This window comes from Mesonia sp. K4-1 (genome assembly GCF_008017825.1).
Classification (GTDB): Bacteria; Bacteroidota; Bacteroidia; order Flavobacteriales; family Flavobacteriaceae; genus Mesonia.
The window spans coordinates 173,014-403,699 of the sequence record NZ_VRLS01000012.1; the positions used below are offsets into that span (position 1 = coordinate 173,014).

At 33.3% G+C, this 230,686-nt stretch carries 248 protein-coding genes, 3 tRNA genes and 1 pseudogene (2 of these 252 running past the window's edge); 103 read left to right on the forward strand and 149 right to left on the reverse strand.

From position 1 onward, the window contains the following. The 3 genes from FT986_RS01850 to FT986_RS01860 all read right to left on the reverse strand — a co-directional run. Positions 1-1,256: the 5' portion of a M1 family metallopeptidase gene (locus FT986_RS01850; RefSeq protein WP_147863927.1), read on the reverse strand. The gene continues 583 nt to the left of window position 1, outside the view; the window shows 1,256 of its 1,839 coding nt (coding positions 1-1,256); the start codon lies at positions 1,254-1,256; the stop codon falls past the left edge of the window. A 113-nt stretch (positions 1,257-1,369) separates the two neighbouring features. Beyond that, positions 1,370-3,049 carry a S8 family serine peptidase gene (locus FT986_RS01855; RefSeq protein WP_147863563.1) on the reverse strand — a complete coding sequence of 560 codons (1,680 nt, stop codon included), beginning with the start codon at positions 3,047-3,049 and terminating at the stop codon, positions 1,370-1,372. Between the two features lie 8 nt (positions 3,050-3,057). Then, a complete protein-coding gene (locus FT986_RS01860) occupies positions 3,058-3,918 on the reverse strand; it encodes an MBL fold metallo-hydrolase (RefSeq protein ID WP_147863564.1) in 861 nt (286 codons plus the stop codon). A gap of 170 nt (positions 3,919-4,088) precedes the next feature. On the opposite strand from FT986_RS01860, the gene FT986_RS01865 reads away from it, so the two are divergent. The 3 genes from FT986_RS01865 (at position 4,089) to FT986_RS01875 (ending at position 6,769) form a co-directional block, all read left to right on the forward strand. Continuing rightward, positions 4,089-5,957 carry a sodium:proton antiporter gene (locus FT986_RS01865; RefSeq protein WP_147863565.1) on the forward strand — a complete coding sequence of 623 codons (1,869 nt, stop codon included), beginning with the start codon at positions 4,089-4,091 and terminating at the stop codon, positions 5,955-5,957. 124 nt (positions 5,958-6,081) lie between these two features. Next, positions 6,082-6,327, forward strand: coding sequence for a hypothetical protein (locus FT986_RS01870; RefSeq protein WP_147863566.1), 246 nt, complete (start codon positions 6,082-6,084; stop codon positions 6,325-6,327). Between the two features lie 184 nt (positions 6,328-6,511). Next, positions 6,512-6,769 carry a hypothetical protein gene (locus FT986_RS01875; protein ID WP_147863567.1) on the forward strand — a complete coding sequence of 86 codons (258 nt, stop codon included), beginning with the start codon at positions 6,512-6,514 and terminating at the stop codon, positions 6,767-6,769. Positions 6,770-6,827: 58 nt separating this feature from the next. Here FT986_RS01875 and lepA read toward each other — a convergent pair whose 3' ends face one another. Beyond that, positions 6,828-8,624 (reverse strand): translation elongation factor 4, encoded by a 1,797-nt coding sequence (gene lepA, locus FT986_RS01880; protein WP_111539823.1) that lies wholly within the window; start codon positions 8,622-8,624, stop codon positions 6,828-6,830. A 160-nt stretch (positions 8,625-8,784) separates the two neighbouring features. Here lepA and FT986_RS01885 point away from each other — a divergent pair, with 160 nt between their 5' ends. Together FT986_RS01885 and dusB are read left to right on the forward strand one after the other, a co-directional pair. Then, positions 8,785-11,193 carry an outer membrane beta-barrel family protein gene (locus FT986_RS01885; RefSeq protein ID WP_147863568.1) on the forward strand — a complete coding sequence of 803 codons (2,409 nt, stop codon included), beginning with the start codon at positions 8,785-8,787 and terminating at the stop codon, positions 11,191-11,193. A gap of 76 nt (positions 11,194-11,269) precedes the next feature. Continuing rightward, positions 11,270-12,262, forward strand: a complete 993-nt coding sequence (dusB, locus tag FT986_RS01890; RefSeq protein WP_147863569.1) for a tRNA dihydrouridine synthase DusB — start codon at positions 11,270-11,272, stop codon at positions 12,260-12,262. A gap of 2 nt (positions 12,263-12,264) precedes the next feature. Here the strand turns inward: dusB and FT986_RS01895 are convergent, their stop codons facing one another. Both FT986_RS01895 and FT986_RS01900 read right to left on the reverse strand, forming a co-directional pair. Then, the gene (locus FT986_RS01895) at positions 12,265-13,461 is read right to left on the reverse strand and encodes an ABC transporter permease (RefSeq protein ID WP_147863570.1); all 1,197 of its coding nucleotides are present in this window, start codon (positions 13,459-13,461) and stop codon (positions 12,265-12,267) included. A 1-nt stretch (position 13,462) separates the two neighbouring features. Next, complete coding sequence (locus tag FT986_RS01900; protein WP_147863571.1) at positions 13,463-13,858, reverse strand: ribosome-binding factor A; 396 nt, start codon at positions 13,856-13,858, stop codon at positions 13,463-13,465. Between the two features lie 60 nt (positions 13,859-13,918). On the opposite strand from FT986_RS01900, the gene mce reads away from it, so the two are divergent. From mce to FT986_RS01915, 3 genes are all read left to right on the forward strand, one after another. Next, complete coding sequence (mce, locus tag FT986_RS01905) at positions 13,919-14,323, forward strand: methylmalonyl-CoA epimerase (RefSeq protein WP_147863572.1); 405 nt, start codon at positions 13,919-13,921, stop codon at positions 14,321-14,323. Between the two features lie 51 nt (positions 14,324-14,374). After that, positions 14,375-14,448 (forward strand) — tRNA-Ile (locus FT986_RS01910). 125 nt (positions 14,449-14,573) lie between these two features. Next, positions 14,574-14,798, forward strand: coding sequence for a PID-CTERM protein-sorting domain-containing protein (locus tag FT986_RS01915; protein WP_187248551.1), 225 nt, complete (start codon positions 14,574-14,576; stop codon positions 14,796-14,798). On the opposite strand, the gene FT986_RS01920 is transcribed toward FT986_RS01915, so the two are convergent. Continuing rightward, entirely contained in the window at positions 14,795-15,385 is a 591-nt protein-coding gene (locus FT986_RS01920) for a riboflavin synthase (RefSeq protein ID WP_147863574.1), read from the reverse strand. The genes FT986_RS01915 and FT986_RS01920 overlap by 4 nt on opposite strands. 51 nt (positions 15,386-15,436) lie before the next feature. On the opposite strand from FT986_RS01920, the gene pdxA reads away from it, so the two are divergent. The 9 genes from pdxA (at position 15,437) to FT986_RS01965 (ending at position 22,971) form a co-directional block, all read left to right on the forward strand. Next, on the forward strand, positions 15,437-16,486 hold the full coding sequence (gene pdxA / locus FT986_RS01925) for a 4-hydroxythreonine-4-phosphate dehydrogenase PdxA (protein WP_147863575.1): 1,050 nt from the start codon (positions 15,437-15,439) through the stop codon (positions 16,484-16,486). A 72-nt stretch (positions 16,487-16,558) separates the two neighbouring features. Beyond that, positions 16,559-17,104: a DUF177 domain-containing protein gene (locus tag FT986_RS01930; protein WP_147863576.1), complete on the forward strand. Its 546-nt coding sequence runs from the start codon at positions 16,559-16,561 to the stop codon at positions 17,102-17,104. A gap of 9 nt (positions 17,105-17,113) precedes the next feature. Further along, a complete protein-coding gene (gene rpmF, locus FT986_RS01935) occupies positions 17,114-17,311 on the forward strand; it encodes a 50S ribosomal protein L32 (protein WP_111539809.1) in 198 nt (65 codons plus the stop codon). Positions 17,312-17,526: 215 nt separating this feature from the next. Then, positions 17,527-18,522, forward strand: a complete 996-nt coding sequence (locus FT986_RS01940; RefSeq protein WP_147863577.1) for a beta-ketoacyl-ACP synthase III — start codon at positions 17,527-17,529, stop codon at positions 18,520-18,522. Between the two features lie 120 nt (positions 18,523-18,642). Next, entirely contained in the window at positions 18,643-19,143 is a 501-nt protein-coding gene (gene accB / locus FT986_RS01945; protein ID WP_147863578.1) for an acetyl-CoA carboxylase biotin carboxyl carrier protein, read from the forward strand. A gap of 51 nt (positions 19,144-19,194) precedes the next feature. Continuing rightward, positions 19,195-20,550, forward strand: a complete 1,356-nt coding sequence (gene accC / locus FT986_RS01950) for an acetyl-CoA carboxylase biotin carboxylase subunit (protein ID WP_147863579.1) — start codon at positions 19,195-19,197, stop codon at positions 20,548-20,550. Positions 20,551-20,710: 160 nt separating this feature from the next. After that, positions 20,711-21,826: an FAD-binding oxidoreductase gene (locus tag FT986_RS01955; protein ID WP_147863580.1), complete on the forward strand. Its 1,116-nt coding sequence runs from the start codon at positions 20,711-20,713 to the stop codon at positions 21,824-21,826. Positions 21,827-21,829: 3 nt separating this feature from the next. Beyond that, the gene (gene mtgA / locus FT986_RS01960) at positions 21,830-22,525 is read left to right on the forward strand and encodes a monofunctional biosynthetic peptidoglycan transglycosylase (protein WP_147863581.1); all 696 of its coding nucleotides are present in this window, start codon (positions 21,830-21,832) and stop codon (positions 22,523-22,525) included. A 2-nt stretch (positions 22,526-22,527) separates the two neighbouring features. Further along, positions 22,528-22,971, forward strand: a complete 444-nt coding sequence (locus FT986_RS01965) for a transcription elongation factor (RefSeq protein WP_147863582.1) — start codon at positions 22,528-22,530, stop codon at positions 22,969-22,971. On the opposite strand, the gene FT986_RS01970 is transcribed toward FT986_RS01965, so the two are convergent. Next, positions 22,968-23,957, reverse strand: a complete 990-nt coding sequence (locus FT986_RS01970) for an aspartate-semialdehyde dehydrogenase (protein WP_147863583.1) — start codon at positions 23,955-23,957, stop codon at positions 22,968-22,970. The two genes, FT986_RS01965 and FT986_RS01970, sit on opposite strands and share 4 nt — an antisense overlap. Before the next feature lie 159 nt (positions 23,958-24,116). Here FT986_RS01970 and FT986_RS01975 point away from each other — a divergent pair, with 159 nt between their 5' ends. Then, positions 24,117-24,590, forward strand: coding sequence for a hypothetical protein (locus FT986_RS01975; protein ID WP_147863584.1), 474 nt, complete (start codon positions 24,117-24,119; stop codon positions 24,588-24,590). Between the two features lie 88 nt (positions 24,591-24,678). On the opposite strand, the gene mscL is transcribed toward FT986_RS01975, so the two are convergent. The 3 genes from mscL to FT986_RS01990 are packed head-to-tail and all read right to left on the reverse strand — an operon-like array spanning position 24,679 to position 26,905. Continuing rightward, a complete protein-coding gene (gene mscL / locus FT986_RS01980) occupies positions 24,679-25,113 on the reverse strand; it encodes a large conductance mechanosensitive channel protein MscL (protein WP_147863585.1) in 435 nt (144 codons plus the stop codon). 50 nt (positions 25,114-25,163) lie between these two features. Beyond that, positions 25,164-26,267 (reverse strand): alanine racemase, encoded by a 1,104-nt coding sequence (gene alr / locus FT986_RS01985; protein WP_147863586.1) that lies wholly within the window; start codon positions 26,265-26,267, stop codon positions 25,164-25,166. Further along, positions 26,264-26,905, reverse strand: a complete 642-nt coding sequence (locus FT986_RS01990) for a thymidine kinase (protein ID WP_147863587.1) — start codon at positions 26,903-26,905, stop codon at positions 26,264-26,266. The genes alr and FT986_RS01990 overlap by 4 nt, the downstream gene beginning before the upstream one ends. 100 nt (positions 26,906-27,005) lie before the next feature. On the opposite strand from FT986_RS01990, the gene FT986_RS01995 reads away from it, so the two are divergent. Further along, complete coding sequence (locus FT986_RS01995; protein ID WP_147863588.1) at positions 27,006-27,938, forward strand: hypothetical protein; 933 nt, start codon at positions 27,006-27,008, stop codon at positions 27,936-27,938. Continuing rightward, entirely contained in the window at positions 27,938-28,609 is a 672-nt protein-coding gene (gene rsmI, locus FT986_RS02000) for a 16S rRNA (cytidine(1402)-2'-O)-methyltransferase (RefSeq protein ID WP_147863589.1), read from the forward strand. Before FT986_RS01995 ends, rsmI begins: the two co-directional genes overlap by 1 nt. 43 nt (positions 28,610-28,652) lie before the next feature. Here rsmI and FT986_RS02005 read toward each other — a convergent pair whose 3' ends face one another. Together FT986_RS02005 and FT986_RS02010 are read right to left on the reverse strand one after the other, a co-directional pair. Beyond that, positions 28,653-29,054 carry an ankyrin repeat domain-containing protein gene (locus FT986_RS02005; protein ID WP_255505881.1) on the reverse strand — a complete coding sequence of 134 codons (402 nt, stop codon included), beginning with the start codon at positions 29,052-29,054 and terminating at the stop codon, positions 28,653-28,655. A 158-nt stretch (positions 29,055-29,212) separates the two neighbouring features. After that, complete coding sequence (locus FT986_RS02010; RefSeq protein ID WP_147863590.1) at positions 29,213-29,617, reverse strand: hypothetical protein; 405 nt, start codon at positions 29,615-29,617, stop codon at positions 29,213-29,215. 147 nt (positions 29,618-29,764) lie between these two features. Here FT986_RS02010 and recJ point away from each other — a divergent pair, with 147 nt between their 5' ends. From recJ to FT986_RS02025, 4 genes are read left to right on the forward strand one after another with little or no spacing between them, the layout of a single operon-like run. Continuing rightward, complete coding sequence (recJ, locus tag FT986_RS02015; RefSeq protein ID WP_147863591.1) at positions 29,765-31,456, forward strand: single-stranded-DNA-specific exonuclease RecJ; 1,692 nt, start codon at positions 29,765-29,767, stop codon at positions 31,454-31,456. A 4-nt stretch (positions 31,457-31,460) separates the two neighbouring features. Continuing rightward, positions 31,461-32,174, forward strand: coding sequence for a hypothetical protein (locus tag FT986_RS02020; RefSeq protein ID WP_147863592.1), 714 nt, complete (start codon positions 31,461-31,463; stop codon positions 32,172-32,174). A gap of 12 nt (positions 32,175-32,186) precedes the next feature. Next, positions 32,187-32,351, forward strand: a complete 165-nt coding sequence (locus FT986_RS15840) for a hypothetical protein (protein ID WP_187248552.1) — start codon at positions 32,187-32,189, stop codon at positions 32,349-32,351. A 59-nt stretch (positions 32,352-32,410) separates the two neighbouring features. After that, a complete protein-coding gene (locus tag FT986_RS02025) occupies positions 32,411-32,749 on the forward strand; it encodes a hypothetical protein (protein WP_147863593.1) in 339 nt (112 codons plus the stop codon). Here FT986_RS02025 and FT986_RS02030 read toward each other — a convergent pair. Continuing rightward, the gene (locus FT986_RS02030) at positions 32,746-33,498 is read right to left on the reverse strand and encodes a UDP-2,3-diacylglucosamine diphosphatase (RefSeq protein ID WP_147863929.1); all 753 of its coding nucleotides are present in this window, start codon (positions 33,496-33,498) and stop codon (positions 32,746-32,748) included. The two genes, FT986_RS02025 and FT986_RS02030, sit on opposite strands and share 4 nt — an antisense overlap. Before the next feature lie 141 nt (positions 33,499-33,639). Further along, positions 33,640-34,089, reverse strand: a complete 450-nt coding sequence (locus FT986_RS02035; RefSeq protein ID WP_111539791.1) for a 6-carboxytetrahydropterin synthase — start codon at positions 34,087-34,089, stop codon at positions 33,640-33,642. Positions 34,090-34,320: 231 nt separating this feature from the next. Between FT986_RS02035 and FT986_RS02040 the strand changes: the two genes are divergently transcribed. After that, complete coding sequence (locus tag FT986_RS02040; protein ID WP_147863594.1) at positions 34,321-34,962, forward strand: 2OG-Fe(II) oxygenase; 642 nt, start codon at positions 34,321-34,323, stop codon at positions 34,960-34,962. On the opposite strand, the gene FT986_RS02045 is transcribed toward FT986_RS02040, so the two are convergent. The 10 genes from FT986_RS02045 to FT986_RS02090 all read right to left on the reverse strand — a co-directional run bounded on the left by FT986_RS02045 (position 34,937) and on the right by FT986_RS02090 (position 45,884). Further along, entirely contained in the window at positions 34,937-35,161 is a 225-nt protein-coding gene (locus FT986_RS02045; RefSeq protein ID WP_147863595.1) for a hypothetical protein, read from the reverse strand. The two genes, FT986_RS02040 and FT986_RS02045, sit on opposite strands and share 26 nt — an antisense overlap. Before the next feature lie 70 nt (positions 35,162-35,231). Beyond that, on the reverse strand, positions 35,232-36,695 hold the full coding sequence (locus FT986_RS02050; RefSeq protein WP_147863596.1) for a magnesium chelatase: 1,464 nt from the start codon (positions 36,693-36,695) through the stop codon (positions 35,232-35,234). 167 nt (positions 36,696-36,862) lie between these two features. Continuing rightward, positions 36,863-37,984, reverse strand: coding sequence for a VWA domain-containing protein (locus FT986_RS02055; RefSeq protein ID WP_147863597.1), 1,122 nt, complete (start codon positions 37,982-37,984; stop codon positions 36,863-36,865). A 78-nt stretch (positions 37,985-38,062) separates the two neighbouring features. Beyond that, on the reverse strand, positions 38,063-38,983 hold the full coding sequence (locus tag FT986_RS02060; RefSeq protein WP_147863598.1) for a DMT family transporter: 921 nt from the start codon (positions 38,981-38,983) through the stop codon (positions 38,063-38,065). 13 nt (positions 38,984-38,996) lie between these two features. Continuing rightward, positions 38,997-40,322 carry an MATE family efflux transporter gene (locus FT986_RS02065; RefSeq protein WP_147863599.1) on the reverse strand — a complete coding sequence of 442 codons (1,326 nt, stop codon included), beginning with the start codon at positions 40,320-40,322 and terminating at the stop codon, positions 38,997-38,999. Between the two features lie 48 nt (positions 40,323-40,370). Continuing rightward, positions 40,371-41,276, reverse strand: coding sequence for a succinylglutamate desuccinylase/aspartoacylase family protein (locus FT986_RS02070; protein ID WP_147863600.1), 906 nt, complete (start codon positions 41,274-41,276; stop codon positions 40,371-40,373). A gap of 18 nt (positions 41,277-41,294) precedes the next feature. Further along, positions 41,295-42,341 (reverse strand): glutathione synthetase, encoded by a 1,047-nt coding sequence (locus FT986_RS02075; protein ID WP_147863601.1) that lies wholly within the window; start codon positions 42,339-42,341, stop codon positions 41,295-41,297. Then, positions 42,338-44,188 carry a flavohemoglobin expression-modulating QEGLA motif protein gene (locus FT986_RS02080; protein ID WP_147863602.1) on the reverse strand — a complete coding sequence of 617 codons (1,851 nt, stop codon included), beginning with the start codon at positions 44,186-44,188 and terminating at the stop codon, positions 42,338-42,340. Before FT986_RS02080 ends, FT986_RS02075 begins: the two co-directional genes overlap by 4 nt. Positions 44,189-44,375: 187 nt before the next feature. Beyond that, complete coding sequence (locus tag FT986_RS02085; RefSeq protein WP_147863603.1) at positions 44,376-44,888, reverse strand: acyl-CoA thioesterase; 513 nt, start codon at positions 44,886-44,888, stop codon at positions 44,376-44,378. 45 nt (positions 44,889-44,933) lie between these two features. Continuing rightward, complete coding sequence (locus FT986_RS02090) at positions 44,934-45,884, reverse strand: SPOR domain-containing protein (RefSeq protein WP_255505882.1); 951 nt, start codon at positions 45,882-45,884, stop codon at positions 44,934-44,936. Positions 45,885-45,988: 104 nt separating this feature from the next. Between FT986_RS02090 and dprA the strand changes: the two genes are divergently transcribed. The 3 genes from dprA to FT986_RS02105 all read left to right on the forward strand — a co-directional run bounded on the left by dprA (position 45,989) and on the right by FT986_RS02105 (position 48,106). Then, positions 45,989-47,086: a DNA-processing protein DprA gene (gene dprA, locus FT986_RS02095; protein WP_147863605.1), complete on the forward strand. Its 1,098-nt coding sequence runs from the start codon at positions 45,989-45,991 to the stop codon at positions 47,084-47,086. A gap of 75 nt (positions 47,087-47,161) precedes the next feature. After that, positions 47,162-47,557 (forward strand): lipocalin family protein, encoded by a 396-nt coding sequence (locus FT986_RS02100; protein WP_147863606.1) that lies wholly within the window; start codon positions 47,162-47,164, stop codon positions 47,555-47,557. Next, positions 47,558-48,106, forward strand: coding sequence for a hypothetical protein (locus FT986_RS02105; RefSeq protein ID WP_147863607.1), 549 nt, complete (start codon positions 47,558-47,560; stop codon positions 48,104-48,106). It begins immediately after the preceding gene. Between the two features lie 71 nt (positions 48,107-48,177). Here the strand turns inward: FT986_RS02105 and trpS are convergent, their stop codons facing one another. Further along, the gene (trpS, locus tag FT986_RS02110; protein ID WP_147863608.1) at positions 48,178-49,146 is read right to left on the reverse strand and encodes a tryptophan--tRNA ligase; all 969 of its coding nucleotides are present in this window, start codon (positions 49,144-49,146) and stop codon (positions 48,178-48,180) included. Between the two features lie 67 nt (positions 49,147-49,213). Between trpS and FT986_RS02115 the strand changes: the two genes are divergently transcribed. Beyond that, on the forward strand, positions 49,214-49,945 hold the full coding sequence (locus FT986_RS02115) for a 1-acyl-sn-glycerol-3-phosphate acyltransferase (protein WP_147863609.1): 732 nt from the start codon (positions 49,214-49,216) through the stop codon (positions 49,943-49,945). Positions 49,946-50,006: 61 nt separating this feature from the next. Here the strand turns inward: FT986_RS02115 and FT986_RS02120 are convergent, their stop codons facing one another. The 4 genes from FT986_RS02120 to recA all read right to left on the reverse strand — a co-directional run bounded on the left by FT986_RS02120 (position 50,007) and on the right by recA (position 53,597). Beyond that, a complete protein-coding gene (locus FT986_RS02120; protein ID WP_147863610.1) occupies positions 50,007-51,476 on the reverse strand; it encodes an outer membrane beta-barrel protein in 1,470 nt (489 codons plus the stop codon). A 2-nt stretch (positions 51,477-51,478) separates the two neighbouring features. Next, positions 51,479-52,021, reverse strand: coding sequence for an RNA polymerase sigma factor (locus FT986_RS02125; protein WP_147863611.1), 543 nt, complete (start codon positions 52,019-52,021; stop codon positions 51,479-51,481). Positions 52,022-52,027: 6 nt separating this feature from the next. Continuing rightward, positions 52,028-52,444, reverse strand: a complete 417-nt coding sequence (locus tag FT986_RS02130; RefSeq protein ID WP_147863612.1) for a membrane lipoprotein lipid attachment site-containing protein — start codon at positions 52,442-52,444, stop codon at positions 52,028-52,030. A 133-nt stretch (positions 52,445-52,577) separates the two neighbouring features. Further along, entirely contained in the window at positions 52,578-53,597 is a 1,020-nt protein-coding gene (gene recA / locus FT986_RS02135; RefSeq protein ID WP_111539773.1) for a recombinase RecA, read from the reverse strand. Positions 53,598-54,054: 457 nt separating this feature from the next. Here recA and FT986_RS02140 point away from each other — a divergent pair, with 457 nt between their 5' ends. Beyond that, complete coding sequence (locus FT986_RS02140; RefSeq protein ID WP_147863613.1) at positions 54,055-55,086, forward strand: rhodanese-related sulfurtransferase; 1,032 nt, start codon at positions 54,055-54,057, stop codon at positions 55,084-55,086. Positions 55,087-55,125: 39 nt separating this feature from the next. On the opposite strand, the gene FT986_RS02145 is transcribed toward FT986_RS02140, so the two are convergent. Further along, positions 55,126-56,445 carry an MBL fold metallo-hydrolase gene (locus FT986_RS02145; protein ID WP_147863614.1) on the reverse strand — a complete coding sequence of 440 codons (1,320 nt, stop codon included), beginning with the start codon at positions 56,443-56,445 and terminating at the stop codon, positions 55,126-55,128. 117 nt (positions 56,446-56,562) lie between these two features. Between FT986_RS02145 and FT986_RS02150 the strand changes: the two genes are divergently transcribed. The 8 genes from FT986_RS02150 to FT986_RS02185 all read left to right on the forward strand — a co-directional run bounded on the left by FT986_RS02150 (position 56,563) and on the right by FT986_RS02185 (position 63,316). Next, a complete protein-coding gene (locus tag FT986_RS02150; RefSeq protein ID WP_147863615.1) occupies positions 56,563-56,766 on the forward strand; it encodes a hypothetical protein in 204 nt (67 codons plus the stop codon). A 220-nt stretch (positions 56,767-56,986) separates the two neighbouring features. Further along, a complete protein-coding gene (locus FT986_RS02155) occupies positions 56,987-58,237 on the forward strand; it encodes a regulatory iron-sulfur-containing complex subunit RicT (RefSeq protein WP_147863616.1) in 1,251 nt (416 codons plus the stop codon). Beyond that, on the forward strand, positions 58,230-58,721 hold the full coding sequence (locus FT986_RS02160; protein ID WP_147863617.1) for a gliding motility lipoprotein GldH: 492 nt from the start codon (positions 58,230-58,232) through the stop codon (positions 58,719-58,721). The genes FT986_RS02155 and FT986_RS02160 overlap by 8 nt, the downstream gene beginning before the upstream one ends. 11 nt (positions 58,722-58,732) lie before the next feature. Beyond that, the gene (locus tag FT986_RS02165; RefSeq protein WP_147863618.1) at positions 58,733-61,069 is read left to right on the forward strand and encodes a penicillin-binding protein 1A; all 2,337 of its coding nucleotides are present in this window, start codon (positions 58,733-58,735) and stop codon (positions 61,067-61,069) included. 11 nt (positions 61,070-61,080) lie between these two features. Further along, complete coding sequence (locus FT986_RS02170; RefSeq protein ID WP_111539766.1) at positions 61,081-61,782, forward strand: CoA transferase subunit A; 702 nt, start codon at positions 61,081-61,083, stop codon at positions 61,780-61,782. Positions 61,783-61,785: 3 nt separating this feature from the next. Continuing rightward, the gene (locus FT986_RS02175) at positions 61,786-62,442 is read left to right on the forward strand and encodes a CoA transferase subunit B (RefSeq protein ID WP_147863619.1); all 657 of its coding nucleotides are present in this window, start codon (positions 61,786-61,788) and stop codon (positions 62,440-62,442) included. A gap of 2 nt (positions 62,443-62,444) precedes the next feature. Continuing rightward, positions 62,445-62,822, forward strand: coding sequence for a PH domain-containing protein (locus FT986_RS02180; RefSeq protein ID WP_111539764.1), 378 nt, complete (start codon positions 62,445-62,447; stop codon positions 62,820-62,822). Positions 62,823-62,854: 32 nt separating this feature from the next. Continuing rightward, on the forward strand, positions 62,855-63,316 hold the full coding sequence (locus tag FT986_RS02185) for a GNAT family N-acetyltransferase (protein ID WP_147863620.1): 462 nt from the start codon (positions 62,855-62,857) through the stop codon (positions 63,314-63,316). Between the two features lie 3 nt (positions 63,317-63,319). Here the strand turns inward: FT986_RS02185 and FT986_RS02190 are convergent, their stop codons facing one another. Both FT986_RS02190 and FT986_RS02195 read right to left on the reverse strand, forming a co-directional pair. Further along, a complete protein-coding gene (locus tag FT986_RS02190; protein ID WP_222706177.1) occupies positions 63,320-64,045 on the reverse strand; it encodes a sterol desaturase family protein in 726 nt (241 codons plus the stop codon). Positions 64,046-64,178: 133 nt separating this feature from the next. Continuing rightward, positions 64,179-65,867: an ABC transporter ATP-binding protein gene (locus tag FT986_RS02195; RefSeq protein ID WP_147863621.1), complete on the reverse strand. Its 1,689-nt coding sequence runs from the start codon at positions 65,865-65,867 to the stop codon at positions 64,179-64,181. A gap of 151 nt (positions 65,868-66,018) precedes the next feature. Between FT986_RS02195 and FT986_RS02200 the strand changes: the two genes are divergently transcribed. Next, complete coding sequence (locus tag FT986_RS02200) at positions 66,019-66,246, forward strand: hypothetical protein (RefSeq protein WP_147863622.1); 228 nt, start codon at positions 66,019-66,021, stop codon at positions 66,244-66,246. A gap of 94 nt (positions 66,247-66,340) precedes the next feature. Next, on the forward strand, positions 66,341-69,295 hold the full coding sequence (locus FT986_RS02205; RefSeq protein ID WP_147863623.1) for a M4 family metallopeptidase: 2,955 nt from the start codon (positions 66,341-66,343) through the stop codon (positions 69,293-69,295). 52 nt (positions 69,296-69,347) lie between these two features. Here the strand turns inward: FT986_RS02205 and FT986_RS02210 are convergent, their stop codons facing one another. The 5 genes from FT986_RS02210 to FT986_RS02230 all read right to left on the reverse strand — a co-directional run bounded on the left by FT986_RS02210 (position 69,348) and on the right by FT986_RS02230 (position 73,445). Next, entirely contained in the window at positions 69,348-70,061 is a 714-nt protein-coding gene (locus tag FT986_RS02210) for a 3'-5' exonuclease (protein WP_147863624.1), read from the reverse strand. Positions 70,062-70,099: 38 nt separating this feature from the next. After that, positions 70,100-71,242: a serine hydrolase gene (locus FT986_RS02215; protein ID WP_147863625.1), complete on the reverse strand. Its 1,143-nt coding sequence runs from the start codon at positions 71,240-71,242 to the stop codon at positions 70,100-70,102. 83 nt (positions 71,243-71,325) lie between these two features. Beyond that, on the reverse strand, positions 71,326-72,276 hold the full coding sequence (gene rlmF / locus FT986_RS02220; RefSeq protein WP_147863626.1) for a 23S rRNA (adenine(1618)-N(6))-methyltransferase RlmF: 951 nt from the start codon (positions 72,274-72,276) through the stop codon (positions 71,326-71,328). 39 nt (positions 72,277-72,315) lie between these two features. Further along, on the reverse strand, positions 72,316-72,801 hold the full coding sequence (locus tag FT986_RS02225; protein WP_147863627.1) for a hypothetical protein: 486 nt from the start codon (positions 72,799-72,801) through the stop codon (positions 72,316-72,318). A gap of 131 nt (positions 72,802-72,932) precedes the next feature. Further along, the gene (locus FT986_RS02230; protein WP_147863628.1) at positions 72,933-73,445 is read right to left on the reverse strand and encodes a VOC family protein; all 513 of its coding nucleotides are present in this window, start codon (positions 73,443-73,445) and stop codon (positions 72,933-72,935) included. A gap of 134 nt (positions 73,446-73,579) precedes the next feature. Here FT986_RS02230 and FT986_RS02235 point away from each other — a divergent pair, with 134 nt between their 5' ends. Beyond that, the gene (locus FT986_RS02235) at positions 73,580-73,882 is read left to right on the forward strand and encodes a helix-turn-helix domain-containing protein (protein WP_187248553.1); all 303 of its coding nucleotides are present in this window, start codon (positions 73,580-73,582) and stop codon (positions 73,880-73,882) included. Here the strand turns inward: FT986_RS02235 and FT986_RS02240 are convergent. The 14 genes and pseudogenes from FT986_RS02240 to hemA form a co-directional block, all read right to left on the reverse strand. Beyond that, on the reverse strand, positions 73,879-74,352 hold the full coding sequence (locus FT986_RS02240; protein ID WP_147863630.1) for a methylated-DNA--[protein]-cysteine S-methyltransferase: 474 nt from the start codon (positions 74,350-74,352) through the stop codon (positions 73,879-73,881). The genes FT986_RS02235 and FT986_RS02240 overlap by 4 nt on opposite strands. Continuing rightward, positions 74,342-75,442: a CNNM domain-containing protein gene (locus FT986_RS02245; protein WP_147863631.1), complete on the reverse strand. Its 1,101-nt coding sequence runs from the start codon at positions 75,440-75,442 to the stop codon at positions 74,342-74,344. The genes FT986_RS02240 and FT986_RS02245 overlap by 11 nt, the downstream gene beginning before the upstream one ends. 108 nt (positions 75,443-75,550) lie before the next feature. After that, the gene (locus FT986_RS02250; protein WP_111539752.1) at positions 75,551-75,994 is read right to left on the reverse strand and encodes a hypothetical protein; all 444 of its coding nucleotides are present in this window, start codon (positions 75,992-75,994) and stop codon (positions 75,551-75,553) included. A 138-nt stretch (positions 75,995-76,132) separates the two neighbouring features. Then, the gene (locus FT986_RS02255) at positions 76,133-76,483 is read right to left on the reverse strand and encodes a hypothetical protein (RefSeq protein ID WP_111539751.1); all 351 of its coding nucleotides are present in this window, start codon (positions 76,481-76,483) and stop codon (positions 76,133-76,135) included. Positions 76,484-76,517: 34 nt separating this feature from the next. Continuing rightward, positions 76,518-77,507 (reverse strand): porphobilinogen synthase, encoded by a 990-nt coding sequence (gene hemB / locus FT986_RS02260; RefSeq protein ID WP_147863632.1) that lies wholly within the window; start codon positions 77,505-77,507, stop codon positions 76,518-76,520. A gap of 98 nt (positions 77,508-77,605) precedes the next feature. Next, positions 77,606-77,914 (reverse strand): annotated as a pseudogene (locus FT986_RS02265) (four helix bundle protein); the annotation flags it as partial. 88 nt (positions 77,915-78,002) lie between these two features. Continuing rightward, positions 78,003-78,911, reverse strand: a complete 909-nt coding sequence (gene hemF, locus FT986_RS02270; protein WP_147863633.1) for an oxygen-dependent coproporphyrinogen oxidase — start codon at positions 78,909-78,911, stop codon at positions 78,003-78,005. Then, positions 78,901-79,389 carry a hypothetical protein gene (locus FT986_RS02275; RefSeq protein WP_147863634.1) on the reverse strand — a complete coding sequence of 163 codons (489 nt, stop codon included), beginning with the start codon at positions 79,387-79,389 and terminating at the stop codon, positions 78,901-78,903. Before FT986_RS02275 ends, hemF begins: the two co-directional genes overlap by 11 nt. Next, a complete protein-coding gene (gene hemE, locus FT986_RS02280; protein WP_111539746.1) occupies positions 79,389-80,414 on the reverse strand; it encodes a uroporphyrinogen decarboxylase in 1,026 nt (341 codons plus the stop codon). The genes FT986_RS02275 and hemE overlap by 1 nt, the downstream gene beginning before the upstream one ends. After that, positions 80,407-81,057, reverse strand: a complete 651-nt coding sequence (locus FT986_RS02285; RefSeq protein ID WP_147863635.1) for a uroporphyrinogen-III synthase — start codon at positions 81,055-81,057, stop codon at positions 80,407-80,409. The genes hemE and FT986_RS02285 overlap by 8 nt, the downstream gene beginning before the upstream one ends. Then, a complete protein-coding gene (locus FT986_RS02290; protein WP_147863636.1) occupies positions 81,035-81,739 on the reverse strand; it encodes a TrkA family potassium uptake protein in 705 nt (234 codons plus the stop codon). The genes FT986_RS02285 and FT986_RS02290 overlap by 23 nt, the downstream gene beginning before the upstream one ends. A gap of 10 nt (positions 81,740-81,749) precedes the next feature. After that, positions 81,750-83,483: a TrkH family potassium uptake protein gene (locus tag FT986_RS02295; protein ID WP_255505883.1), complete on the reverse strand. Its 1,734-nt coding sequence runs from the start codon at positions 83,481-83,483 to the stop codon at positions 81,750-81,752. 11 nt (positions 83,484-83,494) lie between these two features. Then, positions 83,495-84,415 carry a hydroxymethylbilane synthase gene (gene hemC, locus FT986_RS02300; protein ID WP_147863638.1) on the reverse strand — a complete coding sequence of 307 codons (921 nt, stop codon included), beginning with the start codon at positions 84,413-84,415 and terminating at the stop codon, positions 83,495-83,497. A 6-nt stretch (positions 84,416-84,421) separates the two neighbouring features. Next, positions 84,422-85,678 (reverse strand): glutamyl-tRNA reductase, encoded by a 1,257-nt coding sequence (gene hemA, locus FT986_RS02305; protein ID WP_147863639.1) that lies wholly within the window; start codon positions 85,676-85,678, stop codon positions 84,422-84,424. Between the two features lie 207 nt (positions 85,679-85,885). On the opposite strand from hemA, the gene FT986_RS02310 reads away from it, so the two are divergent. From FT986_RS02310 to FT986_RS02350, 9 genes are all read left to right on the forward strand, one after another. Beyond that, the gene (locus tag FT986_RS02310; RefSeq protein WP_147863640.1) at positions 85,886-86,782 is read left to right on the forward strand and encodes an AraC family transcriptional regulator; all 897 of its coding nucleotides are present in this window, start codon (positions 85,886-85,888) and stop codon (positions 86,780-86,782) included. A gap of 81 nt (positions 86,783-86,863) precedes the next feature. Beyond that, positions 86,864-87,904 (forward strand): ferrochelatase, encoded by a 1,041-nt coding sequence (gene hemH, locus FT986_RS02315; protein WP_147863641.1) that lies wholly within the window; start codon positions 86,864-86,866, stop codon positions 87,902-87,904. Continuing rightward, positions 87,904-89,271, forward strand: coding sequence for an MATE family efflux transporter (locus FT986_RS02320; RefSeq protein ID WP_147863642.1), 1,368 nt, complete (start codon positions 87,904-87,906; stop codon positions 89,269-89,271). The genes hemH and FT986_RS02320 overlap by 1 nt, the downstream gene beginning before the upstream one ends. A gap of 12 nt (positions 89,272-89,283) precedes the next feature. After that, positions 89,284-89,826 carry a CopD family protein gene (locus FT986_RS02325; protein ID WP_147863643.1) on the forward strand — a complete coding sequence of 181 codons (543 nt, stop codon included), beginning with the start codon at positions 89,284-89,286 and terminating at the stop codon, positions 89,824-89,826. A gap of 46 nt (positions 89,827-89,872) precedes the next feature. Beyond that, positions 89,873-91,279: a PAS domain-containing sensor histidine kinase gene (locus FT986_RS02330; RefSeq protein ID WP_370451107.1), complete on the forward strand. Its 1,407-nt coding sequence runs from the start codon at positions 89,873-89,875 to the stop codon at positions 91,277-91,279. 3 nt (positions 91,280-91,282) lie between these two features. Continuing rightward, positions 91,283-92,065, forward strand: coding sequence for an enoyl-CoA hydratase/isomerase family protein (locus FT986_RS02335; protein WP_147863645.1), 783 nt, complete (start codon positions 91,283-91,285; stop codon positions 92,063-92,065). Positions 92,066-92,337: 272 nt separating this feature from the next. Then, positions 92,338-93,915: a hypothetical protein gene (locus tag FT986_RS02340; protein WP_147863646.1), complete on the forward strand. Its 1,578-nt coding sequence runs from the start codon at positions 92,338-92,340 to the stop codon at positions 93,913-93,915. A 169-nt stretch (positions 93,916-94,084) separates the two neighbouring features. Next, positions 94,085-95,050 carry a glycosyl transferase family 90 gene (locus tag FT986_RS02345; protein ID WP_147863647.1) on the forward strand — a complete coding sequence of 322 codons (966 nt, stop codon included), beginning with the start codon at positions 94,085-94,087 and terminating at the stop codon, positions 95,048-95,050. 81 nt (positions 95,051-95,131) lie between these two features. Further along, positions 95,132-96,205: a PA0069 family radical SAM protein gene (locus tag FT986_RS02350; protein ID WP_147863648.1), complete on the forward strand. Its 1,074-nt coding sequence runs from the start codon at positions 95,132-95,134 to the stop codon at positions 96,203-96,205. A 59-nt stretch (positions 96,206-96,264) separates the two neighbouring features. On the opposite strand, the gene FT986_RS02355 is transcribed toward FT986_RS02350, so the two are convergent. From FT986_RS02355 to FT986_RS02380, 6 genes are all read right to left on the reverse strand, one after another. Next, positions 96,265-96,873, reverse strand: a complete 609-nt coding sequence (locus tag FT986_RS02355) for an outer membrane beta-barrel protein (protein WP_147863649.1) — start codon at positions 96,871-96,873, stop codon at positions 96,265-96,267. Positions 96,874-96,882: 9 nt separating this feature from the next. After that, entirely contained in the window at positions 96,883-97,524 is a 642-nt protein-coding gene (locus FT986_RS02360) for a hypothetical protein (protein ID WP_147863650.1), read from the reverse strand. A gap of 92 nt (positions 97,525-97,616) precedes the next feature. Then, positions 97,617-98,273: an HD domain-containing protein gene (locus FT986_RS02365; RefSeq protein ID WP_147863651.1), complete on the reverse strand. Its 657-nt coding sequence runs from the start codon at positions 98,271-98,273 to the stop codon at positions 97,617-97,619. 1 nt (position 98,274) lies between these two features. Then, entirely contained in the window at positions 98,275-99,270 is a 996-nt protein-coding gene (locus FT986_RS02370; RefSeq protein ID WP_147863652.1) for an acyl-ACP desaturase, read from the reverse strand. Positions 99,271-99,283: 13 nt separating this feature from the next. Then, the gene (locus FT986_RS02375; RefSeq protein ID WP_147863653.1) at positions 99,284-100,021 is read right to left on the reverse strand and encodes a 1-acyl-sn-glycerol-3-phosphate acyltransferase; all 738 of its coding nucleotides are present in this window, start codon (positions 100,019-100,021) and stop codon (positions 99,284-99,286) included. A gap of 141 nt (positions 100,022-100,162) precedes the next feature. After that, positions 100,163-100,573 carry a BrxA/BrxB family bacilliredoxin gene (locus FT986_RS02380; RefSeq protein WP_147863654.1) on the reverse strand — a complete coding sequence of 137 codons (411 nt, stop codon included), beginning with the start codon at positions 100,571-100,573 and terminating at the stop codon, positions 100,163-100,165. Between the two features lie 151 nt (positions 100,574-100,724). On the opposite strand from FT986_RS02380, the gene FT986_RS02385 reads away from it, so the two are divergent. Continuing rightward, positions 100,725-101,483: a TerB family tellurite resistance protein gene (locus FT986_RS02385; protein ID WP_147863655.1), complete on the forward strand. Its 759-nt coding sequence runs from the start codon at positions 100,725-100,727 to the stop codon at positions 101,481-101,483. Between the two features lie 111 nt (positions 101,484-101,594). Here the strand turns inward: FT986_RS02385 and FT986_RS02390 are convergent, their stop codons facing one another. Further along, a complete protein-coding gene (locus FT986_RS02390) occupies positions 101,595-102,068 on the reverse strand; it encodes a thioredoxin family protein (RefSeq protein WP_147863656.1) in 474 nt (157 codons plus the stop codon). Between the two features lie 10 nt (positions 102,069-102,078). Continuing rightward, positions 102,079-104,430 carry a TonB-dependent receptor gene (locus FT986_RS02395; protein ID WP_147863657.1) on the reverse strand — a complete coding sequence of 784 codons (2,352 nt, stop codon included), beginning with the start codon at positions 104,428-104,430 and terminating at the stop codon, positions 102,079-102,081. Positions 104,431-104,522: 92 nt separating this feature from the next. Here FT986_RS02395 and FT986_RS02400 point away from each other — a divergent pair, with 92 nt between their 5' ends. From FT986_RS02400 to FT986_RS02410, 3 genes are read left to right on the forward strand one after another with little or no spacing between them, the layout of a single operon-like run. Next, complete coding sequence (locus tag FT986_RS02400; protein ID WP_147863658.1) at positions 104,523-105,176, forward strand: metal-dependent transcriptional regulator; 654 nt, start codon at positions 104,523-104,525, stop codon at positions 105,174-105,176. After that, on the forward strand, positions 105,170-105,994 hold the full coding sequence (locus FT986_RS02405) for a ZIP family metal transporter (protein ID WP_147863659.1): 825 nt from the start codon (positions 105,170-105,172) through the stop codon (positions 105,992-105,994). Before FT986_RS02400 ends, FT986_RS02405 begins: the two co-directional genes overlap by 7 nt. An 18-nt stretch (positions 105,995-106,012) precedes the next feature. Then, positions 106,013-106,423: a hypothetical protein gene (locus FT986_RS02410; protein ID WP_147863660.1), complete on the forward strand. Its 411-nt coding sequence runs from the start codon at positions 106,013-106,015 to the stop codon at positions 106,421-106,423. A gap of 160 nt (positions 106,424-106,583) precedes the next feature. Here the strand turns inward: FT986_RS02410 and feoB are convergent, their stop codons facing one another. From feoB to FT986_RS02425, 3 genes are all read right to left on the reverse strand, one after another. Continuing rightward, on the reverse strand, positions 106,584-108,683 hold the full coding sequence (feoB, locus tag FT986_RS02415; RefSeq protein WP_147863661.1) for a ferrous iron transport protein B: 2,100 nt from the start codon (positions 108,681-108,683) through the stop codon (positions 106,584-106,586). Position 108,684: 1 nt separating this feature from the next. Beyond that, positions 108,685-108,915 (reverse strand): FeoA family protein, encoded by a 231-nt coding sequence (locus FT986_RS02420; RefSeq protein WP_147863662.1) that lies wholly within the window; start codon positions 108,913-108,915, stop codon positions 108,685-108,687. Between the two features lie 77 nt (positions 108,916-108,992). Next, positions 108,993-109,673, reverse strand: a complete 681-nt coding sequence (locus FT986_RS02425; RefSeq protein ID WP_147863663.1) for an SCO family protein — start codon at positions 109,671-109,673, stop codon at positions 108,993-108,995. A gap of 365 nt (positions 109,674-110,038) precedes the next feature. Here FT986_RS02425 and rseP point away from each other — a divergent pair, with 365 nt between their 5' ends. The 3 genes from rseP to FT986_RS02440 all read left to right on the forward strand — a co-directional run bounded on the left by rseP (position 110,039) and on the right by FT986_RS02440 (position 112,818). Then, positions 110,039-111,358, forward strand: a complete 1,320-nt coding sequence (rseP, locus tag FT986_RS02430; protein WP_147863664.1) for an RIP metalloprotease RseP — start codon at positions 110,039-110,041, stop codon at positions 111,356-111,358. An 86-nt stretch (positions 111,359-111,444) separates the two neighbouring features. After that, positions 111,445-111,518, forward strand: a tRNA-Asn gene (locus FT986_RS02435). Between the two features lie 100 nt (positions 111,519-111,618). Continuing rightward, positions 111,619-112,818, forward strand: coding sequence for a site-specific integrase (locus FT986_RS02440; RefSeq protein ID WP_147863665.1), 1,200 nt, complete (start codon positions 111,619-111,621; stop codon positions 112,816-112,818). A gap of 89 nt (positions 112,819-112,907) precedes the next feature. Here FT986_RS02440 and FT986_RS02445 read toward each other — a convergent pair whose 3' ends face one another. Both FT986_RS02445 and FT986_RS02450 read right to left on the reverse strand, forming a co-directional pair. After that, complete coding sequence (locus FT986_RS02445) at positions 112,908-113,318, reverse strand: type II toxin-antitoxin system HicB family antitoxin (RefSeq protein WP_147863666.1); 411 nt, start codon at positions 113,316-113,318, stop codon at positions 112,908-112,910. Between the two features lie 91 nt (positions 113,319-113,409). Continuing rightward, the gene (locus FT986_RS02450; protein WP_147863667.1) at positions 113,410-113,592 is read right to left on the reverse strand and encodes a type II toxin-antitoxin system HicA family toxin; all 183 of its coding nucleotides are present in this window, start codon (positions 113,590-113,592) and stop codon (positions 113,410-113,412) included. A gap of 67 nt (positions 113,593-113,659) precedes the next feature. On the opposite strand from FT986_RS02450, the gene FT986_RS02455 reads away from it, so the two are divergent. After that, positions 113,660-113,935 (forward strand): hypothetical protein, encoded by a 276-nt coding sequence (locus FT986_RS02455; RefSeq protein WP_147863668.1) that lies wholly within the window; start codon positions 113,660-113,662, stop codon positions 113,933-113,935. Positions 113,936-113,937: 2 nt separating this feature from the next. On the opposite strand, the gene FT986_RS02460 is transcribed toward FT986_RS02455, so the two are convergent. The 14 genes from FT986_RS02460 to FT986_RS02525 form a co-directional block, all read right to left on the reverse strand. Continuing rightward, on the reverse strand, positions 113,938-115,041 hold the full coding sequence (locus FT986_RS02460) for a hypothetical protein (protein WP_147863669.1): 1,104 nt from the start codon (positions 115,039-115,041) through the stop codon (positions 113,938-113,940). Beyond that, entirely contained in the window at positions 115,041-115,292 is a 252-nt protein-coding gene (locus tag FT986_RS02465; protein ID WP_147863670.1) for a hypothetical protein, read from the reverse strand. The genes FT986_RS02460 and FT986_RS02465 overlap by 1 nt, the downstream gene beginning before the upstream one ends. A 158-nt stretch (positions 115,293-115,450) precedes the next feature. Next, positions 115,451-115,948, reverse strand: a complete 498-nt coding sequence (locus FT986_RS02470) for a hypothetical protein (RefSeq protein WP_147863671.1) — start codon at positions 115,946-115,948, stop codon at positions 115,451-115,453. After that, positions 115,948-116,475, reverse strand: coding sequence for a lysozyme (locus FT986_RS02475; protein WP_147863672.1), 528 nt, complete (start codon positions 116,473-116,475; stop codon positions 115,948-115,950). Before FT986_RS02475 ends, FT986_RS02470 begins: the two co-directional genes overlap by 1 nt. A 1-nt stretch (position 116,476) precedes the next feature. Then, entirely contained in the window at positions 116,477-116,851 is a 375-nt protein-coding gene (locus tag FT986_RS02480; protein ID WP_147863673.1) for a hypothetical protein, read from the reverse strand. Positions 116,852-116,854: 3 nt separating this feature from the next. Next, positions 116,855-117,340 carry a hypothetical protein gene (locus FT986_RS02485; protein ID WP_147863674.1) on the reverse strand — a complete coding sequence of 162 codons (486 nt, stop codon included), beginning with the start codon at positions 117,338-117,340 and terminating at the stop codon, positions 116,855-116,857. Positions 117,341-117,343: 3 nt separating this feature from the next. Continuing rightward, a complete protein-coding gene (locus FT986_RS02490) occupies positions 117,344-118,249 on the reverse strand; it encodes a hypothetical protein (RefSeq protein ID WP_147863675.1) in 906 nt (301 codons plus the stop codon). Between the two features lie 2 nt (positions 118,250-118,251). Then, positions 118,252-120,039, reverse strand: coding sequence for a hypothetical protein (locus FT986_RS02495; RefSeq protein ID WP_147863676.1), 1,788 nt, complete (start codon positions 120,037-120,039; stop codon positions 118,252-118,254). Continuing rightward, positions 120,033-120,554 carry a hypothetical protein gene (locus FT986_RS02500; protein ID WP_147863677.1) on the reverse strand — a complete coding sequence of 174 codons (522 nt, stop codon included), beginning with the start codon at positions 120,552-120,554 and terminating at the stop codon, positions 120,033-120,035. Before FT986_RS02500 ends, FT986_RS02495 begins: the two co-directional genes overlap by 7 nt. Further along, positions 120,523-121,695, reverse strand: a complete 1,173-nt coding sequence (locus tag FT986_RS02505; protein ID WP_147863678.1) for a hypothetical protein — start codon at positions 121,693-121,695, stop codon at positions 120,523-120,525. Before FT986_RS02505 ends, FT986_RS02500 begins: the two co-directional genes overlap by 32 nt. Before the next feature lie 6 nt (positions 121,696-121,701). Then, positions 121,702-122,367 (reverse strand): hypothetical protein, encoded by a 666-nt coding sequence (locus FT986_RS02510; protein ID WP_187248554.1) that lies wholly within the window; start codon positions 122,365-122,367, stop codon positions 121,702-121,704. A gap of 86 nt (positions 122,368-122,453) precedes the next feature. Next, positions 122,454-123,053 (reverse strand): hypothetical protein, encoded by a 600-nt coding sequence (locus FT986_RS02515; protein ID WP_147863680.1) that lies wholly within the window; start codon positions 123,051-123,053, stop codon positions 122,454-122,456. Between the two features lie 12 nt (positions 123,054-123,065). After that, positions 123,066-124,133, reverse strand: a complete 1,068-nt coding sequence (locus tag FT986_RS02520; protein WP_147863681.1) for a hypothetical protein — start codon at positions 124,131-124,133, stop codon at positions 123,066-123,068. A 35-nt stretch (positions 124,134-124,168) separates the two neighbouring features. After that, positions 124,169-125,263, reverse strand: a complete 1,095-nt coding sequence (locus tag FT986_RS02525) for a head maturation protease, ClpP-related (RefSeq protein WP_147863682.1) — start codon at positions 125,261-125,263, stop codon at positions 124,169-124,171. 91 nt (positions 125,264-125,354) lie between these two features. Between FT986_RS02525 and FT986_RS02530 the strand changes: the two genes are divergently transcribed. From FT986_RS02530 to FT986_RS02545, 4 genes are read left to right on the forward strand one after another with little or no spacing between them, the layout of a single operon-like run. Beyond that, on the forward strand, positions 125,355-125,639 hold the full coding sequence (locus FT986_RS02530) for a hypothetical protein (protein ID WP_147863683.1): 285 nt from the start codon (positions 125,355-125,357) through the stop codon (positions 125,637-125,639). A gap of 18 nt (positions 125,640-125,657) precedes the next feature. Next, on the forward strand, positions 125,658-126,116 hold the full coding sequence (locus tag FT986_RS02535) for a hypothetical protein (protein WP_147863684.1): 459 nt from the start codon (positions 125,658-125,660) through the stop codon (positions 126,114-126,116). Next, the gene (locus FT986_RS02540; protein WP_147863685.1) at positions 126,110-126,601 is read left to right on the forward strand and encodes a hypothetical protein; all 492 of its coding nucleotides are present in this window, start codon (positions 126,110-126,112) and stop codon (positions 126,599-126,601) included. The genes FT986_RS02535 and FT986_RS02540 overlap by 7 nt, the downstream gene beginning before the upstream one ends. Beyond that, the gene (locus tag FT986_RS02545; protein WP_147863686.1) at positions 126,598-127,371 is read left to right on the forward strand and encodes a hypothetical protein; all 774 of its coding nucleotides are present in this window, start codon (positions 126,598-126,600) and stop codon (positions 127,369-127,371) included. Before FT986_RS02540 ends, FT986_RS02545 begins: the two co-directional genes overlap by 4 nt. On the opposite strand, the gene FT986_RS02550 is transcribed toward FT986_RS02545, so the two are convergent. The 31 genes from FT986_RS02550 to FT986_RS02695 all read right to left on the reverse strand — a co-directional run bounded on the left by FT986_RS02550 (position 127,368) and on the right by FT986_RS02695 (position 150,611). Continuing rightward, complete coding sequence (locus FT986_RS02550) at positions 127,368-127,601, reverse strand: hypothetical protein (protein ID WP_147863687.1); 234 nt, start codon at positions 127,599-127,601, stop codon at positions 127,368-127,370. The genes FT986_RS02545 and FT986_RS02550 overlap by 4 nt on opposite strands. Then, positions 127,595-127,840 carry a hypothetical protein gene (locus FT986_RS02555; RefSeq protein WP_147863688.1) on the reverse strand — a complete coding sequence of 82 codons (246 nt, stop codon included), beginning with the start codon at positions 127,838-127,840 and terminating at the stop codon, positions 127,595-127,597. The genes FT986_RS02550 and FT986_RS02555 overlap by 7 nt, the downstream gene beginning before the upstream one ends. Then, entirely contained in the window at positions 127,837-130,716 is a 2,880-nt protein-coding gene (locus tag FT986_RS02560) for a hypothetical protein (protein ID WP_147863689.1), read from the reverse strand. The genes FT986_RS02555 and FT986_RS02560 overlap by 4 nt, the downstream gene beginning before the upstream one ends. Continuing rightward, positions 130,716-132,665 carry a hypothetical protein gene (locus FT986_RS02565; protein WP_147863690.1) on the reverse strand — a complete coding sequence of 650 codons (1,950 nt, stop codon included), beginning with the start codon at positions 132,663-132,665 and terminating at the stop codon, positions 130,716-130,718. The genes FT986_RS02560 and FT986_RS02565 overlap by 1 nt, the downstream gene beginning before the upstream one ends. Further along, positions 132,665-134,167 carry a hypothetical protein gene (locus FT986_RS02570; RefSeq protein ID WP_147863691.1) on the reverse strand — a complete coding sequence of 501 codons (1,503 nt, stop codon included), beginning with the start codon at positions 134,165-134,167 and terminating at the stop codon, positions 132,665-132,667. The genes FT986_RS02565 and FT986_RS02570 overlap by 1 nt, the downstream gene beginning before the upstream one ends. Next, on the reverse strand, positions 134,167-134,643 hold the full coding sequence (locus FT986_RS02575) for a hypothetical protein (protein ID WP_147863692.1): 477 nt from the start codon (positions 134,641-134,643) through the stop codon (positions 134,167-134,169). Before FT986_RS02575 ends, FT986_RS02570 begins: the two co-directional genes overlap by 1 nt. 139 nt (positions 134,644-134,782) lie before the next feature. Further along, entirely contained in the window at positions 134,783-134,956 is a 174-nt protein-coding gene (locus FT986_RS15845; RefSeq protein WP_187248555.1) for a hypothetical protein, read from the reverse strand. Next, on the reverse strand, positions 134,953-135,390 hold the full coding sequence (locus FT986_RS02580) for a hypothetical protein (protein WP_147863693.1): 438 nt from the start codon (positions 135,388-135,390) through the stop codon (positions 134,953-134,955). The genes FT986_RS15845 and FT986_RS02580 overlap by 4 nt, the downstream gene beginning before the upstream one ends. After that, on the reverse strand, positions 135,387-135,629 hold the full coding sequence (locus tag FT986_RS02585; RefSeq protein ID WP_147863694.1) for a hypothetical protein: 243 nt from the start codon (positions 135,627-135,629) through the stop codon (positions 135,387-135,389). The genes FT986_RS02580 and FT986_RS02585 overlap by 4 nt, the downstream gene beginning before the upstream one ends. 91 nt (positions 135,630-135,720) lie before the next feature. After that, entirely contained in the window at positions 135,721-136,308 is a 588-nt protein-coding gene (locus FT986_RS02590) for a hypothetical protein (protein ID WP_187248556.1), read from the reverse strand. Then, positions 136,305-137,792, reverse strand: a complete 1,488-nt coding sequence (terL, locus tag FT986_RS02595; RefSeq protein ID WP_147863696.1) for a phage terminase large subunit — start codon at positions 137,790-137,792, stop codon at positions 136,305-136,307. The genes FT986_RS02590 and terL overlap by 4 nt, the downstream gene beginning before the upstream one ends. Then, entirely contained in the window at positions 137,779-138,225 is a 447-nt protein-coding gene (locus FT986_RS02600) for a hypothetical protein (RefSeq protein WP_147863697.1), read from the reverse strand. The genes terL and FT986_RS02600 overlap by 14 nt, the downstream gene beginning before the upstream one ends. Then, the gene (locus FT986_RS02605) at positions 138,222-138,458 is read right to left on the reverse strand and encodes a hypothetical protein (protein ID WP_147863698.1); all 237 of its coding nucleotides are present in this window, start codon (positions 138,456-138,458) and stop codon (positions 138,222-138,224) included. The genes FT986_RS02600 and FT986_RS02605 overlap by 4 nt, the downstream gene beginning before the upstream one ends. Further along, complete coding sequence (locus tag FT986_RS02610; protein ID WP_147863699.1) at positions 138,427-139,092, reverse strand: protein Mom; 666 nt, start codon at positions 139,090-139,092, stop codon at positions 138,427-138,429. The genes FT986_RS02605 and FT986_RS02610 overlap by 32 nt, the downstream gene beginning before the upstream one ends. Further along, positions 139,089-139,706, reverse strand: a complete 618-nt coding sequence (locus FT986_RS02615; protein WP_147863700.1) for a hypothetical protein — start codon at positions 139,704-139,706, stop codon at positions 139,089-139,091. Before FT986_RS02615 ends, FT986_RS02610 begins: the two co-directional genes overlap by 4 nt. 116 nt (positions 139,707-139,822) lie before the next feature. Further along, positions 139,823-139,892, reverse strand: a tRNA-Met gene (locus FT986_RS02620). Positions 139,893-140,606: 714 nt separating this feature from the next. After that, positions 140,607-140,924: a helix-turn-helix domain-containing protein gene (locus tag FT986_RS02625; protein WP_147863701.1), complete on the reverse strand. Its 318-nt coding sequence runs from the start codon at positions 140,922-140,924 to the stop codon at positions 140,607-140,609. Between the two features lie 2 nt (positions 140,925-140,926). Further along, the gene (locus FT986_RS02630) at positions 140,927-141,142 is read right to left on the reverse strand and encodes a hypothetical protein (protein WP_147863702.1); all 216 of its coding nucleotides are present in this window, start codon (positions 141,140-141,142) and stop codon (positions 140,927-140,929) included. 57 nt (positions 141,143-141,199) lie between these two features. Then, entirely contained in the window at positions 141,200-142,006 is an 807-nt protein-coding gene (locus FT986_RS02635) for a hypothetical protein (RefSeq protein ID WP_147863703.1), read from the reverse strand. 125 nt (positions 142,007-142,131) lie between these two features. Beyond that, positions 142,132-143,577, reverse strand: coding sequence for a replicative DNA helicase (dnaB, locus tag FT986_RS02640; RefSeq protein WP_147863704.1), 1,446 nt, complete (start codon positions 143,575-143,577; stop codon positions 142,132-142,134). Next, a complete protein-coding gene (locus tag FT986_RS02645) occupies positions 143,577-144,356 on the reverse strand; it encodes a DUF4373 domain-containing protein (RefSeq protein WP_147863705.1) in 780 nt (259 codons plus the stop codon). Before FT986_RS02645 ends, dnaB begins: the two co-directional genes overlap by 1 nt. 10 nt (positions 144,357-144,366) lie before the next feature. After that, positions 144,367-144,666 carry an HNH endonuclease gene (locus FT986_RS02650; protein ID WP_147863706.1) on the reverse strand — a complete coding sequence of 100 codons (300 nt, stop codon included), beginning with the start codon at positions 144,664-144,666 and terminating at the stop codon, positions 144,367-144,369. Then, complete coding sequence (locus tag FT986_RS02655) at positions 144,659-145,225, reverse strand: hypothetical protein (RefSeq protein WP_147863707.1); 567 nt, start codon at positions 145,223-145,225, stop codon at positions 144,659-144,661. Before FT986_RS02655 ends, FT986_RS02650 begins: the two co-directional genes overlap by 8 nt. Positions 145,226-145,253: 28 nt before the next feature. Beyond that, positions 145,254-145,484 (reverse strand): hypothetical protein, encoded by a 231-nt coding sequence (locus tag FT986_RS02660; RefSeq protein ID WP_147863708.1) that lies wholly within the window; start codon positions 145,482-145,484, stop codon positions 145,254-145,256. Next, positions 145,484-146,218 (reverse strand): MBL fold metallo-hydrolase, encoded by a 735-nt coding sequence (locus tag FT986_RS02665; RefSeq protein WP_147863709.1) that lies wholly within the window; start codon positions 146,216-146,218, stop codon positions 145,484-145,486. Before FT986_RS02665 ends, FT986_RS02660 begins: the two co-directional genes overlap by 1 nt. 2 nt (positions 146,219-146,220) lie before the next feature. Continuing rightward, positions 146,221-147,078, reverse strand: a complete 858-nt coding sequence (locus tag FT986_RS02670; protein ID WP_147863710.1) for a recombinase RecT — start codon at positions 147,076-147,078, stop codon at positions 146,221-146,223. 188 nt (positions 147,079-147,266) lie between these two features. Continuing rightward, positions 147,267-149,297, reverse strand: a complete 2,031-nt coding sequence (locus tag FT986_RS02675) for an AAA family ATPase (RefSeq protein WP_147863711.1) — start codon at positions 149,295-149,297, stop codon at positions 147,267-147,269. A 231-nt stretch (positions 149,298-149,528) separates the two neighbouring features. Beyond that, positions 149,529-149,768: a hypothetical protein gene (locus FT986_RS02680; protein ID WP_147863712.1), complete on the reverse strand. Its 240-nt coding sequence runs from the start codon at positions 149,766-149,768 to the stop codon at positions 149,529-149,531. Positions 149,769-149,818: 50 nt separating this feature from the next. Next, the gene (locus FT986_RS02685; RefSeq protein WP_147863713.1) at positions 149,819-150,022 is read right to left on the reverse strand and encodes a hypothetical protein; all 204 of its coding nucleotides are present in this window, start codon (positions 150,020-150,022) and stop codon (positions 149,819-149,821) included. Positions 150,023-150,026: 4 nt separating this feature from the next. Beyond that, positions 150,027-150,368: a response regulator transcription factor gene (locus FT986_RS02690; protein ID WP_147863714.1), complete on the reverse strand. Its 342-nt coding sequence runs from the start codon at positions 150,366-150,368 to the stop codon at positions 150,027-150,029. Positions 150,369-150,371: 3 nt separating this feature from the next. Next, positions 150,372-150,611 (reverse strand): hypothetical protein, encoded by a 240-nt coding sequence (locus tag FT986_RS02695; RefSeq protein ID WP_147863715.1) that lies wholly within the window; start codon positions 150,609-150,611, stop codon positions 150,372-150,374. A 180-nt stretch (positions 150,612-150,791) separates the two neighbouring features. Here FT986_RS02695 and FT986_RS02700 point away from each other — a divergent pair, with 180 nt between their 5' ends. The 3 genes from FT986_RS02700 to FT986_RS02710 are packed head-to-tail and all read left to right on the forward strand — an operon-like array spanning position 150,792 to position 152,221. Continuing rightward, positions 150,792-151,496, forward strand: coding sequence for a hypothetical protein (locus FT986_RS02700; RefSeq protein ID WP_147863716.1), 705 nt, complete (start codon positions 150,792-150,794; stop codon positions 151,494-151,496). A gap of 10 nt (positions 151,497-151,506) precedes the next feature. Further along, positions 151,507-151,932 (forward strand): hypothetical protein, encoded by a 426-nt coding sequence (locus tag FT986_RS02705; protein WP_147863717.1) that lies wholly within the window; start codon positions 151,507-151,509, stop codon positions 151,930-151,932. A gap of 1 nt (position 151,933) precedes the next feature. Further along, complete coding sequence (locus FT986_RS02710; RefSeq protein WP_147863718.1) at positions 151,934-152,221, forward strand: hypothetical protein; 288 nt, start codon at positions 151,934-151,936, stop codon at positions 152,219-152,221. A 210-nt stretch (positions 152,222-152,431) separates the two neighbouring features. Here the strand turns inward: FT986_RS02710 and FT986_RS02715 are convergent, their stop codons facing one another. Then, positions 152,432-152,875: a nucleoside deaminase gene (locus FT986_RS02715; RefSeq protein ID WP_147863719.1), complete on the reverse strand. Its 444-nt coding sequence runs from the start codon at positions 152,873-152,875 to the stop codon at positions 152,432-152,434. A gap of 38 nt (positions 152,876-152,913) precedes the next feature. Between FT986_RS02715 and FT986_RS02720 the strand changes: the two genes are divergently transcribed. Next, the gene (locus FT986_RS02720) at positions 152,914-154,689 is read left to right on the forward strand and encodes a 1-deoxy-D-xylulose-5-phosphate synthase (protein ID WP_147863720.1); all 1,776 of its coding nucleotides are present in this window, start codon (positions 152,914-152,916) and stop codon (positions 154,687-154,689) included. A gap of 73 nt (positions 154,690-154,762) precedes the next feature. On the opposite strand, the gene FT986_RS02725 is transcribed toward FT986_RS02720, so the two are convergent. The 3 genes from FT986_RS02725 to FT986_RS02735 form a co-directional block, all read right to left on the reverse strand. Next, a complete protein-coding gene (locus FT986_RS02725; protein WP_147863721.1) occupies positions 154,763-156,145 on the reverse strand; it encodes an OmpA family protein in 1,383 nt (460 codons plus the stop codon). Between the two features lie 117 nt (positions 156,146-156,262). After that, a complete protein-coding gene (kbl, locus tag FT986_RS02730) occupies positions 156,263-157,459 on the reverse strand; it encodes a glycine C-acetyltransferase (RefSeq protein WP_147863722.1) in 1,197 nt (398 codons plus the stop codon). 21 nt (positions 157,460-157,480) lie between these two features. Then, entirely contained in the window at positions 157,481-160,642 is a 3,162-nt protein-coding gene (locus tag FT986_RS02735; protein ID WP_147863723.1) for an exodeoxyribonuclease V subunit beta, read from the reverse strand. 162 nt (positions 160,643-160,804) lie between these two features. Here FT986_RS02735 and FT986_RS02740 point away from each other — a divergent pair, with 162 nt between their 5' ends. Then, entirely contained in the window at positions 160,805-161,413 is a 609-nt protein-coding gene (locus tag FT986_RS02740) for a superoxide dismutase (protein ID WP_147863724.1), read from the forward strand. Between the two features lie 219 nt (positions 161,414-161,632). Here FT986_RS02740 and FT986_RS02745 read toward each other — a convergent pair whose 3' ends face one another. Beyond that, positions 161,633-163,531 carry an amidophosphoribosyltransferase gene (locus FT986_RS02745; RefSeq protein WP_147863725.1) on the reverse strand — a complete coding sequence of 633 codons (1,899 nt, stop codon included), beginning with the start codon at positions 163,529-163,531 and terminating at the stop codon, positions 161,633-161,635. 74 nt (positions 163,532-163,605) lie between these two features. After that, positions 163,606-164,529 carry a PfkB family carbohydrate kinase gene (locus FT986_RS02750; protein WP_147863726.1) on the reverse strand — a complete coding sequence of 308 codons (924 nt, stop codon included), beginning with the start codon at positions 164,527-164,529 and terminating at the stop codon, positions 163,606-163,608. Positions 164,530-164,804: 275 nt separating this feature from the next. On the opposite strand from FT986_RS02750, the gene FT986_RS02755 reads away from it, so the two are divergent. Together FT986_RS02755 and FT986_RS02760 are read left to right on the forward strand one after the other, a co-directional pair. After that, positions 164,805-167,225, forward strand: a complete 2,421-nt coding sequence (locus FT986_RS02755) for a TonB-dependent receptor (RefSeq protein WP_147863727.1) — start codon at positions 164,805-164,807, stop codon at positions 167,223-167,225. A gap of 15 nt (positions 167,226-167,240) precedes the next feature. Continuing rightward, positions 167,241-168,368, forward strand: a complete 1,128-nt coding sequence (locus FT986_RS02760; protein ID WP_147863728.1) for a PepSY domain-containing protein — start codon at positions 167,241-167,243, stop codon at positions 168,366-168,368. Positions 168,369-168,373: 5 nt separating this feature from the next. Here FT986_RS02760 and FT986_RS02765 read toward each other — a convergent pair whose 3' ends face one another. Together FT986_RS02765 and FT986_RS02770 are read right to left on the reverse strand one after the other, a co-directional pair. Further along, positions 168,374-169,012, reverse strand: coding sequence for a viroplasmin family protein (locus tag FT986_RS02765; protein ID WP_147863729.1), 639 nt, complete (start codon positions 169,010-169,012; stop codon positions 168,374-168,376). Continuing rightward, positions 169,005-169,604, reverse strand: a complete 600-nt coding sequence (locus FT986_RS02770; protein ID WP_147863730.1) for a phosphoribosylglycinamide formyltransferase — start codon at positions 169,602-169,604, stop codon at positions 169,005-169,007. Before FT986_RS02770 ends, FT986_RS02765 begins: the two co-directional genes overlap by 8 nt. Before the next feature lie 141 nt (positions 169,605-169,745). Between FT986_RS02770 and FT986_RS02775 the strand changes: the two genes are divergently transcribed. The 5 genes from FT986_RS02775 (at position 169,746) to pyk (ending at position 174,002) form a co-directional block, all read left to right on the forward strand. After that, positions 169,746-169,982 (forward strand): acyl carrier protein, encoded by a 237-nt coding sequence (locus FT986_RS02775; RefSeq protein WP_093141106.1) that lies wholly within the window; start codon positions 169,746-169,748, stop codon positions 169,980-169,982. Positions 169,983-169,994: 12 nt separating this feature from the next. Beyond that, complete coding sequence (fabF, locus tag FT986_RS02780; protein WP_111539709.1) at positions 169,995-171,248, forward strand: beta-ketoacyl-ACP synthase II; 1,254 nt, start codon at positions 169,995-169,997, stop codon at positions 171,246-171,248. A 12-nt stretch (positions 171,249-171,260) separates the two neighbouring features. Beyond that, the gene (rnc, locus tag FT986_RS02785) at positions 171,261-172,001 is read left to right on the forward strand and encodes a ribonuclease III (RefSeq protein ID WP_111539708.1); all 741 of its coding nucleotides are present in this window, start codon (positions 171,261-171,263) and stop codon (positions 171,999-172,001) included. Between the two features lie 91 nt (positions 172,002-172,092). Next, complete coding sequence (locus tag FT986_RS02790) at positions 172,093-172,572, forward strand: IPExxxVDY family protein (protein WP_187248557.1); 480 nt, start codon at positions 172,093-172,095, stop codon at positions 172,570-172,572. Continuing rightward, a complete protein-coding gene (gene pyk / locus FT986_RS02795; RefSeq protein ID WP_147863732.1) occupies positions 172,572-174,002 on the forward strand; it encodes a pyruvate kinase in 1,431 nt (476 codons plus the stop codon). Before FT986_RS02790 ends, pyk begins: the two co-directional genes overlap by 1 nt. Before the next feature lie 104 nt (positions 174,003-174,106). Here pyk and FT986_RS02800 read toward each other — a convergent pair whose 3' ends face one another. Both FT986_RS02800 and dinB read right to left on the reverse strand, forming a co-directional pair. Then, positions 174,107-174,622 carry a GNAT family N-acetyltransferase gene (locus FT986_RS02800; RefSeq protein WP_147863733.1) on the reverse strand — a complete coding sequence of 172 codons (516 nt, stop codon included), beginning with the start codon at positions 174,620-174,622 and terminating at the stop codon, positions 174,107-174,109. 21 nt (positions 174,623-174,643) lie between these two features. Next, entirely contained in the window at positions 174,644-175,735 is a 1,092-nt protein-coding gene (dinB, locus tag FT986_RS02805; RefSeq protein WP_147863734.1) for a DNA polymerase IV, read from the reverse strand. 76 nt (positions 175,736-175,811) lie between these two features. Here dinB and FT986_RS16270 point away from each other — a divergent pair, with 76 nt between their 5' ends. Both FT986_RS16270 and FT986_RS16275 read left to right on the forward strand, forming a co-directional pair. Next, positions 175,812-176,228 (forward strand): NAD(P)H-binding protein, encoded by a 417-nt coding sequence (locus FT986_RS16270; protein WP_370451110.1) that lies wholly within the window; start codon positions 175,812-175,814, stop codon positions 176,226-176,228. Between the two features lie 103 nt (positions 176,229-176,331). Continuing rightward, the gene (locus tag FT986_RS16275; RefSeq protein WP_370451111.1) at positions 176,332-176,481 is read left to right on the forward strand and encodes a hypothetical protein; all 150 of its coding nucleotides are present in this window, start codon (positions 176,332-176,334) and stop codon (positions 176,479-176,481) included. A gap of 3 nt (positions 176,482-176,484) precedes the next feature. Here the strand turns inward: FT986_RS16275 and FT986_RS02815 are convergent, their stop codons facing one another. Next, a complete protein-coding gene (locus FT986_RS02815) occupies positions 176,485-178,161 on the reverse strand; it encodes a mechanosensitive ion channel family protein (RefSeq protein WP_147863735.1) in 1,677 nt (558 codons plus the stop codon). Positions 178,162-178,290: 129 nt separating this feature from the next. On the opposite strand from FT986_RS02815, the gene FT986_RS02820 reads away from it, so the two are divergent. Together FT986_RS02820 and FT986_RS02825 are read left to right on the forward strand one after the other, a co-directional pair. Continuing rightward, positions 178,291-178,758, forward strand: coding sequence for a CYTH domain-containing protein (locus FT986_RS02820; protein ID WP_147863736.1), 468 nt, complete (start codon positions 178,291-178,293; stop codon positions 178,756-178,758). 1 nt (position 178,759) lies between these two features. Continuing rightward, a complete protein-coding gene (locus FT986_RS02825) occupies positions 178,760-179,275 on the forward strand; it encodes a YciI family protein (protein WP_147863737.1) in 516 nt (171 codons plus the stop codon). Positions 179,276-179,335: 60 nt separating this feature from the next. Here FT986_RS02825 and FT986_RS02830 read toward each other — a convergent pair whose 3' ends face one another. The 5 genes from FT986_RS02830 to FT986_RS02850 form a co-directional block, all read right to left on the reverse strand. Beyond that, positions 179,336-180,775: an efflux transporter outer membrane subunit gene (locus FT986_RS02830; protein WP_147863738.1), complete on the reverse strand. Its 1,440-nt coding sequence runs from the start codon at positions 180,773-180,775 to the stop codon at positions 179,336-179,338. A gap of 1 nt (position 180,776) precedes the next feature. Continuing rightward, the gene (locus FT986_RS02835) at positions 180,777-183,926 is read right to left on the reverse strand and encodes an efflux RND transporter permease subunit (RefSeq protein ID WP_147863739.1); all 3,150 of its coding nucleotides are present in this window, start codon (positions 183,924-183,926) and stop codon (positions 180,777-180,779) included. A gap of 22 nt (positions 183,927-183,948) precedes the next feature. Beyond that, positions 183,949-185,085 carry an efflux RND transporter periplasmic adaptor subunit gene (locus FT986_RS02840; protein WP_147863740.1) on the reverse strand — a complete coding sequence of 379 codons (1,137 nt, stop codon included), beginning with the start codon at positions 185,083-185,085 and terminating at the stop codon, positions 183,949-183,951. A gap of 4 nt (positions 185,086-185,089) precedes the next feature. Continuing rightward, positions 185,090-185,593, reverse strand: a complete 504-nt coding sequence (locus tag FT986_RS02845) for a GbsR/MarR family transcriptional regulator (protein WP_147863741.1) — start codon at positions 185,591-185,593, stop codon at positions 185,090-185,092. 123 nt (positions 185,594-185,716) lie between these two features. Continuing rightward, positions 185,717-186,754, reverse strand: a complete 1,038-nt coding sequence (locus FT986_RS02850) for an isoaspartyl peptidase/L-asparaginase family protein (protein ID WP_147863742.1) — start codon at positions 186,752-186,754, stop codon at positions 185,717-185,719. Between the two features lie 70 nt (positions 186,755-186,824). Between FT986_RS02850 and FT986_RS02855 the strand changes: the two genes are divergently transcribed. Next, a complete protein-coding gene (locus tag FT986_RS02855; protein WP_147863743.1) occupies positions 186,825-187,367 on the forward strand; it encodes a 3-hydroxyanthranilate 3,4-dioxygenase in 543 nt (180 codons plus the stop codon). 60 nt (positions 187,368-187,427) lie between these two features. Then, positions 187,428-188,981 (forward strand): aldehyde dehydrogenase family protein, encoded by a 1,554-nt coding sequence (locus FT986_RS02860; protein WP_147863744.1) that lies wholly within the window; start codon positions 187,428-187,430, stop codon positions 188,979-188,981. 76 nt (positions 188,982-189,057) lie between these two features. On the opposite strand, the gene FT986_RS02865 is transcribed toward FT986_RS02860, so the two are convergent. From FT986_RS02865 to FT986_RS02920, 12 genes are all read right to left on the reverse strand, one after another. After that, the gene (locus FT986_RS02865) at positions 189,058-189,444 is read right to left on the reverse strand and encodes a hypothetical protein (RefSeq protein WP_147863745.1); all 387 of its coding nucleotides are present in this window, start codon (positions 189,442-189,444) and stop codon (positions 189,058-189,060) included. Between the two features lie 60 nt (positions 189,445-189,504). Then, entirely contained in the window at positions 189,505-190,068 is a 564-nt protein-coding gene (locus FT986_RS02870) for a DUF6705 family protein (protein ID WP_147863746.1), read from the reverse strand. Positions 190,069-190,136: 68 nt separating this feature from the next. Further along, positions 190,137-190,781 (reverse strand): DUF6705 family protein, encoded by a 645-nt coding sequence (locus FT986_RS02875; RefSeq protein ID WP_147863747.1) that lies wholly within the window; start codon positions 190,779-190,781, stop codon positions 190,137-190,139. 13 nt (positions 190,782-190,794) lie between these two features. Beyond that, the gene (locus FT986_RS02880; RefSeq protein WP_147863748.1) at positions 190,795-192,141 is read right to left on the reverse strand and encodes a hypothetical protein; all 1,347 of its coding nucleotides are present in this window, start codon (positions 192,139-192,141) and stop codon (positions 190,795-190,797) included. A gap of 522 nt (positions 192,142-192,663) precedes the next feature. Next, positions 192,664-193,380, reverse strand: coding sequence for a LytTR family DNA-binding domain-containing protein (locus FT986_RS02885; RefSeq protein WP_147863749.1), 717 nt, complete (start codon positions 193,378-193,380; stop codon positions 192,664-192,666). Between the two features lies 1 nt (position 193,381). After that, positions 193,382-194,410, reverse strand: a complete 1,029-nt coding sequence (locus FT986_RS02890) for a sensor histidine kinase (protein ID WP_147863750.1) — start codon at positions 194,408-194,410, stop codon at positions 193,382-193,384. Then, positions 194,403-195,341, reverse strand: a complete 939-nt coding sequence (locus tag FT986_RS02895; protein WP_147863751.1) for a DUF5694 domain-containing protein — start codon at positions 195,339-195,341, stop codon at positions 194,403-194,405. The genes FT986_RS02890 and FT986_RS02895 overlap by 8 nt, the downstream gene beginning before the upstream one ends. 3 nt (positions 195,342-195,344) lie before the next feature. Further along, a complete protein-coding gene (locus tag FT986_RS02900; RefSeq protein WP_147863752.1) occupies positions 195,345-196,211 on the reverse strand; it encodes a DUF5694 domain-containing protein in 867 nt (288 codons plus the stop codon). Between the two features lie 117 nt (positions 196,212-196,328). Beyond that, positions 196,329-196,868 carry a DUF3575 domain-containing protein gene (locus FT986_RS02905; protein WP_147863753.1) on the reverse strand — a complete coding sequence of 180 codons (540 nt, stop codon included), beginning with the start codon at positions 196,866-196,868 and terminating at the stop codon, positions 196,329-196,331. 27 nt (positions 196,869-196,895) lie between these two features. Then, the gene (locus FT986_RS02910) at positions 196,896-197,624 is read right to left on the reverse strand and encodes a metallophosphoesterase family protein (protein WP_147863754.1); all 729 of its coding nucleotides are present in this window, start codon (positions 197,622-197,624) and stop codon (positions 196,896-196,898) included. After that, positions 197,625-198,761, reverse strand: coding sequence for an ATP-binding protein (locus FT986_RS02915; RefSeq protein ID WP_147863755.1), 1,137 nt, complete (start codon positions 198,759-198,761; stop codon positions 197,625-197,627). 10 nt (positions 198,762-198,771) lie between these two features. Further along, positions 198,772-199,521: an SDR family NAD(P)-dependent oxidoreductase gene (locus FT986_RS02920; RefSeq protein ID WP_147863756.1), complete on the reverse strand. Its 750-nt coding sequence runs from the start codon at positions 199,519-199,521 to the stop codon at positions 198,772-198,774. A gap of 210 nt (positions 199,522-199,731) precedes the next feature. On the opposite strand from FT986_RS02920, the gene FT986_RS02925 reads away from it, so the two are divergent. The 12 genes from FT986_RS02925 (at position 199,732) to FT986_RS02980 (ending at position 212,472) form a co-directional block, all read left to right on the forward strand. After that, positions 199,732-200,538, forward strand: a complete 807-nt coding sequence (locus FT986_RS02925; protein ID WP_255505886.1) for a DUF4382 domain-containing protein — start codon at positions 199,732-199,734, stop codon at positions 200,536-200,538. A 206-nt stretch (positions 200,539-200,744) separates the two neighbouring features. Next, entirely contained in the window at positions 200,745-201,752 is a 1,008-nt protein-coding gene (locus FT986_RS02930) for a MoxR family ATPase (RefSeq protein ID WP_111539682.1), read from the forward strand. Between the two features lie 63 nt (positions 201,753-201,815). After that, positions 201,816-202,682 carry a DUF58 domain-containing protein gene (locus tag FT986_RS02935; protein ID WP_147863757.1) on the forward strand — a complete coding sequence of 289 codons (867 nt, stop codon included), beginning with the start codon at positions 201,816-201,818 and terminating at the stop codon, positions 202,680-202,682. A gap of 10 nt (positions 202,683-202,692) precedes the next feature. After that, positions 202,693-204,333 (forward strand): DUF4381 domain-containing protein, encoded by a 1,641-nt coding sequence (locus FT986_RS02940; RefSeq protein ID WP_147863758.1) that lies wholly within the window; start codon positions 202,693-202,695, stop codon positions 204,331-204,333. Next, entirely contained in the window at positions 204,333-205,343 is a 1,011-nt protein-coding gene (locus FT986_RS02945; protein ID WP_147863759.1) for a VWA domain-containing protein, read from the forward strand. The genes FT986_RS02940 and FT986_RS02945 overlap by 1 nt, the downstream gene beginning before the upstream one ends. Further along, entirely contained in the window at positions 205,344-206,396 is a 1,053-nt protein-coding gene (locus tag FT986_RS02950; RefSeq protein ID WP_147863760.1) for a VWA domain-containing protein, read from the forward strand. After that, a complete protein-coding gene (locus tag FT986_RS02955) occupies positions 206,368-207,276 on the forward strand; it encodes a tetratricopeptide repeat protein (protein WP_255505887.1) in 909 nt (302 codons plus the stop codon). Before FT986_RS02950 ends, FT986_RS02955 begins: the two co-directional genes overlap by 29 nt. Next, complete coding sequence (locus tag FT986_RS02960) at positions 207,276-209,039, forward strand: BatD family protein (RefSeq protein ID WP_147863761.1); 1,764 nt, start codon at positions 207,276-207,278, stop codon at positions 209,037-209,039. The genes FT986_RS02955 and FT986_RS02960 overlap by 1 nt, the downstream gene beginning before the upstream one ends. Positions 209,040-209,042: 3 nt before the next feature. Then, positions 209,043-209,795, forward strand: a complete 753-nt coding sequence (locus FT986_RS02965; RefSeq protein ID WP_147863762.1) for a tetratricopeptide repeat protein — start codon at positions 209,043-209,045, stop codon at positions 209,793-209,795. A 67-nt stretch (positions 209,796-209,862) separates the two neighbouring features. Beyond that, on the forward strand, positions 209,863-210,162 hold the full coding sequence (locus FT986_RS02970) for a hypothetical protein (RefSeq protein ID WP_147863763.1): 300 nt from the start codon (positions 209,863-209,865) through the stop codon (positions 210,160-210,162). A gap of 72 nt (positions 210,163-210,234) precedes the next feature. Next, positions 210,235-211,815, forward strand: a complete 1,581-nt coding sequence (locus tag FT986_RS02975) for a SulP family inorganic anion transporter (protein WP_147863764.1) — start codon at positions 210,235-210,237, stop codon at positions 211,813-211,815. A 30-nt stretch (positions 211,816-211,845) separates the two neighbouring features. Beyond that, positions 211,846-212,472: a carbonic anhydrase family protein gene (locus tag FT986_RS02980; protein WP_147863765.1), complete on the forward strand. Its 627-nt coding sequence runs from the start codon at positions 211,846-211,848 to the stop codon at positions 212,470-212,472. 135 nt (positions 212,473-212,607) lie between these two features. On the opposite strand, the gene FT986_RS02985 is transcribed toward FT986_RS02980, so the two are convergent. Beyond that, a complete protein-coding gene (locus FT986_RS02985) occupies positions 212,608-212,916 on the reverse strand; it encodes a hypothetical protein (RefSeq protein ID WP_147863766.1) in 309 nt (102 codons plus the stop codon). Positions 212,917-213,052: 136 nt separating this feature from the next. Next, complete coding sequence (locus FT986_RS02990; protein WP_147863767.1) at positions 213,053-213,565, reverse strand: CvpA family protein; 513 nt, start codon at positions 213,563-213,565, stop codon at positions 213,053-213,055. 48 nt (positions 213,566-213,613) lie between these two features. Between FT986_RS02990 and FT986_RS02995 the strand changes: the two genes are divergently transcribed. The 4 genes from FT986_RS02995 (at position 213,614) to FT986_RS03005 (ending at position 215,630) form a co-directional block, all read left to right on the forward strand. Continuing rightward, complete coding sequence (locus FT986_RS02995; RefSeq protein WP_147863768.1) at positions 213,614-213,970, forward strand: hypothetical protein; 357 nt, start codon at positions 213,614-213,616, stop codon at positions 213,968-213,970. 68 nt (positions 213,971-214,038) lie between these two features. Next, positions 214,039-215,061, forward strand: coding sequence for a phenylalanine--tRNA ligase subunit alpha (gene pheS / locus FT986_RS03000; protein WP_147863769.1), 1,023 nt, complete (start codon positions 214,039-214,041; stop codon positions 215,059-215,061). Then, positions 215,061-215,231, forward strand: a complete 171-nt coding sequence (locus FT986_RS15850; RefSeq protein WP_187248558.1) for a hypothetical protein — start codon at positions 215,061-215,063, stop codon at positions 215,229-215,231. Before pheS ends, FT986_RS15850 begins: the two co-directional genes overlap by 1 nt. Positions 215,232-215,234: 3 nt before the next feature. After that, positions 215,235-215,630, forward strand: coding sequence for a hypothetical protein (locus FT986_RS03005; RefSeq protein WP_147863770.1), 396 nt, complete (start codon positions 215,235-215,237; stop codon positions 215,628-215,630). Between the two features lie 21 nt (positions 215,631-215,651). On the opposite strand, the gene FT986_RS03010 is transcribed toward FT986_RS03005, so the two are convergent. The 5 genes from FT986_RS03010 to FT986_RS03030 form a co-directional block, all read right to left on the reverse strand. Next, positions 215,652-216,548, reverse strand: coding sequence for a DMT family transporter (locus tag FT986_RS03010; protein ID WP_147863771.1), 897 nt, complete (start codon positions 216,546-216,548; stop codon positions 215,652-215,654). Between the two features lie 26 nt (positions 216,549-216,574). After that, positions 216,575-217,579 (reverse strand): NAD(P)H-dependent glycerol-3-phosphate dehydrogenase, encoded by a 1,005-nt coding sequence (locus FT986_RS03015; RefSeq protein ID WP_147863772.1) that lies wholly within the window; start codon positions 217,577-217,579, stop codon positions 216,575-216,577. Positions 217,580-217,776: 197 nt separating this feature from the next. Beyond that, positions 217,777-218,361: a nicotinate (nicotinamide) nucleotide adenylyltransferase gene (gene nadD, locus FT986_RS03020; protein WP_147863773.1), complete on the reverse strand. Its 585-nt coding sequence runs from the start codon at positions 218,359-218,361 to the stop codon at positions 217,777-217,779. A 12-nt stretch (positions 218,362-218,373) separates the two neighbouring features. After that, on the reverse strand, positions 218,374-218,946 hold the full coding sequence (gene gmk, locus FT986_RS03025; protein WP_111539663.1) for a guanylate kinase: 573 nt from the start codon (positions 218,944-218,946) through the stop codon (positions 218,374-218,376). Continuing rightward, positions 218,946-219,812 (reverse strand): YicC/YloC family endoribonuclease, encoded by an 867-nt coding sequence (locus tag FT986_RS03030; RefSeq protein WP_147863774.1) that lies wholly within the window; start codon positions 219,810-219,812, stop codon positions 218,946-218,948. The genes gmk and FT986_RS03030 overlap by 1 nt, the downstream gene beginning before the upstream one ends. Before the next feature lie 156 nt (positions 219,813-219,968). Here FT986_RS03030 and FT986_RS03035 point away from each other — a divergent pair, with 156 nt between their 5' ends. Further along, on the forward strand, positions 219,969-220,457 hold the full coding sequence (locus FT986_RS03035; RefSeq protein ID WP_111539981.1) for a thioesterase family protein: 489 nt from the start codon (positions 219,969-219,971) through the stop codon (positions 220,455-220,457). On the opposite strand, the gene FT986_RS03040 is transcribed toward FT986_RS03035, so the two are convergent. The 3 genes from FT986_RS03040 to FT986_RS03050 are packed head-to-tail and all read right to left on the reverse strand — an operon-like array spanning position 220,444 to position 222,498. After that, the gene (locus FT986_RS03040; protein WP_147863775.1) at positions 220,444-221,340 is read right to left on the reverse strand and encodes a DMT family transporter; all 897 of its coding nucleotides are present in this window, start codon (positions 221,338-221,340) and stop codon (positions 220,444-220,446) included. The two genes, FT986_RS03035 and FT986_RS03040, sit on opposite strands and share 14 nt — an antisense overlap. Continuing rightward, positions 221,333-221,686 (reverse strand): arsenate reductase family protein, encoded by a 354-nt coding sequence (locus tag FT986_RS03045; protein WP_147863776.1) that lies wholly within the window; start codon positions 221,684-221,686, stop codon positions 221,333-221,335. The genes FT986_RS03040 and FT986_RS03045 overlap by 8 nt, the downstream gene beginning before the upstream one ends. Positions 221,687-221,688: 2 nt before the next feature. After that, the gene (locus FT986_RS03050; RefSeq protein ID WP_187248559.1) at positions 221,689-222,498 is read right to left on the reverse strand and encodes a DUF3298 and DUF4163 domain-containing protein; all 810 of its coding nucleotides are present in this window, start codon (positions 222,496-222,498) and stop codon (positions 221,689-221,691) included. A 99-nt stretch (positions 222,499-222,597) separates the two neighbouring features. Between FT986_RS03050 and FT986_RS03055 the strand changes: the two genes are divergently transcribed. Continuing rightward, a complete protein-coding gene (locus FT986_RS03055) occupies positions 222,598-223,740 on the forward strand; it encodes a cystathionine gamma-synthase (RefSeq protein ID WP_147863778.1) in 1,143 nt (380 codons plus the stop codon). Between the two features lie 79 nt (positions 223,741-223,819). On the opposite strand, the gene FT986_RS03060 is transcribed toward FT986_RS03055, so the two are convergent. Then, complete coding sequence (locus FT986_RS03060) at positions 223,820-224,611, reverse strand: glutamate dehydrogenase (protein WP_147863779.1); 792 nt, start codon at positions 224,609-224,611, stop codon at positions 223,820-223,822. Positions 224,612-224,819: 208 nt separating this feature from the next. Between FT986_RS03060 and gdhA the strand changes: the two genes are divergently transcribed. From gdhA to FT986_RS03085, 5 genes are all read left to right on the forward strand, one after another. Continuing rightward, positions 224,820-226,163: an NADP-specific glutamate dehydrogenase gene (gene gdhA / locus FT986_RS03065; protein ID WP_111539656.1), complete on the forward strand. Its 1,344-nt coding sequence runs from the start codon at positions 224,820-224,822 to the stop codon at positions 226,161-226,163. Positions 226,164-226,296: 133 nt separating this feature from the next. After that, positions 226,297-228,567, forward strand: coding sequence for a two-component regulator propeller domain-containing protein (locus FT986_RS03070; RefSeq protein ID WP_147863780.1), 2,271 nt, complete (start codon positions 226,297-226,299; stop codon positions 228,565-228,567). Continuing rightward, the gene (recO, locus tag FT986_RS03075) at positions 228,567-229,283 is read left to right on the forward strand and encodes a DNA repair protein RecO (RefSeq protein WP_147863781.1); all 717 of its coding nucleotides are present in this window, start codon (positions 228,567-228,569) and stop codon (positions 229,281-229,283) included. The genes FT986_RS03070 and recO overlap by 1 nt, the downstream gene beginning before the upstream one ends. A gap of 171 nt (positions 229,284-229,454) precedes the next feature. After that, complete coding sequence (locus tag FT986_RS03080) at positions 229,455-230,477, forward strand: ligase-associated DNA damage response exonuclease (RefSeq protein ID WP_147863782.1); 1,023 nt, start codon at positions 229,455-229,457, stop codon at positions 230,475-230,477. Continuing rightward, a protein-coding gene (locus FT986_RS03085; protein ID WP_147863783.1) for an ATP-dependent DNA ligase crosses the window boundary here: on the forward strand, positions 230,474-230,686 show its 5' end (the start). The gene runs 1,383 nt beyond the window's last position; the window shows 213 of its 1,596 coding nt (coding positions 1-213); its start codon is at positions 230,474-230,476; its stop codon lies off the right edge, out of view. Before FT986_RS03080 ends, FT986_RS03085 begins: the two co-directional genes overlap by 4 nt.

Genomic DNA, 230,686 nt, shown 5'->3' on the forward strand with positions numbered 1-230,686 from the left:
CCAGAATTTGCCAAGTAAGTGTATCCGCGGTAAGCGCCACTTAACGGATTTTCTTTTCCTTCTGAAAGGACTTCATTTTGAGCTAAAGTAGAAATATAAGTGGTAAAACCTTCATCCATCCACTCGTGTTTAGATTCGTTGGTAGCTAAAATATGCTGAAACCAAGCGTGTGCCATTTCGTGTGCGGTTACACCCACTAGGCTTCCAAAAGAGCGATTACCAGTAATTAAAGTACACATAGCGTACTCCATCCCTCCATCTCCTCCTTGAATAACTGAATATTGATCGTAAGGATATTCTCCTATGTGTTCGTTGAAATACAGCAAAAGATCTTCGGTTTTAGATTGAAGATTTTTCCAGTTTTCAGTAAAATTATTTTCTTTTTCGTAAGCTGGTTTATCTTTATATAAGAAATGTAAAACAGTTCCGTCTTTAGCGACTCTACTATCGTGAACAAATTCAGGATCTGCAGCCCAAGTAAAATCGTGTACTTGAGGCGCGTTAAAATGCCAAGTTAACTTTTTGCCTTTGCGTTTTACTTTGGTTCCTTCTTTTTCATAACCGTAACCAATTTCTTGTGGGTTTTGCAAGTAACCTGTTCCACCAAGGATATAATCTTTATCAATAGTGATTTTTACATCAAAATCTCCCCAAACTCCTTGAAATTCTCTTCCTATATAAGGATCTGCGTGCCAACCTTCAAAATCATATTCGGCTAATTTAGGATACCATTGAGTCATAGATAAAGCCACACCTTCGGCATTATTTCTTCCTGAACGACGTATTTGCACGGGAACTTGACCGTTAAATTTCATATTAAATTTAGTCTTTTCTCCAGGTAAAAGAGGTTGTGCTAAATTTACTTGAAGAACAGTTCCTACAACTTTGTAGTCTAATTCTTTATTATTTTGTTTTAACGTTTCAACTTTTAAAAATCCTATTTCCTTATCGGAAAGTTTACTAATGCGGTCTCCTACTCTACCATCTGGATCTTGAATGGTTCTCGATCTTACATCCATATCACTTCCTGGTTGGAAAGCATTAAAAAAGAGATGGTAAAATACTTGATTAAGTGTATCTGGAGAGTTATTGGTATATTCTAATTCTTGAGTACCCGTGTAGGTGTAATCTTTTACACTTACATCTACTTCCATCTTATAATCGACATGTTGCTGCCAATAAGAAGTACTGTTTTGTGCTAAACTGGTTATAGCTGTACAGATACAAAGTCCAATAAAAAGCCATTGAGATTTCATATTTATCATAAGGTTTTAGGTTTTAAATAAAAAAGGTGTTCTAATTCCGTAAAGTTAACATTAATTGAAAACTTAAAGAATAGAACACCTTTTAAAGTGAATGTTTCTACTTATTATTTAGACATTTTATCTGCTAAAATTAAAGCATTGTAAAGATTAACCATTCTTCCAGAAACTGAAAGTTCGTTAAAAGCTCTTACATCTTTAGCATCACCTCCTACAATAACATCTGAAGAAGAAGCTAAACCACTTTGCATAATCACATTTTTAACTTGTGCAGCTGTAAGTTTAGGATAATAAGATCTTATTAAAGCTGCAACTCCTGCTACTGCTGGAGAAGCCATAGAAGTACCTTGTAAAAATTCGTACTCATTTAATGGAGTTGTAGACCAAATTTTAGTACCAGGAGCAAATACATCTACGTTGGTTTTACCATAATTAGAAAAGTTAGCTACTAATTTAGATCCGTATTCGTAGTTAGATGCACCAACAGTTAAAAAATTATCGGCATATTCTGCTACGTTTTCTGGGTCTTGATCATTAGGAAAGATATTAGTTACATCCATATCTAAAGCATCATTACCTGCTGCATTAACAATTAATACATCATTATCTGCTGCATATTTTATAGCGTCTTTCACCCATTCTGGATTTTGAGAAAAATATTTACCAAAGCTTGTATTTAAAACTTTGGCACCGTTATCTACTGCATAACGAATAGCTAAAGCGATATCTTTATCGTACTCATCACCATCTGGCACAGCTCTAACCGCCATAATTTTTACGTTTTTGGCTACACCGTTAATACCTATTCCATTGTTTCTTTCTGCAGCGATAATTCCTGCTACGTGAGTACCATGTTTAGCATCTTCTTTTTTAGGATCTGGACCATCAACATCTCCATTACCATAATTGGTATCTGTAATATCGTATGGATCATCTCCTACAACATCACGACCATTAAGATCTAAATTGTAATGAGTATCTAAGCCACCAGAAAAATAATCTATCCCTCCTTTTAATTGCTCTTTTGCTTTATCTAAATCTCCAATTTGAGACATGATATTTACTAAAAATCCTTTAGCTTGCTCAAGTTCTGGAGTGTCTGGATTTAATCGAGCTAATTCCTTTTGAGAAAAATCTTCTTTTCCTAATTTATCACTTACCGCTTTCTCTGAATCTTCTAAAGTTTGAAGTAATTGTGTATAGTAATTTTTGTTTTGGCTAGTTTCATTAAATTTCTTTTCAAATTCTTGCTGTGCTTTTTGGTACATATCGTACTCAGCTTTGTTTTCAGCACTAATTTCAGTTGGAGTCTTTCCTTCGTATTTAGGTTGTAATCTTTTTACAATACGTACAAATTCTAAGTTTTCCGCTACAGCATCTCCTAAGAAATTCCACCCGTGAATATCATCTATGTAACCGTTTTTATCATCGTCAATTCCATTTCCTGGAATTTCATCTTCGTTTACCCAAATGATATTTTTTAAATCTTCGTGCTCAATATCTACACCACTGTCAATAACTCCTACGATTACGGTTTTACCTTCATAATCTTTAAGGATTTCATCGTAAGCTTTTTGTACGCTCATTCCAGGAATGGTGTCTGTCACTAAATCAGATCCTCCCCAACCTTTCATTTGGGTATCTGTTAAAGTAACATTTTTAAGCGGTTGTTGGTCTATATTATCTATAGGTGTAGAAGTAATTACTGGACTAGTAGTACCACAACTAGCAGCAATCATAGCTACAGTTGCTGCAGCAAAAGTTGATTTTAAAAATGGTGTTCTCATGAATATAATTATGAATTAAATATTTGATTAAAAGTATAGGATTGATCGAGTCTCACTCCTTTTTCGGTATTTTTAAGTGTAATGATTTCATTGTGGGCATCGTGCTCCAAAAATAGGTAAAATCCTTCTTCGGCAGCTTTTTCTAGGAACCCTTTTTTTTCGGTTAACGTAATTAAAGGTCTGGTGTCATATCCCATTACATAAGGCAAAGGAACGTGGCCAGCTGTTGGAAGTAAATCTGCCATAAAAACTATTGTTTTTCCTTGATACTGTATATGAGGGATCATTTGTTTTTCAGTATGGCCGTCTACAAATAAGGCTCCAAACCCTAAATGCTCATAAAAATGAGATCCTTTTTCGCGATCTAAAAAATGTAATTGACCGCTTTCTTCCATAGGAAGTAAATTTTCTTTTAGAAAAGAGGCCTTTTCTCTGGCGTTAGGTTGAGTAGCCCATTCCCAATGTTCTTTATTGGTCCAAAATTTAGCTCTTTTAAAAGCAGGTTCAAATCCTGTTCGATCTTTATTCCATTGTATACTTCCACCACAGTGATCAAAATGAAGGTGAGTTAAGAAAACATCAGTAATATCATCGCGATGAAATCCTTTTTCTTGTAATGATTTATCTAAAGAATGATTTCCCCAGCGGTGGTAATGCTTAAAGAATTTTTCATCTTGTTTATCCCCAAGACCGTTATCTATAAGTATAAGCTTATCACCGTCTTCAATAAGTAAACATCGAGCAGCAATATCTATCATATTATTAGCGTCTGCAGGATTGGTTCTTGTCCATAAAGTTTTAGGAACAACACCAAACATAGCTCCACCATCTAATTTAAAATTACCAGCTTCAATTGGGTGTAGGGTCATATAAAAAGTTTTGTTTATATTGTATGCGCCGCAAAATAGCAAAAAACAAGGTTTTAAGCTCTATTTTTGCAATGGATTTAACATTCCTTTCACTAGGAAAATAAAACAATAAAAGATAAAAAAACTATTTTCGTTGTTTCAATACGATTACTTTTAACTCATTAACCCTTATGTTAGAACTTGCTGGAATTATTATCTTAGGAATATTAGCTCAATGGAGTGCTTGGAAATTTAAAATTCCGGCTATTTTACCCTTAATTTTAATCGGTTTGGCAGTGGGTCCCATTGCGACACTTTTTACTGCTGATGGAGGTAAACTTATTGAACCTATTTGGAATGGAGAATCGGGACTTTTTCCTGGAGAAAGTTTGTTTTACTTTGTTTCTTTAGCCATTAGTATTATACTTTTTGAGGGAGGACTTACGCTAAGAAAAGGAGAAATACTCAATGTGGGTCCGGTTATTGTAAAATTAATTACCGTTGCTGTAATTGTTACTTTTATAGGTGCAGGAATTGCCGCGCATTTAATTTTTGATTTATCCTGGCAAATTTCATTCTTATTTGCTGCCTTAATAATCGTGACAGGTCCTACCGTAATTACACCTATCTTAAGAAATATTCCGTTAAAGAAAGATGTATCTGCTATCTTAAAATGGGAAGGTATTTTAATAGATCCTATAGGCGCTTTATTTGCGGTATTGGTATTTGAATTTATAAGTGCTGGAGAAGGGAGAGAATTTACCCAAACGGCTTTGATTGAATTTGGAAAAATTGTGCTTTTCGGATTTACTTTCGGATTTACTTTTGCACACGCCTTAGCTTTTTCAATAAAGAAAAACGTAATTCCTCATTACTTATTAAACGTATTCACTTTAGCAACTGTTCTTGGAGTATTTGTACTCTCTGATGCTTTTGCACACGAAAGTGGTTTATTGGCGGTAGTAGTAATGGGAATGGTATTAGGGAACACCAACCTACCCAATATAAAAGAACTACTCTATTTTAAAGAATCATTAAGTGTCCTATTAATTTCTATCTTATTTATTTTATTGGCTGCCAATATTAATATTGATGATCTATTATTAATATATAATTGGAATGCACTTATTCTATTTGCTGTAGTGGTATTTTTAGTTAGGCCTATTGGAGTTTTCTTAAGTAGTATCAATTCTTCATTAAAAGTTAATGAGAAACTATTTATTAGCTGGGTAGGACCACGTGGTATTGTAGCTGCAGGTATTGCTTCTCTTTTCGGATTAAAACTAGCAAGTCAAGGTGTTGAAGGAGCCGAATATATTACTCCGTTGGTATTTATGATTGTATTGGGTACAGTATTGTTAAACGCTACCACAGCACGACTTTTTGCGCAATTGGTAGGAGTTTTTCTAAAGAACTCTGAAGGGATTTTAATTATTGGAGCTTCCTCTATTTCTAGATTAATTGGAGCTTATCTTAAAAAGAATAATCGTCACGTAGTTTTAGTAGATAATAATAGAACTAACATTCAAAAGGCAAAAGATCTAGGAATAGAAGCTATTGAAGGAAGTGTTTTTTCTGATGAGTTAGGAAATAATATAGAACTAAATGATGTAGGGTATTTGATGGCAATGACTGGTAATACCGAAATAAACAAAACTGCCATTAGTAAATTTCAAAAGCATTTTGGAGAGAATGGTTCTTTTAGAGTCGTATCTGCAGATGAAATGAATGATCCAGAAAATAACCCTAACGATGGCTTATTTTCTCATACTGATGATTTTATAAAATTAACTGAAGTCGCTCGAAAATATCCTAAGATTCAAGAAATAAAAATCAACTCTAAAGATCACTACGAAGGACTTATAGAAATTTCTAAGAGTGACAGTGAAATTATACCTCTGTTCGTAAAGAACTTAGAAGGAGACTTAAGTATCTTACCTTCCAATAGTAAAGAAGTTGAAATTGAAGAAGGTTTTCAATTGGTGTATCTAGGTAAAACTTTTGATCCAGAGAATCAAACTCATAAAACTGACTTAGAAGAAACAGTTACTGAAGACTAAAATTAGATTACTATTGTAACATCTCTTTATATATAATTTTTCTTAAATAAAAATCAAAAAAATGCTTTTAAATTAAAGTAATCCTATTATATTGCCTCAAATATTAACAAAAACCTAAAAACTTATGAAAAAAATTATGTTAATGGCTTTTGCCGCTGGTTTATTTGCTTTTACTTCAACTTCTTGTTCTAGTGATGATGATGGGGGAGGAAAAAGCTGTCAAGAATTAGCTCAAGATTATGCTGATGCATTTGAAGCTTATTTTGATGATGAGTCAGAAGAAAATTGTCAAGCTTTAGATGATGCTGCGGATGCGTATGCGAATTCTGATTGTGAAGGAAATGATTCTGTCGTTGGATGTAACGGTTAATATAAATTTTCACATTAAAGAACCCTCTGAAATTTTCAGAGGGTTTTTTTTGTTAACACAAATAAAAGTAGTTGTAATATTTTCTTAAATTAATACGGATTATTATTAAACCTTATTCTTCTTGTTTAAAATCCATTTATATTGCTTTAAAATTAATAAAATTATTATGAAAAAAATTATGTTAATGGCATTTGCCACTGTTTGTTTTGCATTTACTTCATGTTCTAGTGATGATGATGGAAATACTTCTTCCAGCTGTGAAATTTGCACTGTTACCTTTGAGGGGGCTACAAGTACAACAACATATTGTGATAATGAAGACGGGACTTATACAACTACTTTAGAAGATGGAACAGAGACTACACAAGATATACCAGGGGATGTCTCTTTTGATGAATTTATTGCCTCTCAAGAACAATTAGGAGATTGTGAAAAAGCTTAAAGTTAATATAAGTAAAAATAAAAACCCTCTGAAAATTTATTCAGAGGGTTTTCTCTTTTTAATCATTAAGCTTTAATACAGCCATAAACGCTTCTTGCGGGATTTCTACATTACCCACTTGGCGCATACGTTTTTTACCTTTCTTTTGTTTCTCCAAAAGCTTACGTTTACGAGAAATATCACCACCATAACATTTTGCAGTAACATCTTTACGTAAAGCCTTTACGGTTTCTCGAGCTATAATTTTTGCTCCGATTGCCGCTTGTATTGGAATATCAAATTGCTGTCGCGGAATTAACTCTTTTAATTTCTCGCACATTTTCTTACCAATATCATAAGCATTATCAACGTGTAATAAGGCAGATAAAGCATCAACATTACTTGCATTAAGAAGAACATCTACTTTTACCAATTTAGATTGTCTTAAACCAATAGGAGTATAATCAAAAGAGGCATAACCTTTAGAAACAGTTTTTAAACGATCATAGAAATCAAAAACAATCTCAGCTAAAGGCATATCAAAAGAAAGTTCAACTCTCTCTGTAGTTAAGTAAGTTTGAGCGGTAATCTCCCCTCTTTTTTCTATACATAAAGACATTACTGGGCCAACAAAGTCGGCTTTTGTAATAATGGTCGCTTTTATAAAAGGCTCTTCTACTCGATCTAATTTAGAAGGTTCGGGTAAATCTGATGGATTGTTTACTAAAACTATCTCATCTGGATTTTTATTGGTAAAAGCGTGGTAAGATACGTTAGGTACGGTAGTAATTACCGTCATATCAAATTCTCGCTCTAATCTTTCCTGAATAATTTCTAAGTGCAACATTCCTAGGAAACCACATCTAAACCCGAATCCTAATGCCGCCGAACTCTCTGGTGTAAATACTAAAGAAGCGTCGTTTAATTGAAGCTTTTCCATCGAAGAACGCAATTCTTCATAATCTTCTGTATCTACAGGGTAAATCCCTGCAAAAACCATTGGTTTTACATCTTCAAAACCTGCGACTGCTTCGGTAGTTGGGTTTTTAGCATCGGTAATAGTATCTCCTACTTTTACTTCTCTAGCATCTTTAATCCCCGTTATTAAGTAACCTACATCTCCGGTTTTAATTTCTTTTTGAGGAAATTGTTTTAAGCGTAACGTTCCTACTTCATCAGCAAAATAATTTTTATCTGTAGCTACAAACTTTATATTTTGTCCTTTTTTAATACTTCCGTTAATGACTCTAAAGTAGGTTTCTACTCCACGAAAAGGATTGTAAACCGAATCAAAGATTAAGGCTCTTAATGGAGCATCTACTTTTCCTGTAGGTGCTGGAACACGTTCGATAATTGCAGTTAAAATTTCTTCAATTCCTATACCCGTTTTGGCACTTGCTGGAATCACTTCCGAGGCATCGCAACCTAAAAGATCTACGATATCATCGGTTACTTCTTCGGGATTTGCACTAGGTAAATCTACTTTATTAAGAACAGGAATAATTTCTAAATCATTTTCTAAAGCCAAATAAAGGTTAGAAATGGTTTGTGCTTGTATACTTTGTGCGGCATCAACTACCAATAGCGCACCTTCGCAGGCGGCAATAGAACGAGAAACTTCATAAGAGAAATCTACGTGTCCAGGAGTATCAATGAGGTTTAAAACAAATTCTTCTCCATTGTGTTGATAATTCATTTGTATGGCGTGACTTTTAATGGTAATACCACGTTCACGTTCTAAATCCATACTATCTAATAACTGCTCTTGTTTTTCACGGTCGGTTACAGATCCTGTAAAATCTAATAATCTATCGGCTAAGGTACTCTTACCGTGATCAATATGTGCGATTATACAAAAATTCCTTATATGCTTCATAACATCTTCTTAGTTCTTACACGCTCTTTTCAAAATTCCTTGCTTCGATTTGCTGTAAGATATTTTTGCAAATATAGTTTTTTGAAAAACAATACAAGACGCTAAGAATCACTAAGAATATATTATATTGGCATTTTGATAAATAAAAAGGTAATATATTTTGCAATTTTTTTTTAAATATTTATTAATACTCCTAACATTTTCACCTTTCATCACTTTTGCACAATATGAAATTAGTGGAAAAATTGTAGATAATGCTAATAAGCCTATTAGCTACAGCAATATTTCACTACATACCAAGATAGACTCTACTTTTGTAAAAGGAACCATTACGGAAGAAAACGGAAGTTTTTTGATGGAAGAGATTGAGGAAGGGGAATATCATCTAAAGGTGAGTTTTGTAGGTTATCAAACCAAAATTATTCCTGTAAAAGTAGATAACGATAAACAAATTGATACTATTCAATTAAAAGAAGAAACTGCACAACTTAGTGATATAAAAATATATTCAAAAAAACCTAGAATTATAAAAGAGGTAGATCGAATTATTTTTGACGTGGAAAACACAAGTCTTTCTAGCGGAAATAGTTGGGACATCTTAAGCAAAACTCCAGGTGTTATTAATATAAATGGAGATTTGAAAATTAGAAATACTTCGGCCACTGTTTATATAAATGACAAAAAAGTATATTTAACCTCTAGTGAGTTAAAACAATTTTTAGATGGTCTTTCGGCAGAAAATATAAAGCAAATAGAAGTAATAAGAAACCCGCCGGCTAAATACGATGCAGGAAACGGACCTATATTAAATATCGTTACAACAAAAAATCATACTCCAGGTTACAAAGCAAGCCTTAACGGAAATTATACTCAAGCAATCTTTCCTAAATATAACTTGGGAACGAGTCACTTCTATAAAAATGAAAAACTCAATTTGTTTGCTAATTATAACTTTACAAAAGCCAAACATTTTAAAGAAGATGAAAGCTATATCAATTTTTTAAATAATAAAGAAGTATTTCAATATTGGGATACAGATTTTAATAAAACTACACAAGAGCAACAACACAATATTAATCTTGTATTAGATTATCAATTTGATGAGAAAAATAAAATTAGTCTTAACGGAACAAGTTTGTTAACCCCTAAAAAAGATTTGGATAATAATGGAAGAACAAGAATTTTTGACAACAATAGAGTATTAGATTCTAGTTTTACAACCAACAGTCAGTTACAAAATGACCTTTTTAATGCTGCTGTAGACCTCACTTTTTCACATAATTTTGAGAAAGAAAACACCCAATTAAGTTTAAATGCCCATGCTACCTATTTTGAACAAAATAATGATCAGCAACTGCTCACTCAATATTTTAATAACGAAAATTTACTTTTAACGGAAAACAGCTTTTCTTCAGAAGGATACCAAAAAATAAATATCTATGCAGGTCAAGCCGATTTTGAAACAGTCTTTGACACCTATAAGTTTTTAGCAGGAGCAAAATTTGCTTTTATAAACTCTACGAGTAGTTTATTCTTTTATGATGTACGAACCTCCTCAGAAACTTTTCAAGGAAATCATTTAACTGATAAGTTTACTTATAATGAAGCGATAAGCGCTGTTTATACTTCAGTAAGTAAAGATTGGAGTAAATGGAAGGCAAAAGCTGGGTTGCGAGTTGAAAACACTTATAGAGAAGGAAACTCAGTTGCTTTAAACCAAGAAACAAATAGAAATTACACCAATTTTTTTCCCTCTTTATTTATTTCATATCAAGCAGCAGAAAATTATAGTTTTAGTTTTGATTATGGAAGAAAAATAGCTCGTCCTAGTTATACCAGCTTAAACCCTTTTAGATATTATATTAATGAAAATAGCTACCAGGCAGGGAATCCTAATTTAAACGCAGCTTTAAGTAATAGTTTTAATCTTAACTATACTTATAAAGACGCATACTCTTTTGATTTTTATTTCCGTGATAACGGAGAAAATGTCGCCCAATTGGTTTTTCAAAATAATGAAAATCAATTTTTACGAAGTGTCCAAGCCAATATGTTAGAAAGTAAATCTTACGGCATTGATTTTTTACATGGTCGCTCATTAAAAAATTGGTGGTATGCACAAGTTGTTTTTTCAGGTTTTCATGAAGAAGAAACGTTTGTTGCGCTTGAAAGTAATAATGCTGAGGTAACCAATGATATTAATGGTTTTTACCTGTCTTTGTATAACGGACTTACGCTTTCTAAAGATGGAACATTTACAGGAGATGTAACTTTTTTGTACATTTCTTCCCTTTTACAAGGATCATATCAATTAGACGATATGCTTAACCTTTCTTTAGGAGTTCGTAAAACCATTTGGGATAACCGAGCCGAGCTTTCTCTACACCTAGCCGATGCTTTTAACAGTTATGCTACGCAGTTAAATTCTACATATCTTAACCAAGATAACGGTTTTTTTGCCCAACCAGAAAATAGGTATATACGTTTAGGTTTTAAATACTACTTTGGAAATTTTAGACTCAAAGACAATCAACGTACTATTAATAATCAAGAACGAGAGCGTTTGTAAAATAGTTTTAAGAGTTTAAAAATAACAGTTCAATCTTATTTACTAATTTTGCAACCTAAACAAAAAGAATTCGATTTTGGCAAAAATAGGAGATATAGAAGTAGGAGAGTTCCCGTTACTTTTGGCACCTATGGAAGATGTAAGCGATCCTCCATTTAGAGCACTGTGCAAAGAGCAAGGAGCAGATGTAGTATATACAGAATTTATTTCTTCAGAAGGATTAATTCGTGATGCTGCAAAAAGTGTCATGAAACTCGATATTTATGAGAAAGAACGCCCTGTAGGAATTCAAATTTTTGGAGCCAATCTAGAATCGATGTTAGAATCGGTAGAGATTGTAGAAAAATCGGGTCCAGATATTATAGATATCAATTTTGGTTGTCCCGTTAAAAAAGTAGTTTCTAAAGGAGCTGGCGCCGGAATTTTAAAAGATATAGATTTGATGGTTTCCTTAACGGAAGCGATGGTAAAACATACCAACTTACCTATTACTGTAAAAACACGTTTGGGTTGGGATCACGACTCCATAAAAATTATTGAAGTAGCCGAACGTTTACAAGATGTTGGTTGCAAAGCCATTTCTATTCACGGAAGAACACGTGCACAAATGTATAAGGGTGAAGCCGATTGGAAACCTATAGCCGATGTAAAAAATAACCCTCGAATGCACATTCCTGTCTTTGGTAACGGAGATGTAGATACGCCCGAAAAAGCGGTTAAAATGAGAGATGAGTTTGGTTTAGACGGAGCTATGATTGGGCGGGCAAGTATTGGTTACCCTTGGTTTTTTAGAGAAGTAAAACACTTTTTTGAAACGGGAGAACATTTAGATCCTCCAACTATGGCAGAGCGTTTAGAAGCTGCAAGAAGACACCTACAAATGGCCATAGATTGGAAAGGAGATAAATTAGGCGTTTTTGAAACTCGTCGTCACTACACCAATTACTTTAAAGGAATTCCGCATTTTAAAGAACATCGAATGAAGATGGTTACTAGTGATGAGGCCGAAGATGTGTTTAAAGCTTTTGATGAAGCCGAAAAAGAGTTTGGAGATTTCCAATTCACCTAAATCTAAGTCAAAACTTTAGTAATTCTCGTGGTACCAATATAGGTGGCTGTAATTCCTAATACCATAATGGTAGCAAAGACCACTAGAATATTTTCAGCTTTTAGAGCTACAGGATAAGGTAAGGTAGGCGTAATCATAATAAGGTCAAATTGTAATTGTAATAAAATAATAACAATCCCAAGCATCAATCCTAAAGCCCCACCAACAAGGGTTAATAATGTTCCTTGTAACAAAAATATGCGTTTAATTCCTTTGGCAGAAGCACCTAAATGATGAAGCGTTCGTATGTTGTGTTGTTTATCTAAAATGGCCATAACAATGGCTCCACCAACATTAAAAAGGGCTATAATAAGAACTAAAGTAAAAATAAGATATACCGCTAAATTTTCCGTATTCAACATTTTGTATAACTTATCATTTAACTGAATTCTGTTTTTGATGATAACCTTTTTACCAAGAATAGAAACGATTTGTTCTTTAATACCATTTTCATCTGCATCTGGATTTAACTTTATTTCTAAAGCAGAAAATTCATTCTCTTTTAACTGAAGTAATTCTTCCGCAAAGAAAAAAGGAGTAAATACATACTTAGAATTGAGGTCTTCATTAATACTATAAACTCCAGTTACTAAAGCAGACTTGGTTGAAAAAGCATCGCTTATTTGCGAGATTTGTCCTGTTCCTGGTTTAGGGACCATGATTTTTAAAGCATCACCATAACCACCAATACCTAAAGATAATTTTCTTGAAATGGCACTACCAATCACTACTTGATTTTCTTGTGGATGAACCCAAACACCTCCAATCAAAGAACTATCTACAGGGTTTACATTTAGATATTCTTTATCTATAGATTTAATATTCGCAGGGGTATGCTTATTATCAAAACTTAATAAAACCCGTTCTTCAATAATTTTAGAAAATGCTTGAACTCCCTGCAAAGCTTTAATTTGTTCTAATTCTTTTTGACCTACAATAAGTGTTTTTCCGCTTGACGGAAGAACTTTTAAATCGGGATCAAATTCATTAGAAAATGAAACGCTAAACTCTTTTAATCCTGCAAATCCAGAAAGTACAATAAAGAGTGCCAACGCTCCGGCAAATACACCTATTCCCGCAATGATGGTAATAATATTAATAGCACTATTTTTACTTTTAGTGGCTAAGTACCGCTTTGCTATGTAATAGGAGAAATTCAAATTAAGATTTTTTTCTTTTATCTAAAAGATTCGGATTTTCAATAGGGTTTTCTTTACCCTTTACCGCTTCATCAATTTTCTCTATATAGTCTAAAGAATCATCTAGAAATAAGTCCAAATCGGGCATTTTTCTTAATTGATTTTTTGTTTTTAAAGCTACTTGATGTTTTAAAAGATGTCTAATTTCTCTTAATTCTTCTAAAAGGGCTGCCCCTTGAGAACTAGGGAAAATACTTAAGTATGCCTTGGCGATTGATAAATCTGTCGTTACTTTCACTTTCGAAACCGAAATTATAATATTGGTTTTTCCAGCATTTCTAAGTTCTTGCTGTATCACATCGGCTAAATCTTTTTGTAAGACTCCACCTATTTTTTTCTGTCTGTTTGTTTCTTCCATATGGCAAAAATAGCCTTTTTAAAAGTTATAGTATTTTTGTAAAACAAAATTTTAATAAAAATGGATAAAATTGAACATATTGGGATTGCCGTTAATAACATTGAAGAAGCAAATATTACTTACGAGAAGTTATTAGGAGCAGCTCCATACAAACAAGAAGAAGTTGAAAGTGAAGGAGTAAAAACCTCATTCTTTAAAACCGGCGAAAGTAAAATTGAACTTTTAGATGCTACAAACGAAAATAGCCCTATCGCTAAATTCTTAAAGAAAAAGGGCGAAGGTATTCATCACATTGCATTTGCAGTAGAAGATATTAAAAAAAAGATAGAAGAATTGAAAACCGAAGGCTTTGTTGTGCTAAATGAAACTCCTAAACTAGGGGCAGATAACAAGTTAGTAGCTTTTCTCCATCCAAAATCTTCGCACGGAGTTTTGGTTGAATTATGCCAAGAAATAAAAAAGTAAGATTTTTATTGGGAGATATCATAGATATGACTATTTTTGCCTCCTGATTTCGGTCCCATAGCTCAGCTGGTTAGAGCACCTGACTCATAATCAGGGGGTCCATGGTTCGAGCCCATGTGGGACCACAAGCGTAAATATTTAAATATCCCCTTAATGTTTTATAATGTTATAGGGGATTTATATATTTAATGATCATTTAATGTAGGAGATTTCCTTAAGTGTTAAAGATTTTATTATTTTAGCCTTCGTTATGAAGAAGAAGTATTTGAAAATTACAATTTTAACACTTGCAATGATGTGTATATCTTTGCAGTCTTTTTCTTTCCAGACAACAAAAAGTCCTCCTCCTCCTCAAAATACTACTAGAGGTCCAGGAATCCCTCCTCCAGGATTACCTATAGACGGCTTATTAACTTATTTACTTATAGGAGGAAGTGTTTTTGGAATAAGACAACTAAGAAAAAAAGAAGACTAGCTTCTTAAATCTAAAAGTCTTTGCACATATTTTCCAATCACATCAAACTCTAAGTTTACAATTGCTCCTTCTTTAAGACATTTAAATGTAGTATGTTCATATGTATAAGGAATAATAGCTACGCTAAAACTATCTCTTTGACTATTTACTACAGTTAAGCTAACACCATTTACAGTAATAGATCCTTTTTCTATAGTAACATTATTTAAGGTAGAATCGTAGGCAAAAGTGAAAATGTGACTTCCATTTTGCTCTTGTATTTGAGTACAAGTTGCCGTTTGATCGACATGACCTTGGACAATATGTCCGTCTAATCTAGCATTCATCATCATTCCTCTTTCTAAATTTACTATATCTCCAATTTCAAGAGAAGACAAATTAGTTTTATCTAGTGTTTCTTTAATTGCTGTTACCGTATAATTTTTATTCTCTATAGAGGTAACTGTCAAACACACTCCATTATGGGCGACACTTTGGTCAATTTTTAACTCTTCGGTAAAGGAAGACTCAACGGTGAGATGTAAGTTATCATTTTCTTGAGTTAAGTTGATAATTTTCCCAAGTACTTCTACTATTCCTGTAAACATAGTTATTAATAATTAGTTACCTTTGTTTGAGCAAAAATAGATATTATTTTGATGAAAAAAGCACATAAGGTAAGAGTTGGAATAAGTATAGGTGATTTAAACGGAATTGGCAGTGAGGTTATTTTAAAGACTTTCGCCGATCAACGCATGTTAGATTTTTGTACTCCAGTGATTTTTGCAAATAATAAATTGCTTTCTTTTTATAAAAAGCATTTTAAAATGAATATTAATTTTCAAGGAGTAGACGACGCGCAGAAAATTATTGATGGTAAGTTTAATGTGGTCAATATCTGGAAAGATAATTTGAAAATTAATTTCGGAGAAGAAGATAAATTTTTAGGAAAGTTTACACTTCAGTCTTTAGAGGCATCAACGCAAGCTTTAAAAAATGGGGATATTGATACTTTAGTTACTGCTCCTATTAATAAGAATGTAATTCAATCAGATAAATTTAATTTTCCTGGACACACCGATTATTTAGCTAAACATTTAGGGGGAGGAGAAAGTCTAATGTTCATGATTTCTCAAAATTTAAAAGTGGGATTACTTACAGATCATGTGGCTGTAAAAGAAGTTTCAGAAGTCATTACACCTTCTCTCATAGAAAAGAAAGTAAATATGATTTCTAATTCGCTTAAAGCGGATTTTAAAGTAAGAAAACCAAAAATAGCTATCTTAGGGATTAACCCACATAGCGGAGATAATGGAGTGATAGGCAAAGAAGATGAAGAAGTTTTAAAACCTACCATCAAGAAATTACAAGATAAAGGAAACTTAGTATATGGACCTTATGCTGCAGATAGTTTCTTTGGCACAAAAAATTATCAGAACTTTGATGCAGTAGTTGCAGCATATCACGATCAAGGATTAATTCCTTTTAAAACCTTATCTTTTGGCAATGGAGTTAACTTTACTGCAGGATTAGAAAAAGTGAGAACCTCTCCAGATCATGGAACAGCCTACGAAATTGCTGGAAAAGGAGAAGCAGATTATACCTCATTCAAAGAAGCAGTATTTGCTTCAATAGAGATATTTAAGAATCGCAAAGAGTATGAAAAGCTTACCAAAAACCCACTAAAAAAACAGAATAAAAAATTATAAACATTTTTTTGTTAATAAAGATAGTTAATTCATTATATTTTATATATTTGCACGCCTGAAATTGACGATGTGATGAAGAAATTAAAAGAGTTTACCATCCCATTTGTGGGATTAAAGATAGGAAGGCATCATTACGATTATCATATAGATAATACGTTCTTTGAATATTTTGAGTACGAAGATTTTAATGATATCGATGTAAAAGTAGATTTGACTTTTGAGAAAAAGTCAACTATGCTAGAGCTCGATTTTCATGTTCATGGTAACATTAACATTAATTGTGATGTCACCAATGAGCCCTATGATCAACCGGTAGAGAATAACATTTCTTTAGTGGTGAAATTTGGAGAAGAATTTAATGATGAAAATGAAGAGTTGCTTATTTTGCCTCACGGGGAATACGAAATAAAAGTGCAACAATACATCTACGAAGCCATTGTTTTGGGAATTCCTATAAAAAGGATTCACCCAGGTGTAGAAGATGGAACATTAGACTCAGACATACTTGATAAACTAGAAGAATTACAGCCTAAAATTGGGCAAGAAAAAGAAGAAGAAGTAAATGAGGTAGACCCTCGCTGGAATAAATTAAAAAACCTATTAAACGATAAAAATTAATACTTAGCTATGGCACATCCTAAGAGAAAAATATCTAAGACCAGAAGAGATAAAAGAAGAACGCACTATAAGGCGAAAGCACCACAAATAGCTACAGATCCTACTACAGGAGAAGCGCACTTATACCACAGAGCTCACTGGCACGAAGGAAAACTTTATTATAGAGGTCAAATCCTTATTGATAATACTGAAGAAGTTGAAGCTTAGAGATTAAGCTCATAGAAATTATAAAAAACTCTCGCTCAAAAGGCGAGGGTTTTTGTTTTTTTAAGACCTTTTGGCTTATAAAACTACAAATGTTTGAGTTAATAAGTTGAATAAGTGGCAAAAACATATTACTTTGCACCTTAGTTTTAGAATTTAAAAAATTTCTAAAATCATTAATGTAGGGAAACCTACTTTTGTGAAATAAAATCCATTTTATGAACAAAATTAAAGCAGCAATAACAGCTGTAGGATCTTATGTGCCCGATGACATTTTAACTAATAAAATGTTAGAAGAAATGGTAGAAACCAATGATGAATGGATTACTACTAGAACAGGTATAAAAGAAAGAAGAATACTAAAAGATCCTAATAAAGGAACCTCTTATTTAGGTATACAAGCCGCAAAAAACCTTATAGAAAAAAATAATATCGATCCTTTAGAGATCGATTTATTAATTTTTGCAACCACCACCCCAGATCTTCCTGTTGCTTCAACAGGAGCCTATACCGCTTCTCAGTTAGGTGCAACCAACGCTTTTTCATACGATTTACAAGCTGCTTGCTCTAGTTTTCTTTACGGAATGTCTACTGCAGCTAGCTATATAGAATCTGGTAGATATAAAAAAGTTTTAGTTATAGGCGCAGATAAAATGTCTTCTATAATTGATTATACCGATAGAGCTACGTGTATCATTTTTGGTGATGGTGCAGGAGCCGCACTTTTTGAACCTAATGAAGAAGGATTTGGATTACAAGATGAATTTTTAAGAAGTGATGGTATAGGAAGAAATTTTTTAAAAATTGATGCAGGAGGTTCACTCTTACCAGCAAGTCAAGAAACAGTTGTCAATAGACAACATTACGTACAGCAAGATGGTAAAACCGTATTTAAGTATGCAGTTTCCAATATGGCTGGAGTAAGTGAAAAAATAATGAAACGAAACAACTTAAAGGAAGAAGATGTAAATTGGTTGGTAGCACATCAAGCTAACAAACGTATTATAGATGCTACAGCCAAGAGAATGGGATTAAGCGAAGAGAAAGTGCTTATGAATATTCAGCGTTATGGAAATACCACATCAGCAACATTACCTTTATTATTAAGTGATTACGAGAAACAATTTAAAAAAGGAGATAATTTAGTATTTGCTTCCTTTGGAGGCGGATTTACCTGGGGATCCATTTATTTAAAATGGGCGTATAACTCATAAATCAAAAATCTCGGTGTGTGCACTGGGAGATAAATATAAAAACTATTTTAAATTTTCGGGACAAACCTCGAGAGATTAGACCCTTACTGAGGGATTAAAAATGACAAATACCTTATAATTATGGAATTAAAGGAAATTCAAAATTTAATAAAATTTGTAGCTAAATCTGGAGCTAGCGAAGTAAAATTAGAAATGGATGATATCAAAATCACCATTAAAACTAGTTCAGACGAAAAAGAAACAACCATCGTTCAGCAAATCCCAATGGGAGGAATGCAGCCACAAATGCAAGCTCATCAACAAATGCAGCAACCAGCAGCTCCAACTCAAGAAGCTCCTGCTGCGACTCAAGATGCACCAGCTGCCGATGATGATTCTAAGTACATTACAGTAAAATCTCCAATTATCGGAACTTTTTACCGTAAACCATCTCCAGACAAACCTGCATTTATTGAGGTGGGAGATTCAATAAAAGAAGGAGACGTGCTTTGTGTAATTGAAGCAATGAAACTTTTCAACGAGATAGAAAGTGAAGTAAGCGGTAAGATTGTAAAAGTCTTAGTAGATGATTCTTCTCCAGTAGAATTCGATCAACCATTATTTTTGGTAGACCCTTCTTAATTTAACAATTAAGAGTAAAATTTTATTCTTAATAAATTTAAACACAACACCATGTTTAAAAAGATATTAATTGCCAATAGAGGTGAAATTGCACTACGTGTAATTAGAACCTGTAAAGAAATGGGAATCCAAACTGTGGCAGTATACTCAAAAGCAGATGCCGATAGTTTACACGTTCGTTTTGCAGATGAAGCTGTATGTATAGGTCCAGCACCAAGTAGTGATTCTTATTTAAAAATATCAAATATTATCGCTGCCGCGGAAATTACCAATGCAGACGCTATCCACCCAGGTTACGGTTTCTTGGCAGAGAATTCTAAATTCTCTAAAATTTGTCAAGAACACGATATCAAATTTATAGGAGCATCTCCAGAGATGATCGATAGAATGGGAGATAAAGCTTCGGCAAGAGCTACCATGCAATCAGCAGGAGTTCCTTGTATTCCAGGATCAGACGGACTTTTAGATGATTACGCAGACTGTCTTAAAACTGCCAAAAGTATGGGCTTTCCTGTAATGCTTAAAGCCACAGCAGGTGGTGGAGGTAAAGGAATGCGTGCCGTTTGGAAAGAAGAGCAACTTCAAGACGCTTGGGATTCAGCAAGACAAGAATCAAAAGCAGCATTTGGTAATGATGGTATGTATATGGAAAAGCTTATTGAAGAGCCTCGCCATATCGAAATACAAGTAGTAGGAGATAGCAAAGGAAAAGCTTGCCACCTTTCAGAAAGAGATTGCTCGGTACAACGTCGTCACCAAAAACTTACCGAAGAAACTCCATCGCCATTTATGACCGATGAACTTCGTGAGAAAATGGGTGAAGCTGCTGTAAAAGCTGCTGAATATATCAAATACGAAGGAGCAGGTACCGTAGAATTTTTGGTAGACAAGCACCGCAATTTCTACTTTATGGAAATGAATACTCGTATCCAAGTAGAGCATCCTATTACAGAGCAAGTAATCGATTACGATCTTATTAGAGAACAAATCTTAGTTGCGGCAGGAGTGCCAATTTCAGGAAAGAACTACTTCCCAAAATTACACTCTGTAGAATGTCGAATTAATGCCGAAGATCCATATAATGGGTTTAGACCTTCTCCAGGTAAAATTACTAATTTACACGCGCCAGGAGGTCACGGAGTAAGAATTGACACCCACGTATATAGTGGTTATTCAATTCCTCCTAACTACGATTCTATGATCGCGAAGTTAATTACAACAGCGCAAACTAGAGAAGAAGCTATCAATAAAATGAAGCGTGCTTTAGATGAATTTGTCATTGAAGGAGTGAAAACAACTATTCCATTTCACCGTCAATTAATGGATCATCCAGATTATTTAGCAGGTAACTACACCACTAAATTTATGGAAGATTTCGAAATGGACGATAAATATAAAAACGAATAATAGTACTACAAACCCTCAAGTTAGCTTGAGGGTTTTCTTTTTTATGGCGTTACCTAAAGGTCGGGCTATTCGCTATATCTTTTTAGGTGTTCCACGCAAAAAAGGATGCCGCTTCTATCCCTAACGCAAAAAACTTCCTTACTTTAGATAAAAAAAAGGAATGAATTTCTCCTATTGGGAAAAAACTACGTGGTTTAAACATATAGACTTCACCATTATTGGTAGCGGTATTACGGGTTTAAATTGTGCTTTGCAATTAAGAAAAAACCATCCTAAAGCAAAAATTCTCATTCTAGAACGTAATCTTTTACCTAACGGTGCCAGTACCAAAAATGCTGGCTTTGCTTGTTTTGGAAGCACATCAGAATTGTTAGACGATTTAAAAATTCACACCAAAGAAGAAATGCTCGCTTTGGTAAATAGGAGGGTAGAAGGCCTTCAAATTTTAAGAGAAACCATTGGTGATAAAGCTCTACAATTTAAAACCCACGGCGGTTACGAACTCTTTACGGAAGAAAATAAAACCTTATTTAAATCCTGTGAGTCTCAATTAAAAACATTGAATGAGTTGTTATTTCCTATTTTTAAAGAGGAAGTATTTAGTGTAGTAGATAATAATTTTGGCTTTAAGAAAATTCAGCAGCAGCTCATATTTAACAAGTTTGAAGGACAACTTGATACCGGTAAAATGATGCAAGCATTAATGCACAAAGTTCATCATGCAAACATTCAAATTTTAAACGGAGTTGAGGTCTTAAAGTATGAAGAGAATCAAAATTCCGTTAAGGTAATGACTAATAATTTTGAATTAGAAACTCAAAAACTATGTATTGCTACCAATGGCTTTGCAAAGAAATTAAACATAGATGAGGTTAAACCTGCTAGGGCACAGGTTTTGATTACGAAACCGATTAAAAACCTTCACATACAAGGAACTTTTCATTTAGAAGAAGGCTATTATTATTTTAGAAATATCGACAATCGCATTTTGTTAGGCGGAGGTAGAAATCTTGATATGAAAGCAGAAGAAACCACACAAATGACACAAACAGCATTAATTCAGCGAAAGCTAGAAGAATTGCTGAAAGATGTTATTTTACCTCAAACGTTCTTTGAAATCGATCAGCGTTGGAGCGGAATAATGGGTGTGGGTAATAAAAAAAAACCTATCCTAGAAAAGTTATCTCCAAAGGTTTTCTGCGGGGTTCGACTTGGCGGAATGGGTGTTGCAATAGGTAGTTTAGTGGGAAAAGAATTAGCTAATTTATCTTCATAGCATATGAAAAGATTTTTACGATTTATAGGGAAACTTATTTTATGGTTTTTTGGACTCACTATTTTATGGGTGGTAGTTTACAAATGGGTTCCTGTTCCTATAACGCCTTTAATGGTGATAAGATATATAGAAGCTCCTTCAGAAAATAGAAATTTTTGGAAACACGATTGGGAACCTCTAGAAAATATTTCAGTTAATTTACAAAAAGCGGTGATTTGCAGTGAAGATCAAAACTTTATAAAACATAATGGTTTTGATATAAAAGCCATAGAAGAAGCTATCGAAAATAATAAAAAGGGAAAACGTTTACGTGGCGCCAGTACGATAAGCCAACAAACTGCTAAAAATGTCTTTCTATGGCCTGGTAGAAATTGGGTGAGAAAAGGTTTAGAAGTGTATTTCACCTTTTTAATTGAAACCCTTTGGAGTAAAGAGCGTATTTTAGAAGTATACCTTAATAGTATAGAAATGGGAAATGGTGTTTATGGCGCCGAAGCTGCTTCTATCTATTGGTTTAAAAAATCTGCGAATCAATTAACGGCGTCACAAGCGGCAGCGATTGCAGCGATCTTACCTAATCCGTTAAGTTATAAAGCGAATCCGCCATCGGGATATATTCAATCTAGAAAAGCTTGGATCACAAAACAAATGGGTTATTACGGTCCGTTAAAATTTAATGTAGAAGAAAAGAAAAAGTGAAAGTGAGAGAAGAACTTTTAAGATCTTGTCATACGTATGTAAATGAACGAATATTGCGTTTAGAGGCATCGGTTCGAGATTTAGAGCACGATTTAGGTAACGAAACTAAAAGTAGCGCAGGCGATAAATATGAGACTTCTAGAGAAATGATCAATGCAGAAATTTCTCAATTAGAACGGCAACTAAAAGAGTTTAAAAAACTGAAAGGAATTTTAAGTTTGCCGCAGCTTCAAAAAGCATCTACAGCAATTCAATTGGGGAGTATTGTAATCACAAATGCTGCTAATTATTTTGTAGCGATTCCTGTAGGAGAAGTCAATATCGATAAAGAGAAATTTTATGCCATAGGAATTAATTCGCCGATGGCTCAACTATTAAACGGAAAGCAAAAAGGTGATGTTTTTACTTTCCGTGAAAAAGAAGTCAAAATTTTAGACGTATATTAACGCAATTTATTTTCTATTAAATATTCTGCAATTTGTATAGCATTGGTCGCTGCACCTTTTCTTAAGTTATCGGCAACTATCCATAGCTGTAATGCTTTAGCATGAGAATGATCTTTTCTTACTCTACCTACAAAAACATCATTTTTTCCTTCAGCATAAATCGGCATAGGGTAGGTGTTTACACCAGGATTATCTTGTAAGGTAATACCTGGAGTTTCGCTTAAAAGCTTTTTAACATCGGTAATTTCAAAGTCATTTTCAAACTCGATATTCACCGATTCGCTGTGACCGCCTACTACTGGAATTCTTACCGCTGTAGCGGAAACTAAAACGGAATTATCGTTAAGAATTTTTTTAGTTTCGTGGGTGAGTTTCATCTCTTCCTTAGTGTAATCATTTTCTAAGAAAACATCACAATGAGGAATAGCATTGCGGTGAATAGGGTAAGGGTAAGCCATTTCTCCCTGTTCACCTTTATATTCATTTTCTAACTGTTGTACAGCTTTAACTCCTGTTCCTGTAATAGATTGGTAAGTAGAAACAATAACACGCTTAATTTTGTACTTATCGTGCAATGGTTTTAAAGTTAACACCAACTGTATCGTAGAGCAATTAGGGTTGGCTATAATTTTATCTTCTTGGGTTAAACTGCTAGCGTTAATTTCTGGAACTACTAGTTTTTTGGTAGGATCCATTCGCCACGCAGATGAATTATCGATTACGGTAATTCCTGCTTCAGCAAATTTTGGAGCCCATTCTTTTGAAGTATCTCCGCCTGCAGAAAATAGTGCAATATCTGGCTGTAAATCTACAGCGGTTTGAAGATTAACTACTTTATATTTCTTTCCTTTAAAATCTATTTCTTTTCCTACAGATTTTTCTGAGGCAACAGGAATTAATTCCGTTAACGGAAAATTTCTTTCTGCTAAAACTTTTAGCATTACTTTTCCCACCATTCCGGTGGCTCCAACTACGGCTATTTTCATGGGTTGAGTTTAAGTTTTATAAACGTTTAAAATTTATAAAATGTGGTTTTTGCAAAGGTATTATATATTTTAAGAATAGATTTTACATTTTTAGAATGTAATGAGAAGAAATCATAATTTTTAGTAATAAATCAAGATTATATTTTGTAATTTTTTATAATGAATTTTAGAAATAGATTTTTATCAATAATAAGTTTTGTAATAATACTTTTCATTCTTTTTTTGGCTATAAACAGGTGCAATAACAAATCAGATCAGATACAGGAAAATTTTTTTAGAAAATTTCCATTAAAATCCTATGGAACTATTTGCAGAGTAAAGAAGGGAAAAGGCAGTTTAAAATACTTTGTTACAGTTAAAGTGGATTCAAGTAACCTGAAAAATTATAAGAAGAAGAGTCCATTGGGAGTTTATTTTGCTGTCCAAAACAGTAATTATTTGGTTTTTGTTGATCATTACGGTAATTATGAAGTTAATGATAAAATATGTATTGGGTGTGGTGATAATATTATAAAATTAAATAGCAATACTGGAAATTTAAAATTTGAAAAGCTTAGAAAAAATGCAATGCTATTCAATGTTTCTCAACCCAATAAAAAAATTATAAAGCTACTCGAAGCAGGGTGCAATTAAAAATTATACAAAAAAAGACCCCGAACTGTTTTTCAACAATTCGGGGTTTAGTTATTTAATGAATGGTGTAGCGGTTACTACGTTATCTTTATGAAGTTGTATTTTGTCTTTTCAACTCATCTCTAATTTGAATAAGCAATTCTTCTTGAGTTGGTCCTGCAGGTGCTGCCACTGGTTTTGGATCTTCTTTTTTCTTTACTTTTTCATAATACTTTAAAAATAAGAAGATAAAAAGACCAACAATAATAAAGTTAATAATGGCTTGTATTAAGTTACCGTAAGTAATTACAGCAGCTTTTGCTTCTCTTGCCGCTTCTAAGCTTTCATAAGTTACGCCATCTAAGGAGATAAATTTTTTGGTGAAATCTATTCCACCTGTTAACATTCCTATGATAGGAGTGATGACATCTTTTACAAAAGAATCTACAATTGTTTTAAAAGCAGCGCCAATAACAACTGCTGTAGCAAGAGCAACGATATCGCCCTTCATTAAGAATTTTTTAAAGTCACTAAAGAACCCCATAATTTATTTTTGTTTGGTTAGTATAATTAAATATAGAATAAATTTTAAAATTATTCTATAATTTTTCTTTTTACTCGTTGAGAGACAGAGGTTATCAGTTCATAAGAGATGGTTCCGGCATTATGAGCAAATTCTTCGGCGCTTTTTTCTTTTCCGAAAAGGATGACCTCATCACCTTCTTTACAGTCAATTCCCGAAATATCTATCATAATCATATCCATACATACATTTCCAATGATGGGCGCTAGATGTCCGTTTATAGAAACATTTGTTTTTTGTTTTCCGTAAATTCTATTGATGCCATCGGCGTGACCTAAAGGCAAGGTAGCTGTTTTGGTATCTTTTTCGGCCCTAAACTTTCGGTTATAACCTACACTTTCGCCTTTTTTAATATGATGAATTTGAGAAATAATCGTTTTTAGGGTTCCTACAGGAATAAGCTGTTTATCAATTTCATCTGAATTTCCGTAGCCATAAAGTCCGATCCCTGTTCTTACCATATCAAAATGAGCTTCGGGATAATTTAAAATTCCGCTGGTATTACATAAATGTTTTAGTGGTTGATAACCAATACCTGCGATGATATCTTCACTCACTTTTTTAAATGTGCTTATTTGAGAGGTAGTAAATTCTTTTTCTTTTGGATCTTCACTTGCTGCTAGATGAGAAAAAATCCCGTCTACTTTTATACTAGAAGTCTGTTGCAACTTTTCAATGATTAACGGGGCTTCATCAGGGTCAAAACCAAGTCGGTTTAAACCTGTATTCAATTTTAAGTGAATAGGATAAAGCTGTTGATGGTTTGCTTCCGCGGAAGCGATAAAATGAGTAAGTACAAAATCACTATAAATACTCGGAGTAAGACAACGGTCTATAATTTCTTGAAAATGGGCAGACTGTGGATGAAGCACTAAAATAGGTTTGGTAATCCCTCCATTTCTCAATGCAACTCCTTCTTTGGTGTATGCAACTGCAAAATAATCTACTTCTAACTTCTCTAATCTTTTTGCTAAAGCTACAGAGTCACTCCCATACGCAAAAGCTTTGATCACCGCTAGTTTTTTTACTTGGCTATTTACTTTAGAAGCAAGGTAGCGGTAATTATGTTCTAAAGCTTTAAGATCTATTTCGAGAACAGTTTCTGAAGCTTTCATAGTTTTCTTTCTTCTTTAGGTAAAATCTCTTTTATTTCAATATCCATTTTTCTCACCTTTTGATCGAGCATAGCTTTGTAGTAGGCAGCCCTACTTAAAGGTTCATATTCTTCGGTTTCTCCTAAAAGTACTAAATCTTTACTGGCTGCTTTTCTAAAGCTGTATTGGGCTAAATTTCCCGTTCGTGTGCAAACAGCGTGTACTTTTGTCACATACTCTGCAGTGGCCATAAGATTAGGCATAGGTCCAAAAGGATTGCCTTTAAAGTCCATATCTAAACCAGCAACCACTACTCGAATTCCTTTATTTGCCAAATCGTTGCAAACGCTGACAATCTCATCATCGAAAAATTGAGCTTCATCAATGCCCACAACATCGCAACCATCTGCTAAAAGTCTAATGTTAGCAGCGGCAGGAACGGGTGTAGACCTAATTTCGTTAGCATCGTGAGAAATTACCATCTCATCATCGTAGCGCGTATCGATAGCGGGTTTAAAAATTTCTACTTTTTGTTTGGCAAACTGGGCTCGTTTTAACCTGCGAATAAGTTCTTCAGTTTTTCCTGAGAACATACTTCCACAAATTACTTCAATCCATCCAAATTGCTCTTCGTGATTTACGGTATTTTCGAGAAACATTTTGTAATTTTCAGCATTCAACAGGAAAATTCCTGTTAGAGTAAAGTTGAGATAAATTTACTAAAAATAAAGCTGCAGTAGCAAAGTAAATCATAAAGTTATGAAGAAGACCCTAGAAGCAGAGCTTATGAGTATAGCTCATAGAATTTTGCAATTAAAAAATAAAGCAGATGTTCATGAACTTAAAGCAGTAACTGGTGTATTGTACGAAAAACTTTCGGTGCTTTCTTTTACCGAAAAGTATTTTGATGGACCGCAACCCACTATTGGTAGAAAAAATATTGAAAAAACCTTAACGGAAGAAATTGTAGCTCCATCAAAATCAAAGAAAGAGGATAACACTTCTATTAAAGATGATGCTAGGCCTGATGGGACAGAACATAACACCCAAGCCATTACAGAACCCAATACCGAAAAAATTAAAGATATCGTAGCCTCTATGCCCCCAGAAACTCAGAAGGTAGATGAGGTGTTAGAGAACATCTTACCTCAAAAAGAGGAAGATAAAAAAGACGAATTTAGAAATTTAGGAGGTGTTCATTATGATGATTTACCTCAATTTGAAAGGCCTTCCGAAAAGAAAGTTGAGAAGAAGGAGAATAAAATTGCTCACGAAATAACCTCTACAGAAGAACCTCAGTTTGAAGAAAAAGAAGTTAAAAACGATATAGAAAAAGCGAAAGATGAGGATTTATTAACGGAAGAACAGCAAAATCTCTTTGGAATTATGCCAGAGTTTGAACGCAAAGAAGACTTTAATAGCAAACATTCTGACAAGAAAAAATCATTAAATGATCGTTTGAAAAAAGGAATTCAAATAGGACTTAATGATCGACTAAGCTATATCAAACATCTTTTTGATGGAGATGCATCAGACTACAACAGAGTGCTTTCTCAATTAAATACTATAGAGAGCTACCCTGAAGCAGAGAGATTTATAAATGAAGTCGTAAAACCAGACTATAATCATTGGGAGAATAAAGAGGTTTATGAAAATAGATTTCTTCAAGCTATCGAAAATAAATATGCTTAATGGGAAAATTATTTATTGTTCCTACACCTATCGGTAATTTAGAAGATATGACTTTTAGAGCCATTCGAGTTTTAAAAGAAGTTGATTTTATTTTAGCCGAAGACACACGAACCAGCGGAAAACTTTTAAAACATTTTGAAGTTTCTACACAAATGTACAGTCATCATATGCACAATGAGCATAAAACTTTAGAGATGATTGTAAATAGACTAAAACAAGGAGAAAATGTGGCATTAATAAGCGATGCAGGTACACCAGCAATTTCAGATCCGGGTTTTTTGTTAACACGTGCTTGTGTTGAAGAAGGTTTAGAAGTAGATTGCTTGCCGGGAGCTACCGCTTTTGTTCCTGCTTTAGTGAATAGTGGTTTGCCCAACGACAAATTTGTATTTGAAGGTTTTTTGCCCGTAAAAAAAGGAAGACAAACTCGGCTTCAACTCTTAGCGGAAGAAACTCGAACCATGATTTTTTATGAATCTCCGCATAAACTCTTAAAAACGCTTCAACATTTTAAAGAATATTTTGGAGGGGAACGGCAGATTTCTGTTTCAAGAGAAATAAGTAAGTTGCACGAAGAAACCCAGCGAGGTGAGGTACAAAAAGTATTAGAGTATTATACTCAAAAACCTCCTAAAGGTGAAATTGTAATTATTGTAGAAGGAAAAAAATAAGGTGGCTGCAAGCCACCTTATTTTACATTTAATAAGAATATTATTACTTAGAAGATTTTTCTAAAAGCATTAATGATTCTTTTGCATTAGAAAGTTCAGCGAATTTTTTGGCAGTATATCTTTCTTTGCTAGAGCGCATAGAAAGATCTGCTCCATTTTCAATAAGAAGCGTTAGGATCTCTACTTTATTATATCTTGCAGCATACATTGCTGGTGTTTTTCCTAAAGATTTTTGGTTGATATCTTCTCCTAAATCAATAAGTTGCTGTACCATTTTTAGATCTCCTTTTACGATTGCTTTACAAAAAGAGCTTAAAGTTTCGTTATTCTCGTTCATTTCGTAAATCGAAATAGAAACGGAAGGTTCATGATTTTCTAGAGCTGTTGCATAACTAGATGCTACTACCAAACTCATCGTGGCTAGTGTAAAAAATAATTTTCTCATAATGAATTAATTTTGATTAATGAATTAGTTTATAGTTACTTACTATATTCTAAAGACCAAATTAATTATTAAATGTTTCAAAAATCTTTAATAGATTTAAAGAAATGATTATTTTAAAGTAAGTTTTAATGACCAAATGTAAAGTAGGGTTTATGTCATTATTGAAATGAGTTGAGAAGTTTTTCAAAATAAACCTGATCTTCCTTACTGTATTCTTTAAGATCAATTTTTAAATCTTCACGACCTTTTAGTGTCACCTCTAAATGATCATCGGTGAGAATTGCTTTTTCTATTAAATCGGTTTTTATTTTCTTACTCTCTTTTTGGGTGAGTTTAAATTTTACAAAAACAGGATCGAATATGACTTGATTCTTTTTAATTCTGGAAGTAAAGAAAATGTAAGCTAATATAATATTAGCTGCAGCCACGAGATAGAAATAGATGAAATCTTGAGAAATAAAATAGCCTATTAATCCGCCGACTAGTAAGATAAGCCCTAACAAAACAAAACCAAAAATCTTTAATAAATTACGTTGCTTAAATTGAATAGGTCTAGCGGGCATAAAATAGGTTTAGGTTTTTTTCAAATGTAATAAACTTCTTTTGAGACAAAAAAACTAGAACCTAATATTATAAAGTGTAAGCCATATTCTTACTTGTAGCGCTATACTTTTGTAACTTTACTCTTAATAAATATTAAAATACTCAAAATGCGTTGGACGCTTGCCCCAAAACCAGATCAAGAAAAAGTAGCACAACTTCAAAAAAGCTTGGGAGTAGAAGAAGCTATTGCCTTTTTGTTAGTCCAGCGAGGCATTGAAACTTTTGAACAAGCTAAGAAATTTTTTCGGCCGCAGCTAGAAGATTTACACGACCCATTTCTTATGAAAGATATGGATGTAGCGGTTAAAAGAATTCAGGAAGCTGTACACGAAGAAGAATTCATCATGGTTTATGGCGATTATGATGTAGATGGGACTACTAGCGTAGCACTAATGAGCTCTTATTTAAGAACACAAACCAATTTCGTCACTACCTATATTCCCGATCGCTATAAAGAAGGATATGGCGTTTCTTATGCGGGAATAGATTATGCGCACGATAATGGAATAACCCTAATTGTAGCTTTAGATTGTGGGATTAAAGCCATAGAAAAGGTAGCTTATGCTAAAGAAAAAGGGATAGATTTTATTATTTGTGATCACCACAGGCCAGGAAATCAAATTCCCTTGGCAATAGCCGTTTTAGACCCTAAACGAGAAGATTGTAATTATCCTTATAAAGAACTTTGCGGTTGCGGTGTAGGGTTTAAACTTATACAAGCATTAGAGCAAGATAAAGGAAATACAGTACAAAGTTTAATACCATATTTAGATTTAGTGGCAACTGCAATCGGAGCCGATATAGTCCCTATAACAGGAGAAAATAGAATATTAGCCTATCACGGTTTACATGTCATAAATACGCTTCCGCGGAATGGATTCAAGGCGATTATCAATCAGATAAAAAAAACAACGTTAACTATTACAGATGTAGTCTTTATCATCGCTCCCAGAATAAATGCTGCCGGAAGAATGAAACACGGTTTACACGCTGTAGAATTACTTACCGAAGAGAATGAGGAGCAAGCTCAACTTTTTGCACAAGAAATAGAGCAGTACAATAAAGAAAGAAGGGAAGAGGACAGAAGTATTACAGAGTTGGCTTTGCAACAAATTTTAGATCATAAGGAAGAAGATAGATATACTACCGTAGTTTATCAAGAAGATTGGCATAAAGGAGTTATTGGGATTGTGGCTTCCCGTCTTACCGAAACGTATTACAGACCAACGTTGGTTTTTACTAAAAGCGGTGAAAAATTAGCAGCTTCGGCAAGATCCGTTAAAGGTTTTGATGTTTATAATGCTTTAGAAGCTTGCCAAGAATATATAGAGCAATTTGGCGGACATAGATATGCTGCGGGTTTAACACTGCACGAAAACCAATATGAAAACTTTAAACAAAAATTTGAAGAAGTAGTTGCGGCAAGCATAGAAACTCGTCTTCTTACGCCCGAAATTAAAATAGATGCAGCATTATCTTTAACAGAGATCACTCCTAAATTTTATAGAATCCTCAAACAATTTGCTCCTTTTGGACCTGGGAATATGGCTCCTACTTTTCTAACGACCAACCTTACAGATACGGGTTATGCAAAAGCCGTAGGTCAAGAAAATGATCATTTAAAATGTTGTGTGCAGCAACTTCCTAACCAAGAAATGCTAGGAGCAATAGGTTTTAATTTAGGAAAAAAATTAAAAACTGTAGCTAACAAAGAGCCTTTTGATGCTGTTTATTCAGTTGACGAGAATGAATGGAATGGAAATGTTAGTTTGCAATTAAAACTAAAAGATATTCGATAGGTCAATGTTAGGAAAGAAGGAAAAGGAAAGATTATTTCTCGATAAATATCTTGATCAACTAGAAGAAAAGTTTGAGATAGAAAGTACAGAATCGCCAGATTTTATTTTAACTAGAAATAATTATAAAATTGGATGTGAAATCACAGATTTTTATTCAGACTATTCCGATACTGGCTCTATTTTAAAAAGGAGTGAAGTTTATGTAAATCGTTTACATAAAATTGTAAGAAAGAGAATTAAAGAGAGATACCCTGAAGGGTATAGTATTAATATACATTATAGTCATTTAGTAATAAATCAGTTGAAATTTATTGAGGAAGCTAAAAGCTTAGAAGAAGAAATCAAAAACCATATTAATGAAAGGCAAATTATTAACCCAACTCCAAATATTAGAAGAGTAATTATCCTTAAAACGAATCATAGTACTATAATTAATAAAAGCGTAACTTCAAATTATGAAGACACTAAAGAAGAATACATTAATTATATAGTTAAAAGTAAAAGTCAATTAGCATCAAAATGGTTTTCAAAATTTGAGAGTAATTGGTTAATTATATGTGCTGGTGCATCTGGAGCGAATGATTTAGACTTGAGGGATATCTCTTCCAGTGATAAATTTGAATTCTATAACTGGAATAGAATTATTTTAGTAGATATCTTTACTTCTAAAATTTTAGAAATTAAAGAAAACTCAAAGATTAATTATATAGCATTTTAAACAACTATCAACTTGAATAAATATTACTTAGATTTATTAGCCATCATTTTTTTAACAGGCTTTGCCATTTTAGCTTATTCTTTAGGTTGGTGGCAAAACTATACGGCTTTTGTATTGATACCGCTTTTAGGAGCTTATTTTCTTGGAAAAGAGATTGCTAAAAAACAGGAAAAATAAAACGCTTTTTTAGTTTAGAATTATTCTAAATAAGTTTATCTTTGATATAAAAGATAAGCATGGAAGAAATAGATATCATACACAAAACCCAATTCGGAATTTCTTTTTTTTGGAAATCAAAAAAAGATAAGTTACAAGTGGTATTTAGAGACACGGGTTTTTTTCTTAGCGTAGAAGAGGTAAAGTTATTTCAAAAAAATGTAATCGAAGCGGTAGAACAAGGCTGTTGTTCACAATGCAAGACACCAAAAAATTGCAAGTCTATTCTTCTAAAAACGCCATCTTCAAAAATTGAATTGGCGGTTAGTAAAATAGAATTAGAAGAAATTAATACCTTGTTAGGAGCAACATTATTTCAATTAGACCTCAAAAAATATTTAGAAGTTTGCGCTAATTAATATTCCTTTAACTCAAATGTATCTCCATTAAAAACTCCATAGGTGTAATAATTAATCCAATCTCCAAGATTGTGATAAGTAGAGTTTTTTCCTACTTCTATACTCATAGGTAAATGTCGGTGTCCAAAAACAAAATAATCGTAATGTTTACTTTCTAATTTTCGCTTAGCATATTGTACCAACCACTCGTTTTCTTCTCCTAAGAATTTGGCATCGTCATCGCCAGAGATCAGTTTATTTTTGACAGAAAGATGTTGAGCTAAAGGTACCCCCAAATCTGGATGAAACCAACGGTACAACCATTTAGAAAAGGGATTGGTAAACACCTTTTTCATTCGTTTGTAGCCTTTGTCTCCCGGACCTAGACCATCGCCGTGACCTATGAGAAAGGTTTTGTTATTGAAAATAAATTCTTTGGGTTGGTGAAAGACAGGAATATTTAATTCGTCTTCAAAATAAGAGTTCATCCAAAGATCATGGTTACCAACAAAAAAGTAAATAGGGATTCCGCTGTCGCGGATTTCGGCTAATTTTCCTAAAACACGTACAAATCCTTTGGGGACTACGTGTTTATATTCAAACCAAAAATCGAATAGATCTCCTAATAAAAAAATTGCTGCTGCATCTTCTTTAATCTCATCTAACCATTGCACAAATTTTTTCTCTCTGGGTTTACTTAATTCTTGCGTAGGAGCGCCTAAGTGATTATCACTTGAAAAATAAACTTTTTTACCTGGAGGAATCTGCATGGTTTTCATTGTAGAAATCAAATATACTTATTTCTAAGAAGATTTTTTTTTGCGTTAGGGATTGAAATGAAAATCCTTTAAGAGTTTTTGAAGAAAACTTTTAAAGATTGCAATGTAAAGCCCGACCCGCAGGGAAACGCCCTAATTATCACTCGCAAACCACTCGGCAAAACTAGTTTCAGTTTCTTGAAGTTTTAAGCTGTGTAATTGTATTTCTTTAGGAAGTCTTGCTTTAATTTTTTCGGCAAAATCGATGATCATTTGCTCGCTTGTGGGTTGATAATCAACCAAAATAACATTATGATCTCTCTTTATCAGTTCTTCTGCCAGTTCTATATGCGGCGTGGTTTTATTGAGTACCGTAGCGTGATCAAATTGGTCTACAATTTCTTCTTTCACAATTTTTTTTAGATCGCTAAAATCGATCACCATTCCGTTTTTTACGTGGTTACGGTCGTTAATAGGTTGTCCTATCACTGTAACGTTAAGTTTATAGCTATGACCGTGTACGTTTTTACATTTACCGTCGTAACCATAAAGGGCGTGACCGGTTTCAAAATTAAATTGTTTGGTAAGGCGAATTTGACTCATTATCTCTTGAATTTATTATAAAGAACCACTGCAACTACTGCTATACCTAAAATTAAGAAAAGTCCTGGGCCGCTTAAAAATTGTAATATTTCCACTAGTAAAAATTTTATTTGTGCTGCAAAGTTAAGGATTAAACTTGAGTTGAATTAAATTTTAATTTTTCTGATTTTCTTAAAACTATACAATCAAAAAAAAGGACTAATATTGCCGGGCTATTTTATAAATATTTGAATGTTAAATACCGAACTTTTTGAGCAAGTAGATTTTGAAGTAAATCTAAAATTTGAAAAAATAATTGAAGACTTATTAAAAGATCAATACAGTATCATTGATACATTTTTCGATGCCTCGGAAATAGAAATTCTACGCACAGCGACTTTACAGAAGTTTGAAGAAGACCAATTTAAAAAATCTGCCATAGGAAACCGAACGAATGAGGTAATTGAAAAAGCCATACGAGGTGATTTTATTTTATGGATAGATGAACAAAAGGCAGATCGGGCAGAAAGTATTTTTTTTACAAAAATAAATAACCTTGTAGCTTACCTAAATAAAACTTGCTTTATGGGAATTTTACATAAAGAGTTTCATTATGCGGTATATCCTACAGGAACGTTTTATAAAAGACATCTAGATACATTTCAAAATGATTCTCGTAGAAAACTGTCGATTGTTTGCTACTTAAATGAAGAGAATTGGTTAACTACCAACGGTGGGGAATTGGTTATTTATAAGACCGATGGCAGCGAAGAAGTGATTTATCCTATGCCTGGTAGAGTTGTAATTTTTGAAAGTCAGGTTTTAGAACACGAAGTAAAAAAGGTAACCAACGATCAACGTTTAAGTATTACCGGTTGGTTGAAGACTCGTTAGCATTTTGTCGAGCTTCTTCTTGCCTTTTTAAACGTTCTTGTTTCAATCTCTTAGAATACATAAGAACAATTAAAGCAATAACAACAACTGCCGTAATATAAAACCAATTGGCAGCTATAAAGTCTCCTAAAGTATACCAACCAAATTGCTGATTCGTATCTGTTTTTTCTTCGTTAGGTATATGAATTTGTTGAAGCATGGTCTTGTATTTTTCTTAAAGTTAGAAAAAATGAATTACAAGACCATGCGTTTTAGCTTAGCTTTAACCCTTATAAGTTATTGATAAAATTACCATATAGGTCTTGAAACTGCGTACCTTCAGAAAACTCGTGCTTACTTAGTTTTTGATAGGCAGCTAATCCCCACAATACCATCTCCATCATAAAAAATTGATCATTTTCAGTTACATCGGGAACGTATTTTTTTACAAGTTGAGGTAAGGGAGTAATTCTTAGTAAGGTTTGCTGGTATTCTTCATCACTCAAATCTGACGTTATTGCTACCCCTTCCTGATTAAAAAACCAATTAAGTAAATCATCATAAGGCGTTTCTTCGTCTTGCTTTTGAAGCTTTTCAATTTTTGGGAAGTAAGTAGTGAATAACGTTTTTACAGCTTCGGTTATTAATTCTTTGGCAACAAAATCGGCTCCTTCTTGTTCACCTTCATATACCAATTCTATTTTCCCAGTGATCGCAGGGATTATTCCTGTAAAATCACTTAATCGAAGTTGCGTATGCTCATCATTAGCTATTATTGCTCTACGTTCTGCCGTACTCAATAAGTTTTGAAAAGCAGTGATACTCATTCTTGCACTAATCCCACTTTTTGCATCTACATATTCACTTTTTCTCGCCTCAAAACTAATTTGTTCTAATACATCTTTAGCAATTTCAGGAACACTTACTCGGGTATTTTGATTCTCTTCTAGTTTTGCTTCTTGTGCTGTAATTTTTTTAGCCGTTTCTATATCTTTAGGATAGTGAGTTAGAATTTGAGATCCAATCCTATCTTTAAGAGGCGTAACAATGCTTCCTCGATTGGTGTAGTCTTCAGGGTTTGCAGTAAAGATAAACTGAAGATCTAGCGGCATTCTTAATTTAAAACCACGTATTTGGATGTCTCCTTCTTGTAAAATATTAAAAAGAGCCACTTGTATTCTCGCTTGTAAATCGGGTAACTCGTTAATTACAAAAATACAGCGGTTTGCGCGTGGTATCATCCCAAAATGAATAACACGATCATCGGCATAACTCAATTTTAAATTAGCAGCTTTAATAGGATCTACATCCCCAATCAAATCGGCTACAGTGACATCTGGCGTTGCTAATTTTTCAGCAAAACGATCGTCTCTGTGCAACCAACTCAACGGAGTATCATCTCCCATTTCATTTAAAGTCTCTTGTGCAAACCTAGAAATAGGATGAAAAGGATCATCATTAATTTCTGAACCTTTAACCACAGGTATATATTCATCTAATAACTGAAGCATTAAACGCGCAAGTCTTGTCTTTGCTTGTCCTCTTAATCCTAAAAGATTAATGTTATGTTTAGATAGAATTGCACGTTCCAATTCTGGAATTACTGTTTTTTCATAGCCGTGAATTCCTTCAAAAACTTGTTCTTTATGCTTTATTTTATCAATAAGATTTTGGCGAAGTTCTTCTTTGATACTTTTACTTTGGTATCCTGTATTTTTTAACTCGCCAAATGTTTTTATTTCAATTAGATTCATTTTTATATTTCTTTGGGCGCAACCCTGCGGGTCGGGCTTTCACGAGTCGCTTTTTTAAAATATTGCTCTCACAACATTTTAAAAAGAGCTTCAACAATCGCTCAATCCCTTGCGCATTAATATTTACTCTTTTTCTCTTTAGGCTGAACGAAGTCAAAACCTATTATTTACCGTATTCTCTTTTTTCTATTCGCTTCATAATCTTCAAAAATCATCTCTCCTAATCCCGAAAGTCCAGTGTAATAAGCTTTTCCTTGGTTGGAAGCAGAAAATTCATCTACAAATTGTTGTAAATAAGGGTCTGATGCTATCATAAATGTAGTGATAGGAATATTTAATTTTCTGGCTTGTGCTGCCATATTATAGCAGCGTTGGGTAATATATTCATCTAAGCCCATAGAGTTTTTGTAATATGTACCATCGGGTAAGCGCAAGCAACTGGGTTTACCATCGGTAATCATAAAAATTTGTTTATTGGCATTTCGTTTTCTTCTTAAAATATCCATCGCCAATTGTAATCCGGCAACGGTATTGGTATGAAACGGACCTACTTGTAGATAAGGCAAATCTTTAATTTTAATAGGCCAAGCATCATTTCCAAAAACGATTACATCTAAGGAGTCTTTGGGATATTGAGTAAGAATTAATTCCGCTAAGGCCATCGCCACTTTTTTGGCAGGAGTAATACGGTCTTCACCATACAAAATCATACTATGGCTTATATCGATCATTAATACCGTGCTCATTTGCGATTTATGATTGCTTTCTTCTACCACCAAATCATCTTCGCTTAAATGAAAATCGTCTAAGCCATGATTAATTTGTGCATTTCTCAAACTCTCTGTCATAGAGATTTTATCTAGCGCATCTCCATATTGATAATTCCTAAAATCTCCTGTAGAATCCTGGGTATTTCCTGTATGTTTTGTTTTATGGTTACCCGAGGCGCCTTTACGCATTTTCCCAAAAATTTGTTTTAATGCACGTTGTCGTATCGCTTTTTCGGTTTTTGAAGTAATTTCAATTCCGTTTTTACCATCAGGTTTTACACGTTCTTGAATGTAGCCTTTTGCTTTAAGATCTTCAATAAAGTCTTCGATACTATAATCTGGAGTGGTTAATTCATATTCCTTATCGAGTTGACGAAGCCAATCTATAGCTTCCTCAAAATCTCCAGACGTGTGGGTAATTAATTCTTTAAAAACCTCAAAAAGAACTTCAAAAGGAGATTGATATGGTTTTTTGTAGGTTTTAAAAATAAAACCACTACTAACATCGTTTCTATTCATACCTTAAAATTACGACTTTTTAAAGCAATTTTAAATAGACAGATGTTAAACTGAAATTAATATTATAAATAGAAGTTTTTAGATTTTGGTTTTCTTTCTCTTCAACACTTTTTCCATAAGACGTATAAAATTAATGTTATCAAAAATTAATCCGCCAACGATTAATCCTAAACCTATAAGGGTTGAGCTTTGGATACTTTCGCCAACCGTAAAGTAAATAACGATTAAAGATAAAAATGGGACAAGGTAGATTAACCGACTTACTTTAGCTGTGTGTGTCGATTTTTTTAAAGCCATAGACCAAATAATAAAAGTAACTCCCATTTCAAACAATCCTACATAAACAGCACCCATATAATGCTTAGCGGAAAAAGTAGGGAAACTCGAAAAAGCAGCTAGGGCAATACTAATGTAAACGATTCCGAAAAGGAAATTGAGAAAGAGCTTGCTAATTTCATCTCGTTTATCTTTGATGTTGTAAATCCAAAACAGCGCCCAAATTACAGCAGAAGCAATTCCTAAAATAGCTCCGTAAGGGTTGCTAAAAGAGAAACCTAGTAAATTACCTCGTGTAGAAATGGTGAGAACACCCAAAAAGCTAATGAGAATCGCTAAAAAATTTTGAATATTTATCTTTTGCTTTAAAATGGGAATAGACAAAAGCGTCATCATAATAGGCCACGTATAATTTAAAGGCTGGGCTTCTTGAGCAGGCAATAAATCATAAGCTTTAAATAAAACGATATAGTAAAGAAAGGGATTTATGAGTCCAAAAACAGCAGATTTTAAGTAAGCTTTTAAAGGAAGTTTAAACACATTTTTCAATTTTCCTTGAGCTACTATGACGATAAAAAGTACCACTAAAGAAACCGAAACAGAAAGAAAGAGCAATTGTAAAAAATCGAGATATGCTAAGCTAATTTTCATCGCAGAAGCCACAGTTGCCCATAACAGAACAGAAATGACAGCGTAGAGATAAGCTTTGTGTTGATCTTGCATAAACCTTGATGTTTTAATTCAAATATTTTCTTCTAAACTGAATAACCAATGCGCTGCTGCGGATGAGCATCCAAACCAAAAAACCAAGCCAAATGGCATAGAGCTTTAATCCAAAATAGTCTGCCAACAAAAGCGTAGGTGTAAAACCTAAAAAAGTGGCTGCCAATAAAACATTGCGAAGGTATTTAGCTTCTCCCAAGCCTTTAAAAATACCGTCGAACATAAAAGCAATGGCGTTTATAGGTTGCATCAAAAGTACTAACCAAAATACTGAAGAGAATAAAACCAATACACTTTCTTCTTTGTTAAAAATAAGTCCGATTTCATCGTAAAATAAACCACAAATTCCCATTAAAATAAAAGCGATAAACACCGCATACTTGCAAATGTCTTTACTTAAATTCCATAGTCTGGTATAATCTTTTGCTCCTAGAAGTCTTCCACTTATAGCGTTCCCTGCATTAGCATAACCATCAATAAAAAAGGAAAAGAAGAGCCAAATGTTCATCAAAATACTTTGCGCAGCAATATAGTTTTTACCATAATCTGTAGCGTAAGCATTTGCTAAATAAATGGCAAAATTGAGTGCAGCCGTTCTTACGAACAGATTAGCCGCCATAATAAGAAGTGGTTTCATTTGAGGGTTAATATTGAAACTCAGCTTTAAATGGAAGGGTGTTTTTTTAAAGAAGTAATACAAAGCCACAATAAGCATGGTAGCTTGTGCAGCAAGACTCGCGTAAGCGGCTCCAGCTAAATGCAGAGGAGGAATATAATCTTCAACGCCATAGACCAGTAAAAAATCTAGTCCAACATTTACGGCTGCGCCTGCCAAACTACATTTCATGGCCCAAAGTGTATTTTGAAGCCCACGAAAAATTCCGAAAATAGCAAAAGTGACTAAGGTGAGTGGATAGCCAAGAGCCCTAATGGTGTAATATTCTTGCGTGTATTGAAGTATTAATCCATCGGCGTTGTAAGCACTAAAAATAGCTTCAGCAAAAAAGGCTGTAAGTCCGTAAATAACGAGACTCAAAAACAAATTAAAAAGAATGGCCTGTGGTATTAAAGTCTTTACGGCGTGAATTCTATTGGCTCCCAAATGTTGAGAAATAATGGAAGAAATAGCGGTTTTGGTTTGTGCGACAATCCAAATAATAGCCGATAAGAAGGAGCCTACAATTCCGGCAGCAGCCAAAGCTTCAATAGAGTTTTTTTCTACATTTCCGATTACTGCGATATCGGTTAAAGAAATAAGCGGTTCTGCTATTCCTGCAATAATAGCTGGAATTGCAATTTTGTTTATTTCTTTAAAAGATACTTTTGGAGTTGTGGCCAAGACTTAAAATTTTAAGCCACAAATTTCTTTAAAAGGATTTTAAAAACCTCAATCTTTCACTTCTTTAATTACAAAAAAACCATCATTCCCTTGCGCTTGATACAAAGGCATAAAAATTCTTGCGTTCCACTGACTTTTAATTTCTTTACCGTTTTGAATGGCAAGCAATTCCCCCTTTTTTATTTCTTGAAAATTTTGAAAACCAGGTTGCATTTTAAAATCGTCGTTATCTTCTAATCCGTGACGGTATTCAATATCAAAAACTTTTTGTGCGGGTGCATTTTTGGTTTTAAAATTTTCGACACAATCGGGGTAGCAAGAAATAAGGCTTAAATCTAAGTCACAGGCTTCTTTTAAACAAAGCCAAATCATCCCTTCTTGGTTTTCTACAGAAGATTTGCTTTCGTGTTGACCAGCTTCAAAAACAAAGCCAGTAAGACCAGTTCTACTTAGGTAATGATCAAAATCGCCAGTAATTATGTCGCTAAATCCTCTTACGATATAAGTTGGGAAGTTACGCGACCACGCATCGTTATCGTTTACTTCTTGTACAGAAAGGTAAGGGAGACTATCAGAAGAAGTGGTGTGACAATCCATAAAATAGCGCTTGGTAAAACTTGCTTCAGGATATTTTTTTAGTACTTCAATAATCTCGTACATCTCTTTTTCTTCGTGACTTTCAGCTTTCCCTTTTTCGATGTTTTCTTCGGTCCATACCCGGTTAAGATCTTCATCTATATAACGTTGATTTTCATTAAGTGCTTTATGGTTTCCAGAAATTCCGACAAGGGTTCCGTTAATGTGAGGTTGGGTTTTTTCTAATTCTTTAAACACTTTTTGGAGAGCAATAACTCCGCTGGGTTCATTCCCATGAATTCCTGCACTTATAAATAATAAGGGGCCTTTATTGCCAGATGTATATTCTCCTAATATTCTTGCTACGTTCTCTTTCATTTTTCTCTTTTCTAAAAATTATTCCATAGTAGCCAAAACCCTGTTAGAAAAGTGATGACCATACATTTCTTTATATTCTAGCTTTCTCTCTATTGCATCGATAATTTCATCGCCAAAATCGGGATAATCTATTTGATGGAAATAATCTAACCCCCCCGGACTTAAAACATTAATTTCTATCAACTTGTCTTTAACCACATCTAGACCAACAAAGAACAAACCATCTTGAATTAATTTTGGTGCAACCACCTCAATAATCTTTTTAAAATCATCGGTAAGCTCAACTGCTTCTGCCGTTGCTCCTTGATTAAAATTACTTCTAAATTCACCCTCTCCCATTTTTCTTCTAATCATAGAGTGTTTACCGTCGCGTTCAATAAGTCTACCGTTCATTAGTAAAATTCTCACATCACCGTCTTTTACATCGGGTAGATATTCTTGTCCAATTACATAACCTTGATTTAATAAGGTTTCGATAATTTGGTTGAGGTTTTTTTCATTTTCATCAATAAGATAAACATCTCTTCCACCCGAACCCTCCAAGGGTTTAAGCACCATCTTTTTGTTTTGCTTTTCAAAGAATTCTAAAATATCTTCTTTCTTGCGGGTAATGACAGAATCGGGTTTTATACTTGACGGAAGTTCTTCAAAGTAAAGTTTATCTATAAAAGCATGAGATAGTGCATAAGCATCATTGAGTACTAAAACTCCTTCTTGTTGCATCATTTTTCCAAAAGCCACACCAGCGTGTTCTGCCCACTGCCTTTCTACTTCTTCAGTAGGGTTATTTCTAATGAAAAGAACATCTACATTTTTAGAAGAGATTTTCTTTTTCTTGAGCTTCGCTTTTTTAATATCTTCAATAAACTTTTTAGCCGATTTAGTTTTCACGGATTTAGGTACTTGAAGCACGTGAATATTTAAAGGCTCGTTATGTGTGAAATTAAAATCACCCACATCCATCATCATTACGGTATGACCTCGTTGATGAGCATTGTGCATAAGTACCACAGAACTGTTGTAGTTCTCTTCGTCTACGTTATTTAATACAAAACATATTTTCATGGGTTGATCATTTGTGAGATGGGCAGGCCTTCTCTAATTAGTTGTAATCTCTCTTTTGCTATATCACTAGTTAAATAACTAGGGCGTAATTTTGGTGGATTTAGAACTTGTCTTTCAGTTAACTCTTTCACGACATCTAAATGTTTTAAGCTGAATTTACCAGCTAGCAATGGTTCATAATCTCCACCTTTTTGTAGGTAATTGCGTAAAAGCACTAATCCTTTCAAGTAAATTATATCTTTTATGAATCCTCCGCCTTGCATAATCCTCGAAGTGATATTAAAAGCACTTTCGGGAGAAAAGCCTTTTTCTTGAGTAAGCAATCTAAATATTTGTTGAAAATCTCCTCCATCCATTAGAGCTTTTCCTGCAACTACTCTTCCTGCCAAGGTTCGTAGTCGATTAGCAGTAAGGCCTCCAATTAAATATTCAGACATTACGGCGAGTCCTTCTTGTAAGGTATCATAATCGGCTAATCCAACACTTAATTGCTGTAAAGGTTGTTGTTGACCATTATAAAAAGTAAGCGCGTGCGTGCCAACCTCGTGCTGAATTAATGCTTCAGCTTCTGTCATGCTCATTTTATAATCACTAGGAATATATAACTCTCCTTGAGAAACCATCATAATATTGACATCGTCTCTTAAATGAACTTTACATTTAAAATTTTCATCTTGCTTCATGTAATGTGAAAACTCTTGAAGTGCTAAATCTCTAAAATAAGTAGCGTTGCAGTTATCTTTATCTTTGGTTTTTTCCTTTTCGGAAACGTCTTGTAATATTAGTTCTGCTTGTTCGCAAATTTCGTTGTCTATTCCTTTATAAAGTCGGATGCTGTTATAGAAAAAATTTTTACTACCCCTTTCATTAAGCATCGTAATTTGCTGATCTAATTCCTCTCTTTTTTCATGAAAGATATAAGACATAGCAGGGTCATTAATGTCTTCGATTTTTAGATTGTATAGCTTTCTTTTTAAAATATCTGGATCTATAGGAAGAAGACGATAATGATAGTCTAAAACTTTCTCGTACTTACTTTCAAAGAAAGTTTGTTTTATATTTTGAATATTTACAGGAGAAACCAACCATAAAAACTGAAAAGACTTCTCAATCTCTGCCAGTTCTTTATCGATTTCAAAAACCTTTTGCTTTAAACTTTTTCTTCCTAAAGCATAATAACTCTTTATAGGATTTTTAGTTTGTACTCTTATAAAATCATACACCGCTTTTTGAACGGAGTTGATAAGAAAATCTCTAAATTTCCTAAAAAATAATGGATATAAATGATATTCTTTATCTCTAAAAATGGGTGGTATTTCTAAACCTATCCATAAGGCACCAGAATCTTTAGCGTGTTGAATAGAAATTAAGGGTTCAACCCCTTCCGCTTGACGGTTTTCTAAATTTTTAATTTCTGCAGAAAGATTAATTCCTGAAGACAAACCAGAAGATTTGGTAAGCTCCTTTTTGAGAATTTCTAAAGTAGTAGAGATTCTTTTCGCAGGTCCTTTTATATAAAAAGTTTTACTTTCTAAATCTCCTAGATACATTTCGAAGAGCATGTAGGAGCCAAATTTGGTAGAAAGTTGATGTGATAAAGCTTTTAATAATTTTTGATAGCCCTGAAAATCTTTTTTCCCGATAATAAGATAAGCACCGCCACTGTTTATCATTTTTTTGATTCCGGTATCTTCATTCACTTGGCGATAGACAATGAGATAGGGGAGGTTGTCTTCTATATGCATCCACCCTCCTCCTGGAAGTTCACAATTTACCTCAGAGGATTCTTCAAGAGTTGCTAAGATCTTTTGTATAGATTCTTCTGAAAAACTTGAAATATGAAGCATTACTAAACGAAATTTTATATTTAATTAGGTAAAGAATAATACATCCGAGAAATCGGAAATATTTTCTACAGTTAAATTAAAAATAAAACAGCGTTTAGATGTAACTCAAAAACAACTTTGGCTTTAATTTAAGAGGAAGCTGTTGGTTGTTAAGGTTTTATTTAGAAACTATGATTTTTTTAGGAAGTTAATTTTCGAAAAGCGCTTTTAGCTCGGTTGCTTCTTGAGGTTTCATTTTTCCTGCCAAGACCAAACTAAGTTGCTTTCTACGTAATGCGGCATCGTATCTTTCCTTTTCTACAGCGGTTTCTGGCTCTAAAGGAGGAACAGGAACGGGTAAACCGCTATCGTCTACTGCAACAAAAGTATAAATAGCATCATTGGCTTTAGATCGAATTCCGCTTTCGCGATCTTCAATCCATACATCTATAATTACCTCCATAGAGCTTTTAAAAGATCGTGAAATATTGGCTTCTACGGTAACTACACTTCCTAACGGAATTGTTTTTTTAAATGCTACATGATTCACAGAGGCAGTAACCACAATTCTTCGGCTATGTCTTCTTGCAGCAATACTCGCAGCTCTATCCATTCTTGCAAGTAACTCTCCCCCGAAAAGATTATTTAGAGGATTGGTCTCACTAGGTAAGACTAAATCGGTAAGTATAGTTTTTGAATCTTTAGGATGTTTTGGCTCCATCTTCTTTTTTTGTGCAAAGATAAGCTTATGAATGTTAAAAAGAGATTAAAGTTCTTTAACTAGCAACCAAGCTCCAGGATTGTTTGATTTTTTAATTTCGCGAAGTTTTGCTAAGGCTTCTTCTCGAGTTTCAAAACTGCCATAAACTACTTGATGTAAACCATATTTGTTAGCACCAATTTCTCTTGGAGAGAAACCTTCGGCTTTCAACTGAGTTACTTTTTTTGCTGCATTTTCTTTTTCTCTAAAAGCTCCTGCAACAATATGATAATTCCCTATTTCGGTTTTTACCTTAAATACAATTTCTGGTAGGGGATTGTTAATGACAAAAGTAGCTTCTTGTATTTGCTGTTCTACTTTTTTGGTGGCTTTTTGTTGTTCTACCAAGTTATGTTCGGTTACATTTTGGCTGTACCAATTAGCGCCAAATAAGCCAGCAACACCTAGAGCAATAACTCCTACAGCAGCATATTTTGCAAATGCATAGCTAGAAGTACTTCGTTTTACAATAGCTTCTTGTAAAGAAATTTCTTTTATAGGAGCCGTAGTAATTTCTTCTTGTTGAGGTAAAATTTTTGATGCTTTTTCCTTAACGGAATTAGCTTTCGTGCTTTGTAGCCCAAAAGAATCTAATAAGAAATTTTGGCTGTCATTAACAAAGAATAATATTTTGTCATCTTTTTGATAGAAAGTACCTATTTCAGGTAACTTTATTTCTTTGTGTTTAGCCAGAGAACTAGAAAGTTGTTCTACAAATAAATTGATTTTATCTACCGCTTGTTGATAGCTAATATTTTCCGCTTTAGCGATATAGTTAGCTAAAATTCCGTCATTCTCAATTAACTGTCGGTTAAAAGAAATGCTTTTAGAAGGTGCTATAAATTGCTGATTTTGAATGTCTAAATAAGCCGATTTTCTTTGGGTTAAAAAACCTCCAAAACCAGGTATAACAACGCATTCGTAGCGGTATAATAATTCTTTTATGTAGTGTTCCATTCTCATTAAAACAAAAGTAGACGTTTTTTGTAAAACGAAAAATAAGATGTCAAAATTTTATTAACAAATGTTTTTATGTAATTTTAGAAAGAGCCTAACACACTATGAGCGAGCAAGAACTAATTTATTTACTAGCATTACAAAAAGTACCTAACATCGGAGATATTTCTGCGAAAAAGCTATTGAGAACATTAGGTTCCGCGGAAGCGATTTTTAAGAGTACCAAAAAAGAACTAAAACTAATTGAAGGCTTTGGAGATTTAAAAATTAATAGCATTCACGATTCTTTGTACATGGAAGAAGCAGAACAAGAGCTTTTATTTATAGAAAAAGAAAATATTGAGGTTCGTTATTTTGAAGACAGAAATTATCCCGATTATTTAAAACATTGCATTGATGCTCCTATTTTACTATTTCAAAAAGGAAATATTGATTTAGCGCACAAAAAAATTGTAAGCATTGTAGGAACAAGAAAAGTAACCACTCATGGAGTGGCTTTTTGCGAACAACTTATAGAAGAGCTTGCACCGTTGAATCCTGTAATAGTTTCAGGGTTTGCATACGGAGTAGATATTTGTGCACATAAGGCAGCTATGGCTCATGGATTGCAAACTATAGGTTGTTTAGCTCATGGATTAGATCAAATTTATCCTAAAGCCCACGCTAAATATGAGAATGAAGTGATGAATCATGGAGGCTTTATGACCGATTTTTGGAGCGGATCTTATTTTGACAGAAAAAATTTCTTGAAAAGAAATCGCATTATCGCTGGCTTAAGTGAGGTTACGATTGTTATTGAAAGTGCCGAAAAGGGTGGTTCTTTGGTCACTGCCGATATTGCCAACTCTTATAATAGAGAAGTGTTTGCAGTGCCAGGAAGAAATACCGACCAGTTGAGTAAAGGCTGTAATAATTTAATTAAAACTCAGCAAGCTAGGTTACTAACGAATGTAGCTGATTTGGTATATGTGCTTAATTGGGATATTCGGGATCAAAAGAAACAACAAACACAGCTTTTTGTCGAACTTTCTACTGAAGAACAGTTTGTATTCGATACTTTAAAGAAGTTAGGAAAGTCTGAAGTAGATGTGCTTGCTTTGCAATGTAAATTACCCACGTTTAAACTCAATCCTATACTATTAGTTTTAGAATTAAAAGGGGTTGTGAGACCATTACCTGGAAAACAATTTGAAGTAATTTAATTTATCGCATATATTGCGGCTCATTTATAATGATATATCATGAATTTTTCTAAACCATTTTTCCTATTCTTATTTTTGTCGATATTAATTTTTTCATCTTGTAGCAGCGATGATGATACTTCTTCTAATGATATCCCTGTTGATAATCCAGAAGAGGCAATTATCGGACAATGGAATTTAACCGCAAGAACCGAAGATGGCTTAGAGTTCTGTGAGCTATCCAATAAGTTTTATTTTAATGAAGATAATACTCTTGAGTTTGATTATAATGAAGGAGATGAACCTGGGGATTGTTATAATTTATTAATTATGGGCAGTTATGAATTCTTGGATGAGAATCAATTAAAACTTACTTTTGAAAGCCCTATTGAGTCTACACAAAACGTTACCTATGAGTTTTCAAATAGCTCTACACTTTTAATTTCGTTCTTTGAAGATAGCACAGTGACAGAAACTTATAAAAAGCAATAAATGAAAAAAGTTTTATTTATAGTATTAAGTTTAATTATTTTTCAAGAAATAGCTGCACAAAATAATGTTGATAGCAGTTATACTGAAAATGTATTTAGAATAAATTTTTTAAACCCAGGAGTAGAATATGAATATGCGGTAACCAATACATCAACTCTTTCTGGTGGTTTAGGGGTAACTTACGGAGGATCTTATCCAGATTTATCTGGAGGAGGTTCTGGTTTTAGATATCTTATTACACCTTTTTTAGATCTTCAATATAAACACTTTTATAATTTTAAAAAACGCTTAGCCAAGAATAAAAATACGGCTCACAATTCTGGTAATTTTATTTCTGGGAGATTTTATACTAGAGGAGAAACTATAGAGAGTAATTTTGACAGAACTTCTAATTATGATTTTGCAGTGGGACCCACATGGGGATTACAACGTTCCTACGGAAAGTTTCATTTGCTTTTTGACGTTGGTACCATTTATTATTTTGATACTAAAGGAAACGGTAACTGGTTTCCTATTATGATTCAACTTAATATTGGACTTAATTTATAATTGAATTTTAAACCATAAAAGCCACTTCTTTTTATCGAAGTGGCTTTTTTTATATCTAATTTCTTATAAGATTAATACCCTAATTTTTCTCTTACTCTAGCGAGTACTCCATTAGCAGTTTGTTGTGCTTTTTGAGCTCCGGTTTCTAAAGCTGAATCTATTTCTTCAAGGTGAGTCATATAATACTTATACTTTTCTCTCTGTACCGCATATTTATCAATTAAAAGGTCGAATAGAGCTTGTTTTGCGTGGCCATAACCGTAATTACCACCTTCATAATTAGCCCTCATTTCTTTAATTTGTTCCGCGGAAGCGATTACTTTATAAAGGTTATACACATTACACGTATCGGGATTTTTAGGTTCTTCTAAAGGAGTACTATCGGTCTCGATACCCATTACTTGCTTGCGTAATTTTTTATCGGTCTCAAAAAGGTTGATGTAATTCCCTCTAGATTTACTCATTTTTTCGCCATCGGTACCAGGAATATATTTGGTCTCTTCTTGTATTTTTCCTTCAGGCAAGACAAAAGTTTCTCCCATTTGGGTATGAAAACGAGAAGCTACATCGCGGGTCATTTCTATGTGTTGCAATTGATCTTTTCCTACAGGAACCAATTCGGCATCGTATAATAAAATATCTGCTGCCATTAACATAGGGTAAGTAAATAATCCCGAATTAACATCTGCCAATCTATCGGCTTTATCTTTAAAAGAATGTGCCAAGGTGAGACGTTGAAAAGGAAAGAAACAACTTAGATACCAAGAAAGTTCGGTAGTTTGAGGAACATCACTTTGTCTATAAAAAACGGTCTTATGAATGTCTAAACCAAATGCAAGCCAAGTTGCTGCGACAGAGTAGGTGTTGTGCTTAAGCGTTTCTGCATCTTTAATTTGCGTTAAGGTATGCAAATTAGCAATAAACAAATACGATTCGTTTTTAGAATCGTTTGCCATCTCAATAGCGGGAATAATGGCTCCTAAAAGGTTTCCTAAGTGAGGTGTGCCTGTACTTTGCACACCTGTTAGTATTCTAGACATAATTATATTTTTTGTAAAGGTACTTTTTTTATAGAGTTTGCTAAATACATTTTCATATTTTTGGAAGATGAAGATTTTAAAGAAATCTATAATTTTGCTGTGGCGGATTTGGTTTTATGTGTTAATGGGAGTTCCTATTATACTCATGTTTCCGCTATTGCTATTGTTTACCTCTAAGGAGAAATTTTATCCACATTTTTTTGTGTTAGCTCGGTTTTGGGCGAGAATCATAATCTACGGTATGGGCTTTAGACCTATTATAAAACGAGAAGCAGAACCTCAATTAGGTTCTAGCTATATGTTTGTGGCTAATCACACTTCTATGATGGATATTATGATGATGTTGCATATGGTAAAAAATCCATTTGTCTTCGTTGGTAAAAAAGAGCTAGCAAAAATTCCCATCTTCGGTTTTTTCTATAAGCGTACGTGTATTTTGGTTGACCGAAAAAATATACGCAGTCGAAAAGAAGTTTTTAACCAAGCTCAGCGTAGACTTAATCAAGGAGTAAGTATTTGCATTTTTCCCGAAGGAGGTGTGCCAGATGATGAAAGTACAATTTTAGACTCTTTTAAAGATGGTGCTTTTAGGTTGGCTATAGACCATAAAATATCTATAGTACCTTTAGTATTCTATGATAACAAAAAAAGATTTTCTTATACTTTTTTTAGCGGAAGCCCTGGTAGAATGAGAGCAAAAATCCTTCCTTTCTTTTCTACTCAACCATATTCCCACGAAAATAAAGCGCAGCTAAAAGAAAAGGTAAGAGAAGTGATCCTAGACGAATTAACTTCTTAAAAGTAAAAAGACTTATCTTTTTATATAAGATAAGCCTTTTCTACTTACTACTTCAACTTAACTAAAACTTAAAATTTAATCCTGTATATACCCCAAAATAATAAGGTTTAAAACCATTGGTATTTCCCGAAAATGTATTGAGTTGATATTTAAAGGTAGGTTCTACATTAAAATCTAATTTTTCTGAAATCTCATACCCAAGACCAACTCCTAAGTTAGTACTAAAACTTACTGAGTTAAGGTTATTCGCTTTTCCTAAATTGGTAACACCTTCAGAAGAGGAAATAGCAACTTCATTTTCATTGAGAATAAGACTACTTGCACCACCTATAAGGTGAATTCCAAAACGTTTGTCTAATAAAGCGTATTCAACCTCTAATGGTACTTCAATAAAACCAACTTGTTGTTTTAAATCTCCAAGAGTATGTGGGTTAATATTACGTTCTTGCAAACTAGGATTACTGTTGTTTGATGGTCGTGCACTTACCACCTGTATATTTTTAGTCCGAGCATTACTATTTACACCGCTAAGACTCACAGGCTCTACAGATGAGGTAAAAGCAACATCATTGGTACTATAATTTAATTTAACCCTGCTCACCCCTGTTCTAACTTTTAATTTTTTAGAAACAGCATAAGCAAAATTAACTCCGTATGCCATACTGACTTCCCCGGAAGCATTATTATTAGAAAATTGTGGGTCTATAGGGCTTCCAGAATCACTTAGATTTCCGTAATAAACTGGAGAGACATTGGGTCTAATATTCCAGCGAGCAAAACTTTCAGTTTCATCATCCTCTTTCTCATCATTATTTTCTTCTTTAAGTTCTTTCTCCCGTTGTGCTAAGGCATTCTCTTTTTCTAAGTTTTCTTTTGTTAATGTACTGTCTTTATTAATTACTGTAGAAGCAAGGTTGGTATTTGATTTTAAATTTGCTTCTTGATTAAAGTCAGTTTCTCCCTTGAAGCTTTCAGTGGTTTCTAAAAGGTTCTCTTTAGTTGTTGCTTCCGCGGAAGCGTTATTAGTTTGAGCTATATTTTGAGTTGAATTTTCGTGAGCAGAATGATAAGAGTTGAATCGTTTCTTTGATTTTTTTACCGATTCTTGCTGAGAATAAAAATCGGTATTATTCTCTTTCTCGGGAGTAGTACTTGGACTGGTTTCTGCAATTTTAATTTCGGTTTTCAACTTGTCTTTTTCCTGAAGTGAAACAGAGCTTTCTTTACTTTTATTTATTACAGCATTTTTTAAAGAAGGGACAGATTCATCTTTTAAAGTTTCTTCTTTAGGATTACTAGAATTAACGATTTCCACTTGTTCGGACTCAAATAAAGTATCTCCTAAAAATATAAGTAAAGCAATAGCAGCAGCAATGCCCGCGGTCTTGTACCAAAATATAGGTATGACTCTGCGTTTTTTGTCTTTCTTTAATTCTTGTTCAATATTTTTCCACACACGTTTATGTGGAGTAGCTTCAAAATCTTTGAACTTCTCCTGATATAAACGATCTATATTCTTCTTATTACTCATCTTTAAACAGACTGTACGTTATTTTTTTTTTGACTTTCTTCTATCTTTTGTTTTAAAATCCCTCTAGCCCTAGCAAGATTAGATTTTGAGGTACCTATAGAAATACCCATGGTTTCTGCGATTTCTTTGTGAGAGTAGCCGTCTAAAGCGTAGAGGTTAAAAACCATACGGTAACGGTCTGGCAAATCTTGAATTATTTGAAGTAAAAATTTTAAAGGGATATTCTCTTCATTGATTTCTACTTCGGGTTGTTCTATGTTTTCTTCATTTACAATTTCAAAAACGTGTTGTTTTCGATAACGTTGTAAAGCCGTATTAATCACTATTCTTTTCATCCAGCCTTCAAAAGAGCCTTTAAAGTTAAACTGGTTAATTTTCTTGAAAATAATGATAAAGGCATCTTGTAAATTATCTTCGGCCTCGGCATAATTTCTTGAGTATTTTAAAGAAACCGAAAAAAGCTTATGTGAGAAAAGTTGATATAACTTTTCCTGAGATTTTAAATCTTGCTTTTTACATTGTTTTATAAGCTTCTCAATACTCATTAATAATTATTGCTGAATCATTATTTCTTTAGTTAGGTATAACTCATTTCCTTCTTCATCTTCGCCTTGATATATTTTAAAAGTATAATAATCGTTACGATCTACAAAAAACTCAAACATTTCCGTAACGGTAGTATTTTCTAGATCTTCACAATTAGAGCCATTTTCTATTACAGTATTTAAAATACTTAACTTAACCTCTTGTTCGTTTTCAATAACGTTAAATCCTGCAAAGCCATAACAGGTAGAAGGACGGTTATAACTTAGCGGGAAATTATAGGTTTCGTTAAAATTTATAGTGTCGGGAAAATCAATAGAAGTAACTGGCATTAATTCATAGGTAAAATCAATATCATTTATATCATCATTACTACAACTTGTAACTAAGACAAGGAGGGTAAAAAACAGGGTAATTTTTTTCATCACTTGAGAATGTATTTCTTACAATACAAATATAAGGGTTTAGTTATAGATGTTTTATTATCAGAATGGTTGCGTGTAAAACAAAAGAATCTCGCCATTGGCGAGATTCTTTAATCTAAAAAACAAAATGTTTTTAAGCTTTAGCTAATTTGATAGCTTCAGTAATTTTAGTTTCCAGCTCATCCATTAAATCTGGATTGTCTTTTAAAAGTGCTTTAACGGCGTCTCTACCTTGACCTAATTTAGTGTCTTCATAGCTAAACCAAGAACCACTTTTCTTTACAATTTCGTAGTCTACACCTATATCAATGATTTCTCCAACTTTAGAAACCCCTTCGCCGTACATAATATCAAATTCTGCCATTTTAAAAGGAGGAGCAACTTTGTTCTTCACTACTTTTACACGGGTTTTATTCCCCATTACGTCGCTATTACTGTTTTTAATTTGAGTAGATCTTCTAATATCTAATCTTACAGAAGCATAAAATTTAAGAGCGTTACCTCCCGTAGTAGTTTCTGGATTTCCAAACATTACTCCAATCTTCTCACGTAACTGGTTAATAAAAATAACGGTACAATTAGTTTTACTAATAGAAGCCGTTAATTTTCTCAACGCTTGTGACATTAACCTAGCATGAAGCCCCATTTTTGAGTCTCCCATTTCTCCTTCAATTTCACTTTTAGGAGTTAATGCTGCTACAGAATCGACTACAATTATATCTATTGCTCCAGAACGTATTAGGTTATCGGCAATTTCTAATGCTTGCTCCCCATGATCTGGCTGAGAAATAATTAGATTTTCAATATCAATTCCTAACTTTTCAGCATACGTACGATCAAAAGCATGCTCTGCATCAATAAATGCTGCAATACCTCCTGCTTTTTGAGCTTCCGCAATAGCGTGTAACGTTAATGTAGTTTTACCAGAAGATTCTGGTCCGTAAATTTCAATTACTCTACCTCTAGGATAACCTCCCACTCCTAAGGCTAAATCTAAGCCTAAAGAACCCGAAGGGATAGCATCTACATCTTGTACGGCTTGATCACTCATTTTCATCACCGTTCCCTTACCGTAAGTTTTATCTAACTTGTCTAACGTTAATTTTAACGCTTTTAGTTTTGCTTCTTTTTCGTTATCTTTTTCTTTGCTCATAATCTATCGCTTTCTATGTTATCTTCAAGTGGTGCTAAAGTACTATAAGTTTTGTTTCATTACAATCTTATACGCAACCTTTTTATATTTCTTGCATCTACTTTAAAAGCAAGGAGAACATTTATGAAATTTCTCAAAAAAAATATGATTTTGAATTCCCGTCACGGCGGTGCTACCATAAGTTTTATGAGTAGCTGTAAAGTGGACGGTGGCTAACGTTATTTCTATTTTTTGATTTTTTTTAAAAAAATATAAATAACGAATTAGCCGTTCAAAAAAATGCCCCAAGCAAAAGTTTCGGGCATTTTTTTTACCTCTAATTTATCACAAAAGCTTATGAAGCTTGTTTCTAATTGAAAACAACTTCTAATCCACACATTTAAGCTTATTCCCAAGTTCTTTATTTTTATATTATCTTTGCCGCTTCAACTTTTGTATAACTTAAAATTAGTATAGCATGCAACTGTACAATAAGCTAAGTGCACAAGAGAGAGCGCAGCTTTTAGATGATGCCGGTGAAGACCGTTTAACGCTTTCTTTTTATCAGTACGCCAAAATTGGCAATCCAGAACTTTTTAGAAATCATTTATTTATTGCTTGGGACCAACTAGAGGTCTTAGGTAGAATTTATGTTGCAAACGAAGGGATTAATGCCCAACTTTCTGTTCCTGCAACCCGATTTAATGAATTTAAAAATTTTCTTGACGGAATTTATTTCTTAGAAGGTGTACGTTTAAATATTGCCATCGAGCACGATACCAAATCTTTTCTAAAATTAAAAGTGAAAGTACGTGATAAAATTGTAGCCGACGGTCTAAATGATGAAACCTTCGATGTTACTCAAAAAGGAATTCACGTAGACGCACAAAAATTTAATGATCTTATTAGTGATCCTAACACGGTTTTGGTAGATATGCGAAACCATTACGAAAGTGAAATAGGGCATTTTAAAGGAGCTGTTACACCAGATGTAGACACCTTTCGAGATTCTTTAGATATTATAGAAGAAGATTTGAAAGAGCACAAAGAAGATAAAAATTTGGTTATGTATTGCACTGGAGGTATTCGTTGCGAAAAAGCTAGTGCTTACTATAAGCATAAAGGTTTTAAAAATGTATTTCAATTAGAAGGTGGTATTATAGAATACTCCCGCCAAGTAGAAAATTTACAATTAGAAAATAAATTTATAGGGAAGAATTTTGTGTTTGATCACCGTCGAGCGGAAAAAATCACCGATGATGTTATTGCCAAGTGTCACCAATGTGGCGAAGCCTGCGATACGCATGTAAATTGCGATAATGAAGCTTGCCATTTGTTGTTTATACAATGTACATCTTGTGCAGAAAAAATGGACAACTGTTGTTCTCAAGAATGTAAAGAGGTGAATGCACTTCCTCATGAAGAGCAAAAAGCACTAAGAAAAGGAAAACACAACAGTAATAAAATCTTTAAAAAAGGAAGATCTGAAGTGCTGAAGTTTAAAATATAATTACAAAAAACCCTTCAGGAATTTGAAGGGTTTTTTTATTTAAGCTTTTTTTAGTCTATAAAGAAGTTGACTTATTCCATTAGCTTTTAATCTCGCCACCGTATAATTGAACATTTTCTTAGAGAAAAGATATTTGCTTTTTAAATAAATTTCAGAATTATTTAAATTAGTTATGAGTCTATACCATTTCCAAGTAGATTCATTTTTTTCGATAAAATATTGAGCTCCTACTCCTAAAGTCTGTACCCCCCAAGTTGTGCTAAAGGCTTGATGAAAGGGTTGGGAATGCATAATCAAATCGGCGTTATCTATTGAAATATCAAGATTTTTCTCAATTATTCCCGAGGCCATCGAGAAAGATATTCCGTAATTGCTATCTTCTAAAAACACAGATATTTTCCCTAACTTATTTAAAATAAATTTTGGGTAGCTTAAAAGCAACTGATCTCTTCTTTTGAAAAACCCTTCTTTTATAGTTTCAAAAGAAATTTCAGGATAACTGTCATAATCTAAAGAGGCAAAATTAGATTGTTCTTCAAATTTTTTGAGAGCTTTAGAATCATCATAATTTTCATTATTCAAATCTAACTCATCATTAATATAAAGAGCTTTTAATCCCAAGCCTTCTTGATCGAAAATATTTTTTACATCATTTACTGTATTGTGGTAAGCGTTAATATATTTATTGGTGATACTCGAAAAATACACAAAACTTGCAAATGGGATCGTAATTTTAGCATTTAGACCTTTATGATCTGTGATCATATTTTGTAAAATGCCCTTAGCTTTGGTTTCAATTTGAGGAATATTTTCTCTAGAACCATTATTACCCGCTAACGAAAATTGATTGAGTAAAGCATCTATTTTAGAATCAAACTTCTTTGAAATTATCTTATAATCATTGGCATTAGGCTCGCAGTCATTCATATTAAAAACAGAAAACCCCTTATTTTTAACACCTAAAGCAGAATCCATAATACCTACTTGATAAACAAAAACTTCTGTTTGATCGGTAAGCTTAGTTAATTTAGAATGCGTAAGTAATTTTACAGTTTTAAAACCTAAACGTTTAAATGCATTTGGCATTTTATCAGAATTTTTCTTCTGAAAAAGAACAGTAACTCTTTCCTTAAATGAAGCGGGTAAATTTTTAAGGGTTTCAATATGAAAGTGATCTGGGTGTTCATGAGAAATCCATAAATAATCTATTTCATTATACCATTCTTCCTTAAAGTTAGGTTTTGGGTGTAAGCTCCAAGAGTTATTAAAAGCTTTTCCCACTAACCAAGGGTCTGTCCATATTTTACAATCAGAACATGTGATTATTGCAGAAGCTTGTGATATTAATTTTACTTTCATATTTTTAGATTATAATATAAATGTGTCTTTTGAAGACAAGAATTACAAATGTAAAAACAATTTGTGTAATCGATGTTTTAATTTATAATAATGCCTTTTCAAGTACTTCAATAGTTTATGAAAATTCAACTCATCAATAAACTTGTATTTTTTTCCGCGTTAAGCGTGCTTTTATATTTTTTGTGGCTCTACAGTTTTACTTATTTTGACATTAAAGATACTCCTGTAATTGTAGGTGTTTTTGTAGAGTTATTAACTATTCCCGCATTTTTGGCTACTACTGTTATATTAGTAGCGTCATTTTTTGTGGTACAAAAGTAAATGGAATCCTGTTTCTTTTCCGTTAGCCGCTATTTTGGTAACACTTTTTCTTATCTATTTTCTCGTTAAAATCTCTTTCTAAGAAGAGAAACCTATTATCTTTTTTCATTTTCTCGCTCCTCACAATAAATTGGTATATTTACCCTTTTAAATAAAGTATTAATTTTTCAATACACGCAGTAATGAAATAGCTGCGATTGTATTTCAATATATAGAACATATGGCGTGTGGAAGTTGCTCGACTGGCAAAGACGGTCAGCCAAAAGGATGTAAGAATAATGGAACCTGCGGTACAGATGGTTGTAATAAACTAACCGTATTCGATTGGTTATCAAATATGAGTTTGCCTAATGGGCAAGAAACTTTTCAATGTGTAGAAGTACGTTTTAAGAACGGAAGAAAACACTTTTTCAAGAATACAGAAAACCTTACTTTAAGTATGGGTGATGTGGTGGCAGTAGAAGCTTCACCAGGTCATGATGTAGGAATTGTTACCCTTACGGGGGAATTGGTTCGCGTACAAATGAAGAAAAAGCGCGTAAAAGTAGATAGTGAAGAAGTATTGAAAATTTATAGAAAAGCTTCACAAAAAGATATTGATATCTGGCAAACTGCACGAGAAAAAGAAGAGCCTATGAAGGTGAGAGCTCGTGAAATAGCAATTCGTCTTCAGTTAAAAATGAAGATTAGTGATATTGAATTTCAAGGAGATGCCTCTAAAGCTACTTTTTATTATACCGCAGAAGAGCGTGTAGATTTTAGGCAACTTATTAAAGAGTTTGCACAAGAATTTAGAACGCGTATTGAAATGCGCCAAATTGGTTTTAGACAAGAAGCAGCTCGCCTTGGCGGAATTGGTTCTTGTGGGCGTGAATTATGCTGCTCTACTTGGTTAACCGACTTTAGAAGTGTAACCACATCGGCGGCTAGATACCAACAGCTATCATTAAATCCGCAAAAATTGGCAGGTCAATGTGGTAAATTGAAGTGTTGTTTAAATTACGAATTAGATTCTTATTTAGATGCTCTTAAAGAATTTCCAAGACAGGATACAAAACTCCAAACTCAAAAGGGGACGGCGGTTTGTCAAAAGATAGACATTTTTAAAGGTTCTCTTTGGTATGCGTATGAAGGGGAATGGATGAATTGGCATGAGTTAACTACAGATCAAGTTAAAATCATTATTAAAGCTGCAAAGGATAAAAAGCCAGTAGCAAGTTTGGAAGAGTTTGCAATTCAACTTCAGCAAGAAGTAGAGGTAGATTTTAGTAATGTAGTTGGGCAAGATAGTTTAACCCGATTTGATAAACCTAAATCATCTCAACCTAAAAAGAGAAGAAAGAAAAAGAGAAAGCCACAAAAGGCAAATGCAAATACGAATGCAAACTCTAAACCTAATCAAAAAACGGGTAGTAAAAAACCTCAGAACAAGTCAAATAACAGGAGAAAAAATAATTCTAAAAATGCATAAATTAGGAGTTTTTCTTTTAGGATCTATTTTCCTAGTTAGCGTAATTTCTTGTGACTCTAAGCAAGTGTATGATGAGTATAAAAGTATACCAAATGCGTGGGCAAAAGACTCTGTAGTTAAATTTGAAATAAAAAATATTGATAGTTTACAGACTTATAACTTGTTTTTTAACGTTAGAAATAATAGTGATTATAAGTATAATAACCTTTTTCTAATATCAAAAATGCAGTTTCCCAACGGAAAACAAATTACAGATACTTTAGAATATGAAATGGCTTACCCTAATGGAGATTTTATGGGAACAGGAGCAGGAGAAGTAAAAGAGAATAAACTTTGGTACAAAGAAAACGTACGCTTTTTAGAGGATGGAGCATATACCGTTACCTTAGAACAAGCAATGCGTGAAAATGGAGAAGTAGAAGGTATAAAGAATTTAGAAGGGATTTTAGAAATAGGTTTTAGAGTAGAAAAAACAACTAATTAATACGTATAAAGGTGGCAAACGTAAAAGCAAATAAGAAAAAGAAAAAAGAAACAAGTTCTTTTAGAAAATACATTGGTATTTTTTGGAAGCTTTTCGCCTTAGGGATTGTTTTAGTAGTAAGCGTATTTCTTTTGGCGAGTTGGGGACTTTTGGGTGAAATGCCAACTTTTGAACAATTAGAAAACCCTGAAACTAATTTAGCTACAGAGGTTTTCTCTTCAGATGGGGAGACCTTAGGAAAGTATTATAACGAAAATCGTACTCCTATAAAATATGAAGAGCTTCCCCCGAATCTTATCAATGCTTTAGTTGCAACTGAAGATATAAGGTATTATGATCATTCTGGGATAGATGCTAGAGGTACATTAAGAGCAATAGCCTATTTAGGATCAAATGGAGGAGCTAGTACTATTTCTCAGCAATTAGCTAAGCAGTTATTTACTGGCGTAAGATCAAGTAATATTTTTGAAGCGGTAACTCAAAAGATTAAAGAGTGGGTAATAGCGGTTCGTTTAGAGCGAAGCTATACCAAACAAGAAATACTGGCCATGTATTTTAATATTTACGACTTTAACAATAATGCGGTAGGTATTAGATCGGCTTCCAGAATTTATTTTGGCGGAAAAGAACCTCAAGAATTAAAAATTGAGGAAGCTGCTGTTTTGGTAGGAATGTTTAAAAATTCATCTTTATACAATCCACGTAGAAACGCAGAGGGAGTAACTAATAGAAGAAACGTGGTTTTACTACAAATGGAGAGGGCTGGTTTTATAGATGAAAAACAAAAAGATTCTCTGCAAGCACTTCCTTTAAAAATAGATTATCATCCAGAAAGTCATCAATCTGGTTTAGCTACATATTTTAGAATGTATTTAAGAGAGTTTCTTAAGGACTGGGCAAAAGAAAATCCGCAAGCGAATGGTGAAACATACAATATCTATAGAGACGGACTTAAAGTATACACCAGCATAGACTCTAGAATGCAAACTTATGCAGAAGAAGCAGTGCAAGCACATATGTCAAATCTTCAGAAGGAATTTGATAGGCAGAATAAAAACAATAAAACAGCTCCTTTTAGAAAAGTATCCTCAGAAGAAATTGATCGTATTATAGAACGCTCTATGAAAAATAGTGTGCGTTGGTGGGAGATGAAAGATAAAGGTTTTTCAGAAGAGAAAATTAGGGCCTCATTCGATAAAAAAACACCTATGTCTGTTTTTGCATGGAATGAGAAAAGAGAAAAAGATACAATTATGACTCCTAGAGATTCTATCTATTACTACAAATCTTTCCTAAATACGGGAATGATGTCGATGGAACCTCAAACAGGTGAAGTAAAAGCTTGGGTTGGAGGAATAGATCTAAGACATTTTAAATACGAACACGTAAAGCAAGCGCGTAGACAAGTAGGTTCTACTTTTAAGCCATTTGTATACGCAACGGCGATAGACCAATTGCATCTTTCACCGTGTTATGAACTACCTAACACTTTACACACTATTCCTGCAGGGAAACACGGAGTAACTAAAGATTGGACTCCAAAAAACAGTGGTGGAAAATATGGCGGAATGGTAAGTTTAAAAGAGGCGTTAGCAAATTCATTAAATACTATAACTTCTAGATTAATTGATAAAATTGGTCCAGAGCCGGTAATTGATTTATTAGACAAACTGGGAGCAAACACAGAGAATATAGATCCTGTGGCGGCTATAGCGCTGGGATCTGTAGATTTAAGTGTATTCGAAATGGTTTCAGCTTACAGTACATTTGCCAATAAAGGCGTTTATGTAAAACCTGTAATTGTTACCCGTATCGAAGATAAAAACGGGACTATACTTTATCAACACGTCCCAGAAAGTAGGGATGTAATGAGTGAAGAAGCAGCTTACGTAACCATTAACTTAATGGAAGGCGTAACCCAAGGAGGTTCGGGTACGAGATTAAAAACCGATAGTAATTATGCTGCTAATCTTACACATTATAAACGAGCGGTAACGGGGTATCCTTATGCATTTAAAAACCCCATCGCAGGTAAAACAGGAACCACACAAAACCAAAGTGACGGGTGGTTTATGGGTATTGTTCCTAACCTTACCACAGGAGTTTGGGTAGGTGGAGAAGATAGATCTGTTCATTTCCCTGGCATAACTTACGGTCAAGGAGCGACTATGGCTTTGCCTATTTGGGGAATTTATATGAAGAAAGTATATGAAGATGAGGATTTAGAAGTTTCTAAAGGAGCTTTTGAAAAACCAGAGGTACTTACTATTCAAACAGATTGTGATGCTGCTTCATCTGAAAATACAACTACAGAAGGAGGAGAAATAACAGAAGAATTAGATCTTTAAAATATATTCTTATGATAAGAAAAACGGTAAATAATGTTCAAGAAGCTTTAGAAGGCATTCAAGATGGGATGACTTTTATGCTTGGCGGATTTGGCCTTAGCGGAATTCCTGAGAACTCTATAACAGAACTAGTAAATAAAAATGTAAAAGATATTACTTGTATTTCAAACAATGCAGGAGTAGATGATTTTGGATTGGGTTTATTGCTGAAAAAAAATCAGATAAAAAAAATGATATCTTCTTATGTAGGTGAAAACGCCGAGTTTGAACGCCAAATGTTAAGCGGTGAATTAGATGTAGAGCTTACTCCGCAAGGAACATTAGCAGCTAAATGTCAAGCGGCTCAACAAGGTTTTCCTGCTATTTTTACTCCAGCAGGTTACGGAACAGAAGTAGCCGAAGGGAAAGAAGTACGTGAGTTTGATGGGAAAATGTACGTGTTAGAAGAAGCATACAAAGCAGATTTTGCCTTTATAAAAGCTTGGAAGGGAGACGAGGCAGGAAATCTTATTTTTAAAGGAACTGCAAGAAATTTTAACCCTTGTATGTGCGGAGCTGCAAAAGTAACAGTAGTTGAGGTAGAAGAGTTGGTAAAACCAGGAGAACTAGATCCTAACCAAATTCATATTCCAGGAATTTTTGTACAACGTATTTTTCAAGGAAAAGATTACGAAAAGAGAATTGAACAAAGAACCGTTCGTCAAAAAAAATAAATTATGGCTTTAGATAAAAACGGAATAGCACAACGCATTGCAAAAGAAGTTAAAGACGGATATTATGTAAATTTAGGAATAGGAATTCCTACATTGGTAGCCAATTTTGTAAATGACGATATAGAAGTAGAGTTTCAAAGTGAAAATGGAATTTTAGGAATGGGACCTTTCCCTTTTGAAGGTGAAGAGGATCCAGATTTAATCAATGCAGGAAAACAAACTATTACTGCATTACCCGGAGCGAGTTTTTTCGATTCAGCTACAAGTTTTGGAATGATTCGAGGAAAACACGTTGATTTAACCATTCTAGGAGCGATGGAAGTTGCAGAAAATGGAGATATCGCCAACTGGAAAATACCTGGAAAAATGGTGAAAGGAATGGGTGGCGCTATGGATTTGGTCGCTTCCGCGGATAACATTATTGTAGCGATGATGCATACCAATAGAGCAGGAGAATCTAAGTTACTAAAACGCTGCTCTTTGCCACTTACTGGTGTTGGTTGTGTGACCAAAATTGTTACCAATTTGGCAGTTTTAGAAGTTACCGAAAAAGGATTTAAACTTTTAGAAAGAGCTCCAGGCGTAAGTGTAGAAGAAATTCAAGCCGCTACAGAAGGAATATTAATTATGGATGGAGAAATTCCTGAAATGAAACTTTAAACATGGGTTTATTTAATAATATTTTAGGTAACTCTAGTGAGGTTTCTGTAGAGAAACTTTTAGAAAAATACGGGCGTTTGTTGGTAGAAGGAGAGCAAATTGAAATCGGTTTTAAACTATTTCGAGACACCTTTATGTTTACCAACAAACGTTTGGTATTAATCGATGTTCAGGGAATTTCTGGTAGTAAAGCAGAATATAAGTCTTTGCCTTATAAAAACATTTCTAGATTTTCTTTAGAAACAGCAGGGACATTCGATTTAGATGCTGAACTTAAAATCTGGATTTCAAGTGAAGACCTTCCTTCCGTAAGTAAGAAATTCAATAAAAGTATCGATGTGTACGAGGTGCAACGGTATTTAGCAGAAAAAGTACTTTAATAATTTTTTCAGCTTTAAGCTTATTTTGTTAGATGAGTAACCATACATTACATATTCGACCTTATCATAAAAATGATCAGCCTCAATTAATAAACCTTCTCCAACTCAATACACCAAAATACTTTTCTCAAGAGGAAGAAATAGACTTCATTCATTATTTAGAAAAAGAACGAGAAGATTATTTTGTGGTAGAGATCTCATCTAAAATTGTGGGTTGCGGCGGGATAAATACACAAGGAAATATAGGTATTTTAAGTTGGGCTTTTTTACATCTAGATTTTCAACAACAAGGTATAGGAGGTCAACTACTAAAGTATAGGATACAGCATCTGCTTCAGCAAAAAAATAGTTCAAAAATTCAAGTAAGAACCTCTCAATTAGTTGAACCTTTTTACAGAAAAAACGGATTTCAACTCATAGAAATTAAAAAAGATTATTGGGCTAAAGGTTTTGATTTATACTTTATGGAATATCAAAAACAACTTTTAAAATAAATATTACTCGTATTTTTTTAAACGATCTGGTGGTTGAAACAAAATGAGCGCAGCTTTTTTTATACTCCCAGCCTTTCTCATGTTTTTATAAATATCTACCCATACGTGAAATACCAATTTAACGGGATTGTAATGTCTGGGTTGTTCTAAAATCCCATAAACCGCTTGTTCATCTTCAGGTTGAAAAGATCCAAACATTCTATCCCATATAATAAAAGTAGAGCCATAATTTTTATCTAAATATTGCTCATTCTTTCCATGATACACACGGTGATGAGAGGGGGTTACAAAAATAAAGCTTATCCATTTTGGAAGCTTTCTAATATATTCAGTATGAATCCAGAATTGATATAGAACGGTGATTTGGTGACAAATAAAGAAGATAACAGGGTGAAAACCTAAAAAACTTATAGGTAGGAAGAAAATCACTTTAATTTGTTGAGTCCAAGAAAGCCGAAAAGAAGTAGATAGATTATATTTTTCTGAATTGTGATGCGTCACGTGAGTTGCCCAAAAGATGCTAGTTTCATGTCCAAACCGGTGCGCCCAATATCTAAAAAAATCTAAAACAACAAAACAAAGAATTGAAGTTACCCAATTAACAGGAATACTCCACGGGACCAGATTATAAAGCCATATTACCGACCCAAATAAAAGGGTTTTAATAAACAAGTTTTGAACTACAGAAACTAAGCCGATACTTAAGGAGGCAAAAATCTTTCTTTCCATAAAGCTTCTTTTTCTGCTTCCAACTAAAATAACATTCGAGTTAGGCTAAACCAATTAGAATTGGCGCGGGGTAGAAAATTAAATCTGGCGCATTAGACATTACGTGATCAAGCGTTATCTTTTCCTTCATAAATTACAATCCTTTGGGTATTGCATCAATCAATTGTTGTGTATATTCTTTTTCGGGATGAGCATAAACAATGTCGGCATCGCCACGTTCTACGATTTCACCCTTATGCATCACTAAAAGTTGGTCGGCCATATATTTCACTACCGCCAAATCGTGTGAGATGAAAATATAAGTAAAACCAAACTTTTCCTTTAACTCATTTAACAAGTTTAACACTTGTGCTTGCACCGAAATATCTAATGCCGAAACCGACTCGTCACAAATAATAAGCTTGGGTTCTACGGCGATTGTTCTAGCGATTCCAATACGTTGACGCTGACCACCACTAAACTCATGAGGATAACGATAAAAATGGGCTTCCTCTAAGCCTACTCGTTTTAGTAACTCAAGTGTTTTTTCTTTTCGTTTTTTTTTATTTTTATACAAACCGTGGACTTCCATCGGCTCCATAATCGCTTTTCCTACAGTAATACGAGGGTTTAAAGAAGAAAAAGGATCCTGAAATATGAGTTGTATTTCTTTACGGAGTTTTCTCAATTCTTTCTTAGAAAGTTGCGTGATATCATTCCCTTTATAAAGTACTTTTCCTGCACTTGCTTTGGTAAGTTGTAAGATTACATCTCCCAGAGTTGATTTTCCACAGCCCGATTCTCCAACTAAACCTAAAGTCTCTCCTTCAAATATTTTAAAACTAACATTATTTACCGCTTTTACTACACTGGGTTTTTTAAAAAATCCAGCATTAGAAATAAATTCTTTTTCTACATTCTTAACCTCTAATAAAGGCGCTTGGCTGTAAATCTTATGGTGTCTTTCCTTTCTTTCTGTTTGAGTTTCAGCGATACTTATGGGTTGGTTTTCTATAAAATCTTTAACCGTTGGCAACCGTTTTAAGCGCACTTGGGTGTCGGGTTTAGATGCTAATAAAGCTTTGGTGTATTGTTGTTTTGGATGATGAAAAATCTCTTGCGTGGTGCCTTGCTCAACGATAGAACCTTTAAACATAACCAAGACTCTATCGGCAATTTCAGAAACTAATGCCAAATCGTGAGAGATAAATAAAACACTCATTTCTGTTTCCACTTGGAGCTCTTTTAAAAGGTTTAAAATTTCTTTTTGGACGGTAACATCTAATGCGGTAGTAGGTTCATCTGCGATGAGTAATTTTGGTTTACAGGCAATTGCCATCGCAATCATTACCCGTTGTTTTTGTCCGCCGCTTATTTGATGAGGGTAAGATTCAAAAATCTTTTCGGGTCGAGGCAATTTTACCTTTTCAAATAAATGTAAAGTTTCTTGTTTTGCTTCCGCGGAAGCGATGTTAGTATGTCTTAAAAGAATTTCCTGTACCTGAAAACCACAAGTTAAAGAAGGGTTTAACGAACTCATGGGTTCTTGAAAAATCATGGAAATCTCATTTCCGCGTAAGCTTTGCATTTCTTTATCTGAAAATGAGGCTAAATCTTTACCTAAAAACTGAATTTCGCCTTTCGTAATTTGTGCAATTGAAGGCAATAATTTTAAAATACTAATCGAAGTAATCGATTTTCCTGAACCAGATTCTCCCACTACACCTAAAATTTCATTTTTATAAAGCTGAAAAGAAATATTATGGAGAACAGTTTGCTTTATACCGCCAGTAATAAAGCTAACTTCTAGGTTTTTTATAGTTAATAATTCTTGTTGTTTCATGTGTAATAAATGAGGCTAATTATTGCGAAAAAACCAATCTTTAACGATTTAACTTGCGAATAAAAATACATTTTAACGATTAAAATTTCATTTAGTCGATAAAATTTATTTAATTCGTAAGCAAGTTAATTATAAATTAATAATTTTTTAAATGAAACAAAACTATTTCTCTCAGCAAATAGTTATGTTGTATCATACTTTTAAAGATGAGCAACGTAACGTAAAACAACCGCCTAAACTACAATACGAAAAGCAATTAGCCATTCAACAGTTTACGCATAAATTTCCCTTCTTAGAATTCTGGTCCAAAATTAACCACCCCCTACATACCCTTCAATTTTATTGGCCAAGAATTTATGAAACTCCAGTTTTCAATTAAATTTTAAAATTTAAAAAATTTCAAACGTAATGTTTTGACGGTAATATTTATTGTCAAAACGCAAACAGTTGTTTATTAATCAAATCTTTATATTATGAAAAAAGACTATAAGAGCTTGGCTGTAATGGCTACTTTTTTATTAGGATCTACTTTCGGGTTTTCTCAAGAAAGTCCTAAAAAACCAATTAAAAAATTAAATGTATATGAGGAATCACAAAGCTTTCAGACTGCAGATGATAGCTTTAAAAGAAGCTTAGGCTTGCCGCCAGAAAATACATTATCTTTAGTAGAACAAAGAACAGATAAATTAGGATACCATCATCAAAAGTTTCAGCAATATTATAATTCTATTCCCGTAGAATTTGCAACCACAGTTTTACATGCCAAGGAGGGCAAAGTAAAATCTTCTTCAAATAATCTTTATAGAATTAAAGATTTACCAACCACCCCATCTATTTCTAAAGAGATGGCCTTTAACAAAGCTAAGCAACACGTAGGAGCCACTGAGTATATGTGGGAGGATAAAGAAGAATCTAAACATATATCGTATAATCTTCCTGCTGGAGAATTAGTTATTCTGCCTAAAATTAAAGGAGTAACAGAAGAAAATAAACTTGCTTATAAATATGATATTTATGCGACAGCTCCTCTTTATAGAGCAGATGTTTACGTAGATGCGCAAACAGGTGATTTTATAATGGAAAATAAAAAAATTCACCATGCTAATACTCCGTCAAGCGGAACTACACTTTATAATGGTAATGTCTCTATCACTACAGATAGTTACAATGGAAGTTACCGTTTAAGACAAACGGCAGATGGCGGCGGAATCCAGACGTATGATATGAATAACAGTACAAACTATAACAATGCTCAAGAAGTAACGAGTAGTTCTAGTAATTTTACAAATAATCCAACTGCGGTACAAGCACATTGGGGAGCAGAACAAACCCATAAATATTTCTCACAAAAGCATAATAGAAACTCTTATAACGGTAATGGAGCAATCATACGCTCATACGTTAGTTATGATAGTAACTATGTAAATGCATTTTGGGATGGTAGTAGAATGACCTATGGTGATGGTGATGGTGTTAATTATGGACCATTAGTAGCATTAGATATTGTGGGTCATGAGATAGGTCACGGTGTTACAGAATATGCGGCTAATCTCGTTTACAGTTATGAGTCTGGAGCTTTAAATGAATCTTTTTCAGATATTTTTGGAGAGGCTATTGAAGCTTTCGCTACAGGCACCAACGATTGGTTAATGGGTGATGAAATAGGATCTGGCGGAAGCGGAGGTGCACTACGCTCTATTAGTAACCCAAATGCTTACGGTCAACCCGATACGTATTTAGGAACTAGCTGGTATAGTGGTTCTGGAGATAATGGTGGTGTTCATTATAACTCTGGAGTTCAAAACTTTTGGTTTTACTTGTTGAGTACAGGAGGTTCTGGAACTAATGATAATGGAGATAGTTATAGTGTTACTTCTATTGGTATGGAGAAAGCTGCTGCTGTAGCTTACAGAAATTTAACTACTTACCTTAGTTCAAACTCTCAATATTCTGATGCTCGTAATGGAGCGATTCAAGCAGCAAAAGACCTTTACGGAGCAGGAAGTACAGAAGAAATCGCTGTGACTAATGCATGGCACGCCGTGGGTGTGGGTGCAGCATATAGCGGTGGAGGAAATCCAGAACCTGAAGATTGTACAAGCGGAGATATTTATTTATCGATTACGTTTGACAATTACCCAGAAGAAACTTCTTGGACCTTAAAAGATGCTTCTGGAAATACAGTAGATAGCGCAGCATACTCAACATCGAATGCAGATGGTTCTACAGTTACAAAAACAATTAGTGGGTTAACCGACGGAGATTATACTTTTACGATTACCGATCAATATGGAGATGGGATCTGCTGTAGCTACGGTTCTGGTTCTTATACCTTATCTAGTGATGATGGTACGATTTCTTCAGGAGGAAATTTTGGTAATTCTGAAGCAACCAATTTCTGTATAGAAGATGGAGGTACTTCTTTAGACAGTGAAGCACCATCAGCTCCTTCCGCTTTAAGCGCAAATAATATTACACAAACCACAGTAGATTTATCTTGGAATGCTTCTACAGATAATGTTGGTGTAGATTCTTATGAAGTTTTTCAAGGAAGTTCTTCTTTAGGAACAACAACTGGGACTTCTGCACAGATTACGGGATTAACGGCTGCAAGTTCTTATTCATTTTCAGTTAAAGCAAAAGATGTTGCTGGGAATACTTCTTCTAGCTCTAATGTTGTTAATGTTACTACAACAGGAGGAAATACTCCAGATTACTGTAATTCTCAAGGAAATGATTCTTCTTATGAATGGATTGACTTGGTAAGCTTAAATAATTTGAATAATTCTAGCGGAAATGACGGTGGATATGCTGATAATACAAATTTAATTGCTAATTTGCCTTACGGATCTAATACGATTCAAATAAGTGCAGGTTTTGCAAGTTCTAGTTATACCGAGCATTGGGCGGTTTATATAGATTATAATCAAAATGGTGCTTTTGAAACCAATGAGAAAGTAGTTTCAGGAAGTTCTAGCAGTGGTAATACCCTTAGCGGAACTTTTAGTGTACCAACTTCTGCGATTAGTGGTAACACCAGAATGAGAGTTTCTATGAAATATAATGCTTCTCAAACTTCTTGTGAAAGTTTTAGTTATGGAGAAGTTGAAGATTATACCGTTAACGTTGGGCAAGCAGCTGCTCAAGGATTTAATAACAATAGTTTAGCTGCCACAGCAATTGGAAATGAAAGTGCAATATTTGCTACTACCATTTATCCTAACCCAGTTACTGGAAATGAAATATTTGTAAAAATGGAAGATGCTAGAGATGCAACTTACAAAATTTACGATATGTTAGGGAAATTAGTATTAAGCGGAGAATTAACGCAAAATGCTATACAATTAAATAGGCTTTCGGGCGGTGTTTATATGTTACAATTAGGAGATGGACAAAAATCTATTACCAAAAAATTTGTAAAACAGTAAGCATCAATTTTTCATATGGGTTAAAGCTCGGGGTGGTTCCCGGGCTTTTTTATTACACAGAAGTAATTTCTGATTCTTCTAATAGTTTTTCTTGTCGGAGTTTTAAGAAAATTTGTGCAATAGCGACTACGTCTTTTTCGCAATACGATACAATTCGTAATATATTATTCTCTTCATAAAAAACATCTCTTACTTGAGAACCGTCTATATCGTCTTTTGGGGATGGGACACCTAATACGTGAGTCATTAATTTTAAGGAAGTGTAGTGTTTATAATCGCCAAACTTCCATAATTCTAAAGTATCTAAATGAGGTACCTCCCAAGGTTTCTTTCCGAATAAATCTAATTTAGAAGGCAATTCTATACTGTGAATAAGCATTCTACGAGCGATATAAGGAAAATCAAATTCTTTACCGTTGTGCGCACACAGTAAATGCTGAGCTTGGTGAAAGTAATTATTAAGCAGTTCTTTAAAATCTTGTAAAAGCTTTTTCTCTTCCCCATGAAAAGTGGTAGTTCTAAAACTTCTTTTATTTTCCTTTAAGACAAAATACCCTACAGAAATACATACTATCTTGCCAAATTCTGCCCAAATACCTGCTCGATCATAAAATTCTTTAGCTGTAAACTCATCTTTGCGTTGGTATTGAGATTTTAATTCCCACAGGGTTTTCTTCTCTTCGCTTAATTCATCATAAGAAGAAAATTCGGGTACGGTTTCTATATCTAAAAATAAGATATTTTCTAAGTTGAGTTTTTTGAGCATAAGAAGAAGATTTAATTAGTAAAATACAACTTTTATAACTAATTAGAAATCATTTGATAAGCTTCTTCTACGTAAGTGTAAAAATCATCTGTAAAAGCTCTATCGTTAGTTCTTTCTCCGCGTTGATGCCCTAGTCGTACAATAATCATATCATCTTCAGGAATCGTGATTACGTACTGTCCCAAAATACCTCGCATTACAAACATTTTTTTGTTGAGGTGGTTGCTTAACCAAAAACCGTAACCGTATTCTGGGCTATCTTTAAATTTAGGCTGAATAGAAGTAGCCACAAAACTAGAATCTAAAAGTTGTTCCCCATTCCACTTACCATGATCTTTATATAATTTTCCAAATTTTGCAAAGTCTCTAGCGTTGCTGGCAATACAACAATAGGCTTTTTCATCACCCTCTTCATTATCATCTAACTGCCAAAAGGCTTTATCTTGCATTCCCATAGGCTGCCAAAAACTTTCGCTTAAATAATCTGAAAGTGTTTTTTCACTTGCTTTGGCAACAACCATTGATAATAACTGTGTGTTTCCGCTAAGGTATTTATAAGCTTTTCCTGGTTCTTCTTCTACCCTTAATGACAAAATAAGCTCTTTGATATCGTCATCTAAATACGCCCTAGCTGTCATTGAAAACGGACTGTAATAATTTTCTTCCCAGTTGAGGCCAGAAGACATCGATGATAAATCACCTACGCTTAATCGCTTATCAAACTGCGGATAAAAATCTGCAACAGGTTGATCTAAGTCTTTTATAAATCCATCTTTAATCGCTTTTCCTAATAAAGCAGAGGTAATACTTTTTGCCATCGAAAATGAATTGGTATGGGATGTTTTACCATAATCATCTGCATATTTTTCATACCAAATGCTGTCATTTTTAATGATAAGAAATGCGACGGTTCCTAACTCTTCGTTTATCGATTGTAATTTTTGTGTCGCTTCCGCGGAATTATATTTTTTATGTAAAGACCAAGGTTGAGGTTTTCCTGAAGTTTTAATCGTGCGATTATCAAATTCCGAGTAATCGTCTATATACGCAGTTTTATATCCTTTTAAGTAAGTAATTTTAACGCCACGCAAAATATAATCGGCATCAAAAAGGTAAAGCGCCAAAATGGCTAAACCCAATATGATAGCTAGGCTAAGAAGAAGCTTTTTAAAAAATTTCATATAAAAGAATGCTGTTAATTGTCAAGCTTAAATATATTAAAACAAAAGTAAACTTAGTTAAGAGGTTGGTTTAAAAGCTATTTTTACCATCGCTTTTTTGCCCAATCTTCTTGCTTTTCATTTGGCAGGAATGTCCAAGCTACTATTCGGCTAGTTTTATTTCCTGTGCCCATAGGAATCTCTTTTACTTGTTGAGCCTCTAGCTTTTTTAATAATTTATGAATTCCTTTAAAGTTAGATTCTTTTGAAACTAAGGAAGAAAACCAATAAATATCGTTTGCGAATTTTCTACTTTCCCAGATCATATTTTGAATAAACTTAGATTCTCCGCCTTCATAAATAAGTTCATTATTTGCACCAGAAAAATTAAGCTCTGGAGTTTTTACTTTCTTACCAGATAGGTTTTTAATTTTTCTTCGTGTTCCCTTTTGAGCTTCTTCTATAGAGGAGTGAAAGGGAGGATTGCAAATAACAACATCTACTTTTTCGTTAGGATTTAGTATGTGATGAAAAAAATCTCTCGAACTTTTTTGCAATCGACAGTCAATTTTATCTTTAAGACTAGGATTTGCATTGACAATGTTTTTTGCAGAAGATATAGATTTTGCATCAATATCAGACGCTATAAATTGCCAGTCATATTCTGTAGCACCAAGTATGGGATAAATACAACTTGCGCCTACGCCAACATCAAAGCAGGTAATTTTATCACCAGTTGGAATAGTGCCAGAATTACTTTCAGATAATAAATCGGCTATATGATGGAGATAATCTGCTCTTCCTGGAATTGGCGGACATAAATTTTCATCGGGAAATTCCCAATATTTAATTCCGTAATAGTGATGGAGTAGAGCTTTATTTAAAATTTTTACAGCATTCGGATTAGAAAAATCTATTGATTCTACTCCTACTTTGTTGAGTTTTAAATAATTTTTAAGCTCGGGTTTAGCTTTTAATAGCGCTTCTAAATCATATCTTTCGCGGTTTTTATTCCGAAGGTGTAATCTTGATTTTACTTGTTTTTTTGTAGACATGATTTATGGTAGAATTATAGCGATTTAAAACTTCTTGTTTTATAGCAGTAAATATATAAAGTCTGCAATGATTAAAACCTGAAATACAAAACTTAAAATCTCGACTCGTTTTTTATATTTTAAGGCCAACAGTAGTATAAGAATCGTAATTAAAGGCAATACAAGACCAGAAACTAATCTTAACGAATAAACGTTTCTTTTTTCTGAATCTATAAGGGAATAATAATTCACCTCATTAAAAAGTGGAGAAATAGAGTAGGTTATTTTTTCAACACCCTTAATTTGTTTTGCGAAAGATCCTGAAACATTAAAGTCTTCTCTTTCTGTAAATACCTTGTAAGAGGAATGAGAATTTCCAGCGGCATTATAATATTGCTGGCGTTCTTTTTTAATATTTAGAATCGGATCTGTATATACTTTACCCGGGATTATAAAATCTATGATAATCATAAGGGCAGCGAGAATAGATAAAACTTGAAACCATTGAGTTAAGGTAAATTCTTTTTTCAGTTTCGAAGAGTCCATTATTATTTTATGAAGGTTACAAGTAGTTTTAAAGATTGTACTTATGGCACAATCTTTAAAACTAAGAATTTATTCTTAATAAATGTGTATTGAATTCCTCAACATAAATTTTACAATTTCAAGCATATAATCTATTTAGAATACGCACCAGAAGAATAGGTAAGCTCGTAACTGTGGGTGTAAATTTCAAAGACGATTCCAAAAGGATCTTCTACGTAGCACATTTTAAAAGGTTTTTCTTTAGGGTAATATTCTCTAATTGGCATCCTTTGTTTTCCCCCATAAGCTACAATTTTGTCGATAAGCTCTTCAATATTTGGGTCTTGTATGCAAAAATGAAATAGACCTGTATTGAAAGGATTAAACTCTGGAGCTTCTTTAATTCCGTGCGGAAATGAAAATAACTCTACTCCAATTCCATCTGAAGTTGCCAAATGAGCAATTTCAAACTCGCTCCAATCGTCGCCAAAAACATCTATACACATTTGTCCAATAGCTGTTTCCTTTTCTTTTTTTACTGTAGAAGGCTCCATGGTAACATACCACCCCATTACTTCTGAATAGAATTTAACTGCTTTATGAATATCTGGAACAGTAAGCCCAATATGGGAAAATGATTTAGGATAATTTTTTATTGTTGTCATATGATCTAATTTAGATTTCAAAATTAGCATATATTTGCTTGTTAGGCAACAACTTACCTTAAAGTGATATAGTTACTAAAAGGAGTAAAATGCTGTTTTTTAAGATTTTAAAAGCATATAAATTAAATAAAGATATGGATTGCCCTTTAAATTACACCATGAATTTGATTGGAACAAAGTGGAAACCTCTAATTCTATTTCATTTGTTAGATGAAAATTTGCGTTCGGGAATTTTACAAAAGAAAATTCTGGGTATCTCCAATAAAATGTTCACTCAAACGGTAAGAGAGTTAGAAAAAGACGGACTTATTTTTAGAAAAGTATATCCCGTCGTGCCACCCAAAGTAGAATATGGATTAACCCATAGGGGAAAATCTCTTGAAACTATTTTAAGAAGTATGGACGAATGGGGATTAAACGATAGCGACGTTAATTAAAACAAACGTTGTTGTTGAGCAGGACTTTCGTGCTCAAGTAACCACTTTTTTCTCCAAATTCCACCAGCATAACCTGTAAGAGAACCATCGCTTCCAATCACTCGATGACAGGGAACTACAATCCATAAAGGATTTTTTCCGTTAGCGGAAGCCACTGCTCGAATAGCTTTAGGATCGCCTAAGCGTTTAGAAAGTTCTAGATAAGAAGTAGTTTTTCCAAAAGGAATTTTTAAAAGTTCTTGCCAAACACGCTGCTGAAACGCAGTTCCCTGTGGCTGAGTTGGGAATGAGAAATCCTGTAAATTACCTTCAAAGTAAGCTTTTAACTGCTCAGCTGCTTCAGTTAATTCTATATCCTGAAAATTTTTCTCTGGAGCTTCAGATAAAACTGAAATTTTCTCAACTCCGTTTGCCTTTCCTTCAATAAGGGCGATTCCAATAGGAGTTGGGAGATGATATTTATTTTTCATCTTTCTCTTCTCCTGTAAATAAACCTAAGCGTTTTGCTCTACGCTCCCAATTTTTCCTAGCCAAGAGTTGCATATCCTCTACGCTATCGCTTTCATCCATAATTTCAAGCCCCAAAAGCGTTTCAATAATATCTTCCATGGTAATCAATCCTACAGTATTTCCAAATTCGTCAGTAACAATAGCCAAGTGTGATTTTTTGTCTATAAACAGCTCAAACAATTTAGGAATTGCAGTATGAGAATGTGTAACTAAAACATCTTTTTTTAACTGATTTAAAGTATCGTTTCCTTTATTTTCAATCATATGTTCTAAAACTTCATCTTTCAACACAAAACCTGTTATATTATTGGGTTGAGTTTTGAAGATAGGAATTCTTGAAAATTTTAAATTTTTATGAGTAGAAATAAAATCTTGAATGGTCGTTTCTTCTTCGGCTGTGACCGCAACAGAAAACGGCGTCATCACATCTTTTGCTAAAACCGATTTAAAGACCAGCATATTTTTTATAAAAGTGGTTTCATTTTCTTGAAAAACACCTTCTTTTTCCGCTGCATCGGTAATGGCCATAAACTCTTCTCTGCTCATTGTATTGGCGTGAGCAGATTTCCCAATAAGTTTGGTAGTTAACAAAAGCAGCCACAAAATACCTGTGTATTTTAACGGAAAAATAATGATACTTAGTGTTTTGGCAGTAAAATTACCTAAAGATTTCCAGTAACTGGCACCAATGGTTTTAGGTATAATTTCTGATAAGATTAAAATAAGGATGGTCATAATCGCAGATACCAATCCTACAAAATTGATTCCTAAAATTGAGTAATCAAATCCACCTTCTACAGCTAGTTTCCCAGCTTGGTTTCCCACTAGAATTGCACCTACCGTGTGAGCTATAGTATTAAGCGTTAAAATTGCGGTGAGTGGTGTATCTATATTTTTTTTAAAACCCGCTAAAGTTTTAGCGTAACTTTTTCCTTCTTTCGTTTTAATACGAATAAAAGTAGGGGTAAAGCTTAACAATGCCGCCTCTAGAATAGAGCATAAAAAAGAAACAAAAATAGAAACAAAGGCATAAACGATGAGTAGCGTCATAGTGATAAAGTAATTTTCAACAAGTTAAAAATTATTATGGCTGTTACTCTTAATTTCTATTTAAAATTTAAAAACCCCGAGTAATTTGTGGCTCGGGGTTTTTAGAAACTAACTTAGTTTTGCTTTCCATTTTTTAGCAAGTTCAAATTGTTCAATTGCAGAAACTTTTACATCATCATTATCTTTATAAAAATCAAATTGATGTTGGGTGTTAGAAGATTTAAAGACTAAAGAAATTTGCTCTATAGACTTATCATTTTTTCTAATTTCTAAAAGATCGATAGAGAAGTTTTTAAAATCTATTATGTGCATTTTTTTCTCTAAACTTTCTAAATTTCCATATATTAATTGTTCACTTTTATGATCTATTCCTATATAATCATCACCAAAAACATCAATTTCATTCAGTTGAATTTGATGAATCGCAGCTTTTTCTTGAATATTTTTTAAAGCTTGTTTTTTTCTTTTTGATTTTCCCATAACGGCATAAGCGACTGGGGCTGTAAATACGATTAGGAAAACTAATCCTAATACGATAGATGAAGTATCCATATTTTTCTTTTTTGAGATGGCAGTTACGCTTCCGCGGAAGCGAACTCGAATAAATTTTTAAATAAATCTAGGGTAAATGTGAAATCCCCAAAGAGAGAAAAATCTATTACAGGCTTTCACATTTAAAAAAGTAAACAATCACAAAAAGAAATGAAATGGAAAAAGGTATCGAAAGATTTTCGCTCTTTGATCTACACAGAGAAATTGTATAAAAAGAGTTTTGGTTGTTGAAAAAGCATCGACCTTAGAATGATACGCTGTAGTGAAATCATAACTCCATTGGTGATCAATTTCATAAGAAGGTGCAGAAGACGAAATTTCTTCTACGGCATAGAATTTATGTTCATTTGCCGAAGAGCTAATAGTTTCTTTAACGCTATTATCTAGCAAAAAAAGACCATCACCGCTTTTTGCAGTACTTACTAACGAGAGTAAAAGTATGCAAAAAGCAGTGAGAAATCTAGAATAAGATGCTAACGTTAAGTTCATAAAGCGAAGTTGAGCTAAAAGCTTGCCAAGTTAATTATGAAAGTAATTTGGCAGCATCTTTGGCAAAATAAGTGGCAATAAAGTCAGCTCCCGCTCTTTTAATGGCAGTAAGTTGTTCTAAAATGACAGCATCGTGATCTAACCAACCTTTTTCTGAGGCGGCTTTGATCATAGCATATTCACCACTTACTTGATATACAGAAATAGGAACATTCACGTTATTTTTTATATCTCTTACAATATCTAAATAACATAATCCTGGTTTTACCATAACGATATCGGCGCCTTCTTCAATATCCATAAGTGTTTCTTTAATAGCTTCATCGCGATTAGCAGGGTCCATTTGGTAAGTTTTCTTATCTTTTGGAATGTCTTTAGCATCTACAGGAGCCGAATCTAGGGCATCTCTAAATGGACCATAAAAAGCAGAAGCAAATTTAGCACTGTAACTCATAATCCCGGTATTAGTGAAACCTTCCGTTTCTAAAGTTTCTCTCATCACCAATATTCTACCATCCATCATATCGCTTGGGGCAACAAAATCGGCTCCAGCTTGGGCGTGAGATAAAGCCATTTGTGCTAATGCTTTTACAGATTCGTCGTTGAGTACTTTTCCATTTTCTATAATCCCATCGTGGCCATAAATGGAATAAGGATCTAAAGCAACATCGGTCATCACCACCATTTCTGGAACAGCATCTTTTACAGTCTTAATAGCTCGTTGCATAAGCCCATCTGCATTTACAGCTTCGATTCCTTTATTATCTTTTAGTTGATCATCAACTTTTACAAATAATAAAACTGATTTTATCCCCAAGCTCCACAGGTCTTTTACTTCTTGCTGAAGTAAATCTAAACTGAACCTAAAATAATTGGGCATCGAAGCGATTTCTTCTTTTTTATTTTTGCCTTCTACTATAAATAATGGAGCCTGAAAATCGTTAGGAGTTAGAAAGTTTTGTCTTACTAAGCTTCTAATGGCTTCGTTTGTTCTTAATCTTCTATTTCTTCTTAGTGGGAACATAGGTTTTTGGCATTAGCTATTAGCTTTTAGCCTTTAGCTTGTTATATTTTTATTTATTCTTCTTCTTAGATTATTGTTTTAACTAATAAGTGAAAATTTTAGCTTGATAATTTTTGAATTAATGAATTAAGCATCTTTTTTATTTCTTCTACCTGAATCAGTAAACTTGCTCCAATTTCTTTCGGAATGAAATGAAGTTCAATACTTAATAAAAGCTGGTACTCCAACTCATTAGCAGAACCGAATGCAAAGTAAAGAAATCTTGAGAAATCTTTTTCTGATTTTCTTCCACAGCCTTCAGCAATATTAGTTGGAATAGAACTAGAAGATCTTTTCATCTGACTAACCAAATTAAATAATTCTTCTTTAGGATATTTTTGTGTGTGTTTATAAATAGCTAGCGTTAATTCATGTCCTTTTTACCAAACTAAATATTTTTTATAATCCCTCATTTCAATTATTTTTCTTTCTATTAAAAGCTAATTGCTCTAAGCTTTAAACTTTAATCCAATCTTTAGGCTCTTCTAAAACTTTTAGTAGTTTTTCTTCTTCGCTTCCTTCTGTAGGCTGGTGATCATAAACCCATTGCACGTGTGGAGGCAAACTCATTAAAATACTTTCTATCCTTCCGTTGGTTTTTAAGCCGAACAAGGTGCCCTTATCGTGTACTAAATTAAACTCTACATACCTACCTCTACGTATTTCTTGCCAAGTTCTATTTTCTTCCGTAAAGCTTAAGATTTTTCTTTTTTCAACAATAGGAACGTAAGCTTCTAAAAAGCTGTCACCTACTTCGGTAACAAAATTATACCAGTCTTGCATATTTTTTTCTTCGGAAACTTTTAAATGATCAAAAAATAAACCTCCAATGCCACGAGCTTCATTACGGTGAGCATTCCAAAAATATTCATCACATTTTTTCTTATACTCTGGGTAGAAAGATTTATCGTGTTTATCACAAGCACTTTTAGAAACTTCATGAAAATGTTGAGCATCTTCATCAAATAAATAATAAGGTGTTAAATCTTGACCACCACCAAACCATTGATCTACCGTGTTACCTTGTTTGTCGTACATTTCAAAATAACGCCAGTTAGCGTGTACTGTAGGAACCATTGGGTTTTTTGGGTGAATAACTAGACTAAGTCCGCATGCAAAGAAATTAACATCACCTACATTAAAGTATTTTTGCATAGCCAGAGCTAAAGGCCCGTGAACAGCAGAAATATTTACACCGCCTTTTTCAAAAACATTTCCGTTTTCGATGACGCGTGTCCTTCCGCCACCGCCTTCTTCACGCTTCCAAATATCTTCATGAAACTTAGCTTCACCATCTACTTCTTCTAGCTTTTGTGTAATACGATCTTGTAAATCTTGAATGTAATTATAAAATTTATCTTTCATTTTCAATATAAATCAATTGTTGGGTTGCTTTTTTAGCCTCATTTGGAGTAGAAACTTTTAAAGCTTTTTTCATTTCTTGCTGAAGAACAGCTACAATATTTTCTTCGGTTATTCCTTGTTCAAAAAGATTTCTGCCTTGTTGATTATTATGTAAATCCATAATTTTTGCCAATTCTTCATTGGGCGAGAGTTGCTCGTGCAAATGAGTTATTTTTCTTGCCCATTCTAAAGACTTCTTTACGGAATTATTTCCGCGGAAGCAATATTGAGCAATTAAAAAATTCCATAATGCATGTCTAAATGCATTGGCTTTATTGTCTTTATGATGTGATTTTCCAAAAAGGTGATTGCATAGGCCTACACTTTTTTGAGTTGCCTTATACGTAGGAATTATATAAGTAGGATGAAGTGTAAAATGATGGGCCAGCACCAAAAACTGCTTAAAATTTAAGTTTTTTATACGAGCCCAAATTGCCACTATCCTTGATATTCTTTTACAGCATCAACAAAGGCTTTAGCATTTTCTACCGGAATGTTAGGTAAAATACCGTGACCTAAATTGACAATGTATTTGTCTTTTCCAAACTCATTAATCATTTGGTGAACCATTTGTTTAATCTCTCTTGGAGGAGAAAATAACCTTGACGGATCAAAATTACCTTGCAATGTAATGTTACCACCGCTTAAGTAACGCGCATTTCTTGCAGAACATGTCCAATCTACACCTAAGGCCGAAGCACCAGATTCGCTCATTTCTTTTAAGGCAAACCAGCATCCTTTCCCGAAGGCGATTACAGGAATATCGTCTTTCAAAGCGTCTATAATTTGTTGCATATACTTCCAAGAAAACTCTTGATAATCTACAGGAGAAAGCATTCCTCCCCAAGAATCGAATAACTGAACTGCATCTACTCCAGCTTCTACTTTTCCTTTTAGGTAAGCAATAGTAGTATCGGTTATTTTTTGTAATAAAATATGCGCTGCCATAGGTCGTTTAAAACAAAACTCTTTGGCTTTATCAAAGTTTTTAGAACCTTGTCCTTGTACTAAATAGCAAAGAATAGTCCACGGTGAGCCTGCAAAACCTATTAATGGGACTTCATCATTTAAGGCCTGTTTGGTCATCTTAATGGCTTCGTAAACGTAACCTAATTCTTCATACACATCTGGTACAACGATATCATTTACTTGAACTGGAGTTCTTACTGGATTTGGTAACCAAGGTCCAACGCCAGGTTTCATTTCTATCTCTACTCCCATGGCTTGAGGAACTACAAGAATATCGCTAAAAAGAATAGCTGCATCTGTTCCTACTTGGTGAATAGGCATTACCGTAATCTCGGTAGCTAACTCTGGAGTTCTACAACGTGTAAAGAAGTCATATTTCTCCTTAAGCTTCATGAAGTCTGGTAAATAACGACCTGCTTGACGCATCATCCAAACTGGCGGACGTTCTACCGTTTCTCCTTTAAGGGCTTTTAAAAATAAATCGTTTTTAATCATTTTTATATTTTTTTACCACTTGCACGATGACATTTTCTATAGTGGGTTGGTTCGCAATTATGATATGATTAGTGTGTTTTTCTAATTCTTTAGCTGTGGTAGTACCTATACAAAATGCAATTGCAGATTTTAAAGTATTTACAGCGAAAAAGCTTTTTACAGCACTCGGACTAAAAAACAAGAGGCCATCAAATTCTTGTTTAAATTCTTTATGATTTTCTAAGGTATCATATACCAGTATTTCTGTAAAGGAAATATTATTTTCTTTTAGTTTTTGAGGAATTTCATTCCTTCTTTTTTTTCCGCAGAAGAAATAAAACTCTTCATTATTATGGGATTCACATATTTTATGAGCTAAATCTTTACCGTAATCTTGGGATTCAATAATATTAATATTGTTCTCACTTAATAACTGTGAGGTTCTTTTACCTACCACATATGCATTTTCAATACTAACCTTATCTTTTATTACCTTCCAAGTGTTTTGGCTAGTAATAATAGCATTCTTTATTTTTTTAGGGAAACTAAAATTAGGTATAGGCGAAATGCGTATAGCATCATATGATACATAGCTAATGCCTGCATTTAATAATAATGACTCTTGGTGTTTGTCAAGTTTTTTAGTGCTGAGTATCGTTGTCATTTTTTTTTAAATAATTTTCGACATCACTCTTTTTTCCAAATACTACCAATGTATCGTCTTCTTTAAAAACGGTATCGGGAGTAGGCATTCCTAAACCTTCTTTTTTATGAGTTTTTCTTCCGATAAGGTTATTGTAATTTTTATTTCTTAATATGGTAATGATATTTAATTTGTATTTCTTCCTAAAATCAGATTCAAATAATTTTTCTCCCACATGTTTTTTGTAAACAGCTACTTCTGAAACTAAGTGATCATCATCGGTTTCAAAATTATCAATACTACCTTTCAGGTTAATTTTTTTAGTAAGTCTCTCAGCAAATTCTTGTTCGGGATGTACTATTTGGTCTATTCCCATCGCCTCTAATATAGTATCTTGAATCTCTGAAGAGGATCTGGTAATGATTTTTGCTTTAGTGATTTTTTTAACAATGGCAGTTACCATAAGGCCAGTCCCCCCGTGCTCTCCAATGGCAACAATCACCACATCTGTATTTTTTAAAGGTAGAGATTGGTATGCGCTTTCGTTGGTAGCATCCATTGAAACGGCATGGGAAACCTTGTTCTTTATAAGCTCTATTTTTTTTAAATCCTTATCGGAAGCAATCACTTCATTGCCAGAATCGGCTAAATGAATAGCGAGCGACATTCCAAAATTTCCAAGGCCAATGACAACTATTTTCATTTAGTATTTTTTAATTGATAAGAATATTTTCTTTTGGGTATGTATACTCTGTTGTATTTACACTTTTTAAGATTCCTATCATTAGATTAATAAGACCTATTCTGCCAAAAAACATTAAAAATATAATTACATATTTACTGTTTTCACTAAGTGCAGGGGTAATTCCTAAAGAAAGCCCCACTGTACTGTAAGCAGAAAAAGTTTCAAAAGCAATTTGTAATAATGTAAACTCTGGATTAAAAATAAGCAATAATAAAATTCCTGTTCCTATAGAGGTTAAAGAAATAGCGATAATTGCAAAAGCTCGCAAAACTGCTTCTTTGGCAACACGTCTTGTCCCAATTTCTATATTTGGTTTGTCTTTAGCGATAGAAAAAATATTAAGTGTAGCTAAAGCAAACGTTGTGGTTTTTATACCACCACCTGTAGATGCCGGGGAAGCTCCAATCCACATAAGGAAAATCATAAATAAAATTCCAGGAATGGTAAAATTGGTCATATCTACCGTATTAAATCCTGCAGTTCTTGTGGTAACGGAAGAGAACATAGCGGTTGTAAATTTCCCGAAAACTGTTTTATGTTCTGCTAAATTGGTTTGTTGTTCAGATAATAAAAAGAAAGCGGTGCCGGCCACAATTAATATAAGGGTGGTATACATCACAATTTTAGTATTGAGTGTAATGACCCTAGAAATAAATTTTTGATTTTTTTTATTAAAAATATTATAGAAAAACTTCTTTACATATTGAATGAAATTAGAGGCAATAGCATAACCTAATCCTCCAAATACAATAAGCGCCATAACCACCCATTGCATATAGTAGTTAAACCTAAAACCAGCATCATACAAACCAGTAGATAAAGTAGAAAACCCTGCATTACAATAAGCAGAAATGGCATGAAAAACAGCAAAAAAACTTTTATGTTCCATATTCTCTACATCTTGAAGGGAACTGTAAATCAATAAAGCTCCAATACCTTCTATGATTAAAGAAAACACCACTATACGCATAGCAGTTTGCATAATGCTATTCAATTTTTCGTTCCCTAAAACATCTTTCATAAAAAGACTCTCTTTAAAGGAAGCTCCACTTTTAAAGAAGTATGCAAAAAATGAAGTAAAGGTCAACATTCCTAAACCTCCAAGCTGAAACAATATCATAATTACGGTCTGCCCAAATGGAGTAAAATCTTTGGCGGTATCAAGAACGATTAAACCTGTGACTGCAACAGCACTTGTTGATGTAAACAAAGCATCAGTAAAGCTAATGCCAGAGGTGGTAGCTGCAGGTAGCATTAACAAAAAAGTACCCGATATGGCAATTAGCGCAAAACTGCCCACAAATAATATAGCCGGATTAAAATAGAGGTCATAAATACCTCTTACTAGAAAGGTAAGTCTTATAAAAAAGTAGAAGATTAGGCCGTATTCCATAAAATAGCGTTCCCTAAAAAACGTATCTGTAAAAGAACCTTCATAATTTACTAAGACTAAAATAATTTCTAAAACGATTAGAAATGAAAGTAAAATTAGATTGAATCGAGAAGTGCGCTTAACTCTGTGTATTGATTGTAAATATTGATACTTGTAATAGTTAAAAGCAATAAGGGCGAATAACAAAACTGGCAAAGCAATAAGCTTGTAGAGTCTATATTCTTTAAAACTATCAAAGCCAAAATCAAATATTAAAAAAGATAGCAGAATGATGTCTAAAAACCAAAGGGCAATATTTGAATGTGCCACCTTTTTAAACATTATTGCTCTAGTTTGGCTTTTATGGAGTGCATAAGTTCTTTTCCTCCTTGTTGTAATATTTTATGAGCTAAATTTTGACCCGCATCTTGGTAGTCACTTACATTAAAAGTAGCTTTTTCTTCTATTTTTTCTTTTCCGTCAAGGCTAAAAAGATTTCCAGTAAACGAAATTTCTTCCTCATTTTTAAATTCTGCTAAAGCTCCAATAGGGGCGGTACAACCTCCTTCTAAAGTCTTTAAAAACTCACGTTCAACGTGAACGCATATAGCTGTTTTTTCATCATTAAGCTTTTCTGCAGCCTCTTTTGCATAAGAGTTAGATTCATTCACTACAATTAGCATTGCACCTTGAGCTGGGGCTGGAGTCATCCAATCTAAAACGGTGTGATTTTCTGGTTTTAAATTAATACGCTCTAGACCTGCTGCAGCAAAAATAGCTCCGTTCCAATCTTGGTTATCTTGTAGCTTTTGAAGTCTTGTATTAACATTTCCGCGAAGGTTTACAATTTTATGAAAAGGGTATTGGTTTAACCATTGTGCTTTTCTGCGTAAGCTTCCTGTAGCTATTACACCTTCTGAAGCTAGAAAATCTAAACCTTTATGAATTAAAATATCGTGTACATTGGCACGTGGTAATACCGCAGCTTGCACAATACCTTTTGGTAATGCTGTAGGAACGTCTTTCATAGAATGTACGGCAATGTCTATTTCGCCTTTTACCATCGCAATATCTAGCGTTTTGGTAAAAATGCCTGTAATACCCATTTCGTAAAGCGGTTGATCTAAATTAAGATCACCTGTAGATTTTACGGGTAGTAATTGAGTTTTGTACCCTAAGGCTTCGAGTTTATCTTTAACCGTATTGGCTTGCCACAGCGCTAATTCACTATCGCGAGTACCAATTCTTATTGTTGTCCCCATGTAAACTTATTTCGAAAAATCTTCTAGTTGAAAAACCTTTTGTATAAGTGCCAAGCTTTCATCGTTAGAATCGCTATCCTCCTTAAGGTGACTAGCAAATTGATTCATTATTTTTTGAATAATGCGATTACTTACAATTTCGGCGTGTTCATTATTAAAGTCGCTAAGTTTTTTACTTTGAAAGTCCAATTCTTCGTCTTTCATATTTCTTAGCTTATGTTTTAAAGCTTTGATGGTGGGAGCAAATTTTCGTGTCTCTAACCAAGCATTAAAATCTTTTCTTACCTCTTCTATAATAATTTCAGCTTGTGGAATAAATGTCTTTCTCTTCGCTAAAGTAGCATCGGTCATTTGAGAAAGATGATCTAAATGAATGAGTTTTACATTCTCCAAATCGGCCACATCATCAGATACATTTTTAGGAATCGATAAATCTAAAATCAGCAACTCTTTATTGGAATAGATAAGCTCTTTAGAGATGGTAGGATTTTGTGCTCCTGTTGCAACGATAAGAATATCGGTGTCCCGAATCTCGGTTTGCAAATCGGCATGATCTTTTACGATAAGATTAAACTTTCCTGCAACTTTTTCAGCTTTATCTTTAGTACGGTTAATTAAAGTAATGTGATCATTTTTGGTGTGCTTTACCAAATTTTCACACGTGTTACGTCCAATTTTTCCTGTTCCGAAAAGGAGAATATTCTTATCGGAAACATTTTCGTAGTTATTTAAAATATATTGTACTGAAGCAAAAGAAACCGAGGTTGCTCCTGAAGAGATTTCGGTTTCATTTTTAATTCTTTTACTTGCTTGAATCACAGAATTGACTAAACGTTCTAAAAACGGATTGGTCATTTGTAAATTCTTAGAAAGAGAAAAAGCAAATTTTAACTGACTAATAATCTCGAAATCACCCAAAATCTGACTGTCCAAACCTGTTCCCACCTTAAAAATATGAGAAATGGCTTCTTGGTTTTTATAAACATAAGCCACTCTTTCAAATTCTTCTACCGTTCCGTGCGTATGCTGGCAAAGAAGTTTTATAAGTTGAAAAGGGTGTTTAGCAAATCCGTAAATTTCGGTTCGGTTACACGTAGAAGTAACAAGTATGCCATCTACACCGTCTTTTTTAGCGTCCTCAATTAAATTCTTTTTTTTCTCTTCATCGAGACTAAAGTGTCCCCTAATGTCGGCGTCAGCTTTTTGATAGCTTAGGCCAATGGCATAAAAAGAATTGTGTTTAGATATATGGTAGTTCTTCATAGAAGAAAAAAGTCCTGAATATTTAGACAACAAAAGTAACCGCTTACATTTTCTAAAAATAACGTTAAAAGTACTTTTATTGTCGCTATAAGTTATTTTGATCTAGAATTTACTCTAATTTAATGAATTAAGCTATTTTTGTAGTATCAACAAGCATTTGAAGATCATTATTTTAGAATGATTCTAAATAAAAACAAGATTTTGTCTATGAATATTTCATTAGAAAATAACGCTCAAAGTACTTTTCATAAATTAGTTATTGAGGAAGGGATTCATATTCTTACTTTTCAAAATAACACTACTGATAATCAGGTTTTTGAAAAAGATATTCATCTTGATTTTATTCAGTTTCATTTTTGTTTAAAAGGCTCAGGTCAGTTTAGTTTTAATCAAGGAAACTATACCCTAAATTTAGGTGATGAAAAATCGTTGCTGCTTTACAATCCCACTAAAAATTTACCACTTAGTGTCACGGTAAGTGCTAATTCTTGGATGGTAAGTGTCATTATTTCTATACAGAAACTGCATTCACTTTTTTCTGATGAAGCCAATTATATAGATTTCTTAACAGATGATAATAGAGATAAAAAATACTATCAAGAACAGTCTATAAGTCCCGCTATGGCTGTAGTTATTAGTCAGATTTTAAACTTTAATTTACACCCATCAGTAAAGAAAATTTATCTAAAAGGAAAGGCTTACGAACTTATGGGGTTATACTTTAATAGACCTGAAGAAGCAGATGTTGAGCAATGCCCTTTTTTGATCGATGAAGATAATGTACGTCGTATTCGTAAAGCGAAAGATATTATGATACAGCGTATGGCGGAGCCACCAAGCTTACAAGAGTTAGCGAATGAAATTGGACTTAGCTTAAAGAAATTAAAGGAAGGGTTTAAAGAGGTGTATGGCGATACTGTATTTGGATTTTTATTTGATTACAAAATGGATTTTGCTCGAAAACTTTTAGAGACAGGACAACACAATGTAAATGAAGTAGGTTTAAAAGTAGGTTACAGTACAGCAAGTCATTTTATTGCCGCTTTTAAAAAGAAATTTGGGACTACCCCAAAAAAATATATACAGTCGGTTAATTTAATTTAACTATTGTGTGATTGATAAATAGAAAGACTTAGAAAGAATTTTGTTAGTATAATCGATAATTTTTGAAATAAAAAAATTGAAATGAAAGGAGTTTTACTCGTTAATTTAGGTTCTCCAGAGAGCACCAATCCAAAAGATGTAAAGAAGTATTTAGATGAATTTTTAATGGATGAGCGCGTAATAGACGTACCATGGCTTCTACGTGCTTTTATAGTAAAGGGAATTGTTTTAAATACAAGACCAAAAAAATCCGCGGCAGCGTACCAAAAAATATGGTGGGAAGAAGGGTCTCCGCTTATCGTACTATCAGAACGTTTGCAAGAAAAAATAGATAAGTTTACTGAAGTTCCTATATCTCTGGCGATGCGTTATGGAAAACCAAATATAGAACAAGGTTTAAAAGAGTTAAGCGCAAAAGGGGTGGATGAGGTATTGCTACTGCCATTGTATCCGCAATTTGCGATGGCTACGACAGAAACAATTTTGGTTTTAGCAGAAGAGTTACAAAAGGAAAAATTTCCGCAAATGAAACTTACTACTTTACCACCGTTTTATAACCGTCCAGATTATATAGAGGTTCTTTCCCGTAGTATTGCTGAAAAAATAGAAAACTTAGATTACGAACATTTATTATTTAGTTACCACGGCGTTCCAGAAAGACACATTAAAAAGAGTGATATTACCAAATCGCATTGTCAAATAGATGGTACATGTTGTAAAACTCCGTCACCCGCACACCAATTTTGTTACCGTCACCAATGTTATGAAACCACACGTCTGGTCGCAGAGAAACTAGATTTAAATCCAGATGCGTTTAGCACTTCGTTCCAGTCCCGTTTAGGGTTTGATCCTTGGTTACAACCCTATACCGATAGAACAATTGAGAAGTTTGCTCTTAACGGAATGCAAAAAATGGCAATTGTTACACCGGCATTTGTTTCAGATTGTTTAGAAACCTTAGAAGAAATTGCCATGGAAGGCGAAGAAATTTTCCATGAAAATGGCGGAAAAGAATTTACGGTGATTCCGTGTTTAAATGATCGTGAAGATTGGGTAAAAACGTTAAGTAGTTGGATAAATTCTTGGGCAGAATTAACAGAAGAAGAAAGTATCGTTAAATAATGGCAAAGGTAAATTCGACCGCCTTAGGACAAGAGCCTATAGGGAAGCTTCTTATAAAGCAATCTTTACCAGCCTCTATAGGTATTTTGGTAATGTCTCTAAATATTTTGGTCGATACTATTTTTGTAGGTAATTGGATTGGACCTACCGCCATTGCCGCTATAAATGTTGTTTTACCGGTCTCTTTTTTTATTGCTGCTTTAGGAATGGCGATTGGGATAGGAGGTTCATCAATTATCTCTCGTGCTTTAGGAGCAAATGATAATAGCAAGGCATTAAAAACTTTCGGCAATCAAATTACCCTAACCTTAGTGCTGTGTATTACGTTAGTAATTTTAGGGTTGACATTTATAGAACAATTAATTCCTGCATTTGGAGGAAAAGGAGAAATTTATGCTCCTGCAAAAATCTATTACCGTATTGTACTTTACGGAGTTCCTATTTTAGCCCTAAGCATGATGGGAAATACAGTAATTAGGGCAGAAGGTAAACCTAAGTTTGCCATGATCGCTATGATTTTACCTTCTATAGTTAATCTAATAGCAGATTATTTTCTCATTAATATTTTAGACTTAGGAATGGCAGGTGCAGCTTGGGCAACCACAGGTTCTTATGTAATCTGTTTTTTATATGTTTTATGGTTTTTTCTTTCTAAAAACTCTGAATTAAAACTACAAAGCGCTCATTTTAGGTTAGATCTTCCTATTTTAAAAGAAATAAGTTCTTTAGGTTTTGTGACATTAGCAAGACAAGCAGTGGTGAGTATTACTTACTTATTACTGAATAATATTTTATATAATCTTGGCGGAGCTGCCTCCGTTACGGTTTATGCGATTATAGGTAGAATGCTCATGTTTGCTTTATTCCCAGTATTGGGAGTTACTCAAGGATTTTTGCCTATTGCAGGTTATAACTATGGAGCAAACAATCCGTCAAGGGTAAGAGAATCTATTAATAAAGCTATTTTATATGCGGCAGTATTGGCACTGGTAGTTTTTGCAATTATCATGATTTTCCCAGAATCTATTGTAGCTATTTTTACGACAGATAAAACCATTTTGGCAGAAACACCTTCGGCAATGCGTTGGGTTTTTGCAGCATTACCCATTATTAGTTTACAATTAATTGGTTCAGCTTATTTTCAAGCCGTTGGGAAAGCAACTCCAGCTTTATTATTAACGCTCACGAGACAAGGCTTTTTCTTTATACCGTTAATTTTAATTTTACCAAAATACTATGGAGAACTAGGAGTATGGATCTCTTTTCTCTTAGCGGATGTAATTTCAACTCTAGTTACAGGTATCTTTCTTAATAAAGAGATTAGGAAGAATTTAGTCCCGAAAATAGCTTTACCGATAGAAGAATAATTAAATTTGAATATGGAGTATTATAATTATATCAAATCTCTTCATTTAATCTTTGTGATTACTTGGTTTGCAGGCTTATTCTACATTCCAAGGCTATTTATATATCATATAGAAGCACAAGATAAAGATTCCACCGAAAAGGAGATTTTAAGTAATCAATTTAAGATTATGACGAAGAGGTTGTGGTTTATAATTACTTGGCCTTCGGCAATTTTAGCTACATTATTTGCGATTATACTATTAATTCTACAACCTGTTTGGTTACAACAGGATTGGATGCATGTAAAGCTGGCATTTGTTTTGTTATTGTTTGTTTATCACTTTAAATGTCATCAAATTTTTAGGCAATTACAGCGCAATGTTTTTAAATGGTCATCTAACCAAATGCGATTATTTAACGAGGGTTCTACACTTATCTTGTTTTCAGTAGTGTTTTTAGTGATTTTAAAAAACTCTTTGAATTGGATTTTTGGCGTAGCAGGAATTTTTGTGTTGGGAATTTTGTTAATGTTAGGAATAAAAATTTATAAACGAATTAGAAATAAAGGTAAATAAGATGAGGTGGCTTAAGCGCTCTTTAAGGACTCGTATATTCTTAAGCATGATTTTTTTAGTGCTGGGAGCTTCTGTGCTTATTGCTATTGTTACGATCTATCAATATAAAAAAGAAGCTGAAGCTTACCAAAAAGATAAACTAAAACAAAAAGAAGCTTCTATACGGGCAAGTATTAATTACGAGATACAAACCACCACCTATGAAGTAACCACAGAGAATATTCCTTTAATTTTTAGAAAGAAAATCTACGAGCTTAAGAATATTCATAATACCGAGATTAACTTTTACGACCTCAAAGGTAGATTGCTCAAATCGTCTAAACCTACTTTTTTTAAAGACACTTCGATTACTAAGATGCCCGAAATGGCTCTTACACAGTTAGAAAATTCAGAAAATAAAAAATACGTTCAATACTATAAAGAAGACGGAGTAAAGTACCAATCTTCTTATACTTATATCACCGATACTTATTTTAAACCTTTGGCTATTCTCAATTTACCAAAAATTGAAGATGATGGTTTTATTGATATGCAACTAAAAGATTTTCTAACCATTTTAGCTCAAGTTTATTTATTACTTATTCTTGCTGCCATTTTACTTTCCTATTTTCTTTCTAAATACATTACCTCTTCTTTAAAGGCGGTAAGTGAGAAGATTCACGCTACACGATTAGATAAAAAGAATAAGAAAATTGCAATTAAAGACACTTCCGAGGAGATAAAATCACTTATAAAAGCTTACAATTCTATGATTGATGAATTGGAAGAAAGTGCGGTAAAATTAGCTACCAACGAACGAGAACAAGCTTGGCGCGAGATGGCAAAACAAGTCGCCCACGAGATTAAAAATCCGCTTACTCCTATGCGTCTTACCGTGCAAAGTTTTGAGCGAAGATTTGATCCCGATGATCCCGAAATTAAAGAAAAACTCAATGATTACACTAAAACACTAATTCAGCAAATAGACACGATGAGTTCTATAGCATCAGCATTTTCAAACTTTGCCAAGATGCCAGCGCAACAAAATGAAACCCTCAACGTGCCTAAAATTGTAAAATTAGCACTCGATATTTTCAATGAAAGAAATATTATTTTCTTTACGGAAGAAGAAGAAATCTTAGCCATTTTTGATCGTACACAGCTTATTAGAGTAGTTACCAATTTGGTGAAAAACGCTTTGCAAGCCTCAGAAGAAAATCCGCAGCAGCGTATAGAAGTAAGTGTGAAAACCGATAAAAATTACGCTTGTATATTAATAAAAGATAATGGTTCTGGTATTTCAGAAGAAAATAAAACCCGTATTTTTGAACCTAAGTTTACTACTAAATCTAGCGGAATGGGACTAGGTTTAGGAATTATTAAAACCATTATAGAGGCCTACAAAGGCACTATTACCTTTACCTCAAAAGAAGGTGAAGGCACTACATTTGAAGTTAAATTTCCTAAAATATAAACCATGAGTTACAACAATATTTTAATAGAAAAAGAAAACGGACTGGCGCAATTAACGATTAACCGTCCTAAAAAATTAAACGCTCTTAATCGAGAAACTTTAGAAGAGATATATAACGCTTTCGCGGAATTAGAAAGCGACGAGGATGTGAAAATAATTGTCCTTACGGGAAGCGGAGAAAAAGCCTTTGTAGCTGGAGCAGACATCTCTGAATTTGCGGATTATAGCATAGCAGAAGGAAAAAACTTGGCAGCAAAAGGACAAGAGGAAGTTTTTGATCGCATCGCTAATTTTCATAAACCTGTAATTGCAGCTATTAATGGTTTTGCTCTTGGGGGAGGATTAGAATTAGCTATGGCAGCACATTTTAGAATTGCTAGTGATAATGCCAAAATGGGACTTCCAGAAACATCTCTTGGTGTAATCCCTGGGTATGGAGGAACACAACGTTTACCGCAATTAGTAGGGAAAGGAAGAGCTATGGAAATGATTATGACCGCAGGAATGATAGATGCTAAACAAGCTTTACAATATGGGTTGGTAAATCACGTAACTCCAGCAGAAGAGCTTATGGAATTCACCACAAAAACGGCTCAAAAAATCATGAGAAATTCTATGGTAGCTATTGGTAAAGCCATAGAGGCTATAAATGCAAATGATGAAGACGGTGTAAATGGTTTTGATAAAGAAATTGAAAACTTCGGAAAGAGTTTTGGTACAGAAGATTTTAAAGAGGGAACAACCGCTTTTTTAGAAAAAAGAAAAGCAGATTTTCCAGGAAAATAAAGAGCGAAATTTATTTAAAGTAAAGCTGTCTAAAAGTGAATTTTCGTCAACCTGAATCTGCCCGGATTGAATATTTAATTTAGGAGGGTTTGGTTCAGGTTCTTATACTTATGTATACGTAAGGATGATAAAATTCTGAAATAAGACTATCTTAAAACATTGAAAGAGCTAAGGTTTTATAATCTAAAATCGGTTAATGGATAATTAATTTTTGTTAAAAGTTAAGTTTTTGTGAAATACATGTATATTGCAATCAACAAAAAATTATACTTATGAAATCAAAGTTACTTTACATTTTACTCATTTTATTTACATTTTCTGTTACAGGACAAATTAGTCCTATTCAAGTCACAAAAAGCAGTATCGAAAAAGATTCTAAAAAGGATACTCAACTAATGTTCACCGCCGATGATGGTAATGGCGGATTTGTAACCGCAAGACTTTTTTATGGAGGTATTATTAAGTCTCCTAAAGGATATTACATAGAGCACTATGATTCAAATCTAAATGTTGTTCAGGAGTATGAATATAAAATAGATCAAAGTAGTATTAAAAGTATGTTTGTAGCAGATGGACAATTAAAATTGATTGAGTATAAACATAACCGTGATGATAAAACTAATGATTATAACTTATTAAGTTCATCTTTGTCAAAATTAAATTTTTCAAGTAAAAAGATTTTTTCTGTTTCTAGAAAAGATGTAAAAAAACCATTTTTTCTTGCTGTCGGGTTTGGGATCTCAAATTTAGATCAAGTAGACCATGACCCTACAGGAGAGGTTTATCTATCAGAAAATAGAAACTATATAACCTTTAATTTTGATATCAAAGATGATAAAGAAGAAACTCACTTAGTAAAGGTGTTTGATAATGACTTAAACTTAGTTTTTGAAAATCAGTTTAAGCAAAAGGGTGTTAAAGATGCTTTGTTCATTTACAACTCGTTAACTATAGATGATAGTAATGGAGATGTGTTCTTTTTAGGAAAGTTATACGAAAGTAAAAGAATGAAAAAAAAGGGAAAATCTAACTACCAATACAAGTTATATAAACTCAATGCAGACGGCACAAAAGAACTATCATTTAATACTGAAGAAAATTTTGTAGGCTCGATGGAGTTAATCAATAATGATGATAGTTTAATATGTGTAGGTTTTTATTCAGAGAAAAATGATTTTCGATATAAAGGGACTGTTTATTATAATTTAAATAAGGAGAATTTTACTGTAAATAATTCTGGATTTAATCCTTTTACAGAGCAGTTTATGGTAGATAAATATGGCGAAAAAAGAGGGAAGCGTAAAAAGGAAAAAGGAAAGGAGCTTAGCTCGTTAAAATATAGAGGCTTACATATAGATGATAGTGGAAATACTATTTTTACTGCAGAAGAGTATTTTGTAAAAAGTCATACCAATTATAAGACAGGGCACACAACTTATACTTATTATTATAATGATATCTTGGCTTGTAAAATAAATTCATCTGGTGCGATGGAATGGGCAAGAAATATTAATAAAGCACAAAAAACAAGTGGTAATGCAGTAGATTATTATTCTTACCTTTCTACAGTAAAGAACAATCGTGTAATAATATTATTGAACGGGTCTGATAAGGTTAAGAAAATGAGGGATGACCGTATTAGATTTGATGATAAAAGAGTTAAAAAACTAAGTCTATACGCCATAGAAATTTTACCAAATGGAGATTTCAATTATGAGCAAGTAATCAACAATGATGAGTCTAAAGTAACCTATAAGGTTTCAGAAGGTGTAATTACAGATAATTACGACTCGGTAATTCTTGAGGGGGACAAAGGAAGAAAGAAAAGAATAGTAAAACTTACACTTTAGTATTCAATTCTTTATAAAATATTTTTTCAAATAGATAAAAAAACTTTGATTCAGAAATGATTCAAAGTTTTTTTATCTTATCATTTAAGATTTAACCCCCGTTTTAAGGTGAGATTTATTAAAATAAAAAACTAAAACAATAATATTTTATAGTAAATAATATTAGCGAATGGAGCTTCAACGTATTTCTGGGAAACATAAAAATAATAAGCTTTTATATTATTTAAAAAACTATTCAAGGTTATTGTTACCTGATGCTTATTATCAAAAAAGACTAATAAATAAATTAAAATCTATTCCAAAGAAAGAACAGGAAGAAATTTTAAAAAGAGTAAATTATTACAACAAATTAGAAGAGAAAGTTGATTTACTTAAAGATACACCTAAACTATCAAGTCTTAAGCTAAAAGATGGAAAAACCTATTTTTTCGATTTTAGAGAATACACAAGGTATTTTAAGAAGCATTTAAAATGTTCTTTTTTGTTTGGAGATATTGTTGAAGTACCTTCTCAACCTTCATTTGTAAAAAGTAGACCCATACATCTTTCTAATGAAAATTCTATTCTCTTAAAATGGAATAAAATCAGGCATTTTTTATTTATTAAAAACGACTCCAAGACTTTTTTAGAAAAAAAGAATATGTTGGTGAGTAGAGGGAAAGTCCACCCAACGCAGCCCCAACGCATTAAATTTTTAGAAAAATATTTTAACCATCCGCTTTGTAATATAGGAAAGGTTAACAATAATGAGCTCAACTCGAAATGGCTAGTAGAAAGAATGGGAATTCAGCAGCAGCTAGCTTATAAGTTTATTTTATGTATTGAAGGTAATGATGTAGCGACCAATTTAAAGTGGGTCATGTCTTCCAATTCAATTGCTGTAATGCCACAACCCAAATTTGAAACGTGGTTTATGGAAGCTCAATTAATACCAGATTATCATTATATCTGTTTAGCTGATGACTATTCTAATATGGAAGAAAAACTTACTTACTATATAGAACATCCTGAAAAAGCTCTAGCTATCATGGAGAATGCTCATCGTTTTATTGATCAATTCAAGAATAAAAATAAAGAAGACCTTATTTCTCTTTTGGTACTTAAAAAATACTTTGAAAAGACAAACCAGATTTAAAAAATCAATAAGGATTAAATCCTAATTTCTGGAAATATTACATTTTTGTACTTATATTTGAAAAGTATAAATTATTTCCTTATGTCTATTTCTTACCTAAAAGGTCGTGGCGCTCAGCAAAATACTCCTAATAAGTTTCTAGAGCAAGAACATACGGTAGATCCAGAATTTTTAGAATATTGCTATAAAGAAGGAGAAGAACCTTCTAAACTTGCTACCCAGTATCAAGAAGTTTTCCCTAAGACCTTTGTTAACAAAGTAAACAGCCCCGATGTAGGTATGGGGTATTCTGCCAATCCTTACCAAGGTTGCGAACATGGTTGTATTTATTGTTATGCTAGGAATTCACACGAATATTGGGGTTATAGTGCTGGCTTAGATTTTGAAAAGAAAATACTAGTCAAGAAAAATGCACCTCAGCTATTAGAACAAAAACTACAGGGTAAAAATTGGCAAGGCGATACGATTATTTTTTCGGGAAATACAGATTGCTACCAGCCCATAGAAAGGAAGCTAAAAATTACCAGAAAGTGTTTAGAGCTTATGCTTAAGTACAAACACCCCACAGGTATTATTACTAAAAACAGTCTTATTTTAAGAGATTTAGACGTATTAAAAGAATTGGCAGATCTCCATTTAATTAGAGTGAGCATATCTATAACATCCTTATCGGAAGAAACGCGTCGAATCGTTGAGCCAAGAACAGCAAGTATTAAACAGCGGTTAAAAGCGGTAGAAGTACTTGCTAAACATAACATTCCTGTAAATGTAATGATGGCGCCCATTATACCAAGTATTAATAGTCACGAAATTTTGCCTTTGGTGAAAAAAATAAGCGAATTAGGAGCAAGATCTGTAGGTTATACTATAGTGCGTTTAAATGGCGCTATTGCGGAAATATTTAAAGATTGGATTGAAAAAACCCTTCCCGATCGTGCTGAAAAGGTATTACACCAAATTGAAGCTTGCCATGGGGGAAATTTAAATGATAGTCGGTTTGGTACAAGAATGAAGGGAGAAGGTGAGTTTGCTAAGCAAATAGCCCTACAGTTTAAAATAGCGAGAACAAAATACCTTTCTTCCGTAAAGGAAATAGAGCCTTTAGATAATAGTCATTACTTAAAAATTAAAAACCCTCAGTATGAGTTATTTTAATAAAAACAAATTAATACCCAAGACTTAAATAGATGTTTTAAATCTTGGGTTATATAGAATTAATCTCTAAAAGTGTAGCCTATGCTTAAAGTAAGCCAGTTTTTCTTCAAATCACTTTCTTCAGGGTTTTTGTTAATATCGGTTACTCCATAATTGTACTTTAAATTGATATCTATATTATCAATTAAAATATAACCGACTCCAATAAATACACTTGCATCCAACAGAGTAAAATTTTCACTAAACTCAAAGGTATGATCAAAGGAGTCACTACTGGAGTATGCAGGGAGTTTACCAAAAAAGTTAGTTCCGATTTCCCCACCTACAAAGCCTTGAAACTTATAATCGTAAGTATAGTGGAGACTTAATGGGAAATTTATTGAATGAATAACCAATGGATCGTCAAAGCCTTCAACTTTGGCACCTAAGTTATTATATGAAATTCCTGATCTAAATGAGAAAGAGTCGCTAATATAACGGTATTGGTAAACCCCAAAATAAAACCCTGTTTTAGAGGATCCTCCATCTAATCCAGAAATATTAGATAATATGCCTCCTGCCTCTATACTGCTATAACAGTCAGAACAAAAGACACCGCCTCCATAAAATTGAGCTTGAGTGAAATAAGTGGTAAATAATAAACAGATAGTTAGTAATAGTTTCTTCATAATATTAAGTTAGTTACAATTTAAATTTTTTTCTAATAGTTCATAAAGATCTTTGTCATTTTTAAAACGTAAATTTTTGAGATCATTTTCTAATGAGGAGCAATTGGGGAAAAGATATTTTTGAGCTCTTTTTAGCATGGTCCGAGTTTTAAAACCTGGAGTATTTATACTAACCAAAATGCTATCATTAGGCTTACTTAAATACAGCCCATACATCCCTTGTTCGAAAATAATCACCACTTTCTCTTTGCCTTTGCGACCTTTTATCGCGTATCTTATACCTGCTTCAGAGACTAAAATTTCATCATAGGCTTTTTTTAGTAAAGAAAAGGATTGTCTTTTTGCTAATCCTAACCTTTGAAACTCTTCATTTTTCCTAAAATAACCTATTTGACCTGTTATGAAATAGTAGGTGTTACTGGCGTCATTCAACTGTAATTTAATAAATAAGATTTTATTACGATCGATTCTTTCGCTATGGTCTTTTTCAGATTTTTTAATTATTAGATTTTTACCTGTCGTGCTCAGTGGAAACTTCACTAAAACCTCTGAAGTTTCGCCAGATCGATAAATAACTGTAGACTTATAATATTTTGCAGATGCGAGAATAGGAATAATTAAAAAACCTATTAGAAGTAAAATATTTCTCATAAAATTAATTTTTTATGAAAATAGATTTTTTTTTGGTAACAGAAAAGATCTTATGATGCGAAATTCTGAAAAACTTTATTTTTCAAGTTTAATCAACTCTTCCCTTCCCATTCGGCGTAAAATTGCTCTAAAAATTGCTCCATAAACTCGTGTCGCTTTTGAGCAAGTTTTTTACCGGTCACAGTATTCATTCTCTCTTTAAGTAATAAAAGCTTTTCGTAAAAATGATTGATAGTAGGATTTTCACCTTTTTTGTATTCTTCCTTACTCATATTTAATTTAGGAGCAATAGAAGGGTCATAAATTTTACGATTTTTGAACCCACCATAATTAAAGGTTCTTGCAATACCAATTGCACCCATAGCATCTAATCTATCGGCATCTTGAATTACATCCAATTCGGGCGAAGTAAACTCTTGTTTAATATTGCCTCCTTTAAAAGAAATATTTTCAATGATTTTCACCACGTGTTCAATAACGAAATCTTGTACGTGTAAACTTTCTAAAAATTTTCTAGCTGTTTGCGGACCAACATTTTCATTTCCTTGATGAAATTTTGAGTCTGCGATATCGTGTAAAAGCGCGCCTAAAGAAACGATTTCTAAATTAACGTCTTCAGCGCGCGCTAAAAGTAAAGCGTTTTTATAAACACGTTCAATATGAAACCAATCATGACCACCTTCTGCATCTTTCAATTCACTTTGAACAAATGCTTTGGTGGCCTGAATAACTTTAGACTCTTCTCTCATCTTATTTTGTAAGTGCTGGATTTACCCATTTAAAATGAGTTATTTTTTCAGGAATTCTTATACGCTGATTGATACGTTCCATTCTTGCTGGTAAACTGGTAACAAAATCTCTCGCTTTCTCACCGTCTTCTTTAAGGCCGGTAAGGTTTTCGATATCCCAACGTTTAATTAATCGTCTCATAATATCTACATAGTCTTGGCCAGTGTAAACGCCTATACGTTGAGCTGAATTAGAAAATTCATCAAAAGCAGCTCCCATACTATCTCCAGATTCTCTTAAAAACATAGCGGGCATAACAATTTTGTTTTTCATCATGTCTCTAAAAGCGATCATCATATTGTTGGGGTCTAACTTAAAGATCTCATCAACAAAAGTGCTGTAAGCATTAAAGTGGCGCATTTCGTCTCCACTTATAATTTTACACATTTTTGCTAAAGATTTATTCCCATAATTACGGGCTAATTTTGCAACACGGTTATGAGAAACATAAGTTGCAAGCTCTTGGAAGCTAGTATAGACAAAGTTTTTGTAAGGATCTCTATCGGTTCCAATGTCAAAACCATCATTAATTAAGTGTTGTGTGGTACGCTCTACCTCAATCATATTTACCCTACCAGAAAGGTATAGATATTTGTTAAGGGTATCTCCATGACGGTTTTCTTCTCCTGTCCAATAACGAACCCATTTAGACCAAGCAGAACCTCCATCGTGTTGGTTAATTCCTTCTACATCCATTAACCAAGATTCGTAGGTAGGTAAAGCCTCTTCAGTGATTGTATCACCTACTAAAACCACCCAAAAATCATAAGGAAGCTCTTTAGCGAGCTCTCTAATTTCTTTTACCTCATCAAAAAACTGATCGCCTTGAGAGTTAGGTAAAAAGTCGGTAGGTTGCCAGATTTCTTCCACAGGAATAAGAAATTGATCTATAAAGCCATCAACCTTACTTTCCAATTGTTGCATTACTTCTAGTCTTATATTTTTTTTAGGTTCCATGGTGATGTGTATTTTATAGATTTTTAATGTCTTGTATGATAACTTGCTCTACTTTTTCTACTAATTCTTCTGTAGAGTAATCACTTACTTTTATTGTAGGTTGAACTTTGCATTTTAAATGTATCCCTAAACTTAACGGAAATTGTCCATTCTTCACAATCTTCCAAGAGTTATTAATGGTTAAAGGAACAATTACAGCATCGGGACAAAACTTGAATAACATTTTTAATCCGTTAGGAGAAAACTTTTTAGGCATTCCTGTTTTACTACGTGTTCCTTCAGGAAAAATAACAGCAGCTCTATTAGTATCGTTCAAATATTGTGCAAATTTTTTAATTTCAGGCAAAGATTGTCTTGGGTTTTTTCTGTCTATTAAAATAGAACCCCCATGCCTTAAGTTATAGGAGATACTAGGAATACCTTTTCCTAACTCTTTTTTACTTATAAATTTAGGGTGAATTTTTCTCAAATTCCAAATGATAGGAGAAATATCGTAATGGCTCTGGTGATTGGCAACAATAATATGGGGAACATCTTGTTGAAGCGTTTCATTATTTTCAAACGTAATTCTAGTTCCTAAAATATTAAGACATCGAAGTAGCGAGAAATTAAGATAATCTACACTTTTTTTATGTGCATTATATCCAAACACATTAAAACAAATCCATTGAATGGGGTGAAAAATCACCAAAACCAAACCAAAACAGAGGTAATATATAACTGAAACAGGATAAGATAATATAGTCTTCATAACAAATACGACGTCTAAGCAGCAAAAATAAGTTTTAAATTAGAGTAGTGACTATTATTTTTTTAAAACAATTGTGCTTGCATAATAAAAAAAGCCGTGCAAGAAATGAACGGCTTTATTATTTATTAAAATGATTGAATTTTAGCAATACTCGTTATAAGCATCTTTTAAGTTTTCTGCAATCATTTCGGCAGGTCTACCTTCAATGTGGTGACGTTCTAACATGTGAACTAATTCTCCGTCTTTAAATAAAGCCATAGAAGGAGAGCTAGGAGGGAATGGTACCATATGAGCACGAGCTTTATCTGTAGCTTCTTTGTCTACACCAGCAAAAACCGTTACCAAGTTTGCAGGTTTTTTACTGTTGTCTAAAGACATTCTAGCTCCTGGTCTTGCATTCGCTGCAGCACAACCACAAACCGAATTTACAACTACCAATGTAGTTCCTGATTGGTTAATAGCTTTGTCTACTGCTTCTGAGCTTTGTAATTCTTCAAAACCTATAGAAGTTAATTCTTCTCGCATAGGTTTTACTAAATCTGCTGGATACATATTTTGATATTTTTTTGTATAAATTATAGAATACAAAGATACCAAAAACTAGTTACAACTTATATCTCATTTTCTAATACATCTATAGGATATTTTTATTCATGCCTTTAAAACCATAGAACCTTATATATTTGCATTTCAAAGTAAAGTTATGATCAAGTGGATTGGAGCCATTCTAGGAATGGTTTATATGAAATGGCCAGGAGCAATTCTTGGTTTTTTATTAGGTAGCCTTATTGAAGTTTCTTTAAAGGGGAAGCGAGCAAAAGGAGGAGGAAGTGTTTTTCAAGATATATTTAATCAGCAAAAAGGGCAAAATGTCTCTATGGGTGATTTTGAATTGAATTTACTCACCCTTTGTTCTGTTGTAATTAAATCTGACGGGAAAGTAAATCAAAAAGAACTTGACTATGTACGTTCTTATTTTGTGCAAGCATATGGTAAAGAAAGGGCCAATGCGACTTTTAAAACTTTTAATGAGGTTATTAAAAATCGTGAAATAGATTCTGAAAGAATTTGTGCTTATATGCGTTCTAGAACAACCTATGAGGTGCGCTTGCAAATACTTCATTTCCTTTTCGGAATTACCCAAGCAGATGGTCATATCTCTAATGCTGAAGTAAATGAATTAAGAAATATAGCCCATCATTTACAAATTAACCAAAGAGATTTTGAGAGTATACAAGCGATGTTTGTAAAATCTAATGACACTACAAGTGCTTATAAAATTTTAGAGATTGATAAAACTGCTACAGATGCTGAAGTAAAAAAAGCTTTTAGAACTATGGCGAAAAAATACCATCCCGATAAGTTAGAAAGTATGGATGAGGCTTATAAAAAAGGAGCTCAAGAAAAATTCCTGAAAGTTCAAGAAGCCTACGAAAAAATTCAGAAAGAAAGAGGGTTATAATTAATTAGAAGCTTTAGCGAAGGTTAAAACAAATAGCCTCTTTTCTAATTTTGAAAAGAGGCTAAATTATGAATAATTAAAGTCTAGGATCAACAAAACTCTTATTAGTCATTAAAGCATTTGTAGCAATTCTTTTGAAGTATAATATTCAAAAACTCTTTTTTGAAGCCTGAAATCCTTGTCAAATATTAAGGTAACGGGCAAGGAGAAAGGAGCATTTTTTCTTGAAGCTAGGAGTAAGGGCAATTGATGTACGCCATTACGTTTTGTTTTTGATTGCATATTGCTAAATTTTTGACCATCAAAATGAATGGTATCTTCTGTTTCTATATCCATCTCTACAGCATAATATTTTTTATTTAATTTTCCGATCACTTTTTTTTTGGTAAAAATTTCTCGTTCAATTTTCTTACAGTAGGCGCACCATTCTGCATGAAAAAAAATGAATACTGGTTTAGGATTTTCTTCTAAAGCAAGATCTAGTTCTTCCCACGTTAACCAGTATATTTCCTCGTTTTGTTGAGCCCTTAGCGGATAAGATAATCCGAAGATAAAAATCAGTAAAATAAAATAAGTTGTTTTCATTTTCTCGTTTTTAAAAATCACCAAATTTTAACCCTACAAAAAAGGTTCTTGGACGATTTGGACCGTAGATATAATCGGAATCTCTGAGTGGACCACGATCAAAATCATCTTGATAACTGTCAAATATATTTTGAACGCCACCGCTTAATTCAACGTGAAAATTTTCTATAGGGTCAAAATGATACGTCAGTTTGGTAGTCATATCAAAAAAAGCTTCAGTGTCTACTAAGTCTATAAATCCAGAATCACTTATTACGTGTGGAGCAATCATCGATCCAGTGTAACTTCCTGTAAGGTCTACATTAAAGGCTTCGGATACGCTCCAATTCGTATTCATAAAGCCATAAACATTGGGAGAACGTACAAAATCATCCAGAATAACATCTTGCTCAGTTTCTACACTTCCATCAGCTTCAAAAAGCAACTGATCTTCTTTAAAAACAGAGCGTTGGATTGTCGCTCCAGTGGTAAACATAAAATCTGAACTTGGAGAAATACTTAATTCTAAATTAATACCCGTTACGTATGCTCCAGAACCATTTCTAGACTCTTCTAAAATAGATCCGTTTGGTAAGGATGTTCCTGTGCTTACTGTTGTAAATGGATTTTGAAGACTTGTATAAAATCCTTCTAATAAAAAGCTGGTTTGAACCTTCTTAAAATCTTTGCTGTAATTAAAAGATGCCGTATAAGCATTTGAAAATTCGCTTTCTAGTTCATCAGAAAGAATCACAAAGCGTTGTTCTCCCCCTACAGAAGAAATATGCAAATCTTCATTAAATGCTTGTGGAGCGCGAAAACCTCTAGAATAACCACCTCTAAACTGCAATTCTTCAGAAATATCGTATAGAACTGTTAACCGCGGACTTATTACGGTTTCATTTACTTGAGAACTACGCTCTACATCTTGAACGGTATAATAACCATCTACATTTACATGATCTAGACGAGTTCCTAAAAGTGCTGTGAAACGGTCAGTTGGTTTCCATTCATACTGTCCGTAAAAACCAATACTATTTACTTGTTGATCTACTAATCTATTGTAGCCTAAAATGACATCGTTAGTATCATTTAATTGATACTCTGCCCCAACGGTAAGAACATCTTTATTGTCAAAAGTATGAGCATATTTTGTCCCAGCTACAAGAGCAATATCAGTTGTTTTTCCAAATGCATTATTTGCAGCAATAGAGTCTGCCATAGTGCGACCACCACCCAAACCACCATAATAGCTATCACGATCTGTATGCTGAACAGAAATATAGGCGGTTCCTGTATTTTTACGAGCATCATCAAATAATTCATAATCAATACCCGAAAAAATAGTATTATGATCTAGTTCTTCGGTTACATCCGTAAATTGTGGTGCTAATTCTATTTGATCTCCGCCACGTCTATATTCACGAATTCCTGTAAAATCAAAACCAATGCGGCTATTGTCATTAGGTCTTAAAAATGCTTTGGCGCCTAGAGAGTTATTGGTGAGTTTTGTAATTTCACTAAAACCATCATTATTGGCATCGTAAGCATCACGATCTCGAAAAATTCCGTAAACTGTAACACCACTAGTTAAATCTTCACTTACTATAGAAGCATTTAAATTTACGTTACGATCTGCTGTGATGCCATCAATTAATCCTAAGTTAGATGTTACTGCCCAACTATTATTAATTGGTTCTTTAGTGATAACATTTACGGTACCTGCAATAGCATTAGAACCAAAAAGAGCAGAGCCACCACTGCGAACTACTTCTACACGTTCAATAATACTTACCGGGATTTGTTCTAAACCATATACTCCATTTAGTGCACTAAATACAGGGCGACTGTTAACGAGTACTTGGGTGTATTGTCCTCCCAGTCCGTTAAGACGAACTTGTGTAAAACCGCAATTTTGGCAATTGGTTTCAACACGAACCCCTGGTTGATAATTTAAACCATCTGCTAAAGAGATAGATTGTGTGGCTTGAAATAGTTTTGGACTCAGCACATTTACAATGACGGGAGCATCTTTTTTTCTTATTCTATTTCGGGTTGCGCTTACTACGACTTCCTCCAACCCTAATAAATCTTGTTTTAGTTGAAAGTTAAGGGCTGAAACATTATAATCTTCTGAATTTATTTTTTGCTGAAATGTTCTAAACCCTACTGCTTGTACGTTAATGGTGTAAATTCCTGAAGGCAATTGTAATTGATAATTTCCGTCAAGGTCGGCAGCTGTACCTATACTCGAGTTTGAGATGCTAATATTGGCAAATGGAACTGGGTTTTCTCCGTCGCTTACTTTCCCTTTAACCTCTATTTTATCTTGAGAAAAAATAACTAGTGGAAATACAAATATAAAGATAAAAAGATTTTTCATTTTTTCGACAGGTTAAATAAAATATTTAGGCAAATCTAAATATTTATTTTTAAATAAAAAAATGTATATTTGTGTGAGCTTAAAAATATACAATGACATTATCTGAAGAGAATTACTTAAAAGCTATATTTCATTTAGAAAAAAAATCTAAGAAAGGAGTTTCTACCAACGCTATTGCAGAAGAGATGGAAACGAAAGCATCATCGGTTACCGATATGTTAAAAAAACTTTCAGAAAAAAAGGTATTACAGTATAAACCATACCAAGGAGCTTCATTAACAAAAGAGGGTAGGGATTACGCTATTAAGGTAATTCGTAAACATCGCCTATGGGAATGCTTCTTAGTTGAAAAACTAAATTTTAATTGGGATGAGGTTCATGTGGTGGCTGAGCAATTAGAGCACATAAAGTCTGATAAACTCATTAGAGAATTAGATAAATTTTTAGAGTTCCCTAAAACTGATCCGCATGGAGATCCTATTCCTGATCAAGATGGGAACATATTTATGGTAGAAAAAATACTTCTTTCTAGTATGCAACAGAATGATAAAGGTATTTGTGTGGGAGTTAATGATTCTTCATCAGCATTTCTTAAATATTTAGACAAAAATGAAATAGCTTTAGGGAAAACAATTGAAGTGATAGGAAAAGAAGAGTTTGATGATTCTATGACTATTTTAATAAAAGATAAAAAATTAACCATATCTGGTTTAGCTGCCAATAATTTATATATGAAAGTATGTTAGTAGAATTAGTAGATTATTTTGAATCTTTAGATCCTGTTTTAGCGGCATTTTATGCGACGTTATTTACTTGGTTATTAACTGCTTTAGGAGCAGCATTGGTATTCTTTTTTAAAGGAATGAATAGAGCCTTATTTGATGGCTTGTTAGGTTTTACGGGAGGTGTAATGGTGGCTGCAAGTTTTTGGAGTTTATTAGCACCGGGAATAGAAATGAGTCCGGGGGAAGGTTTTGAGAAAGTAGTTCCTGCCCTGGTAGGATTTACATTGGGAGCTCTTTTCCTTTTCGGATTAGATAAAATCTTACCTCATTTACATGTTAATTTTCAAATGAGCGAGAAGGAGGGTATTAAAACTCCTTGGCACAAAACTACTTTGCTTACATTAGCTATTACTTTACACAATATTCCCGAAGGTTTAGCTGTAGGAGTCCTGTTTGGAGGAGCTGCAGTAGGTTTTGATGGTGCGTCGATTGGTGGAGCAGTAGCTTTAGCTATAGGAATTGGATTACAAAACTTCCCTGAAGGTTTTGCGGTTGCTATGCCACTACGTAGGCAAGGCTTTAGCAGAAGAAAAAGCTTTATGTACGGACAAGCTTCAGCTATAGTAGAGCCAATTGCGGCAGTGATTGGAGCTTATGCCGTAATGTCTTTTCAGCCTATATTACCTTATGCGTTAGCTTTTGCTGCGGGAGCCATGATATTTGTGGTTGTAGAAGAGGTAATCCCTGAATCTCAACAAGCTAATTATACTGATATTGCAACTCTTGGATTTATTGGAGGTTTTATCGTAATGATGACCCTAGATGTTGGTTTAGGATAAAATTTATATATTTAAACTATGAAAAAATCAATTCTTACCCTTGTATTATTGTTAACCGGTCTAGTAATTCAGGCTCAACAAAAAACTACTGCACCTGTGATAGTAAAAAAATTACCTTTAGGAAAGTCTATTATTGTACATACTAGCTATAGTATCGACTTTTTAGAAGTTACTGAAGATTCGCGTTGTCCTAAAGGAACAGAATGTATTTGGGCAGGTCAAGCAAAAGTGTTGCTAATGATATGTAAAAATGGAGAGAAAATAGAAAAAAAGGAAGTTATACTTAAAAATCTAAGTACAGAAAACCCTTTTCAACTTACTTTGGCGCCATCTATTAAGGTTAATATATATCAATTAAAGCCACATCCTACTATAGAAAGCAAAAACAACTTAGATTATTACCTTCAAATAGCAGAAGCTAAGAACTAATAATTAGTGGCATCCACAATCTGAACCAGAAGAGCCGCAAGCCTTACTGGTGGCTGCATTCTTTTGCATAAATGGCGGCGTCCATATAAGTTTGGTAAACAAATAAAAAAGAGCCACTAAAAATGTAAGTATAACTAAAATTTCCTGTAACATAATTTCTCTATTTTAAAATTTGGAAAGCGGCTAAAGCAGCGACGTAGGCTATTCCCGACATAATAAACAATTGCAAAGCAGGCCATTTCCAAGAATTTGTTTCTCTTTTTACGATAGCCAAAGTGCTCATACATTGCATAGCAAAAGCATAGAAAAGAAGTAAGCTAATCCCGCTGGCAAAATTAAATAATGGGCCTCCTAATATAGGATTTACCTCTGCTGCCATTCTATTTTTTATAGTTTTCTCATCATCACTTCCTACACTATATATGGTAGCTAAAGTTCCTACAAAAACTTCTCTCGCAGCAAAAGAACTTACAATAGCTATACCAATTTTCCAGTCGTAGCCTAAGGGAGCTACTGCTGGTTCTATAGCTTTACCCATAATACCTATATATGAGTTTTCTAACTTTACGGAAGCCACATGTTTATTAAATTCTTCTTCAGATAAACGATCTCCATATTCTTGAGTGACAACGGCTTCTGCATTATTAAAATCGTCTCCAGGACCATAACTAGCCAAAACCCATAAGACAATAGAAATGGCTAGAATTATTTTACCAGCACCAAATACAAAAGATTTCGTTTTTTCTACAACGTTTATAGCTACGTTTTTAAACATAGGAAGCTTATAATCGGGCATTTCAATTACAAAATAACTTTTCCCTTTGATGTCCATAATTTTATTGAGCACCCAAGCTGAGAATACAGACATACCAAAACCTAGAAGGTAGAGGAGCATAAGTGTTAATCCTTGATAATTAAAAATCCCAAGAAAACGCTCATCGGGAATAACTAAGGCAATAATTATAAGGTAAACGGGTAGTCTAGCAGAACACGTGGTAAAGGGAACTACTAAAATAGTAATTAAACGCTCCTTCCAGTTTTCTATATTTCTAGTGGCCATAACCGCAGGAATGGCGCAGGCTGTTCCCGACACTAAGGGAACTACACTTTTTCCGCTAAGGCCAAAACGTTTCATAATTTTATCCATTAAGAAAACTACACGGCTCATATAGCCACTTTCTTCGAGGAGCGAAATAAATAGAAATAGAAAGGCAATTTGTGGAATGAAAATCACGATTCCGCCAAGGCCAGGAATAATTCCTTCAGAAATTAGATTAGTGAAAACACCTGCAGGTAATACATTTTTAGACCATTCGCTTAATTCGGCGAAAGCCATATCTATAAAATCCATCGGGTAGCTAGACCAATCATAAATCGCTTGAAAGATGAGTAGCATGATAGAAAAAAATATGACATACCCCCAAACTTTGTGCGTAAGTATACGATCTAACTTTGCACGTAAATCTTTGGCAGCATTAATATCTACGGTATGGGTTTCTTTTAAAACACCATTAATAAATTGATATCTTGCAATGGTTTCTTTTTGCTGAAGTCTTTTAAGTTCGCTTTTCTTTTTAGGGAGAAAATCTTGAGTAAGATTAATTTCCTTTCGGTTGAGATTCCCAAAATTTACATCTTGAGTGATAACCAGCCAGAGTTTGTATAAAGACTGGTTAGGAAATGCTTTTCTTAAACGATCAAAATATTCAGGATCTATAGAAGAGGCATTTAAACAAGGTTCGGTAGGGATTCTACCATAATTAATGATGAGTTCTTTTAATTCTTCAATTCCCGTATTTTTACGAGAACTAACGAGGGCAATTTTGGTTTTTAAGCGTTCTTCTAGTAAATCTATATCTATACTTATTCCCTTAAGTTCCATACGATCTGCCATATTAATGACTAATATCGTGGGAATGCCCAAATCTTTAATTTGGGTATATAAAAGTAAGTTTCTTTTTAAATTTTCAACATCGCTTATTACGACAGCAACATCTGGATAGTCTTTGTCATTTTTATTAAGCAATAGCTCTATAACTAGATTTTCATCAAGAGAAGAAGCGTTAAGACTGTAGGTGCCTGGTAAATCTATAATGTGAGCTTTTAAACCACGCGGAAGCTTACAAATACCTTCTTTTTTTTCAACCGTTATTCCAGGATAATTTCCTACCTGTTGGTTGAGACCTGTTAGGTGATTAAAGACAGAGGTTTTACCAGTATTTGGGTTTCCTATAAGAGCGACATTTATTTGCTTTGCCATACTATTCTACCAGTTCTATTTCTACTTTTAAAGCGGTTTCTTTTCTTATTGCTAAATGACTTCCATTAATATTGAGGTACAAAGGGTCTTTAAAAGGTGCTATTTGTACCAGCTCAACGTCATTACCGGGTAGACATCCCATCTCTAAAAGTTTAAGAGGGATGGTATCATCAGTAAATTCTTTAATTATTCCGCGTTGTCCACGCTTTAAGTCGGCTATAGTAAATTTCAAAGTTTATTTAGATTGAATTTAAACAACGCAAAAGTAACAGAAAAAAACTTCATAGTAAAGCCTTAATCGTTAAAACCTCATTCTTCTGAATTTTGTATCTTTTTTAAAGTGGCGATGTCTTCAATTAACTCCTCAATGGCATCGGGATTGGTGCCATCATAAAATTTTCTAATACGGCGTTGGTTATCTATAAGTGCGAAATTTTCGGTATGAATCATGTCATACGGACCGCCGTTTCCTTGGTTTTTGACTACAAAATAAGATTTTCTTGCCAATTCGTAAATTTGCTTTTTATCGCCAGTAACTAAATTCCATTTACTGTCAATTACACCTTTTTTATCTGCGTATTTTCTAAGCTGTTCAACACTATCAATTTTTGGAGTGACCGTATGAGAGAGAAGTAAAACTTCATCATCATCTTTAAATTCTTCTTGGATTTTCTTCATATGATCTGTCATAATCGGGCAGATAGTTTGACAAGTGGTAAAAAAGAAATCAGCTACATATATTTTACCTTTGTAATTCTCTTGAGTTACAGTATCACCATTTTGGTTAATCAACTTAAAGTCGGAGATTTTATGGTATTTTCTAATGTATTGCATGGTAGAATCTACCAATTCGGTATTCACCATACTTGGTTGATAAATTGGCAAATTAGGCGCTGGTTTTAATAACTGGTAGATAATCGTGATGATAATTGCTGATAGAATAAAGAGAACAACAGCAAAATACTTATACTTGGCAAAGAATTTGAGCATTGCAGGTAATTATTTTAGGAGTTGCAAAATTAAGCTCTTTGGCTGAGAGGATGAAATATGTAGGCAAATTTATTCCGCTAAGGAAATCTAAAATGTTTTATTTATTTACGCTTTCGCGGAAAAAAGAGTTCAAACTATAACAATCAAAAAATCGAGTTAAGCTAATGATTTTGTATTACGAATGAATTAACACAAAGGAAAATAAGGGAGTGTTTTTCTAAGCGGAAAGAAAAGATTACTTTTGTGCGATTTTAGAAACCAAGAGCTTCCATTTACATAAAGGAGGTTACGATTAAAAACCACTTTAATTTTTCGAGAGAAGTCTCTAAAAGTTAAATTATTATAAAGAATTAAGAAAAACGATTATGAGTCCATTTGCTATAAAAGCCATACAATTACTTTTAAGTTTATCATTTTTAATTGTTCTTCATGAATTAGGACATTTTATCCCAGCTAAACTATTTAAAACAAGGGTAGAAAAATTCTTCTTATTTTTTGATGTAAAGTTTGCACTATTCAAGAAGAAAATAGGAGGAACCGAGTACGGAATAGGTTGGTTACCCCTTGGTGGATACGTGAAAATAGCCGGAATGATCGATGAGAGTATGGACAAAGAACAAATGGCAAAACCACCACAACCTTGGGAGTTTAGAAGCAAGCCAGCTTGGCAACGTCTTATTATTATGTTAGGAGGTGTGACGGTAAACGTTCTTTTAGGATTTCTTATTTATATGATGGTTCTATTTGTTTGGGGTAGTGATTTTGTAACTAAAGATGATATTCCAGACGGGTTTGCAGTGGCACAACCGTTAGAAGAATTTGGGTTTAAAGATGGAGATCGAATTTTAGAAGTTAACGGAGAAGAATTTGAAAATCAAATTGCCATTAATCAGCATTTTATGGTTAGGGATGTAGAAACGGTAAAAGTTCTACATCAAGATGGTTCTCGACAATTAATTAATATTCCTGAAGATATAGGGACGCAGTTGTTTCAAGCAGGCCATATGAAACCATTTAATAGAATGGCGTCTACAACAATAGATTCTGTAGTTGATAATTCTATAGCTAAAAAAATAGATTTAAGAAAGGGGGATGAAGTGATTGCATTTAATAATGAGCCTCTTTCAAAATGGCAAGATTTTCAAGAAAAGAAAACTAATTTAGAGTCACTAAGCGGGACTTTAACCATCTTACGGGATGGGAATGAACAAGAAATCCCATTCACTTTAAATGAGGATAAAGAATTTGGAGTGTTTCCTGAGGCGAAACCCGTAAATATTCAAACAAGAGAATACAGTGTGGGAGAAAGTATAGCTAAAGGCTTTGATTATGGGTATTGGACTCTACATGATTATGCAGCCCAATTTAAATATGTATTTACTAAGAAGGGAGCTACTCAAGTGGGTGGTTTTGGAGCGATAGGGAATCTTTTCCCAGATGCTTGGGACTGGAGAGCTTTTTGGGGAACAACGGCACTTATATCTATGATTTTGGCATTTATGAATATCTTGCCTATTCCTGCTTTAGATGGAGGTCACGTCATGTTTTTATTGTATGAAATTATTACTGGAAGAAAACCAAACGATAAATTTATGGAGTATGCTCAAATGGTTGGATTCTTCATTCTCATTGCTTTAGTGCTTTTTGCCAATGGTAATGATGTCTACCGATGGTTATTTGATTAAAAAAAATTAAAAAAATGTTTGCGCAAACTAAAAAAGGTTTTATATTTGCATCCGCTAAGCAGTTATTGTGAAGCAAAGACATAAACTCCTCTTTAGCTCAGTTGGTTAGAGCATCTGACTGTTAATCAGAGGGTCCTTGGTTCGAGCCCAAGAAGAGGAGCAAAAGCCTAAAAGTCGCACCACAATTGACTTTTAGGCTTTTTTTTAACACTTACTTTTAGCCCTGTCATTTATTAATCGTTAATAAAATCGTTAATAAAATGGCAAAACGAATTCTACTTCCAAACGGATGCTCCATGAGCACTCCATCAGTCAATCCCAAAAATTATAAAACTGGTGGCCAAACTCTTTTGAACAAAGATTGGTACATTCAATACTATTTTTATGATCCTACTTCTTTGAGAAAAAAGAAGCTTTGCATTGTAAAAGGTATGAATGAGTATAAGGACCTCAAGGAAAGGAGGGAGGTAACAAGGATTTTAATTCAGAATGAGATTCACGAAAATAGGCAAGGTTTTAATCCAATATTAGATAAATATGTAGTGGTAGAAAATTTGAATGAAGCTGAACTGCATGGAGATCTTGATTTCATAACAGCTTTTCAAATCGCTCTTACAAAAGTTGAAGCTTCAGAAAAGCATATTTATCAAATTGAATGTGCAATTAAGAGAATTGCAAAAGCGGCCAAAAAACTCAATAAATTAGATCTAACAATTTCGGAGCTACAAAGAAAGGATTTGAAATTGATGTTTGAAAATTGCAACCTTCCTGATAATTATTTTAATAAATACATCAAGTACATTTCACGAATATTTGTTGAGCTTTTGGAATATGAATGTTGTCAAACAAATTTAACCAGAGACATAAGAAGCAAAAAAACAGTTAGGAAGAAAAGAGAGACTCTTAATTCATTTGAATTGAAAACTGTACTAAATTATTTGGAAGAAAATTATTATGAATTTTGGAGATATGCAATGATATTTCTTTATTCTGGAGGTAGATCAACAGAATTTTTTTCACTGAAAAAAGAGGATGTAAATTTAGATATCCAAGAATTCAATGTAACTATAAAAAAAGGGAATCAATACAAAGAAGTTACGAAGGTCATTCTCAAGCCAGTTATTAATTTATGGAAAGAGTTATTACAAGAAGCTAAAAACGGAGATTATATATTCTCTAAAGGATTAAAACCAGGCAAAACAAATGTGAATTCTAATCAAATAACAAGGCGCTGGTATCGGCTTGTAAAAAATTCAGATAAGATTAAATATGATGATGGTAAAATATTAAAAATTACTGCAGATTTTTATTCTTTAAAACATAGTTTTTTAGATACCTTAGAAATTGATAAAGCTATGAAAATGGCTTGTCATACAACTTCCAAAACTACCTCCATCTATCAGGTGAATAAAGAAAAAAGAGATCGAGAAATGTTGAAGCAAATTGATGTTAGTTTATAAATCCTTTAAATTCTTCTTAAATTTTAAAAGGGATAAAAAAAATGGAGCACAAAAAGTGCTCCATTAGAAATCAAGTTCAAAGTATTAATTTAAAGATGTACCGAAAGTAGCTCTTCACCTAATTCGTGAATTGCTTTCTCAATTTGTTTGGCTCGTTCTTCCGAGGCGTTTGCCTTTCCTGTTGCGTATTGACGCATTAATGATGCGTTTATTTTTGCCTTGTCAGCAATTGCAGAAATCTTAATTTCAGGTAATAGTTTAAAAAATGATGGAATGTCTAATTTGTATTCGAAGCCTTTAAAATTTTGCACTTCTTTTAACCAATTTTCATCCTCTTCTTCTGCAAGTTCCAAATAATCGTCATAGGCTTGACGTAAGTTTTCTTTTAATTCCTCTAAAGAATTTCCATAAGCAGTAACTACACCTGGAATATTTTGTGTAGTACCCCAATAGATCCCGTCGTCTGCTTTTTCGACGTAGACTACGATTTTGCGTTCCATTCTGTACGATTTTAAGTTATGATGCTGTAAATTATTCCCGACAGCATCTAACGGGTTGTATATTATATCAGTGATAAAGAAAAGGCGGGGGTTAATTTAACCCCGCCTGTTTTAGAATTGATTTAACCGTTCCTTTCGGTACATCTTTTTTTGGATGCGGTATTGTTACAATTCCTTTTTTGGTTGGATGTTTGAAATGGTGGTGACTACCTTTAGTCCTAACAATGTACCATCCATCTTTTTCAACCATCTTTATCAAAGAACTACTTTTCATAATTCAAATATATAACAAAATAGTTATATAACAAAATAGTTATGTTTTTTTGTACTATTTTTGTAAAATGAAACGTCCCTTATTCATCAATACTAATACTGAAGCGATTACTGAAGCGCTAAAAAAAATAGGTAAAGGAAGATTAGAAGCTGCTATTAAGATCAAGGATTTAGAAATGCCAAAGCGGAAAGCTAAATTTCTAATTGAGTGGCAAGGGAATCGAGGGGTTTTAAAATATGCTTATTCTACTTATGCTAATAAACCAGAGTACACGGATATTGCTATCTTACATAATGAGGAACTCCCTGAATTTGGATGGGAGATTAAATGGTATAGGTATTAAACTTACTTTTTATTTTTCTTATTTATTGCACCAAAAATAATTAGTGCAATAATTTCAATAGGGATTATCCAATACCAATCAATAATTTTGAACAACCATAAGTATGGAATTGCAAATACAATTCCTGCAATCATATTACCTTTTAAAAAATTTTTATTTAATAACCCATTAATCTTTACCTTTAAACACTGAAAAATTAATTTTAATAATATCCAGGTTATCAGGGAGAAAATTATTTTTTTAATCCAAGATGTAAATAGATACTCTTCTTTTAAAAAAACAAAAAGAAATAAAATAATAGTTAATATATAGAAAAGTATATTAATTCCTAAGCCAAAATTTTTGTAAAACCTATTCTTCGATTTTTCTTGATAGACGTAGGTAAAATTTATATTAAGAATTTTATCGTGATTTAAACAAAAGTTATGTCCGGGTATTTCCTTTTTTAATGTATCTATGTATTCACCGTTAATGTCATTGATTATTTTATATCTATAAACCTCTGTCAAAACAATTGTTTCTAATTGGTTATTTTCTTGAGATAAGAAATAATCAGTCACTTTCCCAGAATATAATTTTGTTTTTTCATTTGTGTCTATTAAAACATCTGCTTCTGCATAACCAAAAACTAAGTTTTCCTCGGGTTTTTCTTTGTAGGTTCCGTTAAAAATTTTCTCCCAGTAATTATTGTATTTGAATAATTTAATAGCTTTAGCATTAAATAAATAAGCCAACCCGCCAAAAATTGCAGAAAATAAATATAGGGCAAATATGAAGATGAAGAAATCTCCATATGTATCTTCAATTTCACCTTGTTCAGGTAATTGATTTGAAGATAAAGTATTAAATGTCTCCTTTATTGTTTGATAGGATAAAGAATCTAAAAGTGGTAAATCTAATATTGTGTTAGATATAAAAAAAAGAAGGGAAACTAAACCTAACATCAATAGGCTTGTTAACATTGTCCATAAAAATCTTTCAAAAAGATTCCCTTGACTAAATTGTTTAGAATGAACTGAACTAAAATAAAATTTCCGGGCAATAAGACCCGGAAATAAAAATATCATTAAATAAATTATAGTATTAAGAGCAATATTTAACTCCATTAACTCACTACAATTTTAATTGTTTTATTATTACTTAAAGTAATCTTTTTACTTTTTGTACTTCCTGTTTTAAGTTCAGAAACTGTACTATTTAAAAGATCTTTGTCCTCTTTATTTTCAAACTTATTCAAAAATTCTTTATTTATTAAGGACTCATTTATAAATAAAGATGAAACACCAGAAGTAAAAGATCCTAATGCAAACAGCATACTTTCATAACTTTCGTGAAGAAATGGAATAATAGTTTTCATGATTTGAGATTATAGTATGGACAAATATATATATAGAAAAGCTTGAGGAGCACAAAATTTTCATAAACATTTATTATTTAGAAACATTTTAAATAATACATTAAGCCCTTATGTTACATATTAACGGTGATTTTCAAAATAAATTGCTTAATAGCTTTTCAAATTAAAGAATATAGATTTTGATAAACCCACAACCCGAAAAATAAAATTAACCCAGCTCCCAATAGCCAAATCCACCAAGGATAAACGTATTTGACAATCTCAGTTTCCTTTGATTCTTTGCTTCTAAATAACTTTTTCAAGTTGATGCTATCATTTACAAATTTGGTTCGATAATAACTTTCGTAACTATTTGAAATACTATCTAAATTTGTTTTAAGATAAATTTTACCATCTTGAATATGGTATTGAGTATAATTATTGCCAGTACCTACTTTTCCACTTTGTTCATCATCACAATCCATAATGGTTTCAAAGTACACGGGCTTAGTAATTTCTTTTTCTTTAGTGATGATAATGGTATCAAAGACTCTTTTCTCCTGATAAACAGTATCTATTTTTACTGTTTCTTTTACTTCAGTTGAGATTTTTTTACTTCTACAAGAGCTAAAGCAAATTGATAGAATTAATATTTTAATAACTATTATATTTCTCATTACACACTCAATTTATATTCACGTTCATAGTTAATTCCTGCAAAGATTTCCCACTCATCATTTCTTCGGTATCTTAATCCTTTCAATGGGATTCCTTGAGCTGTAATATATTTAGTAGTAAACCATTTTTTAATCTTAGCTTGGGTAGCTTTTCCATTTACGAGCTGATACATTGTCTGAGAAATACCACAATTATAAGCGTGGGAAACTAAAGCATCATATTGATTCTGTGTAACTCGAGTTTTGAGGTTTCTAAGTACCAACTTCTCTACTTTGGCTATATCCGATTTAAGAAACTTATTTGCATCTGAAATAGTTTTTATTTTTCGGTATGGTAAAACCATATTAATTGTAGGGTAATCACCTACTTTTATAAACTTTCCGTTTTTTGTCATAGCGTGACCCCAACCCTCAGTCCATATTCCTGCACCATCTAATTTGGGCTGTAAACCTATTGCGCGCAGATCTCCATCGTGCAATGATTCATATTTTTTGATGAACTCAATTATTTTTTGACTTGCTTTCATTTTATTGATTTTTTAAGCGTTCCCTCAATTTTTCATTTTCATTTCTAAGATTAGCTAGTTCTTCTTTGAGCTGGCTATTTTCACTCATCAACTTTGATATTTCTCTATGCAGCTTTCTATTATCTTCTTGAAGTAACATTAATGATTTGCGTTGATCTCTGTTTTCAATTTTAACTTCTTTAAGATCACTTCTCAGGTGATTTACATCTTCTTTAATTTGACTGGTGAGTGTATCATAGACCGATTGTACATTGCTTAATGCATCTGCTTCAGACTTCTTGAGGTCTGCTTTGCGGAATTTATACCCTGTAAAGAATGTGAGAACTGGAGCTACTACACCAATAATCCACTGCCAATTGTCTATGATTGTTTTCATTCTTTACTCTGTTACTGGTTCTTGGTATTCAAAGTTTTCTCCAATGGGTAAATTCTCTATAAGTACAGCTTGTTTTACCCAATCGATTGCGAGCTGCTTTAGCGGTTGTTCTTTGAATTCTAAACCTGAATCATAGGAGGTTTCAAAATTGAAATAAAGCTTTACACGGTCATAAGAAGGTCGGCCCCATTGCACAATTTTAGTTTTGTCATAAGTACCACCATTTGTAATAAATTGTATGATTTCAATTTCATTACCAGCACCATCATCAATAAGAGTATCTAAGTGACTTTCCGTAAAGATTAACTTACTTTTTTCTATGGTTTGTTCTTTGGTATTTGCATCTAAATAGAGGAGCTTAAATTCTACTTCTAACCTTTTTAACTTGGGGTTTGTTGTATAATTTTCAGTTTCTATATAAGGATTTTCAAACATTCCTTTTTCAGGTCTATTTGAATGGTAGATGTTATTTTTACTTGTGAATTTCATAGTTTAATAAATAAATAGTTCGTTTAATTTAGAGTTGAAATCTGATATTTCGAACGGTGTTAAAACTCCGCTAGCTATAGCTCCAAACTGAAAATTTGTATCTCGTAGCCCCCTTCCCGTGTCGTAGCCTGCGCCAATTAAAAAATCTAAATTATCTAATACATCTCCAGAAACTGATTTAGTCTCTTGGTGTATCGAATCAATATATAAAGACATCTCGACTCCAAGACTAGCTGTAAACGCCGAAAAATGAGACGTATTTTGAAATATCTCTGTAGTGGTATTATCTAAAAAGCCATTATTGTTGGGAGTTGTCCAGTATCGAATTTGATAATCAAACCCATCTACGTATTGATGTCTGAACCCTTTAAAGTTACTTTCACTGGTAGAGAATACAAAACCAAACCTATTACTGGACAGGGCGTTTAATTTTGTCAGACTAGAGAAACTGCCGTCTATGGCGTCAACTTTAGACCCTATAAAACCGCTTGATTCATCCTCGAAGTATAAGGCAGTATTTTTCCCCTCTTTTACAATTTCTCCGTTTCTGACTAAAAAAACAAAAGTATTTCCCGATGGAAAAACCCTTTCTACATACTCCTCCCCTGAAATTAGGCAGAATAAACTAGAGACCCTTATGTCTGAAGTGGGTGTGATTATGTCTTTTAGTTTTTCAATAGAAGGGGTGGTGGACGTGCTTAAGTTACTTTCTAAGGATATTCTTTTTTTGTTGTCAAAAAACACATATTTTTCTACTCCGCCGTCCCATATTTTTATAGGGTAGTCTATTGTCGCCTGTGCTGGTTTGAACAAAGCAAACAACCTAGCTAAATTATAACCTGAAAAATCGGGTATAGTACCTAAGTTTTCTATCCTTCTTCCAAAGCCAAATCTTTGTCCTGTATTCATATCTAAATTAAATTTCCTTCCATCATATATTCTCCTGTAGCTACCTCGTAAGAAGTACCAAAAGAATGCTCTTCCGCTACCAATTGAGCAACTGAATTACCTTCCGTGTCCTTCAAGATTTTATTCCCCTTCGCAATCGTTAATTGACCTCCAGAAAGGACTTTGATGTTGAAGTTGAAATCGTCGGGATATATTCCTGAATAGGTAAGAGTAACGGATCCTGTAATGATTAATAGCTTCCCATTATGAACTGGTAGCAAATTTCCACTCGAGGAAATATTTACTCGAGCATATTTATCTGCTTTGTTGGCTGTGAGGTTATCTATTAAAGTCTTTAAATCTTCAGCAGTACCAACATACGCTCCTTTTTCAAGCTTGTTATCTAAAGCTCCTTGAAGTCCTGCTATATTACCAATTGAAAGGTTTTGTAAATCATCCTTATTTTGTTTGATGTAATCAACAATCTCCTGTAACTCATCAAGAGTTGTATCATCTGAACTTAAAAGAGTATTAATTGCATCTATAAACCCTTTTAATATACGACCTTGATTTGCTGTTAATGCTTTATCTGTAGCGGTAGAAGTCAATGCATCTACTAGCTCTACAGTTGAGCCTCCCCCTGCTTCAACAAATTTCCGTTCCGCTCTAAATGCTATTTTATCATCAGCAAATCCCCAATCATCATTTGAGCCCAATAACCAAAATTTGTAACCATTTTGAGTAACATCTGGAACTGTTGGAAAATCGAACTTCGGGTTGCCACGCATTAAAAGTCGACAATTTATAAAGTCATAATTATTGGATATTTTTTGACCGAAATAGAAATCTGTATCTGTCTCCATCATTACAAAATCTTCACCGCCCAAACTGTTAGGATCTGCGTTTGCAATTACATCTGTTAAATGGTAATGTGCATAGTCGTACTGAGTATCATCTAAGTTTTGACGTGTGGCGAATGAACTTAGATCTTGTGGAGCTGGAGGTGTTTGACTTACCTCTGAAAAATCTGATTCATATACTTCTTGAGATTCTGGGCTGTTGGAAAGATTACCAATTAAAGTTTGATTACCAATAAAATGATAAATGAAAGATACTCCATTTCTAGTGGTTTGGAATATAACTGTTCTATCCGTATTAATTTGATACACTTCATTATTTGCATTGATATATGCAGAAATTAGAACGGTACCTATTTCTCCAAGGTTATGATTTACATTTTCATAATTATCTAAAGTATAACCTAAATAATTGATACTTGTTGTACCCTGTAATTGAGTGCCACCAAACCCATAATTTCCTCCACTTAGCTTAAACTCCCACCAATGTATTTCTGGGTTATAATTATTTATTTGATATTGAGTTTGATTCTTGTAAGTGTAAAATTTTACAATCTCATTACCAGGAATGTTGAAATTCGGCAATTGATTAATTTTTTTAATAACCTTAACGTCTCTGGAATTATCATTGTCACTCCAATTAATATAGATGTATTTATTAGTGATCCTTATGTTGTTAAATGTAGAGTTACCACCTCCCTCAACAGTATCTCCAATTTTTCTAAAAAGAACTAAAGCAATTCCATCTAGAACCTCGTTTGCTGATTGAAAAGAGTTTCCATTGAGTGAAAATTGAGAATAATGGGTATAAGATAACAACTCATCACGCGTATCATAAGCATTTACAATGCGAATCTTATCACCAGAAACATATGCGTGAAAATTTCTTACATAGGTTTTTCCATTCAATTTGAATGACTTTTCTCCTGAAGTATGTTGAATATTTATTACCATTTCATTGCTCGAATTACTATATCATCTCCTTTTATTGATTCACTACAATCATTGCAATCTTTATAATTGATTTTTTTACGATCCATATACTTTGCAACATCTTCAAAAACCTTATTTGCATTCTGTCTGTTTGCATAATAGATGTCTTTTTTCTCTGAATATGGCAAGGGCTCTGATTGCGGCGTTTTCTTTGTAACTAAACCGTGAGAAGTACTTACTGCACCGCTATTGAGTACGAATCTTGCATAAGTGAAATATGAAATAACCAGCTCAACACCTTGATGATAATGGGTTTTATTTTCAAATTCGTATTCTTGGCCAACTACTATTTTATCAAATGGATCTTGATCTTTATTTTTAAGCATATCATAATAGAAATCCTCACAAACCAATGGTTTGAAGTCAAACTCTTGAGCTTCACGAATGAATCTATCAAAATCCCTTTCATTGTAACCAATAGCTACTTGAAGGAACTGCTCAACTTTACTCTTCGTTATTAGAAGTGGTTGTATCATCTTCTTCTATTGTTCCATCTTCCATAAGAGAATAAAGTCCAATAGACCAATCTCCGGAAGGATTAATATTTATATGATAATTGCGATATAGTTCAGAGAATAACCGCTCAATTTTTTTTCTGTCTTTTGATGTTGTTTTATTGTATAAACTTTCAGCAGCTCTTAGATCATCTCCTGAAGAGTTTCCAAGTTTGCCCTGAACAAAGTCCAATAATTGTGTAGGTATTTTAAAAGGCTTTCTTATATAGTTTGCAGAGCTTTCTTCAAAGTGCTTGTATTTATCTGCTTTGGTTTCATCTTTTAGGAAATCAAATTTGAATTTAGATTCTTCTCCAGCATCAGAATTAAAATCATCTTCAACCATAAGAATCCCTCCTGCATTCTCATTACCATAAACAGTTTTTACATTGGTTTCAAATGAAGATTGTTTTGTTGAAGATTCAAATTTCTTATGTCTCAATATCCAAGCATCTTTAAATCCTTTTCGAACCATACGATTATAGTGAAGCCCTAAGTTTGCTTCAGTATCTGAAAACATATAACATCCTTCAACCAGGCTTTCAGAATACGTACCCTTCAAGTTGTTTAATTTGAAATAAAGTATTTGACCTTTGTAATTATCCCAGCCTCCATCGCGTTCAACTTGTGCCTGAATTACTTCTTTTCTTGGATTATAGGTGTCATAAACTTTTATCTTTTTCTTATCTGCAAGCCTATCCCAACCATCAGGATTGAGAATAATTTTACCACTATAATTTTTATCATCTTTCTTTCCTACTCGACAAAAATCATAGGGAATTACATTGTGTTCAGTCTTTTCAAATGCTGCATTGAAAGATATGTGAATAAATACACCTTGTTCTTCAGCTAAATCAGGAGTTATTTCAAAAAGTAAATCCTCTGGAGAACGAGATTCAAGTAAATTTTCGGTTGGTTCTTCCATCATTTCAGCAACGAATCCAGAACCACCTATAAATGATTCATAGATTTCTACACATTGCTTAGTTGTTGGAGATGCTTTAATGAGATTTTCTACCAAAACAGGGTAGAGGTTATCTTCTCCATTGAAAATAACCCCTAACTGCTTGTTATATACCTCCTTTTTTTTGCGGCTTTCAACCGAAATAACTTTGCTATCCATTAGCTATTACTCTTTTTCAGTAATTACTTTCTTTTCGGCCACTTGTTTAACTAAATCTTCCTTTGAAGCTCGAGAACCAAATTCATAATTATGCTTTTTAGCATAGTCTTTAATTTCATCCATCGTCATTGGTTCTAACTGTTCCGCTGTAAGATTTCCAGATTCAGTATTAGCCTTTAATTCCGCTTCTTTCTTTGCTTCAGCAGCTGCCTTTTCTTCTTCAGCTCGTTTTGCATCCTCAGCTTCTTTTCTAGCAGCTTCTTTTTTGGCATCTTCTTCAGCTTTTGCTTGAGCTTTGCGTTCTGCTTCCTCTCGTGCTGCTTGTTTTTCAGCTTCAGCAGCTGCCTTTTCTTCTTCAGCTTTTTCTTTTTTCAATCTCTCAATTGCACCTTTAGGCATTTTAGCAAATAGGGCCGAACGGTTAAGATTCTGCTTTAAAATTTCTTCAGCGATTTCATCTGTAATATTCAAATCTGAATAATACTTGTTAGTACCTTTTACGTGTACAACGGCACCGCTTTTCATTCGATATTCTCTTTCTGATTTACTCATAATTCCCTCTGTATTAAGATTTATAGATTGTAATTTTTTAATGTAGCCTGAAAGCTTTTCTGAACAATGCAAACAAGCATAGCCTGTGTACTCTTCATAGGCTTCCAGTACATACTTCAAAAGGGGCTTACCGTTATGGTTTGCCCCGTTTAGAATTTCCTTAGAGCTATGCTCTTGGATAAGTGATATTTTATCCTTTAGATTCATTATACTTCTGGATCAACTGGTTCTGTGAAACTGTTAGTTTCTAACCACGCTTTTGTGGTTGCATAATCAGTATCTAAGAATACTTTAGGAGGTGTGCTTTCTTCCTCACCTTCTTTTGTTGCAACTTCTAAGGTTGCTACTCCAGAATTAGCAGATGAATCATATTCAAATGAACTCATAAGCATTCCAGATTCAAAACCAGCTAACTCAAAGAATAGTTCTCCATTTTCACCACCATCTACTTTTTCAACGATTGAGAAAATTCTAGCTCCATCAGTAATTTCTTGAATTCTCTCACGCTCGTTAAGACCTCGATACATAATGTTTAATGTATCTGTGTGAGTAAATCCATTACCGTAATCTCCAACTACACCAGAAGCTTTTAAAACGTGTGTTTTATCATTTCCTTTAGCAGGATATATTTTTGCATCTTGTTTTAAAACCAAAGTTGTAATTCCGTTTCTTCGGCTTACCATTACCGTGGCTTCTTTGTCAATGTCATCTACATTTCCATACCACTTGTTTTTGATACCCGATTTAGGCTTGTAACCGCAAATCTTATTGAAGTTACCACCTAATTCATTTATACATTCTTCCATAACAATCAGTTTTTAAAATGCAGCTTGTACTGCATAAGGGTTAGGAATTTTAAAGTCCATCAAGTAAGAAGCTTTGATGTAGAAGTTTTCATCTTTACCTCCTACGTACTCCATACGTAAATCCGTCAAAGCTGCTGTATCATCAACTCCAATTTGAAGGTTTGATTTATCTGCAATCATTGAGAAATGAGGTTGATAAAGTGCTCCTGGTTCTGCATCTCCTGACTTATCGAAATCTCTACGGATTATCTTATCATAAGCCCATTGCATATCCTTAAGAGGACGGCTGTCAAATTGAGGTTCAAATGATTGCTGAATAGCAGACACCCCACTCTCTAATTGTTTAGCTCTAAACAAATCCTTATACTTTTTATACAAAGTGTGTGATGTAATGAACTGATCTCCACCTTCAAATTCTAAGCTTTCTACAAGATCATCATAGATTGCAAGAGCTTCCTCTCCAGTGATTGCTAATTGAAGGGCTTTTGTAGCTTCCTCATTTTTAGCAATATCAATGAACTGTCCAGATAATTCTGGATTAGCTTTTAATTCGTGAAGGGTTTTAATAAGTCCTTTGTCTATTTGATTATAATCTCCAACTGTACCAATTGCATTTTCACCAAGAATATCATCTACTGCGATATCTTTATTTCCGTGAACTGCAACTCTTACAAGATCACGAGCCATTGCTCCCGAAGTCATATCTTTGATAAAGTCAAAGAAATCTGCTTCTTGTAAGTTTCTACGGTCATAACCGTTAGCTAATCCCCATTGTACAAATGCACCTTCAAAATCTTTGTAGCACATTTTAATTCTTACGTCCATTGAACGTGGGTTCCATTTTTGAGAAACTCCATTAATTTCAAATGCAGTAAAAGTTGGCTCACAACCATCTTGCTGCTTTGTAACGTATTCGTAATCTCTCAAGGCAACAACTTGTTGACCTCCTTTTATTCCCGGAACAAACGTGAAGAATTCTTCAGCTTGCTGGAATAAAGTTTTTTGCACAATAGCATCTCTTAAATCCTGTAAAAGACGATCGCTATTATTGATGTCTGCAAATGCTTGTATTAAATCCATTATTTAATTCTGTTTTTTGATTGATGAATGATGAATTACTTTTTTTTCTCTCGAGCTTCGCGTTGCTTAGCAATTTTAGCCTCTAACGTATCGTCTCCTTCGCTTCTAATTCCTTTGTTCTCTGCCTTTGCAGGAGCTTTGAATTTTTTTGAAGTAACCGTCTTTTGTAATGCCAAGAATTTTTCCTCAAGAGTTTTTATTTTTTCATCTTTCTCTTTTGAAGCTTTCATCTTTGCTTCCATTTTAGCCATACGTTCATCAAATGAATTCATTAGCTTCTCTAAAGCAGCCATTGATTCATCTTGTTCATCCTCTCCTTCTTCACTAGGTTCTTTAATTTCTAAAATCACCCCAGTAGTACCTTCTTCATTAGTTCCAACAACTAATATGTTTCCATCTTTGTCAACGTGTTCACCATCGCTAACAGGGTTACCTTCAGCATCAAAAACCTTATCCCCAACAGCAGGATTATCTGCTTCAGTTTCTACGGTGATGATATTTCCATCAGCCAAAGTGGTTTCTAACATTTTAGGACCCTCTTGTTTGTTCAACAATTTGTTAATCCATTCCATTTTCGTGGTTTTGTTTAATTTTGCAACGGCTTCAACTGTTGTCCACTTTTCACTTGAAAACCCAAGCTCAACAGTTTGTTCCGGCGTTAAAAATGTTTCGTTTTTTAAAAGTGGAATAAGGGCTTCTTTTGAAAGTCCTGTATTGGTAGAATAGAAATCCAAAACCTTAGATTCTACTTGTTTTAGTTGCTTTGCATAATCACTTATTTCTTCAGCACTTCCTTCACTTCGACCCCAAGGCAAGTGAATCATAAATTTTGTGTCTTTACTCACCGAACGAGTATCACCAGCCATAAAAATAACAGTGGCCATACTCATACAATTACCTTTTGCAACAGTATGAACTGGTTTATCGATTGATTTTAGGAAGTTGTATATATCAAAACCATCATCAACATAACCGCCTTCAGAATTTATATGAACACAAAACTCATCTGCATCTCTTTGACTTTGGTATTGAGAAATAACATTAACTAAATCAATCCCTTTTTCGATTGACCCATCAGGATTTTGAAATTCTTTCCCTATAAGCCCGTATATAAAAATGTTTCCCTTCATTAAAGTAATATATTATATTACCTTTCAAATATAGCTTGATTAATCACTAGATTGTTAGACAGTGTTTTGTCTAATTGATTATATTTGAGATATGATAGTGATTGTTATAGGTTTAGTTTGTTTTGGGGTAGCCCTTATTTATGGCTGGATAAAGCTTGTGAATTGGATATGGCCTAAACCAAAGGAAAAACAAAACGAACCTATTGCTCCCTCAAATCCATATATTGATGCTCAAAGAAGAAGAGATCAAAATGATCGTTGGTATGATGAATATTTAAGCTGGATGGATCACAACAATGGGGGGATGCCTATGAAAAAGGTCAAAACTCCCGAAGAAATGGAATTTGAAAAGAAATATAAACAGGCACAAAATTAATTTTTCAAAGAATTTTTAATGACTGATAATTTTGATTTTAGTACAGCAAAACAAGTTAGAAAAACCCTTCTTATCACCTCATTTACTGGAATTTTCTTTACTTTTTTAATAAAAAATTCAACTGGTAATTTTGAATTCTTATTTTTTAAAATTCCAGTTGAAGATGCTACCCTTATTACTAATTTCATTGCTATAGTAATAATGTATCTTATTGTTGTATTTTATTATAGAAAAGAAAGTGAATATTTTAAAGAAAATTATTCAAAGTGGGTTGAGGATTTAAACAGCCTTTCATTCAGCACTTCTGTAAATCCAAATATGGATGAAATAAAAAGGATATTAGATGATAAAGTAAAAAAAAATAAATCTGTTTCTAGAGTTTTAAAGTTTATTGATACTATATTTCCAATATTGTTTGGACTCTTGTCAATTTTAATAATTATAATATACAATTTTATTCTTTCAAAAGTATGTTGAATCTAATACCCGGGAATTATTATGAATCCCAAAAAGATTTTAAACCAGTAAAATTTCTAGGAAAAAAAGATTATTGGTACTTCTACAAAGATCTTATTACAAATAAAGAAAGTAAGTTAAATGGTCCATATTTTTCACCAATACCAATAATTCCAGAACATTTAAAAAGAATAGGTTTTCTTATAGAAAATCAATTTCAAAGTTTTTATTCATACTATTTATTGGATTTCAGTTTCTTTTCGATACAAGACCGTACTGGTTCAACATCCTTTAAGGGATATAAATTAGTTCACGAAAACAATTTGGATAATTTTGTTGAGGATTATGATTCAGTTAGATCTAAACCCTTCAAAGAAATAGAAAAATTAAAAATTGAAGAATTAGGGACACTATCAGAAATCAACGAACTTTTTGAAAAAATTGAAGAAAAAATTATAAAATTAGATGATTCTGTAAAAAGTTTCTATTTAACTGGTATTCAATGAAGCATATAAAAAAGAAATATGGATTTGAAGCCAACGATGAACAAGTTACTATTTTAGAAGACAAAGGTATAAGTTTTTCAAATTTTGAAAGCTTAGATAAGAAAGTTCCAAAAGACCATGTAATGTTTTTAAAAACTAGCGAAGGTGATGTAGTGAAAGGTTTTAATAAGAAAGTTGATGGTTTAGATTTAATCATAACCATGCCTGATTTATCCTTGGTTTATTTTGATAGTGCTTATCAAATAAATTCAATTAGAAAAGACTTACTAAAGCAACTTAAAATTAAAACTAATTCTAAAGATGTTACTAAAATTGAAGAATCAGCAATGCAGGATATTTATAAATATTATGGTTTTGCAAGTAGCTGTATAATTTCTCTATTTACTTCAATGGAAAGTTTTATCAATTCGGTAATTCCTGATGGTGGCGAATACAGGGATGAGCAAAATCAACGTACTTTAATTTATAATAAAGATCAGATACAAAGGAATTTATCATTTCACGAAAAAACTAGAAAGGTTTTGCCATTCTTTTTAGGTAAAAGCTATTTTAAAAAAACAACTACCAATATTCAACATATAAATAATCTAAAAGATATTAGAGATGAAATTGTACATCCAAAGCATGAAAAACAATTGGAATCGCATCAAGCGCTATTACAAACTTTATTAACTTTCAAGTTTGACAAAACAATTGATGCTGTTGCAAGTTTTATAAACTATTATAAACCCAATTTTGTTGAAGAATGTAAATGTGGGAATGACTATTAACTCTCCATCTTAATCACAACCCTCTCAACGGTTTTAGAACTACAATTAAAATCAATGGATGTCTTAAAGTAGGCATCCATTTTTGTTTCCTCTTGGCTAATGTAATTTAGATAACACTCATACATTTCTTTGTCATTTAAGTATTTGATAGGAATCACTCCTTTACCAAGCAAGGTTTTAAATCTTCCTTCTTCTTCTAATTGTGATATGAGTTCATAAGTATTTACCATTTATTCAAAGGACATTTTTCATTTTTACTTCTTACTTTTGGAGATAGAGGACACTTACATTTTCCGCAGTAATGCCCTTCTATTTCGTGAAATTTATAATCTCTAAGCATTGCACTAAATTTACCTTTCTTAGCAAACGGACAGCTAGCACAAATTTCTGCCCGCACTTCAGCTTCTTGATCTATAATTGCATCAGGAACTACATAATTTTTCCAACCGTTTAAAATATCCTTTATCATAAATTTGCTCCTTGTTCTACACTTGCAGCTCTTTGAGCTACATCATTAATTTGATCTACAGGCACTACAGATTGAATTGCATTCACTTTATCAGCAAGAACATTACCTAACATATCATAATCAAAAGAATCTCTTACAAACTCTCTTTTGATTGATCTAGGGTTTGTTCTTGAAACCATACCTCCATTATTAGCATAAGTAACTGGAGTACTCAAACTAACTCCACCGTGTTTTTGATTAATAGCTGATAGGGCTGCAATTTCCGCAGATGCACCACGATTAAGAATGAACATCTTTTCTCCTCCTTGTGCTTCAACCAATGGATTTCCATCATTGTCATAAATCATTGAACCGCCTTGAGTATGTGAAGGTCCATTAATATCAATCCCAATACCTCTTTCAGCCTTAGGAACTTTTGTTGATGAAATTTGCTTCACTGCTTTTAAGCCTGAAGTCAAAACAACACCAGTACTTACTCCTTTTTGAACCGTTGCAATAGGTTCTGGTAAAATTGAAGGACTAGCCCAAACTTGTGCAACCCCTTGATAAGTGTTAATTGTTGCTTCTGCAATACCTGCAGCTTTACCCATTGCAGTTTTTTCTCCTAGCAAATCTGCAATTTCACCAAAGGTATTTTTATTTATGCTTAGCTTTGCGTTTTCTTCTGCTTCTGCAATTTGTTCTCTAATTGCAGCGTGCTTCCTTTCAACTTCTGTAATACTAGCACCTAACCTTTCAGCTTCAGCAAGTTCTGCCTCATATCTTAATTGCTCTCGTTCCCGTTCCAACTCGAATTGATTTTCGAATTGTTCCATTTCCAACTCCCGTTTGAGCTCAAGTTCAAAAACTTCTTTTTCTTTCTTAGCTTCTTCACGTTCAATTCTGAGATCTTCTTGCTGTTTATAATTTTCAGCATCTATACGCGCTATCTCATCATTATAATCTTGTCGATTTATTACACCTTCATCAAATCTTTTTTGTTGATATTCCCTTTCAGCTTCAGCAATTCGATCTAATCTTTCTTTCTCCTGGTTAAATAATTGCTCATTTAAGAAAGTACCTTGTTCGATTTTTGTTAAATGAGCATCTTTGAAAATTTGAAGTTCACGCTCTGCATTATCAATAGCAATGTCAGCTTGCATTTTTCCAAGCTCATTCTGACTTTGTAAGATGAAAAGATTGAATTCCTCTTGACTAATTTTCCCAGCTTCCAATTTCTTTTTCTCTACTTCAAGTTTTTGCTCAAGAACTTTTTGAGCGATCTCTAATTCTTGTTCTTTAGTTTTTTCCGCATAACCTTGACGAGCAATGAACATTTCAGTTTCTAAAGCCATTCGACTTATTGTTATATTAAAAAGCTCTTCTTGTCTTTGAATGGCTGCCTGATCTGCTGCTTTTCTTTTTGCAGCTGCTTCATTCTCTAATTGATTTTTAGTTCCAAGAAAACGCATTTCAACCCTTCTAGATTCTTCATCTAGTTTTAACCTTTCAGCTCTTAAGTTTTGAAGTTCTTTTTCTTCTTCTCTCGAAGTATCATTTGCTTGTTGCTGAAGCTCTAGTTGCTTGATTTTCATTTCAAGTATATTGGCTTCATAATCAACAATAGTTTGCTGAGCCTTAGCTGCTTCTTCAAGTGCTGCCTGTCTTTCTGCATCTGTTTTGCTTCTATCTTTAGCAATAAGTTCTTGCTCTCTTAAAATGTTAGTGTTTTTCTGTCTAACTAATGCCTGGTTTATTTCAGCTTTCTCAATATCTTCATTGAGTTTTTGAATTTCTTGACCTCTTTTTATAGCTACATCAAAGAATTCCCCAGCTTTACTCCCTGCATTGGCTAATTTGCCTGTCAAATCTTCAACTCCTGTTCCTGCTTGAATTAAATCATCTCCAATTCCATCAAAATCAAAATTCAATACTTTATTTACTATTTTTTGTAGCGCTTCAAACCTATTCAATAGGTTCTCTTTTATTGAATTTCCTAAATCCTTTACTAATTTTTTAGGGTTTGATACAGCTTCAAATATTTCTTTTCCGAATTCTTGTACCACTCCAAAAAGAGCCTGAAATATTTCTTTCATTGGTGTAAGTACACGGTTAACTTTATCGATTCCATCTTGTGTAGATGTGAGGTAGGCAACGAGTGAACCCAAAACAACAACTATTGCACCAATACCAGTACCAATAAGAGCAGCTCTAAATAATTTTAATGCTCCACTTGAAACATTTGTGCTCACAGCTAAAAGCTTTTGAGTTTTACTCATTCCTTCAGTCGCTGCGGATGCGTTACGAATATCATCAGCACCTTGCTTGAATTCCGCTCTGACGGTATTAAATACTGGTGCGAAATTTTGATAAATATTTGTTATCTGTTGAGTTTCTTTACCTAATAATCCAGTACTTCCTAAAGCATTCTTGATGCTCTCTTCATAATTACCTACATTGATTTTAGTTTTTTCATACTCAGAAGCATTCTCTTTGATGAATTCGTTGTTCTTATCAATCTCAGCATTAACTTGACTTAAGGTTTTAGCCTGATCCTCATTAGTTGCATCTAATTGATTCGCAATAGCTATTAACTTGGAATTTGCATCACGTGCATCTTGCTTTGTCCTTATGTCTTGGTTTTGGATATTGATATAGGCATCAAGAACTTTCTCACTATCCCTAACTTCTTTTTTATATTTCTTGATTTCAATTTCACCAAGAGTGTATTGTTCAAGCTGCTCTTGTGAAGCATTACGAAGGTTATCGGTTTCCTTCTTTAAATCCTTTTGGCTTTGCTGAAGATCTGCAATGCTTTTTTTTGTCTGTGCTGCTTTAGAAAGAATCTTGTCAACCCCTATATCTATCTCAGCTATTTTTACATTTTCAGTTGCCATTACCTATTGATTTTAATGAGTTCTGCTTCAGTTTCTAATTTATTCAGATCTCTTTTTGTAAGTTTATTTACAATGAATTCACCCCCTTTTTGTTTAACGTAGATTCTTTTCTTCATATCAAAAGCATCAAATTCATAAATGCTTAAGTTGAAAATTACCTTTGTTATTAATGTCTTTTTGAATAGACTTTTAATGGGTGTATAACTGTCATCAATTATCTTATCCCACGAGTAGTCATAGTTTTCAGCTAATGATATTTTATTTGAAGTATCAAACTCTGAAAGCTGTTCACTACCTAATCTTACAGTTAAATTTGAAAGTTGTTTTTCTCTTAGAAAAGAAAATCTTGCATCAAGAGATTTGTATTCAATAACCGTTTCATCATTTTCAGTTTTTACCTCTTTTTCCCATAGCTTGATTTGAGGAATATGAAGTGATAAAACAAAAGGAACTGGATATCTTTCAGGAGAATAAGTCTTGGATTTTATTATGTCAGTATTATCCTCTAGGTTTTCGTTTTCAACGACTAAGTAACCATCATTAAACTGATCGCCTTCTCCACTGTATTTAAATCTGAAAAAGTTTTGTTTAGCATACGAGTTATAAGAGTATGATTCACTCACAGTTCTCTCATATTTATCGCTCCAATCTTCAATCTCACCATTGATTCGTTCATCGTAGGTTAAAAAGTCTAAGTGATTCTTGTCTTTTGAAGGAAATGGAGTTAACCCAAACCTCCACATTATTTCACGATAAAAGTCTTTAGGAGTTAATCCTTTGAAGAATTCAATTTGATTGATTGTAGTTTGTTCAATCTTAATTATTTCTAATTCATAATTAATTCCTGAATGGTCCGAACTTTGACCAAGAGCTTGCTGTCTGTAATAGAACAATGAAACAGTGTCACCTTGTTCCATATCGAATGGCTGATCAAAATCAATATTGTAAGTCCCATTACCATTACCTGAAAGAACATAAGACATTCCGCCTAATCCTACAGGTTCGGCTTGATGTTGGTTTATTCCCATGGCGAACAATCCCAGTGATAGGAGTACTCCGTCTAATGTCATAGTTCCTGTTATTCTAATTCTATAGAAACCATCTTCAGGAATACTATAATATAAAGAATTTGAAGCCCAACTAAAGGGTAGTAAATTTCCCTGAGAGATATTGTTCGTGATATCTATATTATTTCCAACATTCTCATCGTGAATCATAGGATAAAACCTACTTTGAAAACTGTATGGCATATCATCTGAAGCATAAGAAATAGCTGCATAAGTATCACCATCCGCTCCAGATGTCACTCCTTTTGGATAGGTAAGAAATAAATTTTTAAATTGCTCTGTATTGAAGGTAGTTCCTGAAAAAGTAAAACCAAAGGTTTCAAATATTCTTTCCCATAGAAATTCTGTTTTGACAGATGGGACCAGGTAATCAATATTAATATACTGATCCGTATTATATTCAAAGAAAGTATTTCCATTAAAATCAGCAACTAAATATCTATAGTATTGATTTGGGTTCTCCCAACTTTCTTTTATACTCTCTACATCTTTAGTGTGACTTATCTCGTCTAAATTTATATCCTCAAATTTCACATTATCTAGGTTCTTGAAAAAGTCAATATTACCGTCGTATATGTGAAAATTAAAGTCTTCATTGGAATCCTTAAAAATTCCCCAGCCTTTTACAATCAAACATATATTCTCAACAAATAACATTGCTGTATTTTTTTGATATGGATAATTTGAGGTGCTACCATCAATCCCCAATCCTTCAAAGTTTTTGATATTCTTAGCTGTATTCTTGAGTTTGAATGATTTTGAAAAATTGGTTTGGCGTGATGCAAGATTATCAAGACTATTGGCTTGCTTAGTATAGCCAATCTTTTCACCCTCGTAAAGATCAACCTGAAAATCATTTATGAATAATCTTACGTCTGACATTATAGAAACATATTATATTCATTAAACTCAATTTTTATTTTCTCACGATTGAATTTCGTTTTTAGTGACTTATTATCAAGTGAATTTGATTTCACATTAATTCCCACCCAGCTGTCTTTTTCTGCTTTTTGAAATAGATCTCCGACATACATTTCAACTCTTGGAGATTTAATGAAGTCTTTAAAGTTTTGCATTTCCCAAGCTTCCATTTTTTCGGTCTGAAACTCCATTTCGATAGTAGATTCTCTTTCTGTTTTTAAGTTTCTAGTGAGTGTGTTTTGAATCCCATTAAAATCAAGTGTAACATCCTTACCCTCTTTGACTTTATTCACAATTGTAAATTCTCTTTCAAATCGAATATACCCCCAACCTCCACGGTTTCTATAAAACTTAAAGTAGGGAGCACAAGTAGATTCTTTCTTAATGATATAAAGCATTAAACTTTTTTCGTCAGGAACTACCTCATAAGTTTCATCTCGAGTAGCTAATAATGCAGTAGGGTAAAAAATAAGTTCTATTTTATTGATCCCCGTTTGCATTGGAAGTACATCATTAATAGTAAAATCCTCACTTCCTTGAGATAGAAATAATCTATTTACACCATCCTTAATGGTTACGCATGTCTCGTGGCCAGTCGTTAAGTTTTTAAGCTTTAATATTCTTCTAGCAAATGAAAAGAGTGATATATCAACAGGATAGCCTTCATAATAGTTGACTTTATAAACATCATCAATCTTTAATTGTGGTAGAAGCAAATAATATTTATCCTCTGGTATATTAAATTGAGTGTCTTTAAAATTGGCAATTTGTTCAACGGCTTTGATAAATTCAAATTTTAAATTTTGAGTAAAGCTCTGTTCTTGTACATATCCAACCATCTCTATTTCCATTTCAAGAAATAAACTTTCATCTGGCTCAACATACCCATTGTTCTCAATGTCTGGAACAATAGAATCCTCGAACTTGTTTTGATTAATTAACGTGGCTGCAGGGTATTTCAAATTGAGATAGTATTCTCCCAATGGTGAAGGATATAGAGTGATTGGTAATTGCCCGTTAAATGTAGTTTCTAACCTGCTACTTTCTCCTTTTTCAATGAGTACAATGTTATCATTATAAGCGTTTAACAGTACATTGGGAGGAGGTGTTGAAATAATCCCGAGTACGTATGATAAATCATTATTAATTTCGTCAACTAAAGAACATCTATAATAGCTACAGAAATAAAATTGTTCTAAAGGGTTATTTATATACAAGTAAACCCAACCATCGTTTAATTCAGTTTCATAGTATCCAAGTGGAACTAAATCTAAATCAAAGGCCTCTTTTATATATTGGTTTTGTTCTTCAATATCCTGTCCAATTGTAACCTCATAGTCATTTTGTCTTTGCGTTACAAATTTGAAAGTATGATGTCCAATGATGGATGCTGTAATAGTGAAGCTTGGTTCTTCCCCTCCAGTAAACTCAACAAATCTTATTTTTAACTCCTTAAATCTCATTATGCTGCTTGTAATATGTTTTTAAAATCTGAAACGAAATCAACCTCACGCATATATTCTTCTCCAATATCATCAAGCATTTTATACAAGTATTCTCCCATATAGAGCGTAACAACATCTGAAATTACTTTGCCTTCATTATATTTATTAGGTACTTTGATACCTTCATTGGCTATTTTCCTTGCTATAATGAAAGCGAATTGTTTTTTCTTTTCTACAAATATTGCTGGTAAACCTTGCTTAACTTCAATCCATTCCTCAATTGCTCTCAATGGAGGAAAACCTCCAGCTCCGCGGCCATTTTCCATATATAAAGAATGGTGTGAACCAAACATTTGAAGTTTGTTACCTTGCAATTTGTACTCTAATGATTCTGCAAACTTGCCCGAAGCTCTTAATCCTAACTTGTCATAGTTAGTAATTAGATCCTTTTTGAATCGTTCGAGGTATTCCGTGTATATGGCTTTACGGTTCATTATTCAGTTATCTTGAAAGAATTATTACATTCAAAACATTTATCAATTATCTTGGTGCAGTTAGGATCAGATGGATCAATTAATCTTCTCACGAACATTGTTGTCTTTTGGCAAACTTGGCAATGCTGAGAGTGAATTTTCATTTTTCCTTTCTACTTTGAACCATCCAAATAACTCCACCGATTAAAACCGGAATGATTACAAATGCACCAAACACCCACGCCAATACAGTGAGGTCAAAAAACAAAAACATTAGCGCTAAGGCTGCAAATAATACGATACGCCAAAAGCGTTTTTTAGTTGATTTTCTCATTGCTCTTTAAATTCGATTGTAAACTGTATTTTTAAACCATCCATATTGGTATCAAACTCATCGTACACCTCAATCTTTTTCCAACGCATAACCCTGTAACCATCACAATTTATAAAGCCATCCAATACTTTCGAAGCTTCACTCTTTAAATACTTAACAGCATCATTATACTTCGTTTCTTGAGATTCATCACTAAGCTTTGAACGAACCATTAACAGCAGTTCACCTGTATAAGTATATCCTTCAGTTGCTCCATATTCGTTGAGCTTATCTTCTTCATCGTGCCACAGAAATAAGAGGTACTTCATTTTGTCAGCAAATGACAAATGAGTGTCATCATTGGCATCTAATAGGTTTTGCCAGTGTGCTGCACCGTACTGAAATTTATACCCAAGTACGGTGGTTGCAAACTGATCTGTATAATCAACTATCATTTTTGATGTCTATTTAATGTTTCAAATGTTCCTCCCAAAGAAGTCATTATAAATGCGTTATCTTCTTTGTAGATAGCTATACCTTCTTTTGTCGTTGAATCCCAGTTTCCGTAGACTCTTAATTTGATTCCTTTTTCTTCGTCACCTTTTTCTGGACCTTTGACTTGGTAAGTATCCCCTAAATAAATCTGAAGTCTATCAATTTCATTTACTTTCTTAAAAATTCTAAGTGTGTACATATCTGTGTGTATTTATATTTGCCTACTCTTTAGATTTTCGGCTTCCTCTATAGTAAAAAGTAATATAATATATTACGAAATTAATAAAAAATTACTTCTGTTTAGCTAATCTTTCTTCATATTCTGATTGAACCCTGTTTAAAAGCATCTTTCTCATTACCAAACCATAAGGCATTTCTTGCACTTCATCCCATTTTAGAATATTACCACTGGCCATATTATCAATTGAAGGCACTTCGCCCAGCTGGTCGAAATCTTCAATACCTGCATTGATTTGTTTATGAGTAGGTTTTTTAAAAAGCTTCATCTTTTCAGCTTTGAATATTTCGTTGACACCTTCCAAAATCCAAGCATAGGCTGCAAAGACATCAAACACACTGCAATTGAAAAATTGATTCCTGGTATTTATTTTGTAGACAAATTTTAAAATATTCATTACTTTCTCAAGACTCATATTACCTCCATTCAAGTAGTCTTTAATCATTGAAACCTCCTTCCATTTAAGAAAGAACATATCGTCAAAATTTGGATTTAGTTTGTAATACTGGTGATTGTACTTGAGGCTGATTGTTTTTTTTGGTTTCACAACTTCCAATGCAGCATCAACAAGAACACGATCATCTTCTTGCATCATAAGATATTCCGCTATTGTTCTATCTTGGAATATATTATTTATCATAATGCTTTACTATCTCCCCAATCATCATTGCTTGTGGTAGTTTCTTTTTCGATTATTCCAGTCATACAATCAGGAGCATCATCCTTTTTATTCAATGAAAATTCTTTCTTGTATTTAGTTACATCTTTATAAAATTCAGGCCATCGAATATGCCAATCATCAGGAAAAACCAAGCAACGGTTTACGGTTGCAGAATTAGAATAAATTCTACTTTCTTTATTTCCACTTTGATGAAACCATTTTATAGAACAAGCCCTTTTTACTAATGCCTGAACATTTCTTGCAAATCCACGTCCTCCATTATTGCTTTCAATCCAAGCTATCTTAGTTTTAGTATTTTTAAGCAATTCAGCTGTCTTTGGTTCGGTAATTTCCATTGCCTTATCTGTATAAACTAAATCTAAAACATAGAAATGCTCATCAGTTTTACTTAATGGAATCCCATAAGTAATTGAACAAAGGTTATCTTTTCCTTTGTCAGCTGTATCAGTATAATTTTTGATAATTTTAAATTGAGGTAGTTCTGAATAAGTTTTGAATTTGGAATACATTAATCCTTCTTTATTTACAGGGTTACCTTGGTGTAGGCAATCAAATTTATCAGGGTCTTTGTCTCTCGTACTGATTAATTTAAATAAAGAATGTTTCTCTGGCCATAATGCTTCTCCTGGAACTCTTTCATCAAAACTATTAGGATCTTCTTCCTTGATGGCTGGAAGATTTATTTTCAAAAATTGATCCTCTCTTAATGAATGTATGAATTCATAAACATCTCCTTGACCATTCCATTCTTTGACATAACCTTTATCTTCAAGTATTGCAATTAAATCATTTTCACTCCATCTGGTAAATACAATTAATTGTTGACTATCATTATGAAGCCTTGAATCTGCAACCGCTATATACCAATCCCAAGTTTTTCTTTGAACCACAGGAGAATTCCCCTCATCCCAATCTTTATATAGATCATCCATAAGTAGCACATCAACAGGATCACCAGTAAGAGGTCCTCCAATACCTACAAACTTCATTGAACCATCACTATTTATTGATTCTCTATTTTCATTTGTATTTGCCCTAGCACCTGTATAACCTCGTTCAGGATATTTTACATCTGGGAATATATCTTTGTATTCTTTTTCTCGCATTATACTCATTATCTCCCTACCAAACTTTTGAGCTTTTGTAGCTGCATAACTTACTAGAGCTAATTTTGTATCAGGTCTAATACCTGCAATGTATGCTGGTAACCTTCGAGAACTCCCTTCAGATTTCCCATGCTGGGGAGGCATAGAAATAATGAGATTTTTAATTTCCTGATTAGCAAACATATCAAGAAGTTGATAATACTTTTTGTGAAACCAATAAGGCTTAAATTTATTAAAGGTGGTTGATGTGAACTTTAAAAGATTTTCACGTGAATCCTCTATATCATTAAGATATAATAACTCTTTAAGTTTTAAAGTTTCTTCAGTTGTTAACATTCATTGTTGCTTTTTCAATTAACTTTTGGATCATCTCATCCCTTTCTTCTCTTGTTAACTGTGTTTGGGTAACATTAGCATCAACTTGATGTTTCTTTGCGGGCTCAATATTCTCCAATCGAATAATCATTTTTTGAATTCTGGCCTTAGCATTAAGCCCTTGAGGAGTTCCTTTGAATTCTCCTTTAAGGCTTCTTAGATCTTGTTTTAATTCAGCAATCTTAGCTTGTCGCCTAAGTTCAATATTGATTTCTTCATCTGCTTTCCAATTATTAAAAGCTGCTTGAATATATCTTTTGGCTTGTTTTGAACTTAATCCCCATTCAGAAATAATTTGTCTACGCATTAAATCTTCCTGAACACCATCAATGATCCAACCTTGAACGGTTAGGACTCGTTTGTCTTTTTCTTCTTTAGATACACGTTTGCTCATTCATTTGGATACATTCGCTTGATAACTTCAATATGCCTTTTCAATTCAAAAATGCGATCACGTAATTTGATTCTTTCACGTTCACGCATAACTTTTATTTCTTCAGTACTATCTTTGATAGGTCCATCCTCATAGGCTTTTAAAGCATCTTCATTAATACCTTTTTCTTTCTCTAAATAATCAATAATATTATCTCTCATTTCAATTAACACTTGATATTTTAGACTTGCCATCGGATGAATTAATTTTGTTATCAGCAGTAAAATTAATATTCTTCTTTGGATATGGCTTAGCCAATTTGTTTAACTTTCTTCTTTCCCATTTGTTCATAGGAAAAACATATTTGATTTTAGGCTTGCCTTTTACCACATGGGTGTTAGGATCAACATGTTTTTTGAGCCAAGCAATACCTGAATTACCATATTTCTTACTTATACTTCTTCGGTGGGTTAATTTACCCTTTAGCATTATTCCTCTTTCATTGCTTCTTTCATCCATATACAGCCAGTTAGTGGCTTGATATATAGTTCCAATATGGTCTTGATTCCTATCCGCGTAGCTCACAATAATTTTTACCTGAGGAGCATCTTTTTTTAATTCACGAATGCAAGCGCCTAAAACTTGAGAAGTATATTTTTGCTTTCCATTTAAAGCAACTCTCACAAGCTCCACAACTTGTCCTTGTACTAAATCATATTCAGTTGCAAGATTAGGATTTGCACCATTTGAAAACAGAACAACTCCACACCATTCATTTGATTCATTGAATACTGAATACCCCAAACGGATTTGAGGCACAGCTTGAGCATAATGATATTTTAAGCAAGCATAACGAATTGCTTTTCCTGAGGCTTTTTCAATTCTCATATTTCTCCTTGACTTACTGAATATTTGATTCCTGTAAATTCCTGTGTTTCTTGCATCATCTCAAGCTCTTTTTCAAAAGCATCAAGTTGTTTGCTATTCAAGAATGTTATTTTGATTACTGGAGGAGCTTCTTTTTTATCAGCTGTTAATTCATCTGGAAATGGTAAATCTTTAAATGGATCTGTAATATCTAAATTTAGATTTAAGCCCTGAATGCTTGGAAGGTCAATTTCAAATTTTGAAGTGAAATCAAGCAATCCTTGTTCTGTTATTTTAGCATATTGAGATGAGTATATTAAAACTAATTCAGCAGCTTCTTTTTCATTTTTACAATTAATGAAAGTTGCTGGGAGTACTTCAGGAACCTCAATTCCTTTTTCTTCAATTTCAATTAAATCAAGATAACGGTGTTTTCCATCCAAGCAATAAATGTCATCACCCTCAGCCCAAACCTTAAAAGGATCTGCAAATTGATATTTCAATATTGATTCAATGAGCTTATCATTACCATCACCAATCCACTCTTTGAAATTTTCATCTTGAATGAATTTAAGATTCTTCCACTTGATAAGTCTTGTTTTTCCAACGATTGATGAAAGATTTTTATTATTCATAAACTATCGTGCATTTAAGCGATTTTCTTAATTATCGTGTTTTTAAAAAACCCCCCTTTCACAAATGAAAGAGGGATCAATCAACTATCCCAATTAGCAATCATGACAATGGCTAGTAGCAGGAACAGGGTTCGAACCTGTGACTTCTGGATAATGAGCCCAGCGAGATACCTCTTTTTTATCCTGGGATTTTGAGTTATAGGACATATCTAGACACAAATCTAAGAATAAAAGTAATATAAAATATTACTTTTATTGTATTTTTTATTTATGTTATAACTATCTGATAATGAAAGTTATGTTAAAATATTTCACTTTTAAATCTAGAATTCAAGATGTTGCAGCGATGTTTAAAACATGTTGAAAACCTAAGCTCTTTTTTTTGTTATATATGGGAAGTAATAAGGTACTTTTACAAAGTATAACCACGGTGTTAATAACATGTTAGGAACAAAAATGAGCACTCTTAAAATATAGCTTGTTTAAGAATTATCTTTACATCAGTTCACTGAGTATAGAACTATTGTTGGGGTAGCAGTCAACAAAAAAAGCCTAAGCGTTAACTTAGACTTTAATGTTCTTAATAGCTTTAAAAAAATAAATTATGGTAATCGAGTTACTTATTTTATTAGCTATTCTAAGAGAGATTAATAAATAATCTCAGATTTTTAAAGACCCATCTGCTGGAACAGGTGGGTTTTTTGTTATTACAAATATATATATAAAGTATCTACATACAACATACAACAAAATTTTCCTTCAAAAGTTTTAAACAACATTCTACCAAAATGACCTAATTCAGAGATAAAGTTCCACTTTTTAATGTTAATAACAACATAATAAAAAACCCCTTCAATTTAAAACTAAAGGGGTTTAATGTAATTTATCCAATATATCATATCAATTTAAATTTACGACTTCTTTGTAATCATTACCAAACATTTCAATTATAAAGCTTTTTAAGCTTGGAGCAAGCATTCGATATAATTCTTTTTTTTCTTCAGGAATATCATTTTCAGAAATCGTTAGAAAATAAACTAAAGCAGTGGGCACATTCAACTCCATACAAATCTTATCAAGTGTTTCAGATGTAGGATTATATTTACCTTTCATAATTTGTGAAATAGCTGTAGGGGATTTACCTACTCTTTCCGCTAAAACAGATTGAGTGATTCCCTTTTGTTTTAAAATTTTTTGAAGTGCTTTTCCTAATTCCATATTTATTCAATTCGATCAATTAAATGTAGTGCGATGTGAGCTCCAGTAGTAAGATATTTTACTACTTTCAATGCTATGTTTTGCAATTTTGTTTTATCTGAAGTATTATTAAGTTCGTCTCGAAACATCAATAATAATGTTCTGCTTTCTTCTGTTGTGTGATCTGCAATTAAAGCTTTATCTATTTGTGCTATTAATATTTTTTTTTCTTGTGACATACCTTGCGGTTTTAATTATTATATATTTAAAATGCAAGGCCATATTTTTGACCTTACCTATACTGAAAATGTATAAGTAAGACTTTCTTCGTCATCTAAATTATTAAAGTAGAATCTATAAACTTTCGTAAAACTATCTCTAAGATTTAGACTCCATTGAAAAATTGTTTTAGAAATCTTTGAAATTTGTTTTTTGTAGTTCCTTTCTCTATTTTTTGAGAGTTCTAGCGCTTTCTTACAAGACTCTAACCAATTTCTAAGTTTTACTGGATTATTTGAAAGCTCCAAAGAAATATTTAAGCCTAGACTTTGAGCAACAGCTTTGGTTAATTGGTCAATTTTATCCGATAAAGTTAATGGGTCAATTTTATCCGATAAATCAAATTTAAGTATTGACTGGTTTTTGTTATGTGGTTCGTAAGAATTATAAAGATGCTCATATTTAGAGAAATCTATTTGAGAAAACTCTGTTCCATAATTAAGAGATTTAGGCTCAAACTCTAAAGATTCAGAGGCTTTTAATATACAATGAGTAACGAAACCTAATTTTTCAGATAAATGTTCAGAATCATCAGAGGAATATATTGAAGATAATTTGAAAATATTTTTCTCAAGCTCTTTCTGTAAATTCCTTTCTGAATTGATAGAGTTCTGTAAATCAGAAATTTTACCTACATTATCAAAATAACTTTTTTCACCTCTAGGGTTTATTCTAGCATAGTAAGAGTGAAGTTTAGAATCTGTTGAATTCAAAGAATCATCTTCATTACCACAATGAAAAATGCCCTTTGAATTCATGTTACCATCAATGTCAATGGTTTTTGAATCTGATCCCCAACTGTATTTTCTAAATATTTCGCTCATAATAATCTTCCTAGGTTACAAATTTAAGTAAAACTTAAATAATATGCAATTTTATTTTATATTTAATTTAAAAATAAAAAAACTTTGTCAGTATATCAAACGATAATTGCAATTATGTTGTATTTTTAGAATTGAAAATCATTATCGGCAGGTAGTTTGATATCCGAATCAAACGCATTCTTTAAATCGAAATTAGGTTCTGGCTTTACTTCCTGAACAACATCCAGCTCCGAATCATCAAAATCATCGATGTTAGTGAAATTTGTGTACCTCCCTTCAAACTTCATTCTATCTCGAACTAAACCTCCATTTCGATTTTTGGCAACTATGTATTCAGCTTGTCCAGCAGTAGGACCTCTTTCATCATCATCCCACTCATCGATACCGTAATACTCTGGTCTGTATATAAATTGTACCACGTCCGCATCTTGTTCAATAGCACCTGATTCTCTAAGATCTGAGAGCATTGGTCTTTTATTGCCTCCGCGTTGTTCCACTGCTCTAGATAGTTGAGAGAGTGCAATCACAGGAATACTAAGTTCCTTTGCCAATAATTTTAAACCTCGCGAAATAGACGAAATATCCTGCTCTCTGTTGTTCTTACTTCCCGTCATAAGTTGTAAATAGTCAACAATTATCATCTTTATACCTTTTTCTTTTTTCCATTTTTTTGCCTTTGTTGAAAGCACTTGAATTGTTAATGATGGGGTGTCATCGATGTAAAATGGAATCTGATTATATTGGGTTAATCTGTTCACAACAATTTTTTCTTCATCAGGACTTAATCCCGTTTTGGTAAACTTTTCATTATCGATTCTAAGATCCATTGACCACAGTCTACTCAAGAGCTGATTAGCTCCCATTTCGAGACTAAAAAAACCAACGGGAATATTTTGAAGAGCTGCCACCCATCCAGCTTTTAATGCAAATGCAGTTTTCCCCATACCAGGACGAGCCGCTAAAATGATAAGTTCATTATCTCTCCATCCTCCCATCTTTGAAGTTAAGTTTGAAATTGGAGTGTCGATTCCAGATTTGACTTCGCCTCGGTATAGTTTTCCAGCGTGATTTAAAATTTCCTCAGTCAAAGATCGAAGATCAATCTCTTTATTTTTTATGAGTAAATTAGTTACAGAATTGAGGTGAGAATAAGCTTTATCAACTAATTCAAAAATATCAGTTCCCTCTTCATAGGCTTCTTTTGTTATTGCATTTGAATTAGAAATCAATTGCCGCTGAATATATTTTTGCATTATAATTCTAGCGTGAAAATCGATATGAGCCGAAGAAGAAACTTGTTGAGTTAGCTGAATTAAACTGTAATCGCCACCAACTTTTTCAAGTTTCCCCGTAGATTTTAACTCATTTGAAACTGTGAGTAAATCAATTGCTTCATTTTTTAGGAAGAGATTTTCGATTGCTGTATAAATATCTTGATGTTTTGATTTATAAAACATCTTTGATTTCATCACTGAAGCAACTTCTTCAATAGCTTTCTGATCTATTAGCAAGGCTCCTAAGACTACTTCTTCAAGTTCTGGGGCTTGTGGTGGCAATTTTCCTTTTTCCATTATCCTGAGGGTATATTTTTGTAGAATCTATCTACATCGTTGCTACTTGTACTTTGGGTTTTGTATTTGTTTTGATTTTCTATCCAATTGCGAGCATATTTTCCAAGTCTGGCAAATAGAATCTTATCGGTGTATTCTAATTCTTCCTGATCAACGGTATCATTAAAATCATCTCTGAACTTAGTTTTGTTTTGAATGTTTTTTGCATACTTGATCAAGAAATCAGTTTCATACCTTGAAGGGTATTTATTTTTAAGAAAATCTAGCGCGCGCGTCTCTCTACTTTCCTTTACTTTACTATACTCTACTTTACTTTGTGGGTTTACGGGTGTATTGTTCTTACTTAAATTAGGTTTACGGTTACTTTTACTTAGTTTAAGTATCCCTAAACTATCTAAAAGAAGCAGTAAAGAATTTTTATCAATACAATTGTTTGATCTCTTTTTATAGGCATCTTTTATACTTTCTACAAACTTTTCATTGAACAAAATCCGATGTTTTTCCCATAGATTTTTATCAAATTCTTTGAGTCGAATTAAATCATTAATGATATTGATTAGCACCTCTTCTGATACTAAACAACGATCAGATAAAAACATTAATTGAACATCATCAGATAAGTCTAAATAATGAAAATCCGTATTCCCTAACTCCTCTAAAATTTTTAACCAAGTTGCATATCCATCATTCTTATATTTCTTCTCGAGGTAGCTCATTTTTTTCCCGTGCCTAACTGGATGAGGGAAATAATCAACTTTATTTGTTTGAGGTCTAGCCATTAGTTTAGTTTTAATTATAGTTTTTAGGGTTCATATTGTGTTTGTCATTGTTATGTATTTCTTGATGACAATCTTCACAAACAGTAACCACCACATCCAAGTTTTCAAGCTCTTTCCCCACTATAGATTGGCCGTTTTTTGTATAGGTAAGGTGATGTGTTTCTAATCTTATTTTGCTGCTGCATAGCACACATTTAAAACCATCACGAATTCTTACTTTCCTTTTTACAATTGGCCAGTTTTCATTTTGTTGAATAGACTTTCTGTAATTGGATGGGCGACCACGTTTATGTTTTAATCTTCTACCCATTTACAACCTCTTGCATAGATTCAAAACTTTGTGCATTTCTTTCAGAAGAACTGATTAAGTCATCTTGTTCGTAAAGAGGAATTTCTCTAACACCACATAGTTGAATTCTCTTATCGACAATAGTGAAATAGAACCTCTTTCCTTTATATACCAGTTCATAAGTAAATGCTTGATCTAAGTTAACTTCAGTGGTTCCTTCTCTTACTTCATCAGATAATGATTGTATTTTTTGTAGAGATGCGCTCACCTGTTCTTTAGCTTTAGAATATTCTTCCTTTGCTTTCTCAAACTCAGCTTTTGCTTTAGTTTCAAGCTCTTTAAGTTCTGGCAAAATCTCCTCAAGCTCCTCTTGATACTCGTGTCGTAACTCTCCGATTTCATAGTCATCCATAAATCGAGTTGCCGTAAATTTCGTAGATGATGCAACAAAGTGTTCATTCATAAATTTGTGAGCTTCCTCGGGAGTTTCAAATTTTTCTTCTCCTAAATACTTAGGAACCTCATTAGATTCTGTTGTGAAATCAAGTACTGCTGGTCTGTAATTTTCTACTTTTCTCATTGTATTGGATTTAAATTAGATGTTAAATTTATTTGTTTGATATTTCTGGATTGTGAACAAATTGTTTGTTCGTGAAATACATTCTTGAGTTGATTGTGGGATGGGTTTCTACACTTCCATCTTTCTCCATATCCTGAAGGATTGGCTCAAGTTCATTTAAATGAAAACCGCAATGGCCATCACTTTCTTTTTGCTTTTTGTTTACCAGGAACAAAAGCATCGCTTTGAGTTTTGATATTTCTTCCTGATTGAAATTCATTAAAAAGGTGTTTTATTAAATTCTATTTCTAAACCGTTATCAGCTACAGTCACATTCTTTCCAGTAGCTTTAAACACTTCATTTTTAAATTGCTTTTCATTGCTGTTACTGTCTGATAAATGAATTAAAACAACATTATTGACTGCTGTTAAATCGTTAGCTTTTAAAAAGTCAATGCATGTTTCCAAGCTCATGTGAGATTGAAGTATTCTATTTTTCAAAAACTCCATTGCTGCCAGTTTATCGCGAAGTATTTCACGCGAATAATTTGCTTCGATAATGATGTTATTAAGGTTTCTAAAGGTGTAACTGCAATACATCGTATCGGTTAAGAATAATACATTCCCACTCTCTTGGTGATTGATTAAGAATCCAACTGGTTCCGCAGCATCGTGCTTTACATCAAAACTTTTTACTTTAAAACCTCCTACTTTGAAATCATCATTTTGAAAAATTGAATTTGCTCGATGATGATTAGTCTCTATTTTTAAGGTTTCAAAAGTTTTCCTTCCAGTATAAACCTTTACTCCTGCAGCCATTAATTCTTTTATAGATTTGGCGTGATCCCCGTGTTCGTGAGTAACTATACAAGCATTGACTTTTTTAAAGTTAAAATTGATCGCTTGTTTAATAGCTCTTATGTTTACACCGCACTCAATTAAAAGAGCCTCCTCCTCATTCTCGAGGAGGTAAGCATTTCCCTTTGATCCTGTGCCTATTACTTTTAGTTGCATTCTTAAAAGTTTGGCATTGATTCTTGTTGAGTTGTTTCCTGTTTTGATTCAGCTTTATCCTCTACAACTTCTTCCGCATCAACTACATCTTCATCAAAACCAATTGATTTTTTATGAGCATTAGATTTGATTTCTTGATTCACGTAAGCTTCAGTTGGTGACATTGCTGGAGTATCATCATCCAGTATTGAACCATCATCAGAACTATTTACATACATTTTGATAGCTCTATTGGTAACGGTCCGCTTTGCCATTTCTCCCTCAAAGTTTCTATGAGCTGGAGAGTTTCCTTTTGGTGCTCCCTGCTGCCAAGATTGTTTTATTTCAGCGATGGTCATTATATCGGTATCCTGAACACCGTCGGGAAGAGTTACTACACAGTAAGCGCCAATAATATCGTTCCCTAAATTTTCAAAAGGCTGATCGTGATTTGTAACCACTTTTCTACCATCAGCTTCAATTTGATAATTAAACTTATCCCCCTTTAAAATTAAGTTCGCTTTTACATCTTGTAATCCAGCACGCTTGGCAATAAGAACTTGACCGAAATAAGAAGTCATACAAACCAAGTCTTTTCCGTAGGGTACAAAATAACACTGGTTCTTTGCTGGATTTAATCCTAATTGTACCATCTTAAAAAGAGACATTGCAATGGTGTTCTTGCTGCATTCTTGCAATACTGGTTTTTTGTCTCGAGTTTGAACGTCTTGAAGCATTAACCAAGCTGATTGTAATGCATTCTGTGGTGAATAATTTGGTGGTAATTTAAAACCACCTTCTTGCAATTCTGCGATTCGATTGGTTACATTATCAACCATTGATTCTTTTGTAACTTGTAATTCTTTTGATTGTGTACTCATAATTTTGATTTATAGATGATTAATTGATAATTTTCTCTTTGACTGATGATACTACCAGTCCTATTGTTTGACCTTCTTTTTTAAATTGCATCATCATTCTTCGGTCTTTTGCTTCTGATGCAAGTGAGGATATTTGCCTTCTGATAACTTTCTCACCTTCACTTAGTTCGATGTATATATATTTCTGATTAGGCATAGGCTTCTTGTGTAATATTTGTTTTTACTCTCAATTTTTTATCAGCTTCAGAAACTATTAGGTTTATTATTTGAGATTGACTAGGTATAAGATTAACAACGCTTTCACGGTTATCAACAAAGATTGGGGCGCTTACTTGGTAGTGTTTAGAAAGTGTATTTATGATATCTATACCCGCGTTGATTTTACTTGCTGTATTCGCATCACTAAAAGGAACTCCATTAATTAAGGCTTGACACGTTTCAACTTGAGCTCCGTTAACTTGAGTTTCAAATAATTTGAAGTTTACTAATTCAAAGCGCTCATTAATCATACTTTCCAAAGTGTCAATTTTAGCTTTGATGAAGTTTTCAATTACAAACTGCTCACGCTCGTAATCGGCAATAGTTTGAGAAAGCTCACTCTCTTCTTTCTCCAACACGTTAATTCTGGCATTTGATTTTACGATTTGATCCTCAATTGATAATTGGTTTTTAAGTTCATCAATTTCTTTTTGAACGTTATCTTTTTGAAATTTTAAAGTTGAAATATCAACTGGCTTAACCTCTTCAAGCTTTTGCTTTAAAATCGCTAAATCTTTAACCTTATCATCAATTTCATTATTGGTGTTCAGTAAATCAGTATAGATGCTTTCTTCAGTGATATTTGGCTGGTTCGATTTAAGCTCATCCGATTTATTAAGGAGGTTCTCCCTTTTCAGTTCTAAATCAATAATATGGTTACTACCATTATCAATTCTAACTTCAAGATCTGAAATTTCCTTTTCAAGATTTTCTTTAGTTAATTTTACTCCCCCACCTTGAATATTTATTGAGTTTAGTGTTTGTTGCTTATTGGCATCAAAACGCTCTTTTGCTTCAGCTTTTTTCTCATCAATAGTTTCAGGATCAAATTCACGGTTACAAGTAGGACATTTGCAGTCTCCTTCATCCATTGTAAACTCCTTAGCGTTGACTTCGTTCCATTTTCGTATAAGTTCTTCTCTTTTATTTTGAGCAGCTTGAAGTTCATTATTCTTAGAATTCAACTTACTTTTAAGCGTTTCTAATCCATTAGATGATGATTGAACTTCAGAAGTAATTTCATTGATCTTTGATTGAACTGAAGTGATTTCCGAATTAGAATTTGCAAACTTTTCTTTAGCCTCTTGTCTAAGTTGATGTTTAATATCATTGATCTCACTATCTACTTTGTGAATCTCTCTTTGAATTGCCCCACGTTGATTTAAATATTCTTGCTGTGCTTCTAGCTTATTCGAGATTTGATTTTCTAAAGATTTTTTGTGAATACCCTTATCTGTTAATTCTTGTTTCAATTCAACAAAATCAACTGCCTCAGGTTTGTTTCTTTCTACTTCATCAATCCTTGAAGGAATAAACTTTAACTCCTTTTTAGACTTTGCTATGCTGGCTTTAATTTGCTTTTGGTATTCTTCAATAGATTTATTGGTAAGGTTTGAAAGTAACTTTAAAAAATCTTCATTACCATCTGCAATTGCTTCATCGGTAACTCCTCCAGATATATCAATTAATACTTGTCTTTGGTCTTGCCACTTTAAAGAGTTAAATGCTGAAGGAGAAGTGATAAGTTTAAAAACCTTCTCATCTACTATAGTGCTAATCTTAGCATTGAAATCACGTTGGGTCATAGGAACCCCGTTCCACTCATAGTTTGTTTCATTTCCAGCGAATTCAGATTCTAAGTTCCCTTTTTTCTTTACCCATTTTTCACGAAATGTTCTTTTGATATTTACTGTTTCAAAATCAACTTCAATTTCTGCTTCAACTTCGTGATCTATTTTTGGTATTACATTGTTATTCTTGTCTAAAGTTTTGATTTCAAATGTGGTCCTGTCTGTTGAGTCTTTGCCAAATAATAACCAAGTAAAGGCATCAAATACAGTAGTTTTTCCTGTACCATTATCTCCAAAAATTTTAGTTTCTTTTCCGAATTCTTTTATTTCAAGGTTTTTAATTCCTTTGAAATTTGTAAGCTTTAATGACTTAATTGTGATTGATTTCATGATTTATAGATTTGAGTAATTAATTTAATAGTGAGAGCATTCCAATTGTATAAAGCAGAAGAGCAATGATGAATGCTATCATTATCTTATCAGCTTTGTTTAATTTATTCATCATCATTATGAGCTAGTTTCATTTCTCGGAAGAAATCGTCCATAAAAGTTTTTTCATCGTGGTTCATATCCTGTAATCTTTTACCATTTACAAGCCACCTACTTTGTTTGAATTCAATTTCAATTTTCATAATACCACAATTGAGGAGTTAGATTTCTTCCAGTAGAAAATGCAATCATTGCAAACGTGAAGTTTCTCAAGACCTCATTCTTTTTATTTTCTGATTGATTTAGAAGATTATGGTAGATGTTTGCAATTTCTTCATCTGATTTAGCTTCATTATAAGCTTTAAGCTCTTTTGTCATTTCTAGATTGAAAAGTGGATTCCCAATCGTAATTTTTTTAAGTACATTTGTCATGATTTATAGATTTGATATTTGGTGATTCGAGTATCATTTCAAAAGCCATCTTACCGGGTGGCTTTTTTCATTCTGTTTTTATGTCTTTTACCTAAAATTTTAGCTTTTTCTTGTGGAGATATTTTTCCCTTTCGGGAGGAGCTTTCAGATGCACCACTATCTTCCAGCTCCTTTCTCAGCCCTGTCACTGATTTTAATATTAGGCTTGCGTGAGCCTCTAATACTTGTAATTTGTTAAGAATATCTCCTTCCATCTGATTAATCTTTTCTAGTTCTTGATGATGTTCTTATCGTTCTAGTAACTCTTACTGAAGTGCTTCTTCTTTCAGTTTTTAAATTACCAGCTATTGAATAGCCTTGAATAGCCATAAATAAAATGAGAACCATAAGTTTGAATTTGTCTGAATTTTCAATAGTGTAAATCCTTGTGATATCTACTACACCTCGAGCATTCCATTTTGAACAAATATTTTTGATATGTGTTTTTATAGTTTCAACACTTCTAAATCTTTTTGCAGCTATTTCTTTAATTGAATAGCCTAGAGCGATACTTTCTGCAATTGGTTTTTCGGTAGGGGATAATTGGTTAGTGTATTTCATGATTTAGGCTTTTGCAGTTATTTGCTCATTAAGCTTTTCATTTTGAAGTTTCAATTCGTTTTGGAAGATTTCTAAAACCTTTTTTTGATATGCTTCTGGAATTCTACCTCCCCAAATCCAAGTTTGTTTCACATAGATTTCATCATTTACACCAAATGAAGATTCTTCTAGTATTGATTTTAGAGCTGATTTTTTTGTCTCTGAAATCATGTGTTTCCATACTGTTTTGATTTTTTGTATCATTTTACTTGATTTTTATCTATCCCCTTTTTTCGGTATTTAGCTTGATAGTTTTGTTTAACTCGCTATTTCTTAGTTATATTTGTTTGTTTGTTGAAGCAAATATATATAACAGTTATATGTTTACCAAAACAATAATACATAAAAGTAATATATTACTGTTATTTATAACTATTTTAAATAATGAGATCAGCAGAAGAAATACATAAAATATTCTTAGACAATAACATAACCGGTTATAGATTGGAAAAGGATTTAGGCATTTCTCAGGTAGGTGCAGATAAATTTTTAAATGGAGATACTAAAAAACCATTTAAAAAAACACTTGAATTGTATAACAGTTATATAGATAATGATTTTAAGGCTCCTGGATATTCAAAATCTGAAGGAAAAATTATTGATGTAAATGAATTACCAGTTAAGGATGTTTATGTGATACCTATCAAAGGTAAAGGTGGACTTGAACAGGCTTATTATGATGATCTGGCATTAAATAAATTAAATATCGAAAAGCTAAGTATAAAAAAGCCCTCATCAAATGGTTCGAAATGGTTTAAAATTGAAGTTGAGGGTGTTAGTATGGATGATAGTACAAATGATTATGATGGATCAAAATACAGCTTAGCAGAAGGAGATTGGGCTTATTGTCGTTCAATTCCTAGAATACATTGGAGAGATAAACTTCATATCAATTCAGTAAAAGTTTTTTGTTTTTTTCATAATACTAGAGGTATCATTTTTAAAAAAGTAAAATCACATAATACTGAAACTGGTGAACTTCTATTATGTTCTCTTAATAAAAATAAAAAAGAATATCCAGACTTTACAATTAATGTTGCTGAGTGCTCATATATCTGTAATGTGATTAAAGTCTTATCTGAATTTTAAATTATCAATTATGAGAAAATATACAGTTGTTTTATTGATGCTCCTATCCATGCCCCTTTTTGCACAATTAGAGGTCATAGAAGATACAAAAGAAGTAATTGGTGAAGTAGCACCGATGGGAAGTATGATGGGTGAACTTGTTAAGGATGGAGATATCTATACATTGATGTATAAAGATGCTTCGTATACCAAAATTATGGAGATCAAATCATTTTCTTTTAAATCCGCAGATGACTTTTACAATTTTATGATGGATGGCATGAAAGAGAAAAGAAAGGATGAACAGGATATTACATTAGATGGTATTAATTTTAAAATTGATTTTACCAGAATGATGGGTGTTGGAAGTGTAAGGTTTTATCATCATGATAGAGGTGTAGTTGGAGTTAGTCCTTATTTTACTAAAAAGCAATTAAAAAAACTTTTTGGGAAATAGTATGAAAACTATTGATGAAAGAATATTGACTTTGATTGAGGTGTTAAAAACACTTAAACTTATCCGTTTTGATACTGAGTTTTGTGAATCAATTGAAATCAAAAAACAAAACTTGAATCGCATTAAAAAAGGTGAAGTTTATTTTACCACAAAGCATATTGATAAAATCATCAAAGCTTATAAAGTCAATGCAAACTGGATTTTTGGAACAAGTGATAAGATTTTTCTTACTCACCAATTCAATCCAATGCTAGAAAATATAGATGTTGATGCTTTGAGTAAGCATTAATAAAATAGTTAACAACGTTAATAAAATGATGGTTCTCTTATTTAAGATGAAATTATCAATTATTTGAAATATAAACATTTACGATTTTATAATGACAGTAAGTGTGACTGTTAATCAGAGGGTCCTTGGTTCGAGCCCAAGAAGAGGAGCAAAAAGAAAAGCCTTACAGAAATGTAAGGCTTTTTTATTTTTATTATTAAAATGAAGTACTTATCTCCTCTTGCTTTTAAAAAAGCTTTGTAGTAATCTAGAAGATTCTTCAGCTAATAATCCAAACGAAATTTGTGTTTTAGGGTGAATTTTTCCGCCTTGAGCGCGATAACCACGCTCAGTATCTTCTGCGGCAACTACTACTTTAGATATTTGACTCCAATATAAAGCGCCTGCGCACATTTGGCAAGGCTCTAAAGTCACATACATCGTACAGTCTTTTAAGTATTTTCCGCCAAGGTAGTTTGCAGCAGCAGTAATGGTTTGCATCTCAGCGTGTGCTGTTACATCCTGAAGCATTTCTGTTAAGTTATGTCCTTTGGCAATTATAGTATTCTGGCTAACGATAATACATCCTACAGGTATTTCTCCTCTGTTAAAAGCAGTTTCGGCTTCTTGTAAAGCTTTTTTCATAAAATAGGTATCATCAAAAGGAGTAAGCATAAGTAATTATTTCGTGACAAGTTTTACCTTTGCAAGATATGGAAAGTGCCTTTTTAAAACAGATCAATTCTCCCAAAGATTTAAGAGAGCTTAGTAAAGAGCAGTTGGATATTTTAGCCAGAGAGCTGAGAGAATTTATTATAGATATAGTTTCGACCAAAGAAGGGCATCTTGGCGCAAGTTTGGGTGTAACAGAACTCACAATTGCCTTACATTATTACTTTAATACTCCATATGATCAACTAATTTGGGATGTGGGCCACCAAGCCTACGGACATAAAATTCTAACAGGAAGAAGAGATAATTTTGAAACCAATAGGAGATTAAACGGCCTTAGCGGGTTTCCAAAGCGATCGGAAAGTGAATATGATACATTTGGAGTTGGGCATAGTTCTACATCTATCTCTGCGGCTTTAGGAATGGCGTTGGCTTCTCAATTAAAGGGCGAGCACAAAAAAAAACATATTGCAGTTATAGGGGATGCTTCTATTGCTAGTGGAATGGCATTTGAAGGTCTTAACCACGCAGGAGTTACAAGTGCCAACCTTTGGGTGATTTTAAATGATAATGCTATAGGAATAGATCCTAGTGTTGGAGCTTTAAAAGAATATTTATTGAAAGCAACTGTAGACAAACGTCCGTTGCAAGCAAATATGATTGAAGCTTTAAATTTTCATTATTCTGGTCCTATTGATGGGCATAATTTTGAAGAATTGCTTGGCGCTTTCGCGGAAATGGAAAAAGTAGAAGGGCCTAAATTTTTACATGTTATTACTAAGAAAGGAAAAGGTTTACAAAAGGCAGAAGAAGACCAAGTAAAATATCACGCTCCTGGGAAATTTGATAAAAGAACGGGAGAGTTGATCGACACTTTAGATAAAAACCTTCCGCCAAAATACCAAGATGTATTCGGTCTTACATTGTTAGAATTAGCCGAAAAAAATGAAAAGATCATAGGTATTACTCCTGCCATGCCTACAGGAAGTTCATTAAAATATATGATGCAAAAATTTCCTAAAAGAGCATTAGACGTAGGGATCGCAGAACAACATGCGGTTACACTTTCGGCGGGAATGGCAACACAAGGAATGATCGTTTATTGTGCTATTTATTCTACTTTTTTACAAAGAGCATATGATCAAGTGATTCACGATGTAGCATTACAAAATTTACCAGTCATTTTCTGTATAGATAGGGCAGGACTAGTAGGGGAAGACGGAGCGACGCATCACGGAGTATTTGATATTGCTTATCTGCGTTGTATTCCTAATATAACTATTGTCAGTCCGTCTAATGCCTCAGATTTGAGAAATCTTCTTTATACTGTTTCCTTAGGTATTGAAAATCCTATTGCGATACGTTACCCAAGAGGGAGAAGTCAAGATAAAGATTGGAGAAAAGAATTTAGAAAATTGGAGTTAGGGAAATCTAAAACTCTCCTTAACGGAAATAAAATTGCAGTAATTGCTGTTGGTTCTTGTGTTGCAGATGCTAAAAAAGCCATACAGAAAACTCAAGACCCTTCAAACTTTACGCTAATAGATCTAAGATTTATAAAGCCGCTAGATCTAGATTTGATAAAAAAAACATTAAGACAACATCAGCACATCTTAACAGTTGAGGACGGAAGTACAAAAGGAGGAATAGGGGAAGAGATTTCCCGAATAGCACTGGAAGAAAACTTTGCAGGTAAAGTTGAAAATTTGGGTATTCCAGATGAATTTATTCATCAAGGTACTACAGAAGAATTGAAAGATTTAGCTGGTATTTCTAGTCAGTCCATCAAAACTAAATTGATTAATTTAACCCGTTAAGAACATATCGTCTATAGATATAAAAAAATCCGCTTCATTTGAAGCGGATTTTTTTATTTAAAAGAGTTTAGGACTACTCTTGATCTCTATTCTTTTCTAAAGAAACTTCTACACGTCTGTTCTGCTGTCTACCAGCTGCAGTCTTGTTAGTTGCTATAGGTCTAGCCTCACCGTAACCTTCAGAAGTAATTCTATCAGATGAAATATTAGCTTGTTCAGTTAAGTAAGTTCTCACAGAACCTGCTCTTTCGTCAGAAAGTTTTAAGTTGAAAGCATCACTACCTTGACTATCTGTATGGCCTTCAATATGGAATACTGTACTTGGGTATTCTTCCATAATTTCAGCAATAGATTTTAAAGCCTCATAAGATTCTTTTCTGATACTAGCTTTTCCTAAATCAAATAAGATAGTTTTAGAGTACTCATTTAATTCATTAATTACTTCTACAGTAACTTCAGGACAACCATTGTTAGCCTTAGTACCCGCAACATCTGGACATTGATCATCTTTGTCTAATACACCATCATTATCACGATCTTGATAAGGACAACCGTCATTAGCAGCAGGACCAGCTTCATTTGGACAATTATCGTCACTATCTTTGATTCCGTCACCATCAGCATCAGGACAACCATTTAAAGATTTTAATCCAGCAACTGTAGGACATTCATCTTGAGGATCTGCAATTCCATCACCATCAGTATCAGGACATCCGTTGAATTCTGCCATACCTGGAGTATTAGGACAATCATCTTCGCTATCTTGAATTCCGTCACCATCAGAGTCTGGACATCCATCAAACTCAGGTAAACCTGGAGTTTCTGGACACTTATCATTCTTATCAAAGACTCCATCACCATCAGTATCTTTACCTCCAAAAGCTAATTTGAAACCAGCTGAATGTTGAAAGTGATCTAAACCTGTTTCATCATCAAATGCTTTTTTATAAGTAGATTGAATGTTAAAAGCAATATTATCAGTTAACCAGAAATCAAAACCTAAAGTTCCGTTAGCAGAACCTTGCCCATCTTCATCTATCCAAGTGTAACCTCCACCTATTCCTAAGTAAGGATCAAACCAACCTTCTTCGTTAATAAGGTTTTTGAAGCTATATCTAATCGCACCATCAGCAGCATAATAAGATACATCGTCAAAATTAGCGTCTCCAAATTTATCGATCTTGTTTACAGAACCAGCTAATTGAACAGAAAAACCTGATCCAACATATCTACCAACTGTCAATCTTGAAACTGAAGGTAAAATATTGTAATGGTCTCCTACATTAAAATATTCGCTAAACATTCCTCCTTGAGGTGCATCCTCCCCCACAGGATAAAAATCTACGGCGTTGATACCAATACCAACTGCCCAAGGATTGTTCTCGTCTTGTGCTTGCACATTTGAAAGCCCGAAGAGGAACAATGAAACTAATAAAATTCTGCTAAGATGTTTCATATTATAATTATAATTTTAAGTGTTAATTAAGAACAAAAGTAAACGCTTGTTAAGTATTAAAAAAAAAAATAATAATAAAATTTTCTTAACACTTTTCATATAGCATCACAGTTTCGCTTATATCACGTTTAATTTTTTACCTACTTTTTTAAATGCTTCAACAGCTTTAATTAAATTTTCTCTACTGTGAGCTGCCGAAAGTTGAACTCTTATTCTTGCTTTATCTTTTGGTACAACAGGATAAAAGAATCCGATCACATAAATACCCTCTTCTAAAAGCATATCGGCCATTTGTTGAGAAAGCTTAGCGTTATACAACATTACAGGAACAATTGCAGAATCTCCATCGATAATATCGAAGCCGGCTTCTTTCATTTCTTTCTTGAAAAACTTGGTATTCTCTTCTAATTTATCTCTCAGCTCGGTGTTATTAGTAAGCATTTCAAATACTTTATTTGATGCACCTACGATAGCTGGAGCTAGTGAATTTGAAAATAAATACGGTCTTGATCTTTGTCTGAGTATTTCAATAATTTCTTTTTTACCAGTAGTGTAACCTCCCATGGCACCCCCTAGAGCTTTTCCCAAGGTTCCTGTGATAATATCGATACGGCCCATTACATTTTTTTCTTCTAATGTACCTCTTCCCGTTTTACCTATAAAACCAGTAGCATGACATTCATCGATCATTACTAATGCATCATACTTATCGGCTAAGTCACAAATTTTATCTAATGGAGCAACTAAACCGTCCATAGAGAAAACCCCATCGGTCACTATGATTTTAAAACGAGCTCCTTTTTCATTCGCAGCGATTAACTGTTGTTCCAAATCTTCCATATTGCTATTTTCATAACGATATCGAGCCGCTTTACAAAGTCTAACTCCGTCAATAATAGAAGCGTGATTTAAAGAATCTGATATGATAGCATCTTCTTTGGTTAAGATAGGCTCAAAGACACCTCCGTTAGCATCAAAAGCAGCAGCATATAATATAGTATCTTCAGTTTGATAGAAATCTGCTATGTTTTGTTCTAATTTTTTATGAATATCTTGAGTACCACATATAAAACGAACACTACTCATACCGAATCCGTGAGAGTCTAAAGTGTCTTTTGCGGCTTGCACTACCTCTGGGTGAGAAGAGAGTCCTAAATAGTTATTAGCACAAAAATTAATCACTTCTTCACCTGTGTCAATTTTGATCACAGCATCTTGAGGGGTGGTAATTATTCTTTCTTTTTTGTAGAGACCATTTTCTTTAATCTCATTCAGTTCATTTTGCAGATATTGCTTAATTTCTTTACTATACATGGTTTGCTCTTTTTATTATTTTCAAATGTAAACAATCTTTAGTTTTGCGTTGTCTTCTAGGTAAATTAATATTTTCTTAATCATTTTAAAACCTAGGCTTTCTACGGCCATAGTATAAGTGTTGATTTGGTTTTTGTGAGTTGGAGAAATATCTCCTGTTTTATAATCTATAATTACAGCTTCTTTATGTTTTATGCATAGCCGATCTAAACGTTTAAACTCTGCTTGATATAGAATTTCTTTTTCCGTGAAAACGGTATATTCTTTTGAGAAATATGCTGTAAGTTCTGGGTGATTAATCAAGGCCTCAAGTGATTTTCTATAAGAGTCCTCACTTTCTTTTTCTATTAAAGAAGTTTGCACTGCATTTTTGAGAGCTTTTTCTACATCATTCTTATAGGTAATTTCATTTAAAATTTCGTGCAATGTATTTCCAAAATCTATGGAAGCTTCTTGCTTCGTTCCCCATAAAGAACCCGATTTGGTCACCACATCTATATCGTGATGAGTAGGAGCAGAAGAGATCATTTCTTGAAAAATAGGAGGGATGTCGCTTTCTTTTCGCTGCTGCGGATTTATTAATGTTCCAAAGGAATAGCTCAAAGAATCATTCCATTTATTTTGAAGCTTCAGGTAATCTATTAATATTCCTGAAGTTTTATTAGGATGTGTGTTTTGGTTTCTATCTACATCCAATTCAGATAAAATGAAAAGTTGATTTTTTGCTCTCGTAAAAGCGACATAAAGCACATTAAGAACATCAAATTGAGTTTCCTTGAGTAGCTGGCTGTATTTTGCGGCCGCATCCCCTTGAAAATCTAGGAGTTTTTTTGAAGCTCTAAGATATCCCAAAGGTATTGGCAAATCTTCATCTTCTAGTTCTACCCACAAAAAGTCCTTACTAGTATCATCAATAGCTTCATTAGCATAAGGATGTATGACAATTGGAAATTCTAAACCTTTAGATTTGTGAACCGTCATAATTTGCACAGCATCTTGCCCTTCGGGAGCAACAATACTTAAGCGATCTTTCTTTAGTTCCCATTCCTCTAAAAAATGTAAAACCCCTCCGCTATTTTTTTGGGTAAACTCGTAAACAAAATCTAAATAAAACTGGAGGTATGCATTAGATTTTTCTTGAAGCTGAAAACAACGTATTAAATATTCTAAACCATCATAAAAGGGAATTTTTTGAAAGTGAGCTAAATTAAAAACCAGCTGATTCTTCTCTAAAGCATCAAAAAACTCTTGACCTATAAGATCTAATTTAGGGTGGATAAATTCAAAAATATCGGTTTTATCATCTTGTTGTTCCCATAAGTAATATAAGATTCCAAATTTGGCTTGATCATCTTGAGGATAAACACTCAATTGCAATAAGTGGTTAATAAACTGTACTTCCTTAGATTGATTAATCAGTAAAGTTTCAGAGGAGATAATAGGAATTTCATTTTCATTTAGAAATTCTGCAATAGCATAACCCTGAGATTTTTTTCTAACCAAAATACATATATCTTCTTTTTGATATCCTTTGTTTTCTAGATCTAAAATGAGTTCTAATACCCTTTGCGGATAGAGTTCATTTTTCTCTTCAACATTCTCAGCTTCAATAAAATCTATTTGTACATAACCGCCTTCTTTTTTTTCGATATGTTGAGCAGCATTTAAAAAAAGATCTTTGTAGGTGTCGGTTTCAAGATAGGAAGAAGCGTGACTAAAAAAACTATTATTAAAATCTACTACTTCTGCTTTACTCCGCCAATTGGAAGGTAAATTTTCTACCTTTTTTTCTACTGAAAAGGGATTGTTAGAAATGCTTTCTTCGTTTTCGGCGCTTAACGTAATAAACTGTTCGGCTTTTCCGCCTCGCCAACGATAAATAGATTGTTTAGCATCTCCTACCAAATGTAGACTTCCTAATTTTCCTGAATCAGAATAGGCACTTAAGCTGTTTGAAATTAACGGAATTAAATTATTCCATTGCAATTCAGAAGTATCTTGAAATTCATCTATAAAATAGTCTTGGTAACGTTCTCCTAATCGTTCATAAATAAAAGGAACTGGTTGATTTTTTACGCTTTCGCTGATTTTTTTATTAAAATCTGAAATAAGTAAAATGTCTCGTTCTATTTTAAGCAGTTCTACCTCTTTAGCAATAGCATTTAATAAGGATAGAGAATTTAAGTTTTTTATTACTTGATTACAAAGCTCTTGCTGAAATGCCGCTTTTTCAACTAACCTATAATGAGATGCAATCTCTGGCAGGATTGCATCCATAATTGCTTTTTTATCTGCAGTTTGTTTCTTTGCATAAGGAGCTTGAGTCTCTATATTTTGTTGCCATTTGCTACCTCTGGGATACCAATCGCCGCCGTCTATAACTTTTTGGAAATATTTAGGAATGTAACCTGAACTAAAATCTTTAAAATCTAACCCGTTGGAGTTGATTAAATCAAAAAAAGCAACAGATTCCGCTTTAGCGATTTCACCTAATAATTTAATTTTTTCCTTAAGAGCCTTTTCGAAGGCTTTAAAATCATTAAGATCATATTTTTTTAAAACCTCTAACGGTTGTATGTAATTTTCATTGATAAGTAACTTAGCAATATCGTTTAAGTCTTTTGCGATATCCCAGCTTTTATCATCATCTGCTTTACTTAATGAAAAATCTATTAAAATTTGTGTGAGTTCTTTATCTTTTCCTGCTTTCTCTATCAACCTGTCTACTGCTTCACTTAAAACTAAACCGGTATCCATTTCTACTTCAAAATTGACAGCAATACCTAAGTCTTTTGCAAAAGTGCGAAGAACTCTATGGGTAAAACCATCGATGGTTGAAATTTCAAAAGCTGCATAATTATGCAAAATGCTTTCGAGTATAAGCTTACTTTTTTGATGAATTTCAATAGATGATAATCCAGTTTCTTGTTGAATAGATGATTTTAAGGCTGCAAAATTAGAAGGTGTTTCTTCTTCCGCGAAAGCGCGCAAAGTTTCAATGATTCTACTCTTCATTTCAGCTACAGCTTTATTTGTAAAAGTGATAGCTAAAATATTCTTATAAAAATCCTTTTGAGTAGAGGTGAATAAGAGACTTAAGTACTTTTTGACAATGGTAAATGTCTTCCCCGATCCAGCTGAGGCATTAAAAATATAAAACGGTGTGGGTTGATTAGTTTGCAAGGCAAAATTTTTCACTAAAATAAGAAATGTAAGTTTATAGTTACACTTTGTAAGATAGTTTTAGTATTTAAGTATTTTATAACATATTTTTATTTTAAAAGTGTATCTTAATAGCTAATTTTGATTGAAATTTTTACAATTAATATATAAAACTATAGAATTATGGCTTTTGAACAACCAAAACTTAAATATGCATACGATGCATTAGAACCTAATATTGATGCTAAGACTATGGAGATTCACTATAGTAAGCACCATGCAGGATATACCAAAAAATTAAATGACGCTATAAGCGGAACAGATCTTGACGGAAAAAATATAGAAAATATCCTTACTAATTTAGATATGGAGGATAAAGCTGTTAGAAATAACGGGGGTGGTTTTTATAACCACAATTTATTTTGGGAAGTAATGTCTCCAAATGGAGGAGATAGACCTACAGGTGATTTAGCAAAGGCTATTGATGAAGCTTTTGGTTCTTTTGATGCTTTTAAAGAAGAGTTCTCTAAAGCTGCTGCAACTCAGTTTGGTTCTGGTTGGGCTTGGCTTTGTGCACACGAAGGTGGAAGATTAGAAGTTTGTTCTACAGCAAATCAAGACAACCCACTTATGCCAGGAAAAGGTTGTGATGCTCAACCAATCTTAGGATTAGATGTTTGGGAACACGCCTACTATTTAAATTATCAAAATAGAAGACCAGATTATATTGATGCATTTTTTAATGTAATTAACTGGGAAGAAGTTTCTTCTAAATACGCTAAAGCGAAATAAGTAGAAGGTTTAGATATATAAGATAGCGAAGTTTATTAATTTAGACTTCGCTTTTTTCATGAAAAAAAGGTGATTTTTAAATCACCTTTTTGCCCCAAATTTTACCATAAACTTAACCTACTTAGTTATGGAGTTATAAATATATAGCATTCTATTGTATTTATCAAAATAAATTACGAATAATTATGGTAAAATTTATTTTTAATTGTAAATCGTTAATTAATATGCTCTTTCGCTATTACCTTCATAAAAGTTTATAAAAGCTCTATTCACAACTCTATTTCCTCCTGGAGTAGGATAATCTCCTGTAAAGTACCAATCTCCTAAATTTTTAGGACAAGCTTGGTGAAGCTTCTCAACGGTTTGATAAATTACTTTTACACCTGCTTTAATAGAGTTATCACTAAGCAACTCTGCAATTTTATCAGAAACCTGTTCGTTTGTAAAAGGTTCATAAATCTCTTTTACAAAATTTTGTACTTCACTATCTTTTAAATGAATTTGAGCTTTACATTTATGATATACCTCTTCTACAATACCGTACTTGTCATTTTCTTTTAAAAGCTCTAATGCTGCTTTAAAAGCTACAAAATCCTCTAATCTTGCCATATCAATACCATAACAATCTGGAAAACGTATTTGAGGAGCAGATGATACTACAACAATCTTTTTAGGACCTAAGCGATCTAGCATCTTTAAAATACTTTTCTTAAGCGTGGTACCTCTAACAATAGAATCATCTATAATAACGAGGTTGTCATCCTTTTTTACTACACCGTAAGTAACATCATATACGTGTGCTACAAGATCATCTCTACTGCTATCTTCAGTAATAAAAGTCCTAAGCTTAGCATCTTTAATAGCAATTTTTTCGGTACGAAGACGATGAGAAAGAATTTCAGAAAGACGTTTATCAGTTAAATTTTCTTTTTCCTCTAAAATAGCCTCATTCTTTTGGCGATTTAATTCATCTTGAGCAGCTTCTACCATTCCGTAGAAAGAAGTTTCAGCAGTATTAGGAATAAAAGAGAAGACAGAATTTATAGTATCATAATCAATAGCCTTCAAAATGTCGGGCATAATAAATTTACCTAAATTTTTTCTCTCTTCGTAAATTTCGGCATCACTACCTCTAGAAAAGTAGATGCGTTCAAAAGAACAAGCTTTTCTTTCTAATGGTTCTATAATTTTATCGATAGAAGTTTTTCCGTTCTTCTTTGTGATAAGAGCGTGACCAGGATCTAATTCTTTTACTTCATCAAATGGTACATCAAAAACGGTTTGTATAACAGGTCTTTCTGAGGCAACGACAACTACTTCATCATCTATATAGTAATAAGCTGGGCGTATTCCTGCAGGATCTCTAAGTACAAAAGAATCTCCATGTCCCATAAGTCCCGCCATAGCGTAACCACCATCCCAATCTTTTGAAGACTTTCTGAGTATCTTAGCTACATTTAACTGATCAGCAATATGCGGAGAAGCATCTTTTTTCGAGTAACCCTCTTTTTTTAATTTTTTGTAAAGCTTCCTAACTTCAGAATCTAAGAAGTGACCTATTTTCTCCATTACGGTAACAGTATCGGCTTTTTCTTTAGGATGCTGACCTAGCTCTACTAAATTATCAAATAACTTAAAAACATTGGTCATGTTAAAGTTACCTGCAACGATGAGGTTACGATGCATCCAGTTATTTTGACGTAAAAACGGATGAACACTTTCTATACTATTTTTTCCGAAGGTACCATAACGCACGTGGCCTAAGAAAACTTCTCCTATATAAGGAATGTTCTTTTTTTGAGCAGCCACATCATCAGCATATTCAGGATGTCTAACCAACTCGTCATTGATTCGATCGTTAATTTGAGCAAAAATATCTTGAATAGGTTGAGCCTGATTAGAACGTACTCTACTGATGTAGCGTTCTCCTGGATCTGTATCTAATTTTATACTTGCTAATCCAGCTCCATCTTGTCCTCTATTATGTTGCTTTTCTAGCATGAGGTACATTTTATTTAACCCATAAAAAGCTGTACCATATTTTTCTTTGTAATATTCTAAAGGTTTTAGAAGTCTTACTTGTGCAATTCCGCATTCGTGTTTTATCGCGTCACTCATATTTGTTGTTCCCCTTCAGGTTTGTGTTGTTGTGTATATGTATGAAAAAACCCTGCGCAGGGCAGGGCATTTTTTTAATTTAAATCTATTTTAAACTGAGTAAGAGACTTAAATACTTTTAGCCTTTTATCAATTTCATCACTTTTTAGATCAATCATTCTTTCAGTGCCAAATTTTTCCACGCAAAATGACGCCAAATTAGATCCGTAAATAATGGCATTTTTCATATTGTCAAAAGTAGTATCGTTTGTTTGGGTTAAATAACCCGCAAAACCACCTGCAAAAGTATCTCCAGCTCCCGTAGGATCAAAAACTTCTTCTAAGGGTAATGCTGGAGCAAAGAACATTTCATTTTCAAAAAACAATAAAGCTCCATGTTCACCTTTTTTAATTACTACATATTTTGGACCCATGGTAGAGATTTTACGAGCAGCCTTTACTAAAGAATATTCTCCAGAAAGCTGTCTTGCTTCTTCATCATTAATGGTAATTACATCTACTTTAGCAATTACTTTATGAAGATCTTCTAATGTGTTATCCATCCAAAAATTCATCGTATCTAAAATAATGAGCTTAGGGTTTTCTACTTGCTCAATCACACTCAATTGGACGAGTGGATGTAAATTTCCTAACATCACCACTTCTGCATCTTTATAATTTTTAGGAACTACAGGATTAAAATCTGCTAAGACATTTAGCTGCGTATCTAAAGTATCTCTCGTGTTCATATCGTTGTGATACTTACCACTCCAAAAAAAAGTTTTTCCTTCTTTTACAATTTCTAAACCTTCGGTATTGATATTTTTTTGCTGAAATAAATCTAAATATTCCTGAGGAAAATCACCTCCTACTACTGAAACAATAGCGCTATCTACACCAAATTTTTCAGCGGCTAATCCTATATAGGTTCCTGCTCCTCCTAAAATTTTATCTGTTTTACCGAAAGGCGTTTCTATAGCATCAAAAGCAACAGTTCCTACAATTAAAAGTTTACTCATGGGTTTTGTAATTTTGCTGCAAATATACGTTGATTTAAATAATATGTAGAAAGTTACACTGTAAATTATGATACTTACAAATTATGATGTTTTCTATTAAAAAAATCGACATATCATTTTATAGAATAAAAAATTTTTTACTTCCATTTTAATAGAATTTCTTCTATTGAAAATTTTCAATAAGCTTATTTAGATTTATTAAGAATAACTTGCAGGAGAGAATAAACCCTATTATTTTTGCAGCCAAAATTATTTAAATTTAGTCTAAGTATAATATGAAAAATTTTTGTTTTCTTTTAGTTGTGTTGTTTTCGGTAGGTGTAATGGCCCAATCTTCTACGGTTTCAGGTAAAATTACCAATAATCATCAACAAGCTTTAGCAGGGGTTAATGTAGTGATTAACTCTCAAAATATTGGCGCTCAAACTCAACAAGATGGTACATTTTTATTGGATCGGGTTCCTGCGGGTACTTATAAGTTAACCATAACTTATCTAGGTTATAAAACTAAAGAGTTAAATGTAGAAGTGCTTAACGGAAGCAATCAAGATTTGGGGAGCATAGTTTTATATGAAGGAAATGAAATTTTAAATGAAGTTGTGATTAAAAGCGAAAGAAGAAATAAGTTTTCTAGAAAACAAACCGCTTATGTTGCTAAACTACCTTTAAAAGATTTAGAAAATACACAGGTTTATAGTACGGTAACGAATGAGTTATTAGAATCGCAAGTAGTTACTAATTTTGATGATGCTTTAAAAAATGCCACTGGGGTAGAGCAGCTGTGGACATCTACAGGTAGAGGAGGAGACGGTGCAGGTTACTTTTCTTTAAGAGGTTTTTCAGTTCAGCCGCAATTGGTTAATGGTTTACCAGGTTTGACTAATGGAACAATAAACCCAGCGAATATTGAGCGAATAGAGGTTTTAAAAGGACCTTCGGCTACTTTGTTTGGTAACGCAGTGAGCTCTTATGGGGGTTTAATTAATGTGGTGACAAAAAAACCATATGTTGGTACCGGAGGACAAATTTCTTATACTGCCGGCTCTTATGGCTTTAATCAAGTCGTGGCCGATGTGAATTCCGCTTTAAGCGAAAAGGATAACATTTATTTTAGAGTTAATACAGCTTATACTTCACAGCAAAGCTTTCAGGATGCAGGTTTTAGTAAATCTTTTTTTGTAGCTCCTTCTTTGTCATATAAAGTGAATAATAAATTATCGTTCTCATTTTATGCTGAAATTACTCAAGCCGAACAAACTAATCCTATGTTTCTTTTCTTAAATAGAAGCGCCCCTACAGAATCTCAGGATTTAAATGAGCTTAACTACAACAATAAATTTTCATTTACAAGTAATGACTTAACGCTAGAAAATCCTAATCAAAATTACCGTTTTGAAGCTGATTATAAGTTAAGCGATTCGTGGAAATCTCAGACCTTATTATCTAGAAGTAATACTTCTACTAAAGGATACTATACTTATTTATTTGATTACGGAATTTTAGGAAATGATACTTTTTCTAGATTTTTGAATAAACAAAACTCTAACACGCAGACTACAGATATTCAGCAAAATTTTATTGGAGATTTTAAATTAGGTTCTCTAAGAAATCGAATGGTGATTGGTTTAGATTACTTTACTGCAACAGAAACCAATAATAGTTCGGGATATGCTTTTTACGGAAATGTAACTCCAGAAGGATTATCAAATGGAGATGATCCATTTACTACAGACGTAGAAGATGTTGCTTATCCTTTATCCACTTCTGGTGTAGATAGTGTTTTAGAAAACCAACCTATAAGCAACGCCACATCTAAATATGAAACTTATAGTTTGTATGTTTCAGATGTTGTGAATATCACAAAACAATTATCTGCGATGGTAGGAGTTCGTTTAGATCATTTTAATAATGATGGAGATATTTTAGTAGAAGAAGATGATTATGATCAAACCACCTTATCACCAAAATTCGGTTTGGTTTATCAGCCTATAGAAGAGCAGCTTTCTGTCTTTGCAAATTATCAAAACGGGTTTACGAATGTTGCTCCGCAATTAGTAGGTGATCCAGATCAAGGAGCTCAAACTTTAAAAACATTTGATCCAGAACAAGCAAACCAAATGGAGTTTGGTGTTAAAACAAACCTATTTACCAACCGATTAAATGCCACCATTAGTTATTATGATATTAAGGTTAAAGATAGAGTTATAACGGATCCTAACTCTCTTTTTAATAAAATTCAAGGTGGTGAGGTTGAAAGTAAGGGAGTTGAGGTAGAGTTAAATGCTAATCCTATAAAAGGACTAAATATTAGAGCGGGCTATAGTTATAATGATAGTGAAACCATAAAATCTGACAATTTAGAAATCTTAAATAAAAGACCGTTAGAAGCGGGACCAGAAAGTCTTTACCATGCGTGGGCAAATTATGAGCTTACAAAGGGTAAGTTGAAAGGTTTAGGTTTTGGTGCAGGTATTAATGGTGCAAGTGAAAGATTTGCTATTAACTATGTTTCTACTGGAGAGTTTATTTTACCCTCATATACTATTGCTAATGCCAGTATTTATTATCAAGCTAAAAAGTACAGTCTTAGCTTAAAATTAAATAATGCTTTTAATAAAGAGTATTATAAGGGTTGGACCACTATTAGTCCACAAACTCCAAGAACTCTATTAGCTAAAGTAGCTTACAAATTTTAAATTCCACCATCCGTTATGGCTTCTACAAAAAAGATTTTTTTTCAATTGCACAAATACCTTGGGTTAGTCACTGGGATTATAGTTTTTGTGGTTGCCATAACAGGTTGCTGTTGGGCGTTTAAAGAAGAAATAGAAAGCTTGTTAGATGATTCTGTGCAGATAAGTCTTCAAGATCAACCTATACTTACTCCTACTCAAGCTAAAACATTTGCTAAAGAGGTATTTCCCAATCAAAGTATACACGGAGTTTTATTTGAACATGGAGCTCAGCCTGTAGAGGTGATTTTTTATGATGCTGAACCTGAATTTTACCAAAGTGTTTTTTTGAATCCCTATTCTGGTGAAGTAATAGAAGTGAAAGATCATATGAGTGGTTTCTTTGCGTTTATTTTAAAAGGACATATTCGTATGTGGCTTCCTAAAGAAATTGGGGAACAATTAGTGTCGGCTTCGGTATTAATATTCCTATTGATTATCATTTCGGGAATTGTAGTGTGGTTTCCAAAAAAGCGTAAAAACTTAGATCAGCGACTAAAATTTAAGTGGAAAAAAACCACCAAGTGGAAACGTAAAAACTATGATTTACATGCCATCACAGGATTTTATATATGTTCGCTAGCTTTTGTGTTAGCCTTTACGGGTTCTGTTATTTCCTATAATTGGTTAAAATATGTGGTCTATAAATCTATAGGAGGAGAAAAAGAAGCTCGTTTTATCATTCCTGATAATAATAGCGCTCCTCCAAAACTAGTAGCACAAGAAAAACCTATTGATCGGTTAATTGTAAAATTAATGAAAGAGTCTCCCAATGCGGTTTCTTATGAATTACATTACCCTCATGACGAAAATGAAAGTATATATGTAGAGTTAGCAAATAGCGAAGGCCTTTATTATAATAATGACTATCGTTTTTTTGATCAGCATACCTTAGAAGAAATTGAAACTCCAGGAATTTACGGGAAATATAAAGACGCTAAACTTTCTGATAAAGTACTGCGAATGAATTATGATATTCACATAGGCGCTATTGGAGGTATAGCAGGAAAAATCTTAGCCTTTATTATAAGTCTGTTGACTGCAAGTTTACCCGTTACCGGATTTTTAATGTGGTACGGAAGAAATTATAAGAAGAAGAAAAAATAAGTATTTTATTTTCTTCCAAAATCTGCAGGAATTTCACCCCATTCTTTAGTATTCCACTTGAGCACTTTAGTAGCTACTCGATTGGTATTCAGCCAAGCTTCGGCACGATCTACTAAGGCGAAAATATCCGCGTTCTTTTTACTTCGAGGTAATTTGGTATTGCAATTTTTTTTGCGCACCCAACTCATCGCTATTTTAGAATCAGAGTAAATAACTTTATCGCTTTTTTGATTATTTAATAGAGCCAAGCCGTGTACTAAAGCTAGAAATTCACCAATATTGTTAGTGCCTTGGGCAAAAGGTCCTTGGTGAAAGAGCTGTTTCTTAGTTTGAGTATCTACACCGCGGTATTCTACTTTACCAGGATTTCCGCTAGAGGCAGCATCTACAGCAATAGAATGAAAATTGACTTCTTCTGCTACTTTTTTTTGCTGAAGCGGAGAAAGTTTGTTTTTATCTTTCTTGGAAGTGATAAAATCCGCGTAAGCGCCATTAAATGCTTTTTTTGCCTCTGCAAAAGTAGGGAAAGACTTGTATTGTGCCCCTTTAAAACTTTTAATGGCAGCTTTACAATCTTCCCAAGATTCAAAAATACCAGTTTTGTTTCCTTTCCAGACGACGTAAAATTTCTTTTTCTTACTCATTAATAAGAAGGTCTTCGATTACTTTGACAAAATGTTTGTGCTCTAATTCATGTATTCTCTTTTGTAAACTAGCTACCGTTTCATTTTCGTTTACCGGAATTATTTCTTGAGCTATCATTTTTCCTTCATCGTATTTTTCATTTACATAATGAAAACTAATGCCTGTTTCTGTTTCTTTATTTTCTAGAACAGCCTTATGTACATGAGCACCATACATACCTTTTCCTCCATATTTAGGTAAAAGAGCAGGATGTAGATTGATTATTTTATTAGGAAAGTTTTTGATGATATTTTTAGGCATCATCCATAAAAATCCAGCCAGTACGATTAGGTCTGGGTCAATATCTTTTAATAAATTTAGCACTTCATGCGTGTCATAAAAGGCAGATCTATCAAAATGAAGCGCATTAACTTCTAAATCGTGAGCAGTTCTTAAAACTGGTGCTTTTATATTATTTGAAAACACATGGGTAACCTCAATTTGATTCGTGTTAGAGAAATATTCGATAATTCGCTTAGCGTTAGATCCTTGCCCAGAGGCGAAGATGACAATTTTCTTGATAGAGGGACTGTTATTTGATTCTGAAACCATAAATTTTGCAAAATATTAAAAGGTAAAAATAGCTATTAATGTAAAAATACGTAAATTGACACCACATTTTTGGTATTAAAACTTGTTTTAAAATAAAGTTTTTTATTTTTGCCACTTAATCAAAATTAAAAATATAAGATTATGTCAGACATTGCATCAAGAGTAAAAGCAATTATCGTTGATAAATTAGGAGTTGACGAAAACGAAGTAGTAAACGAAGCTAGCTTTACTAACGATTTAGGTGCGGATTCATTAGATACCGTAGAATTAATTATGGAGTTCGAAAAAGAATTCGACATTCAAATTCCAGACGACCAGGCAGAAAATATAGCTACTGTTGGTCAAGCTATTTCTTACATCGAGGAAGCAAAAAAATAACAAACCTATAGTATGGAGTTAAAGCGAGTAGTAGTTACAGGTTTAGGTGCATTGACCCCAATTGGTAACAATATTGAAGAATATTGGGACGGATTGGTTAATGGTAAGAGTGGGGGTGCCCCAATTACTTATTTTGATACTGAAAAATTTAAAACTAAGTTCGCTTGTGAAATAAAAAACTTCGATTTTGATGCGTATTTTGATCGTAAAGAGAAAAGAAGATTAGATAGATTTGCTCAGTATGCTATTGTAGCATCAGACGAAGCTATAAAAGATTCTGCTATAGATTTAGATACCATCAATAAATACCGTGTTGGTGTTATTTGGGGAGCTGGTATTGGTGGCTTAGAAACCTTTCAAGAAGAGGTTAAAAACTTTGCCAATGGTGATGGTACTCCGCGTTTTAACCCATTTTTCATTCCTAAGATGATAGCCGATATTGCTCCTGGTAATATCTCTATTAAACATGGATTTATGGGGCCAAACTACACGACTGTTTCAGCTTGTGCATCATCAGCAAACGCAATGATTGATGCCTTGAATTATATCCGTTTAGGGTATAGTGATGTAATGGTAACAGGAGGTAGTGAAGCAGCAGTAACACAAGCAGGTATGGGTGGTTTTAATGCGATGCACGCACTTTCCACTAGAAATGAAGATCCACAAAAAGCTTCAAGACCTTTTGATTCAACCAGAGATGGTTTTGTATTAGGAGAAGGAGCAGGAGCTTTAGTTTTAGAAGAATACGAGCATGCAAAAGCACGTGGAGCAAAAATTTATGCAGAAGTTGTAGGAGGCGGAATGTCTTCTGATGCTTATCATATGACAGCCCCACACCCAGAAGGAATAGGAGTTGTAGCTGTGATGGAAAATTGTTTACAAAATGCTGGTTTAAAACCAGAAGATGTAGATACAATTAATACACACGGTACTTCAACGCCACTAGGTGATGTAGCCGAATTAAAAGCAATTACAAAAGTTTTTGGGGAACACGCTAAGAACATTAATATTAACTCTACCAAGTCTATGACTGGTCACTTACTAGGTGCTGCTGGAGCTATAGAAGCAATTGCCTCTATTTTAGCAATGAAACATAGTATAGTACCACCAACTATAAATCATGAGACGGCAGATGAAAATATTGATTCTTCACTCAATCTTACGCTTAATAAAGCTCAAGAAAGAGAAGTGAATGTTGCTATGAGTAATACTTTTGGTTTTGGAGGTCACAATGCTTGCGTACTATTTAAAAAGTTAAACGAATAATAATTTCATTTTATGAATGTTATTCGAAATATATTAGGTTCCCGTTCTGAAAAGAGCGGGAATTTTTTTTCTGAAGTTCAAAAAATTATTGGCTTCAAACCTAAATCTATAGCGCATTATCAAATAGCATTTACCCACAGATCGCTCAATAAGAAAGATAAAGACGGTAATCCTATAAGTTATGAAAGGTTAGAGTTTTTAGGAGATGCTATGCTTAGCGCTGTAATTGCAGCACATTTGTTTAATGAAGTTCCGCAAGGGGATGAGGGTTATTTAACCAAAATGAGATCTAAGGTTGTAAGTAGAAAACACCTTAATGAATTAGGAAAAGATCTTAACCTCATTAAATATATAGAAACGAATATCCCTACGAGTCATTTTGGAGCTAATATTCATGGAAATTTATTTGAAGCGCTGCTAGGCGCTATTTACCTTGACAAAGGTTATAAATACTGTGAAAAATTTATATATAAGAAAGTAATTGAACCTTATGTTGATATAGATCAATTAGAAGGGAGAGTTATCAGTTACAAAAGTTTACTGATTGAGTGGTGTCAAAAAAATAAAATAAAATTTCATTATGATATTTATGAGGACACAGGCAAAGATGAGCAAAAACATTTTGCGGTTAAACTTCGGTTAGACGATAAAATTGTTGCTAAGGCGAGAGCCACCTCAAAGAAAAAAGCGGAAGAAAAAGCATCTAAACGAGCGTATTTTGCCAATCAAAGCAAAATTGATACCCGAGAATAAGAATTATTCTTTATTATTTTTTAACGTGTCCTCAACTTAAATTGTGTAAGGCAAATCTTATCTTTACCTTTATTATTTTAAGAAAATGATTATGGCTAATAAATTAATGCTCAATACCTTTATAGAGGAAGATTTTGATCTTATTGCCATACATTGTTCTTTAGAAGCATATCACTTATCTTTCTTGCTCAATAAAACCTTGAACTTTAGATTGCAACGAGAAGAAGTTGATGTAGATTTTACCTATAAAGAAGGGACAGCATTTTATGAACTTTTTAAATATTGTGACGACTATCAACAATGTAATTATTACTTGGTAGAGAATAAACATAAAATAAAAGCATCCAATTTATATAGCGAAGGTTCATTGTTTAAAGATGATGCGACATATTCTACCAATTTAATACCAGAATATAAGAACGTAGATTTTTTCTTGAAGATAGAAAATGAAGGAACAAATATTAATTCTAAAAAAATTATTTCAGAATTACATAAAATTACCCCAATAATTACTGCCTATAAAGTAGATTTTGATACTTTAAAGTCTGTAGAAAATTTAACTTTTAGTTGATGAATAAAATAAAGAAAACAAAAATAGTAGCCACTTTAGGACCAGCAACTGCTTCTAAACAGATTCTTAAGTCAATGCTTGAAAAAGGCGTTAATATCTTTAGAATCAATTTCTCTCATGCAAGTTATGAAGATGTGGTTGAACGTATTAAAATGATACGAGAGCTCAATGAAAAATATGGTTTCAATGCAGGTATTTTAGCCGATTTGCAAGGACCAAAACTTCGTGTAGGGATAATGAAAGAAGAGGTGGTGGTAAACAAGGGAGAGGTCATTGTTTTCGCTACCGGAGAAGAATTTAAGGGGACTAAAGAGCGTGTTTACATGAACTATAATAGCTTTCCTCAAGATGTAAAACCTAAAGAGAGAATTCTTTTAGATGACGGAAAGTTAATTTTTGAAGTTGTAAGTACAAATCAAAAGAATGAAGTAGAAGCAAAGGTAATTCAAGGCGGACCTTTACGTTCTCGAAAAGGAGTCAACTTACCAAATACCGATATTTCTCTTCCGGCGCTGACCGAAAAAGATATTGAAGATGCTAAGTTTGCTATTAAACAACAGGTAGACTGGATAGCTTTATCATTTGTTAGAAATGCTGAGGACCTACAAGTGCTACAAAAAATTATAGACGAACACAGCGACCATAAAATACCAATCGTTGCTAAAATAGAAAAACCTGAAGGGGTTAAGAATATTGATAAAATTGTAGCACATTGTGATGGTTTGATGGTAGCTCGTGGAGATTTAGGAGTAGAGGTTCCTGCTCATGAAGTTCCATTGATTCAAAAAGAATTAGTCCTAAAAGCTAAAAAAGCAAGAATCCCAGTAATTATTGCTACCCAAATGATGGAAACGATGATTACGAGTCTTACCCCTACAAGAGCAGAAGTAAACGATGTAGCTAACTCTGTAATGGATGGTGCCGACGCTGTGATGCTAAGCGGAGAGACATCTGTAGGGAAATTTCCAGTACAAGTAATTGAAAAAATGGCTCAGATTATTAGAAGTGTAGAGCATTCAGATTTAATACAAGTTCCTCACAATCCGCCACATATTCGTACTAAACGTTACATTACTAAATCGGTTTGTTATCACGCAGCGACCATGGCAAATGAGATAGATGCCAAAGTAATTTGTACCCTAACTAATAGTGGTTATACAGCGTTTCAAATTTCAGCTTGGAGGCCTTCGGCTAATATTTTAGCATTTACTTCTAATAAGAGAATCCTTACACAATTAAGTTTATTATGGGGTGTTAAAGCTTTTTACTATGATAAATTTGTGAGTACAGATGAAACTGTAGAAGATGTAAATCAGATTGCTAAGGATAAGAAATTCGTAAAGAAGAACGATTTTGTTATTAACCTTGCAGCCATGCCTATTGGAAATAAAGGTATGGTAAATACATTAAGAGTTTCAGAAATTGATTAAGTCATATTTGGGCGTTGCGGGTTGAAAGAACCCGCCGCGCTTTCTCTACTCACTTTTTTGTTTAGTCACAAAAAGAGTTCAAACATGCGGTTCAATCTCTAACGCTAAGCTTTTAACTCTAAAATAATATTGTTTTCGTTTCCTATATCTTTCCTATTAGGATTTAATACAAATGAATTGCGCTCTAATAAAGACAATGATTTGCTGTTTTCGTAATGTGTAAAGGCTTCTATTTTTATTAACTGAAGATCATAAAATGCATAATTTATGATTGCTTGCAAAGCTTCATTCATAATTCCTTTGCCTTGTTGATTTGCAGCTAAATCATAACCCACTTCTGCAGTCGTTTTATCTTTCGAAAAATGCCATAAACAGATACTTCCAATCATTTTTGGGTTCTCTTTTAAAGAAATACTCCAATACAGTAACTCCTTTTTTCGAATCCCTTTTTGAATTTTATAAATAAATGCTAGAGCTTCTTTTTGATTTCTTGCAGATGGCCTAGAAACATATTTATTCATTGTAATATCACTCCTTAAATATGCTATTTCTTCCCAGTCTTTAATAGATAAAGCTCTTAAATTTAACCTTGGAGTCTCTAAAACACAAAATTCTTTCATTGTAGAAAGTTACAAAAAAGTTTAAAATTTAAATTTTAGCTGTATATAAACCTCTTTTGGCTCATCTTCAACTTTTACTTTCTTATCAGTATTTAAATTAGACAAAGAAATACCTAAAAGCCTCACTGAATCTTTCATTTTTTCTTGGTAAAGTAATTCTTTGGCGGTTTCTAATATGAGCTCTTTAGAAGCTATAAAATAAGAAAGTGTTTTACTACGAGTTTGTAAACTAAAATCACTATATTTTATTTTTAGAGTTACTGTTTTTCCAGCAACTTTACTCTTTTTAAGACGGCGTTCAATCTCTTCGGCAATGTGTTCTAAGCGTTCTAACATATAGACTTCCGAAGAAATATTCTCAGAGAAAGTACGTTCGGCACCCAAAGATTTTCTAATGCGGTTAGGTTTAACCTCACTTAAGTGAATTCCGCGTACAGCGTTATAATAATACGGACCGCTTTTACCGAAATTTTCCGCTAAAAACTCTAGGGATTTCTCTTTTAAATCTTTTCCCGTAAAAATCCCTAACCCATACATTTTTTCTGCAGTAACTTTTCCCACCCCATGAAATTTTCTAATTTCTAAAGCTTCTAAAAAAGAGGCAATCTCTTTGGGGTAAACCGTTTTTTGGCCGTTAGGCTTGTTATAATCGCTGGCAATTTTGGCTACAAATTTATTGATAGATATTCCTGCGGAAGCATTTAAACCTGTTTTTTCTTTTATCTTCTCTCTAATTTCTTGGGCAATTAAGGTAGCACTGGGATTGCCCATTTTATTCTCGGTCACATCTAAATACGCCTCGTCTAAGGAAAGTGGTTCGACCAAATCTGTATACTCAAAGAAAATTTTTCTTATTTGTTGAGAAACTTCTCGGTAGCGGTCAAAATTTGATTTGACAAAGATAAGATGAGGACAAAGTTTTTGAGCTAATGCCCCGCTCATAGCACTTTTCACCCCAAATTTACGCGCTTCATAACTAGCAGCACTCACTACGCCGCGTTTAGAACCTCCACCTACAGCAATTGCTTTTCCTCTTAATTCGGGATTATCGAGTTGCTCTACAGAGGCGTAAAAAGCATCCATATCTACATGAATTATTTTGCGTAGTGTCATTAACTACAAAGTTAAAACATGTTTTATGATTAGTGCTTTTACTTAAAACGATTCCTATATTTTTTATCTTTATAAGATGAAAAAGAGAAAAACAGCTATTGTATTAGGAGCAACAGGGTTAACGGGCGGACTTTTATTAGACCAACTTCTCAAAGATGAACGCTATGAGAAAGTAAAAGTTTTTACTAGAAGAAGCCTTGGCTTTACCCATCTAAAATTGGTAGAATTTAAAGTAGATTTATTTCGGTTAACCGAACAAAAAAATCATTTTATAGGCGATGAGGTTTTTTGTTGTATTGGGAGCACTCAAAAGAAAACTCCTAATAAAGAAGTTTATAAAAAGGTAGATGTTGGCATTCCTACACAAGCTTCAGTATTAGCAAAAGAGAATCAAATAAATACTTTTATAATGATTTCTGCGCTTGGCGCGGATTTAGAAAGTTGGTTTTTTTATAATCAAATCAAATCAAATCAAAGGAAAGGCAGAAGCTAATGTTCTTCAACAAGAAATAGAACATACTTACATTCTACGACCTTCATTAATTTCTGGTAAACGGAAAGAAAAACGTCCGTTTGAATTTTTATGGAAACAAATCATGAAGATTGCCAATTTTGCGATGTTAGGACCCTTAAAAAAGTACAAATCTATCTCTGCATTAACTATTGCTAAAGCAATGCTAGTATTGGCTAATTCTCAATCTAATAAGCAAATTATAGAATCTGAAGAGATAAAAAAACTAGTCTAATCATTATTTATCTTCTTTTTGAATATTGACATGAAAAGGTGGCGCTTTATAGTCCTTATCTAAATAATCTGCAGGGATGGTAGTCATACTTCCGTCACGCTGCGCTCGATAATGCGGCGATAAGATTTCAATATCCATTTCATTACAACAATCTTGAATATTTTGATGCAATTCTGAATATATTAAAGCCTGTTTGTTGGGTTCTTTGGTGTAAGCATTTAATTGATAAGAAACATAAAAATCATCTAAACTGGTTTGTAGAACAAAGGGCTGTGGCTTCTTTTGGATGGCATTTGTTCTTAAAGCCGCTTCAATTAATGCTTCGTTAACTTTTTTATATGGGATATCATACCCTAGTGTAACCGTAGTATTTATGATTAAACCTTCTTGTTCTCCATAGGAAGAGTAATTAATTGTATTTCCGTTAAGAACAGCTGAATTAGGAATGGTAATTTCTTCGTTTTTGATGGTTCTTAAACGCGTGACTAATAATGTCTTTTCTACCACGTTTCCAGAAGTGTTGCCAATATTAATGCGATCTCCAATTTTAAAAGGACGCATATAGGTAATCACCAAACCTGCAACCATATTGGCAATGGCAGATGAAGATCCTAAAGAAAGTAAAACCCCAAGAAATACCGAAACTCCTTTAAAAATGTTAGAATCTGATCCTGGTAGTAATGGAAATATCAATACAAACATAAAAGCGTACAACAAAAACCGAACAATAGTAAATGTTGGCATCGCCCAATCTGAATGAAAGCCTGAGATCTCTAATTTTTTATCTTGAATTTCTGAAAAAATATACCTAACAAATCGCATAAAATACCTCATAACAAGTATGATAGCAGCGATTTTTATAATGTTAGGAAAATAGCTCCAAATGGCTGTAAATATCTGTTTAAAGGATGACCAGATTAAATCAAATAAATAGTCAGACCAACCTCTGGTGAATTCAAATACACTAAAAATTAGTGGGAAGAAGATATAGACTATTAATAAAATTAAAACCCATTTTACAATCTTCACCAGAAAGAGAATTACAGTCAGCTCTTGCTCTGGAGTAATAAAAGTATAGTTATTATAAGTAAGACTTTTTAGCCATTTGCTTTTGTGCTTTTCAATAAATAAAATGGTTTTTTTATCTAAAAAAGTAATGAGTTTTAAGGCTAGCCATAAGCCTAAAAGGATTAAAACGGTGAGCCCTATTTTTAAAAAGATATTTACAGGCACAAAACTTTCGGTTTGTTTATTTAAATTGGCTTCTACAATAACTAGATAAGCTTTAGCAAGTGAATCTATCGTGGTTTCGTTAGCAAGAGCATCCCGACTTGTAAGACTTAATAAAGTGTTTTTTCCGTAAAGAATATCGGTTTCATTTTCTAGTTTGGCGATAGATAGAGAGTCTGCAGAGAAACTTTCAAATTTAATCTCTTGGATTCTTTCTGAAATTAGCGAAGCTCTTTCTGCAGCGCTTAAAGATCCCGATTTTGTATAAATAGAAAAGAGCTCTTCTTTTTGTTTTCCTATAACAGGAAAACCGCCGCGAGTTTTTAAAATGTCATTTTGATTAGATGTTGAATCTTTGGCAACTGCTTGAAGAGGAACAACATTTGCAAAACTTGCTAAATGAAAAACAATGAGGAATAAAAAAGAAAAAAAGGTAAATTGTTTTTTCATATATATGAAGTTCTAAAACTCTAACTAATAGTTAAAAGTAGGTAATTTTTGATTTAATTTTAGAGAAGTAAATAAAAATAATATAAGATGACTAGTTTTGTCGCTCACCTGTAAATTAAAATCCAGTAGATGCAAGAGATAGAAAGAAAATTTTTACTGAAAGATAACTCCTTTAAAAAGGAAGCTTGTGACTCTTTTTACATCCAACAAGGTTACCTTAATTCTCATAAAGAAAGAACCACACGCATACGTATTACAGGAGAAAAGGCATTTATAACCGTGAAAGGGAAATCTTCTTCTAGTGGATTATCAAGATTTGAATGGGAAAAAATAATTCCCTTAGCGGAAGCAGAAGAACTATTAAAATTATGTGAGCCAGGACAAATTGAAAAGCAACGCTTTTTAGTAAAATTTGAAAATCACACTTTCGAAGTAGATGAATTTTATAAGGATAACGAAGGTTTATGTATTGCTGAAGTAGAGTTAAATTCAGAAAAAGAAGAAGTATCTTTACCAGCTTGGATAGGTAAAGAAGTTACGGGAGATTCAAAATATTATAATTCTGCATTAATTAATAAACCATATACAACTTGGTAAAATGAAAAGAACAATAACATTTTTATTAGTACTAGCTGCTTTTACTTCTTGCGAAGAAGCTTTAAAAGATCAGGATAAAAAAGAGGGATTTGCAAAAGATAGCCTAGTAACTAAAAAGGAAGAAAGTTTAGGGCTTAGTATAGAACAGAGAACTGAGCAATTAAAAGAAAAAGGTTATCAAGTATTTCACTACAAAGAAGGAGACACCACTTACCTCATGCAACAATATTTTATGGTGTTTTTAAAAGCGGGCAAAGAAAGAAATCAAGATTCTTTAGAAACGGCGAAATTGCAAGAAAAACATTTGATCCATTTGGAGCGTATGGCTAAAGAAGGATATACAAGTTTAACTGGACCTTTTGGAGATGATGGAGATCTAAGAGGAATTGTTGTTTATAATACGCCTAATCTAAAAATGGCTGATAGTTTAGCAAATTTAGATCCTATGGTGAAAGCAGGGAGATTAGAAGTAGAAATACACCCTTGGTGGACCGCTAAAGGAGGGACTTTAAAGTAAAAAGCCTTGCGCTTTCGCACAAGACTTTTACACTAACCAAAAAAATAAATAAAACAATTTTTATTGCCAACCGCCACCTAAGGCTTCATATAAATTGACCATTGAGTTTAATTGAATGTATTTAGCATTAATTAAATCTAGACTAGAATTTAAAGCATTTTCACGTGCAGTTAACACTTCTAAATAATTTGCTAAACCATTATTTAATAATTCTTCAGAATACTGTGTAGCGATATCATAAGCTTCAAACTCTTTTTGCTTTACATCAATCTTCTCTGTAGCTGCTTCATAATTATATAAAGCATCTGCAACTTCCTTAGTAGCAGTTAAAAAAGCTTGTCTAAACTGAAGACGAGCTTGTTCTTGTTGAGATTCTGCGACTTCAAATTGTGTTCTTATTTTTCTTTTATTAAAAATAGGCTGAGTAATACCTCCAATTAAAGTGGCAAATAAGGATTGTGTATCAAATAACTTATCAAACTCTAAAGCTTGTAAACCACCAGTAGCATTTAAGGTAATAGAAGGGTAGAAGTTAGAACGGGCCACATTAGTTAATTCAAAAGCATTTACCAAGCTATATTCTGCTGCAATTAAATCTGGACGATTTTTTAGTAACTGTGCAGGAACACCTGTTTTAAGTTCGGTTTCTATTTCTTGATCTTCTAATTCTGCTCTAGCAATAGTAGAAGGTTCCTTCCCTAATAAAATGGACATCGTATTCTCCAATAATCTAATTTGATTATTAATGTCAATTAAAATAGCTTTAGCAGTATATAATTGTGCTTCAGTTTGTTTTACACCAACTTCTGTAATACTACCAGCTTCTTTTAAAGCCTTATTAGTTTCTAAACTTTTCTCACGATTTTCTATAGTTCTTTCCGTAACTTTTTTCTGTTCATCTAGAGAAAGTAATTGATAATAAGAAGAAGCGATATTAGAGACAAGTGTGGTTTTTACTGCTTGGTGGGCAGCAACACTTTGTAAGTAACTTGCTTCAAAAGCTCTTTTGTTACTTCTTATTTTTCCCCAAATATCTGCTTCCCAAGATAAGTTGGCAGAAAGGTCATAAAGATCTATGTGATCTCCAATTCCTCCTCCAGCAGAAGAATTTCCTAATTGCAAACCTAATTGACCGTTTTTAGAAAAATAATTTCTAGTAAAAGTCCCACTCCCTGTAACGGAAGGGAGATATCCTGCTTTTCCTTGTTTTAAATACGCTTCCGCGGAAATAATTTGCTGTAAAGCTACTCGTATATCTATGTTGTTCTTTAAACCTTCATCTATATGTTCCTGTAAAATAGGATCGGTAAACATATCTCGCCAAGAAACCTCGGCCATAGTAATACTATCTTGTGGTAAATTATCTGTTCTAAAATTTTCTTCTTGAATAATTTCAGGTTGCTCATAATCTTTAGCAACAAAACAGCTTTGAAGTGTAATGGCAAGAGTAGACATTAAAGCTACTCGTTGCCAAGATTTATTATTTATAATAGATTTCATATTATTTATTTTCTTCAGAATGTTCAACTATAAATTTTGGTTCTCCAGAGATTTTTTCTTGTAACCATTGAAAAATGATAAAGAGTATAGGGATAACAAAAACTCCAAAAACAGTTCCAATTAGCATTCCTCCGGCAGCTCCAGTTCCAATTGAGTTGTTCCCTTCGGCTCCTACACCTTTCGCTAACACTAAAGGCATCAAACCTAAAATAAAGGCAAAAGACGTCATTAATATTGGTCTTAAACGAGATTTAGCTCCATCAATCGCTGCATTTACAATGGACTCTCCCATTTTTCTCCGCTGTAAAGCAAACTCTACAATTAAAATGGCGTTTTTAGCGAGCAAGCCAATAAGCATAATGAGTGCAATTTGGAAATAGATATTGTTTTCTAATCCAAAGAAACTCGTACTTATATAAGCTCCAAAGACTCCAAATGGTAGTGATAATACTACGGCAAACGGCAGTAAGTAACTTTCATATTGTGCACTCAATAAAAAGTATACAAATAGAATACTAAGAATGAATATAAATGTGGTTTGGTTTCCTGCATTTACTTCTTCTCGTGTTAAACCAGAATAAGCTACGGTATAATTGTTAGGAAGTTTAGCAACTTCTTCTTCAATTACCCTAATGGCATCTCCTGTACTAAAGCCTTCATTTGTAGCTCCCGTTATTGATGTAGAGTTGAACAAATTAAAACGTGTCACCGATTGTGGTCCATATACACGCTTTAAATTAACGAATTGTGTAATAGGTGTCATCTCCCCACTATTGGTTCTTACATACATACTATTTAAAGAATTTTCATCTGCTCTATCTTCTGGAAGAGCTTGTATGTAAACCCTAAATTGTTTTCCAAATCTTGAGAAATCTGACGCATAAATACCTCCAATATAACCTTGTAAAGTGGAAAAAATACTGGTAATAGAAACTCCCTTTTCTTTCGCCAATGGAACATTTACCTCCATTTCATATTGAGGATAACTCGTATTAAAGGAAGATTGCGCATATTTAATTTCGGGATGCTTCATTAAAGCCATCGTAAAATCTTTATTGGCCTTATCTAGATCTGTAAATTCCCCTCCAAATTTGTCTAATAAATTTATTTCAAAACCAGAAGAGTTACCAAATCCACGAATACTTGGTGGGGAAAAGAAAATAATATTTGCTTCTGGAATACCAGCAGCTATACCAAATAATTTTCCTGTTATAGCTTCCACAGAAAGAGATTCACCTTCACGATCTTCCCAATCATCTAATTTTATAATTCCAAATCCAAAGTTACTCCCAGCTCCACTAATTAAACTTCTACCTTTAATAAAGTTAACTCCGGCAATACCTTCTATATCCTTAGCATTCTCATATAGTTTATTTGAAACAGCATCTGTTCTATCTAGAGAAGCTCCTGGCGGCAATTCTATATTCGCAAAAATAATACCTCTATCTTCATTAGGTACAAACCCTGTTGGGGTGTTATTTGCCGCCCAATAAATACCAACTACAGCAATAATTAATAGAAGCACCGAAACAAATTTTCTTCTGTATAAAAACTGAAGTGATTTTCCATATTTATTAATGGTAGCGTTAAAACCACGATTAAATAAAGTGTAAAAACGTTGTAACGGATTTTTTCCTTTTAATTCTTTATCCTCTTTGTGTTCCTTTAATAGCAAAGCACATAGTGCCGGACTTAGAGTTAAAGCGTTTACCGCAGAAATTAAAATCGCAATAATTAAAGTAACTCCAAACTGCTCATAGAAAACTCCCGTAGGCCCTGTCACAAAAGTTACAGGGATAAATACTGCTGCCATCACTAAAGTAATAGAAATAATAGCACCAGATATTTCGTTCATGGCTGTTAATGTTGCCTTTTTAGGGTTTTTCTCCCCATCATCCATCTTGGCATGTACAGCCTCTACCACAACTATGGCATCATCTACTACAATACCAATAGCGAGGACTAAAGCAAAGAGCGTTAATAAGTTAATTGAATAACCAAAAACACTTAAGAAAAAGAACGTACCAATAATAGATACAGGTACCGCAATGGCAGGAATTAATGTAGATCTAAAATCTTGTAGGAAGATAAATACCACTAAAAATACAAGTAAAAAGGCTTCTAACAAGGTGGTTACCACTTTATCTATGGATGCGTTTAAGAATAAACTCGTATCATAAGGCACAAAAATATCTAAGCCTTCTGGTAAATCTTTTTCTACATCGTCTAAAGTTAGCTTAATGTTTTCAATAATTTCTTGAGCATTAGATCCTTTGGTTTGGAAGATTCCCATGAATACTGCAGGGTTTCCTAAACTCATAGCGTTAGAAGCATAAGACTGAGCATCTAACTCTATGGTAGCTACGTCTTTTAGGCGCAAAAATTCTCCGTTCCCTAAAGCTTTGATCACTATATCGCTATATTGACCTTCATCTTTAAAGCGACCGCTATAGGTTAAAGTATAAGAAAAAGATTCTCCGTTATTTTCACCTAAAGATCCTGCCGCTGCTTCTAAGTTTTGTTCGGCTAAAGCCGCTGAAACATCAGAAGGGATTAGATTATAGGCTGCTAATTTTTCAGGTTTAAGCCATATTCTCATCGCATAATCTTGTTGAGAAAATACACTAACATCTCCTACACCGCTAATACGTTGCATGGCAGGAATCACATTAATTTTTAAATAATTCTGAATAAATGTAGCATCATAATTCTCACTTTCAGAATACATAGAGATAAACATTAAAGCACTTGTTTCTTGCTTTTGTGTAGTTACCCCAGTTTGAATTACCTCTTGAGGTAATAATGGGTTTGCTCTAGCCACACGGTTTTGCACATTCACTGCTGCAATATCGGCATCAATTTCTTGGTCAAAATAAACCGTAATTTCTGCAGTACCCGTGTTAGAAGCTGTAGAAGTAATATAGGTCATCCCTTCTACACCATTAATTTGTTCTTCAATAGGAACAATTACACTTTCTAATACTGTTTCTGCATTTGCACCTGTATAATTTGCGGTCACTTTAATAGTGGGAGGAGCAATATCTGGATATTCCTCTATAGGTAAGCTGGTTATACTAATAACCCCTAGCATAACTATGATTATAGAGATTACTGTTGAAAGAACGGGTCTTTCAATAAATGTTTTTAACATGATAGTCTATATTTTTAGTTAACTAGTATTTAAATAAAGTAGCTACGGGTTCAATAGCTTTGTCGAAAGATGTTTCTTGAGGAGAAATAGCCATTCCGCTATTTAATTTTCCAACTCCAGAAATAACAATGGTATCATCTGCACTTACACCAGATTCAACTACGTACAAATTGTCTACTGTAGCTTTTATTTTTATAATTGAAGCGGTTACTTTATTATCTTTTCCAAGTTTAAAAAGCATAACATTACCTTGTTGCTCATAGGTTGCATCTTGTGGAACTACAGTGGCATTTTCATACTGGGTAGGGATTTGTATCTTACCACTATTCCCGTTAGTTACTAATTGATTGGGATTATCAAAAATAGCTCTAAAGCTTACTGTACCTGTATTTTGATTAATTTGTCTAGAAGTTGTTTCTATTTTTCCTTTTTCATCATACACACTCCCATTGGCAAGTATCAAGTTCACTTTAGGGAAATTAGCGAGTTTTTCTGATATATTTTGCCCTTCAGTATTTTGCAAGAAGTCTAAATACTGAGTTTCATTCAAACTAAAAAAAGCATATACTTTACTAATGTCACTAACTGTAGTTAGAGGTTTAGAATCATTAGAACTTATTAAAGCTCCTTCTCTATAATTGATTTTCCCTACATAACCATTAACGGGACTTTTAATAGTTGCGTAACCAATATTAGCAGAAACACTGCTATAATTAGCTTTAGCTTGAGCTAAATTAGCTTTAGCAGTTTCTAATTGCACCGAGCTAATAATATTCTTTTCTACTAAAGGAACAAGTTTATCTACCTCGACTTGTGCTACATTAACACGAGCTTTAGCTGCGCTTGCATCTTGAGATAGTGATTGTGTTTCTAATTTAAATAACACTTGACCTTTACTCACCTTTTCTCCTTCATCAACTAATACTTGCTGAACGTATCCTGCAACTTTTGCCCTAACATCACTATTTACAACACCTTCAATTGTAGTAGGATATTCGGTATAGCCAGTAACGGTTTTTTGTTCTAATTGAGTTACAGGAAATGGTAAAGCTTGTTGTTGAGTATTGGTAGCTTGTGTTTTGTCTTTGTCGCCACAGCTTACTACAAATAGTAACATGGTTATGCTACTTAATATAAATATGAATGAATTCTTTTTCATTGGATTAAAGATTGAATTTATTGTTTATTAGGTTTTCTTTTAATTCTTTTATAGAGCTTGAAGCTTCATCTAGAAATTTGAGGTAATCATTATGAAATGATAAGTCAAATTTTTCGGTATCCGTATCGGTGATGTGGTCATTGATGGTTTGCTTATAATCCCTTATTTCTAAATGAAGATTTCTCGTAGTTTCCCATTCTTTTATCATACCATCAATGTGATGTAGAACCGAATTTTTATTAATAACGAAGTACTTTTTACGGTCACCAGTTTTAGTGAAGTATTCTATCTTCTTTAAATCTTGTAAGTGATTTAGATGGGTGGAAATTGTGCTTTTGCTAGCGCAAAGTAAAGACACCATCTCTTCAAAAGTGGCTCCAAATTTTCCTATAAGAACTATATAGGATAATATTCTAGCTGCTACAGGCGCTAAATTTTCTCTACTTTCAAAATGAACTCCTAGTTTTTCTACAAGAGCCATTTTTTTACTGCATATCTCTTTTGTCATAATTGAGTAAATAAATAATGACGCAAAAATATATATTGGTTCGGGATAAACCGAACTAATCGAAGTTAATTTGCTGTTAAATAAAGTTTAAATAACAAATGTGATACGAATTTTTGTTTTTCTTCAAATCTCAATAATTAATTTGTCGTTTATATAACTAGCTCTAAACATTCCAAGGGTGTTAAACTCCATCACAATATTTCCAAAATAATCGATAGCAATAACACCACCATTTCCTCCTAATTTGGGTTGTTTCTCGTAGATTACTTTTTCTACAGCTTCCTGTAAGCTTAATTCTTTGTACTCCATTAAAGCAGAAATATCATGAGCAACGACCCCTCGCATGAAATATTCTCCCCATCCTGTTCCCGAAACAGCGCAAGTTTTATTATTAGCATAAGTCCCAGATCCAATAATTGGAGAGTCACCAATTCGTCCCCACTTTTTGTTGGCCATTCCGCCTGTAGAAGTTCCAGCAGCGAGATTCCCGTGCTTGTCTAAAGCAACACAACCCACGGTCCCAAATTTTGTGCCGTTAATATCATTATTGTAAAAAGTGGCTTGTTTCTTATTCTCATTTTGTTTGATTCGTTGAACATTTTTAAGTTGCTTTTCAGTAATAAAATAAGAAGGGTTAACGAGTTTAAAATTTCTAGTTTTAGCAAAATTCTCAGCGCCTTTCCCAGATAAAAGAACATGATTTGAATTCATCATCACTTCATAAGCTAAATTAATAGGATTTTTAATTGTACTAACACCTGCAACTGCTCCAGCATTTAGAGTTTTTCCATCCATAATAGAAGCGTCTAATTCGGGTGTTTCTGCATGGGAGAGTACTGCTCCTTTGCCAGAATTAAATAGAGGAGAATCTTCCATTACATTTATGGTTTGTTTTACCGCTTCTACTGCAGAACCTCCATTTTTTAAAATTTCATTTCCTTTGGTAATGGCTTCTTTTAATTTATCATGATAGGCTCTTTCTAAGCTGTCGCTGATGTTTTCTTTTTTAATATAACCTGCGCCGCCATGAATAGCGATTCCGTAGTTGGCTACTTTTTTATTTTTAATTTCGGTAGCATTTTTTTCCGCGTTAAGCGAGCTTCTATTTTCTTTACAAGCAAAAGAGAGAATCAATACGATTAGAAGGAGAAATCTTTTCATTTTATGAATAATTAAGTAATTTTAGGAGCACTAAAACACTGTGTTTACTAAATATAATAAAATATTAGCTATGGGAATTCAGAAACCTTTTAATTTAAATAAGTGGATTGAGGAAAATAGAGACACTTTAAAACCTCCTGTAGGTAATAAGAATTTATATAAAGATGCGGGAGATTATATTGTGATGATCGTGGCTGGACCCAATGCAAGAAAGGATTATCATTATAATGAAACCGAAGAATTATTCTACCAATTAGAAGGACATATTGAAGTACATATTCAAGAAGAGGGTGAGAAGAAAACTATGAAACTGGGGCCAGGAGATATGTATTTACATCCAGCAAAAGTTCCTCATTCGCCTGCAAGAGGAGAGAACTCTATTGGTTTGGTGATAGAAAGAAAACGAAAAGAGTTGCCTGGCAAAGATGGATTACTTTGGTTTTGTGACAACTGCAATCATAAATTATACGAAGTTTACTTTCCGTTAGAAGATATAGAGGTAGATTTTCTTAAGCATTTTAAACATTTCTACGGAAGTAAAGAGTTAAGAACCTGTGATAATTGCGGTACCGTGATGGATGTAGATAAACGTTTTGTAACAGACGAGGATTAATGCTTCATTTTTGTTATTTTCGCGAAGAATCAATTAATTAATAATTAAATTATCACATTAATGAGTCAGATTGCTAAAGAATTTGGGATAGATAAAGCCTTAAAAGAACTAGGCTTACAAGATATAAATAATGGTACTTCTACGGGAAAAGATTTTTTCTCTAATGGAGAAATCATCGAATCTTACTCTCCTGTAGATGGAGCGTTAATCGGTAAAGTAAAAGCGACTACTAAAGAAGATTATGAAAAAGTAATCACCACTGCAGAAAAAGCTTTTAAAGAATGGAGAACTATGCCGGCTCCACAACGCGGTGAAATTGTAAGAAAATTTAATGATGAACTACGTCGTTTAAAAGAACCTTTAGGGAAATTGGTATCTTATGAAATGGGGAAATCTTACCAAGAAGGTTTAGGTGAAGTACAAGAAATGATTGATATCTGCGATTTCGCTGTAGGTCTTTCTCGTCAGTTACACGGTTTAACGATGCATTCTGAGCGTCCAGGACATAGAATGTACGAACAATACCACCCGTTAGGGGTAGTAGGAGTAATTTCTGCATTTAACTTTCCAGTTGCGGTTTGGTCTTGGAACACTGCTTTAGCTTGGGTTTGTGGAGATGCTTGTATTTGGAAAGGTTCAGAGAAAACTCCACTTACTTCTGTAGCTTGCCAAAATATTGCAGCACGTGTATTTTCTGAAAACGGAGTTCCAGAAGGAATTTCTTGTTTAATTACAGGAGATTATACGGTTGGTGAAATGATGACCAAAGATGAGCGTGTACCTTTAATTTCTGCAACAGGTTCTACCCGAATGGGGAAAATCGTAGCGAAAGAAGTGGCAGGACGTTTAGGAAAAACTTTATTAGAGCTTGGCGGAAACAATGCAATTATCGTAACCCCAGATGCTAACATTAAAAATACCGTAATCGGAGCTGTTTTTGGAGCGGTAGGAACTTGTGGACAACGTTGTACTTCTACGCGTCGTTTAATTGTTCACGAAGATGTATACGATAAAGTAAAAGATGCTGTGGTAGATGCTTACAAGCAAATAAAAATTGGAAACCCGTTAGATGAGAGCAACCACGTTGGTCCATTAATCGATAAAGATTCAGTAAAAAATTACCAACATGCACTTGACAAAGTTGTTGAAGAAGGTGGTAAGATTTTAGTTGAAGGTGGTGTTTTAGAAGGTGAAGGTTACGAAAGCGGATGCTACGTAAAACCTGCAATCGCTGAAGCGGAAAACCATTTTGAAATTGTACAACACGAAACATTTGCTCCAGTACTTTATATTATGAAATACAAAGGTGATGTTGCCGATGCTTTAGAATTACAAAACGGAGTACGCCAAGGGCTTTCTTCAGCCATTATGACCAACAATTTGCGTGAAGCAGAACGTTTCCTTTCTGTGGAAGGATCTGATTGTGGAATCGCCAATGTAAACATTGGAACTTCTGGTGCAGAGATTGGTGGTGCTTTTGGTGGTGAAAAAGAAACCGGAGGAGGTAGAGAATCTGGTAGTGATGCTTGGAAAGTTTATATGAGAAGACAAACTAACACGATTAATTATACGACAGAGCTCCCACTTGCTCAAGGAATTAAATTTGATTTATAAGATTCTAGGAATTAGAATTTAGCATATAGAAAACGCCCTCACTATTTAAAGTGAGGGCGTTTTTGTTTAACTTTCCTTATGGTTGTTTATTGAAAACAATTATTTTCCCTTGATTTTGTGAAACCAAGGTCATTTTACCATTATTATTATAATTAATACTATCGAGGTAAGAGCAATTAATTACTTCATTTTGATTGTTTAATGTTTTTAAAAATAACTTATTATTTAGAGTCTCTCCATTACAACTATTACTTATTTCATATTGATGCGTAGCATTTAAAGTATTGCTATAATAAGTTTTAACTGTACCATTACTTTGAAAAATCAATTTAGTATTAGAATCATTTTCTAATATCCAAGTACCAATAATTTCTTGTTCTGCTTGGTTTAGGTCAGGATTTAAAGTTTGCGCTTTACACGCATAAGAAATAACAAAAAAGAATAATAGCTCATAAAACTTCATACTTATAAAAATACAAAACCCAACTGGTTAAAGTTAGGTTTTGGTTAATAATTATAAAAACTACTGTTTGGTTAAAATTATTTGGGTATGTGTTGGAAAAACTTGCTCTGCAAATCCATTAGGACAATCAATTTCATTATATGGGGACTCTCCTAAATATAAATACAATTTCATTTGTGTGTTATTGTTAAAGGTTTTAATAAAAATAGTACCAGACTGCCCACAATCGTATTCATACCCTCCATAATCTAATTGATATGACCCTGAAGGTTTTACATACTCTCCCATAACTACATAATCACTATCATCTGGTAATGGTAATGTATTAAGTAAAACAGTTCCGTTAGCGTCTGTAATTTTATAACGTAAGTACAACTGATCATAAGTGAGCGAAGTTCTAATTTGAGATTGATAAACAACCTCTTCAACCTCAATTTCATAGTTTTTATTATCATAAGTTCCAAGCCATGTACCTGTAAACTTATCTAATACATTATTTACATCTTTAATATAAGTACCGTCTGGTATTTCGTTTTGGTAATTAAAATGATTTTCAACAGGAATTATTTGAGCTTTACAGGTAAATGAAATAATAAAAAGTAATAATAGTTGAAAGAGTTTCATATTTATAAAAATACAAAACCCAACTGTTTAAAGTTGGGTTTTGGTTAAAATTTAAGTTATGTAATTTTTTACTGTTTCACTAAAATAAATGTAGTACCTAAAGGTAAACTATACTCATCAAAAGTAGGGTTGGGATCGTTTATATTATAGGTGGGGTTACCAAACATAGAAGTTTCTGCTTCTAATTTTTCTACCCCGTTTTCTACAAAATGCCTAAAGTATATTTTAATATAAGACCCAGGGATTTCTACATTTGGTTCCCTAAACAAGGGACTTACTTTAATATCCCCAGGGTTACAGCCTAAACAAACCCTGCCGCTAGGATCATACTTTTCAATGATTATACCTCCAGCAATATAATGTTCATATGGATCTGTATAATTATTATTTAAAAAGCTTAGGGTATTCACTTTTTCTACTCCACCCTCTATATATTTATATTCTCCTATAAGTATATCTTTATAATAACTTCTCTCACTCATAGGACTCACGTATTGTACCATTTCTTTTTTTTGTAATACTACCTTGAATTCTGTTTTTCCGTTGGTATATTGCCAAGTACCTTCAAAAAGATTAAGATCATTAAAAGTATCTTTATAATAAGCTCCTTCTATATCTCCATAGTCTTCATTATCATAAATTGGCAAAATAGGTGTTTGTGCATTACAGTTCACTAAAAATATAAGTGTACATATTATTGTTATTGTTTTCATAGTATTTATTTTTTTATTCGCAAGGAATTTCATTGATAGGGTTGTTTGTATTATTAGGGTTATATTCAAGTTTATCCCAATTTTCAATATCATTATTGCTATTTAAATTGGCCTTATAGACCCCAATTCCATTAATGCCTTTTTCCTCTAAAAATTCATACAGGGCTTCTACATATTTTTTAAAATTTCCTCCATCCCTTCTAATTTTTGTATATTCTTTTCCTAATTCTTCTTCTAAATTACTTTTTTCTAATGTAGATAAGTTTCCATATTTGTTGTTGTATGCGTTTAAGAATTCCCCTCTATTTTCAACTTTTATGGCAAAATGGTAATTGGTTCCATTAATATTTACCGTAAGTGTATTAAAAAATTTAGACATAGGCGGTCTAGGGTTTTTGGTATTGGCAAAATAGGCTTTACCAACCCACATAATGTCTTCAATAGCAAACATAGGTAAACGATTAGTCGTTTGCATATAAGGATGGGTGTGTGAACTTCCATAAATGGTTCCTCCAGTAGGCATATTTAATGTTGCCAAAGAACTTTGAGTTTGTAATTCTGCTTCGGTTGCTCCAGGGATACCTTCGTCAAAATAATAACCATGCTCTGCATGACTTGTTGTCTCCCCTCTAAGCACGTTTAGATAAGGTTTTTCCTTATTCATGTTGTTTAATTCATCACAAGGGTCGGTTTCCATGACTTCCACTTCCACACAATCCACCTGTACTTTATAACAGGGTAAAGGGTTGGTAATGGTGGTGTTGGTAGGAGTATTATTACCGTGGCCTGCCCCACCGCCGCCGTGTGGGTAACCTGGGTTGGAACCATTTTGTGGATTATTGGGGTAGGGCGGGAAGTTGTTATTGCCAGGGCCGGGATCACTTGGATCCGTATCACCACCGCAGCCCTCTCCAACTAAATAAGTTACCTCCCATTGTTTATTTGGGTCACAGTCTGGACCAGCAATATGGGTAGGACCTTCCCCACCATTAGGACCATTATTACAAAAAGTCACAGTAACATCGCCACAATCGTTTACGGTAACTTTAGACCCTTGTTCATACTCTATGGGGATCATAGTGTAGTAATATTCAAATATAAAAGATTCATCTGCTGTTTGCGAAATGGGCGTTCTAGGAAAATACTGCATCACATAGGCTTTGGTTTCAGCGGTATCGGTTACTTCTATTACCAAATTTTCAAAATAATGTGTTGGTTGCTCATCTCGATGCAAGTACATAGTGTAAGAAGTGTAAAGATCTGTATGGGCAACATTAATTAAAGAAGAGTCAATTTTAACACCATACCTGTTTTCAATAAATTCACCACCCCTACCACTTACATTGCTCTTTTGCGCCAATTGTTTACTAAGTTGATGATAAGCAGAAATAAATTGAGGGTTATTTTCTAGTTCGCTAAAGCTTTGGGAACTATGCTTTATAGCGCTCTTTTGTGTGTTGGTCCTCCCTTTCTAGAAAATCATCGTCTTGGCAACTATAAAAAGTAAAAGAAAACGTGAGAAGAATGCAAAAACACCTGCCCCATTTTAAGCCCTTTGGCTTTAATTTTGCTGGGGGGGATTTTTGTTTTGTTGTTTTGGTTCATAAATAGATTGGTTTTTAGATTGTTAAGTTTTTAAAGCTAAACCAATTCAATTAGAATCCCAAATAAATTTTTCGGTTAAGCGATTAAAAATGTTTTTAGACGAACAATTTTAAAAGGGATAGAATAAAAAAATCCGCGTAAAGCAAATTAATTAAAGACTCTAAGATTAACCAATATCGTTATACTGTATAACATAAAATTCAATTTATAAGACTCTACAAATTTTAATCATTATTATGACCGCAAAGCAATTTGGGTAGAAGAAGTAAGGTTGAGTTTATAGTTTTTTATCGTGTATTCTTTTGAAAAATTCACTTCTGTAAGTGTCCCCTAACGGAAGGTCTTTTCCGTTTATCCATACCTCATAATTATCGGTTTTTTCAACTTTATCTAAAGCTACGATATAAGATTTATGGATTTTTATAAACTTGGTTTGTGGTAAACTTTCTTGAATGTTTTTTAAGGTGTTATAGGTCACCAACTGTTCAGTCTCAGTATGTATGATGACATAGTTTTTAATACTTTCAGCAAAGAGAATATCAGATAATTTTACTTTACGGAATTTATTTTTTCCATCGGTTTTTACAAAGAAATACTCTTCATTGTTGAGGTTTGAAGTTTCTTTTACTGAAGTTTTTTTCTTTTTTATCTTCCCTACTGCTTCAATAAACCTAGGGAAAGCAATAGGCTTTAAAAGATAATCTACGGCATTTAGCTCAAAACCTTCTACAGCAAATTGAGGATAAGCGGTCGTGAAAATAATATTTACGTTTTCATCTATCAATTTTGATAGTTGAATTCCCGTTAAATCTGGCATTTGTATATCTAAGAATACAATGTGGGGTTGATTTTGCTGAATAAGCTCCAACCCCTCAAGTGCTTTAGAAGAAGAAGCTATAAGCTCTAAACCTTTCAATTGACTTATGAATTTTTCTATAACCCGAATTGCAGGGGGCTCGTCATCTACAATTATGCACGTAAAGAGATTTGACATTTTATTTTTTTAAGGGGAGTTGTAGTTCTACAAAATACTTATTTTCTTTTTGAAAATGTTTAAGTTGATAATTCTTTCCAAACATTAACTGTAAACGTTGTGTAATATTCTTATATCCAATCCCTCTTTCATCATAATTATCTTGAGGTTTAAATGCATTCTCAATTTTAAAAATAAGTTGTTCTTTTATAATTTCAATGTGAAGTTGAATAGGGTTTTTAACATCATTTAAAACTCCGTGTTTAAAAGCATTTTCAACAAAATGAATTAAAAGTAAGGTGGGTACTTTATAAGGTTTTGTAAATTCAGGGTAAGAATTTTTTATATATAGACCTCCTTCAAATCTTCTTTTAAAAAGAATAATATAATTATTCAAGAAATTGAGTTCATCTTTCAGTAAAAAAAATTCTTCATTTTGATAAGTGACATACCGCAACATTTCTGAAAGTTTTAAAATATCATCACTAAGTTTGGAGTTCACATCGAGGGCATCTGCATAAAAACTGTTGAGGGTGTTAAATAAAAAATGCGGACTCAATTGCGATTTTAACACCTGTAATTCTGCTTGTTTCTTTTCTAATTTTAATTTATTGTATTGCTGGTTGACCTTTAATTGATGTTTTACAAAATAGAAAACAAGACTGAGTAAGATAATTCTAAAAGCATAATAAGAATTATCAAAAATATAAAAGAGAGGCCGAAGAGAGTTAGGATAGTAGTTATGAAATCCCGTGATCTTGAATAAAACGATTTCTTCTAATACATATCGTAAGCCTGCAAATAATAGAATACATAAAATTAAGGCTAAAATTAAATAAGTCCACTTTTTAACAGGAATAGTTACAGGAGCAATCTTAAGATAAACGAGATAGAAAATGCCCATTTGTAAAACAAGAAACTCCAGGTTATGTAAGAGATATTCAGTTGGGTTCTCTATCGCATTTTTAAAAACGATATCAGAAAATACTTCCATTAAAAGAAAAAGTACCCAAAAGATAATGTGATAGCGAATTTCTTGTTTGTTATTCATTTAGTAATTTAACTTTAATGCTTGGAAATTTCTCTTTCAATTCTTTTTCAAGTCTAATAATATGTGCTGCGCCCAAAATAACGATACTTTTTCTTGCTGGATTTGCTAATATTTGTTTGCCTACGTTTTGTGCCATCCGTTCATTTCTTTGGTTCCAATATTTGGTGCCTAATAAGCAACTTTTGGTCTTGTTTTTAACATAGGTGAAAGAAGCTAGTTGATCTAATCGTCCTAAAGATTTTCGTTTGTTTACGTGCATTCCCAACCCTCTAAAAAGTGCGGGAATAATAGCGCTATTATAATCTTTTTTGTTAAGTTTTTGGTTTATTTTATTGTCCCCGTTTTTACTTCCATCTTCAGCACACTTTTGCCAAGAATCGTGATATTCTTTATTGGTTTGTAGGTCATCCATAGCCTTTAAACGTTTAATGTTTAACTGAATGGCTAATTTAGCCGTTAAATCTCCGTCTTCGTGTCGTGTTGGTTTTGCAGAACCTTCTACACCATATTTTTGAATATATCTGTAAAAATCGTAATTAGCATAATCTCTTAGGTAACCAAAAGAATTGATAATTACATCTAAATCTTGGTTAGACAATTTACTGAAATCTTTCTTCAACAGAAAATTGAGTTGTTTTGGGCTAAAGTTGAAATGCTGCTGAAGAGAATGGGCTAAAAAATAAAACTTCTTATAATTCTTAGACCACCCATCTTTTAGATATTCCCAGCTAATGGTATCATTGGCGCGAGGACTTTCCACATAAATAGCTTCCGGATGGTATTTTAAGGTTCTTTTTAGTAAAGGTTTATAGCTGTTTTTTACAATTTTTGGAACTGTGTGCATTGTACCGATGAGTAAAACCTCTTTCTCTTGAGCGGTTATGTTTTGGGTTAATATAATTGCACAAAACAAGAAAATATACTTTCTCATAATTTATAGCGAATTAAACTTTACCAATTCGAACTCTGGAGAACATTCAAACAACCATTTAAGTATGGAGATATGTCCTGCACCAAACAGTATTAAAATTCGATCGTTTTCGGTATATCCTATTTGTTGTATTTTTCTGTAAATTCTCAAATTTCGGTTCAGCCAAAACATAGAAAGAGCATCTGGACCTTCCATCTCTTTAGAAGTAAATTGGCCGCCAGAAATGTAAGCTCCAAAACCACGATCTAATACTTTATCAGAATTCATATAAGTGAAAGTTTCTAAAAGAGTTTGGCTAACCGTAAGTTTGTCTTTGTAATGATAAAAATTAGAGTAACGTTTATTTATTTCGTCATCACCGCCAAAATAATGTCTTTTGGTAATTTTGTCGATGTAAGTTTTAGAAGCTAAACTGTCTTTTTCTGAAGAAAGCTTATAAAGTAAAGAAGGGGAATCTACTCCATAAATAGTGTCTAACTGAAAACGTTCAACCAAACGCATACCTATTTGGCTACTTTCATTAGCGTACAATTTTTCAGTTCCTTTTTTATAATGTTCGTAATTTTTAAAAAGATAACCTGTGTTCGCTCCAGCTTCAACTACAATTTTAGTGGGCTTAAACTTACTTAGGTAGTCTAGGAGTTCTTGAAGTTCTTTTTGCCTTTTTTCAGCATAGATGTTTATTTTTTCATCTTCGTTGGCTTTGTGAGCATCTAAGCCCGGATAATTAAAATGAAAGCTCCCAACCAATAAGACTTTTGGAGCTTTTTCATTTAACTGAAGAAAATCATCTGGGTTTTTAAATGGAGACTGAGCAAATAACTGGGAAACGCTCAGTATAAAAAGAATTTGAATTATACAGTTTTTCATGGATTGATAGGTATTAGTTTCAGTATAAAACTAATAAGACAACCTCTTTTAAAAACAGAAATAAATTTAACTCCCTAATTTATAGGATGAACTAGGGAGTTTGTACAATGAATATTTTTAGAATCTATACCCTACACTAAAACCACCGTGAAACTCAATAGCCGAAAAACGCTCTTTTACTTCATCACTAAAGTTTCGAGCAATAGAAACATAAGGTCCTAATACAAATTTATCTCCAAAATTCCATTTATAACCAGCGCCTAGTCCAACCATAAAGGCATTCATATCAGTTTCTAACATTACGTTACTTACTTCTTGCTCAAAATCTCCAAAACGGTATTTTACAAAAGGATTGGCGTAAATACCAGAACCTGCAGTTTCTTTCCCGAAGTAGTAGTTGTACCCTAATTTAATACTGTTGGTATTAAATTTACGCGACCCTTTTTCGCTATGATAGTTGATGCGGTCATTGATTAAAAACTCTACGTCTACTGATTGGTTAAAACCAATAAACCTTTCGTAGCCTACTTCTACCGATGCAATGGCAATGGTATTAGCAATATTTAATTTTGCTTCATTTTTAGGGAAATCGGATTCTTGTGCTTTCATATTAATTCCGATAAGGAAAAGAAAAGCAGCGGCATATAATTTTTTCATAGAATTTATTTTTTAGACAAATATAAATTAATTTCTCCCTTTTTCATTAGCATACAATTTCCAAACGGGATCACTTTGAAAAACCTCTTTAGAATTCACGTCGATTAAAGATAGTTTTCCCTTAAAAGCTGCGCCCGTATCTACATTCCATAAATTGGCAGCTTGTACAGGTTTTTCTTTGTCAATTCGGGTAACGGGAGTATGCCCTATAAAAATTTCTTTAAACAATTTTAAGCGTTTCGGGTAACGAAAATCATCTTCCTTAATTTCTTTATCTAAGCACAGAGCGGTTTCCCACAAAGTTCTATCCCAATAAAACATATAAGGTTCATATTCCTGTTCGGGGCCGTGTTGATTGGTGAAACCTGCGTGGAGGAATAATCTGTTTTCATCATCAATATAATAATTGACCATTTCTTTTAGGAAAATGCGATGCTGCTGAATGGTTTCATCAGATAAATTTCTATACGCATCTATGCTCGACTGCCCCCCATGCGCCAACCATTTTTCATTGGTATCGTGGGTTTTTAACCATTGGTGCAATAATTCATCGTGATTACCACGTATAAATATGCAACTATTTTGTTGGGCTAATTCTATAAGGTAAGAAATGACTTTGGCAGAATCGCTCCAGCCATCTACGTAATCTCCCAAGAAAATCAGTTGATCTTCTGGGGTTATTTTTGCTCTTTCTAGTAATTGCTCTAAAGCTTTTAAACCGCCGTGTATGTCGCCTATGGCTAAAATTCTTTTCATTTAATTGTATTTCACTTTTCTTAAAATTCTAATATTTTCTTTATAACGCAGGTAAGCTTCTTTATGATGAGTTTTTAGTAAACTTTTGGCTTCTTCTAATTTTTCAATAGCTTCGGGAAACCCATTAAAATAGCAAAGTAAATAATTGGCAGGAAGTTTTAAAATATCTTGCTGTTCTATTTCACTTAAGCGGAAACCTTTCTCCAGCTTTTCTAATAAACTCTTATTACTGTTCATAATATGATGTAAAGTCGATTTTGAAAACTGAGGAGGATCGAACACCATCTTGCTTTCAATTTCATAGCTAATATTATTATGAAACTTAATTGTAACCTCTTCTAAAGGATAATATTTATAAGATTTGTAAAGACCCAAATGCACATATTCTAAAATCTTAAAATACTCATCGTTAAACTCAATACTTACCTCATCCAAATCGGAATAAAATAGTTTAACCTGTTCATTGATTAACTGAATATTAACTCGTGAATAAAATGTTCCTTTTTTATTTACTTTCTTTTTCCCTGCCCAACACACTACAAAATACTCTTTAAAAACCCGATAGGTAGGCTTGTAATCTTTACTGCGATTCATAAAATCAAAGACACCATCTAATGTATATTTAATAGTGTTTTGAGAGTGATTTTCTATAGCGGCTACCTTTTCAATATTAGAATTATTGGGTTTTACTTCAAAACTTTGAGGCATACTTATACTCCCTTCTCTATAAAAAACCATGCCTCCGTAGTATTTCCAAATGTTCTTTTTTAAAGAGCAAACCAGTTCATTGTTAGGATTTATAGTAATTAATCCCACAACTTTACCCTCAGGGAGATGTGGAAATAAAATATTGGCATAATTCACCCTTGGCGGATTGGTTAAATAAGCATTTACCAGATTCTGTATTTTACTATCGTCATAAAAATCGACGCCAATGATGTTATTCTTTTTATCCTCAACACCAATTACAATATAACTGTTGTTGTGAGGGTTGCTATTTGAAAGAGCGCAAATATGCTTTAATAACTTAGCCTTTCCTTCTTTGTCTCCAAGATTAACTTTTAGCTTTTTATCATAAAAACTATTCTCGGCACTATGGGCGAGTAAATTTTTAATGAGTAGGCGTTTGTTAATCATGAGATTAGTTTTAGTTTTTATCTACGAGAGTAGAAGAAGCTTGAGCGGTACACATTACAGTGAGGTCGGCTATGTTTACATGAGTAGGTCTAGTGACTACAAAACAAATAACATCTGCAATATCTTTGGCTTGTAATGCTTTGAAACCTTCATAAACTTTTGTGGCTCTTTCTTCGTCTCCTTTAAAGCGCACTTTACTAAACTCTGTTTCTACAAGGCCTGGATTAATCGCACCAACTTTTACGCCAGTTCCGTTAAGGTCTAATCGCATTCCTTGATTAATAGCATCTACCGCATGTTTGCTAGCACAATACACATTTCCTTTAGGGTAAACTTCCTTACCTGCAGTAGAACCAATATTTATAATTTGTCCTTCTTCTCTTGCTATCATTTGAGGAATAATTTCTTTACTCACATACATTAAGCCTTTTACATTAATATCTATCATAGCATCCCAATCTTCTAGATTTCCATCTTGAAAGTAATCGAGTCCGTGGGCATTACCAGCATTGTTAATTAATACATCTATTTTTTTAAACTCTTCAGGTAAACTGTTAATGGCATTTTTGACTTCCTGTTTATCTCTTACATCAAATAGTAATTGATGGGTTTTGGTATGTTTTAAAAACTCTTGCAAATCGGTTAATTTTTGTTGTCTTCTTCCGCAAAGTACTACTTGAAATCCTTCTTTAGCTAAAGCTATTGCTGTTGCTTCTCCAATTCCGCTCGAAGCCCCTGTTATAAATGCTGTTTTTGTCATAGTAAATATCTTGATTAGAAAAGATTTTAGAAAACTATTCTCTTTAAGTATGAGTAAATTAATCTTTACGGAAGATATAAATTTTAAGAATAGATGATAGTTTTTATGTGTGTTAATTACATCTAAAATTGTTGTTAAGAGAGGTTAAAGAATTTTCATATTATGGTAAAGACCCCTAAAGTTGTATTTATAAACCCAAATAAATATAAAATGAAAAAGTTAAATGTATTTTCAAAAATGGCAATATTAGCTTTAGGGCTAATAACACTTATCGCTTGTAGTAGTGATGATAACGGAAATTCTACAGTAGAAGAGGGGAAAGCAAAAATGAGTGTAAAACTGGTAGATGCCCCTGGAGATTACGATGAGGTTAATATTGATGTAGAAGATGTAGTTATTAAATATTCTGGAGGAGATGCAGAAACTTCTTTAAATGCCATTAATGTAGGAGTTTACAATTTACTTGAATTAACAGGTGGTGCAAGTGTAGTGTTAGCAGATGATTATGAAGTGCCTGCCGGAAACATTTCTCAAATAAGATTAATCTTAGGAGATGACAACACAATTGTGGTAAATGGAGAATCAAAGCCTTTATCAACACCAAGTGCTCAACAATCTGGTTTAAAAATTAATTTAAATACCGAATTAGAGCCAGGTATTAGCTATGAATATATTTTAGATTTTGATGTAGAAGAATCTATTGTTGCTCAAGGAAATGGCGGTTACAGTTTGAAACCAGTAATTAGAGCTACAGCAGTGGCCGAAACGGGTATAATTAGCGGTAATGTAATTTTACCATCAACTGCTCCGGCTTTGGTTACGGCTAGTAATTCAACTACAAGTGTGAGTGCCTATACTAATGCTCAAGGAGAGTTTCAATTATATGGTTTACCATCAGGTTCATACACATTAACGGTTGATTCGGAAGCTAGTTTGAATTTACCTACGATCACAATTCTAGATGTGATTGTTGTAAATGGGGAAATAAAAGTAGTAGAAGATATTTCTTTTAATTAAAATAAAAGAATTAGTTTAAAAAAGAGGTTATTGAAAAATAACCTCTTTTTTTTGCAACAATTAAAATGGAGAGAAGTCCATTATAGGTGAAACCTAAAATGGGAATCTTTTTCTTGGTTTTTAACCTATCATTAACAACATTTAAAAAATAATTTTTTCACTTTGCAACGTTATAAAATAAGGTAACGGAATAAAATATAATTTTAATGGAGCAACAACAAACCTCATCGGTAGACATCGCAGGATTAAATGAGAAAATACAAAGAGAAAGTGCCTTTGTAGATTTATTGACCAATGAGATGAATAAAGTCATTGTCGGTCAAAAACACATGATTGAGCGATTATTAATTGGTTTACTAGGCCAGGGTCATATTTTATTAGAAGGGGTGCCGGGATTGGCAAAAACCTTAGCCATTAATACGTTATCTAAAGCTGTAAAAGGAAGCTTTAGTAGAATACAATTTACACCAGATTTACTTCCTGCAGATGTAGTGGGAACGATGATTTACAATATAAAACTCAATGATTTTAGCATAAAGAAGGGGCCTATTTTCGCCAACTTCGTTTTAGCCGATGAGATTAACCGTGCACCAGCAAAAGTGCAGTCGGCTTTACTAGAGGCGATGCAAGAAAAACAAGTGACGATTGGTGATACCACTTTTGTTTTAGATAAGCCTTTCTTAGTAATGGCAACGCAAAACCCAGTAGAACAAGAAGGAACGTACCCTTTACCAGAAGCACAAGTCGATCGTTTTATGTTAAAAACGGTGATTGATTATCCTACACTTGAGGATGAACAAATGGTGGTTCGAGCTAATTTAAAAGGTAGTTTTGAGCAGGTAAATCCCGTGGTTTCTTTAGAGCAGATCTTAAGCGCTCAAAAAGCCGTTCGCGAAGTATATATGGATGAGAAAATTGAAAAATATATACTAGATATTATTTTTGCTACACGTTATCCAGAAAAATATAACTTAGAGTCATTAAAACCACTTATTTCTTTTGGAGCTTCCCCTCGTGGAAGTATCAATTTGGCAACAGCCGCAAAATGCTATGCCTTTATAAAAAGAAGAGGTTACGTTATTCCAGAAGATGTGAGAGCAGTAGTGTTAGATGTTCTTCGCCACAGAGTGGGTATTACTTATGAAGCTGAAGCTGAAAATATTACTTCAGAAGATATTGTAGGTAAAATTATCAACGAAATAGAAGTGCCATAGACCAGCGATCTAATTGATACAATGATGTGTGAAGCATCATAAAAGCCGATAAGAAAGCATATTATGGATACCAAAGAATTACTAAAAAAAGTACGAAAAATCGAAATCAAAACACGGCGGTTAAGTAACCACGTGTTTGGAGGAGAATACCATTCTACCTTTAAAGGGCGAGGTATGACTTTTAGCGAAGTGCGTCAATACCAATTTGGGGACGACGTAAGAGCAATTGATTGGAATGTTACCGCGCGCTATAACGAACCTTTTGTAAAAGTTTTTGAAGAAGAAAGAGAACTTACCATGATGCTTATGGTAGATGTCTCTGGATCCGAATTTTTTGGTACGCAAGGGAGTTTCAAAAAAGATATTATTACTGAGATTTCTGCAACTTTAGCATTTTCTGCCACACAGAATAATGATAAAATTGGATTACTTCTTTTTTCAGATCAAATAGAACTTTACGTGCCACCTAAAAAAGGAAGGTCACACGTACTAAGAATTATAAGGGAGTTACTAGAGTTTAAGCCTAAAAGCACAAAAACCGATGTAGCCGCAGCCTTAAAATATGTAAGAAATATGATGAAGAAGAAAGCCATCATATTTATCCTATCCGATTTTTTAGCAGATGATTACGACCATACACTTAAAATTTTAGCCAATAAACATGACATTACGGGTATTAGAGTGTATGATGAAAGAGAAAAAGAAATGCCTAATTTAGGAATGGTCCAAATGCAAGATGCTGAAACAGGAGAATTTCTTTTGGTAAACACAGGCTCGTCTTCCGTTAGGAAAAGTTATTCAACCTATTATCAAGAACGAGTAGATTATTTTAAAACGAGTTTTAATCATAGCGGCGCAGGAACTTTGAGTACGCGGGTAGATGAAGGCTATGTAAAGAAATTACTCGGTTATTTTAAACGAAGAGGTTAAGGGAATGAAAATGATAAATAAAAAAACCTTTCAAAATATAGGGAAAACATTAGTATTGGTTTTTTCCTTATTTCTTTTACTCATAAATCAGCATACACAAGCTCAAACCGTTTCTTCGAGCATTGATAGTTCTTCTATTCAAATAGGAGAACAAATAAAATACAAAATTGAGGTAGAAACAGATACGACTAATTTAGTGGTCTTTCCCGAAGGTCAAACCTTTATGCCGCTAGAAAATGTAGAAGCTTCAGCTATTGATACAACTATCAATCAACGTAATTTTAAACTTTTAAAAGAATATGCACTTACTCAGTTTGATTCGGGTAAATATACCATTCCGCGACAGCGTATTCTCATTAATTATAAAGCTTTTTTTACCGATTCTTTGCTGGTTGAGGTTAGAGATGTTGCGGTAGATACGACCAAGCAAAAACTATATCCGGTTAAGCCTTCTATACAAGTAGATAAGCCTTTTCAAGTGGCCGATTGGGTTTGGTGGTTGTTGATAACCTTAGTGATTATTGGCGGACTAGTATTTTTATTATGGAGAAGAAATAAAAAGAAAACCGAAGCAGCGCAAAAAATCCCTCCTTTTGAAAAAGCGATGCTCACTCTAAAGCAATTAGACGAAAGTCAGCAATTAGAAAGCGGACAAATAAAAGCCTATTATTCTTCCTTAACGGAAGCCATACGTCGTTATATTGATGAAAAAATAGATGATAGAGCTTTAGAGAGTACAACTGCCGAACTTGTTGCTCGCCTAAATGCTTTAACTCAAGAAAATAAATTACGCTTAAGCAAAGAGGAAATTACAAAACTTGAAGAAGTTTTAAAACGTGCAGATCTTATAAAGTTTGCAGGTTTCTCTATGGATAAAATCACCGCAAAATCTGATAGGCAAACGGTAGAACATAACATCTTCGCTTTTAAAGAAGCAATCCCAGAGCCTACCGAAGAAGAGTTACTAAAAGATCAAGCTTATAGAGAAGCTGTCGCCAAGAGAAGAAAAAGAAAAACCATTCTTATTAGTGTAGTTGCAGGTTTAGCAATTTTGGTGGTAAGTGCTATTGGTTTTGTAGGTCTAAAAGGTTGGGATTATGTGCAAGATAATATTTTAGGAAGTCCGTCTAAAGATCTATTAAAAGGAGAATGGATACAAAGTGAGTACGGCAATCCAGCAGTTTCTGTCATTACCCCAAAAGTCTTAGTGCGTAATATGCAGCAAGATACTTTACCACAAGCCCAAACGGGAGCGATAATAGAGAGCTTCTCTTATGGTAGCATTTTAGGAGAATATTACATTAACCTAAGCTTGGTGAACTTTCCAGAAAAGAAAGAATTTGATTTAGATAAATCTATCGAAGCAGTTTATACCGATTTTGAAAATAAAGGAGCCACCAATATTCTTATGAAAAACGAAGAATTTACAACGGTAAATGGGGCAGAAGGGATCAAAATTTTCGGAAGCTTTAAAATCAAAAACCCTGTGTTACAAGATCGTACTATTCAGAAATCATATACCATTCTTAATTTTGGATATAATGGAGCTTTTGAACAGCTTATGTTAGTGTATGAAAAAGATAACGCTGCCGCGGAAGAGATAACAAATAGAATCATCAATTCTATAGAATTAAAGATAAAAGAAGAATAATGTTCAACTTTAATAATATCACATTTGAGCATCCCCAATGGTTTTGGCTATTTCTGCTATTACCCATACTCATTCTATGGTATATCTGGAAAAGAAATAAACAAACCGCAGCGGTTAAAATATCGAGTATAAAGGGTTTTAAGGTAAAACAAGGTATTTTACCCAAGCTAAAACCTTTGTTGTTCGTCTTACGTTTATTGGCACTTGCTTTATTAATTACCGCTATGGCAAGACCTAGAACTGTAGATGTTTCTACAAAAACCAACACAACACAAGGGATAGATATTGTTATCGCAATAGATGTTTCAGCAAGTATGTTGGCAAGAGATTTAAAGCCCAATCGTTTAGAAGCTTTAAAAGAGGTCGCAGCAGAGTTTGTAAAACAAAGACCTAGCGACCGCATTGGTTTGGTAGAATATGCAGGAGAAAGCTATACCAAAACTCCAATTACCAGTGACAAAAGAATTGTATTAGAAGCTTTACAGAGTATAGAGTATAATAATTTGCTCGAAAGCGGAACTGCCATAGGGATGGGATTAGCAACTTCGGTTAACCGATTAAAAGAAAGTAAAGCCAAAAGCAAGGTGATTATTTTGATGACCGATGGTGTGAATAACTCAGGTTTTATAGATCCTAAAATCGCTACCGAATTGGCGATGGAATATAATATAAAAACCTACACCATAGGATTAGGAACTAACGGTATGGCACTTGGACCTATATCTATGAGTAGAAACGGACAATTAAGATATGGTAGTGTAAAAGTTGAAATTGATGAAGCTCTTCTTCAGGAAATTGCTCAAAAAACAGGAGGAAAATATTTTAGAGCTACCAATAATGAAAAGTTAGAGGCGATTTATGATGAAATCAATAAACTAGAGAAAACAGACATAGAAGAGTTTAAATACTATAACTATGATGAGAAATATAGACCATTATTATTGTTAGCAGGTTTGTTGTTATTGATCGAGCTTGTATTAAAAAATACTATTTTTAGAAGTTTTGTATAAATGTTGGTATTAGAAGAGAAAATATATTTTTGGTTATTATTGGTAATACCACTGGTGTTGCTGGTTTATGTAGCGCAAGTTATTTGGAAGAAAAAAACGCAAAAGAAATTTGCAGAAAGTTCTTTCTTAGAAAAATTAAGCCCAGATAAATCGATATTCAAACCTTTATTAAAAGTGATTTTATTATCGCTGGCTTTTGCCTGTTTTGTACTTGCATTAGTCAATCCAAAAATAGGTTCTAAAACAGAAACTCTTAAACGAGAAGGAGTAGATGTGGTTTTCGCAGTCGACGTCTCTAAAAGTATGCTTGCCGAAGATATTGCACCCAATAGACTAGAGAAATCTAAACAATTGGTTACACAGATCATCAACAATTTAGCCAGTGACCGTATAGGGATTATCGCTTATGCAGGATCTGCCTTTCCCCAGTTGCCTATTACGACAGATTATGGTTCGGCAAAACTATTTTTACAGGCCATGAATACAGATATGGTTTCAAGTCAAGGAACAGCCATAGGAGAAGCCATCCAATTGGCAGAAACCTATTATAATGACGAATCTCAAACCAGTAGAGTTTTATTTATTTTGAGTGATGGAGAAAATCACGGGGGAGAAATAGAAGAGGTTTTAAATGAAGCCGAAGAAAAAGGAATTAGAATTTTTACTATTGGTGTAGGAACTCAAAAAGGAGGAACCATACCTATAAAAAGAAACGGAGTTACACAAAGCTACAAGAAAGATACAAATGGCGAGACGGTCATCACAAGGCTAGATGCAGCTACGTTACAGGAAATTGCAGAAGAAGCAAACGGAGTTTACATAGACGGTACTAATACTAAAGAAGTGCTAGACAAAGTGACAGAAGCGCTTAATTCTTTAGAAAAAACCGAGTTCGAGACCAAACAATATGCTGCTTATAAAGATCAATTTCAGTGGTTTATTGCTTTTGGCATACTTTTTATAGTATTAGATGTATTCTTATTAGAGAGAAAAACAGCTTGGGTTACCCAACTTAATTTGTTTAATGAAAAGAAAGATAAAAATGCAGCGTAAAAAGGTTTCAATAAACTACATAAAATTAGTAGGAGTTTTTATTTTTTCGCTTTTCAGCGGAATCATTTCTGCACAAGAAAATACAAAAAAAGCACAAAAAGAAGCTAGAGTTTTTGCTGCCGAGGCTCAAGAATCTCTTTCTGAAAATAATTTCGCTCAAGCGGAAGCCAACTACCGAAAAGCCATTGCTAAAGATCCGACCAACGCCGAAGCGAAGTACAATTTGGGCAATCTATATTACGCAAAAGATAAAGAAGGAGAATCTACTCCTAGATTAAAACAAGCCAGTGAGACTTCTCAAAGTAAAGCCTTAAAACACAAAGCTTACCACAATCAAGGAAACGCTTTTATGAAGCAAAAAAAATATGAAGAAGCCGTAGAAGCTTTTAAAAATGCACTTCGTAATAATCCAAAAGATGATCAAACTAGATATAACTTGGCTTTAGCAAAAAAGATGCTAGAAAAAGAACAGCAAGAGCAGGATCAAAACCAAGATCAAGACAAGGATCAAAATCAAGATAAAGAAGATCAAAAAGATCAACAAGACCAGGATAAAAAAGACGAAGGCGAGAATAAAAAAGATCAAGGTGAGGATAAAGAAAAAGGAGATGAGGGCGACCAAAAAGATAAGGAAGATCAAAGCGAAGATAAAAAGCAAGATGAAGGCGATCAAAAGAAAGAAGAGCAACCTAAAGATCCTTCTCAAGAAAAAGGTGATCAGCCTAAAGATCAAAAACCACAACAAGCAAAAGGACAACTTTCTCCTCAGCAAATTAAAAACTTGCTAGAAGCGATGGAAAATCAAGAGAAAGAAATTCAAGATAAGATCAATGCTCAAAAAGCAAAAGGTAGAAAAGTTAGAACAGAAAAGGACTGGTAATGAAAAGTAAGTTTGTAGTTGCTATAATCGGCTTTTTTATTTGCCAAATCACTTTAGCACAAGTAAAATTTGAAGCAGAAGTTAGCCGAACCACTATTGGTGTTAATGAACGCCTACGTGTAGATTTTAAAATGAATCAAGATGGGGATAATTTTAATCCGCCAAACTTCACCAATTTTACGGTGGTTGGAGGACCTTATCAATCCATTAGCAACAGTTGGATCAATGGTAAAAGAACATACCAAAAATCTTACGGTTATTATTTACAACCAAATGCGAGAGGTAAGTTTACCATAGGTCAAGCTGAAATTTTAATAGAAGGGAAGACTTACAAAACCACTCCTATTAATATAAATGTTGTTGCCGCAGTAGATACCCCAACCGATGGTAATAATGCAGAAATAATTGCTTCTCAAAGTATTCATTTAGTAACCAAAGTTTCTAATGAAAACCCGTATTTAAACGAAGGAATAAGTGTAGAATACATTTTATATGTAAGTCCAGATATTAATGTGAGCCAGTGGCGACCAGTAGATAATCCTAAATTTGCTGATTTTTGGAGCGAAAATATAGATATTTCTCGATTAGACGTAAAAGATGGTACTTACTTGGGTGAACCTTACCGCTATGTTGCGCTAAGAAAAACAATACTATATCCTCAAAAGACAGGTAAACTTACCATAGAACCTTTAACCTTATCGGTTTCGGTAGAAGTTCCTTCAGATCGTAGAGATATTTTTGGAAGAAGGTTATATGAAACGGTGCAAAAAAGAATATCTGCAAGTACAAAAGAGATTGATGTAAAACCGCTTCCGCAAACCGGTAAACCGGCTAATTTTACCGGAGCGGTAGGAAGCTTCAATTTTAGTGTAACCACCAATAAACAAAGCTTAGACGCTACAGAATCTCTAGAGGCAAAAGTAAAAGTTTCCGGTAACGGGAATTTAATGCTTTTTCAATTGCCTAAATTAAGCTTACCAGCTTCCCTTGAAGTTTATGAGCCAGAACATATTGAAGATACGAGAACTAATAATAATGGGGTTTTTGGTAGTATTACAGATACCTACACGATAGTTCCGCAGCAAAAAGGAAAATACCCAATAGAACCAGTAAACTTCTCTTATTTTGATGTAAATAGTGAGTCTTACAAGGTGTTGAGCTCTAGAGAATTAATGATAAATGTAGAAAATGGTCCAGTGGCTTCTGTGCCTAATAATTCTACAGCAAGTACTTCAAATAAGCAAGAAGTAATATCTAAAGGAAATCAATTTAGGTACATTCAATTAGACGCTAATTTAAAACCTATAGGAGAAAAAGGATTCTTTAAAAGTTTGTGGTTTTGGTTATTAATATTATTACCTCTTCTCGCTATTCCTTTAACCATATTATTTGGTAAGAAAAGAAAAGAAAGATTGAATGATGTAGCAGGTAATCGAGTTAAAAAGGCAGATAAATTAGCCAAAAAATACCTTTCTGAAGCTAAGAAAAACATTGGTAATCCAAGTGCATTTTACTTAGCTCTAGAAAAATCTTTACACAATTTTTTAAAAGCAAAGCTGTCTATTCAAACTAGTGAAATGAGTAAGGATAGAATTAAGGTGATCTTAAGAGAAAAAGGAATAAAAGAGATGACTATAAATGATTTTATTCAGTTACTACAAAATTGTGAAATGGCAAGATATAGTCCATCATCACAAGCCTCGATGGAGCAAGATTATGAAAAAGCTGCTCAAGTATTATCCTTAATAGATAAAGACCTTTAAGTCATGAAAAAGATATTATTCCTTTGTTTTTTGAGTTTTTCTTTAAGTGTGTTAGGGCAAGATTATAAGGCTACTTTTGAAAAAGCTACTCAAGATTATGCTAACGGAAATTATGAAGCCGCCATAAGTAAGTATGAACAGATTTTAGAAGGAAAGCAAGAATCTGTCGCATTGTATTATAATATGGCCAATGCCCATTATAAATTAGATCATATTGCACCGAGTATTTACTATTATGAGAAGGCGTTAAAATTAGACCCTAATCATGAGGATGCACAAAACAATTTAGCGTTTGCCAATAACATGACTATAGATGCGATAGAAAAAGCAGCACCTACAGGGTTTCAAAAAATTAAAGAAAATACGATTGGCTCATTTAGTGCAGACGGGTGGGCACAAATTGCTGTGATAAGTATTTTGATTTTCGTTGTATTTTTTATTGGGTATTACTTTTCAGTAAAATCAATAACTAAACGAATTTTATTTACAGCTTCCATACTAGGAGTTATATTATTTATTTTTTCATTTGCTTTTTCTTTCATTCAGCAAAATAATGCATTAAACGAAAATTTTGCTATTGTTTTTTCTGAAGAAGCTTCTATTAAAGCAGAGCCTAACCCAAAAGCTTCTGAAGCTTTTTTATTGCATGAAGGCACTAAAGTTAAATTACTAGATAGCTTTAATGGTTTTTATAAACTAGAAATAAGTGACGGTAGACAGGGTTGGTTAAAACAAGAATCCTTAAAACCCTTGTAGTATATTTAATAACGATTTAACAGTAGAAAATTTAAAAAATAGTATTTTTGCAAAACAATAAATGAACATGAAGTTATTTGCATATTTTTTTATAAGCGTATTTTTAGCATTTCTTGCTACACCTACGGTTGTGACGCTAATTGAGCGTGATGCAGACGTTTCTTATGTTTTTAGTTTAGCCGAAGAAGAAGAAAATCATAAAGGAGAAAAAGAAGGTTGTTCAAATATGAGTTGGAAATTGGTTCCAAAAACTTTCAATGATTTTGCATTTTTTGATCAAACTAAAATTTCTTTTGATTTCTTTTATTTACTTGGAACCTCTTCTGTTCATAGTAAATTGGTTTCTCCTCCTCCCGAATTAGCTTAATTTTTTCCGTAGAAATTATTAAAAAATTAAGTTGAGGTATTTATCTAATACCTCTAAAATTCATATATTATTATGTTTAAAAATTTAAACAAAGACATACCAGCTAGTGTGGTAGTCTTTTTTGTTGCACTTCCATTATGTTTAGGAATTGCATTGGCGAGTGGAGCCCCTCTTTTTTCTGGATTAATTGCAGGAATCGTAGGAGGAATTGTAGTAGGGTCTATTAGTGGCTCTCAATTAGGAGTGAGTGGTCCTGCAGCAGGACTTGCAGTAATTGTTCTTGGAGCAATTGCATCATTAGGTTTTGAAAATTTTCTAGTTGCTGTTGTTATTGGAGGTGTTTTACAATTACTATTAGGTGTTTTAAAAGCTGGAGTTATTGGATATTATTTTCCTTCTTCGGTAATTAAAGGAATGCTGGCAGGTATTGGTATCATTATATTTTTAAAACAGATACCTCACGCTTTTGGTTATGATAAGGATTATGAAGGAGACTTAGCTTTTTCTCAAGCTGATGGAGAAAACACATTTTCTGAGCTTATAAATATGTTAGATTATGTATCCCCAGGAGCTATTTTGGTGACAGTAATTTCATTAGTAATATTATTATTGTGGGAAAAAGTACTAAGTAAAAAACATAAAATTTTTACGATCATTCCAGGGCCATTAGTTGCTGTAGCGGCGGGAGTTATTTACCAAATTACTATGGTAGGAACTGGAAATTTAGCTATTTCTCCAGAGCATTTAGTACAAGTTCCTGTACCAGAAAGTGCAGCTGATTTTTTTGGTCAGTTTACCTTTCCTAATTTTGGAGCTATTACTAATCCTCAAATTTGGATTGCAGGAGCTACTATTGCCATTGTAGCGAGTTTAGAAACCTTATTATGTGTAGAAGCTACAGATAAATTAGATCCGCAAAAGCGTATAACTCCGACTAACAGAGAACTTTTTGCGCAGGGAACAGGAAACATAGTTTCAGGACTTATTGGAGGTTTACCAATTACTCAAGTAATTGTAAGAAGCTCTGCTAATATTCAATCAGGAGGACAATCAAAATTTTCTGCTATTTTTCACGGTTTCTTAATTCTATTGTCTGTGATTACAATTCCGTTTCTATTAAATAAAATACCATTAGCAGTTTTGGCCGCTATTTTATTAATTGTAGGTTATAAATTGGCAAAACCAGCATTGTTTAAACAAATGTTTAGCTTAGGAAAAAGTCAATTTATTCCATTTATTGTAACTATAGTAGGTATTGTATTTACAGATTTGTTAATAGGAATAGGATTAGGACTTGCTGTAGGTATAATTGTTATCTTGCTTAACAGTTATAAGAATTCACACTTCTTACATAAAGAAGGGTACGATGTAAATGATGGTAAGTTTAAAATGACCTTAGCGGAAGAAGTAACTTTCTTAAACAAAGGAGCTATCTCTAGAGAACTTCATAGTTTGCCAGAAAACGCTTACCTAGAATTAGACGTTACTAAAACAAAGAACCTAGATCATGACATCGTAGAAATACTGGATGAATTTTCTGTAAGAGCCAAAGAAAAGAATATCACAATTAAGATAATTTCAGAAAGAGGAACTATTGAAAATCCATCTAGTTACAAAGAGTTCTTCGAAAAGGAAAAGAAAAAAATAGCATAAAATAATTAAAAATATAAAGCCCTAAAGGTTATGGAAATTAATAAAATAATTACCAAGAGTGAACAAAATGAAATGACTCCAGACCAAGTTTTAAATGACTTGCTAAGTGGAAATGAAAGATTTGTTACAGATAAATTAAACCATAAAAGCAATAAATCTTTAGTTGAAAGTGCAACTGGAGGTCAAAATCCTAAAGCAATAATATTATCTTGTGTAGATAGCCGTGTCCCTGTAGAAACAGTATTAGATCAGGCTATTGGAGATATTTTTGTTTCTAGAGTAGCAGGAAATTTTGAAAATACTGATATTATTGGAAGTATGGAGTATGCCTGTAAAGTTGCTGGAAGTAAATTAGTATTTGTTATAGGTCACGAAAGTTGTGGTGCTGTAAGTGCTGCTTGTGATGGAGTGGAGCTTGGTAATATCACTTCTATGTTAGAGAATATTAAACCAGCAGTAAACGGAGTGGAAGTTGAAGGAGAAAAATCTTCTAAAAATCCAGAGTTTGTTCAGGCTGTAGTTGAGAAAAACGTAGAGCTTACCATGAATAGAATTAGAGAAAAAAGCTCTATTTTGAATGAAATGGAAGCGAATGGTGAAATTAAAATTGTTGGTGGTGTTTATTCCTTAAAAACAGGAAAAGTAGAGATGCTGTAATAACCAGATAATTTTATATAAAAAAAGCTACCTATGAATTTAGGTAGCTTTTTTTGTTTTTGTGAACCTTATAATTTGTTTTACCTAATTTACTCGGTGTCACAAATTGTTGAACTTGATTTGTTTAACAGGATATTAATTAATCTTTTCGAACTTTTCTGCACAACCCTCATCGCAACTAGAAGGGTTTGGTGTTAATATTAAGAACTCTTTATCTAAATAAATATCGTACATGGCAAGTATTTGACTTTCATTGCAGTCAAAATGCATCTTTATTTTATTATTTTGAAGAATTAGATAGTTACCTTCACAAAGATATTCATCAGAATATAAACTATTGTCTGATTTGAACTCATATAAATAACCATCAGATACAGTAGACCAGTGAGGTAATTCACCACCATAAGAACCGTAAGTTTCAATTAACTTCCAATTTCCTATCAAAGATTGTTTTTTATAATTATCATCATCACTATTACAAGATATTAATATTAAATATATAGTGAAGAAAAAGAACATTGATTTTTTCATAGTATCTATAGTTTGGTTGTGTCTCTAAAACTTTATTAAATATTGCTAATTACAAGTTGTTTTTTTCCATCTCTAGATCAACTTTGCTAAGTATTTGAGGTAAAAACGTGGGAGCAATGAGTTCAATAGGTCTGTATAATATAGATTTTTTTAATTTCTCTTTTTCAATAAAATTAGCCTTATCATTAAAGCTGCTTATAAACATTATAAGAGCGCTAGTTATAAATGCCACTTTTAAAAGTCCAAAGAGGCCTCCAAGTATTCGGTTAACGATACCTAAGGCTATAGCTCCAACAAGTTTTGTGAGTAGTTTTCCTATTAACAATACAAAAATCACGATAAGTATAAAGGTTATAGCAAAAGCTGTAAGCTGTATATATTGTTCATCCCAATCAAATTGGTTCTGTAAGAAGTCAAACGCAAAGTAGCTAAAATGTATAGCTCCATAAACACCTACAATTAAAGCAACTAAAGAAGCAAGCTCAATAATAAATCCTCTCATTACTCCTCTTATAAGTCCAAAGAGAAGTATAATTCCTAAAATAATATCTATAACATTCATACTTCAAATATAGCTTAATTTCAAAAAGTAAGTTCTTATCTTTGCGATATGATAAGAGACGAAGAATTAAAGATGAGATGGGAGACAGTACAGGCAAAATTATCTAAACAATTTGCCGATGGAGAAACTCTAGATCTCGATGCTATTATATACCTAATTGGAGTTCAGGAATTAGGACAAATTCATAGAAAATTTAAAAAAGACCATAAAGTAGATCTTATGCATATTGCTATATGCAGACTATTAGAACCTTATGGGTATTATGAGTTTGACTATATAGATGAGGATGGGTGGCCGCATTACAATACCATTGAAAATTTACCTGTTTTAAAGCCAGGGGAACAATCGGTAATGATGAAAGAAGCTATAGTACAATACTTTGTTGAGAAAGGTTATATAAAATAAAAGCTAGTGAAGATATTGAAAAAGGCTTATTTCTTTTTCTTAACTTTGCAAACTTAATTTACGAGAAGATGATTCAGAAGATTAAAGATTATATTACTGAAGTAGAAAATTTTCAGGGGAAAACTGCTGAAGAAATTGAAGCCTTCAGAATTAAATTTTTGGGTAAGAAAGGTTTGTTAAATGAGTTCTTTGCAGAATTTAAAAACGTTCCTAACGATCAAAAAAAAGAATTTGGTCAAACCATTAATCAGCTAAAGAATTCCGCGCAAGCGAAAGTAGATGAGCTAAAGGAGTGGCTAGAGAATCAGACTGAGGAGAAAGGAATTTACGGAGATTTATCCCGACCAGGTGAAGCGATTGAGATTGGTTCTAGACATCCTATTTCTATTGTAAAAAATCAAATTATTGAAATCTTCTCAAATATAGGTTTCAATGTTTCTGAAGGGCCAGAAATTGAAGATGACTGGCATAATTTTACAGCTTTAAATTTACCAGAATATCATCCAGCAAGAGATATGCAGGATACGTTTTTTATACAAACCAATCCTCAAGATATTTTATTAAGAACACACACATCTAGCGTGCAAGTGCGCTATATGGAAGATAATAAGCCGCCAATAAGAACCATTTCACCTGGAAGAGTTTTTAGAAATGAGGCTATTTCTTCTCGTTCTCATTGTATTTTTCATCAAGTTGAAGGACTTTATATTGATAAAGACGTGAGTTTTGCAGATCTAAAACAAACCTTACTTTATTTTACCAAACAACTTTTTGGAAAGTCTAAAATACGTTTAAGGCCTTCTTATTTTCCTTTTACAGAACCTAGTGCCGAAGTAGATATTTACTGGGGCTTAGAAACTGAAACCGATTATAGAATCACAAAAGGAACAGGTTGGCTAGAAATTATGGGCTGCGGAATGGTAGATCCTAACGTACTTAAGAATTGTAATATAGATCCTAATGAATATTCTGGTTTTGCTTTTGGTATGGGAATAGAGCGTATCGCTATGTTACTTTATCAAATAGGAGATATTAGAATGTTCTATGAAAATGACGTACGTTTCTTAAAACAATTTAAATCGGTTTTATAATGAAAAAAGCAGGCTTTTTAATATTGGTTCTTTTTATCTTAGGTTTAATCCTTTATGTAACTTTTATTGTTGCAGTAATTAAAATTACAGTAGGCTTAATATTATTAGGTATTGCTGCCATAATCCTGAGTGTAATTTATTACAAAATTAAGCACCGTTTAAACGATTAAGTTTTGAAGAAAGACATTCAAATAACACCGGTAGAAGGCGTATATATTGCTGCGGTAAAAGAATATAATAAAGAGTTTCAAATGGATGATTGGAACACTTATATAATTAATGAAAATAACTATCCTTTAGAAACTGTACTTATTGTTTCTAAAGGATTTGATGGTAATAAAATAACCTCCACTTTTAGACATAATCTAAAGCTTCTTCCAGCAAAGTCTTACGCAAAAGTAGAATTACTTCAGCCCGATCTATTTGAAATTAATAATGAGTTTTCGGTTTCTTTCTTTTCGGAAAAAGGATTTTTACACCAAAATTTCTTATTCCCAAAACAAAGTATTAAAGAATCTAAACGAACAGAGCTTCCGGTGATGAAAGAGAAAGGAATTTTAGCAAAATAATTCCTCACTACATTTCAAAAATTATAAGGCTTTTTTAGCGGTTTTTAGATTCATTACTACAATAGAAAATAAAATGAGTATAATACCCAACCATTGCGGAAGCGTAACCACTTCATTTAATAAAAGGTAAGCCATACAAACAGCTACTGGTAACTCTATAGAAGTTATTATAACCCCTATTCCTACATTTAATTTTGGCATACCTGTAGTAAGAAACAACGGAGGTAAAATTGTACCGAACAAAGCTAAAATAGGTCCCCACACATAAAATATTTCGAGATTAAATTCTTGTATTAATGTAGGTAAAGTAATTACACTTACAATGATTAACCCACCTAACATCATCCATTTACTTCTTACAAGAGAAGGCAGCTCAGTAGATACAGTATTAGAACTATAAATAGTTATGGTGTAAGAAGCAGCCGCTAAAAGACCAAACATTATTCCTCTAATATCTAGCTCAAACCTTTCAAATAAAACATTAGTAGCTAATAAAGTTCCTGCTAAAATAATAAACACAGCTAATACTTTTAACGGGGTCGGTTTTTCTTTGTGAATAATAGCATCTAATGCAACGCCCATCCACACACTCTGCATTAGTAAAACGATGCCAATAGAAACTGTGATGTATTGCACAGCCAAATAATAAAAAATACTGGTAAGGCCTAATGAGCTTCCAGCTAAAATTAATTTAAGGACACTTTTTCTTGAAGTAGGAATAGAATGTTCCCTTTTCTTTCCTTTGTAAAAAAGATTAAGAACTGTAAGTCCCAAAAACCCTATAAGAAGTTGTGCAAATGTGACTTCGTAGGTAGTGAAACCTTCTTCATAAGCCATTTTTACAAATGTGGTAAGCATTCCGTAGCTAGAGGCTCCTAGAGCTACTAAGATTCCACCTTTTAAAGCTGTATTTTTCAAATAATAATTTTTACGCTTTCGCGGAATTAATCTAATTTATCGGTAAGTTTTAAAAAGACTTTCTTAGGGTTTTTTTGTTCATACAATACTTCGTAAACCGCATTGATTATTGGCGTTTTCGCTTTTTTCTTCCCTTTGTCTTTATTGATATGGTAGGCGCTTTTTGTAGCGTAGTAACCTTCTGCAATCATACTCATTTCCATTTGAGCGCTTTTTACGGTGTAGCCTTTCCCAATCATATTTCCAAACATTCTATTGCGGCTAAAAACCGAATAACCTGTAACCAATAGATCTCCTAAATAAGCAGAATCATTAATATTTCGTTTCATCTTATACGTTTTTTTAATAAAACGCTTCATTTCTCTTATAGCGTTACTCATTAAAACACTTTGAAAGTTATCACCATAACCTAAACCGTGTGCAATACCTGCAGCGATAGCATAGATGTTTTTAAGCATAGCGGCATATTCTGTCCCAATAATGTCTTCGCTAGTCTTACATTTAATATAGTGATTGCTTAGATGATCTGCTAAAAATTTGGCATTGTCTTCATTAGAACAAGCGATAGTAAGGTAAGAAAGTCTTTCTAAAGCGACTTCTTCTGCGTGACATGGGCCTGTAATTACTCCAATTTGTTCAAAAGGGATACCATATGTTTTATGAAAATGCTCTCCAACAATTAAACTACTTTCGGGTACTATTCCTTTAATAGCGCTAAAAATGAGTTTGTTTTTCAAGGATACGGTAAGTTGATCTAATTCGGTTTTTAAAAAAGCCGATGGAATTGCAAACACAATATAGTCTGCTTCCGCGACAGCGATATTTATATCATTGGTTAAATTTAATTGAGTAACATCAAACTCTACCGAGCTTAAGTAATTTGGGTTGTGTTCTTCTTTTTGTATATGTTCTATTGCGTCTTGGTTGCGCATGTACCAACTTACCGTTTGTACATTTTCACATAACATCTTTGTAATAGCTGTTGCCCAACTACCACCTCCAATGACAGCAAATTTTGAGTCTTTCTTCATAGAATTGGTTTCTTGAAAACAAAAATACAAAATTAAATAGGGTTTGAAATTTAACTCACAGGAGGGAAAACCAACTTTAACACTATTTATAATTTAAATGTGCAATTTAACCAAAGATGCTCACGTTATCCTTAAAGATTTTTTGGTTGGTTATTTAGTTGAAGAGCCGTTTACTTTTTAAGGTAAGCGGCTCTTTTTTATAGATAAAACCCCATTTCATCAATATACTTCCAAACCGCTGCGGGTAATAACGGACGAATATTTTTGCCTTCTTTAATTGTGTTTCTAATGAAGGTAGAAGAAATTTCCATGATGGGAGCTTTTATATGAGTCACTTTATCGTGATTAGCTAAAGCGGATGTTTCTTTTAATTTATATACTCTTGGGTAAACTAGCAATTGATAACGCTCTAGAATGACTTCATAATTCTTCCATTTAGGAAGACTTTGTAAGTTATCTTCTCCCATAATCAATGAGAATGAATAATTGGGATATTTTTCTTCTAGATGGACTAATGTATTGGTTGTATAATTAGGTTGAGGCAAAGAAAATTCTATATCTGAAGGTCTTAACTTTGTATAATCTTCTGTCGCTCTATGCACCATTTCTAAACGATCATAATCGGGTAGAAGGCTGCTTTTCTTTTTGTGCGGATTATGAGGGGTAACAACCAGCCAAACTTCATCTACATTAGAGAATTCTGCAATATGATTGGCAATGGCGAGATGTCCAACGTGAATAGGATTGAAAGTTCCAAAATAAAGACCAATGTGTTTTTTCAAAACGAATTTGTTTTACTTACTCACAAAATTTTTAACCAAAGTATAAGATTCTAATAAAGCTTTAGGAAGATCGTTATTAACGATAATAAAATCAAATTGTGGAGCGGTAGCCATTTCTATACTCGCTTTTGCTACCCTCATATTAATGCGATCTTCAGTCTCTGTTTTTCGCTTTTTGAGTCTTATTTTAAGTTCTTCGATGCTTGGTGGTTGTACAAATACAGCCAAAGTTCTTTCAGGATAAATATGTTTAATATCAAGACCACCTACAACATCTATATCAAAAACAACATGTTTACCTTGAGCCCAAATGCGTTCTACCTCCTTTTTTAAAGTACCGTAAAAATTGTCTCGGTAAACTTCTTCCCATTCTAAGAAATCATCATTTTTAATGTGAGTTTTAAATTCTGATAAAGACATAAAATAATAATCTTCACCATGAACTTCATCTCCTCGTGGTTCTCTTGATGTCGCTGAAATAGAAAAATCTAAATTGAGATCTTCTTGCTTTAATAAATGTCTAACAATGGTGGTTTTACCCGATCCTGAGGGTGCTGAAAAAACGATTAATTTACCTTCAATCATTATAAAACGTTTAAAAGTTGTTCTTTAATTTTCTCTAACTCATCCTTCATTTGTACCACTAATTTTTGCATTGGGGCGTAATTAGATTTACTTCCAATGGTGTTGATTTCCCGACCAATTTCTTGCCCTATAAACCCTAATTTTTTACCGTTGGAATCTTGAGAATTTAATGCTTCCGTAAAGTAAGATAGGTGATTGTCTAAGCGTATTTTTTCTTCGGTAATGTCATATTTTTCAATATAATAAACCAATTCTTGCTCAAACCTGTTTTCATCTACATTTTCTTTTAAATCGGCTATTCCTTTACGTAATCTTTCTTTTACGGCTTCTACACGCTCGGGATCTATGGCAATAATTTCTGCCAAAATACTTTTGATATTATTGATACGTAAAACAAAATCTTGCTCTAAAACTTTTCCTTCATCAAGTCTAAACTGCGTTACTTCTTGTAAAGCCGTTTCAACCCCATCTTCAATAGCTGCAAATTCATTTTCATCAATTTCTTCACGCTCAGTTTTAAGAGCATCGGGGAGACGAATGGCCATTTTTAAAAGTTCAACGTCGTCTTTTGTTCCCCTTTCCGGAATTGATTTTAGTTGCTCTATATAATTTTTTACTACCACTTTATTAATGGATGCCGAAGTCTCTTCGCCTGTAACCTCTGCGTATAAAGAAAAATCTACTTTTCCTCTTTGCAATTCCTTAGAAATTTTATTTCTTAAACTCAGTTCTTTTTCTCGGTATTGAGAAGGCATACGAGTATTAAGGTCTAGGTTTTTACTATTTAAAGTTTTAATTTCAATAGTAATTTTTTTGTTAGGAAGCTCTACCATGTGCTTTCCAAAACCAGTCATGGATTGAATCATGTCTTTCTTTTAAAGTTGCGCAAAGGTAATAAAAACTAACTGCTTAACGATAATTATTATATTTTGCTCTTAGTAGTGGCTATTACGTTAAATAAAGGCAAATTATTTGAAACTTATGTTTTAAATTTGCTATGCTTGCACAATAAAAATAAAAGTATGTTTACAAAAGAATTTGAAATCCGCTGGAGCGATATAGATGCCAATAGACATTTAGCCAATTCGGCTTATATGAATTTTATGAGTCATACGAGGATGGCTTTTTTACTGGAGCACGGTTTTGGACAGAAACAGTTAGCTGAATATAACATTGGTCCAGTAGTTTTTTATGAGCATATTTATTATTTTAAAGAAGTCTTTGCAGGTAAACCCGTGAGCGTTAGTTTAGAGCTTAAAGGAATATCTGAAGATGGAATGTTTTTTGAATTTCTTCATAATATTTATGATCATAAAGGAAGAAATTGTGCAAGTTGTGAAATGTTAGGTTCTTGGATTGATTTAAAAGAAAGGTCGCTAGTAACTTTGCCTAAAAATCTCTTAGAGCAATTAAATACTTTGAGTAGAACAGAAGATTTTAAAATCTTAACTAAAGAAGATACAAGAAGGTTTGGTAAAAAACCTAAAGATGTAGATCCTAGTTTGTTGTAACCGTTTTCTTTTTCGTCACCATATATACTCCAGTAAAAACAAATAAACCAGCTACTATTTTCACTAAATTGAGTTGATCTGCGCCGACGCTAGTTGCATAAATAATAGCAACTAGAGGTTGTAAATACATAAAAACACTAAGTGTAGAAGCAGAAAGGTGTTTAATAGCGAAAATGTTAAGTAAATAAGTCATAAAGGTGGTGGCAACAACCACAAAGGCAATTTGCCACAAGACAACAGTGGGGATTTCTTGCCAAACAATTTCATTAAACTCTCCAATGGTAATGGGTAAGTTAATGATGGTGGCTATTAAAAATAACCATTTCATTAACGTTATAGCATCGTATTTTGCGGTGAGCGGTTTTACTAAAATTAAGTAAAGACCAAAAGAAAAAGCGTTGACAATAAATAAAATATTACCTAATGGGATATTAGGAGCGTTGGTAGATGTACTCGAGCTAAAAAACACTAATATTAACGCGCCAATAAGACCTACAATTATTCCTGCTATTTTTAATAAGGTAATTCTTTCTCTTAGAATTATCGCCCCCAGTAATAATACCATAACGGGTGAGAGTGTAATGATAACTGAACTATTTATGGGAGTAGAAAGGCTTAGCCCTTTAAAAAAGAAAAGCATATTAATTACCATACCGCAAATTGCACAGGCGATTAATCTGGGCCAATCTTCTTTCTTTATTTTCTGTGAGGTTTTTAAAAAACTTAAACTCCAAAATAAAATGGAGGCGCCTACTACACGCAATAATATAAAACCATAGGGTTGAACATACGTAGGCATAACGTCTTTAGCAAGAGTATGGTTTATGCCATAAATAGTGCTAGCGCCTATAGCTGCAAGAATAGCTAAAATGCGATTATTCACTCAACTGCTTTTTTAAAGCTTCAATCGTTTTTTTGCTGTTCCCTATAAAAATTTCATCGTTAAGAATAAAAACTGGTCTTTTTAAAAAAGTGTAATGTTCTAATAGTAAATTTTTATAATCCGTTTCAGATAAGTTTTTCGCCTTTAGATCTCTTTCTTTATAAAGTTTGGCTCTTTTATTAAAAAGGTCTTCATAGCTAAGAGAATAGGTGTAAAGCTCATCAAGTTGAGATTCGGTTAATGGTTCTTTTTTTAGATCTTGCTTGGTAAAATCATCCTTTAAGTCTAATTCTTTTAGGATTCTTTTACATGTATCGCAGGTAGAGAGAAAATATACTTTTTTCATTTTTATTGATTTAACCAAGCTTCGACATCTTCTTTAGGGAACGAAAATTTAATATCACCTTCAGCATAGCTTGCAGCTTCATAAGCATTGTAAATCATATAAAGACTATCCTTGGTAACGGCTATATTTTCAGCTAACTTAAACTCGTCATTTTCAAAGAAAAAACCATTTTTATTCAGACTTTCATTCTCAGTAAGATTAAACTTCTTTCGAAACATTCCTTCCGCGTAAGCTTTAAAAGCATTCTTATTTTTTAAAAGCTTTTCATTAGTTACTATTTCACCTGTATTCTTATCATAGGTATGGTAGAGTTTAGCACCATAACCGTGCGCACCTCCTGTATACGTATAGAAAATAGTAGAATAAACTAAAGTTTGGTTATTTTCAAATAATTGTTCTTGGTCAATTTTTAGTTCATAAACAGCAGGAGACTCTGGAAATTCATTTTTAAAAGAAATATAATCTTCAATAAATTTATTTACACCTTCGTCAATTTTTTTATAGGAAATACTGTCATTAGGGGTTTGTACGATAGAGGATAAATTCTCTTCATTAGCCTTATTTATTTTTTCTCCAACATTAGAATCATTCGTAATGTATAAATACTTGATGTCCATTTGGGGACAAGGGTTTCTTTTGCAAGTAGCTAAAGTACTTTTTGATATATTTTTTATGCTATAGTTGAAAATCGTAGAATTAGAATTTTCTTGTTCTATAGGTGCTTTTTCATTCGTTGTAGTTTTGTTTTCTTCTTTACAACCCACACTCAAAATTAACAGAAAACATAAGCTTAAAAGCGAAAATTTTTTCATTATCATATATTAAAAACAATAACTAAAGGTAAGGTCAATTTTGCGATTCGGCAAATAGAATAGTATTTTTGATAGACAAATATTTTAAATTAATAATAGATGAAGTTTAATACAAGAACCATACATGGGGGCCAAGAAGACATAGATCCTGCATACAATTCGGTCATGCCGCCTATCTATCAAACTTCTACTTATGCACAATCTACTCCTGGAGGGCATGAGGGTTTTGAATATTCTAGAAGCGGTAATCCCACCCGTTCTGCCTTAGAGAAATCTATAGCTAGTTTAGAGAACGGAAATTACGGATTGGCTTTTGGTTCTGGTTTAGCCGCAATAGATGCAATATTAAAACTTCTAAAACCTGGAGATGAGGTGATTTCTACCAATGACTTATATGGAGGAACCTTTCGCTTATTTACCAAAATTTTTGAAGGTTTTGGAATTAAATTTCATTTTGTAGGAATGAGCGAAGCTCAAAATATTGAAAATTACATCAATAAAAATACAAAATTGATTTGGGTGGAAACACCAACCAATCCAATGATGAATATTATTAATATTGAAGCAGTCGCAGAAATTAGTAAAAAACATCAAACCCTATTGGCGGTAGATAACACTTTTGCTACTCCATACTTACAACAACCTTTAGATTTAGGTGCAGATATCGTTATGCATAGCGCTACTAAATATCTAGGAGGTCATAGTGATGTCGTTATGGGGGTTTTAGCTGTAAAAGATAAGGAGCTCGCAAATAAGCTATATTTTATCCAAAATGCAAGCGGAGCGATTGCGGGTCCGCAAGACAGTTTTCTGGTATTAAGAGGCATTAAAACACTTCATCTAAGAATGCAAAGACATTGTGAAAATGGTAAAGCTGTAGCTGAATTTTTATCAAATCATCCCAAAGTAGATAAAGTATATTGGCCAGGACTGCCATCTCATCCTAATCATGATATTGCTAAAAAGCAAATGAAAGATTTTGGCGGAATGGTTTCTTTCACCACCAAGAATAATAGCCTGCCGGAAGCAATTTCTTTCGTTGAAAAATTAAAAGTTTTCACCTTAGCGGAATCTTTAGGCGGTGTAGAATCTTTAGCAGGTCACCCTGCGAGTATGACTCACGCTTCTATTCCAAAAGAGGGAAGAGAAAAAATAGGGATAGTAGATTCCTTAATTCGTTTAAGTGTAGGAGTAGAAGATGAAAGAGACCTGATTGAAGATTTAAAACAAGCATTAGGCTAATGATGTTTGTGTAAAAAATGTAATAACAAAAAAGCACTCATTATATGAGTGCTTTTTTTATTATGAGTATTTAAATAATTTAAAAATTAAGGTAATAAATGTATCCTACATTAAGCCAAACCATCCATTCATTAGATTTATTTTGAATGTTGTCGTGGTCTAGTCCATCGATAAAATCTGTACCATATGAATGCCATTTTAAATCTATGAGTAAATCACTATAATCATTTAATCGATAACGTGTTCCCGCACTAAAGACGATAGAATAGGTAGTGCCAGATGAGGTATCAATATATGGATCTTCTCCTGAAGGAGCCAAAAACTCGTAAAATGTATTTGCTTGAGAACCTATTCTTCCAGGTAAATCAGTTTCAACCTCAGGGTCGTAATTTACAAAATGTACTCCTAAGCTTATATATGGAGCAAATTTATAAGCTCCAGCCTCAAAGTCTCTAATACTGCGTGGGAAAAACTCTAAGTGTGGGCCAATTTCAAAAACTTTGGCTTTTCCATGCATCGATCTAAGCTTCAATCCGCCAATAGAATTTTTTTCAGATTCTTTACCAAAGTGTTCAAGTTTGGTAACGTGGTAGTCTAACTCAGTTCTAATTTTAAAATGATCGTTAAAATACCTATCTCTACTATAACAATTACAATCTGCTCGGTAAGCAAAATTAATGTAATGTACTAAGCCCACACCCAGACCAATATTTCCAAAATTGGTTTCGGAGTTTCCTCTAAGACCATAATCAGATTTCATGGCTACAGGACCAGCAATTACACCTATTTCTTGTGAAAAAGATTGAGCATAATTGGCTGTGCTACATAAAAACAACAAGGATAAGGTTAAAAGTAGACGGCTAGTTTTCATTAAAAAAAACTTAAGTTAGTTTGGCAAATATATAAAAACAAAAATTAGGAGGAAATATAATTTCGTTATCTCCGCATTTATATCAATTTATTAATGAGAGCGTTATTAAAATGAAGATTATTCAAAAATGAAATACTTCTCAGCCAAAGAAACTTTATATTTGTAAAACTTAATACAATAATTGTTTAAAATATTTTCCAAAAAAATTATGAAAGAAAGTGTAAAAAACTTTTTAGATAAAGTTTCAAAAAGAAATGCCAATGAGCCAGAATATATGCAAGCGGTTCACGAAGTGGCAGAGACCATTATTCCTTTTATAGAAGAAAATGAAAAGTATCAAAATAAGATGCTTTTAGAGAGAATGGTGGAGCCAGAACGTGTGATTATGTTTAGAGTATCTTGGTTAGATGATGAAGGTAACATTCAAATTAATAGAGGATTTCGTATTCAAATGAATTCTGCTATTGGTCCTTATAAGGGAGGTTTACGTTTTCATCCATCAGTTAACTTAAGTATTTTAAAATTCTTGGCTTTTGAGCAAGTATATAAAAATAGTTTAACTACTCTTCCTATGGGAGGTGGTAAAGGTGGATCAGATTTTGATCCTAAAGGAAAATCTGATAATGAAGTGATGCGTTTTTGTCAAAGCTTTATGACAGAATTATCTAAGCATATTGGAGCTAATACAGATGTTCCTGCAGGAGATATAGGTGTTGGAGCTCGCGAGATAGGATTTATGTTCGGTCAATATAAAAGACTTCAAAATGAATTTACAGGAATCCTAACAGGAAAAGGACTTTCTTACGGAGGTTCTTTAATTCGCCCAGAAGCTACAGGTTACGGAAATGTATATTTTGCACAAAGCATGCTTAAAACTAAAGGAGATACTTTTGAAGGGAAAACAGTTGTAGTTTCAGGTTCAGGAAACGTGGCGCAATATGCTTCAGAAAAAGTAACTCAATTAGGAGGAAAGGTAGTGACTTTATCAGATTCTTCTGGATATATTTATGATGAAGAGGGAATTGATGAAAAGAAATTAGCTTTTGTAATGGAGCTTAAGAATGAGAGAAGAGGTAGAATTAAAGAATATTTAGATCAATATCCTAATGCTAAGTATTTTGAAGGGAAAACACCTTGGGACGTTAAATGTGATGTCGCTTTACCTTGCGCTACTCAAAATGAGCTTTTAGAAGAAGATGCTAAAACTTTAGTAGAAAATGGATGTATTTGTGTAGGAGAAGGGGCAAATATGCCATGTACTCCAGAAGCAGTTGAAGTTTTTCAAAAAGCAAAAATTTTATTCTCTCCAGGAAAAGCATCAAATGCAGGAGGTGTGGCAACTTCAGGATTAGAAATGTCTCAAAACTCTATGCGTTACAATTGGACTTCAGAAGAAGTGGATGAAAAATTGTTTGGTATTATGCACGATATTCATGAAGCTTGTGTAAAATATGGTACAGATGAAAACGGATATATAGATTACGTAAAAGGAGCAAATATTGCTGGTTTCGTTAAAGTTGCTGATGCTATGCTAGCTCAAGGAGCGGTTTAATAAGTTTATAAGTGTTTGAAAAAGCCGCAATTTGCGGCTTTTTTTATGCTCAATTTTTTAAAGCTAAGCTATAAGGATATGAGTATATTTGCTTAAGATTACAATATTATTAGGTACACATAGTTATAACTTCATGAAACGAATACTAATATTTTTCTTTTTTATAAGCTTGTTTTCTCAAGCTCAAACACAAAATTTAGATTGGGAAGATTTATTCTCTTATTACAGTATACAAGATGTTTCTACAGGGGCGGGTAAGATATTCGCTGCTGCGGAAAACTCTGTTTTTTCATATAGAAGAGGAACTCAAGAGATTGAAAAAATATCCTCTATACAAGGACTTTCTAGTGAGAAGATAAACACCATCTATTTTTCAGCAAATTATAATTTGTTATTTATTGGTTATAAAAGTGGTCTTATCGATGTGTATAACCCACAAGATAAAACAGTTTTAAAAGTAGTTGATATTATTGAAAAAGTGACGATACCTCCTACCAATAGGAGAATTAATCATTTTTATGAATATGAAAATAAATTACTTATTTCAACCAATTACGGTATTTCAGAATTTAGGATGAATAACTTAGAATTTGGAGACACTTACTTAATTGGCGATTCAGGGGAACAACTTACAGTTACTCAAACTACAGTTTTTAATAATAAAATTTATGCAGCTACTCAGGGAGGAGGAATACGCTTTGCAGATGTAAATAGCTCTAATTTGGTAGATTTTTCAATTTGGCAAAATATTTCAAACAATTCCTTTAGAGGAGTAGTCAACCTTTCTAATAGCTTATATGTAATTAATAATAGTAATAGCTTACAAGAATTGCAAGGAAATACATTTGTGAATAGAGATCAATTTAATCAAGAAGTAAAAGATTTCCGTGTCAACGAGGAAAACTTAATTGTAACCACTTCTAATAGAATAAAGGTTTATAACAATCAATTAAACACTTTAATTAATATTTCAAATTTTGGTGATGTACCTGTTAATTTAAGTAGTGCAACCATTTATCAGCAAGTTATTTACTTGGGAGATTTGAGTGAAGGATTATTGTCTACCACTGCAAGTAACACTGCGGCCTTTCAATATTTAAGTCCAGATGGGCCTTTAAGAAATGACGTGTTTGGTCTGTCGGTTATTCCTAACGAACTTTGGGTGACATACGGAGATTATGATGTTTTTTTTGATCCATATCCTTTAAAAAGAGCAGGGGTTAGTCATCTTATAAATGAGGAGTGGATTAATATACCTTTCGCAAATTTAGACAATACAGAAGAAATTGCTAGATCAGCAATCAACCCAACCAATACAAGTCAGGTTTATTTAAGTTCTTTTTTTGGAGGTCTTTTAGAGATACAAGAGAATGAACTGCAAAATGTTTATGACATTACAAACTCTCCTTTGCAAAGTGTAATAAATAATGATGTTAGGGTAAACGGAATTGCATTTGATAGGGATGGAAATCTCTGGGGAAATGTTTCTAGAGTAGATAATGGATTGTTTAAGCTTTCTTCTGGTGGAGGTTTTCAAGTTTTTGATACTTCAGAAATAGCTCCAGGAAGTGGTAGTGATAACTTGGGATTAACAGAGCTAATTATTGATAACTCGGGGAATATTTATTTTGGAAGTTATATTGATGGTGTTATTGGGTATCAGCCCTCAACCAATACCTTTGCTAAGGTTAAAGGTTTGGAGACTGCAGGGAATCTTCCCGATAATTATGTAAAAAGTTTAGCTTTAGATAATAATAATCAATTGTGGATAGGAACATCACGAGGGTTAAGAGTTCTTTTTGGACCATCAGGAATATTTGAAAACCCAAATACCAGCACAAATGAGATTATTATATTAGATGATGATGGCGTGGCACAAGAACTTTTAGCCGGAAGCAGCATTTCTGCTATTACCGTTGACGGAAATAATAACAAATGGATCGCTACCGAAGCTGGCGCTTTTTACCTTTCTTCAAATGGTCAAGAAACTATTTATCGTTTTACAACAGAAAACAGTCCGCTTCCTTCCAATTCGGTAACCGATATTGAAATAGATGAATCTACAGGAAAAGTTTATATAGGAACTACGAATGGATTAGTCGCTTTTAGAGGAACTGCCACTTCATCTGCGGAAACTTTTGAAAAAGTTAGAGCATTCCCAAACCCAGTTAGACCAGGTTATTCTGGGATGGTAACTATAGACGGTTTGCGAGAAGGCGCAAATGTGAAAATTACAGATATTGAAGGAAACTTAGTGTATGAAATAATTTCGGAAGGAGGAAGTGTTCAATGGGACAGTCGGGCATTTGGAAAACATAAAGTGGCGTCCGGGGTATATATGGTATTGATTACATCAGATGATCAATTAGAGACTAAGGTTACTAAAATTATGGTAATTAGGTAATGCTTGTACATACCAGAGCTATAGTCATTCAATCTATCCGCTACAGCGAAGCCGACCTTATAGTTAAATGTTTTACTCAAAGTGACGGACTTAAATCATACTTGTGTAGAAATATTTTAAAAAGTAAAAAAGGAAAGTTGAAAGCCTCCATGTTTCAGGTGCTAACACAGTTAGATTTAGTTGCTAAACATAAAGATAAAGGAACCTTAGAACATATTAGGGAAGCAAAAGTAAACCCTCCTTATCAACATATTCCAACAGACGTTTATAAGTCTTCTATCGCTCTTTTTTTAGCTGAAATGTTGCGAAATAGTATCCAAGAGGAGGAAAAGAACGAAGCATTATTTCAATTTTTAGAAGAATCTTTCACAAGTTTAGATAATACAAAAAACTTCGCTAATTTCCATTTATGGTTTTTAGTAAAGTTAACACGGTATGTAGGTTTTTTTCCCAATACAGAAACTTTGGAAGCTCCATTTTTTAATCTTTTAGATGGCGATTTTCAGAAATTCGAAACTAATAAATACTGCATTAGTAATACAAACACTTATTTACTGAAGCAGTTTTTAGAACAAACTCCAGCTGAAGCTTTAGAATTAAAACTCAACCAAACTCAACGAAAAAGCTTTCTAGAAATGATGTTGTTGTATTACGAACTGCAATTACAAGGTTTTAGAAAACCTAAATCATTAGATATTCTATATCAATTGTTTTAGGGAATGACCATTTGTTAAAGAACAAAAATCTTGCTCTTGTCAATGGTTTACTACTTTGAGTCTGCAGAAATAATTGACATCTTGCATCGTTTTAACGTAACACCTCTTAAAATTCCGCTAAGATTTAAGGCTTTTTCAGCATTCAAAATTACTTTTCTGTAAATTGAGGTTATGAAAACACCCTTACTCGTTTTTAATCAAAAAGGTATTTACTGTGAAGTGGCAGACGTATATATAGATCCGTGGAAACCAGTAAAAAAAGCCATCATTTCTCATGGTCACGCCGATCATTCTCGGTGGGGACATCAGCAATACATTACACATCATAGTAACGTTGCGATCATAAAACATCGATTAGGAGATATAACCGTGGCTGGTAAAGAATGGAATGAAACATTTACGATAAATGGGGTGAAATTTTCTCTCCATCCGGCAGGGCATATTATCGGTTCTTCGCAAATAAGAGTAGAATACAAAGGAGAAGTTTGGGTTTTTACCGGAGATTATAAAACAGAGGATGACGGTCTGGCTGTGCCTTATGAGGTCGTAAAATGTCATACGTTTATTACAGAATGTACATTTGGACTTCCTGCGTTTAAATGGGTACCTCAAGAGCAAGTTTTTAACGATATTAATACGTGGTGGCAGCAAAATAGAGATGACGGTAAAACATCCGTTTTATTTGGTTATTCTTTAGGAAAAGCACAACGTATTTTAAAACATTTAGACACTTCTATAGGTCAAATTTATACCCACGGTGCAGTAGAAAATATGACAGAGGTAATTCGAAGCATCGCAGACTTACCACCAACACATAAAATTACGAGAGATACCAAAAAAGAAGAAATAAGAGGAAATATAGTAATTGCTCCGCCAAGCGCACACGGTTCAACTTGGATAAAAAAAATGGTTCCTTATGTTACCGCATCTGCCAGTGGCTGGATGACTTTTAGAGGTGCTCGTCGTCGTAGAGCAATAGATAAAGGTTTTGTGCTTTCCGATCATTGTGATTGGCAAGGCTTGCTTACTTCTATAAAAGCTACAGGAGCCGAAAAAATAATATGTACACACGGTTATACCGATATATTTTCACGCTTTTTAGCAGAACAAGGTTATGATGCGAGAACTGAGCAAACTCAATATGAAGAGGAAAACGCAGAAGAAGTTTCTAAAGAAAAAGAAGAGAACGGATGAAGCAATTTGCAGAACTCATAAGAACCTTAGATAGCACCAATAAAACCACACTTAAAGTGGAAGCGCTTGCTCATTATTTGAAAACAGCTTCAGATAAAGATAAAGTCTGGACTATTGCTATTCTTTCTCATCGGCGTCCACCAAGACCGGTAAATACAACATTAATGAGAACTTGGACATCAGAATTTTCAAAAATTCCGCTTTGGCTT

Excerpts from the sequence above, each read along its gene's own strand:
- FT986_RS01855 (WP_147863563.1), bottom strand. The coding sequence starts at position 3,049 with ATGAGAACACCATTTTTAAAATCAACTTTTGCTGCAGCAACTGTAGCT.
- FT986_RS01860 (WP_147863564.1), bottom strand. The coding sequence starts at position 3,918 with ATGACCCTACACCCAATTGAAGCTGGTAATTTTAAATTAGATGGTGGA.
- FT986_RS01865 (WP_147863565.1), top strand. The coding sequence starts at position 4,089 with ATGTTAGAACTTGCTGGAATTATTATCTTAGGAATATTAGCTCAATGG.
- FT986_RS01870 (WP_147863566.1), top strand. The coding sequence starts at position 6,082 with ATGAAAAAAATTATGTTAATGGCTTTTGCCGCTGGTTTATTTGCTTTT.
- FT986_RS01875 (WP_147863567.1), top strand. The coding sequence starts at position 6,512 with ATGGCATTTGCCACTGTTTGTTTTGCATTTACTTCATGTTCTAGTGAT.
- lepA (WP_111539823.1), bottom strand. The coding sequence starts at position 8,624 with ATGAAGCATATAAGGAATTTTTGTATAATCGCACATATTGATCACGGT.
- FT986_RS01900 (WP_147863571.1), bottom strand. The coding sequence starts at position 13,858 with ATGGAAGAAACAAACAGACAGAAAAAAATAGGTGGAGTCTTACAAAAA.
- mce (WP_147863572.1), top strand. The coding sequence starts at position 13,919 with ATGGATAAAATTGAACATATTGGGATTGCCGTTAATAACATTGAAGAA.
- FT986_RS01915 (WP_187248551.1), top strand. The coding sequence starts at position 14,574 with ATGAAGAAGAAGTATTTGAAAATTACAATTTTAACACTTGCAATGATG.
- FT986_RS01920 (WP_147863574.1), bottom strand. The coding sequence starts at position 15,385 with ATGTTTACAGGAATAGTAGAAGTACTTGGGAAAATTATCAACTTAACT.
- pdxA (WP_147863575.1), top strand. The coding sequence starts at position 15,437 with ATGAAAAAAGCACATAAGGTAAGAGTTGGAATAAGTATAGGTGATTTA.
- FT986_RS01930 (WP_147863576.1), top strand. The coding sequence starts at position 16,559 with ATGAAGAAATTAAAAGAGTTTACCATCCCATTTGTGGGATTAAAGATA.
- rpmF (WP_111539809.1), top strand. The coding sequence starts at position 17,114 with ATGGCACATCCTAAGAGAAAAATATCTAAGACCAGAAGAGATAAAAGA.
- FT986_RS01940 (WP_147863577.1), top strand. The coding sequence starts at position 17,527 with ATGAACAAAATTAAAGCAGCAATAACAGCTGTAGGATCTTATGTGCCC.
- accB (WP_147863578.1), top strand. The coding sequence starts at position 18,643 with ATGGAATTAAAGGAAATTCAAAATTTAATAAAATTTGTAGCTAAATCT.
- accC (WP_147863579.1), top strand. The coding sequence starts at position 19,195 with ATGTTTAAAAAGATATTAATTGCCAATAGAGGTGAAATTGCACTACGT.
- FT986_RS01955 (WP_147863580.1), top strand. The coding sequence starts at position 20,711 with ATGAATTTCTCCTATTGGGAAAAAACTACGTGGTTTAAACATATAGAC.
- mtgA (WP_147863581.1), top strand. The coding sequence starts at position 21,830 with ATGAAAAGATTTTTACGATTTATAGGGAAACTTATTTTATGGTTTTTT.
- FT986_RS01970 (WP_147863583.1), bottom strand. The coding sequence starts at position 23,957 with ATGAAAATAGCCGTAGTTGGAGCCACCGGAATGGTGGGAAAAGTAATG.
- FT986_RS01975 (WP_147863584.1), top strand. The coding sequence starts at position 24,117 with ATGAATTTTAGAAATAGATTTTTATCAATAATAAGTTTTGTAATAATA.
- mscL (WP_147863585.1), bottom strand. The coding sequence starts at position 25,113 with ATGGGGTTCTTTAGTGACTTTAAAAAATTCTTAATGAAGGGCGATATC.
- alr (WP_147863586.1), bottom strand. The coding sequence starts at position 26,267 with ATGAAAGCTTCAGAAACTGTTCTCGAAATAGATCTTAAAGCTTTAGAA.
- FT986_RS01990 (WP_147863587.1), bottom strand. The coding sequence starts at position 26,905 with ATGTTTCTCGAAAATACCGTAAATCACGAAGAGCAATTTGGATGGATT.
- FT986_RS01995 (WP_147863588.1), top strand. The coding sequence starts at position 27,006 with ATGAAGAAGACCCTAGAAGCAGAGCTTATGAGTATAGCTCATAGAATT.
- rsmI (WP_147863589.1), top strand. The coding sequence starts at position 27,938 with ATGGGAAAATTATTTATTGTTCCTACACCTATCGGTAATTTAGAAGAT.
- FT986_RS02005 (WP_255505881.1), bottom strand. The coding sequence starts at position 29,054 with ATGAGAAAATTATTTTTTACACTAGCCACGATGAGTTTGGTAGTAGCA.
- FT986_RS02010 (WP_147863590.1), bottom strand. The coding sequence starts at position 29,617 with ATGCCCGCTAGACCTATTCAATTTAAGCAACGTAATTTATTAAAGATT.
- recJ (WP_147863591.1), top strand. The coding sequence starts at position 29,765 with ATGCGTTGGACGCTTGCCCCAAAACCAGATCAAGAAAAAGTAGCACAA.
- FT986_RS02020 (WP_147863592.1), top strand. The coding sequence starts at position 31,461 with ATGTTAGGAAAGAAGGAAAAGGAAAGATTATTTCTCGATAAATATCTT.
- FT986_RS02025 (WP_147863593.1), top strand. The coding sequence starts at position 32,411 with ATGGAAGAAATAGATATCATACACAAAACCCAATTCGGAATTTCTTTT.
- FT986_RS02030 (WP_147863929.1), bottom strand. The coding sequence starts at position 33,498 with ATGCAGATTCCTCCAGGTAAAAAAGTTTATTTTTCAAGTGATAATCAC.
- FT986_RS02035 (WP_111539791.1), bottom strand. The coding sequence starts at position 34,089 with ATGAGTCAAATTCGCCTTACCAAACAATTTAATTTTGAAACCGGTCAC.
- FT986_RS02040 (WP_147863594.1), top strand. The coding sequence starts at position 34,321 with ATGTTAAATACCGAACTTTTTGAGCAAGTAGATTTTGAAGTAAATCTA.
- FT986_RS02045 (WP_147863595.1), bottom strand. The coding sequence starts at position 35,161 with ATGCTTCAACAAATTCATATACCTAACGAAGAAAAAACAGATACGAAT.
- FT986_RS02050 (WP_147863596.1), bottom strand. The coding sequence starts at position 36,695 with ATGAATCTAATTGAAATAAAAACATTTGGCGAGTTAAAAAATACAGGA.
- FT986_RS02055 (WP_147863597.1), bottom strand. The coding sequence starts at position 37,984 with ATGAATAGAAACGATGTTAGTAGTGGTTTTATTTTTAAAACCTACAAA.
- FT986_RS02060 (WP_147863598.1), bottom strand. The coding sequence starts at position 38,983 with ATGCAAGATCAACACAAAGCTTATCTCTACGCTGTCATTTCTGTTCTG.
- FT986_RS02070 (WP_147863600.1), bottom strand. The coding sequence starts at position 41,276 with ATGAAAGAGAACGTAGCAAGAATATTAGGAGAATATACATCTGGCAAT.
- FT986_RS02075 (WP_147863601.1), bottom strand. The coding sequence starts at position 42,341 with ATGAAAATATGTTTTGTATTAAATAACGTAGACGAAGAGAACTACAAC.
- FT986_RS02080 (WP_147863602.1), bottom strand. The coding sequence starts at position 44,188 with ATGCTTCATATTTCAAGTTTTTCAGAAGAATCTATACAAAAGATCTTA.
- FT986_RS02085 (WP_147863603.1), bottom strand. The coding sequence starts at position 44,888 with ATGGAGCCAAAACATCCTAAAGATTCAAAAACTATACTTACCGATTTA.
- FT986_RS02090 (WP_255505882.1), bottom strand. The coding sequence starts at position 45,884 with ATGGAACACTACATAAAAGAATTATTATACCGCTACGAATGCGTTGTT.
- dprA (WP_147863605.1), top strand. The coding sequence starts at position 45,989 with ATGAGCGAGCAAGAACTAATTTATTTACTAGCATTACAAAAAGTACCT.
- FT986_RS02105 (WP_147863607.1), top strand. The coding sequence starts at position 47,558 with ATGAAAAAAGTTTTATTTATAGTATTAAGTTTAATTATTTTTCAAGAA.
- trpS (WP_147863608.1), bottom strand. The coding sequence starts at position 49,146 with ATGTCTAGAATACTAACAGGTGTGCAAAGTACAGGCACACCTCACTTA.
- FT986_RS02115 (WP_147863609.1), top strand. The coding sequence starts at position 49,214 with ATGAAGATTTTAAAGAAATCTATAATTTTGCTGTGGCGGATTTGGTTT.
- FT986_RS02120 (WP_147863610.1), bottom strand. The coding sequence starts at position 51,476 with ATGAGTAATAAGAAGAATATAGATCGTTTATATCAGGAGAAGTTCAAA.
- FT986_RS02125 (WP_147863611.1), bottom strand. The coding sequence starts at position 52,021 with ATGAGTATTGAGAAGCTTATAAAACAATGTAAAAAGCAAGATTTAAAA.
- FT986_RS02130 (WP_147863612.1), bottom strand. The coding sequence starts at position 52,444 with ATGAAAAAAATTACCCTGTTTTTTACCCTCCTTGTCTTAGTTACAAGT.
- recA (WP_111539773.1), bottom strand. The coding sequence starts at position 53,597 with ATGAGCAAAGAAAAAGATAACGAAAAAGAAGCAAAACTAAAAGCGTTA.
- FT986_RS02140 (WP_147863613.1), top strand. The coding sequence starts at position 54,055 with ATGCAACTGTACAATAAGCTAAGTGCACAAGAGAGAGCGCAGCTTTTA.
- FT986_RS02145 (WP_147863614.1), bottom strand. The coding sequence starts at position 56,445 with ATGAAAGTAAAATTAATATCACAAGCTTCTGCAATAATCACATGTTCT.
- FT986_RS02150 (WP_147863615.1), top strand. The coding sequence starts at position 56,563 with ATGAAAATTCAACTCATCAATAAACTTGTATTTTTTTCCGCGTTAAGC.
- FT986_RS02155 (WP_147863616.1), top strand. The coding sequence starts at position 56,987 with ATGGCGTGTGGAAGTTGCTCGACTGGCAAAGACGGTCAGCCAAAAGGA.
- FT986_RS02160 (WP_147863617.1), top strand. The coding sequence starts at position 58,230 with ATGCATAAATTAGGAGTTTTTCTTTTAGGATCTATTTTCCTAGTTAGC.
- FT986_RS02170 (WP_111539766.1), top strand. The coding sequence starts at position 61,081 with ATGATAAGAAAAACGGTAAATAATGTTCAAGAAGCTTTAGAAGGCATT.
- FT986_RS02175 (WP_147863619.1), top strand. The coding sequence starts at position 61,786 with ATGGCTTTAGATAAAAACGGAATAGCACAACGCATTGCAAAAGAAGTT.
- FT986_RS02180 (WP_111539764.1), top strand. The coding sequence starts at position 62,445 with ATGGGTTTATTTAATAATATTTTAGGTAACTCTAGTGAGGTTTCTGTA.
- FT986_RS02185 (WP_147863620.1), top strand. The coding sequence starts at position 62,855 with ATGAGTAACCATACATTACATATTCGACCTTATCATAAAAATGATCAG.
- FT986_RS02190 (WP_222706177.1), bottom strand. The coding sequence starts at position 64,045 with ATGGAAAGAAAGATTTTTGCCTCCTTAAGTATCGGCTTAGTTTCTGTA.
- FT986_RS02195 (WP_147863621.1), bottom strand. The coding sequence starts at position 65,867 with ATGAAACAACAAGAATTATTAACTATAAAAAACCTAGAAGTTAGCTTT.
- FT986_RS02200 (WP_147863622.1), top strand. The coding sequence starts at position 66,019 with ATGAAACAAAACTATTTCTCTCAGCAAATAGTTATGTTGTATCATACT.
- FT986_RS02205 (WP_147863623.1), top strand. The coding sequence starts at position 66,341 with ATGAAAAAAGACTATAAGAGCTTGGCTGTAATGGCTACTTTTTTATTA.
- FT986_RS02210 (WP_147863624.1), bottom strand. The coding sequence starts at position 70,061 with ATGCTCAAAAAACTCAACTTAGAAAATATCTTATTTTTAGATATAGAA.
- FT986_RS02215 (WP_147863625.1), bottom strand. The coding sequence starts at position 71,242 with ATGAAATTTTTTAAAAAGCTTCTTCTTAGCCTAGCTATCATATTGGGT.
- rlmF (WP_147863626.1), bottom strand. The coding sequence starts at position 72,276 with ATGTCTACAAAAAAACAAGTAAAATCAAGATTACACCTTCGGAATAAA.
- FT986_RS02225 (WP_147863627.1), bottom strand. The coding sequence starts at position 72,801 with ATGGACTCTTCGAAACTGAAAAAAGAATTTACCTTAACTCAATGGTTT.
- FT986_RS02230 (WP_147863628.1), bottom strand. The coding sequence starts at position 73,445 with ATGACAACAATAAAAAATTATCCTAAATCATTTTCCCATATTGGGCTT.
- FT986_RS02235 (WP_187248553.1), top strand. The coding sequence starts at position 73,580 with ATGGATTGCCCTTTAAATTACACCATGAATTTGATTGGAACAAAGTGG.
- FT986_RS02240 (WP_147863630.1), bottom strand. The coding sequence starts at position 74,352 with ATGAAAAATAAATATCATCTCCCAACTCCTATTGGAATCGCCCTTATT.
- FT986_RS02245 (WP_147863631.1), bottom strand. The coding sequence starts at position 75,442 with ATGACGCTACTCATCGTTTATGCCTTTGTTTCTATTTTTGTTTCTTTT.
- FT986_RS02250 (WP_111539752.1), bottom strand. The coding sequence starts at position 75,994 with ATGGATACTTCATCTATCGTATTAGGATTAGTTTTCCTAATCGTATTT.
- FT986_RS02255 (WP_111539751.1), bottom strand. The coding sequence starts at position 76,483 with ATGAACTTAACGTTAGCATCTTATTCTAGATTTCTCACTGCTTTTTGC.
- hemB (WP_147863632.1), bottom strand. The coding sequence starts at position 77,507 with ATGTTCCCACTAAGAAGAAATAGAAGATTAAGAACAAACGAAGCCATT.
- hemF (WP_147863633.1), bottom strand. The coding sequence starts at position 78,911 with ATGAAAGATAAATTTTATAATTACATTCAAGATTTACAAGATCGTATT.
- hemE (WP_111539746.1), bottom strand. The coding sequence starts at position 80,414 with ATGATTAAAAACGATTTATTTTTAAAAGCCCTTAAAGGAGAAACGGTA.
- FT986_RS02285 (WP_147863635.1), bottom strand. The coding sequence starts at position 81,057 with ATGACAACGATACTCAGCACTAAAAAACTTGACAAACACCAAGAGTCA.
- FT986_RS02290 (WP_147863636.1), bottom strand. The coding sequence starts at position 81,739 with ATGAAAATAGTTGTCATTGGCCTTGGAAATTTTGGAATGTCGCTCGCT.
- hemC (WP_147863638.1), bottom strand. The coding sequence starts at position 84,415 with ATGGGGACAACAATAAGAATTGGTACTCGCGATAGTGAATTAGCGCTG.
- hemA (WP_147863639.1), bottom strand. The coding sequence starts at position 85,678 with ATGAAGAACTACCATATATCTAAACACAATTCTTTTTATGCCATTGGC.
- FT986_RS02310 (WP_147863640.1), top strand. The coding sequence starts at position 85,886 with ATGAATATTTCATTAGAAAATAACGCTCAAAGTACTTTTCATAAATTA.
- hemH (WP_147863641.1), top strand. The coding sequence starts at position 86,864 with ATGAAAGGAGTTTTACTCGTTAATTTAGGTTCTCCAGAGAGCACCAAT.
- FT986_RS02320 (WP_147863642.1), top strand. The coding sequence starts at position 87,904 with ATGGCAAAGGTAAATTCGACCGCCTTAGGACAAGAGCCTATAGGGAAG.
- FT986_RS02325 (WP_147863643.1), top strand. The coding sequence starts at position 89,284 with ATGGAGTATTATAATTATATCAAATCTCTTCATTTAATCTTTGTGATT.
- FT986_RS02330 (WP_370451107.1), top strand. The coding sequence starts at position 89,873 with ATGATTTTTTTAGTGCTGGGAGCTTCTGTGCTTATTGCTATTGTTACG.
- FT986_RS02335 (WP_147863645.1), top strand. The coding sequence starts at position 91,283 with ATGAGTTACAACAATATTTTAATAGAAAAAGAAAACGGACTGGCGCAA.
- FT986_RS02340 (WP_147863646.1), top strand. The coding sequence starts at position 92,338 with ATGAAATCAAAGTTACTTTACATTTTACTCATTTTATTTACATTTTCT.
- FT986_RS02345 (WP_147863647.1), top strand. The coding sequence starts at position 94,085 with ATGGAGCTTCAACGTATTTCTGGGAAACATAAAAATAATAAGCTTTTA.
- FT986_RS02350 (WP_147863648.1), top strand. The coding sequence starts at position 95,132 with ATGTCTATTTCTTACCTAAAAGGTCGTGGCGCTCAGCAAAATACTCCT.
- FT986_RS02355 (WP_147863649.1), bottom strand. The coding sequence starts at position 96,873 with ATGAAGAAACTATTACTAACTATCTGTTTATTATTTACCACTTATTTC.
- FT986_RS02360 (WP_147863650.1), bottom strand. The coding sequence starts at position 97,524 with ATGAGAAATATTTTACTTCTAATAGGTTTTTTAATTATTCCTATTCTC.
- FT986_RS02365 (WP_147863651.1), bottom strand. The coding sequence starts at position 98,273 with ATGAGAGAAGAGTCTAAAGTTATTCAGGCCACCAAAGCATTTGTTCAA.
- FT986_RS02370 (WP_147863652.1), bottom strand. The coding sequence starts at position 99,270 with ATGGAACCTAAAAAAAATATAAGACTAGAAGTAATGCAACAATTGGAA.
- FT986_RS02375 (WP_147863653.1), bottom strand. The coding sequence starts at position 100,021 with ATGAAGACTATATTATCTTATCCTGTTTCAGTTATATATTACCTCTGT.
- FT986_RS02380 (WP_147863654.1), bottom strand. The coding sequence starts at position 100,573 with ATGTATCCAGCAGATTTAGTAAAACCTATGCGAGAAGAATTAACTTCT.
- FT986_RS02385 (WP_147863655.1), top strand. The coding sequence starts at position 100,725 with ATGATCAAGTGGATTGGAGCCATTCTAGGAATGGTTTATATGAAATGG.
- FT986_RS02390 (WP_147863656.1), bottom strand. The coding sequence starts at position 102,068 with ATGAAAACAACTTATTTTATTTTACTGATTTTTATCTTCGGATTATCT.
- FT986_RS02395 (WP_147863657.1), bottom strand. The coding sequence starts at position 104,430 with ATGAAAAATCTTTTTATCTTTATATTTGTATTTCCACTAGTTATTTTT.
- FT986_RS02400 (WP_147863658.1), top strand. The coding sequence starts at position 104,523 with ATGACATTATCTGAAGAGAATTACTTAAAAGCTATATTTCATTTAGAA.
- FT986_RS02405 (WP_147863659.1), top strand. The coding sequence starts at position 105,170 with ATGTTAGTAGAATTAGTAGATTATTTTGAATCTTTAGATCCTGTTTTA.
- FT986_RS02410 (WP_147863660.1), top strand. The coding sequence starts at position 106,013 with ATGAAAAAATCAATTCTTACCCTTGTATTATTGTTAACCGGTCTAGTA.
- feoB (WP_147863661.1), bottom strand. The coding sequence starts at position 108,683 with ATGGCAAAGCAAATAAATGTCGCTCTTATAGGAAACCCAAATACTGGT.
- FT986_RS02425 (WP_147863663.1), bottom strand. The coding sequence starts at position 109,673 with ATGCTCAAATTCTTTGCCAAGTATAAGTATTTTGCTGTTGTTCTCTTT.
- rseP (WP_147863664.1), top strand. The coding sequence starts at position 110,039 with ATGAGTCCATTTGCTATAAAAGCCATACAATTACTTTTAAGTTTATCA.
- FT986_RS02440 (WP_147863665.1), top strand. The coding sequence starts at position 111,619 with ATGGCAAAACGAATTCTACTTCCAAACGGATGCTCCATGAGCACTCCA.
- FT986_RS02445 (WP_147863666.1), bottom strand. The coding sequence starts at position 113,318 with ATGGAACGCAAAATCGTAGTCTACGTCGAAAAAGCAGACGACGGGATC.
- FT986_RS02450 (WP_147863667.1), bottom strand. The coding sequence starts at position 113,592 with ATGAAAAGTAGTTCTTTGATAAAGATGGTTGAAAAAGATGGATGGTAC.
- FT986_RS02455 (WP_147863668.1), top strand. The coding sequence starts at position 113,660 with ATGAAACGTCCCTTATTCATCAATACTAATACTGAAGCGATTACTGAA.
- FT986_RS02460 (WP_147863669.1), bottom strand. The coding sequence starts at position 115,041 with ATGGAGTTAAATATTGCTCTTAATACTATAATTTATTTAATGATATTT.
- FT986_RS02465 (WP_147863670.1), bottom strand. The coding sequence starts at position 115,292 with ATGAAAACTATTATTCCATTTCTTCACGAAAGTTATGAAAGTATGCTG.
- FT986_RS02470 (WP_147863671.1), bottom strand. The coding sequence starts at position 115,948 with ATGAGAAATATAATAGTTATTAAAATATTAATTCTATCAATTTGCTTT.
- FT986_RS02475 (WP_147863672.1), bottom strand. The coding sequence starts at position 116,475 with ATGAAAGCAAGTCAAAAAATAATTGAGTTCATCAAAAAATATGAATCA.
- FT986_RS02480 (WP_147863673.1), bottom strand. The coding sequence starts at position 116,851 with ATGAAAACAATCATAGACAATTGGCAGTGGATTATTGGTGTAGTAGCT.
- FT986_RS02485 (WP_147863674.1), bottom strand. The coding sequence starts at position 117,340 with ATGAAATTCACAAGTAAAAATAACATCTACCATTCAAATAGACCTGAA.
- FT986_RS02490 (WP_147863675.1), bottom strand. The coding sequence starts at position 118,249 with ATGAATACAGGACAAAGATTTGGCTTTGGAAGAAGGATAGAAAACTTA.
- FT986_RS02495 (WP_147863676.1), bottom strand. The coding sequence starts at position 120,039 with ATGGTAATAAATATTCAACATACTTCAGGAGAAAAGTCATTCAAATTG.
- FT986_RS02500 (WP_147863677.1), bottom strand. The coding sequence starts at position 120,554 with ATGATACAACCACTTCTAATAACGAAGAGTAAAGTTGAGCAGTTCCTT.
- FT986_RS02505 (WP_147863678.1), bottom strand. The coding sequence starts at position 121,695 with ATGGATAGCAAAGTTATTTCGGTTGAAAGCCGCAAAAAAAAGGAGGTA.
- FT986_RS02515 (WP_147863680.1), bottom strand. The coding sequence starts at position 123,053 with ATGGAAGAATGTATAAATGAATTAGGTGGTAACTTCAATAAGATTTGC.
- FT986_RS02520 (WP_147863681.1), bottom strand. The coding sequence starts at position 124,133 with ATGGATTTAATACAAGCATTTGCAGACATCAATAATAGCGATCGTCTT.
- FT986_RS02525 (WP_147863682.1), bottom strand. The coding sequence starts at position 125,263 with ATGAAGGGAAACATTTTTATATACGGGCTTATAGGGAAAGAATTTCAA.
- FT986_RS02530 (WP_147863683.1), top strand. The coding sequence starts at position 125,355 with ATGATAGTGATTGTTATAGGTTTAGTTTGTTTTGGGGTAGCCCTTATT.
- FT986_RS02535 (WP_147863684.1), top strand. The coding sequence starts at position 125,658 with ATGACTGATAATTTTGATTTTAGTACAGCAAAACAAGTTAGAAAAACC.
- FT986_RS02540 (WP_147863685.1), top strand. The coding sequence starts at position 126,110 with ATGTTGAATCTAATACCCGGGAATTATTATGAATCCCAAAAAGATTTT.
- FT986_RS02545 (WP_147863686.1), top strand. The coding sequence starts at position 126,598 with ATGAAGCATATAAAAAAGAAATATGGATTTGAAGCCAACGATGAACAA.
- FT986_RS02550 (WP_147863687.1), bottom strand. The coding sequence starts at position 127,601 with ATGGTAAATACTTATGAACTCATATCACAATTAGAAGAAGAAGGAAGA.
- FT986_RS02555 (WP_147863688.1), bottom strand. The coding sequence starts at position 127,840 with ATGATAAAGGATATTTTAAACGGTTGGAAAAATTATGTAGTTCCTGAT.
- FT986_RS02560 (WP_147863689.1), bottom strand. The coding sequence starts at position 130,716 with ATGGCAACTGAAAATGTAAAAATAGCTGAGATAGATATAGGGGTTGAC.
- FT986_RS02565 (WP_147863690.1), bottom strand. The coding sequence starts at position 132,665 with ATGTCAGACGTAAGATTATTCATAAATGATTTTCAGGTTGATCTTTAC.
- FT986_RS02570 (WP_147863691.1), bottom strand. The coding sequence starts at position 134,167 with ATGAGATTTAAGGAGTTAAAAATAAGATTTGTTGAGTTTACTGGAGGG.
- FT986_RS02575 (WP_147863692.1), bottom strand. The coding sequence starts at position 134,643 with ATGAACCGTAAAGCCATATACACGGAATACCTCGAACGATTCAAAAAG.
- FT986_RS15845 (WP_187248555.1), bottom strand. The coding sequence starts at position 134,956 with ATGAGAAAATCAACTAAAAAACGCTTTTGGCGTATCGTATTATTTGCA.
- FT986_RS02580 (WP_147863693.1), bottom strand. The coding sequence starts at position 135,390 with ATGATAGTTGATTATACAGATCAGTTTGCAACCACCGTACTTGGGTAT.
- FT986_RS02585 (WP_147863694.1), bottom strand. The coding sequence starts at position 135,629 with ATGTACACACTTAGAATTTTTAAGAAAGTAAATGAAATTGATAGACTT.
- FT986_RS02590 (WP_187248556.1), bottom strand. The coding sequence starts at position 136,308 with ATGATAAATAATATATTCCAAGATAGAACAATAGCGGAATATCTTATG.
- terL (WP_147863696.1), bottom strand. The coding sequence starts at position 137,792 with ATGTTAACAACTGAAGAAACTTTAAAACTTAAAGAGTTATTATATCTT.
- FT986_RS02600 (WP_147863697.1), bottom strand. The coding sequence starts at position 138,225 with ATGAGCAAACGTGTATCTAAAGAAGAAAAAGACAAACGAGTCCTAACC.
- FT986_RS02605 (WP_147863698.1), bottom strand. The coding sequence starts at position 138,458 with ATGGCAAGTCTAAAATATCAAGTGTTAATTGAAATGAGAGATAATATT.
- FT986_RS02610 (WP_147863699.1), bottom strand. The coding sequence starts at position 139,092 with ATGAGAATTGAAAAAGCCTCAGGAAAAGCAATTCGTTATGCTTGCTTA.
- FT986_RS02615 (WP_147863700.1), bottom strand. The coding sequence starts at position 139,706 with ATGAATAATAAAAATCTTTCATCAATCGTTGGAAAAACAAGACTTATC.
- FT986_RS02625 (WP_147863701.1), bottom strand. The coding sequence starts at position 140,924 with ATGGAATTAGGAAAAGCACTTCAAAAAATTTTAAAACAAAAGGGAATC.
- FT986_RS02630 (WP_147863702.1), bottom strand. The coding sequence starts at position 141,142 with ATGTCACAAGAAAAAAAAATATTAATAGCACAAATAGATAAAGCTTTA.
- FT986_RS02635 (WP_147863703.1), bottom strand. The coding sequence starts at position 142,006 with ATGAGCGAAATATTTAGAAAATACAGTTGGGGATCAGATTCAAAAACC.
- dnaB (WP_147863704.1), bottom strand. The coding sequence starts at position 143,577 with ATGGAAAAAGGAAAATTGCCACCACAAGCCCCAGAACTTGAAGAAGTA.
- FT986_RS02645 (WP_147863705.1), bottom strand. The coding sequence starts at position 144,356 with ATGGCTAGACCTCAAACAAATAAAGTTGATTATTTCCCTCATCCAGTT.
- FT986_RS02650 (WP_147863706.1), bottom strand. The coding sequence starts at position 144,666 with ATGGGTAGAAGATTAAAACATAAACGTGGTCGCCCATCCAATTACAGA.
- FT986_RS02655 (WP_147863707.1), bottom strand. The coding sequence starts at position 145,225 with ATGAGAAAAGTAGAAAATTACAGACCAGCAGTACTTGATTTCACAACA.
- FT986_RS02660 (WP_147863708.1), bottom strand. The coding sequence starts at position 145,484 with ATGAATTTCAATCAGGAAGAAATATCAAAACTCAAAGCGATGCTTTTG.
- FT986_RS02665 (WP_147863709.1), bottom strand. The coding sequence starts at position 146,218 with ATGCAACTAAAAGTAATAGGCACAGGATCAAAGGGAAATGCTTACCTC.
- FT986_RS02670 (WP_147863710.1), bottom strand. The coding sequence starts at position 147,078 with ATGAGTACACAATCAAAAGAATTACAAGTTACAAAAGAATCAATGGTT.
- FT986_RS02675 (WP_147863711.1), bottom strand. The coding sequence starts at position 149,297 with ATGAAATCAATCACAATTAAGTCATTAAAGCTTACAAATTTCAAAGGA.
- FT986_RS02680 (WP_147863712.1), bottom strand. The coding sequence starts at position 149,768 with ATGACAAATGTACTTAAAAAAATTACGATTGGGAATCCACTTTTCAAT.
- FT986_RS02685 (WP_147863713.1), bottom strand. The coding sequence starts at position 150,022 with ATGGAAGGAGATATTCTTAACAAATTACAAGTATTAGAGGCTCACGCA.
- FT986_RS02690 (WP_147863714.1), bottom strand. The coding sequence starts at position 150,368 with ATGAAATACACTAACCAATTATCCCCTACCGAAAAACCAATTGCAGAA.
- FT986_RS02695 (WP_147863715.1), bottom strand. The coding sequence starts at position 150,611 with ATGATACAAAAAATCAAAACAGTATGGAAACACATGATTTCAGAGACA.
- FT986_RS02700 (WP_147863716.1), top strand. The coding sequence starts at position 150,792 with ATGAGATCAGCAGAAGAAATACATAAAATATTCTTAGACAATAACATA.
- FT986_RS02705 (WP_147863717.1), top strand. The coding sequence starts at position 151,507 with ATGAGAAAATATACAGTTGTTTTATTGATGCTCCTATCCATGCCCCTT.
- FT986_RS02710 (WP_147863718.1), top strand. The coding sequence starts at position 151,934 with ATGAAAACTATTGATGAAAGAATATTGACTTTGATTGAGGTGTTAAAA.
- FT986_RS02715 (WP_147863719.1), bottom strand. The coding sequence starts at position 152,875 with ATGCTTACTCCTTTTGATGATACCTATTTTATGAAAAAAGCTTTACAA.
- FT986_RS02720 (WP_147863720.1), top strand. The coding sequence starts at position 152,914 with ATGGAAAGTGCCTTTTTAAAACAGATCAATTCTCCCAAAGATTTAAGA.
- FT986_RS02725 (WP_147863721.1), bottom strand. The coding sequence starts at position 156,145 with ATGAAACATCTTAGCAGAATTTTATTAGTTTCATTGTTCCTCTTCGGG.
- kbl (WP_147863722.1), bottom strand. The coding sequence starts at position 157,459 with ATGTATAGTAAAGAAATTAAGCAATATCTGCAAAATGAACTGAATGAG.
- FT986_RS02740 (WP_147863724.1), top strand. The coding sequence starts at position 160,805 with ATGGCTTTTGAACAACCAAAACTTAAATATGCATACGATGCATTAGAA.
- FT986_RS02745 (WP_147863725.1), bottom strand. The coding sequence starts at position 163,531 with ATGAGTGACGCGATAAAACACGAATGCGGAATTGCACAAGTAAGACTT.
- FT986_RS02750 (WP_147863726.1), bottom strand. The coding sequence starts at position 164,529 with ATGAGTAAACTTTTAATTGTAGGAACTGTTGCTTTTGATGCTATAGAA.
- FT986_RS02755 (WP_147863727.1), top strand. The coding sequence starts at position 164,805 with ATGAAAAATTTTTGTTTTCTTTTAGTTGTGTTGTTTTCGGTAGGTGTA.
- FT986_RS02760 (WP_147863728.1), top strand. The coding sequence starts at position 167,241 with ATGGCTTCTACAAAAAAGATTTTTTTTCAATTGCACAAATACCTTGGG.
- FT986_RS02765 (WP_147863729.1), bottom strand. The coding sequence starts at position 169,012 with ATGAGTAAGAAAAAGAAATTTTACGTCGTCTGGAAAGGAAACAAAACT.
- FT986_RS02770 (WP_147863730.1), bottom strand. The coding sequence starts at position 169,604 with ATGGTTTCAGAATCAAATAACAGTCCCTCTATCAAGAAAATTGTCATC.
- FT986_RS02775 (WP_093141106.1), top strand. The coding sequence starts at position 169,746 with ATGTCAGACATTGCATCAAGAGTAAAAGCAATTATCGTTGATAAATTA.
- fabF (WP_111539709.1), top strand. The coding sequence starts at position 169,995 with ATGGAGTTAAAGCGAGTAGTAGTTACAGGTTTAGGTGCATTGACCCCA.
- rnc (WP_111539708.1), top strand. The coding sequence starts at position 171,261 with ATGAATGTTATTCGAAATATATTAGGTTCCCGTTCTGAAAAGAGCGGG.
- FT986_RS02790 (WP_187248557.1), top strand. The coding sequence starts at position 172,093 with ATGGCTAATAAATTAATGCTCAATACCTTTATAGAGGAAGATTTTGAT.
- pyk (WP_147863732.1), top strand. The coding sequence starts at position 172,572 with ATGAATAAAATAAAGAAAACAAAAATAGTAGCCACTTTAGGACCAGCA.
- FT986_RS02800 (WP_147863733.1), bottom strand. The coding sequence starts at position 174,622 with ATGAAAGAATTTTGTGTTTTAGAGACTCCAAGGTTAAATTTAAGAGCT.
- dinB (WP_147863734.1), bottom strand. The coding sequence starts at position 175,735 with ATGACACTACGCAAAATAATTCATGTAGATATGGATGCTTTTTACGCC.
- FT986_RS16270 (WP_370451110.1), top strand. The coding sequence starts at position 175,812 with ATGAAAAAGAGAAAAACAGCTATTGTATTAGGAGCAACAGGGTTAACG.
- FT986_RS16275 (WP_370451111.1), top strand. The coding sequence starts at position 176,332 with ATGAAGATTGCCAATTTTGCGATGTTAGGACCCTTAAAAAAGTACAAA.
- FT986_RS02815 (WP_147863735.1), bottom strand. The coding sequence starts at position 178,161 with ATGAAAAAACAATTTACCTTTTTTTCTTTTTTATTCCTCATTGTTTTT.
- FT986_RS02820 (WP_147863736.1), top strand. The coding sequence starts at position 178,291 with ATGCAAGAGATAGAAAGAAAATTTTTACTGAAAGATAACTCCTTTAAA.
- FT986_RS02825 (WP_147863737.1), top strand. The coding sequence starts at position 178,760 with ATGAAAAGAACAATAACATTTTTATTAGTACTAGCTGCTTTTACTTCT.
- FT986_RS02830 (WP_147863738.1), bottom strand. The coding sequence starts at position 180,775 with ATGAAATCTATTATAAATAATAAATCTTGGCAACGAGTAGCTTTAATG.
- FT986_RS02835 (WP_147863739.1), bottom strand. The coding sequence starts at position 183,926 with ATGTTAAAAACATTTATTGAAAGACCCGTTCTTTCAACAGTAATCTCT.
- FT986_RS02840 (WP_147863740.1), bottom strand. The coding sequence starts at position 185,085 with ATGAAAAAGAATTCATTCATATTTATATTAAGTAGCATAACCATGTTA.
- FT986_RS02845 (WP_147863741.1), bottom strand. The coding sequence starts at position 185,593 with ATGACAAAAGAGATATGCAGTAAAAAAATGGCTCTTGTAGAAAAACTA.
- FT986_RS02850 (WP_147863742.1), bottom strand. The coding sequence starts at position 186,754 with ATGAAAAGATTTCTCCTTCTAATCGTATTGATTCTCTCTTTTGCTTGT.
- FT986_RS02855 (WP_147863743.1), top strand. The coding sequence starts at position 186,825 with ATGGGAATTCAGAAACCTTTTAATTTAAATAAGTGGATTGAGGAAAAT.
- FT986_RS02860 (WP_147863744.1), top strand. The coding sequence starts at position 187,428 with ATGAGTCAGATTGCTAAAGAATTTGGGATAGATAAAGCCTTAAAAGAA.
- FT986_RS02865 (WP_147863745.1), bottom strand. The coding sequence starts at position 189,444 with ATGAAGTTTTATGAGCTATTATTCTTTTTTGTTATTTCTTATGCGTGT.
- FT986_RS02870 (WP_147863746.1), bottom strand. The coding sequence starts at position 190,068 with ATGAAACTCTTTCAACTATTATTACTTTTTATTATTTCATTTACCTGT.
- FT986_RS02875 (WP_147863747.1), bottom strand. The coding sequence starts at position 190,781 with ATGAAAACAATAACAATAATATGTACACTTATATTTTTAGTGAACTGT.
- FT986_RS02885 (WP_147863749.1), bottom strand. The coding sequence starts at position 193,380 with ATGTCAAATCTCTTTACGTGCATAATTGTAGATGACGAGCCCCCTGCA.
- FT986_RS02890 (WP_147863750.1), bottom strand. The coding sequence starts at position 194,410 with ATGAATAACAAACAAGAAATTCGCTATCACATTATCTTTTGGGTACTT.
- FT986_RS02895 (WP_147863751.1), bottom strand. The coding sequence starts at position 195,341 with ATGAGAAAGTATATTTTCTTGTTTTGTGCAATTATATTAACCCAAAAC.
- FT986_RS02900 (WP_147863752.1), bottom strand. The coding sequence starts at position 196,211 with ATGAAAAACTGTATAATTCAAATTCTTTTTATACTGAGCGTTTCCCAG.
- FT986_RS02905 (WP_147863753.1), bottom strand. The coding sequence starts at position 196,868 with ATGAAAAAATTATATGCCGCTGCTTTTCTTTTCCTTATCGGAATTAAT.
- FT986_RS02910 (WP_147863754.1), bottom strand. The coding sequence starts at position 197,624 with ATGAAAAGAATTTTAGCCATAGGCGACATACACGGCGGTTTAAAAGCT.
- FT986_RS02915 (WP_147863755.1), bottom strand. The coding sequence starts at position 198,761 with ATGATTAACAAACGCCTACTCATTAAAAATTTACTCGCCCATAGTGCC.
- FT986_RS02920 (WP_147863756.1), bottom strand. The coding sequence starts at position 199,521 with ATGACAAAAACAGCATTTATAACAGGGGCTTCGAGCGGAATTGGAGAA.
- FT986_RS02925 (WP_255505886.1), top strand. The coding sequence starts at position 199,732 with ATGAAAAAGTTAAATGTATTTTCAAAAATGGCAATATTAGCTTTAGGG.
- FT986_RS02930 (WP_111539682.1), top strand. The coding sequence starts at position 200,745 with ATGGAGCAACAACAAACCTCATCGGTAGACATCGCAGGATTAAATGAG.
- FT986_RS02935 (WP_147863757.1), top strand. The coding sequence starts at position 201,816 with ATGGATACCAAAGAATTACTAAAAAAAGTACGAAAAATCGAAATCAAA.
- FT986_RS02940 (WP_147863758.1), top strand. The coding sequence starts at position 202,693 with ATGATAAATAAAAAAACCTTTCAAAATATAGGGAAAACATTAGTATTG.
- FT986_RS02945 (WP_147863759.1), top strand. The coding sequence starts at position 204,333 with ATGTTCAACTTTAATAATATCACATTTGAGCATCCCCAATGGTTTTGG.
- FT986_RS02950 (WP_147863760.1), top strand. The coding sequence starts at position 205,344 with ATGTTGGTATTAGAAGAGAAAATATATTTTTGGTTATTATTGGTAATA.
- FT986_RS02955 (WP_255505887.1), top strand. The coding sequence starts at position 206,368 with ATGAAAAGAAAGATAAAAATGCAGCGTAAAAAGGTTTCAATAAACTAC.
- FT986_RS02960 (WP_147863761.1), top strand. The coding sequence starts at position 207,276 with ATGAAAAGTAAGTTTGTAGTTGCTATAATCGGCTTTTTTATTTGCCAA.
- FT986_RS02965 (WP_147863762.1), top strand. The coding sequence starts at position 209,043 with ATGAAAAAGATATTATTCCTTTGTTTTTTGAGTTTTTCTTTAAGTGTG.
- FT986_RS02970 (WP_147863763.1), top strand. The coding sequence starts at position 209,863 with ATGAAGTTATTTGCATATTTTTTTATAAGCGTATTTTTAGCATTTCTT.
- FT986_RS02975 (WP_147863764.1), top strand. The coding sequence starts at position 210,235 with ATGTTTAAAAATTTAAACAAAGACATACCAGCTAGTGTGGTAGTCTTT.
- FT986_RS02980 (WP_147863765.1), top strand. The coding sequence starts at position 211,846 with ATGGAAATTAATAAAATAATTACCAAGAGTGAACAAAATGAAATGACT.
- FT986_RS02990 (WP_147863767.1), bottom strand. The coding sequence starts at position 213,565 with ATGAATGTTATAGATATTATTTTAGGAATTATACTTCTCTTTGGACTT.
- FT986_RS02995 (WP_147863768.1), top strand. The coding sequence starts at position 213,614 with ATGATAAGAGACGAAGAATTAAAGATGAGATGGGAGACAGTACAGGCA.
- pheS (WP_147863769.1), top strand. The coding sequence starts at position 214,039 with ATGATTCAGAAGATTAAAGATTATATTACTGAAGTAGAAAATTTTCAG.
- FT986_RS15850 (WP_187248558.1), top strand. The coding sequence starts at position 215,061 with ATGAAAAAAGCAGGCTTTTTAATATTGGTTCTTTTTATCTTAGGTTTA.
- FT986_RS03015 (WP_147863772.1), bottom strand. The coding sequence starts at position 217,579 with ATGAAGAAAGACTCAAAATTTGCTGTCATTGGAGGTGGTAGTTGGGCA.
- gmk (WP_111539663.1), bottom strand. The coding sequence starts at position 218,946 with ATGATTGAAGGTAAATTAATCGTTTTTTCAGCACCCTCAGGATCGGGT.
- FT986_RS03030 (WP_147863774.1), bottom strand. The coding sequence starts at position 219,812 with ATGATTCAATCCATGACTGGTTTTGGAAAGCACATGGTAGAGCTTCCT.
- FT986_RS03035 (WP_111539981.1), top strand. The coding sequence starts at position 219,969 with ATGTTTACAAAAGAATTTGAAATCCGCTGGAGCGATATAGATGCCAAT.
- FT986_RS03045 (WP_147863776.1), bottom strand. The coding sequence starts at position 221,686 with ATGAAAAAAGTATATTTTCTCTCTACCTGCGATACATGTAAAAGAATC.
- FT986_RS03050 (WP_187248559.1), bottom strand. The coding sequence starts at position 222,498 with ATGAAAAAATTTTCGCTTTTAAGCTTATGTTTTCTGTTAATTTTGAGT.
- FT986_RS03055 (WP_147863778.1), top strand. The coding sequence starts at position 222,598 with ATGAAGTTTAATACAAGAACCATACATGGGGGCCAAGAAGACATAGAT.
- FT986_RS03060 (WP_147863779.1), bottom strand. The coding sequence starts at position 224,611 with ATGAAAACTAGCCGTCTACTTTTAACCTTATCCTTGTTGTTTTTATGT.
- gdhA (WP_111539656.1), top strand. The coding sequence starts at position 224,820 with ATGAAAGAAAGTGTAAAAAACTTTTTAGATAAAGTTTCAAAAAGAAAT.
- FT986_RS03070 (WP_147863780.1), top strand. The coding sequence starts at position 226,297 with ATGAAACGAATACTAATATTTTTCTTTTTTATAAGCTTGTTTTCTCAA.
- recO (WP_147863781.1), top strand. The coding sequence starts at position 228,567 with ATGCTTGTACATACCAGAGCTATAGTCATTCAATCTATCCGCTACAGC.
- FT986_RS03080 (WP_147863782.1), top strand. The coding sequence starts at position 229,455 with ATGAAAACACCCTTACTCGTTTTTAATCAAAAAGGTATTTACTGTGAA.